The sequence below is a fragment of the Kordiimonas lacus genome, assembly GCF_001550055.1.
Lineage (GTDB): Bacteria > Pseudomonadota > Alphaproteobacteria > Sphingomonadales > Kordiimonadaceae > Kordiimonas > Kordiimonas lacus.
This window is the reverse complement of record NZ_LRUA01000010.1, coordinates 352794-576474: the sequence shown is the minus strand read 5'-3', so window position 1 is coordinate 576474 and position 223681 is coordinate 352794. Positions and strand designations below refer to the sequence as shown.

At 57.1% G+C, this 223681-nt stretch carries 225 protein-coding genes, 2 tRNA genes, 3 pseudogenes and 1 other annotated feature (1 of these 231 running past the window's edge); of the genes and pseudogenes, 89 read left to right on the top strand and 141 right to left on the bottom strand.

Features of this window, described 5'->3' with window-relative positions; translation table 11 throughout:
* A protein-coding gene (locus KORLAC_RS17640) for a DUF938 domain-containing protein (protein ID WP_068308976.1) crosses the window boundary here: on the top strand, nucleotides 1-353 show its 3' portion. Its footprint begins 298 nt before the window's first position; only the last 353 of its 651 coding nucleotides appear in the window; its start codon lies off the left edge, out of view; its stop codon occupies nucleotides 351-353.
* A 47-nt stretch (nucleotides 354-400) separates the two neighbouring features.
* On the opposite strand, the gene olsB is transcribed toward KORLAC_RS17640, so the two are convergent.
* The 3 genes from olsB to KORLAC_RS17625 form a co-directional block, all read right to left on the bottom strand.
* Nucleotides 401-1303 carry a l-ornithine N(alpha)-acyltransferase gene (olsB, locus tag KORLAC_RS17635; protein WP_068308974.1) on the bottom strand — a complete coding sequence of 301 codons (903 nt, stop codon included), beginning with the start codon at nucleotides 1301-1303 and terminating at the stop codon, nucleotides 401-403.
* Between the two features lie 64 nt (nucleotides 1304-1367).
* The gene (locus KORLAC_RS17630) at nucleotides 1368-2726 is read right to left on the bottom strand and encodes an AmpG family muropeptide MFS transporter (RefSeq protein ID WP_068308972.1); all 1359 of its coding nucleotides are present in this window, start codon (nucleotides 2724-2726) and stop codon (nucleotides 1368-1370) included.
* Nucleotides 2723-3442 carry a hypothetical protein gene (locus KORLAC_RS17625; RefSeq protein WP_068308970.1) on the bottom strand — a complete coding sequence of 240 codons (720 nt, stop codon included), beginning with the start codon at nucleotides 3440-3442 and terminating at the stop codon, nucleotides 2723-2725. Before KORLAC_RS17625 ends, KORLAC_RS17630 begins: the two co-directional genes overlap by 4 nt.
* Nucleotides 3443-3573: 131 nt before the next feature.
* Between KORLAC_RS17625 and KORLAC_RS17620 the strand changes: the two genes are divergently transcribed.
* The 4 genes from KORLAC_RS17620 to purH all read left to right on the top strand — a co-directional run bounded on the left by KORLAC_RS17620 (nucleotide 3574) and on the right by purH (nucleotide 9014).
* Nucleotides 3574-4887: an RsmB/NOP family class I SAM-dependent RNA methyltransferase gene (locus KORLAC_RS17620; protein ID WP_206595002.1), complete on the top strand. Its 1314-nt coding sequence runs from the start codon at nucleotides 3574-3576 to the stop codon at nucleotides 4885-4887.
* A gap of 70 nt (nucleotides 4888-4957) precedes the next feature.
* The gene (gene rpe / locus KORLAC_RS17615; RefSeq protein WP_068308965.1) at nucleotides 4958-5620 is read left to right on the top strand and encodes a ribulose-phosphate 3-epimerase; all 663 of its coding nucleotides are present in this window, start codon (nucleotides 4958-4960) and stop codon (nucleotides 5618-5620) included.
* 19 nt (nucleotides 5621-5639) lie between these two features.
* On the top strand, nucleotides 5640-7379 hold the full coding sequence (locus tag KORLAC_RS17610; protein WP_068308963.1) for a heparinase II/III family protein: 1740 nt from the start codon (nucleotides 5640-5642) through the stop codon (nucleotides 7377-7379).
* 54 nt (nucleotides 7380-7433) lie between these two features.
* On the top strand, nucleotides 7434-9014 hold the full coding sequence (gene purH / locus KORLAC_RS17605; RefSeq protein ID WP_068308961.1) for a bifunctional phosphoribosylaminoimidazolecarboxamide formyltransferase/IMP cyclohydrolase: 1581 nt from the start codon (nucleotides 7434-7436) through the stop codon (nucleotides 9012-9014).
* 65 nt (nucleotides 9015-9079) lie between these two features.
* Here the strand turns inward: purH and KORLAC_RS17600 are convergent, their stop codons facing one another.
* Both KORLAC_RS17600 and KORLAC_RS17595 read right to left on the bottom strand, forming a co-directional pair.
* Nucleotides 9080-9445 carry a hypothetical protein gene (locus tag KORLAC_RS17600; RefSeq protein ID WP_068308959.1) on the bottom strand — a complete coding sequence of 122 codons (366 nt, stop codon included), beginning with the start codon at nucleotides 9443-9445 and terminating at the stop codon, nucleotides 9080-9082.
* A gap of 156 nt (nucleotides 9446-9601) precedes the next feature.
* On the bottom strand, nucleotides 9602-10144 hold the full coding sequence (locus tag KORLAC_RS17595; protein WP_068308957.1) for a hypothetical protein: 543 nt from the start codon (nucleotides 10142-10144) through the stop codon (nucleotides 9602-9604).
* Between the two features lie 146 nt (nucleotides 10145-10290).
* Here KORLAC_RS17595 and KORLAC_RS17590 point away from each other — a divergent pair, with 146 nt between their 5' ends.
* Entirely contained in the window at nucleotides 10291-11091 is an 801-nt protein-coding gene (locus tag KORLAC_RS17590; RefSeq protein WP_074519240.1) for a class I SAM-dependent methyltransferase, read from the top strand.
* Here KORLAC_RS17590 and KORLAC_RS17585 read toward each other — a convergent pair.
* On the bottom strand, nucleotides 11084-11491 hold the full coding sequence (locus tag KORLAC_RS17585) for an HIT domain-containing protein (RefSeq protein WP_068308953.1): 408 nt from the start codon (nucleotides 11489-11491) through the stop codon (nucleotides 11084-11086). The genes KORLAC_RS17590 and KORLAC_RS17585 overlap by 8 nt on opposite strands.
* Before the next feature lie 37 nt (nucleotides 11492-11528).
* Here KORLAC_RS17585 and KORLAC_RS17580 point away from each other — a divergent pair, with 37 nt between their 5' ends.
* Nucleotides 11529-11987, top strand: a complete 459-nt coding sequence (locus KORLAC_RS17580) for a GNAT family N-acetyltransferase (RefSeq protein ID WP_068308951.1) — start codon at nucleotides 11529-11531, stop codon at nucleotides 11985-11987.
* Between the two features lie 388 nt (nucleotides 11988-12375).
* Here the strand turns inward: KORLAC_RS17580 and KORLAC_RS17575 are convergent, their stop codons facing one another.
* The 4 genes from KORLAC_RS17575 to KORLAC_RS17560 all read right to left on the bottom strand — a co-directional run bounded on the left by KORLAC_RS17575 (nucleotide 12376) and on the right by KORLAC_RS17560 (nucleotide 15781).
* Nucleotides 12376-13845: a M20/M25/M40 family metallo-hydrolase gene (locus KORLAC_RS17575; protein ID WP_068308949.1), complete on the bottom strand. Its 1470-nt coding sequence runs from the start codon at nucleotides 13843-13845 to the stop codon at nucleotides 12376-12378.
* Between the two features lie 78 nt (nucleotides 13846-13923).
* Complete coding sequence (locus tag KORLAC_RS17570) at nucleotides 13924-14382, bottom strand: hypothetical protein (RefSeq protein ID WP_068308947.1); 459 nt, start codon at nucleotides 14380-14382, stop codon at nucleotides 13924-13926.
* Nucleotides 14379-15011 (bottom strand): endonuclease III, encoded by a 633-nt coding sequence (gene nth / locus KORLAC_RS17565; protein ID WP_068309411.1) that lies wholly within the window; start codon nucleotides 15009-15011, stop codon nucleotides 14379-14381. Before nth ends, KORLAC_RS17570 begins: the two co-directional genes overlap by 4 nt.
* Nucleotides 15012-15031: 20 nt before the next feature.
* Entirely contained in the window at nucleotides 15032-15781 is a 750-nt protein-coding gene (locus tag KORLAC_RS17560; protein ID WP_068308945.1) for an alpha/beta fold hydrolase, read from the bottom strand.
* Between the two features lie 157 nt (nucleotides 15782-15938).
* Here KORLAC_RS17560 and thrS point away from each other — a divergent pair, with 157 nt between their 5' ends.
* Nucleotides 15939-17930, top strand: a complete 1992-nt coding sequence (gene thrS, locus KORLAC_RS17555; protein ID WP_068308943.1) for a threonine--tRNA ligase — start codon at nucleotides 15939-15941, stop codon at nucleotides 17928-17930.
* 128 nt (nucleotides 17931-18058) lie between these two features.
* Nucleotides 18059-18595: a translation initiation factor IF-3 gene (gene infC, locus KORLAC_RS17550; RefSeq protein ID WP_068308941.1), complete on the top strand. Its 537-nt coding sequence runs from the start codon at nucleotides 18059-18061 to the stop codon at nucleotides 18593-18595.
* A 186-nt stretch (nucleotides 18596-18781) separates the two neighbouring features.
* Here the strand turns inward: infC and istB are convergent, their stop codons facing one another.
* The 5 genes from istB to KORLAC_RS17530 form a co-directional block, all read right to left on the bottom strand.
* Nucleotides 18782-19540, bottom strand: coding sequence for an IS21-like element helper ATPase IstB (gene istB / locus KORLAC_RS17545; RefSeq protein WP_068308939.1), 759 nt, complete (start codon nucleotides 19538-19540; stop codon nucleotides 18782-18784).
* On the bottom strand, nucleotides 19537-21033 hold the full coding sequence (gene istA / locus KORLAC_RS17540; RefSeq protein WP_139167411.1) for an IS21 family transposase: 1497 nt from the start codon (nucleotides 21031-21033) through the stop codon (nucleotides 19537-19539). Before istA ends, istB begins: the two co-directional genes overlap by 4 nt.
* Nucleotides 21034-21078: 45 nt before the next feature.
* Nucleotides 21079-21282: a hypothetical protein gene (locus tag KORLAC_RS18825; protein ID WP_139167379.1), complete on the bottom strand. Its 204-nt coding sequence runs from the start codon at nucleotides 21280-21282 to the stop codon at nucleotides 21079-21081.
* A gap of 205 nt (nucleotides 21283-21487) precedes the next feature.
* Entirely contained in the window at nucleotides 21488-22738 is a 1251-nt protein-coding gene (locus KORLAC_RS17535) for a type II toxin-antitoxin system HipA family toxin (protein WP_068308935.1), read from the bottom strand.
* Between the two features lie 2 nt (nucleotides 22739-22740).
* Nucleotides 22741-23106, bottom strand: a complete 366-nt coding sequence (locus tag KORLAC_RS17530; RefSeq protein WP_068308933.1) for a helix-turn-helix transcriptional regulator — start codon at nucleotides 23104-23106, stop codon at nucleotides 22741-22743.
* Nucleotides 23107-23256: 150 nt separating this feature from the next.
* Between KORLAC_RS17530 and KORLAC_RS17525 the strand changes: the two genes are divergently transcribed.
* Nucleotides 23257-23775, top strand: coding sequence for a hypothetical protein (locus KORLAC_RS17525; protein WP_068308931.1), 519 nt, complete (start codon nucleotides 23257-23259; stop codon nucleotides 23773-23775).
* 82 nt (nucleotides 23776-23857) lie between these two features.
* Nucleotides 23858-24763, top strand: a complete 906-nt coding sequence (locus tag KORLAC_RS17520; RefSeq protein ID WP_068308929.1) for a LysR family transcriptional regulator — start codon at nucleotides 23858-23860, stop codon at nucleotides 24761-24763.
* On the opposite strand, the gene KORLAC_RS17515 is transcribed toward KORLAC_RS17520, so the two are convergent.
* On the bottom strand, nucleotides 24748-25407 hold the full coding sequence (locus KORLAC_RS17515) for a substrate-binding periplasmic protein (RefSeq protein ID WP_160328660.1): 660 nt from the start codon (nucleotides 25405-25407) through the stop codon (nucleotides 24748-24750). The two genes, KORLAC_RS17520 and KORLAC_RS17515, sit on opposite strands and share 16 nt — an antisense overlap.
* 252 nt (nucleotides 25408-25659) lie before the next feature.
* Here KORLAC_RS17515 and KORLAC_RS17510 point away from each other — a divergent pair, with 252 nt between their 5' ends.
* Together KORLAC_RS17510 and KORLAC_RS17505 are read left to right on the top strand one after the other, a co-directional pair.
* Entirely contained in the window at nucleotides 25660-26637 is a 978-nt protein-coding gene (locus KORLAC_RS17510; RefSeq protein WP_068308926.1) for a glutathione S-transferase family protein, read from the top strand.
* Nucleotides 26638-26675: 38 nt separating this feature from the next.
* Complete coding sequence (locus KORLAC_RS17505; protein WP_068308924.1) at nucleotides 26676-27503, top strand: pirin family protein; 828 nt, start codon at nucleotides 26676-26678, stop codon at nucleotides 27501-27503.
* Between the two features lie 120 nt (nucleotides 27504-27623).
* Here KORLAC_RS17505 and KORLAC_RS17500 read toward each other — a convergent pair whose 3' ends face one another.
* Nucleotides 27624-32435: an NAD-glutamate dehydrogenase gene (locus tag KORLAC_RS17500; protein WP_139167380.1), complete on the bottom strand. Its 4812-nt coding sequence runs from the start codon at nucleotides 32433-32435 to the stop codon at nucleotides 27624-27626.
* A gap of 44 nt (nucleotides 32436-32479) precedes the next feature.
* Nucleotides 32480-33601: a PAS domain-containing protein gene (locus tag KORLAC_RS17495; protein ID WP_068308920.1), complete on the bottom strand. Its 1122-nt coding sequence runs from the start codon at nucleotides 33599-33601 to the stop codon at nucleotides 32480-32482.
* A 264-nt stretch (nucleotides 33602-33865) separates the two neighbouring features.
* Here KORLAC_RS17495 and KORLAC_RS17490 point away from each other — a divergent pair, with 264 nt between their 5' ends.
* Both KORLAC_RS17490 and KORLAC_RS17485 read left to right on the top strand, forming a co-directional pair.
* A complete protein-coding gene (locus KORLAC_RS17490; protein ID WP_068308918.1) occupies nucleotides 33866-35668 on the top strand; it encodes an AMP-dependent synthetase/ligase in 1803 nt (600 codons plus the stop codon).
* Nucleotides 35669-35763: 95 nt separating this feature from the next.
* The gene (locus tag KORLAC_RS17485; RefSeq protein WP_068308916.1) at nucleotides 35764-36450 is read left to right on the top strand and encodes a hypothetical protein; all 687 of its coding nucleotides are present in this window, start codon (nucleotides 35764-35766) and stop codon (nucleotides 36448-36450) included.
* Nucleotides 36451-36571: 121 nt separating this feature from the next.
* Here the strand turns inward: KORLAC_RS17485 and KORLAC_RS17480 are convergent, their stop codons facing one another.
* Together KORLAC_RS17480 and KORLAC_RS17475 are read right to left on the bottom strand one after the other, a co-directional pair.
* A complete protein-coding gene (locus tag KORLAC_RS17480; RefSeq protein ID WP_068308914.1) occupies nucleotides 36572-37204 on the bottom strand; it encodes an acetyltransferase in 633 nt (210 codons plus the stop codon).
* The gene (locus tag KORLAC_RS17475; RefSeq protein WP_068308913.1) at nucleotides 37201-37794 is read right to left on the bottom strand and encodes a sugar transferase; all 594 of its coding nucleotides are present in this window, start codon (nucleotides 37792-37794) and stop codon (nucleotides 37201-37203) included. Before KORLAC_RS17475 ends, KORLAC_RS17480 begins: the two co-directional genes overlap by 4 nt.
* 239 nt (nucleotides 37795-38033) lie before the next feature.
* Between KORLAC_RS17475 and KORLAC_RS18740 the strand changes: the two genes are divergently transcribed.
* A protein-coding gene (locus KORLAC_RS18740) for an IS3 family transposase (RefSeq protein WP_241493450.1) occupies nucleotides 38034-39178 on the top strand; the annotation gives its coding sequence in 2 pieces (ribosomal slippage) (nucleotides 38034-38292 and nucleotides 38292-39178; 1146 coding nt in all).
* A gap of 121 nt (nucleotides 39179-39299) precedes the next feature.
* Nucleotides 39300-40399, top strand: a protein-coding gene (locus KORLAC_RS17455) for an IS3 family transposase (RefSeq protein ID WP_241493449.1) whose coding sequence is annotated in 2 segments (ribosomal slippage) — nucleotides 39300-39552 and nucleotides 39552-40399 — 1101 coding nt in all. Because the reading frame shifts where the segments join, the coding sequence is not laid out codon by codon here.
* A 34-nt stretch (nucleotides 40400-40433) separates the two neighbouring features.
* On the opposite strand, the pseudogene KORLAC_RS18735 reads toward KORLAC_RS17455, so the two are convergent.
* The 25 genes and pseudogenes from KORLAC_RS18735 to KORLAC_RS17325 all read right to left on the bottom strand — a co-directional run.
* A pseudogene (locus KORLAC_RS18735) lies at nucleotides 40434-40714 on the bottom strand (IS3 family transposase); the annotation flags it as partial.
* Nucleotides 40572-40688, bottom strand: a sequence feature (AL1L pseudoknot). It overlaps the preceding pseudogene by 117 nt.
* A 51-nt stretch (nucleotides 40715-40765) precedes the next feature.
* Nucleotides 40766-41941, bottom strand: a complete 1176-nt coding sequence (locus KORLAC_RS17445) for an IS256 family transposase (protein ID WP_139167412.1) — start codon at nucleotides 41939-41941, stop codon at nucleotides 40766-40768.
* A 128-nt stretch (nucleotides 41942-42069) separates the two neighbouring features.
* A pseudogene (locus tag KORLAC_RS17440) lies at nucleotides 42070-42330 on the bottom strand (transposase); the annotation flags it as partial.
* 58 nt (nucleotides 42331-42388) lie between these two features.
* Nucleotides 42389-43666 carry an O-antigen ligase family protein gene (locus KORLAC_RS17435; protein WP_068308899.1) on the bottom strand — a complete coding sequence of 426 codons (1278 nt, stop codon included), beginning with the start codon at nucleotides 43664-43666 and terminating at the stop codon, nucleotides 42389-42391.
* A gap of 103 nt (nucleotides 43667-43769) precedes the next feature.
* Nucleotides 43770-44999: a glycosyltransferase family 4 protein gene (locus KORLAC_RS17430; RefSeq protein WP_068308897.1), complete on the bottom strand. Its 1230-nt coding sequence runs from the start codon at nucleotides 44997-44999 to the stop codon at nucleotides 43770-43772.
* 70 nt (nucleotides 45000-45069) lie between these two features.
* The gene (locus KORLAC_RS17425; protein ID WP_068308895.1) at nucleotides 45070-46065 is read right to left on the bottom strand and encodes a methionyl-tRNA formyltransferase; all 996 of its coding nucleotides are present in this window, start codon (nucleotides 46063-46065) and stop codon (nucleotides 45070-45072) included.
* Entirely contained in the window at nucleotides 46066-46782 is a 717-nt protein-coding gene (locus KORLAC_RS17420) for a polysaccharide deacetylase family protein (RefSeq protein ID WP_068308893.1), read from the bottom strand.
* Between the two features lie 97 nt (nucleotides 46783-46879).
* Nucleotides 46880-47968 (bottom strand): glycosyltransferase family protein, encoded by a 1089-nt coding sequence (locus KORLAC_RS17415; protein ID WP_338151970.1) that lies wholly within the window; start codon nucleotides 47966-47968, stop codon nucleotides 46880-46882.
* Nucleotides 47969-48017: 49 nt separating this feature from the next.
* Nucleotides 48018-49043 carry a hypothetical protein gene (locus KORLAC_RS17410; RefSeq protein WP_139167382.1) on the bottom strand — a complete coding sequence of 342 codons (1026 nt, stop codon included), beginning with the start codon at nucleotides 49041-49043 and terminating at the stop codon, nucleotides 48018-48020.
* A 212-nt stretch (nucleotides 49044-49255) separates the two neighbouring features.
* Nucleotides 49256-50638: a phenylacetate--CoA ligase family protein gene (locus KORLAC_RS17400; RefSeq protein ID WP_068308885.1), complete on the bottom strand. Its 1383-nt coding sequence runs from the start codon at nucleotides 50636-50638 to the stop codon at nucleotides 49256-49258.
* A gap of 9 nt (nucleotides 50639-50647) precedes the next feature.
* Complete coding sequence (locus KORLAC_RS17395; RefSeq protein ID WP_068308884.1) at nucleotides 50648-51712, bottom strand: CapA family protein; 1065 nt, start codon at nucleotides 51710-51712, stop codon at nucleotides 50648-50650.
* Nucleotides 51709-52602, bottom strand: a complete 894-nt coding sequence (locus tag KORLAC_RS17390; RefSeq protein WP_068308883.1) for a carbohydrate deacetylase — start codon at nucleotides 52600-52602, stop codon at nucleotides 51709-51711. The genes KORLAC_RS17395 and KORLAC_RS17390 overlap by 4 nt, the downstream gene beginning before the upstream one ends.
* 26 nt (nucleotides 52603-52628) lie before the next feature.
* Nucleotides 52629-54542 carry an N-acetyl sugar amidotransferase gene (locus tag KORLAC_RS17385; protein WP_068308882.1) on the bottom strand — a complete coding sequence of 638 codons (1914 nt, stop codon included), beginning with the start codon at nucleotides 54540-54542 and terminating at the stop codon, nucleotides 52629-52631.
* Nucleotides 54532-55173 (bottom strand): imidazole glycerol phosphate synthase subunit HisH, encoded by a 642-nt coding sequence (hisH, locus tag KORLAC_RS17380; protein WP_068308881.1) that lies wholly within the window; start codon nucleotides 55171-55173, stop codon nucleotides 54532-54534. Before hisH (KORLAC_RS17380) ends, KORLAC_RS17385 begins: the two co-directional genes overlap by 11 nt.
* Nucleotides 55170-56444, bottom strand: coding sequence for a lipopolysaccharide biosynthesis protein (locus tag KORLAC_RS17375; RefSeq protein WP_068308880.1), 1275 nt, complete (start codon nucleotides 56442-56444; stop codon nucleotides 55170-55172). Before KORLAC_RS17375 ends, hisH (KORLAC_RS17380) begins: the two co-directional genes overlap by 4 nt.
* On the bottom strand, nucleotides 56441-57526 hold the full coding sequence (locus tag KORLAC_RS17370; RefSeq protein ID WP_068308877.1) for a DegT/DnrJ/EryC1/StrS family aminotransferase: 1086 nt from the start codon (nucleotides 57524-57526) through the stop codon (nucleotides 56441-56443). Before KORLAC_RS17370 ends, KORLAC_RS17375 begins: the two co-directional genes overlap by 4 nt.
* On the bottom strand, nucleotides 57523-58113 hold the full coding sequence (locus KORLAC_RS17365) for an acyltransferase (protein ID WP_068308875.1): 591 nt from the start codon (nucleotides 58111-58113) through the stop codon (nucleotides 57523-57525). Before KORLAC_RS17365 ends, KORLAC_RS17370 begins: the two co-directional genes overlap by 4 nt.
* Nucleotides 58110-59054, bottom strand: a complete 945-nt coding sequence (locus KORLAC_RS17360; RefSeq protein ID WP_068308872.1) for a Gfo/Idh/MocA family protein — start codon at nucleotides 59052-59054, stop codon at nucleotides 58110-58112. Before KORLAC_RS17360 ends, KORLAC_RS17365 begins: the two co-directional genes overlap by 4 nt.
* Before the next feature lie 4 nt (nucleotides 59055-59058).
* Nucleotides 59059-60369, bottom strand: a complete 1311-nt coding sequence (locus KORLAC_RS17355) for a nucleotide sugar dehydrogenase (RefSeq protein WP_068308870.1) — start codon at nucleotides 60367-60369, stop codon at nucleotides 59059-59061.
* A gap of 19 nt (nucleotides 60370-60388) precedes the next feature.
* Entirely contained in the window at nucleotides 60389-61663 is a 1275-nt protein-coding gene (gene wecC / locus KORLAC_RS17350; protein WP_068308865.1) for a UDP-N-acetyl-D-mannosamine dehydrogenase, read from the bottom strand.
* A complete protein-coding gene (wecB, locus tag KORLAC_RS17345; RefSeq protein ID WP_068308863.1) occupies nucleotides 61663-62802 on the bottom strand; it encodes a non-hydrolyzing UDP-N-acetylglucosamine 2-epimerase in 1140 nt (379 codons plus the stop codon). Before wecB ends, wecC begins: the two co-directional genes overlap by 1 nt.
* A gap of 164 nt (nucleotides 62803-62966) precedes the next feature.
* Nucleotides 62967-63299 carry a MarR family EPS-associated transcriptional regulator gene (locus tag KORLAC_RS17340; RefSeq protein ID WP_068308861.1) on the bottom strand — a complete coding sequence of 111 codons (333 nt, stop codon included), beginning with the start codon at nucleotides 63297-63299 and terminating at the stop codon, nucleotides 62967-62969.
* 234 nt (nucleotides 63300-63533) lie between these two features.
* The gene (locus KORLAC_RS17335; protein WP_074519241.1) at nucleotides 63534-65378 is read right to left on the bottom strand and encodes a polysaccharide biosynthesis protein; all 1845 of its coding nucleotides are present in this window, start codon (nucleotides 65376-65378) and stop codon (nucleotides 63534-63536) included.
* Nucleotides 65379-65380: 2 nt separating this feature from the next.
* Nucleotides 65381-66553, bottom strand: a complete 1173-nt coding sequence (locus KORLAC_RS17330) for a DegT/DnrJ/EryC1/StrS family aminotransferase (RefSeq protein WP_068308860.1) — start codon at nucleotides 66551-66553, stop codon at nucleotides 65381-65383.
* Nucleotides 66554-66875: 322 nt separating this feature from the next.
* Nucleotides 66876-66950 (bottom strand) — tRNA-Gly (locus KORLAC_RS17325).
* Nucleotides 66951-67145: 195 nt separating this feature from the next.
* On the opposite strand from KORLAC_RS17325, the gene KORLAC_RS17320 reads away from it, so the two are divergent.
* The 4 genes from KORLAC_RS17320 to KORLAC_RS17305 all read left to right on the top strand — a co-directional run bounded on the left by KORLAC_RS17320 (nucleotide 67146) and on the right by KORLAC_RS17305 (nucleotide 69622).
* Nucleotides 67146-67688 carry a prolyl-tRNA synthetase associated domain-containing protein gene (locus tag KORLAC_RS17320; RefSeq protein WP_068308857.1) on the top strand — a complete coding sequence of 181 codons (543 nt, stop codon included), beginning with the start codon at nucleotides 67146-67148 and terminating at the stop codon, nucleotides 67686-67688.
* Between the two features lie 84 nt (nucleotides 67689-67772).
* Nucleotides 67773-68723: a thioredoxin gene (gene trxA / locus KORLAC_RS17315; RefSeq protein ID WP_420913276.1), complete on the top strand. Its 951-nt coding sequence runs from the start codon at nucleotides 67773-67775 to the stop codon at nucleotides 68721-68723.
* Nucleotides 68724-68733: 10 nt separating this feature from the next.
* The gene (locus KORLAC_RS17310; RefSeq protein WP_068308852.1) at nucleotides 68734-69411 is read left to right on the top strand and encodes an LON peptidase substrate-binding domain-containing protein; all 678 of its coding nucleotides are present in this window, start codon (nucleotides 68734-68736) and stop codon (nucleotides 69409-69411) included.
* A 19-nt stretch (nucleotides 69412-69430) separates the two neighbouring features.
* Nucleotides 69431-69622, top strand: coding sequence for a Trm112 family protein (locus tag KORLAC_RS17305; RefSeq protein WP_068308848.1), 192 nt, complete (start codon nucleotides 69431-69433; stop codon nucleotides 69620-69622).
* Between the two features lie 2 nt (nucleotides 69623-69624).
* Here KORLAC_RS17305 and KORLAC_RS17300 read toward each other — a convergent pair whose 3' ends face one another.
* From KORLAC_RS17300 to hslV, 6 genes are all read right to left on the bottom strand, one after another.
* Nucleotides 69625-70395, bottom strand: a complete 771-nt coding sequence (locus tag KORLAC_RS17300) for a slipin family protein (RefSeq protein ID WP_068308846.1) — start codon at nucleotides 70393-70395, stop codon at nucleotides 69625-69627.
* Nucleotides 70388-71782, bottom strand: coding sequence for an NfeD family protein (locus KORLAC_RS17295; RefSeq protein WP_206594998.1), 1395 nt, complete (start codon nucleotides 71780-71782; stop codon nucleotides 70388-70390). Before KORLAC_RS17295 ends, KORLAC_RS17300 begins: the two co-directional genes overlap by 8 nt.
* 76 nt (nucleotides 71783-71858) lie before the next feature.
* Nucleotides 71859-73343 (bottom strand): acyl-CoA synthetase, encoded by a 1485-nt coding sequence (locus KORLAC_RS17290; RefSeq protein ID WP_068308843.1) that lies wholly within the window; start codon nucleotides 73341-73343, stop codon nucleotides 71859-71861.
* A gap of 3 nt (nucleotides 73344-73346) precedes the next feature.
* Nucleotides 73347-73715 (bottom strand): histidine triad nucleotide-binding protein, encoded by a 369-nt coding sequence (locus KORLAC_RS17285; RefSeq protein WP_068308842.1) that lies wholly within the window; start codon nucleotides 73713-73715, stop codon nucleotides 73347-73349.
* A gap of 125 nt (nucleotides 73716-73840) precedes the next feature.
* Nucleotides 73841-75151 (bottom strand): ATP-dependent protease ATPase subunit HslU, encoded by a 1311-nt coding sequence (hslU, locus tag KORLAC_RS17280; protein WP_068308840.1) that lies wholly within the window; start codon nucleotides 75149-75151, stop codon nucleotides 73841-73843.
* A gap of 15 nt (nucleotides 75152-75166) precedes the next feature.
* The gene (gene hslV / locus KORLAC_RS17275) at nucleotides 75167-75745 is read right to left on the bottom strand and encodes an ATP-dependent protease subunit HslV (RefSeq protein WP_068148634.1); all 579 of its coding nucleotides are present in this window, start codon (nucleotides 75743-75745) and stop codon (nucleotides 75167-75169) included.
* A gap of 238 nt (nucleotides 75746-75983) precedes the next feature.
* On the opposite strand from hslV, the gene hisB reads away from it, so the two are divergent.
* The 9 genes from hisB to KORLAC_RS17230 all read left to right on the top strand — a co-directional run bounded on the left by hisB (nucleotide 75984) and on the right by KORLAC_RS17230 (nucleotide 83685).
* Complete coding sequence (hisB, locus tag KORLAC_RS17270) at nucleotides 75984-76583, top strand: imidazoleglycerol-phosphate dehydratase HisB (RefSeq protein WP_068148371.1); 600 nt, start codon at nucleotides 75984-75986, stop codon at nucleotides 76581-76583.
* A gap of 19 nt (nucleotides 76584-76602) precedes the next feature.
* Nucleotides 76603-77259: an imidazole glycerol phosphate synthase subunit HisH gene (gene hisH / locus KORLAC_RS17265; RefSeq protein ID WP_068308837.1), complete on the top strand. Its 657-nt coding sequence runs from the start codon at nucleotides 76603-76605 to the stop codon at nucleotides 77257-77259.
* Nucleotides 77259-77984, top strand: coding sequence for a 1-(5-phosphoribosyl)-5-[(5-phosphoribosylamino)methylideneamino]imidazole-4-carboxamide isomerase (hisA, locus tag KORLAC_RS17260; protein ID WP_068309401.1), 726 nt, complete (start codon nucleotides 77259-77261; stop codon nucleotides 77982-77984). The genes hisH (KORLAC_RS17265) and hisA overlap by 1 nt, the downstream gene beginning before the upstream one ends.
* Nucleotides 77984-78748 carry an imidazole glycerol phosphate synthase subunit HisF gene (gene hisF, locus KORLAC_RS17255; protein WP_068308835.1) on the top strand — a complete coding sequence of 255 codons (765 nt, stop codon included), beginning with the start codon at nucleotides 77984-77986 and terminating at the stop codon, nucleotides 78746-78748. Before hisA ends, hisF begins: the two co-directional genes overlap by 1 nt.
* Nucleotides 78748-79074: a phosphoribosyl-ATP diphosphatase gene (locus KORLAC_RS17250; protein WP_068308834.1), complete on the top strand. Its 327-nt coding sequence runs from the start codon at nucleotides 78748-78750 to the stop codon at nucleotides 79072-79074. Before hisF ends, KORLAC_RS17250 begins: the two co-directional genes overlap by 1 nt.
* 360 nt (nucleotides 79075-79434) lie before the next feature.
* Nucleotides 79435-80976: a site-specific integrase gene (locus tag KORLAC_RS17245; RefSeq protein ID WP_139167384.1), complete on the top strand. Its 1542-nt coding sequence runs from the start codon at nucleotides 79435-79437 to the stop codon at nucleotides 80974-80976.
* Between the two features lie 355 nt (nucleotides 80977-81331).
* Nucleotides 81332-81655, top strand: coding sequence for a transposase (locus KORLAC_RS18730; RefSeq protein ID WP_074519242.1), 324 nt, complete (start codon nucleotides 81332-81334; stop codon nucleotides 81653-81655).
* Between the two features lie 84 nt (nucleotides 81656-81739).
* A complete protein-coding gene (gene tnpC / locus KORLAC_RS17235; protein WP_068308830.1) occupies nucleotides 81740-83326 on the top strand; it encodes an IS66 family transposase in 1587 nt (528 codons plus the stop codon).
* Complete coding sequence (locus tag KORLAC_RS17230) at nucleotides 83323-83685, top strand: DUF3024 domain-containing protein (protein ID WP_068308828.1); 363 nt, start codon at nucleotides 83323-83325, stop codon at nucleotides 83683-83685. Before tnpC ends, KORLAC_RS17230 begins: the two co-directional genes overlap by 4 nt.
* Before the next feature lie 403 nt (nucleotides 83686-84088).
* On the opposite strand, the gene KORLAC_RS17225 is transcribed toward KORLAC_RS17230, so the two are convergent.
* Together KORLAC_RS17225 and KORLAC_RS17215 are read right to left on the bottom strand one after the other, a co-directional pair.
* The gene (locus tag KORLAC_RS17225; RefSeq protein WP_068308826.1) at nucleotides 84089-85438 is read right to left on the bottom strand and encodes an AAA family ATPase; all 1350 of its coding nucleotides are present in this window, start codon (nucleotides 85436-85438) and stop codon (nucleotides 84089-84091) included.
* Between the two features lie 428 nt (nucleotides 85439-85866).
* Nucleotides 85867-86919, bottom strand: a complete 1053-nt coding sequence (locus KORLAC_RS17215) for a hypothetical protein (protein ID WP_068308822.1) — start codon at nucleotides 86917-86919, stop codon at nucleotides 85867-85869.
* Nucleotides 86920-87026: 107 nt separating this feature from the next.
* Here KORLAC_RS17215 and KORLAC_RS17210 point away from each other — a divergent pair, with 107 nt between their 5' ends.
* A complete protein-coding gene (locus tag KORLAC_RS17210; RefSeq protein ID WP_068308820.1) occupies nucleotides 87027-87263 on the top strand; it encodes a helix-turn-helix domain-containing protein in 237 nt (78 codons plus the stop codon).
* A 145-nt stretch (nucleotides 87264-87408) separates the two neighbouring features.
* Here KORLAC_RS17210 and KORLAC_RS17205 read toward each other — a convergent pair whose 3' ends face one another.
* Complete coding sequence (locus KORLAC_RS17205; protein WP_068308818.1) at nucleotides 87409-88170, bottom strand: sulfite exporter TauE/SafE family protein; 762 nt, start codon at nucleotides 88168-88170, stop codon at nucleotides 87409-87411.
* Nucleotides 88171-88306: 136 nt separating this feature from the next.
* Here KORLAC_RS17205 and KORLAC_RS17200 point away from each other — a divergent pair, with 136 nt between their 5' ends.
* Nucleotides 88307-89410, top strand: a complete 1104-nt coding sequence (locus KORLAC_RS17200; RefSeq protein WP_068308816.1) for a M23 family metallopeptidase — start codon at nucleotides 88307-88309, stop codon at nucleotides 89408-89410.
* Here KORLAC_RS17200 and KORLAC_RS17195 read toward each other — a convergent pair.
* From KORLAC_RS17195 to KORLAC_RS17180, 4 genes are all read right to left on the bottom strand, one after another.
* Entirely contained in the window at nucleotides 89407-89766 is a 360-nt protein-coding gene (locus KORLAC_RS17195) for a hypothetical protein (protein ID WP_068308814.1), read from the bottom strand. The genes KORLAC_RS17200 and KORLAC_RS17195 overlap by 4 nt on opposite strands.
* Nucleotides 89766-90095 carry a VOC family protein gene (locus tag KORLAC_RS17190; RefSeq protein WP_068308813.1) on the bottom strand — a complete coding sequence of 110 codons (330 nt, stop codon included), beginning with the start codon at nucleotides 90093-90095 and terminating at the stop codon, nucleotides 89766-89768. The genes KORLAC_RS17195 and KORLAC_RS17190 overlap by 1 nt, the downstream gene beginning before the upstream one ends.
* 385 nt (nucleotides 90096-90480) lie before the next feature.
* On the bottom strand, nucleotides 90481-90981 hold the full coding sequence (locus KORLAC_RS17185) for a hypothetical protein (protein ID WP_068308811.1): 501 nt from the start codon (nucleotides 90979-90981) through the stop codon (nucleotides 90481-90483).
* Between the two features lie 69 nt (nucleotides 90982-91050).
* Entirely contained in the window at nucleotides 91051-91254 is a 204-nt protein-coding gene (locus KORLAC_RS17180) for a hypothetical protein (RefSeq protein ID WP_068308810.1), read from the bottom strand.
* A 158-nt stretch (nucleotides 91255-91412) separates the two neighbouring features.
* Here KORLAC_RS17180 and KORLAC_RS17175 point away from each other — a divergent pair, with 158 nt between their 5' ends.
* The 3 genes from KORLAC_RS17175 to KORLAC_RS17165 all read left to right on the top strand — a co-directional run bounded on the left by KORLAC_RS17175 (nucleotide 91413) and on the right by KORLAC_RS17165 (nucleotide 92648).
* Nucleotides 91413-91778: a hypothetical protein gene (locus tag KORLAC_RS17175; RefSeq protein WP_139167385.1), complete on the top strand. Its 366-nt coding sequence runs from the start codon at nucleotides 91413-91415 to the stop codon at nucleotides 91776-91778.
* A 70-nt stretch (nucleotides 91779-91848) separates the two neighbouring features.
* Nucleotides 91849-92199, top strand: coding sequence for a hypothetical protein (locus KORLAC_RS17170; protein WP_068308805.1), 351 nt, complete (start codon nucleotides 91849-91851; stop codon nucleotides 92197-92199).
* 59 nt (nucleotides 92200-92258) lie between these two features.
* A complete protein-coding gene (locus tag KORLAC_RS17165) occupies nucleotides 92259-92648 on the top strand; it encodes a hypothetical protein (protein WP_068308803.1) in 390 nt (129 codons plus the stop codon).
* 200 nt (nucleotides 92649-92848) lie between these two features.
* Here KORLAC_RS17165 and KORLAC_RS17160 read toward each other — a convergent pair whose 3' ends face one another.
* The 4 genes from KORLAC_RS17160 to KORLAC_RS17145 are packed head-to-tail and all read right to left on the bottom strand — an operon-like array spanning nucleotide 92849 to nucleotide 95680.
* A complete protein-coding gene (locus KORLAC_RS17160) occupies nucleotides 92849-93214 on the bottom strand; it encodes a helix-turn-helix domain-containing protein (protein WP_068148313.1) in 366 nt (121 codons plus the stop codon).
* The gene (locus KORLAC_RS17155; RefSeq protein ID WP_068148310.1) at nucleotides 93211-93804 is read right to left on the bottom strand and encodes a Smr/MutS family protein; all 594 of its coding nucleotides are present in this window, start codon (nucleotides 93802-93804) and stop codon (nucleotides 93211-93213) included. The genes KORLAC_RS17160 and KORLAC_RS17155 overlap by 4 nt, the downstream gene beginning before the upstream one ends.
* A 4-nt stretch (nucleotides 93805-93808) precedes the next feature.
* Nucleotides 93809-95011, bottom strand: coding sequence for a murein transglycosylase A (mltA, locus tag KORLAC_RS17150; protein ID WP_068308801.1), 1203 nt, complete (start codon nucleotides 95009-95011; stop codon nucleotides 93809-93811).
* 3 nt (nucleotides 95012-95014) lie between these two features.
* A complete protein-coding gene (locus KORLAC_RS17145) occupies nucleotides 95015-95680 on the bottom strand; it encodes a Tim44/TimA family putative adaptor protein (protein WP_068308800.1) in 666 nt (221 codons plus the stop codon).
* Between the two features lie 108 nt (nucleotides 95681-95788).
* Here KORLAC_RS17145 and KORLAC_RS17140 point away from each other — a divergent pair, with 108 nt between their 5' ends.
* Both KORLAC_RS17140 and secB read left to right on the top strand, forming a co-directional pair.
* Nucleotides 95789-96265, top strand: coding sequence for an FxsA family protein (locus KORLAC_RS17140; protein ID WP_074519243.1), 477 nt, complete (start codon nucleotides 95789-95791; stop codon nucleotides 96263-96265).
* A gap of 128 nt (nucleotides 96266-96393) precedes the next feature.
* Entirely contained in the window at nucleotides 96394-96960 is a 567-nt protein-coding gene (secB, locus tag KORLAC_RS17135; RefSeq protein WP_068148298.1) for a protein-export chaperone SecB, read from the top strand.
* 83 nt (nucleotides 96961-97043) lie between these two features.
* Here secB and KORLAC_RS17130 read toward each other — a convergent pair whose 3' ends face one another.
* On the bottom strand, nucleotides 97044-97721 hold the full coding sequence (locus KORLAC_RS17130; RefSeq protein ID WP_068308796.1) for a DJ-1/PfpI family protein: 678 nt from the start codon (nucleotides 97719-97721) through the stop codon (nucleotides 97044-97046).
* Nucleotides 97722-97827: 106 nt separating this feature from the next.
* Between KORLAC_RS17130 and KORLAC_RS17125 the strand changes: the two genes are divergently transcribed.
* The gene (locus KORLAC_RS17125) at nucleotides 97828-98802 is read left to right on the top strand and encodes a GlxA family transcriptional regulator (protein WP_068308794.1); all 975 of its coding nucleotides are present in this window, start codon (nucleotides 97828-97830) and stop codon (nucleotides 98800-98802) included.
* Between the two features lie 3 nt (nucleotides 98803-98805).
* On the opposite strand, the gene KORLAC_RS17120 is transcribed toward KORLAC_RS17125, so the two are convergent.
* The 6 genes from KORLAC_RS17120 to KORLAC_RS18820 all read right to left on the bottom strand — a co-directional run bounded on the left by KORLAC_RS17120 (nucleotide 98806) and on the right by KORLAC_RS18820 (nucleotide 104270).
* Nucleotides 98806-99375 (bottom strand): GDSL-type esterase/lipase family protein, encoded by a 570-nt coding sequence (locus KORLAC_RS17120; RefSeq protein WP_068308792.1) that lies wholly within the window; start codon nucleotides 99373-99375, stop codon nucleotides 98806-98808.
* A gap of 2 nt (nucleotides 99376-99377) precedes the next feature.
* Nucleotides 99378-100397, bottom strand: a complete 1020-nt coding sequence (gene holA / locus KORLAC_RS17115; RefSeq protein ID WP_068308790.1) for a DNA polymerase III subunit delta — start codon at nucleotides 100395-100397, stop codon at nucleotides 99378-99380.
* A complete protein-coding gene (gene lptE, locus KORLAC_RS17110; RefSeq protein WP_068308788.1) occupies nucleotides 100394-100891 on the bottom strand; it encodes an LPS assembly lipoprotein LptE in 498 nt (165 codons plus the stop codon). Before lptE ends, holA begins: the two co-directional genes overlap by 4 nt.
* Nucleotides 100891-103455 carry a leucine--tRNA ligase gene (leuS, locus tag KORLAC_RS17105; RefSeq protein WP_175445636.1) on the bottom strand — a complete coding sequence of 855 codons (2565 nt, stop codon included), beginning with the start codon at nucleotides 103453-103455 and terminating at the stop codon, nucleotides 100891-100893. Before leuS ends, lptE begins: the two co-directional genes overlap by 1 nt.
* A gap of 124 nt (nucleotides 103456-103579) precedes the next feature.
* Complete coding sequence (locus tag KORLAC_RS17100) at nucleotides 103580-104011, bottom strand: DUF3576 domain-containing protein (RefSeq protein ID WP_068308784.1); 432 nt, start codon at nucleotides 104009-104011, stop codon at nucleotides 103580-103582.
* A 46-nt stretch (nucleotides 104012-104057) separates the two neighbouring features.
* Nucleotides 104058-104270, bottom strand: coding sequence for a hypothetical protein (locus KORLAC_RS18820; RefSeq protein ID WP_139167386.1), 213 nt, complete (start codon nucleotides 104268-104270; stop codon nucleotides 104058-104060).
* Between KORLAC_RS18820 and KORLAC_RS17095 the strand changes: the two genes are divergently transcribed.
* Nucleotides 104254-105135, top strand: coding sequence for a hypothetical protein (locus tag KORLAC_RS17095; RefSeq protein WP_139167387.1), 882 nt, complete (start codon nucleotides 104254-104256; stop codon nucleotides 105133-105135). The two genes, KORLAC_RS18820 and KORLAC_RS17095, sit on opposite strands and share 17 nt — an antisense overlap.
* A gap of 6 nt (nucleotides 105136-105141) precedes the next feature.
* Here the strand turns inward: KORLAC_RS17095 and KORLAC_RS17090 are convergent, their stop codons facing one another.
* The gene (locus KORLAC_RS17090) at nucleotides 105142-105741 is read right to left on the bottom strand and encodes a thiamine phosphate synthase (protein WP_068308776.1); all 600 of its coding nucleotides are present in this window, start codon (nucleotides 105739-105741) and stop codon (nucleotides 105142-105144) included.
* A gap of 56 nt (nucleotides 105742-105797) precedes the next feature.
* On the opposite strand from KORLAC_RS17090, the gene KORLAC_RS17085 reads away from it, so the two are divergent.
* Both KORLAC_RS17085 and KORLAC_RS17080 read left to right on the top strand, forming a co-directional pair.
* Entirely contained in the window at nucleotides 105798-106469 is a 672-nt protein-coding gene (locus tag KORLAC_RS17085; RefSeq protein WP_082714759.1) for a YggS family pyridoxal phosphate-dependent enzyme, read from the top strand.
* A complete protein-coding gene (locus KORLAC_RS17080) occupies nucleotides 106466-106744 on the top strand; it encodes a hypothetical protein (protein ID WP_068308774.1) in 279 nt (92 codons plus the stop codon). Before KORLAC_RS17085 ends, KORLAC_RS17080 begins: the two co-directional genes overlap by 4 nt.
* On the opposite strand, the gene KORLAC_RS17075 is transcribed toward KORLAC_RS17080, so the two are convergent.
* Together KORLAC_RS17075 and ribA are read right to left on the bottom strand one after the other, a co-directional pair.
* On the bottom strand, nucleotides 106741-107268 hold the full coding sequence (locus KORLAC_RS17075; RefSeq protein WP_241493448.1) for a L,D-transpeptidase family protein: 528 nt from the start codon (nucleotides 107266-107268) through the stop codon (nucleotides 106741-106743). The genes KORLAC_RS17080 and KORLAC_RS17075 overlap by 4 nt on opposite strands.
* Nucleotides 107268-108362 (bottom strand): GTP cyclohydrolase II, encoded by a 1095-nt coding sequence (gene ribA, locus KORLAC_RS17070; protein WP_074519244.1) that lies wholly within the window; start codon nucleotides 108360-108362, stop codon nucleotides 107268-107270. Before ribA ends, KORLAC_RS17075 begins: the two co-directional genes overlap by 1 nt.
* A 165-nt stretch (nucleotides 108363-108527) precedes the next feature.
* Here ribA and KORLAC_RS17065 point away from each other — a divergent pair, with 165 nt between their 5' ends.
* Nucleotides 108528-109223, top strand: a complete 696-nt coding sequence (locus KORLAC_RS17065; protein ID WP_068308772.1) for a response regulator transcription factor — start codon at nucleotides 108528-108530, stop codon at nucleotides 109221-109223.
* Here the strand turns inward: KORLAC_RS17065 and KORLAC_RS17060 are convergent.
* From KORLAC_RS17060 to KORLAC_RS17040, 5 genes are all read right to left on the bottom strand, one after another.
* The gene (locus KORLAC_RS17060) at nucleotides 109220-110062 is read right to left on the bottom strand and encodes a GNAT family N-acetyltransferase (protein ID WP_068308770.1); all 843 of its coding nucleotides are present in this window, start codon (nucleotides 110060-110062) and stop codon (nucleotides 109220-109222) included. The two genes, KORLAC_RS17065 and KORLAC_RS17060, sit on opposite strands and share 4 nt — an antisense overlap.
* A gap of 14 nt (nucleotides 110063-110076) precedes the next feature.
* Nucleotides 110077-110859 carry an exodeoxyribonuclease III gene (gene xth / locus KORLAC_RS17055; protein ID WP_068308767.1) on the bottom strand — a complete coding sequence of 261 codons (783 nt, stop codon included), beginning with the start codon at nucleotides 110857-110859 and terminating at the stop codon, nucleotides 110077-110079.
* Between the two features lie 29 nt (nucleotides 110860-110888).
* Nucleotides 110889-111476 carry a hypothetical protein gene (locus KORLAC_RS17050; protein ID WP_068308765.1) on the bottom strand — a complete coding sequence of 196 codons (588 nt, stop codon included), beginning with the start codon at nucleotides 111474-111476 and terminating at the stop codon, nucleotides 110889-110891.
* Between the two features lie 140 nt (nucleotides 111477-111616).
* Complete coding sequence (locus tag KORLAC_RS17045) at nucleotides 111617-112297, bottom strand: LolA family protein (RefSeq protein ID WP_082714758.1); 681 nt, start codon at nucleotides 112295-112297, stop codon at nucleotides 111617-111619.
* 8 nt (nucleotides 112298-112305) lie between these two features.
* Complete coding sequence (locus KORLAC_RS17040) at nucleotides 112306-114735, bottom strand: FtsK/SpoIIIE family DNA translocase (protein ID WP_241493447.1); 2430 nt, start codon at nucleotides 114733-114735, stop codon at nucleotides 112306-112308.
* 239 nt (nucleotides 114736-114974) lie between these two features.
* Here KORLAC_RS17040 and KORLAC_RS17035 point away from each other — a divergent pair, with 239 nt between their 5' ends.
* The 3 genes from KORLAC_RS17035 to KORLAC_RS19300 are packed head-to-tail and all read left to right on the top strand — an operon-like array spanning nucleotide 114975 to nucleotide 117337.
* Complete coding sequence (locus KORLAC_RS17035) at nucleotides 114975-116195, top strand: UbiH/UbiF/VisC/COQ6 family ubiquinone biosynthesis hydroxylase (protein WP_068308761.1); 1221 nt, start codon at nucleotides 114975-114977, stop codon at nucleotides 116193-116195.
* A gap of 39 nt (nucleotides 116196-116234) precedes the next feature.
* Nucleotides 116235-116744, top strand: a complete 510-nt coding sequence (locus KORLAC_RS17030) for a DUF2244 domain-containing protein (RefSeq protein WP_068308760.1) — start codon at nucleotides 116235-116237, stop codon at nucleotides 116742-116744.
* Nucleotides 116745-116788: 44 nt separating this feature from the next.
* Nucleotides 116789-117337, top strand: coding sequence for an HNH endonuclease (locus KORLAC_RS19300; protein ID WP_074519245.1), 549 nt, complete (start codon nucleotides 116789-116791; stop codon nucleotides 117335-117337).
* 1 nt (nucleotide 117338) lies between these two features.
* Here KORLAC_RS19300 and KORLAC_RS17025 read toward each other — a convergent pair whose 3' ends face one another.
* The 6 genes from KORLAC_RS17025 to KORLAC_RS17000 all read right to left on the bottom strand — a co-directional run bounded on the left by KORLAC_RS17025 (nucleotide 117339) and on the right by KORLAC_RS17000 (nucleotide 124846).
* Nucleotides 117339-118166: a S1 family peptidase gene (locus KORLAC_RS17025; RefSeq protein WP_068308759.1), complete on the bottom strand. Its 828-nt coding sequence runs from the start codon at nucleotides 118164-118166 to the stop codon at nucleotides 117339-117341.
* Nucleotides 118167-118178: 12 nt separating this feature from the next.
* The gene (locus tag KORLAC_RS17020) at nucleotides 118179-118592 is read right to left on the bottom strand and encodes a DUF350 domain-containing protein (protein WP_068308757.1); all 414 of its coding nucleotides are present in this window, start codon (nucleotides 118590-118592) and stop codon (nucleotides 118179-118181) included.
* Between the two features lie 22 nt (nucleotides 118593-118614).
* Nucleotides 118615-119409, bottom strand: coding sequence for a 4-hydroxy-tetrahydrodipicolinate reductase (dapB, locus tag KORLAC_RS17015; protein WP_068308755.1), 795 nt, complete (start codon nucleotides 119407-119409; stop codon nucleotides 118615-118617).
* A 132-nt stretch (nucleotides 119410-119541) separates the two neighbouring features.
* Nucleotides 119542-122304, bottom strand: a complete 2763-nt coding sequence (locus KORLAC_RS17010) for a TonB-dependent receptor (RefSeq protein WP_068308753.1) — start codon at nucleotides 122302-122304, stop codon at nucleotides 119542-119544.
* A gap of 192 nt (nucleotides 122305-122496) precedes the next feature.
* Nucleotides 122497-123582: an SO2930 family diheme c-type cytochrome gene (locus KORLAC_RS17005; protein ID WP_068308751.1), complete on the bottom strand. Its 1086-nt coding sequence runs from the start codon at nucleotides 123580-123582 to the stop codon at nucleotides 122497-122499.
* A gap of 4 nt (nucleotides 123583-123586) precedes the next feature.
* Nucleotides 123587-124846 carry a parallel beta-helix domain-containing protein gene (locus KORLAC_RS17000; protein WP_068309391.1) on the bottom strand — a complete coding sequence of 420 codons (1260 nt, stop codon included), beginning with the start codon at nucleotides 124844-124846 and terminating at the stop codon, nucleotides 123587-123589.
* 171 nt (nucleotides 124847-125017) lie between these two features.
* Here KORLAC_RS17000 and KORLAC_RS16995 point away from each other — a divergent pair, with 171 nt between their 5' ends.
* Complete coding sequence (locus KORLAC_RS16995) at nucleotides 125018-125620, top strand: TetR/AcrR family transcriptional regulator (RefSeq protein ID WP_139167388.1); 603 nt, start codon at nucleotides 125018-125020, stop codon at nucleotides 125618-125620.
* Between the two features lie 55 nt (nucleotides 125621-125675).
* On the opposite strand, the gene dnaJ is transcribed toward KORLAC_RS16995, so the two are convergent.
* The gene (gene dnaJ, locus KORLAC_RS16990) at nucleotides 125676-126815 is read right to left on the bottom strand and encodes a molecular chaperone DnaJ (RefSeq protein ID WP_068308748.1); all 1140 of its coding nucleotides are present in this window, start codon (nucleotides 126813-126815) and stop codon (nucleotides 125676-125678) included.
* 99 nt (nucleotides 126816-126914) lie between these two features.
* Nucleotides 126915-128843, bottom strand: a complete 1929-nt coding sequence (gene dnaK / locus KORLAC_RS16985) for a molecular chaperone DnaK (protein WP_068308746.1) — start codon at nucleotides 128841-128843, stop codon at nucleotides 126915-126917.
* A 385-nt stretch (nucleotides 128844-129228) separates the two neighbouring features.
* On the opposite strand from dnaK, the gene lepB (KORLAC_RS16980) reads away from it, so the two are divergent.
* The gene (lepB, locus tag KORLAC_RS16980; RefSeq protein WP_068308744.1) at nucleotides 129229-129999 is read left to right on the top strand and encodes a signal peptidase I; all 771 of its coding nucleotides are present in this window, start codon (nucleotides 129229-129231) and stop codon (nucleotides 129997-129999) included.
* Between the two features lie 25 nt (nucleotides 130000-130024).
* Entirely contained in the window at nucleotides 130025-130690 is a 666-nt protein-coding gene (gene lepB, locus KORLAC_RS16975; RefSeq protein ID WP_068308742.1) for a signal peptidase I, read from the top strand.
* Between the two features lie 44 nt (nucleotides 130691-130734).
* Here lepB (KORLAC_RS16975) and KORLAC_RS16970 read toward each other — a convergent pair whose 3' ends face one another.
* The 7 genes from KORLAC_RS16970 to KORLAC_RS16940 all read right to left on the bottom strand — a co-directional run bounded on the left by KORLAC_RS16970 (nucleotide 130735) and on the right by KORLAC_RS16940 (nucleotide 135565).
* On the bottom strand, nucleotides 130735-131115 hold the full coding sequence (locus KORLAC_RS16970; protein WP_068308740.1) for a VOC family protein: 381 nt from the start codon (nucleotides 131113-131115) through the stop codon (nucleotides 130735-130737).
* A gap of 92 nt (nucleotides 131116-131207) precedes the next feature.
* Nucleotides 131208-131948: an SDR family NAD(P)-dependent oxidoreductase gene (locus KORLAC_RS16965; RefSeq protein WP_068308739.1), complete on the bottom strand. Its 741-nt coding sequence runs from the start codon at nucleotides 131946-131948 to the stop codon at nucleotides 131208-131210.
* A complete protein-coding gene (gene dnaQ, locus KORLAC_RS16960; protein WP_068308738.1) occupies nucleotides 131945-132616 on the bottom strand; it encodes a DNA polymerase III subunit epsilon in 672 nt (223 codons plus the stop codon). Before dnaQ ends, KORLAC_RS16965 begins: the two co-directional genes overlap by 4 nt.
* Nucleotides 132613-133218: a dephospho-CoA kinase gene (coaE, locus tag KORLAC_RS16955; RefSeq protein ID WP_241493445.1), complete on the bottom strand. Its 606-nt coding sequence runs from the start codon at nucleotides 133216-133218 to the stop codon at nucleotides 132613-132615. Before coaE ends, dnaQ begins: the two co-directional genes overlap by 4 nt.
* Nucleotides 133215-134066, bottom strand: a complete 852-nt coding sequence (locus KORLAC_RS16950; RefSeq protein WP_068308736.1) for a shikimate dehydrogenase — start codon at nucleotides 134064-134066, stop codon at nucleotides 133215-133217. Before KORLAC_RS16950 ends, coaE begins: the two co-directional genes overlap by 4 nt.
* Nucleotides 134063-134656, bottom strand: a complete 594-nt coding sequence (locus tag KORLAC_RS16945) for a Maf family protein (protein ID WP_074519246.1) — start codon at nucleotides 134654-134656, stop codon at nucleotides 134063-134065. The genes KORLAC_RS16950 and KORLAC_RS16945 overlap by 4 nt, the downstream gene beginning before the upstream one ends.
* A 12-nt stretch (nucleotides 134657-134668) precedes the next feature.
* Complete coding sequence (locus tag KORLAC_RS16940) at nucleotides 134669-135565, bottom strand: pyruvate, water dikinase regulatory protein (RefSeq protein ID WP_082714756.1); 897 nt, start codon at nucleotides 135563-135565, stop codon at nucleotides 134669-134671.
* A 419-nt stretch (nucleotides 135566-135984) separates the two neighbouring features.
* Here KORLAC_RS16940 and hemE point away from each other — a divergent pair, with 419 nt between their 5' ends.
* The 5 genes from hemE to KORLAC_RS16915 all read left to right on the top strand — a co-directional run bounded on the left by hemE (nucleotide 135985) and on the right by KORLAC_RS16915 (nucleotide 140084).
* Nucleotides 135985-137016: a uroporphyrinogen decarboxylase gene (hemE, locus tag KORLAC_RS16935; protein WP_068308734.1), complete on the top strand. Its 1032-nt coding sequence runs from the start codon at nucleotides 135985-135987 to the stop codon at nucleotides 137014-137016.
* A gap of 32 nt (nucleotides 137017-137048) precedes the next feature.
* Nucleotides 137049-137492 (top strand): CopD family protein, encoded by a 444-nt coding sequence (locus tag KORLAC_RS16930; RefSeq protein ID WP_175445638.1) that lies wholly within the window; start codon nucleotides 137049-137051, stop codon nucleotides 137490-137492.
* Nucleotides 137493-137708: 216 nt separating this feature from the next.
* Nucleotides 137709-138965 (top strand): transcription termination factor Rho, encoded by a 1257-nt coding sequence (rho, locus tag KORLAC_RS16925; RefSeq protein ID WP_068308733.1) that lies wholly within the window; start codon nucleotides 137709-137711, stop codon nucleotides 138963-138965.
* Between the two features lie 88 nt (nucleotides 138966-139053).
* Complete coding sequence (locus tag KORLAC_RS16920; RefSeq protein WP_068309379.1) at nucleotides 139054-139605, top strand: cysteine hydrolase family protein; 552 nt, start codon at nucleotides 139054-139056, stop codon at nucleotides 139603-139605.
* Nucleotides 139602-140084, top strand: a complete 483-nt coding sequence (locus KORLAC_RS16915) for a GNAT family N-acetyltransferase (protein WP_068308732.1) — start codon at nucleotides 139602-139604, stop codon at nucleotides 140082-140084. The genes KORLAC_RS16920 and KORLAC_RS16915 overlap by 4 nt, the downstream gene beginning before the upstream one ends.
* Here the strand turns inward: KORLAC_RS16915 and KORLAC_RS16910 are convergent.
* The 4 genes from KORLAC_RS16910 to KORLAC_RS16895 are packed head-to-tail and all read right to left on the bottom strand — an operon-like array spanning nucleotide 140066 to nucleotide 143000.
* On the bottom strand, nucleotides 140066-140758 hold the full coding sequence (locus KORLAC_RS16910) for an alpha/beta fold hydrolase (protein ID WP_068308731.1): 693 nt from the start codon (nucleotides 140756-140758) through the stop codon (nucleotides 140066-140068). The genes KORLAC_RS16915 and KORLAC_RS16910 overlap by 19 nt on opposite strands.
* Before the next feature lie 8 nt (nucleotides 140759-140766).
* Nucleotides 140767-141741 (bottom strand): quinone oxidoreductase family protein, encoded by a 975-nt coding sequence (locus KORLAC_RS16905; protein ID WP_175445637.1) that lies wholly within the window; start codon nucleotides 141739-141741, stop codon nucleotides 140767-140769.
* 4 nt (nucleotides 141742-141745) lie between these two features.
* Nucleotides 141746-142453, bottom strand: coding sequence for a dienelactone hydrolase family protein (locus KORLAC_RS16900; RefSeq protein ID WP_068308728.1), 708 nt, complete (start codon nucleotides 142451-142453; stop codon nucleotides 141746-141748).
* 55 nt (nucleotides 142454-142508) lie between these two features.
* Nucleotides 142509-143000, bottom strand: a complete 492-nt coding sequence (locus KORLAC_RS16895) for a methylated-DNA--[protein]-cysteine S-methyltransferase (RefSeq protein WP_068308726.1) — start codon at nucleotides 142998-143000, stop codon at nucleotides 142509-142511.
* Nucleotides 143001-143093: 93 nt separating this feature from the next.
* Between KORLAC_RS16895 and mnmE the strand changes: the two genes are divergently transcribed.
* The 5 genes from mnmE (at nucleotide 143094) to KORLAC_RS16870 (ending at nucleotide 148979) form a co-directional block, all read left to right on the top strand.
* Nucleotides 143094-144479, top strand: a complete 1386-nt coding sequence (gene mnmE, locus KORLAC_RS16890) for a tRNA uridine-5-carboxymethylaminomethyl(34) synthesis GTPase MnmE (protein ID WP_068308724.1) — start codon at nucleotides 143094-143096, stop codon at nucleotides 144477-144479.
* 185 nt (nucleotides 144480-144664) lie between these two features.
* Entirely contained in the window at nucleotides 144665-146536 is a 1872-nt protein-coding gene (gene mnmG / locus KORLAC_RS16885; protein ID WP_068308722.1) for a tRNA uridine-5-carboxymethylaminomethyl(34) synthesis enzyme MnmG, read from the top strand.
* A 16-nt stretch (nucleotides 146537-146552) separates the two neighbouring features.
* Nucleotides 146553-147173, top strand: a complete 621-nt coding sequence (rsmG, locus tag KORLAC_RS16880; RefSeq protein ID WP_068308720.1) for a 16S rRNA (guanine(527)-N(7))-methyltransferase RsmG — start codon at nucleotides 146553-146555, stop codon at nucleotides 147171-147173.
* A gap of 45 nt (nucleotides 147174-147218) precedes the next feature.
* Nucleotides 147219-148028, top strand: a complete 810-nt coding sequence (locus tag KORLAC_RS16875; RefSeq protein WP_068308719.1) for a ParA family protein — start codon at nucleotides 147219-147221, stop codon at nucleotides 148026-148028.
* Nucleotides 148029-148061: 33 nt separating this feature from the next.
* Nucleotides 148062-148979 carry a ParB/RepB/Spo0J family partition protein gene (locus KORLAC_RS16870; protein WP_068308717.1) on the top strand — a complete coding sequence of 306 codons (918 nt, stop codon included), beginning with the start codon at nucleotides 148062-148064 and terminating at the stop codon, nucleotides 148977-148979.
* Nucleotides 148980-149084: 105 nt separating this feature from the next.
* On the opposite strand, the gene gshB is transcribed toward KORLAC_RS16870, so the two are convergent.
* From gshB to rsmI, 3 genes are all read right to left on the bottom strand, one after another.
* Nucleotides 149085-150038, bottom strand: coding sequence for a glutathione synthase (gene gshB / locus KORLAC_RS16865; RefSeq protein WP_068308715.1), 954 nt, complete (start codon nucleotides 150036-150038; stop codon nucleotides 149085-149087).
* A gap of 65 nt (nucleotides 150039-150103) precedes the next feature.
* Nucleotides 150104-150466: a YraN family protein gene (locus KORLAC_RS16860; RefSeq protein ID WP_068308712.1), complete on the bottom strand. Its 363-nt coding sequence runs from the start codon at nucleotides 150464-150466 to the stop codon at nucleotides 150104-150106.
* Between the two features lie 2 nt (nucleotides 150467-150468).
* Nucleotides 150469-151338: a 16S rRNA (cytidine(1402)-2'-O)-methyltransferase gene (gene rsmI, locus KORLAC_RS16855; protein ID WP_068308710.1), complete on the bottom strand. Its 870-nt coding sequence runs from the start codon at nucleotides 151336-151338 to the stop codon at nucleotides 150469-150471.
* 170 nt (nucleotides 151339-151508) lie between these two features.
* On the opposite strand from rsmI, the gene KORLAC_RS16850 reads away from it, so the two are divergent.
* Nucleotides 151509-152876: a penicillin-binding protein activator gene (locus KORLAC_RS16850; protein WP_068308708.1), complete on the top strand. Its 1368-nt coding sequence runs from the start codon at nucleotides 151509-151511 to the stop codon at nucleotides 152874-152876.
* On the opposite strand, the gene hemW is transcribed toward KORLAC_RS16850, so the two are convergent.
* The 3 genes and pseudogenes from hemW to rph all read right to left on the bottom strand — a co-directional run bounded on the left by hemW (nucleotide 152851) and on the right by rph (nucleotide 155349).
* Complete coding sequence (hemW, locus tag KORLAC_RS16845) at nucleotides 152851-154053, bottom strand: radical SAM family heme chaperone HemW (RefSeq protein ID WP_068308706.1); 1203 nt, start codon at nucleotides 154051-154053, stop codon at nucleotides 152851-152853. The two genes, KORLAC_RS16850 and hemW, sit on opposite strands and share 26 nt — an antisense overlap.
* Nucleotides 154031-154558, bottom strand: a pseudogene (rdgB, locus tag KORLAC_RS16840) (RdgB/HAM1 family non-canonical purine NTP pyrophosphatase); the annotation flags it as partial. The pseudogene rdgB and the gene hemW, both read right to left, overlap by 23 nt.
* Nucleotides 154559-154635: 77 nt before the next feature.
* Entirely contained in the window at nucleotides 154636-155349 is a 714-nt protein-coding gene (gene rph / locus KORLAC_RS16835) for a ribonuclease PH (RefSeq protein WP_068308702.1), read from the bottom strand.
* 173 nt (nucleotides 155350-155522) lie between these two features.
* On the opposite strand from rph, the gene hrcA reads away from it, so the two are divergent.
* Together hrcA and grpE are read left to right on the top strand one after the other, a co-directional pair.
* Nucleotides 155523-156557, top strand: a complete 1035-nt coding sequence (gene hrcA, locus KORLAC_RS16830) for a heat-inducible transcriptional repressor HrcA (RefSeq protein WP_068308701.1) — start codon at nucleotides 155523-155525, stop codon at nucleotides 156555-156557.
* Nucleotides 156558-156603: 46 nt separating this feature from the next.
* Complete coding sequence (grpE, locus tag KORLAC_RS16825; RefSeq protein ID WP_068308699.1) at nucleotides 156604-157209, top strand: nucleotide exchange factor GrpE; 606 nt, start codon at nucleotides 156604-156606, stop codon at nucleotides 157207-157209.
* Between the two features lie 151 nt (nucleotides 157210-157360).
* Here the strand turns inward: grpE and KORLAC_RS16820 are convergent, their stop codons facing one another.
* Nucleotides 157361-158944, bottom strand: a complete 1584-nt coding sequence (locus KORLAC_RS16820; RefSeq protein ID WP_068308697.1) for a lysine--tRNA ligase — start codon at nucleotides 158942-158944, stop codon at nucleotides 157361-157363.
* A 125-nt stretch (nucleotides 158945-159069) separates the two neighbouring features.
* Here KORLAC_RS16820 and KORLAC_RS16815 point away from each other — a divergent pair, with 125 nt between their 5' ends.
* The 4 genes from KORLAC_RS16815 (at nucleotide 159070) to KORLAC_RS16800 (ending at nucleotide 164427) form a co-directional block, all read left to right on the top strand.
* Complete coding sequence (locus KORLAC_RS16815; RefSeq protein WP_241493443.1) at nucleotides 159070-161847, top strand: ATP-dependent DNA helicase; 2778 nt, start codon at nucleotides 159070-159072, stop codon at nucleotides 161845-161847.
* Between the two features lie 62 nt (nucleotides 161848-161909).
* Nucleotides 161910-162872 (top strand): DUF6492 family protein, encoded by a 963-nt coding sequence (locus KORLAC_RS16810; RefSeq protein ID WP_139167389.1) that lies wholly within the window; start codon nucleotides 161910-161912, stop codon nucleotides 162870-162872.
* Between the two features lie 119 nt (nucleotides 162873-162991).
* Complete coding sequence (locus KORLAC_RS16805) at nucleotides 162992-163945, top strand: DUF6492 family protein (RefSeq protein WP_068308694.1); 954 nt, start codon at nucleotides 162992-162994, stop codon at nucleotides 163943-163945.
* Between the two features lie 68 nt (nucleotides 163946-164013).
* Complete coding sequence (locus KORLAC_RS16800; RefSeq protein WP_068308693.1) at nucleotides 164014-164427, top strand: tellurite resistance TerB family protein; 414 nt, start codon at nucleotides 164014-164016, stop codon at nucleotides 164425-164427.
* A gap of 58 nt (nucleotides 164428-164485) precedes the next feature.
* Here the strand turns inward: KORLAC_RS16800 and KORLAC_RS16795 are convergent, their stop codons facing one another.
* The 7 genes from KORLAC_RS16795 to metZ form a co-directional block, all read right to left on the bottom strand.
* Nucleotides 164486-165109, bottom strand: a complete 624-nt coding sequence (locus KORLAC_RS16795) for a YceI family protein (RefSeq protein ID WP_068308692.1) — start codon at nucleotides 165107-165109, stop codon at nucleotides 164486-164488.
* Nucleotides 165106-165690 carry a YceI family protein gene (locus KORLAC_RS16790; protein WP_068308689.1) on the bottom strand — a complete coding sequence of 195 codons (585 nt, stop codon included), beginning with the start codon at nucleotides 165688-165690 and terminating at the stop codon, nucleotides 165106-165108. Before KORLAC_RS16790 ends, KORLAC_RS16795 begins: the two co-directional genes overlap by 4 nt.
* Before the next feature lie 24 nt (nucleotides 165691-165714).
* A complete protein-coding gene (locus KORLAC_RS16785) occupies nucleotides 165715-166290 on the bottom strand; it encodes a cytochrome b (protein WP_068308687.1) in 576 nt (191 codons plus the stop codon).
* Nucleotides 166291-166410: 120 nt separating this feature from the next.
* Nucleotides 166411-167211 carry a hypothetical protein gene (locus tag KORLAC_RS16780; RefSeq protein WP_139167390.1) on the bottom strand — a complete coding sequence of 267 codons (801 nt, stop codon included), beginning with the start codon at nucleotides 167209-167211 and terminating at the stop codon, nucleotides 166411-166413.
* 60 nt (nucleotides 167212-167271) lie between these two features.
* Nucleotides 167272-168717: a TrkH family potassium uptake protein gene (locus KORLAC_RS16775; RefSeq protein WP_068308683.1), complete on the bottom strand. Its 1446-nt coding sequence runs from the start codon at nucleotides 168715-168717 to the stop codon at nucleotides 167272-167274.
* A gap of 55 nt (nucleotides 168718-168772) precedes the next feature.
* The gene (gene apaG, locus KORLAC_RS16770) at nucleotides 168773-169201 is read right to left on the bottom strand and encodes a Co2+/Mg2+ efflux protein ApaG (protein ID WP_068308681.1); all 429 of its coding nucleotides are present in this window, start codon (nucleotides 169199-169201) and stop codon (nucleotides 168773-168775) included.
* A gap of 20 nt (nucleotides 169202-169221) precedes the next feature.
* Nucleotides 169222-170430: an O-succinylhomoserine sulfhydrylase gene (metZ, locus tag KORLAC_RS16765; protein ID WP_068308679.1), complete on the bottom strand. Its 1209-nt coding sequence runs from the start codon at nucleotides 170428-170430 to the stop codon at nucleotides 169222-169224.
* A 174-nt stretch (nucleotides 170431-170604) separates the two neighbouring features.
* On the opposite strand from metZ, the gene KORLAC_RS16760 reads away from it, so the two are divergent.
* A tRNA-Gly gene (locus KORLAC_RS16760) sits at nucleotides 170605-170678 on the top strand.
* Between the two features lie 11 nt (nucleotides 170679-170689).
* Here the strand turns inward: KORLAC_RS16760 and KORLAC_RS16755 are convergent.
* Both KORLAC_RS16755 and KORLAC_RS16750 read right to left on the bottom strand, forming a co-directional pair.
* Nucleotides 170690-171496 carry a cyclase family protein gene (locus KORLAC_RS16755; protein ID WP_068308677.1) on the bottom strand — a complete coding sequence of 269 codons (807 nt, stop codon included), beginning with the start codon at nucleotides 171494-171496 and terminating at the stop codon, nucleotides 170690-170692.
* Between the two features lie 211 nt (nucleotides 171497-171707).
* Nucleotides 171708-172406 carry an FkbM family methyltransferase gene (locus KORLAC_RS16750; protein ID WP_068308676.1) on the bottom strand — a complete coding sequence of 233 codons (699 nt, stop codon included), beginning with the start codon at nucleotides 172404-172406 and terminating at the stop codon, nucleotides 171708-171710.
* A 164-nt stretch (nucleotides 172407-172570) separates the two neighbouring features.
* Here KORLAC_RS16750 and KORLAC_RS16745 point away from each other — a divergent pair, with 164 nt between their 5' ends.
* Both KORLAC_RS16745 and KORLAC_RS16740 read left to right on the top strand, forming a co-directional pair.
* Nucleotides 172571-173029, top strand: a complete 459-nt coding sequence (locus KORLAC_RS16745) for a nuclear transport factor 2 family protein (RefSeq protein ID WP_068308674.1) — start codon at nucleotides 172571-172573, stop codon at nucleotides 173027-173029.
* Between the two features lie 45 nt (nucleotides 173030-173074).
* On the top strand, nucleotides 173075-173590 hold the full coding sequence (locus KORLAC_RS16740; protein WP_068308672.1) for a P-loop NTPase family protein: 516 nt from the start codon (nucleotides 173075-173077) through the stop codon (nucleotides 173588-173590).
* A 367-nt stretch (nucleotides 173591-173957) separates the two neighbouring features.
* On the opposite strand, the gene KORLAC_RS16730 is transcribed toward KORLAC_RS16740, so the two are convergent.
* Nucleotides 173958-174419, bottom strand: a complete 462-nt coding sequence (locus tag KORLAC_RS16730) for an SMI1/KNR4 family protein (protein WP_160328658.1) — start codon at nucleotides 174417-174419, stop codon at nucleotides 173958-173960.
* Between the two features lie 114 nt (nucleotides 174420-174533).
* On the opposite strand from KORLAC_RS16730, the gene arsC reads away from it, so the two are divergent.
* Complete coding sequence (gene arsC, locus KORLAC_RS16725) at nucleotides 174534-174878, top strand: arsenate reductase (glutaredoxin) (RefSeq protein ID WP_068308668.1); 345 nt, start codon at nucleotides 174534-174536, stop codon at nucleotides 174876-174878.
* 118 nt (nucleotides 174879-174996) lie between these two features.
* On the opposite strand, the gene KORLAC_RS16720 is transcribed toward arsC, so the two are convergent.
* The 3 genes from KORLAC_RS16720 to KORLAC_RS16710 form a co-directional block, all read right to left on the bottom strand.
* Nucleotides 174997-175614, bottom strand: coding sequence for a LysE family translocator (locus KORLAC_RS16720; protein WP_068308665.1), 618 nt, complete (start codon nucleotides 175612-175614; stop codon nucleotides 174997-174999).
* The gene (locus KORLAC_RS16715; protein ID WP_068308663.1) at nucleotides 175611-176960 is read right to left on the bottom strand and encodes an MATE family efflux transporter; all 1350 of its coding nucleotides are present in this window, start codon (nucleotides 176958-176960) and stop codon (nucleotides 175611-175613) included. Before KORLAC_RS16715 ends, KORLAC_RS16720 begins: the two co-directional genes overlap by 4 nt.
* Before the next feature lie 109 nt (nucleotides 176961-177069).
* The gene (locus tag KORLAC_RS16710) at nucleotides 177070-178380 is read right to left on the bottom strand and encodes a UDP-glucose dehydrogenase family protein (protein ID WP_068308660.1); all 1311 of its coding nucleotides are present in this window, start codon (nucleotides 178378-178380) and stop codon (nucleotides 177070-177072) included.
* A gap of 196 nt (nucleotides 178381-178576) precedes the next feature.
* On the opposite strand from KORLAC_RS16710, the gene KORLAC_RS16705 reads away from it, so the two are divergent.
* The 4 genes from KORLAC_RS16705 to KORLAC_RS16690 all read left to right on the top strand — a co-directional run bounded on the left by KORLAC_RS16705 (nucleotide 178577) and on the right by KORLAC_RS16690 (nucleotide 181189).
* Entirely contained in the window at nucleotides 178577-179152 is a 576-nt protein-coding gene (locus KORLAC_RS16705; protein ID WP_068308658.1) for a sigma-70 family RNA polymerase sigma factor, read from the top strand.
* 10 nt (nucleotides 179153-179162) lie between these two features.
* Nucleotides 179163-179639 (top strand): hypothetical protein, encoded by a 477-nt coding sequence (locus KORLAC_RS16700; RefSeq protein WP_068308656.1) that lies wholly within the window; start codon nucleotides 179163-179165, stop codon nucleotides 179637-179639.
* Nucleotides 179640-179642: 3 nt separating this feature from the next.
* Entirely contained in the window at nucleotides 179643-180224 is a 582-nt protein-coding gene (locus KORLAC_RS16695; RefSeq protein ID WP_068308652.1) for a periplasmic heavy metal sensor, read from the top strand.
* Nucleotides 180225-180292: 68 nt separating this feature from the next.
* Nucleotides 180293-181189, top strand: a complete 897-nt coding sequence (locus tag KORLAC_RS16690; protein WP_206594995.1) for a putative metalloprotease CJM1_0395 family protein — start codon at nucleotides 180293-180295, stop codon at nucleotides 181187-181189.
* Nucleotides 181190-181193: 4 nt separating this feature from the next.
* Here the strand turns inward: KORLAC_RS16690 and KORLAC_RS16685 are convergent, their stop codons facing one another.
* From KORLAC_RS16685 to KORLAC_RS16675, 3 genes are all read right to left on the bottom strand, one after another.
* On the bottom strand, nucleotides 181194-182264 hold the full coding sequence (locus tag KORLAC_RS16685) for a quinone-dependent dihydroorotate dehydrogenase (RefSeq protein ID WP_068308648.1): 1071 nt from the start codon (nucleotides 182262-182264) through the stop codon (nucleotides 181194-181196).
* Complete coding sequence (locus tag KORLAC_RS16680) at nucleotides 182257-182610, bottom strand: DUF952 domain-containing protein (RefSeq protein ID WP_206594994.1); 354 nt, start codon at nucleotides 182608-182610, stop codon at nucleotides 182257-182259. Before KORLAC_RS16680 ends, KORLAC_RS16685 begins: the two co-directional genes overlap by 8 nt.
* Before the next feature lie 68 nt (nucleotides 182611-182678).
* Nucleotides 182679-183044, bottom strand: a complete 366-nt coding sequence (locus tag KORLAC_RS16675) for a DUF6491 family protein (RefSeq protein ID WP_068308644.1) — start codon at nucleotides 183042-183044, stop codon at nucleotides 182679-182681.
* A 155-nt stretch (nucleotides 183045-183199) separates the two neighbouring features.
* On the opposite strand from KORLAC_RS16675, the gene KORLAC_RS16670 reads away from it, so the two are divergent.
* Both KORLAC_RS16670 and KORLAC_RS16665 read left to right on the top strand, forming a co-directional pair.
* Nucleotides 183200-184222 carry a DUF2333 family protein gene (locus tag KORLAC_RS16670; RefSeq protein WP_068308642.1) on the top strand — a complete coding sequence of 341 codons (1023 nt, stop codon included), beginning with the start codon at nucleotides 183200-183202 and terminating at the stop codon, nucleotides 184220-184222.
* 59 nt (nucleotides 184223-184281) lie between these two features.
* On the top strand, nucleotides 184282-184785 hold the full coding sequence (locus tag KORLAC_RS16665; protein WP_068308640.1) for a universal stress protein: 504 nt from the start codon (nucleotides 184282-184284) through the stop codon (nucleotides 184783-184785).
* A gap of 16 nt (nucleotides 184786-184801) precedes the next feature.
* On the opposite strand, the gene KORLAC_RS16660 is transcribed toward KORLAC_RS16665, so the two are convergent.
* Nucleotides 184802-185668 carry an SDR family oxidoreductase gene (locus KORLAC_RS16660; protein WP_068308638.1) on the bottom strand — a complete coding sequence of 289 codons (867 nt, stop codon included), beginning with the start codon at nucleotides 185666-185668 and terminating at the stop codon, nucleotides 184802-184804.
* 53 nt (nucleotides 185669-185721) lie between these two features.
* Between KORLAC_RS16660 and KORLAC_RS16655 the strand changes: the two genes are divergently transcribed.
* Nucleotides 185722-186564 (top strand): hypothetical protein, encoded by an 843-nt coding sequence (locus KORLAC_RS16655; RefSeq protein ID WP_139167391.1) that lies wholly within the window; start codon nucleotides 185722-185724, stop codon nucleotides 186562-186564.
* Here the strand turns inward: KORLAC_RS16655 and KORLAC_RS16650 are convergent.
* The 3 genes from KORLAC_RS16650 to KORLAC_RS16640 are packed head-to-tail and all read right to left on the bottom strand — an operon-like array spanning nucleotide 186561 to nucleotide 190295.
* Nucleotides 186561-188291 (bottom strand): Mur ligase family protein, encoded by a 1731-nt coding sequence (locus KORLAC_RS16650; protein WP_068308634.1) that lies wholly within the window; start codon nucleotides 188289-188291, stop codon nucleotides 186561-186563. The two genes, KORLAC_RS16655 and KORLAC_RS16650, sit on opposite strands and share 4 nt — an antisense overlap.
* A complete protein-coding gene (locus KORLAC_RS16645; RefSeq protein ID WP_068308632.1) occupies nucleotides 188284-189051 on the bottom strand; it encodes an alpha/beta fold hydrolase in 768 nt (255 codons plus the stop codon). The genes KORLAC_RS16650 and KORLAC_RS16645 overlap by 8 nt, the downstream gene beginning before the upstream one ends.
* 14 nt (nucleotides 189052-189065) lie before the next feature.
* The gene (locus tag KORLAC_RS16640; protein WP_068308630.1) at nucleotides 189066-190295 is read right to left on the bottom strand and encodes a D-alanine--D-alanine ligase; all 1230 of its coding nucleotides are present in this window, start codon (nucleotides 190293-190295) and stop codon (nucleotides 189066-189068) included.
* Nucleotides 190296-190565: 270 nt separating this feature from the next.
* Here KORLAC_RS16640 and KORLAC_RS16635 point away from each other — a divergent pair, with 270 nt between their 5' ends.
* The gene (locus KORLAC_RS16635; protein ID WP_139167392.1) at nucleotides 190566-191459 is read left to right on the top strand and encodes an MBL fold metallo-hydrolase; all 894 of its coding nucleotides are present in this window, start codon (nucleotides 190566-190568) and stop codon (nucleotides 191457-191459) included.
* A gap of 92 nt (nucleotides 191460-191551) precedes the next feature.
* Here the strand turns inward: KORLAC_RS16635 and KORLAC_RS16630 are convergent, their stop codons facing one another.
* Together KORLAC_RS16630 and KORLAC_RS16625 are read right to left on the bottom strand one after the other, a co-directional pair.
* On the bottom strand, nucleotides 191552-191854 hold the full coding sequence (locus KORLAC_RS16630) for a winged helix-turn-helix domain-containing protein (RefSeq protein WP_068308628.1): 303 nt from the start codon (nucleotides 191852-191854) through the stop codon (nucleotides 191552-191554).
* Between the two features lie 5 nt (nucleotides 191855-191859).
* The gene (locus tag KORLAC_RS16625; protein WP_068308626.1) at nucleotides 191860-192465 is read right to left on the bottom strand and encodes a hypothetical protein; all 606 of its coding nucleotides are present in this window, start codon (nucleotides 192463-192465) and stop codon (nucleotides 191860-191862) included.
* A 361-nt stretch (nucleotides 192466-192826) separates the two neighbouring features.
* On the opposite strand from KORLAC_RS16625, the gene KORLAC_RS16620 reads away from it, so the two are divergent.
* Nucleotides 192827-193774 (top strand): transporter, encoded by a 948-nt coding sequence (locus tag KORLAC_RS16620; RefSeq protein ID WP_068308624.1) that lies wholly within the window; start codon nucleotides 192827-192829, stop codon nucleotides 193772-193774.
* Nucleotides 193775-193851: 77 nt separating this feature from the next.
* On the opposite strand, the gene KORLAC_RS16615 is transcribed toward KORLAC_RS16620, so the two are convergent.
* The 6 genes from KORLAC_RS16615 to mutS all read right to left on the bottom strand — a co-directional run bounded on the left by KORLAC_RS16615 (nucleotide 193852) and on the right by mutS (nucleotide 203360).
* On the bottom strand, nucleotides 193852-194295 hold the full coding sequence (locus KORLAC_RS16615; protein WP_068308620.1) for a MauE/DoxX family redox-associated membrane protein: 444 nt from the start codon (nucleotides 194293-194295) through the stop codon (nucleotides 193852-193854).
* A gap of 224 nt (nucleotides 194296-194519) precedes the next feature.
* Nucleotides 194520-195146 (bottom strand): DUF4136 domain-containing protein, encoded by a 627-nt coding sequence (locus tag KORLAC_RS16610; RefSeq protein WP_068308618.1) that lies wholly within the window; start codon nucleotides 195144-195146, stop codon nucleotides 194520-194522.
* A 146-nt stretch (nucleotides 195147-195292) separates the two neighbouring features.
* Entirely contained in the window at nucleotides 195293-196291 is a 999-nt protein-coding gene (gene trpS / locus KORLAC_RS16605) for a tryptophan--tRNA ligase (RefSeq protein WP_074519250.1), read from the bottom strand.
* Nucleotides 196292-196387: 96 nt separating this feature from the next.
* Nucleotides 196388-197944 (bottom strand): murein biosynthesis integral membrane protein MurJ, encoded by a 1557-nt coding sequence (gene murJ, locus KORLAC_RS16600; protein WP_068308616.1) that lies wholly within the window; start codon nucleotides 197942-197944, stop codon nucleotides 196388-196390.
* Complete coding sequence (locus KORLAC_RS16595) at nucleotides 197941-200703, bottom strand: [protein-PII] uridylyltransferase (RefSeq protein ID WP_068308614.1); 2763 nt, start codon at nucleotides 200701-200703, stop codon at nucleotides 197941-197943. The genes murJ and KORLAC_RS16595 overlap by 4 nt, the downstream gene beginning before the upstream one ends.
* A 23-nt stretch (nucleotides 200704-200726) precedes the next feature.
* Nucleotides 200727-203360 carry a DNA mismatch repair protein MutS gene (gene mutS, locus KORLAC_RS16590; RefSeq protein WP_068309372.1) on the bottom strand — a complete coding sequence of 878 codons (2634 nt, stop codon included), beginning with the start codon at nucleotides 203358-203360 and terminating at the stop codon, nucleotides 200727-200729.
* Nucleotides 203361-203638: 278 nt separating this feature from the next.
* Here mutS and KORLAC_RS19210 point away from each other — a divergent pair, with 278 nt between their 5' ends.
* On the top strand, nucleotides 203639-205951 hold the full coding sequence (locus KORLAC_RS19210; protein ID WP_068308612.1) for an NADP-dependent malic enzyme: 2313 nt from the start codon (nucleotides 203639-203641) through the stop codon (nucleotides 205949-205951).
* A gap of 5 nt (nucleotides 205952-205956) precedes the next feature.
* Here KORLAC_RS19210 and KORLAC_RS16580 read toward each other — a convergent pair whose 3' ends face one another.
* Complete coding sequence (locus KORLAC_RS16580) at nucleotides 205957-207372, bottom strand: sigma-54-dependent transcriptional regulator (RefSeq protein ID WP_068308610.1); 1416 nt, start codon at nucleotides 207370-207372, stop codon at nucleotides 205957-205959.
* 224 nt (nucleotides 207373-207596) lie between these two features.
* On the opposite strand from KORLAC_RS16580, the gene KORLAC_RS16575 reads away from it, so the two are divergent.
* The 5 genes from KORLAC_RS16575 (at nucleotide 207597) to truA (ending at nucleotide 210649) form a co-directional block, all read left to right on the top strand.
* Nucleotides 207597-207956: a PilZ domain-containing protein gene (locus KORLAC_RS16575; protein WP_160328657.1), complete on the top strand. Its 360-nt coding sequence runs from the start codon at nucleotides 207597-207599 to the stop codon at nucleotides 207954-207956.
* Nucleotides 207957-208013: 57 nt separating this feature from the next.
* On the top strand, nucleotides 208014-208355 hold the full coding sequence (locus KORLAC_RS16570) for a DUF1491 family protein (RefSeq protein WP_074519280.1): 342 nt from the start codon (nucleotides 208014-208016) through the stop codon (nucleotides 208353-208355).
* 88 nt (nucleotides 208356-208443) lie between these two features.
* The gene (def, locus tag KORLAC_RS16565; protein ID WP_068308604.1) at nucleotides 208444-208962 is read left to right on the top strand and encodes a peptide deformylase; all 519 of its coding nucleotides are present in this window, start codon (nucleotides 208444-208446) and stop codon (nucleotides 208960-208962) included.
* Nucleotides 208963-208975: 13 nt separating this feature from the next.
* A complete protein-coding gene (gene fmt, locus KORLAC_RS16560) occupies nucleotides 208976-209890 on the top strand; it encodes a methionyl-tRNA formyltransferase (protein WP_068308601.1) in 915 nt (304 codons plus the stop codon).
* Nucleotides 209891-209899: 9 nt separating this feature from the next.
* Nucleotides 209900-210649: a tRNA pseudouridine(38-40) synthase TruA gene (truA, locus tag KORLAC_RS16555; protein WP_068308599.1), complete on the top strand. Its 750-nt coding sequence runs from the start codon at nucleotides 209900-209902 to the stop codon at nucleotides 210647-210649.
* Here truA and KORLAC_RS16550 read toward each other — a convergent pair.
* The 8 genes from KORLAC_RS16550 to KORLAC_RS16515 form a co-directional block, all read right to left on the bottom strand.
* On the bottom strand, nucleotides 210646-211431 hold the full coding sequence (locus tag KORLAC_RS16550; RefSeq protein WP_068308597.1) for a CPBP family intramembrane glutamic endopeptidase: 786 nt from the start codon (nucleotides 211429-211431) through the stop codon (nucleotides 210646-210648). The genes truA and KORLAC_RS16550 overlap by 4 nt on opposite strands.
* A gap of 131 nt (nucleotides 211432-211562) precedes the next feature.
* Nucleotides 211563-212024, bottom strand: a complete 462-nt coding sequence (ptsN, locus tag KORLAC_RS16545) for a PTS IIA-like nitrogen regulatory protein PtsN (protein ID WP_068308595.1) — start codon at nucleotides 212022-212024, stop codon at nucleotides 211563-211565.
* Nucleotides 212025-212097: 73 nt separating this feature from the next.
* Nucleotides 212098-212682 (bottom strand): ribosome hibernation-promoting factor, HPF/YfiA family, encoded by a 585-nt coding sequence (gene hpf / locus KORLAC_RS16540; protein ID WP_068308593.1) that lies wholly within the window; start codon nucleotides 212680-212682, stop codon nucleotides 212098-212100.
* Nucleotides 212683-212963: 281 nt separating this feature from the next.
* Nucleotides 212964-214550 carry an RNA polymerase factor sigma-54 gene (gene rpoN / locus KORLAC_RS16535; RefSeq protein ID WP_068308591.1) on the bottom strand — a complete coding sequence of 529 codons (1587 nt, stop codon included), beginning with the start codon at nucleotides 214548-214550 and terminating at the stop codon, nucleotides 212964-212966.
* Nucleotides 214551-214561: 11 nt separating this feature from the next.
* Nucleotides 214562-215347: an LPS export ABC transporter ATP-binding protein gene (lptB, locus tag KORLAC_RS16530; RefSeq protein ID WP_068308590.1), complete on the bottom strand. Its 786-nt coding sequence runs from the start codon at nucleotides 215345-215347 to the stop codon at nucleotides 214562-214564.
* Between the two features lie 194 nt (nucleotides 215348-215541).
* Nucleotides 215542-216069, bottom strand: a complete 528-nt coding sequence (locus KORLAC_RS16525; protein WP_068308589.1) for an LptA/OstA family protein — start codon at nucleotides 216067-216069, stop codon at nucleotides 215542-215544.
* A complete protein-coding gene (locus KORLAC_RS16520) occupies nucleotides 216066-216794 on the bottom strand; it encodes a hypothetical protein (RefSeq protein WP_068308587.1) in 729 nt (242 codons plus the stop codon). Before KORLAC_RS16520 ends, KORLAC_RS16525 begins: the two co-directional genes overlap by 4 nt.
* Nucleotides 216795-216812: 18 nt before the next feature.
* Entirely contained in the window at nucleotides 216813-217424 is a 612-nt protein-coding gene (locus KORLAC_RS16515; RefSeq protein ID WP_068308586.1) for a ribonuclease D, read from the bottom strand.
* 253 nt (nucleotides 217425-217677) lie between these two features.
* On the opposite strand from KORLAC_RS16515, the gene KORLAC_RS16510 reads away from it, so the two are divergent.
* Both KORLAC_RS16510 and KORLAC_RS16505 read left to right on the top strand, forming a co-directional pair.
* On the top strand, nucleotides 217678-218469 hold the full coding sequence (locus KORLAC_RS16510) for a thioesterase family protein (protein ID WP_068308585.1): 792 nt from the start codon (nucleotides 217678-217680) through the stop codon (nucleotides 218467-218469).
* 89 nt (nucleotides 218470-218558) lie between these two features.
* Nucleotides 218559-219527: an oxidoreductase gene (locus KORLAC_RS16505; RefSeq protein WP_068308583.1), complete on the top strand. Its 969-nt coding sequence runs from the start codon at nucleotides 218559-218561 to the stop codon at nucleotides 219525-219527.
* Here KORLAC_RS16505 and KORLAC_RS16500 read toward each other — a convergent pair.
* The gene (locus KORLAC_RS16500; RefSeq protein WP_068308581.1) at nucleotides 219524-220648 is read right to left on the bottom strand and encodes a THUMP domain-containing class I SAM-dependent RNA methyltransferase; all 1125 of its coding nucleotides are present in this window, start codon (nucleotides 220646-220648) and stop codon (nucleotides 219524-219526) included. The two genes, KORLAC_RS16505 and KORLAC_RS16500, sit on opposite strands and share 4 nt — an antisense overlap.
* A 174-nt stretch (nucleotides 220649-220822) precedes the next feature.
* On the opposite strand from KORLAC_RS16500, the gene KORLAC_RS16495 reads away from it, so the two are divergent.
* The 3 genes from KORLAC_RS16495 (at nucleotide 220823) to KORLAC_RS16485 (ending at nucleotide 223243) form a co-directional block, all read left to right on the top strand.
* The gene (locus KORLAC_RS16495; protein WP_068308579.1) at nucleotides 220823-221293 is read left to right on the top strand and encodes a hypothetical protein; all 471 of its coding nucleotides are present in this window, start codon (nucleotides 220823-220825) and stop codon (nucleotides 221291-221293) included.
* A gap of 257 nt (nucleotides 221294-221550) precedes the next feature.
* Nucleotides 221551-222042: a hypothetical protein gene (locus KORLAC_RS16490; protein WP_139167393.1), complete on the top strand. Its 492-nt coding sequence runs from the start codon at nucleotides 221551-221553 to the stop codon at nucleotides 222040-222042.
* Nucleotides 222043-222385: 343 nt separating this feature from the next.
* Entirely contained in the window at nucleotides 222386-223243 is an 858-nt protein-coding gene (locus KORLAC_RS16485; protein WP_068308574.1) for an FkbM family methyltransferase, read from the top strand.
* Nucleotides 223244-223681 lie beyond the last annotated feature (438 nt).

Below are 223681 nucleotides of genomic sequence, written 5' to 3'. Positions count from 1 at the left end.
ATGTCCTCGAAGACCGATGGCCGATTGACCATCTGCCCGCCCCCCTGGTTGCTGTGATGGCGGTAAACCTGATCCACATCAGCCCCTGGGAAGTCACAGAGACACTCGTGGCCGGTGCGGGCGAAACCCTCGGCTCCGGCGGCGTCTTCTATCTCTATGGCCCCTACAAACGTTTTGGCGCCCATACCTCAGAATCCAACGAAGCCTTTGACGCCTCACTCAAGAGCCGCGATCCATCCTGGGGTGTTCGGGATATGGAATCCGTTGTGGAATTGGCTGCTGAAGCCGGCTTCGGGAAGCCTGAAGTCATCCCCATGCCCGCCAACAATTTCTCGCTGGTATTCAAAAAATAAGCGCCCTGCCTATGACAGAGCGCCCAGGTCTTCAGTACTAACCAACGTTAGCTGGATACGGCTTCTACCGCTTCCGCTTCAGTGCTGTCGTTCGCCATCTCGCCCACATCGTAATGTTTGGAATAGCGCTTGGCGATCCGTTCCACCGGCAGCAGGATAAAGACGTCCGTGGTGCCGAACTGTTCGTCAACCACAGCGCCGTCACCAATGAAACAACCGATGCGCAGGTAGCCTTTGACAAGCGGTGGCAGTGCGCGGCGCGCCATACGCACATCCAGCTCGCTCTCGCCGATGTTATTCATCTCGATATACTGGCCATCCAGCGCCTTTACGTGAAAGTCGTCTGGCACAAGATGATTGTGATAAAGGTAGGAGAAGGCTTCTTTGAACTCTTCCGGGTTCGTGCCTTCAAAGCTGGCGCAACCGAACATATAAGCAATCTTGTGCTCTTTCAGATATTCGGCAATGCCTTTCCACAGCATGTTGATGGTGCTGTTGGCGCGGTAATCCTTATGGACGCAGGACCGGCCCAGTTCCAGAAGCTGTCGGCCTTCGCCCATCTGCTGTTTGAACTTGTCGCTCATCAGCGGTTTGATGTCGAATTCACCTGCGGAATAGAAACCATTATTCCGCTCCGCCACTTCCTGCCTGAGAAGTCGGTAGGTGCCCACAATCCGCTTCGATTTCGGCCGGTCATGGTCGATCACCAGCAAGTGGTCGCACACCGTATCATAGGGGTCGATGTCGCGTTTGGTCATGCGCATGCGCCAATCGGGCTTGGCATGCATTTCCTCGTAGAAAATCTTGTAGCGCAGCTTCTGCGCTGCCTTGATTTCCTTGAAGGACCGCGCCAGACGCACCTCAAGGCTGCCTTGTCGGACATAAGAAGGAGCACCGGCCATGGCTTGGGCCGCGGCGACACGAGGGCGAATGCGAGCATATCTTTTCATAAGACCATCCTAATAGATGCAATAAGTTGCAGCTCTATTACAGCAATCTGACCACATCATGACATCAAATGTCGCCTTTCTGGGTAACATTTTCAAGATTGCGCGCCCTTATATCCTTTTTCCAAAGAATGAGAAGCGCAATCAGTCCCGGCCCAGCCATGACAGTGGATACCAGAAAAAACTGTGTCCAGCTCAAGGCATCCGCCGCAATACCCGTGAAGCCACCGAAGAACCCGCGTGCAAGACCAGACAGCATGGACAGCAAGGCATATTGGGTTGCGGTGAAGGACAGATTACAGAGACTGCCAAAATAGGCGATCATCACCGTGCCGCCTGCACCTGTCGCAAAATTCTCCAGGCCAACCGTGATGGCAAGCGCCGTGGTATCTGCCCCGATCACGCTGAGCGCAACAAAACCCAGGTTCGTGACCATCATGAAAATAACGCTGATCAGCAGCGCCTTGAAGGTATCGAACCACCACCAGACAAAAATCCCCGCGCCGCCACCTGCCGCGGCTGCTATTGCGCCCACCGTTTTGTTGGCAATCGCCATCTCTGTGAGTGTGAAACCAAGATCAACCAGGAAGGGGCCCGTCATCACCGATGCCATCACGTCACCAAACTTGACCAGCACAATAAACAGCAAAATCCACTGCCAGTGTGGTCGCAGAATGAACTCCTTGAAGGGCAGAATCACGGCTTCATAGACCTGCAGCTGATACGGCGACAGGTGGCTGTGGCGCGCGCGCTCTTCCCTCAGAAAATCATCCTCAAACACCTTGGGTTCGCCAAGCCACAGGATCGCCAGAAGGCCAGGCAAGACCAAGATAGGCAACAGTGACAAAGCGAAGGACCAACCTAACTGATCAGCCACCAAAAACACACCCGCACCCGCGATCAGGTTGGCAAAACGATACCCCCACTGATACATGCCTGCGCTGTGGGCAAGGTCTTTCTCTTCCGTCACTTCAATACGGTATGCATCAACCAGGATATCAAGGCTTGCCGAAAGAAAACCGATGGTCACTGACAGGGTTCCGATGGCCACCAAATGGCTTTCGGGCGTCAGTTGTGACATAGACCAGATCGCCAACGCCATGGCCGCGCAAACGATCAAAATCCAGCTCCGTCTCCTACCGAACCGGCTGGACAATGTTCCCAGCTTCAACCGGTCCAGAAGCGGCGCCCATAGCACCTTCAGCGCATAAGGCAGGGTAGCCCACGTGAAGATACCGATTGTTGATTTGTCGATTTCATACTCGCGCAGCCAAGTGGTCATGATCCCGAGGATGATGGTCAACGGAAAGCCGGACGTCATGCCCAGAAGGAAAGCCCCCAACAGCGGCTTTTTGAAGAATGTCAGGAACAATCGACCAATTCGCTGGCCAATTGGCAGAGCCTGCTCTTCGGCGGTCTCCGTCATGCCTTGATCTTTTCGGGGTCAACGACAATCCACAGGCCTTCGGCCTTGGCGACGAGCGTGCCGTCAGCCGCGTAAATCGCGGTGCCGCAGCGGCGCTTGCGGCCTGCACCACCGAGGTCCCAGCCGATCACGGTGGCCTCACCCTCAGCCTTGAGGGGTGCCAGGATTTCAGCGGTCAGACGGCCCAGGAGCGCGGCCTCGCCCGGTGCACAGGCGAAATAGCCAGGGCAATCCAGCGCCGACCAGATAAATTCAGGGGCCACATTGCCAGCCTCGTCTGCATAGCCCACGTCAAGCGCCCATTGGCTGGCAACCATGCCGTCATGGCCATCCACGAGTTTCGAATGAATGCACAGGCCGTCCGGGTGCGTGCGGTCGTGCCCGCACACAAAGCAAGTGCCGAAAGGCCTGAATTTCGCTGGCCTGCCGGGTGCGTCCACCGGGTCTCCCCCCAGCACCAGCGGTGAGGGGAGCGCAGGCACTTCAAGATCCAGCGTTGCAGGCTTGGCAATGCCCACCAGCGTATCACCATGCTGCATGGTCACGCCGCCATCGGTCTGCATAATTTCAAGCGGGGTATCAAGGGGTGGCGGCAGCTTCAGGCTGGCCTCAACGGCGCCCTTGAGGTGGCGCGCCATCACGCCGCATGAGTAGCCGCCATTGCCGCTGTTTGGTGGGCCCTTAAAGCGGGCATCGATCGCAAGTCTTTCGATCATGTATGCTATCCTCCCCATGGTTCATTCTTTAGTAGGCGGCAATGGACGCGCGCGCAAGCGCATCATTGGTTGGCACCCGTTGCTTTTCCCTTCCCTTTGGGGCCGGAACAAGGCTATGAAGCGGCATGAACATGCAGAGCGAAAATACAGGCCTCAAGGCCCGCAAAGCCGCCATCCGGATTCTGATGGCCGTAACGCTGAAGAACCGCCCGTTTGACGCGGCGCTGGATGAGATCACCAAGGGTGCGGACCTGGACGTGCGCGACCGCGCCTTCGTCATGAACCTGGTGATGTTGACGCTCCGCCGTTTCGGCAGCCTCAAGGCGCTGATGGGCCACCTCTTGGAGCGCGGCCTGCCACGAAATGCCACCTGGACCGAAGCCGCTATCCTGACCGGCCTCGCCCAAATCCTTTTGATGCGCACCGCCGACCATGCCGCGGTCAATGAGACCGTGACACTGATCAAAGAGCTGCCAGGCAAGGAAAAGGGCTTCGCCGGGCTGGTGAATGCGGTGCTGAGGCGCGCGGCGCGGGAACAGGGCGCACTGCTGGAGCGCCTGAACAGCCGCCCGCAGGACGATCTGCCCACCTGGCTGGCCGACAGCTGGAGCGCCACATACGGCGAGGAAGAAATGCAGCATATCGCCCGCGCACTGCAAACCAGCCCCTCCTTGGATATCAGCCTCAAGCCGAGTGAAGACGCAGGCCTTTGGGCCGACCGGCTGGACGCCAGGATCATGCCAAACGGCACGCTCAGGCGCGGGCTCACGGACGTGACCAAGCTTGCGGGCTATGAGGACGGCACCTGGTGGGTGCAGGACATCGCTGCCAGTCTGCCGGTCGCACTTCTGGGCGACATCAAGGGCAAGCATGTGCTGGACCTGTGCGCCGCACCAGGCGGCAAGACCATGCAGCTGGCAGCCGCCGGCGCAACCGTGACCGCCGTTGACCGCAACAAGAACCGCCTGAAGCGCCTGAGTGCCAACCTTGAGCGTACTGGCCTTGAAGCCACGGTCGTTACGGCAGACGCCGCCACTTTCACACCAGACACGCCCGTTGACGCCATCCTTCTGGACGCTCCCTGTTCCGCCACAGGCACGCTCCGCCGCAACCCGGACGTTACCTGGACCAAAGCACCTGAAGATGTGGCGAAGCTCGCTAACCTGCAGGCGCGCATCCTTGATCATGCTTTCGCGCTACTGCCCGCTGGCGGCACGATGGTTTACTGTGTATGCTCCCTTGAAGCCGCCGAAGGGGTCGGTCAGGTCGAGGCCTTTCTCGCGCGCGAATCCGGTGCCGAACGGGTGCCCGTGGAAGCGGATGAGATTGGTGGCATGAGCGAACTTGTAACCGACAAAGGCGACCTTCTGTGCCTGCCCTCAAAACGGGCAAATGAAGGCGGGATGGATGGATTTTTCGCCGCCCGATTGAAAAAGACGCAATAAGCCCTGCCCACCCCGCAAACCACGCTATCTGGCGCTTGCGGGACAAGGGGCAACCTGATATGGAGGCCCCATGCAAAAGCCAGTCAGAATAGCCCCCTCGATCCTGTCTGCAGATTTCAGCAAACTGGGTGAGGAAGTCAGAGCCGTCGACGCCGCAGGCGCCGACATGATCCATATTGATGTGATGGATGGTCATTTCGTGCCCAATATCACGATCGGCCCCGATGTGGTGAAGGCGCTGCGCCCCCACACCGAAAAGCCGTTCGACGTGCACCTGATGATCGACCCTGTCGACCCCTATCTCGAGGCCTTCGCGGCAGCGGGCGCCGATATCATCACCGCCCACGCCGAAGCGGGCAAGCATATCCACCGGACGCTGCAGGCAATCCGCGGCCTTGGCGTGAAGGCAGGCATCTCGCTTAACCCGGCAACGCCCGAGACGGTCATTGACTATCTCTATGAAGACTTGGACCTGATCCTGGTGATGTCCGTGAACCCGGGCTTTGGCGGCCAGAGCTTTATCGAAAGCCAGCTGAAAAAGATCGAGAATATCCGCAAGCGCATCGATGCGCTGGGCCTTGATATCGACCTGGAAGTGGACGGCGGCGTGAACACGGCAACAGTTCGTCGGGTCGTGGAGGCAGGCGCAGACCTGCTGGTGGCCGGCAGCGCCACCTTCAAGGGCGGGCCTGACATGTACGCCCCAAATATTGCAGCACTGAAGAACCTTTAGAACAAGGGAGCAGGCGGCGATGAACGCGGCCTTTGATCAAATTGCCGAATATGCAGCGACAGCGCCCACCTCGCGTTCTACGCTCAGGCGCGATCAAAGCAGCCATCTTGCCGCCCGCACACTCAGGAAACTGGGCCGCACCATCCGCGAATGGGGCTATGCCTCCCCACTTTATGCGCACCGGCTGAAGGGCCGTCACCCGATGCAGCTGCTGGGCAGCCCCGATGACCCGGCGCCCGGCAACGCAACGCTTGGGTCCGCCATATTCGGCGGCGACATGCTGTTTGAAGGCGAGCAGCACGCGCTGGGCGAAGACTTCTGGATCAGGCTGGAAAACGCGTCTCCTGAATTTCAGACCTACGCCCACAGCTTCCACTGGCTGCAGGATCTGGCGCAGGTCAATGACCAGACCAAGGCACGCGACGCCGCAGAGACCATCCTCAGCTGGTGGCTGCCTTTCGGTGAAGACTGGTTCAAGGATGTGTGGGCCGCCGAAACCGTGGCACGCCGCATCATCAACTGGTTCACCCACGCGCCGCTGATCCTGTCGTCATCCGACATGGTTTACCGGTCCAAGGTGCTGACATCTGTCGCTAAACAGAGCCGCCACCTCAGCCGGGTGTTGGGTGACACGGACGAAGGCCTGCCGCGCGTCTATACCGCTGCGGCGTTGACGCTTGCGGGCCTGCTGCTGCCGTCATCCGACACGCTGCTGGCCAAAGGCGCGCGCGCGCTCGAACGCACGCTTTCCACTTTCATTCTGGCCGATGGCGGCCCGGTCAGCCGCAACACATCCGACGCCATCCGTACCATGCAGCTGCTGGTGCTTGTGCGTGACGCCTACACCACCCGCGGCGAAGACCTGCCCGGTTGGGTGCAGATCACGCTCGACAAAATCGGGCCGTTCGTGCGCGCCATGCGTCACGGCGACGGCAACTTTGCCCAGTTCGGCGGAACGTCCGCTGAAGGCGGGCATGGCTCCAACGCGGTTCTTGCCGCCAGTGAGGCCAAAGGCAAGCCAATCGAGAATGCCGCCCACAGCGGGTTTCAGCGCGTGGAAGCGGGCCGGTCCGTCCTGATCATGGACGCAGGTGCCCCGCCACCGACGGCCTATAGCCGCAAAGCGCACGCCGGCACGGCAGCGTTTGAATTCTCGACGGGCCTCGAGCGCCTGATCGTGAATGTGGGGCACGCCTCGAAGCGTGGGCCCATCCCGGCGCTTGCAGAACTGGCGCGCACCACCGCCGCCCATTCAACGCTGATTATTGCGGACCGCAATTCAAGCCGTCTCCTGGAAGGGGGCCGCATGGGCCCGGGCGTTTCGGAGACGCTGACCATCCGGGAAAAGACGGACGAAAGCACCCGCATCCGCCACACACACAACGGATACCTGAAGCGTTTCGGCGTGAAGCACGAGCGCACGCTGGACCTGTCAGCCGACGGCACGCGCCTGAAGGGCAGCGACAAATTGTTTGGCCCCAAGATCAAGAAGCTTGAGGGCAAGGAGATGCTGCTCCGGTTCCACCTGCACCCGAATGTAAGCGCACTGAAGGCCTCAGACGGCCGCATCACGCTTGAGACGCGGGCAGGCAAGACCTGGATTTTCGACGTTGATGGCGGGGAAGCCGAGATTGAGGAAAGCCTTTATCTCAGCCGCCCTGATCATCCGGTGCCATCGCGCCAGATTGTGGTGCGCCTGGCGCGGGAGGGGAATGAGCAACCCGCATTAAGCTGGGTTTTGAGTGAAATGAGCTTCTGACCAGTCTGCTGTTGGGTTGCGGGCGCGGAAGCTTGAATATGAGGCTACTATACTATGACCAAAGTCACTATCAAACGCGCCCTTCTGTCGGTTTCCGACAAGGCCGGGCTGGTTGATCTCGCACAGGCGCTTGCGGATCAGGGCGTTGAAATCCTGTCCACTGGCGGTTCCGCCAAAGTCATCCGCGATGCCGGCATTCCGGTGAAGGAAGTGGCAGACCACACAGGCTTCCCCGAGATGATGGACGGGCGCGTGAAAACGCTGCACCCCAAAATCCATGGTGGCTTCCTGGCGCTGCGCGACAATGCGGAGCACGTGAAGGCAATGGGAGAGCACGGCATCGGCGGCATCGACCTGGTGGCGGTAAACCTTTACCCGTTCGAAGCAACAGTAGCATCTGGCGCTGACTTCGATACTTGCATCGAGAATATCGATATCGGCGGCCCCGCCATGGTGCGGTCGGCAGCCAAGAACCACGCCTTCGTCACCATCGTGACAGACCCGGCCGATTATCCGGAGATCATCGAGCAGATCAAATCTGAGGGCGGCACCACGCACGAAATGCGCAAGAAACTGGCAGCCAAGGCCTATGCCCGCACCGCCGCCTACGACACCGCGATCAGCCAGTGGTACGCCGAACAGAACGGCGTGACCTTCGCTGACCGCAGCACCTTTGCAGGCACCAAGGTTCAGGAATGCCGCTACGGCGAAAACCCGCACCAGGTAGCGGCCTTCTACAAGAATGGCGAAGACCGTCCGGGCATCGCCACCGCAGTGCAGCACCAGGGCAAGGAACTTTCCTACAACAACCTCAACGACACCGATGCGGCGTTTGAGCTGGTGAGCGAGTTCGACCCATCCGTGCCAACGGTTGCTATCATCAAGCACGCCAACCCGTGCGGTGTGGCCAAGGGCGCAACGCTCAAGGAAGCGTACGAGAAGGCCCTGAAGTGTGACCCGGTTTCCGCCTTCGGCGGCATCGTGGCCCTGAACGGCACCGTGGACGCAGAGACGGCAGAAGGGATTATCAAGGTCTTCACCGAAGTGATCATCGCGCCCAATGTCACAGATGAGGCCAAAGCCATCATCGGCGCCAAGAAAAACCTGCGCCTGTTGACCACCGGCGGCCTTGCGGACCCAACCCAGGCAGCCAAGATGGTAAAAACCGTGGCTGGCGGCTTCCTCGTGCAGAATCGCGATACAGGCCGCGTCACGCTTGACGACCTGAAGGTTGTCACCAAACGCGCGCCATCAGAAGACGAACTCAAGGACATGCTGTTCGCCTTCCAGGTTGGCAAGCATGTGAAATCGAACGCCATCGTTTACGTGCGCGACGGCATGACCGTGGGCATTGGCGCCGGCCAGATGAACCGCCGCGACAGCAGCCGGATCGCCGCGATCCGCGCGGGCGAGGCCGCCGAGATGGCGGGTGACGCAGAAAGCCTCGCGAAAGGCAGCGTTGTGGCCTCTGACGCCTTCTTCCCGTTCGCTGACGGCCTTTTGGCCGCGGCAGAAGCAGGCGCGACGGCTGTGATCCAGCCGGGCGGCAGCATGCGCGACGATGAAGTGATCAAAGCAGCCGATGAAGCCGGCCTTGCCATGGTCTTCACAGGCATGCGCCACTTCCGCCACTAGAAGCGGTCGTTAAGCAATGACACCAAAGGCCGGGGCGTATGCTCCGGCCTTTTTCATGAAAGCGATCAACCGCAACCGCTGGTGACCACACGGGCGGCAGGCGTGTTGCCGTTGCCTGGTCCAACAGGGCAGGTCATCCTGCCACCGTTCGGTGCAGGGCCCTGATTGGTGCAGCTGGCGGCATTGCCACCTGCGGGCACCGTCGCGGTACATTGGGTCACGACCTGATTGCCGCATTTCATGATGATACGGAAGCTGTCGTTCGGGTTGCCTGCAATAGTCAGGCTGACAGTGCCTGTGGTAAATTCATTGCATTCTTTCGAAGGCAATGTTGGGTCTTCCGTTTGTTCCTTGGTCTGGCTGTCATTACCACATCCTGATGTGGCAAAAATCAGCGCTGCTGCCGCGAGTGTCGAAACAGTCTGGCGCATGGTCCCCTCCTAGCATCTAGCATTGAAGATGGGGCAATGTACACCCTATGGGAGCACATAACCTCCTATAGTTTTTTAGGCTGCCCAGACACACAAAAGGCTGGTGCATATGCACCAGCCTTTCCATGGTCACCTCTCGGAAGAACTATCTGATGGCTAGGCCAGGATGACCATCACCGTCAGGTAGGCCATTTCAAGGATCAGCAGGCCTGCGATCCCGGCCAGAACCATCGTGACAACATTGGTGCTGCCACTGTGCTCGGCCTTGTCAGCGAGGACCTTCAACGAGCCAAGCCCTGGATACATTTTGCCAAGCACAAACAGCGCAACCACAAGGGTTATGCCCAGCCCCAAATAGCTGACCTGTTCGGCAAAGAGACCGGAAATGAAGTTGCTGGCCAGCGCCGCGGCTACCAGCGCGAACAGCATGGTACCCGCAAGTTTCACTTGCTTGATGGTGAAGACGGCCAAGCCAGCCATCACCAGTGCATGCACCAGCTGCATCAGCCCGAGCACTTGCCCCTCGTCGACAGTGAAATAGAAAAGCCACGCCCAGAACAGGGACAGGCACGCGATGATAAAGCCGCAAATGGCCATGGTCATCACATCTTTTTTCTCGAAGTCATCGGCGTTGCTGCGCAGCACGCGGCTGACGGCGTCATCCGCTTGGGCGGCTTGCGCCCCTGTATCCTGTGGCATGGTTCCCTCCCCTTGATAGCCAATCATGTGGCATGAACACTAAATTAGCTTGCGCAAGTCGGCAACGAGTTTTGCACGGGCGATACACGGGCGATATCCCACAGGCGCTAAATATGCTATCCCTGTCTTTTAGGATGGGAGGTTTCATGTCTACCAGCGCCAATTTTGTGGGCAGTGTCCCCACCTTCTATGACGAGGGGCTTGGGCCCGTCCTGTTTCACCATTATGCCAACGACATCAGCGCCCGCGCGGCGGCCCATGGGCCGGGGAGCGTGCTGGAACTGGCGGCTGGCACCGGCATTGTGACACAGGCGTTGCGCCGTGCCCTCCCGGCTGGCGCAACGATAACCGCGACGGACCTCAATCCGCCCATGCTCGGCGTGGCGCAGAACAAGCTCAAGGGCGAGGCTGGCGTCAACTTCCAGCCGGCGAACGCGCAGGACCTGCCATTTGATGACGGTATGTTCGACATGCTTGTCTGCCAGTTCGGCATCATGTTCTTCCCAGACAAACTGCAGTCGCTCATGGAAGCGCGCCGGGTGTTGAAGCCCGGCGGACGCTATATCTTCAATGTCTGGGACAGCTGGGCCAACAATCCGTTTGCGGAGCTGACCCACAACACCGTCGCCCAGTTCTTCGAGACCGACCCGCCCACATTCTATCAGGTACCCTTCGGCTATCATGACGTGGCGGCGATTGAGGCAACCGTGCGCGACGCCGGATTCAGCGATGTCACACACACCCGCCTGTGCCACCAGTCGCCGATCAAGGATATTGGCCAGTTCGCCAAAGCGCTGGTGTTCGGTAACCCGATCCGGGAGGAAATTCTGGACCGCGGCGGTGACCCGGACGCTGTTGTCAATGCGATTGAACGCGCGCTTCAAACCGCCTTCGGGCAAAGTGGCAGCACACCGCTCGAAGCCATCGTCTTTACCGCTGTCAGGTAAGGCAGGAGCGCAGTTTTTCTACCTGGGCTTCCAGCGCTTCCTCTGTATAAGCCCTGGCGGGCACCGCGCCCCATACGGGGCCGGGCCAGGCGGGGTCGCTCTCGAACCGCGCAATCACATGGATATGCAGCTGCGGCACCATGTTGCCAAGCGCCGCCACATTCATCTTGTCCGCCCCCACAAGCGCCTCAAGCTTTGCTGCGACAAAGGTGATTTCCTGCATCAGGACCTGCTGGTCCTCGCCCTCGAGCTGATGCAATTCGCGAATATCGCCAAGCTCAGGCACCAGCACAAGCCAGGGGTAGGTGGCGTCTGTCATCAGCAGCACCCGGCAGAGTGTCAGCTTGGTCACAAACACTGTGTCCTTTGCCAGTTGCGGGTGCAGGGTGAAGTCTGTCATACTTGATCCTCAAACTCGGGTTATGGGGGACATGGCCATGTACCGTTTTCATCATATTCGCAAAGCCACGGAAGATGATATTTTTTTCATCCGTTCGCTGGAGATGGACCCGGCCAACACCTTCGTCCATTCCTGGGACGAGGCCACGCATCATGCGAACCTCAAAGACCCTGCCTATCATTATTTCATCGCTGTGGATATCGAAGGCCACCAACTGGGCTATGCGATCCTGATGGATAACGCGCCTGGGCGCGTGGAATGGCGCCGCATCATTGTCGCCCGCCGCGGTGACGGTATCGGCAAGGCCTTCATGCAGGCAGTGCTTGATTATTTCTTCGCCAATCACAAGGCCGAAGTTGTGTGGCTGGATGTCTACGAGAGGAACGACCGCGCCCGGCATGTGTACGGCAAGCTGGGCTTTACGGAAGTGGGCGAGGACCTCAAGACCGTTCCCGGCGAACGGCTGGTGATCATGGAGTGCCCAAGGCCGCACTAAGAAGCGAACCCGATTCGCCGGAACATAAAGCGAACATTAACCATATTTTAACGATTGAAAACAAGGCCTTAAGCACTGCATATTGGTGCATGGACCAAGAACAGCTACCATATAGAGTAGGTGGTTGCCCTAAAATGCTTTTTTTGTGGAATGAAAGGAGGAGTTGCCAACCCACAAATTGCTACAGCAAAAGAAAGGGGTGATTTACATGGCCTGTAAGAAAGTTACTCGGACAGTGCGTTCCGGCAAGAAGCCTGGTCCTAAAACAATTACAGTTAAGCCTCATAAGCGTTCGAAACCTTCGAAATGCTAATTAAGCTACTAAATCAACGGGGCAACTACCTCCCTCGGAAATATAAACACCATTAGCTAGTTTGCAGCAACTGTTCTATTCCGCCGTTCCTCTAATCAACGTCTCGAAGAAACTCACCTGCCGGGCGAGGGCTTCGATGGAGATATGCTCTGCCGTGCCGTGGATTTGCTTGAGCGTATCCTTGCCCACCACCAGCGGCATGAAACGGTACACACCGTCCGCCACACCACCATAGTGCCGCGCGTCGGTGCCCTGTACCGTCAACGTGGGGGCGATGGGGATATCGCCGAACTCTGCCTTCACCGCATCGGCAATCGCCTTATAGCCCGCACCTTCAGGATCAGACATGCTGGTGGCTTCGCGCCCTTCACTCATCTTTGTAACCGTCACCCGGTCATCGCCGATAAGCTCGGTCGCGCGGGCCACGACGCCCTCAACCGTATCGCGCGGGTGAATGCGGTAATTCACCACGGCTTCCGCATATTGGGGCAGAATGTTCGTCTTGGTGCCCGACTGCATCATGGTGAAAGCCGTGGTAGTGTGCATGAAGGCCGCCACCGTCGGGCTTTTGGCCAGCTCCCCCGCCATGACACCGCGGGTGGCCCAGAGGTTGGCGATCATGAAGCGATTGAGGAAGGGCTGCTCGGGCGCCACGGCCTTGAGGAAAGATTCCAGATGCTCGTCCAGCACCAGCGGATACTGGTTTTCCGTCACCGCAACACCGGCTGCCGCCGCGAGCGAGGCCGCCGTATAATCCTTGGGCGCGCTTGAATGACCGCCATCGTCAGTGGCGGAGAATTTGAGCGTCACGGACCCCTTCTCGCCAAGGCTGATCAGCGCCACAGGGCTTTTCACCCCGGGGATGATGCCGTCCGGGATGGCAGAGCCTTCATCCATCAGCCACGCGAGCTGCACACCGCGATCCTTGAGCATCCCGGCCATCACGGCGGCGCCTTTGTCGCCGCCCAGCTCCTCGTCATGGCCGAACAGGAAATAGATATCGCGGTCAGGCGTGAAGCCCGCGCGCGCCAGCTTTTCCAAAGCTTCCATGACGGCAATCAGCATGCCCTTGTCATCCAGCGTGCCGCGGCCCCACAGGATGCCGTCGTCGTCGATCACGCCTGCAAACGGCGGCTGCGGCCAATCGGCAAGCCCGACCTCCGGCACCGGCACCACATCCATGTGGGCCGCGAGCGCAATGGGCTTTTTGGCCGTGCCAGAGGCCGCTGGCCAGCGGTACATCAGGGAATAGTCTGAGACGACTTCGCGCTCGAGCACTGCATGCGCGTTCGGGTAGGTTGTCACCAGATAATCATGAAAGCCCTTGAAGGCTTTATGGTCCGGCGCGCGGTCAAGGCTGTGGGAAATAGTCTGATAGCGCACGGCACCAGCCAGGTTTTCCGCCATGCGCCGGGCGTCTGCGGCGTCATAGCTTGCAGGCTTCAGGCTCTTGGCCTCGCCCGCTGGCAGCATCGCCACCGTGTTGGCCACCATGAAAACAATAAGCCCCACAAGGCCCACAACCAGATATCCCAAAACGCGCATAGTTTTCCCCCGCAATTTCGCCCACACTCACCAACTCGGAACTGGCTGTTGATATGTCACAAGCGCTCAGGTTCGCTATCATCCCGACCTCAGACCCTTGCTTTCCAAAAACTCTATAAAGAGACCTAGAATTTCCCGTCCTGCTTTATCAGAGCTGCTCTCGCATTCACCGTAGTATAAACGAACAACTTTGCCGCCAACCTTTACCACCAAGTTCACCTCTGTGTAATGAGACAGGCAAAAGTCGGTTTCTCTTTCCTCGTCCACACCCTCATATTTTTCGAACAACGCAACAACCTGTGCCCACAATTTCTTGCTTCGTGCGATCCTTTTTCCTCCGCTGAGTACCGTTCCATCAGATTTCAGAACAAAACCACCGCTCGCAGATCCGAAGTGTTCAAATTGGGAAAATGAAAAATGCAAACCATCAGGCGAAGTCTGTGAATTCAAGACGATGGGGCCGGTTGTCTCCCCGGTTTCAGGTTGGCCTGCACACCCAGCAAGCAATAGCAGATATACAAGAACCAGCCACTTCACAGCGTCTTCTCCTTATACAGGCAGATGTCCGTCAGTTTGCACTTGGCGCACTCGGGCTTGCGCGCCTTGCAGATATAGCGGCCCAAGAGGATCAGCCAGTGGTGGGCATGCAGCTTGAAGGGATCGGGGATCACCTTCATCAGCGCGTCTTCGACCTTGTCCACATTCTTGCCGGGCGCGAGGCCGGTGCGGTTCGACACCCGGAAAATATGCGTGTCCACGGCGCAGGTGGGCTGGCCGAAGGCGATGTTCAGCACCACGTTGGCGGTCTTGCGCCCGACACCCGCGAGCGCCACCAGCTCTTCCCGGGTCTGGGGTACCTTGCCGCCGTGCTTATCAATGAGGTCGCGGCACAGCTTGATGACATTCTCAGCCTTCGAATTATAAAGCCCGATGGTCTTGATATGCTCCTTCAGGCCGTCAACGCCGAGCGCGAGCATTTTCTCCGGCGTGTCCGCCACCGGCCACAGGCTGCGCGTGGCCTTGTTGACGCCCACGTCGGTCGCCTGGGCGGACAAGACCACCGCCACCAGAAGCGTGAAGTCGTTCACATACTCAAGCTCACCCTCAGGGTTCGGGTTGTCTTCGGCGAGGCGCGCGAAAAAGTCGAAAATCTGCTGGCGGTTCAGCTTGCTGTATTTCCCGGCCATCAGATGTCCTTCGCTAAGGCGTCAACAACGCGCACAAGGCGCTTCAGGTCGACGTCGCGCGACAGGCGGTGGTCGCCGCCCGGCACCAGGATCACTTCCGTGTCTTCGCCGGTAATATTGTCCGCGATCTTTAAGGCCGTCTGCCACGGCACATCCGGGTCAGCCGTGCCCTGAATGAGCCGCACAGGGATATCCAGATGGATCGGGCCGTTGTTGATGCGGTTCTGCCAGCCGTCGTCGAACAGCTCCTTGGTAAACACATACGGGTCAGGCCCATAGTCGGAATAAACCTCAAGCCTGCCTTCCTCTATGATGGTCTGCTGGTCCTCGGCGCTCATGGCGTCCCAGTGCCAGACGGTAAAATCGGGCGCGGCGGCGATGCCCACAAGACCCTTCACCCGCCCCGGCCGCGCCTTGGCCGCCAGCAGGGAAACCCAGCCGCCCATGGAGCTGCCGACCAGAATCTGCGGCCCTTCGGTGAGCCAGTCGATAACCGCCAGCGCATCCTTGAGCCACAGGCCAATGGTACCGTCAGCGAACGCACCCGACGACTGGCCGTGGCCGAAATAGTCGAAGCGCACGAAGGCGCGTCCCACCCGGCGGCAGTAGGCCTCAAGCTCCAGCGCCTTGCCGCCTTCCATGTCGCTCATGAAGCCGCCCAGGAACACCACGCCGGGGCCATAACCGGCGCTTTTATGGTAGGCGATTTTGGTGCCATGATCTGTTTTCAGGAAAGCCGGCTGCGTCATTGGATTTTCCCCCACTGGATACGCTGTGACGTTTGGGTGACCCTAGCAGGCCTCTTTTTCGCGCTCAAGCACACAAAAGCCTAGCCTTTGCTTGACTTCCACGCGGACCGTAGTTAACTCGCACTTCTCTGATTTTTACTTTTAAGGAATCCAACCGATGAACGAGAATGTGAGTGTCCAAAACCCGGTCAACCTGCGCCTGCCAGACGGCAGCGTGCGCACGTTTGATGGCCCGGTGACCGGCACCACACTCGCGGCTGACATCGGCCCGGGTCTCCTGAAGGCTGCGCTTGCCATCAAAGTGAATGGCGAGATGTGGGACCTGACCCGCGAAATCGAGGAAGACGCTGACGTTTCCATCGTGACCAAGCGCGACACGGAAGACGCGCTTGACCTCCTGCGCCACGACTGCGCCCACGTGATGGCCGAAGCCGTGCAGGAACTGTTCCCGGGTACGCAGGTTACTATCGGCCCGAACATCCAGGACGGCTTCTTCTATGATTTCGCGCGCGACAAGCCCTTCACCGAGGACGACCTCGCGGTGATCGAGAAGCGCATGCATGAAATCGTGGCGCGCAATGAAGACATCACCCGTGAAGTGTGGGACCGGGATGACGCCATCGCTTACTTCAAGAAGATCGGCGAGCATTATAAGGCCGAGATCATTTCCGACCTGCCGGAAGGTGAGCCGATCACCGTTTACCGCCAGGGCGAGTGGCTTGACCTTTGTCGTGGCCCGCACCTGCCGTCCACCGGCAAGCTGGGCGACGCCTTCAAGCTGATGAAGGTGGCGGGCGCCTACTGGCGCGGCGACAGCAAGAACGCCATGCTGACGCGCATCTACGGTACCTGCTGGACTGACAAGAAAGAGCTGAAAGCCTACCTGCACCGGCTTGAAGAAGCCGAGAAACGCGACCACCGCAAGCTGGGGCGCGAGATGGACCTGTTCCACCTGCAGGAAGAAGCGCAAGGCAGCGTTTTCTGGCACCCGCAGGGCTATACCATCTGGCTGCAGATGGAGAAATATATCCGCAGCCGCCTGCAGGGTGCTGGCTACCAGGAAATCAAGACGCCGCAGCTGCTGGACAGCAAGTTCTGGGAACAGTCGGGCCACTGGTCCAAGTTCCGCGAGAATATGTTCGTTGTGCCGGACGAGATCCCATCGACAGAAGAAGACGCACCAATCGTGTCTTCCGACGCCAAGCTGATGGCGCTGAAGCCGATGAACTGCCCGGCCCACGTACAGGTGTTCAAGCAGGGCATCAAAAGCTACCGCGACCTGCCGGTTCGCTTTGCCGAATTTGGCTGCTGCCACCGGAACGAAGCGCACGGTGCGCTGCACGGCCTGATGCGCGTGCGCCAGATGACACAGGACGACGCGCACATTTTCTGCCGTGAAGACCAGATCACATCCGAAAGCGTGGCTTTCTGTGACCTGCTGGCATCCGTGTACCGCGATCTTGGCTTCCCTGAATTCAAGGTTCTGTTGGCCACGCGCCCCGAAACACGCGCCGGCGAGGACGAAACCTGGGACAAGGCTGAAGCCGCGCTGGAAAATGCGCTCAAGGAAACCGGGCTTGAGTATGATTTCGCACCGGGTGAAGGTGCCTTCTACGGCCCCAAACTTGAGTTCCACCTCAGTGACGCCATTGGCCGGACCTGGCAGTGCGGCACGCTGCAGCTTGATTTCGTGCTGCCGGAGCGCCTGGACGCAAGCTTCGTTGGCGAGGACGGCAACAAGCACCGCCCTGTGATGCTGCATCGCGCGATCCTGGGCACGCTGGAACGCTTCATCGGCATCATGATCGAGCATTATGCTGGCCGCATGCCGCTGTGGCTGGCGCCAACGCAGGCCGTTGTGACGCCGATTACGTCTGACGCCGACGACTATGCGAAGGAAGTGTTTGCCTCACTTGAGGCCGCCGGTTTGCGCGCCAAGCTGGACCTCAGGAACGAGAAAATCAACTATAAGGTCCGCGAGCACAGCCACGCCAAAGTGCCTGCTATCCTTGTGGTTGGCGGGCGCGAAGCGGAACAAAAAACAGTCAGCGTGCGGCGCCTTGGCTCCAATGACCAGACGGTTTCACCACTGGTTGATGTGGTCGCAGCGCTCAAGGCTGAGGCAGAAATGCCGTCTGGCAAGGCCTGATTAGCAAACGCTAAGCGTTTCAAGGCTTTGCAGGACATAAAAGAACGGCTATAGTACATCGATAGGCGGGCCGCAGTTGTGGCTCGCTACACATTTAGAACGGTCAACAAAATATAGGAGAACTGACCATACGTAGAGGGCAATTTGCGACTCCACCCAAACAGGTTGGGCCGCGCGTGAACGATCAAATCCGGGTACCAGAGGTACGCCTGATCGGAGCAGAGGGTGAAAACCACGGTGTAGTAACGGCAGCGAGAGCGATGGAAATCGCGCGCGATAGCGGGCTGGACCTGGTTGAAATCTCGCCAAATGCGGAACCCCCTGTATGTAAGGTTCTCGACTACGGCAAGTTCAAGTACGAGCAGCAGAAGAAAGCCAACGCTGCACGGAAGAACCAGAAGACCCAGGAAGTCAAAGAAATCAAGATGCGTCCTGGCATCGACGTTCATGACTATGAAACCAAGATGAAGAAGATTCACCAGTTCATCGGCAAGGGTGACAAGGTGAAAGTAACCATCCGGTTCCGTGGCCGTGAGATGGCGCACCAGGAGTTGGGGATGCAAGTCCTCAACAAGGTAGCCGGTGAGATGGAAGAAGAAGCCAAGATCGAGGCGCGGCCGAAAATGGAAGGCCGTCAGATGATCATGGTGATCGCGCCAAAATAAGCGCTTTTCCACAAAAAGAATTCAGAAAACCGCCCTCATCCGGGGCGGTTTTTTGTTGGCTGCCGGAGGGCTGTTTGTGTCAAGGGCGGAGTAAAATTAGGCCAGAGGGCGGCGTAAAAGTGAGCCACTTTGGATATGGTTGATATGATAGCCGGGGGCATGCCCCCGGCTATTCTATCTGGGCGCTTATTTGGGGTGTGTTTTTGACCGGCTTTGAGTGAGACGGTAGCTTTCGCCGTTCATCTCCAGGATGTGAACATGGTGGGTCAGCCGGTCGAGGAGTGCCCCGGTGAGACGTTCCGAGCCGAAGGTCTCCGTCCATTCATCGAACGGCAGGTTGCTGGTGACGATGGTCGAGCCGCATTCGTAGCGCTCGGAGAAGACCTCGAACAGCAGTTCGGCACCGGTCTTTGAGAGCGGCACAAAGCCCAGTTCGTCAACGATCAGCAATCTGTATTTGGCCAGCTTTTTCTTGTAGCGCAGCAGGGACTTCTCATCCCTCGCCTCCATCAGTTCATGCACCAGGGCGCTGGCCGTGGTGAAGCCAACGCTGATGCCCTTCTGGCAGGCGGCCAGCCCGAGACCGAGGGCGACATGGGTCTTGCCGGTGCCACTGGGGCCAAGGGCGATGATATTCTCATGACGGTCCACATACTCTGAGCGCGCCAAGTCCAGCACCAGCATCTTGTTCAGCTCGGGAATGGCCTTGAAGTCGAAGCTGTCGAGGCTCTTGACCGCCGGGAACTTGGCGAGGGAGATCCGCCGCTCGATCATCCGCCTTTCCCGGTCGATCAGTTCCAATTCGGTCAACCGGGCCAGATAACCGGTATGGTCAACACCTTCAGACGCACACTGGCGGGCCACCTTGTCATAGTCCCTGAGGAAGGTGGGCAGGCGCAGCTTCTTCAGGTGGTGGGCCAGCAATACCTGTGGTGCTTCACTCATGACGCAGCTCCCATCAGACACATATAGCTGGACGGCGACGTGGTGCCTACAGTGGCCTTCGGCAGGTAGGGGTAAAGCGTCAGGTCAAGCCGCGCCGGTCGGCGTTCGATCCGGCACAGCACCAGATGCCTGATGGCGTCATAGCCGATGGCCCCCAGGTTCAGGGCATCCTTCACCGCCGCCGAGAGCGTTGCCATATCCACTGTATCCAATAGCCGCAGCACCTGGACATATTCCCGCTTGCCGGCCTTGCCCATGCGGGCTTCCAGAAGCCGCCGTAACTTGTGTATCTCTTCCGGCAACGCCCAGCCATCAAGCGGGGCTGCCTGGTCAAGGCTCATGATCTTGCGCTCAATCAGCGGCAGGTAATGCAATGGATTGAAGACCATATCTGCCTCGTCATAGGAACGCTCATGACGGGCGATGATCTCCCCGGCGCAGCCAATGACCACCTCGCTGACATAGCCCCGGATCCAGACTTCCCGGTGGGCAAAGGCAACAGGTACCGAGTAATCATTGCCCTTGTAGCGCACCAGAGACAGGGAGGTCACCCTGCCAGCCTGTTTGTGGCAGGCATCGAACGGCGCCTTCGGCAAGGGACGCATCGCTGCCAGATCAGCCTGCAGCCGGTCCCCGATGCTCACCTTGTGCCCTGACAGGACATCTGACTGCCGCCTGATACAAGCGTCCTCCAGATACCTATTGAAAGCGTCAAAGCTGGCGAAGGACGGAATGGGGACCATGAAGTTACGCCGAGTATAGCCAACCATACCTTCAACCTTGCCCTTATCGTTGCCCTTGCCGGGACGGCCATAGCGGTCTTTGACCAGATAGTGGGACAAAAGGGCTGAGAAGCTGTCGGTCCGCTTGCGCGTGCCATCCGGTAGGATACGGGACACCAGACAGCGGTCGTTGTCGTAGACAATCGACTGCGGCACAGCGCCAAAGAAGGCAAAGGCCTGGTTATGACCATCCAGCCACGCCTCCGTCGTGGCCCGGGGATAGGCCCTGACATAACAGGCATCGCTGTGCGGCAGGTCGAGCACGAAGAAGTGGGCCTTCTGCTGGACACCGCCAATGACCACCTGGGCTTCGCCGAAGTCCGCCTGGCCGTGGCCCGGGGTATGGCTGAGCGGAACATACACCTCCCGACCGACACGCTTCTGCTCCCGCACATAATCCTTGATGATCGTATAGCCGCCCTCAAAGCCATACTCGGAGCGTAGGCGCTCGAAGATGCGCTTCGCTGTATGGCGCTGCTTGCGGTGCACCTGACGGTCACCCTCAAGAATAGTATTGATGATCTCGGTAAAGCCGTCGAGCTTCGGCCGCTTGACCGGTTCTGTGCGCTGGTAACCCGGAGGCTCCGAGTATTGCAGCATCTTCGATATGCTGGCGCGGGAGACGCCAAAACGGCGCGAAGCTTCTCGCTGGCTCAACCCCTCAACATGGCAGGCAAGCCGCACGCGTCTGTATAAGTCCACGGTGAATATCCTCTGGCCCTCCCAAAAATGGAAAAGCCTCAAACTGGCAAACTTTTAGTCCGCCCGCAGCAACACTTTGCCGCCGCTTCCGTGGCTCACTTTTGCACCGCCATATACACGATGACCATGAAAAGCGATGAAAGATAGATCAAGCGCAAGCTTCGGGTACTTGAGAGAGCCGAAGCCAGCAGGAACGACGCAAAGGCATACAGATATTTCGGCATTCCAAAATCGACATTTGCCGATGGCGGGATCCATACCGCAATCATGATGAGTGACCTGAGCAAAACGGAGATCACAATTTAACTGGTAGCTGGCCGAAATGTCTCAACACAGGTCCGGAAGGATAGTAATAGAAACATCTCCAAGCTACTGAGCACCCGTGTCAGAAAGGATCTTGTGCGTAGGCTGGGGCGCGTACAAGGAGCCCGTAGGGCATTCAGATGGGAATGGCTAGATATAATTAGAATCTCGGAGCTGACTGGGGTGAATTCAAGCGAAGTGCGCGCTCAAATTCTGCATGTTCAATAGCTCTCAAATAGAACCGCTTCTCGGCGCCTGAAAGGTTCACCTTTTCAAGCATTGCCCCCCAATATTCCTTCATCTTTTCAGCCATATCACCAATCCATTCCACAGCTTCATTTTCATCGACATCAAAGAGAGAAGAAGCTTCGATTAGAGCCTCAATTGACGCCTCATCTGCTGACAGGGGAGAAATTCCGGTTTCAAGAGTTCTTCCCCGTTCAGGTTGAGGGTTTACATCAAACATAGGAGAAAGCTCCCAACCATTGCTCCCTGATTTTCTAAGGAAACCGTGGTTTTTCATGTGATCATCAGTATTGGAAATCAGAATTGTATAGGCTACCCGCCTGAACAACTCCGAAGCATCGCGTGAGAAGTCCTTTGATTGCGACCTCATTTGATCCACGAGGTCAGTATAATAGTGACCGATAGCGGTCTCCGACTTCAGCATGGTTTGTCCGGAAATGTAGAGGTGCCGTTTGCCACTATCATCTCGGTCAAATCTCTTGAGGACCGCAATTGCAAATCTATCCCCAATCAAGAAGGAATCAGGAACATCAAGGCCTATCTTCCTTGCAAGCCAAAGCGTAGCCACCTCAGCTTTTTCGACTGGTTTCGTATCGTTAAGCGAAGGAAACTTGGCGACATACAGGGCATCATCCTCAATAGCGTCTGATTTCGGCCTTGCTCCGCCCAACCCACTTCCAAACAATGCTTTAGCGCCACCTTCTGCGTATGCAGGGTCCAACTCGATCTTGTGGACTTCTTGCCTGAGTGCCTCCAGTGTCGAGATGCTCGGGATCTCAGGGCTCTGGCATGATACAAACCGGTCGTCACCGGGCTCTTTGAATCGCAATGCTCCTTGTCTTGTGAAATCATTTACTTCCGCGAGATAGTCGTAATCTGTTGCACCAGGAATCTTTCGCCTGATAAGTCCCCTTCCCCAACTATCGGGGCAACAGTCGGCAATCGCGGACAGGAAACTCGAAGTCTGCTTTTCCCGATCATTCGATCTGAATTCCGGGCCTGCTTGTATAGGAACCTCCGGAGAGATAGGGAAAGCAGCAGGATTATCAAGCCACTCTGAGGTATACTCAAATCGGGAGTATTGACGCGAGCCTTCTTTCGCGTAAATAACATCAGCGACCGGAACCGGATAATCTCCAATATATACCTTAAGCCTCTTTTCCATTACTAAAACTTCACGCTTTCAACAGCCTTACCGCTCTCAATATCCTTCACTCTTGATCTTCGCCGCACACGTTTCGGAAGAGATCGCCTTTTCATAATATCGGCGATTGGGTCTTTGGAGGAGTCGTCCATAATTCCTTCCAACTGATCAAGCTCTTGCATGACGACCAATATCTTCGCGAGATTCCCAACGGAAATACCAGGTTTTCCCTTCTCGATATTTTTCACGGTTTGTGCGGACACCCCGGCTCGGGAGGCAAGCTCCTCAACAGACATCTCCCGAACAAGACGCGCAACTTCTAGATTCCGACCAAGATTCTGGAGTGCCGATAAAATACGTGTGCTGTATGTCTGCTTCTTATTAGCCATTATTATATTACCTTTAAAGAATTTTATTTCATATTATATTATAAATTAAATGTCAATCTCCTTAAATGGTACCTACTTTCTTCTGCCAGCATTCGATCCATGTCCGACTGGCCGTAGACCGAAAAAATTGCAGCCAGTTTCACCATTGCCATGAAGGTCGAGGACCTGTGCGGGTCTGTGTTCTCCGCGGAATTGGACAAGCTGAGGGAGATCAAGGAAGTTCGTGCCACCATGCTCAAGCGCCAGAAGGGCGAAGCCCGGCTGATGCGCGGCTGGCTGCTGGCTGGCCTGGCGATGATCATGGTGGGCGCTGCCATGCTGGGGCTCGCTTTCTCAGTACCTAAAACCGTGGAAACCAGCTTCCTGTACCGCTCGGAAGGGGTGATCAAACCAGACGAATCGCCGATGATCTTCGAGTTTCTCGGTGTTGGCGGCCCAGATAGCAATAACGGCACACTCACAGACCGGATAGACTATGATTTCCGTGAGATGGACACAAATCGAGGCAACAACTTTGTCGAAAAAGTCGAAGGCGGTTACCGCAAATACACCCTCTATGATATGCGCCAACACAGCCATCCGTCCGCCATCGACTGGCACTTTGGTCTTGGCACCATGTTTCTGATCGGCGGGCTTGCCTGCTTCTATATCGCCCGTCGATGGCGCTAGGCTTGCTGCAACCACCGTTGCAAAAAAGCGAACAGCAGCGTAAGTTTCCCGGCATGGCGTAACCCATGCCGGGAGCATACTCATGGACCTGCAAGCCATCCGCACCTTCTGCCGCGCCGTTGAGGCCGGCAACCTGACGGCTGCCGCCAAAGCGCTGCATATCACCAAGTCGGTCGCCAGTCGGCGCTGCCAGTCCCTTGAGGACGGGCTTGGCGTCAAGCTGCTCGCGCGCAACACCAAGGGCGTGACACCGACGGATGAGGGCGCACTCTTTTATGAGCGCGGTATCCGTATCCTCGATGATGTGGAAGATGCCGCCCAGGCGGTGAAGCACACCAGCGATAATCTGGTCGGCACCCTTCGCTTCACAGCTCCCAGAAGTTTCGCCGACCTAAAGCTGGGCCCACCGCTGATGGCTTTTGCCCAGCAGCATCCGGGCCTGAAGCTGGAGATGAACCTGACCGACGAACGGGTGGATATCATTGGCGGCGGTTTTGATCTTGGCCTCAGGATCGCGCCGGAACTTTCGGACACCAGCCTGATCGCGCGCAAGATCTGCGACATTCGCCATCATGTGGTGGCAAGCCCAGCGTATCTTGAGGCACACGGCACGCCCAAAACACCCGAAGACCTGAAGGATCATAACTGTGTTTTCTATTCTAACGTGGAAGCAGCCAAACAGTGGCGGTTCGGCACAGGCAATAATGCCCGCGCCGTACGCGTTACCGGGCAGGTGACATCGAATTCCGGCCTTATGCAACTCGCGGCGGCGGTTGAAGGTGTGGCGATCGCCACCCTGCCAGATTTCTTCCTTGAAGACGCCGTCCGGGACGGCAAGGTGATCAAGCTCTTTGAAGATGTCCCAAGGGCCCCATCATACCTTTATGCACTCTACCCGGAACGCCGCCTGCTTCCGCTCAAGGTGCGGCTGTTCATCGACTTCATGGCCGATTGGTTCGCCGTCCCTGAAAATCACTGCGAGGTTTGATCCCGCACGCCTAGCTGTGAGGTCCCCCGCGCCCACCTGAGCGCCGCATCAAGCTGGGGCACCAGTGCCTCATGGTCGCGGCGCAGCACCGTATAGTAGGGCAGGCGCTCCAGGCGCTTGAGGGCAATGCCCTGCTTATTGGAAATGAGCGCCACGAGGCTTTCTTCCATCAAGCCAACATCCACGCGGCCAATGTGCAAAAGCTCCAGATACCGGCTGGCGGAACTGGTTTTCACCGGCTCAATGCCCAGCGCCCCCAGCTTTGCTTCCGCCCATCGATGACCACCCGCAATCACCACCTTGTAGGGTCGCAGGTCATTCATCTCCTGAATTTTAAGCTGCCGCGCCTCAAGGCTTATTGCCATCATATGGTCTTCGAAAAACGGTGTCGGGACGGCAATAACATCTTCCTTGTGCTGCTCTACCCACAGCGCGGTGCGAAGTATTTCGCCGTCCAGTCCTCCACGCAGGACCATCTGTTCGGCACGCCGCACCGGCATTTCAACCAGCTCCAGGCACAGGCCTGCCCTGTCGAAAATTCGCTGGGCCGCCTGTTTGACCTCTAGGACCGTTTCCGCCCTGAAGATCACGCCCATGCGCAGACAAGAAGTGTCTGCCCGCGCCGCGCCCGAAGCCAAAGGCATACAAAAGGCCCAGGCCAACAGCACCAGAATCAGATTTCGGCACAATGCGGCCACAGGCATCCTTCCCTATCATGTGATCACAGCAGCATAACCTAACAGGCAATCCTTTGAACATGGTTAAACCCCATGACTAAACCTCATGATTAAACGTCAGGGGCGTTCGCAATTTTGCAACACTGCCTTGGGCGATAGCCTCCTACAAGGCATGCACCGAAAACCCTATCTTTGCCCTAACAACAATGGAGGCACAAAATGGGACTTCTGATCGACGGCGAATGGCACGACAAGTGGTATGATACCAAATCAACGGGCGGCAAATTCAAGCGTAGCGAGAGCCAGTTCAGAAACTGGGTCACCAGCAATGGTGCCGCTGGTCCCACCGGCGATAGCGGCTTCAAGGCAGAGGCCGGACGCTATCATCTTTACGTATCCTATGCATGCCCGTGGGCGCACCGCACGCTGATTGTTCGCGCGCTCAAGGGCCTTGAAGACATGATCGACGTGTCCGTTGTGGGCATGACCATGCTGGAGAACGGCTGGACGTTTGATGAAAGTGACGGCAGCACGGGCGACGCGCTTTATGGCGCAGACTTCCTGCACCAGATCTATACCCGCGCCGACACTGCCTACAGCGGCCGGGTGACGGTACCTGTGCTTTGGGACAAGAAGCTGGGGACCATCGTATCGAACGAAAGCGCTGATATCATCCGCATGTTTTCAACCGCGTTCGACGGCCTTGGTGCGGCGGAAGGCGACTATTATCCCGAAACGCTGCGAACTGAGATCGACAGCCTCAACGACCGCATCTATGACACAGTCAACAACGGCGTCTACAAGGCCGGGTTCGCCACCACACAGGAAGCCTATGAAGAGGCTGTTGTGCCTCTGTTTGAGACATTGGACTGGCTCGAGGGCCGTCTGGCGGAGCACCGCTATCTGGCAGGGGACAGCTTTACCGAGGCTGACATTCGCCTCTTTACCACGCTGGTGCGGTTCGACCCCGTCTATGTGGGGCATTTCAAATGCAACATCCGTACGCTGAAGGAATACCCCGAGCTGTCCGCCTATGTGCGGGAGGTCTACCAAATGCCTGGCGTGCGCGAGACCGTGCATATGGATCATATCAAGACCCACTATTACGCCAGCCATAAAACCATCAACCCCACTGGCATCGTGCCCGTGGGCCCTGAAATTGACCTGTCGGCCCCTCATGGCCGTGACTGGCTATAACGAAGGCCTGGTTATAACGAAGGGTTGGGAGACAAGCGATGAATCGCAAGATCAAAACACTATTTGAGGCCGTGGCCATGGCTGAAGGCCAGGGCGTGACAGTTCACCGGAGCATCGGCCGCAAGGGCCTGATGAACCTGGACCCTTTCCTGCTGCTGGACGAAATGGAATTGCCAAAAGACTCACGGGGTGCGGGCTTCCCCGAACACCCCCACAGAGGTTTCGAGACAGTCACCTACATGCTGTCGGGCAAAATGAGGCACGGCGACACAAGCGGTAACAGCGGCGTCATCGGCCCGGGCGACGCCCAGTGGATGACGGCAGGCCGCGGCATTGTCCATTCGGAGATGCCTGTGGCAAGCGGCGAGGACGTGCGCGGCTTCCAGCTGTGGGTCAACCTGCCGGGGGCGAAAAAGATGATCCCGCCCAGGTATCAGGATGTGTCGAAGAACGAGATCCCGACTGTATCTGGCGACGGCTATGAAGCCCACCTGATTGCCGGCGAACTGAACAGCCATGAGGGCCCCGTGCGCGATATTGCGGTTAAGCCTTTTTACGGGGACATCACACTGACCGGCGAAGAGGCAACCCTGCCCGTGCCGAAGGGCCACACGGCCTTTCTTTACGGCATCCAGGGTGGTTTGTCGGTCGAAGGGCAGTCGTTTCCCACGCGCACGCTTGCGATCCTGTCGGACGGCGACAGCGTCACAGTAAAAGGCCGGCCCGGCGCCCGTTTCCTGATGATTGCAGGCGCCCCGATTGGCGAGCCCATAGCACGCTACGGCCCGTTCGTGATGACCACGCGTGAAGAAATCCTGAATACTTTGGAGGATTGGGGAAAAGGACGGTTCCTGAACCCCAATTGATACTACTTCCCTCAGCAGGTCAGCACCGCTCCCTTCAAAGGCTGCTGATATCCCCGCTGAAAACTAAGGGGCCGCCGGATCAATCGGCAGCCCCTTTTTCTTGCTTCTCTATGTGCCCTGTTACCTGAGGATCGAGCGCAGGTGACGCGTTGCAAAGCTCAGCTTAGCAACGGTCAAACCACCAGATGAGCTCAGGTCCTCCACCAGGCGCTTGGCGCGGATGATCCGGGTCTGCTGATCCTTGGCCCAGGCTTTGGTCGCCTGCTTGGCTGTCATATCGCCCGCACCCATACAAACGGCATTCACCAAGTCACGCTGCTGGTCAGACAGGTCTTCAAGCTCGGACCGGATGGACAAGAGGTCCCAGTGATCTTCCGGCGTGATACGGTCAGCCCGCTGGCGAAGCCAATCGAAGCCAAGCTCATCACCGAGCGCGAAGTGAACCGCAGCCACATAATCAACCGGCTTCTTGGCCTTCTTGGCCACCTGGATGATATCCGGGCCAGACACCAGCACCTCAAAACCGGACACGAAGGTCGCCAGATCGTGACCCACCTTCATGGCCTTCAAGGCATCGCGGCGGTAGACAAATGCTTCCTGTGCAGGTTCAGAAAGGATCGACTGGTTGATCGCAAACAGGTCCTTGACCGGCTCCCTGAAGGCTTCAACCATTTCGCTGATGTTGATCGGCCGCGGCATGTTCCGGAGCACCCACATTACCTGTGTCTTCAGGCTGTCGGATACCGACTGGTGCATGTCATACTGCGTGCCAGCTGTGACCTTATAGTCCAGGTCGTTGATGGCTTCCCACTGGTCCCTGAGGCCGAAAATTTCGCGCACCACCACAAAGGCGGCAACGATATCTTCCACACCCAGGCCGGTTTCTTCCTTCACTTCGTAAACGAAGGTCAGGCCCGCCCAGTTGACCACTTCGTTTGCCAGCACGGTTGCGATAATCTCGCGGCGCAGGCGGTGTTCACTGAGCTCGGTGGCGAACCTGTCGCGCAGCACAGTCGGGAAACCCCATTCGAGCTCTGGCTGCATCACCGGGTCGTCAATCAGCTTGGATTTCACCAGGATGTCGAAGAGTGACATCTTGGCGTAGGCCATCAGGGTCGAAATCTCGGGCCGGGTCAGGCCGCGGTCATTGGCGGCGAGTTCCGAAAAGCCCTCGTCGGACGGCAGCACCTCGATCTCGCGGTCCAGCCCACCATCGCGCTCAAGCGCCCGAATGAGGCCCAGATGATATTCGCGGGCATTGCGGGCATTCACTTCCGCAAGCGAAATAGCCTGGGTCTGCAGATAGTTGTCCGAGAGGACAATGTCTGACACTTCGTCGGTCATGGACACCAAGAGGTCGTCACGATCTTCGCGGGTCAGGTTGCCGCGGGCGATCGCATCGGCCAGAAGGATCTTGATGTTCACCTCTTTGTCCGAACAGTCCACACCGGCAGAGTTGTCGATAAAGTCGGTGTTCAGGCGGCCACCCTTGTGACCAAATTCGATCCGGGCTTTCTGGGTCATGCCCAGGTTGCCGCCTTCGCCGATCACCCGCACCTTAAGCTCATCCGCTGAAACGCGGAGCCCGTCGTTCGCGCGGTCGCCCACCTGGGCATTGTTCTCGGTCGTGGCACGCACATAAGTGCCGATCCCGCCAAACCACAGAAGGTCGGCTTCCGCCTTCAGGATGCGGTTGATCAGGTCAGTCGGCGTCATGGCGTCCGCTTCAACGCCCAGCCACTCTTTCACCTCTGGTGACAGGGAGATGGACTTGGCCGATCGTTCGAAAATGCCGCCGCCCTTGGAAATAAGCTTGGTGTCATAATCCGTCCAGCTTGAGCGCGGCAGATCAAACAGACGCTTGCGCTCTTTCCAGTTGGCCTTGGCGTCACCCGGGTTGGGGTCCAGGAAGATATGCATATGGTTGAAGGCCGCCTGCAGGCGAATGGTTTTCGACAGCAGCATGCCGTTGCCGAATACGTCACCCGCCATATCGCCCACACCAATAACCGTGAACTCATCCTTCTGGGTGTTGACACCCAGTTCGCGGAAATGGCGTTTTACGCTTTCCCAGGCACCCTTGGCGGTGATGCCCATCTTCTTGTGGTCATAGCCGTTCGAACCACCGGACGCGAAAGCATCCCCAAGCCAGAAGCCCTGGCCTTCGGAGATGCCGTTCGAGATATCAGAGAATGTCGCGGTACCCTTATCGGCCGCCACCACCAGGTATGGGTCGTCACCGTCGCGGCGCACCACGCTTTTCGGCGGCTTCACCTTGGCGCCCTTCAGGTTGTCGGTGACCGAAAGAAGACTTGAAATGAAGGACCGGTATGAGGCCACACCTTCCGCCATGAAGGCTTCCCGGTCGCTCATCGGCGGCAACTGTTTCGGGAAGAAGCCACCCTTCGCGCCCTGTGGCACGATCACGGCATTCTTCACCTGCTGCGCTTTCACAAGGCCCAGCACCTCGGTACGGAAATCCTCGCGCCGGTCAGACCAGCGAAGGCCGCCGCGGGCCACTGGGCCACCACGCAAGTGCACCCCTTCCACCTGGGGCGAATAAACCCAGATTTCGGCAAAAGGCTTCGGCTTCGGCATCTCATTGACCTCGCGCGAGCGGATCTTGAAAGCAAGCGCGCGCTCGTCCTGACGGTCCACAACGCCTTCCTGATAGAAGTTGGTGCGCTGCGTGGCCCGGATCACATTGCCGTAAGCCCTGAGGATGCGGTCAGCGTCCAGGCTCGTGACGGCCTCAAGCAAAGACCGGAGGTCAGTCACGATATTCTGGGCCATGGTTTCGCGGTCCGCGCCTTCGTAAGCCGGGTCGAACTGCACCTTGAAAAGCGCCACAAGCTGGGCCGAAATTTCGGCATTGGCCACCATCGTGTCGGCGATATATTCCGGGGTATAGCCCATGCCGAGCTGGCGCAGATATTTGCCGTAAGCCCGCAGGATCACGATCTCGTCCCAGCGCATGCCGGCGGTCAACACCAGTTCGTTAAAGCCGTCGTCCTCAATGGTACCGTGCCAAACCTTGATAAACAGGTCTTCCACGAGCGGCTTCAGGCGCTCAAGCCCGAACGGGCTGCCTTCCGGACGATCGAGCGCGAAATCATGGATATAGCTCGTGACCTTGCCAGACACTTCATAGGAGTGCTCGGATAGCACCTTGAAGCCCATGTTTTCCAACACTGGCATACAGCTTGAGAGCGCGATCAGCTGGCTGCCGTGATAGATTTTCAGCCGGTAGTGATTGGCGCCGTCATCAAGGTGGCGATAGAAATCAACCCGCACATCATCCTTGCCGCGAACGTCTTCAAGCTTCTGAACGTCATAAGCCGCCTGTGCCGGCGTGAAGGCCTCGATGTAGGCAACGGTGAAGCGGTTCTTATATTCGTGATGCAGCTTGTTCCCTTGCTCTTCACCGATCCGGTTCGCAAGCTCGGAATGAAGGCGGTCCATCCAGCCTTGTGCTGCCTCTGCGATCGCAGCGTTGATGTCTTCCTCCGAAGGCTTCAGCACCTCGCCCGGACGGGTCCGGATAATGAAGTGCCAGCGCGCCAGTGCTTCCTCTGAGAGGTTGGCATAATAAACCGAGACTTCACCGTTATAGGCCTTGCACAGGATTTCCTCGATCGCGATCCTCAGCCCGGAATTATAGTTTTCACGCGGCACATAGACGAGCGCCGAGACAAAGCGTTCGAACCTGTCCGGGCGCACAAAGGTGCGCGGGCGGGGGCGTTCTGTCAGCTGCAGGATGCCCATGGATGTTTCAAACAGCCAGTCTTCAGACACCTGGAACAGTTCGTCCCGCGGGAATGTCTCAAGGATATGGGCAAGCGCCTTGCCGGCATAGGACCGCTGGGCAAACTTGGACCGCTCCAGCACATTCGCAACCTTCTTGCGCACGATCGGCACATCGGTGGTGAACTGGTTATAGGAGAGCGAAGTGAAGAGACCGACAAAGCGGCGTTCGCCAATGGCCCTGCCTTCGCTGTCAAAGATTTTCACACCGATATAGTCCATATGGGACTGGCGGTGCACCGTGGATTTTACGTTCGCCTTGGTGATAATCAGCGGCTCAGGATGCGTCAGGAAGTGCCGGATTTCCGGTGACATAGGCGTCAAGCCGTCCTTGTCGCGCAGGACATTCCGCGCCGGGTCACGCAGGATACCAAGGCCTGACCCATCCACCCGGTTGAAGTCGAAGGTGGCAGGGTCACCGTCAAACCGGTATTCGCGGAAACCGAGGAAGGTGAAATGGTCTGACCCAAGCCAGCGCAGCAAGCGGATAGTTTCCTCGACCTCTTCATTGTCAATCGGTGGCGGGTTCACCGTCAGGCTGGCGACCGTCTCGTCGATTTTCGCCAGCATCGCACGCCAGTCGCTCACTGCCGCCCGCACGTCCGCGAGTGTGGCTCTGAGCGTATCTTCAATTTCCTGCAGCGCAGTCTTGTCTGATTGGGCGTCGATCTCAATGAACATGTAGGATTCATTGGCAGCGTCTTCGCCAGACGCTAGGCGCACACCCTTATCGTCGCGGGCAACCTGTAGGATCGGGTGATGCATCATATGGATGCGGTAATGAAGCGTAACCGCCAGGCAACCCGTGATCGAATCCACAAGGAAAGGCATATCGTCATTGACGATCTGCAGCACCGTGTTGCGGCTGGCCCATGAGCCCTTCTTGCCGCGCGGGTTCAGAACCTTGATCAGCGGCGTGCCCGAGGGGCGCTTCGCTGCCATGTCCCACATGCTGTGGGCGATGGCAAAAAGCGTCTCCGGATCCGCGCTCATCAGGTCGTCGGGACCCTGGGCATAAAAGCCCGTCAGAAATTTCTCAAACTCTTCAAAGGATTCGCCGGGCATGGTTTCCATGGCCAATCGGCCAATCTCCGCCATGACTTGTGCGCGTTGCTCATCCGTAGTCACTATATTGGTCCCTTCACAACCCTACCGGGCCTGGTTTCATGGTCTTATTTTATTTTGTCGGCAAAACGCCTGATAATGGCGTCCACCGTATTTTGCCCGACATCCGCCAGGCCCACCGCCTCTAGACCGCCGCCTTCTTTTGGGCGTGCTATCACAAGGCTGAATTCTTTATCTGAAGAGAGGTCATCAAGCGATACCCCCCGGACGTTACTCACCAGGGCTGCGGCCTCTGCCTGCCTGCGCTCTGCGGCACTGCCAACCTGGCCGCGCCGGGCAGAACGTTCCCGCCGCACACATCCCTTGATGCCGCCGGGCTCATTCTCAAGGAAGGCTGCGACGGTTTCTGACGTTTCACCCTGGCGCACGGCATAAGCCAGCGCAGAGGCATATTCCGTCAGCCGGGTTTTGTCATAGTCCTTGCCGAAGGTGATCTTGAGCGCCGGCGTATAGGGCGCCCGTTTCTGCGCCTTCAGGCCCGCCTCACGCAGAAGGGCGGCATAAGCATTCGGATGCGTCTGACCTTCTTCGTAGAGCTTGAGCGCGGCCGCAAGCGCTTCATAAAGGCTGGAACGGCTGCCACCATCCAGGTGCGCGACACTGCTGGCTGCGCGCTCGCACGCACCCACTGCTTCGCTCATGTCATAGGTTTCACCGTGCTCCACGCCTTCGCGGCGACGGAAGTTCACCACCACCATGGCGAAATGCGCAACATCGCCCGAATGGCTGAAAGGCAGCATGATGCCGCGGCAGTCCAGAAGGTCTTCGATAAATTCGAATTCGGCAGCGCGGGTGCGGCCTTCTTCCGTTTCGAACTGGCCCAGCAGCGCGCTTGCAAAAGCGGAATCCGGGAAGGCATTCAGGTTAGTGCCCTTCAGGATTGGCTCTTCCAGCAGCAGGCCCACGTTGTTGCCGATATAGCGCACGGTGGCGCCGCCATCGGTAAACTCCAGAAGCAGGCTGTTGTTGCGGTATGGGGCAAGGCCTTCCGGCGTCAGCTGCGAGAACAGGGGGAACTCTCGATCGCCTTTCAGCGAATGCCAATAGTCAAACGCCCGGAGGTGCAGACGGCGCTCGTCGCTATCGGCTCCCTTTTCACCATGAAAGTCGTCTTGGACGCCAGCATCGCTGGGCTCGTTATCGGATATGTCGTTTCGTGTGCCGTTCATGGCCAACAATTCGCTAAACCGTAAGGTAAACCGCCTGCAATATGCAGCGGCCCATTCCCTCCCTAATGGCACCCAAAATCTGTGCTGGCAAGGAAGATCGGACTCAGTAGACGACTTTTTCGTAGATTATTCGTTAACAGCCCGCTTGCCAACGCTGTCACTTCGGTTCTGACGCCGATGTGAGGCCGTTCAGACTTGCGGGAATAGAATTTTTGCGCAACAAAGAGCTACCTGTGGGGGGACAATAAAAAGGGGACTCGCGCCATGTCAGCACCAGAATGCCCAATCAAAAAGTGGCAAAGCCTGACGGCAATGTTTTTCGACCAAGCCAGTGTGCTTGAGAAGAAGCCACTTCTGCACGCCAAGAAAGACGGCAAGTGGCAAACCCAGACCTGGGGCGAAGTGGCCCAGAAAATCTGTCAGCTGGCCAGCGCCCTTGAAGAGCTGGGCGTGCGTGCAGGTGACCGGGTAGTGATTGTATCGGAAAACCGGCCCGAATGGCTGATGGCTGACTTTGCCGTGATGGCGCTTGGCGCTGTCAGCGTGCCGGCCTACACCACCTATACGGCGCGAGACTATCTGCACATTCTTGAAAACTCAGGCGCCAAGGCGGCGATTGTGTCCACAAAGGCGCTCGCGCGGACCTTCCTCAAGGCCGCCCACCAGTCGGATGAGCTTGAGCATTGCATCACCATTGATGAAGTGAAGCTTGAGCAGGCAGTGAATGTGAATGTGCATCACTGGGCCCAGGTGGTAGATACCCAAACGCCGGATATCGCCAAATACCGCAGCCTGGCGCAAAGCGTGTCGCGCCATGATATCGCCTGCCTCATATACACAAGCGGCACCGGCGGGGCGCCCAAGGGGGTGATGATCCACCACGGCGCCATCCTGCACAATAGCGAGGCAGCCGCGATCATCTTCGATGAGCTTGGGCTCAAGAACAACGCGTTCCTGTCCTTCCTGCCGCTCAGCCATGCCTATGAACATACGGCGGGCCAGTGCTGGCCGCTCACGATCGGCGCGGAAATCTGGTACGCCGAAAACCTTGATAAGCTGGCGGCCAATATGGCGGAAGCCAGCCCCACGGTCATGGTGGTGGTGCCGCGCCTTTTCGAGATGCTGCGCACACGTATCAGCCGCGGCATCCTGAAGGGCGGCGGCCGGAAAGCAGCGCTTTTCAATCGGGCGATTGAGCTTGGCACCAAGGCCTTCAAGGGCGAAGAGCCGCTGACGTTCAAGGAAAGGCTTGAGAATAAGTTCCTCGATCTGACGGTGCGGCGCAAAGTGAAGAAACAGTTTGGTGGGCGCCTGAAAGCGCTCGTCTCGGGCGGTGCGCCGCTCGCGCCTGACGTGGGGGCCTTTTTCATGAGCCTGGGGCTGCCGCTCCTGCAGGGCTACGGCCAAACTGAAAGCGGTCCGATCATTTCGGTGAATCCACCGGCCGCGCCAAAAATTCACACCGTGGGTACACTCCTCTCCAACACGGAAGTCAAGATTGCGGAAGACGGCGAGATCCTGGTGCGCGGTGAGCTGGTGATGAAGGGCTATTGGCATGACGAGAAAGCCACGGCCAAAACCATTGTTGATGGCTGGTTGCATACCGGCGATGTGGGCCGGTTCGACGAGGACGGCCACCTGGAGATCACCGACCGCAAGAAGGATATCATCGTCAATGCAGGTGGCGATAATGTCTCACCGCAGCGCATTGAGGGCATGCTGGCGCTTGAGGATGAAATCGCGCAGGCGATGGTTTACGGCGACCGTAAACCGCACCTTGTGGGCCTGATTGTGCCGGACGTCGAATGGCTCAGGGACTGGGCCAAGGAGAATGGCAAGGAAGGCGGCCTTGATATGCTGCGACACGACAAGGACCTGAAGAAAGCGATGGACGCAGCGGTCACGCGCGTGAACAAGCGCCTATCGAACCTGGAGAAAGTGCGCAAATTTGCCATTGCAGGCGAAGCCTTCACCATTGAAAATGAACAGATGACGCCGACGCTGAAGCTCAGGCGCCATATCGTGAGCGAGGTATACAGGGATACACTAGAGGGGATGTATCATTGAGTCCGAAACGACAAATTCGCGCACAAGGCGGACACTGAAATTGCCTGTGACGCAAGGGCCGCTGACATCTGCCAATTTGGAGAAGCTTGATCACCATGCGGTTTGAACAGTTACGAGGAAGCATTGCAAAATGGTTCCTTCCCGCTTTTATGCTGGCGTCCAGCATCATTTTGCTCGTGGTAGGTGTACCTCGATTCCTGCATGAGCACATGCTCGTCCCTGGAACTCCGATCCTATATCGTGTCAATGCCGGCGAAAAAGTGTCAGACGAAGACTTAGAAACCCTCGAACAATCTCGACTGGATGCCCTGGCTTTCACCGAACTGCCGGATGCTTATTATGACCTCGGTTCGTCCTATCTAAGACGGGCACAAACTGCTACAAACCCTGAGACCGTCCAGAAGTATTCTGAGATGGCGATTGAAGCCTCCATGGCTGGGCTCAAGATGGCGCCGCTCAATACATTTGCCTGGTTTCGTGTAGCGACTGCAAATGTGATGCTCGGGCCTGAAAAGTATCAGGAGAGTCTGAAAGCATGGCGAACGTCAATTGCAACGGCCAGGTTCGAACCATTCATACTCATGCAGCGCGTTCATCTTGGGATAATCCTCTACCAGGATATGGCCGACGAGGATGTTTTGATACTCAAGGACCAGTTAACATTAGCCTATCAATGGAACAAGGTAGAACTACGCCAATATGTACATCGAAATCACTTGATTATTTGGATAGATATTTTGTTTAAATCAGACAGCGAGATGAAGGATTACCTGATTAGGTAGAGTACTTTAAAGCCAATTCTAGTCTTTTCCAGCGTGATCAGGATTCCAAGTTTCTAACAAATTACGCAGAGAAACTTGGTAATGTCCCCACTTTGGCCTCCTCCCCATGATAAAAAAGTTACTACTTTTTTATCAATTCCCTAGCTGGATTTCCGACAACTGTAGTACCTGGCGCGACATCACGGATCACAACCGCGCCCATCCCTATTGTAGCTCCGGCACCAATTTTTAGGCCCTGGCGAACTACCGCACCTGTCCCAATATAGACCTGATCACCTATGGTTACATTGCCATTAACTTTTACACTTGGTGCAAGTGTAACAAAATCGCCGATCACACAATCATGAGCGACATATGAGTAAATATTTGCATGAAAATGGCGACCGATCTTAGTGTTCGAAGTAATGGTTGTGAAGCCGCACAATACAAGTCCCTCGGAGATTTGTACCATATCCATCACGACACTGTTGAACGCTCGGACTTCGGCAAATGCAACTCCTGCAGCCGTGCACTTCTCAGACAGCTTGCGTCGTACTGCTCCATCAGCGATTGCCAACGTTGTTGCTCGACTTCCGGCCGGGTGCTCCAAGAACTGAGTAAATGACATGCGCCGATGGCCGTTCTCAGAATCTCTGCCAATCGCATCATCAACGAAAACGCAAGTTGTGTTGGGGCTATCTGCGACTTGTTGCCGCAGAAGAGGCATGACCTCTCGACCAAAACCATTCGCGCCATAAACGCCATATAATTTCATCTTCTATCCCCCCTAAATTTGGGCATTGTCGCCTCACCTGCTGCAGAAATTCCTTCGCGCTTTAGCACTTTTCGCATAGTCAACCAGATAATTGTTAGGTCAAGCCAAACGGTATGATTGTCAACATACCATACATCGAGTGCGAATTTCTCTTCCCAAGAAATCGCATTTCGCCCATTGACCTGTGCCCAACCAGAAATCCCAGGGCGAACATTATGGCGACGCGCCTGTTCAGCCGAATAAAGTGGCAAGTAATCTATCAGGAGCGGCCGCGGACCAACAAGGCTCATCTCACCCTTTAGGACATTCCAAAGTTCAGGCAACTCATCCAAGGAGCTGGAGCGAAGAAAGCGACCAAGAGATGTTATTCGCTCAGAATCTGGCAACAGTTCACCATTCATGTCAACAGCGCTACGCATCGTTCGAAACTTAAGCATATTGAAAGGCTTGCCAAGATAACCGGGGCGCACTTGGCGGAAAATTACGGGTACCCCCATCTGTCGCCAGATCATTAGCGACACTATAATCAATACCGGCGATAGTATCAAAAGACCCATAGTCGCACCAAAGATGTCAATAACTCGTTTCATGCTAAACTATCGCCCTCGGCTCTGGTTTACGAAAAGAAGCATTGGCTTAGTATATTTTGCACATATGCCCCTGATATAATCAATGTACAGAATGAATCTCAGCTGAAAAAGTGAGTAGTTCATAGTTTCAGAAATGCTCATGCTGACCTAATGGGGGGGTAATACTGACCTCCTCCCCGTAAACAGGGCCGTTTCTAAAGTTAGGATTTTCTGTAAAACGATGATCAGGAGATCCAATTATGAAGCGCAAAAGATTTTCAGAAGAACAGATTATTATGATCCTGCAGGAGCATGCTGCAGGGATGAAGGTTAAGGACCTCGTCCGCAAGCATGGCATCGCCGAGCAGACCTTTTACCGTTGGAAGTCAAAGTATGGCGGCATGGATGTGTCTGATGCCAGGAAGCTCAAGTCGTTGGAGGCGGAGAACACCCGACTGAAGAAGCTTCTGGCCGATCAGATGCTTGATAATGCTGCACTGAAGGAACTTCTTTCAAAGGAGTGGTAAAGCCCGCAGTCAGGCGCAAGCAGGTTCAGCATCTTGTCTCAGGCAAGTTGCTGTCTGAGCGCCGTGCCTGTGGGCTTGTCGGCATATCAAGGTCGGTGGTTCAGTATAACAGCCGTCGTCGCTGTGATGCGACCCTACGTCTGCGCCTCAAGGAACTGGCGGAACGTTATCCCCGCTATGGCTATCTGATGCTGCATGCTTTCCTCAAACAGGAAGGCTTGGTGCAGAATGCCAAACGGACCTACCGCCTCTATACGGAAGAAGGCCTTCAGGTGCGTACGAAGAAGCGGCGCAAGCTGCCGAATGTACCGCGCCAGCCGATGGTTCTGCCGTCACGACAGACTGAACGCTGGTCCTTGGATTTTGTGTCGGATCAGTTGGCGACAGGTCGGCGCTTCCGCACCCTCAATATTGTGGATGATTACACCCGCGAGTGTGTCGGCCAACTGGTTGACACCTCCATCTCAGGCCAGCGGTTGGCGGCATTCCTGGATGCCCTTGGCAATCAACATGGCCTACCTCGGGAGATTGTTCTCGACAACGGCCCGGAGCTTACCAGCAAGGCCATGTTCCTGTGGTCGCAAAGGACAGGTGTGAAGCTCAATTTCATCCAGCCCGGCAAACCGGTGCAGAACGCATTCTGCGAGAGCTTTAATGGTACCTTCAGAGACAATTGCCTCAACCAGCACTGGTTCATGAGCCTCAAGGAGGCCAGATCGGTCATCAATGAATGGAGAAAGCACTATAATGAAGAGCGTCCCCACAGCTCACTTGGATACCAGCCGCCGGCGACGTTTGCAAAGCTACAGGCAAGACGCTTCCAGTCGCCTGCGGCTCCTTCCGCTAACTTGCCTGTAGCTGAGAAGGCCGTGGCATGATAACCACCAAGTTCCTAACCTAGGAAATGGCCTCAAGCCGGGGGAAAGGTCAATACCCCCAATATTTAGCGGTACTCAAAAGTAGAATTTTCTCGTAATGAACACGGAGGAGATTTTACGAATGAAGAAGTCACGTTATTCCGACAGTCAGATCATCAGCATCCTGAAGCAGGCGGAGGCGGGTACGCCTGTGCCTGAGCTTTGCCGGGAACATGGCATGAGCAACGCCAGCTTTTACAAGTGGCGTGCAAAATACGGTGGCATGGATGCCTCGATGATGGCCAGGCTGAAGGAATTGGAAGCCGAGAACGCTCGTCTGAAGAAGATGTATGCTGACGTCCAGCTCCAGAATGATGTCATCAAGGAAGCTATGGCAAAAAAGTGGTAAAGCCGTCCCGCCGACGTGAGATGGCAAAAATTGCTGTCTGCAAGGGGCGGCTGAGTATTCGGGCAGCCTGCCGTGCTTTTAAGATCAGCGAGACCTGTTACCGCTACGAACCGAAGCTTTGTGACGAGAATGCCGAGATAGCGGACTGGCTGATTGGTATCACGGGCCGCCAGCGAAACTGGGGCTTCCAGATGTGTTTCCTGTATCTGCGTAACGTCAAGGGCTTCAAATGGAACCACAAGCGCGTTTATCGCATTTACAGGGAACTGGAGCTCAATCTGCGGATCAAGCCGAAGAAGCGCCTGTACCGGGAGAAGCCTGAGCCTCTGGCGGAACCTGAGCAGATCAATGACATCTGGTCCATGGACTTTATGCATGATCAGCTCAGTGATGGCCGTAGCTTCCGGGCCTTCAATGTGATTGATGACTTCAACCGTGAAGCCCTGGGCATCGAGATCGACTTCTCCCTGCCAGCAGGCCGTGTCATCAGGGCTCTTGATCAAATCATTGAATGGCGCGGCAAGCCGCTTGCCATTCGCTGTGATAATGGCCCCGAATATGTAGGTCATCAACTGGCAGCATGGGCTGAAAAGCATGGCATTGGCCTGCAGTTTATCCAGCCAGGTAAACCACAGCAGAATGCCTATGTGGAACGGTTTAATAGGACGGTCAGGTACGATTGGTTGAACCAGTATATCTTTGAAACCATCGAGGAGGTGCAGGAAGCTGCCACAAGATGGATGTGGACTTATAACAACGAGCGGCCGAATATGGCGCTCGGCGGCATCACGCCGAAACAGAAACTGGCCATGGGCATGCCCATGGCTGCATAAAGCTTCTACTTTTGAAGCCCCCTAAATATGGGGGTATTACCCGGGCACCGTAAACCAGAAAGTTCTCATCAAAGACACGGGCGACCTCAGGCTTCAACGCTAAATCGCGCTGCGCCCGTGCTGACAGAAGTGACGGGTCACGACGACAGGCCAGGTGATGATGGTAGGTGGATGGGGCGATCTGCAGCAAACGGCAGATCGGCTCGACCCCATAGGCCTCCCGATGCTCATCAATAAAGCTGATCAGCGTCTCAGTGGGCGGTCGAGCTCCGCCTGGGCAAAATATGCGGATGCCTTGCGCAGGATCTCGTTGGCTGGTAGTGTCCAGAATCTTTCGCACTTTTGTTTTGGCTGGTAGCTCGGGTGTCAGGCGATCTCCTGTTGTTGCTGCTTGAGCAGGTTCATATCCAGATAGCGCTTCATGCTCCACTTGGTACCAGCGATGTGCCTTAACCTGGCTGCAGCCAGGTTAAGGGCGCTTTCGCCATCGGGGAAGGCCCCGACAACCTTTGTCCGGCGTCTGATCTCGCGCATGATGCGCTCAAGCGGGTTGTTGGTCCGTATCCGCTGCCAGTGCCGGTCCGGGTATTTGTAGTAGGCCAGCGTTTCCTGCGCGGTCTCTTCCGCCCAGTCTGCCACCTTGCCAAGCCTCATGGCGCGGAGTTGTTTGATCACCATTGCCGCCTTCTCACTGGCAGCCCGATGGCTTTCCTGGGCGTGGATCGCCTTCAGCATCAAGGAGACCTCACGCACCTTCCCGCTTGGCACATGGCTGAAGATATTGCGGTACCAGTGGACAATACAGCGTTGCCAGTCGGCATCGGGATAAAAGTCACCAATGCTTTCCCTGAGCCCCAGACAGGCATCCGAGATCACCAGCTGCACACCGGTAAGACCGCGTTCCTTCAGGTGGCGCAGAAAGCCGGACCAGCCTGCACGATCTTCCTTGTGGCCCTCCATGATGCCGACAATCTCGCGGTAGCCGTCAGCGTTGACGCTCACCGCCACCAGCAGCGAGACATTGCGAACCTCGCCAGCCCAGCTGCGCTTGAGCACAATGCCGTCCAGATACAGATAGGGGTGCTCGCCCTCAATCGGCCGGTTGCGCCATTCTTCAATCTGCTTGTAGATCTTCTTGTTCAGGTTACTGATCGTCGACGGTGACACCCGTGTGCCCCACAGCGCCTCGGTCACGTCCTCGACACGGCGGACACTGACACCCGCCAAATACATCTCGATCATCGCTTCCTCGACCGAGCTTTCCCGGCGCCGGTAACGCTCGATAATCGCCGTCTCGAAGGTCTGCTGCCTGAGCTTGGGCACCTTCAGATTAACCTCGCCCGCCTTCGTGTGCAGCTTGCGGCCATATGACCCGGCTCGCGTGTCACGACGGCCATCACTGCGCTCATAGCGGCCTGCTCCGCACAGGCGGTCGGCTTCGGCGTCAAGAAGCGCATTCAGTGTCTCCTCGACCGTGCCCCGCACGATCTTGCCCAGATGATCCTGTATCCGGGCATCGTCAATTTTGATGACATTGGTCAACGTCTTTGCTGTATCGTCACTCACGGTGGTTCCTTTCCTGTTTGCCTTTTGTTTGGTCACAAAAAGCCTGACAGATCGGAGCCACCAGCCTCAATTCTTAAATGTGCGAAAAAAATTGTACGTTATCCGTTGGCTTGCCGAAGCTCCCTGTTCTCCCGCTCAAGCGCCTTCAGCTTGTCAGCGACTTCTGTCGGCACTCCGGCCCTCTGACCGCTGTCAACCTCGGCCTTCTTCACCCATTCATTCAGCGTCTGGGGTACGCAGCCAATCTTGCCGGAAATGGAAACAATCGCCGCCCAACGGGACGGGTAATCGCCTTCATGTGACAAAACCATGCGGACCGCACGATCGCGGACTTCTGGAGAAAATTTGTTTGTGGTCTTGCTCATAATGGCTCCTTTTACTCAGAAGTTGGAGCCTCCGGCAATCCCGGGGCGGTTCAACCAATCACCTTTGATCACACCATAGTACAGCAGTCGCACCTAAAATTCCGCATACAGTTATTGCTATTGCGGGGATTTGTAGTGGAAAGTCTACACTAGAGTGTAGCGCCATTTGCAGCATTATACTTAATGAACATACGGAGAAAACCTCTACCGTGAAAGACGTATGTCTATGGGAGGCAAACTTTACAACAAAATATGTAAGAAGAAAAATGAGCAGCCCCCCAACGATTGGGCCGGCAGTTAGAAGAATTTCCAGATAGTCATTATGGGCCCTCAAAACAATTTGTTGTAGATCCGGCGCCCTATGCATAGAAAACACCTCGGGAAAGGTTCCAAGACCCGTTCCAAAGAGAGGCCCCTCTTGAATAAGTTTTATCAAAACAGGATAAAGTTTGAACCGATAATTGCTTTCCAAGTCTACATTCATCCGGTATTCAAACATATCTCCACTGAACGCAAAAACAGCAAAGAAACTTATAAGAAAAACTATTAAAGCCCAGCTGCCGGATTTTGCTTTGCGGGTGTGTTCTCCTGTACCCAGATCGCCAAAAGTCAATCGCAACGTTAGGTATACAATTGTCAATGTTACACTTATTATGCCCGCACGGGATCCTGTCAAAAAAAGCGCCGTCAACACTAATAGAATGCTTAAACAGAGAATTTGACACTGGTGCGGGTGTCGACGGAAAAAATAAAAAACTTTAGACTTTAATCCGGCAAACTTAGGGGTCGATACATTAAACAACCAGTAAGAATAGGCAATTAGACAGTTCAAACCTATACCTACATATGCCGCATAACTGTTCCTGTTGACAAAAGTAGAAGTCAGTCCTTCACCCACAGTCCATCTATCGTACCATAAGATTTTCTCGTTGCCGGTGAAATATACAACTAGCCCATATATGCAGTAAACAGTCACCGTAAGACCGATCAGCCGGAAGAACTTAGGAACCATCATAGTGCCCGTGGTTTTTGAGAAAATCAGCAAGAAAAAAGCCAGATAGCTAAGTAAATATATAGACATGCGGATGGTGCTCTCTAGGACAACAGACAATCCGAATAGTACCTGTAAGCCACCCCACAAGACCAAGAGAAGAAGCGCTGTCACTGGATAGCAGAACACCTTAGGCAGTCTGCTAACCTGCGTTGACCTGAAGTTTACGCTAAAGATCAGGCTGGCGAGCCCTATAAGGACCACAAAGCTTAATTGCCAAATTGGCCGGGCGCTTGCAAAGGGCAGTGGAGCGAGCATTAACAACGTACTAAGAAAGCGCATCATACGCACTAGCCTGACTAGGTAAGAGTTAAAGTATAGCTGCTAAAAGTCTATTGCGGGCCACAAATTCCCGCAATCAGTATTCCTAATTCTGTTGAAGGTCGTTTCAACTTTTGTAAGACAAGCCCAGCATGGCGTTTTCCAAGGTCTTGGCCAGCTTGGCATAGTCATGATGCTCGAGGACTGCTTCCCGCCCTCGAGCGCCCATTTCCGCTCGACGGGCATCGTCCATACTTTTAATCTCCCGAACGGCCCGAGCCAGTTTTTCTGGATCTTCTGCAGGCACAGTCAGTCCAGCATTGTATTTGGTCACGGGGTCGTACTTGCCGCTGAATGAGTGCAATACCGGGCGTCCAGCATAGAAATAATCAAATAGCTTGTTAGCCGCCACACCGTGATCATACAATGGGCTATCTTTCCAGCCGATCCAGCATGCGTCGAATCGGGCTATCGCATTTTGAACTTGCGCTTTCGGTATGCCATCAATGAAGCGAACATTAATTAGTCCGTCACGTTCAGCCAGGGCTTTAAGGCGAGCGCCCTCCATACCATGTCCGATGATGACATAGACAATACTTGGATCATCAAGTGTCCGTTTCGCAGCGCCTAGTAAGGTGTGTAATGACATCGCAACTGCCAAAGTCCCAGTAAAACCGACCACAAACTTGCCTCGTGGGATTTGCTCTGCGACCGTGGGCGAGATCGCCTGAAAGGCTTGCAACTCAGGGACACACACACCATTCGGAACCGATAAGAAGTCCTTAGCGCATATGTCAAAAGTCTTTATGTGATCGAAAGCACCAGGAAGATTGGACAATACCAAATCGGCATTTTTGTATGCCCTCTTCTCGATCCATTGTAATAGCCGAATCATGGGATTGCGCTCGGACAGGCCACCAAGTTGTACGAGTGTCTTCGGCCAGATGTCCCGAACTTCGAACATCAGCCGGGCCCTAAATCTACGCGCTAACCACTCTGCCGCCAGGAAACCAATTGGAGCCGGAGACGAATAAAGAATCACATCCGGAGCTTCTCTCAGAAGGCGTTTTATCCCCAAAAGCTGAAGACTAAAGTAAAACCAGTTGGCAACGCGAAGCTTGTCGTGGGCATGCCTATAACGCAACACATTCAGATTGACGAACCGGAAGCCCTCAAAATTTTGAATGCGGGGTGCGGCGTAGGCAACGTCTGAATTCCTGGTCAAATGCGACCAGCGCCCCGCAATCACAGAAACATCGTGCCCGCGCTCAGCAAGCTCGCGCGCAAGATGGCGATGTCGTATACCGACACCTGTGCTGGGAAGGGTTGCATATTGGTTAATTATCCAAATCTTCATTTTCTTAGCTGGCCGTGCTTACCAGTGCTTAATTGGTGCAGGTAATGTTTATAGGTAGCCTAATATGAGATCAATCGTTCGGCAAGTCATGCCCGCCATGACTGTTGCAAGGGAATGCCTTCAACGTCATCGGACCATTGGTCAAGACCATACCAGGCTGTGGTGTGAAGCCGTCAGCGTAATAGTCATGCACAATCAATAAACCGCCCGGTACTTTGATCAAGAATTTTTTGTTCCCAAAAACTTCAACAATCTGCCCACATTTCGCGCTTTCAAAGCCGAAGCCTCCATTGTCCAGCTCGAAAATGGCTGCACGAAGAACAGAAATACGGATATTATCGTGAAAGGTGAATGCTCCATTGAACGGCGGTGCCACCGCACGAATGAAGCGCTCCGTAGTATCTATGGGCCCGGTCCAGTCGATCAAGCTGTCGTCAGGTGTGCGCTTTGGATAGTATGTCGCGTCCAAGTTGCCATCTTGGGGCTGATATGGCACTTCGCTTGCAGCAAAATGCACCAAGTTACGTTTGATAATCGCCGCCATGGCCAGCGTATTCTTGTAATGGAGCGTTTCAGCGGTGTCGGCATCGTTTATGCCAAAGGCAATGCAGTCGACCACATCTCCGTCATCCACACCCGCTTTGTACTTAAACAAGTTAGTGTAAAAGACCTTGCGCCCTTCGATCAACGACCAATTCATCGGTGAGCGCCCACGTCCTATTGGCAGGTTGGCCGCGCTGCCATGCATTCCAAAAACACCGATACGAAAAGTTGCTAGGACGTCTTCTGGTACCAGCCGTTGCCAGCCGTTAACAAAGCCGATATCAAACTTTTCCTGCTGAAAGAACGTAAGATCCTCTTCGGATTTCTGATCATATCGCTTGGAATATCTCAGCCGCACACCGTTGCTAGAACACCACGGAGCAAGGTCGCTGAAATCCGCAACCTGAGCCCTTTTGGCTTTATCCGCCGAAATCGTTACCACCGTGTTCAACGGGAGGGTCTCGAGAATGTGGCGAGCGAGCAATTCGGTCGTGGATTTACATCCAAACAAACAGACCTTCATTTATTCCTCCATAAAACGCCGTAAAGCGTTGCGCGAATATGACAAACAGTTCGCTTCGATATGGTTTTGAAACAAGTCGACCCGGCGTTCAATGAAAGCATCCAGGGTCTCCTGAGGGGTCTGCTCTGCAATCATCCACCAGATGGGATGAATAAGAAGATGAATAGATTCGCAGGCCGAGAAGGATTCGGACTTTTCAGGCGCGCCGAAACGAAACGACCCGCGCGAATCTGAGAAATAATTGATTTCTTTTAAATATTTGCTCTGGTAAGTATGAGCAACTTCGCCGATCTTTTGGTCGTGTGATAGGAAAAATGGATTAGGCCGGTGTAAACTGATCAGATCGACATCCAAATCGAACCAATACTTGAATAGCCTTGTTTCTTTGGTAAGCCCTTCAAGACAATCAGAGTAACAAAGGGGATCGAAGTGTAAAGACACTTTGTGCCCCAAATCTATGATTTCCTCAACACAAGCGGCGTTTGCAGTTGACAGAAGATTGTAACTGTCGCTGGCTATCATGAAGAAGTAAGTTGCCTTAACCCCCATGCTGGCCTCAATCTTAGCCATCTGCAGTGCCAGTTTACAGTCAAAATCAATATCATGGCGCAAATAAAGTTTGCTTTCGGGCAACAAGTTTTCGGCAACGAGGGGCTCGATAGCGTAGCCTTTTTCAAGGAATATACGGAGAAATGACCGATAATCGGGAAACATCATGATATGGAACCGCGTTTATTGTGTGTATTAAGGCGCCACAGCTCGCATTTGACGCAATCTATCGAGAAGCTCGCGTGCCGCGAGACCTGGTAGAGCTTCATTTGGTGTAATCCAGCAACTCACGGTACATAGAGATGAGTTTCGGTTCCTCGCTGGCCTCCCAGTTCAAACGCTCACGTACCGCAGCTTGCCCGGCAAGGGCGATTCTTTGCATGCGGACTGGGTCGTTTAGCAGGTTCGAGATTGCATCGGCATAGTCCTGTTGATCGTCGCTGTCGATCAAAACCATCTCCTCAGTGCTTAACTGGCCGGCTAGTTCGGGAAAACGCGAACAAACAACTGGTAAACCACATACCATATATTCATAAACCTTCATGGGCAATGCCACCTGAAACCTTTTTTCCATCGGGTGATAATTGAACCCAATTTTCGCACTGCGCAATATACCCGCGACCTCAGTATGGGGTACCTTGGGGATAAATGTCATCGCCTGCAACACTTCATTAGATGGCACGTTCTTGCGCATCCAGTCTTGCGTCGCTTCCGGCACTCCAAGTAGCGCTGCCTTAAACAGTGGCCGCTGCTGGCTGAGGAGCGCAATCATTTTCATGAAAGGTCCCGCCCGGAACGGCGACATCGACCCCATGAAGATAAGGTCATACTCCTTATTCGGCTGCTGACCTGCATCCGGAAAAACCTGGAGCGGCAACAGGTTGACACAGGCCAGGGAATCAGAATTGTTGCGTACCGTAATCCGAAGCGCTTTGGTAGGGAACACAGATCGGTCGAACAGTGCACAAGGTAGCTTCTCTAAGAAAAGGTTTAACAGAAAGCGCTTGATCGCCCTCAAAGGACCACACCGCATATGAGCTGTCTGGACTTCAGAGTAGAACTCATGAACATCCCAAACCATTTTATAACCCAGAATCTTCATCACGAGGGCCACCGGAATAATTTCAGGATCATGGAAGTGTACGATCCTGGGTTTGAGGGCTCGAACCTTGACGAAGGCGGCTAATGGCGACAACAGTCTGCGTTTTAAGCGTCCGCTGGGGCGCCGCAAAGGCACAATCTTGATGCCGTTTACACTTTCCATGTTCGGGGTCTTAGATGGACCTACGACAACCGTTCGAATGCCTGCTTGATGGGCACTTAGTGCTTCGCGATAGAAAATCCGAGTGTCCAATACGTCGTGGACCGTTGTTAAATGAACCAAGTCAATGGTTTCTTCCAAATCAGACAATTTTTTGAACTTTCGCGATCTTGTCTACACTGTTTTTCCTTTCCACTATTCGCAAAGCGCCGTGGCAGGCAAGGAATATCAGGCACCCAAAAAGAAGAAATGAAGTAGCGATTGTTCCGCTTTTAAGTGAGAGAGAAAAAACAAAAATAGCCATAAAGAAAAAATGTGGCGAACTGCCGTGCAGCCTTTGTACGCGCTTGATACCCTTAGCAGCAAGGAAAGCCAAAGCGCCTGTCGTGCAAAGACCAAACGAGATGATAGTCTCGATCAGCACATTATGCGGATATAAATCTTCTGCGTAGTTGAAATAGTTCTGGAAAAACCCAAACCCACACCCAAAAATCAGGCAATAGGGCTCGTCCTTAAGTAACCTAAAACTATCAAGCAGCAACGTATCTCTCATGCCAAGGGAGTAAGAAAGAGCAAGATAGCGATCGAACAGAACAAAGTTACTGGAAATAAAATCGCCAACCATATTACTATAGAAACTGCCGATTGCAAAAACAACCCCTAGGAACATAGCGGCATATATGAAGCGAAGCGCAAGCAGAGAAACGACGAAGGCAAAACCGAAGTCACCACGCCCACCTCCAATGAACGAGAGAAAAAGGAACAGCATAAGGAGCGCAATGCATGTAAAACGTATTGTCGACCTCTGAGTTGATCTAGATAGAAGCGTTGCAGAAAAGACGGCAGCCAAACCATAAAACTTGCTAATTCCTTGAGAATAATTAATTGCGACACCTTCGGACGTGGTTAGATCAAAAACGAAGCGTGGAACTCCTGCAATCACCAGGCCGCCCTGTGAAATTGTGAAGATAAGGATCAGCAAAGCAAAGTAGATATACATCCAAGCCGCCCGACCAGACAGTATTGGGTCTCCACTTTCCGTTAAATAGAAAGATGCGCCAATACTCACTGACAGACCCACCCAGATCATACTTGGAAGCACGAATTCGCTCGGAGAAGGATAAAAAAAACCTGAGACGACTATCGAAACGATGGCCACAATGGTCATTATAATACTACTTAAAGCAATCACCCCCAACTTGAATGGGCATTTTGCTACCCTAAATAGCAATGCCAGAGCGACTATGGCTATTAAGGCTGAGCGCACAAAAGCGAGAGGTGCTATGGTAGAAGCGGCTGTGCTCGCCCATGCTACAGTGACTATACCGACACAGGCAAAGGCTGCGGCGTCTGAAACGATTGAAGGCGATAATTTCAATGCTACTGGACCTTTTCTTTGATTACTATCCTATGCTTCGCTCGCGCGGTGAACAACTTTTCTCTCGGGACAAATCGAACACCAATCTCTACAGATTCGCCCAAAGTTGTCCGTAAATATTTTAGAATGCGGTCAATGCTATTTTGCGGTACAGCTGAGCGGTCATCGTATACCAGTAACGTAAAATGCCCCGGAGCTTGGTGTTGGATTATAGAGTAAGCTGAAGATATCAGTCCAAGTGCCGCGATCCCAGTTCTAAGAACCACCGGCGCGATCAAGTCACCGTTGGCACTGGTGATTTGATCGTCCAACCGACCTTGGATACCCTGCAAACGAGGCCAACACAGGCCGCAGGCACAGGTCTCAGCAGTGATGTTTTCCGCGAGGTCCCCGGTCCGATAACGAAGCATCGGCATAACGTCATTGAGAAGTGAAGTGCCGAGAATCTCTTTTTTTCCGTCTATTTCTTCAAGTTCACAGATGCCGATTGCTGGGTGTATATGATAGCCGTCAAGTTCAGGGCATTCGCTGGCTGCCATGACATTTTCGCCAGAGCCGTAAGTGCCGAAAATCATAGCCTTTCCAAGCCACTTGCTAAGTTGCTGACGCTCATTCTCAGACATGTTTTCGCCAGTATAACTAATCAAAGGTATCTTCGGTGCTGATTGACCGATCCTTTCTGCAAACTGCTTGAGCATCAAAAGCGCCGAAGGGTGCGCCTGGAACATCTTAGGGGCGAATTTGTTTAACGCAGTAATATACCGAGCAACAGTGCTTTCCGAGAGCGCATGCACACCTAAAAGCAATTGGTTTTCGAAGACGTTACGGATTACTGTGCCTTTTGGTCGTTGACCCATGTAGCGGCCAGCTAGGGTGGCACGGCGGTCAAGCGCAGAAAACCCGAACCACAAATAAAACTGATAGAGCATCGCATATGCTTGTGCAAAAGCCATCCTCCGCGGCAATGTGAAACGCACTGGTTGGCCGGTGGTGCCACTACTTTTCCGTTCCACTTGCGCAGCTTTATAGTTGGGCACCAACATCTCGGAACCAAACTGCCTCAGGTCGTCTTTGCTCAGGTATGGAAGGCGATTAAGGTCGTCTAAGTCGTTAATTTTATATGGGTCAAAGCCCACCTCTCGAAACACCCGGCTGTAGTAGGGCGTAGTATTTGCAACTTTCGCAATATGACGAAGTCGTTCCAACTGGTAAACTTTGATTTCTTCCGAATTCAACTGCTCCAGCGTACGCCACTCTGACAATGTACCGCGCATATCGAGTGAATAGCGGTTGAGGCGGTAATAAGAACCTAAGCCATTGGCCAAAAAGGTCAAAGCCCATTCGGGAATAGCGTCGATCACCTTTGTAGTTAGAGGGGAGGCCATTGCTTATTCTTACCTGCGCAGAAGTAGGTCGTAAAGTTTTCTGGTGCTTACGCGCCCTAGCTTTGCCCAAAGAGCAGGAAAACCGCCGGCTCGAAAATCTCGACGACTGGATTGAAACAGACGTCGCCATTTGCTTCCCCGCCAAACAAGATAACGGGCATCGGATTGGCCGTTGGTGATCATGTCTGACAAGTCCCTCAGCTTTCTAAAGACAGTGTCCTTTGACTCACCCGCTAAAAGTGAGAGACTCAGATCCGCGCCTCGCTGCACAACTTCTATTTCAAAGGTGTCGGCTCGCGCATCGTTCGCTAAGGCAAAGATGGCAACCAGGGCCTGATCCCGACCATCGTTTAGCTTGTCGAATACAAAATCACCCATGCTGAAGAATACGACCCCATCATCTGTACGATCAATCCCCTGAACTACATGCGGGTGATGTCCCAGAACAATCGAAAACCCAGCTTTGCGAGCCTGCGTCATTAGGCTGCGGATCGCTGGCGCAGGAAAGGATACATCACCTCCGCCCGCATGCAGATGCAAGATGCAACGATATCCTGCGTCCAACAACCTCGCGGCGCGCTGGTACAAGAAGCGGCCAGGCACCGCCAAAGTGTACCGGCTATTCAACTGAAGGTTTCCCACCGTTGTGGCACCGAATATCGCGATCTTCATACCTTGAATATCAAACAGTGCGGGTTCAACGGCTTCTTCTAGCGTTGAACCAACACCAACGTGTTGCACGCCGATTTGATCAAGCCAAGCCAAGGTTTCCGCAACAGCTTGATCACCGAAGTCACCCACATGGTTGTTGGCAAGCGATACCACATCGAACATTTCAAGAAGAGAGCCAGCAAAATCTGGGTCGCCCTGGAAATGACTATGGCTTGAAGGGTTCGGCGATCCCGCGCCACCTATCAGACACTCAAGATTACCAGTAACAATATCACCCTTTAATTGGTTCAGAATCTCAGGCGCCAGTAACTGTTTGGCGTCCGAAAATCCACTTTTGCGGACCCCCCGGCCTAACATTATGTCACCAACAGCAACCAACCGCACCCGCGAATGATTAGTCATCGTCCGCGTGCCTTGTATAGATCCCAGAAGCTGACCAGGTTAATTTTGAGATTTTTATAATGGTCCATTAGTCTTGGGTCGATAAGAACCCGCACCTCATCTTCACGCTGATCAACATACTGCGAGTTGGACCGCAGCAGATCATCAGGGAAACCGGGATGACAATAGACTTCAGAGATACCTGGTGGCAGGGTATCGGCCAGTGTGTACCAGAACGAGCCAAGAGATTTGTGGCTGTCGTCCGCATACCCAGGCGTAATCAGCCTGTCAGCTGCGACAAATCCTTTTCTCTCAGCCTGGGCAGTCCGGAAGCGCCCGCCGAGGTGCGTTATGATCCTTTTTGGATTCCTGAGATAATAGCTTAGCAAGACCGGTTTTTGAACCGGGCCGCTGTTCGAAAATAGCTGCCTCCGATGCGACCGCACACCAGGAATGCCAAACTTCTTGGCCACCCGGCTAGCTGCTTCAAAGTAAACTGGCCACAAATGTTTGTTTTGATGCCCGTCCCAATGACTTATCTTGACGCCTTGGTCTGCCAACACTGCAGCCTGAGCGGCCAATTCAATTTCTATTTCTTCGACCTTGACTTCGCCTTTAATCAGCTTGCTTCCCAAAGCAGGCCCGAAGAACCGGCCTTCCGCACCAACCAGCGAAGATACCTTCTCCAACGGGGCACAAGGCTTGCCAACATTCAAATTAAAGTGGATTCCGAAAGACACTTCGGGAAACTGTCTTTGAACTTCGCCCGCCTTGTTGAGGTGTCCAAAATTCGGCGTGCAGCTGGTGCTCGTGACAATCCCAGCCTCAAAAGTCCTCAGGATTCCTTCATTGACACCAGGGGTGAAGCCATATCCGTCAGCGTTGATGACTAGGTTTCTACCGTTTGCCATAAATATCTCCAAAGATAGGATATCGCCTAAAACGGCATCGAACGACGCAAGGCTCTAAACTGCTTTAACCGAGTGTAGTACCCGGGAAAGTCATCATGTGACGCCGGGTGGGCCGACATGATATCGTTCCACTCCTGAGCTGAAAAGCCCAGTTTGCGGCACACATACTCAATGTCCTGTTCCTGCCGTAATAAGTTTGTATACAGGGGCGTTTCTAGTTCACGAAGGGCCTCGTCACGATTCATTTGTCCCGCAACAATTAGGCTTGAAAAATGCCCCTTACGTTTGTCGAAACCAAACTTTTGGGGCAGATAGTACTCTTGGAAAAACTGGGTAAATCGCGACTCGCCATGTTTACGCGGATAAGGTTCATAGCCCAGCTTTTCTTTAAGTTCACAAATAGCTCTTTTCTTGTCAAACTCAATGTAGGATAGAAGAGACTCGTAGCGGATGCCCATTACGCGTTGATAATAGGTGAGTTCCCATGGCTCTATCATCGGAAAATTGGTCAACTTGTGTTCGCCAAACTTCCTATGCACTGCGCGAATATGCGCTGCGTCACGCTTCGAATAGGACCAGGCCTCTGGCATGATTGATTCGGTTGTGACGTTGACGCCAGTGATAACCGTCTTAATTCCGTGCACGGCCGCCACCTGGAATGTTGCTGCGACAATAGCATGATCCGTGAGCAACTCAACGTCAGGTAAGGACGCTCTAAAGAAGGCTCGTTGTAGATCCCGCATATCCGCCCAGTTGATGACATAGGTATGCAAATCTATATCGAGAATATCGACAATCCGTTTAATGTTCAAAACGGCGGTGTTAGAATTCCATCCATTATCCAAATGTAAGGCCAGTGGGCGGAGGCCCAATTCCTTGACCATCATAGCAACATAAGTGCTATCTACACCACCACTTAGACCAATAACACAGTCGTAGTCCTTGCTTTTCCCTTCGGCCTTTGCACGTTTGGCAATTTGTGCAATCTTTTGGCGGCCAAAATCACCAGTTAGCCGGTTGTTTTTTAACATAGCCTGGCCTTTGCGAGCGAGGAGGGCAACCCCTTCATGATCCGTTTCAAAATTCGGATCGGAATCGTCCAAAACCGTTAAGGCGCAGATGCGTTTATTTGGACGCGGCGTGTAATGTACGGATGTCGTGTCATTTGCATCGCTTTGGTCGGTTCTCCAATTGTCCTCATTAGAATGGAATTCGGGCATGGAAATCAGGACCGCGCGTTTGCGCCCGGCAAAAACAAAAAGGCTGCCCGCGGCAGCCGCGCTAGCACCGCCCTCGTCAATCACACGAGTAAGGTCTTCGGCGTCAGCAGCCCCACCGAGAGCGATCAGAGGAACATCCAGGATGCTCGAAATACTCTTGAAGAGCTCAATGTCATAGCCCTGTCGGGTTCCGTCGCGTGTGACGTCTTGTACAAGAACCTCCCCTGCGCCAGCCTCTTGCGCCCATAGAGCGTGCGCAGTTGGCGATATTCTCAAAATAGCTCCATCATGAGGACGTCTTAGCTTTCGTGATTCACCGTCTTTCACGACATCGATTGCGACAACGACTGACTGTTTTCCATAGACCGCAGAGACCTCCTGAACCAAGTCGCCGTGTTCAAGGGCTGAACTGTTTAAGACAATCTTCTCGACGCCCAGACGAAAAAGTCGGGCCGCTTCATCAAGAGTGGAAATACCGCCTCCGTAGGCCAAGGGCATGAAGCATTGTGATGCCAGCCGTTCAATCATCTCAAAATTTGGGCTACGGCCGTCTGCCGTTGCGTCGATGTCGAGTATGATCAACTCATCGACCATCTTCTGATTGAAAATCGACACGGTGTTAATAGCGTCGCCAAGATAAATAGGAGCCGCAAATTCGCGCGTTTTTACGAGGCCATGCCCTCGAAGCAGAAGTACTGGGATTATTCGCTTATTGATCATTAATACACTTGATCCAGTTGGAAAGAAGGGCCATGCCAAAAACATGGCTTTTTTCAGGGTGAAACTGGAAGCCCGTAATGTTCTGGTGCGCTACGGCACAGGTAAACTGATACCCATAGGTCGCTTCCATGATTGCATCGCTTTGATTTGCGCACTCTGCGTGATAGCTGTGCACGAAATAGAATCTCGGGTGCTTCGGCATATTCTGCAAAAGTCTATGGCCGATCGCATTGACAGGGCCTACAGAACCCCAGCCGACATGTGGTAAAGGCAGACGACGCGAGAACCTGTCTCGATCGAAGTGGCGGACTTTCCCCTTTATAAGGCCTAGGCCCGGGGCATCGCCTTCACTGCTGTGTTCGAAAAGCATTTGCATGCCTACACAGATCCCAAGCAGAGGTTTCCCGGCATCGACATGCTTCAATATAGCTTCTGTCGCGCCGTTCTTTTCCAGCTTTTCAACAGCGCGGCCAAAATGTCCAACACCCGGCAGAACCAGAGCCGCATCGGATGAGATTTTTTCGGCCTTGGAAACAACTTGAACCTTTGTGCCAATATGATTGAACATATTCACAAGAGAACCGATATTTCCGCTTCCGTAATCAAGAATACTGATAATTGGATTTTTCATTGTAGTTTTCTCGCAATGATCAGAATTGCCAAAAGCATGATTAGGTAAAAGGCTGCGCCAGACAAGGCATAAACCTGCATTGCCCAGGTCGGCGCCAAGGAGATGCTCAGAAGTACGGCGCCAACCCGAAGGCCTAGGCCAAAAAATTGTATCAGCATCGCATATAGCTGATTACCCGTGACATAGAAGATTGTCGAAAGTGGTGACGACAGAAACTGTAGAACTATCCAAGGCGTCATCCAGACGATCAATTCACCTGTGTATATCCATTCTCTCCCAAGTATGGGCCCTGCCAGAAAGGGTGCCAGAAGAGCGAGAAGCAACAACAACGGCACTCCAGTTATGGCTAGACCCCGGAGAACGCTTAATGTGAACTGCCACAATCTTTTTTCTTGCGAATACCTTGGTGCCTCGGCCACGAATACTTGGCCAACAGAGCTGCCAATCAACATCATCGGAAGCATCATAATATTTTGCGCCAAGTAAAGCTGCCCCACCTGTCCGGCTGCTGGAGTTGCCGCTATTGCCAGAATCGGTATTTGAATGGCCGCGACATTCGCCAAGTTCTCAGGAGTTGTATAGAACGCATACTTCTTGTTGTTATACAGGCTATCTCTCAGCTCAGTGCGAGTCAGTGTTTTCAGATTGACCCCTTCGTCCCGCAGCAAACGGCGCAACATCCCAAAAGCTCCCATACCATTATACACTATGTGCCCAAGAACTAGACCAATTGGCCCGTTGCTTGCTGTGCCAAAGACAAGCTGGGTGCCAGTACCCCCGGCAGACCGAGTGATCCGGGTTTTTGCGATCAGGCCAAACTGCTTTTGCCGACTGAACCACATCTGCAGTAACGCATATGTCCCCCCTAGAAGAAACCCTGGAACCAACAGCATTAGGTATGGTGAGAAGTCCGGGAGGTTCAGCGCGCTTACGATCCAGTTGTCTGCAAAGAGTAGAACAAGCCATAGGTTTAGGGTAAGAGTCATGAGAACCAGCCCGGACCCGACAGCTAACGCCAGTGCGTGACGATGCGTGTCTGCGATGGGAATGCCAAGGTGCAAATTTAGTGTTGCCAAGGTCAAAAGAATTGAAAGGATAGCAGAGTAAACGGCCAAAACGCTAAAAGCTTCCGGGCCAAATAATCGCGCCGTAATGGGAATTCCCGCAACGGTGATCAAATGTGCTCCGAGGGTTCCAGCCAGAAGGATAGAAACGTTCCGAACGAACCCGCGGCCTCCGAGCAGAGCGCTAAGATTTTTGAATATGCTCATCCGATGCAACTTAGCGCCATAGCAACTCGCTCGGGCACAGAAGGATCCGTGTATCCGCATATTGGCAAACTCACAACCTCGTCAGCGGTCATGTTACCGACAGGTAGAACAGCACTTGGGTCAGCAACGGCTGGCTGCCGATTAAGCGGCAGCGGGTAATGGACAGCTGTGGGTATGCCCGCCGCCTTCAGAGTCTCTTGAACAAAGGGACGGTTCGGCACCCGCACGGTGTATTGCGCCCAAGCGCTGGTGTTGTGCTCGGCGATGCGCGGCGTAACGAAGCCCGAACTGCTCAGCACGGCCGTATAGGCTTTGGCCACCTTCTGCCGGGCCTCGATCTCATCGTCGAGGATCGGCAGCTTAGACAACAGGATCGCCGCTTGCAGCGTGTCGAGCCGCGAGTTCACTCCGATACTGACGTGGTAATAGCGCTTTTCTTGGCCGTGACGTGCGATCTGACGCATCACCTTGCCCAGCTCTGGGTCCGAGGTGAAGATTGCCCCTCCATCTCCATAACAACCTAATGGTTTCGATGGAAAGAAGCTAGTGCAGGCAACGGTGCTGAGGTTGCAGGACTTGCGCCCTTTATAGCTGGCACCAAAGCTCTGCGCTGCATCTTCAATTACTGGCAAACCGTGCTTTACTGCTATTGCGTTGATTCTGTCGAAATCAGCGGGCTGGCCATAAAGTGAAACCGGAATGATCGCCTTGGTACGCGGTGTAATCGCGGCTTCCAGCAGTGCCGGGTCCATATTGAAGCTTACCGGATCAATATCAACGTAAACGATACTGGCCCCAAGAAGCACAGCCGCCTCAGCAACTGCGATGTAGCTGAAGCCGGGGGTGATAACCTCGTCTCCCGGGCCGACTCCCAAGGCCATCAGGGCGATTTGCAGCGCATCTGTGCCATTGGCCACCGAGATGCAATATTTGGCGCCGGTATAAGCGGCCAGCTTGGCTTCCAGTTCTGCAACTTCGGGACCAAGGATATACTGGCCATGCTCCAGGACACGGGCGATGCCAGCTTCGATATTCGCGCGCAGTCTATCCTGTTGTGCGGCAAGGTCAATGAAAGGGATCATGATGCGGAAGCCTCTTTACGGGTCACAACGGACCCTGAGATGGTGTAGACATCGCCCGTATGAGGACAAGAGATGCTAGTTTCGCCGGTAAGCGGCAGATCAAGTTGTTCGCCATAAGCGCTCATCCAGCCACGCTGACGACCAGGAACACCAATGATCAGTGCGTAATCCGGGACATCCCTATTGACCAAGGCACCTGCGCCAATAAAGGCATAGGCCCCTATGGTCACTCCGCAGACAATAGTACAGTTCGCACCTAAAGTTGCGCCTCGCCTGACCAACGTATCAAGATATTGGTCCTTGCGCTCGATCAAGCTGCGCGGGTTATAGACGTTGGTGAAGACCATTGAAGGGCCACAGAATACACCCTCCTCTAGGGTCACATTGTCGTAAACTGAAACGTTGTTCTGCACCTTGCAACTGTCGCCGATCACGGCCTTATTGCCTACGAATACGTTCTGACCCAACGAAACATCTGCACCGATACGAGCTCCGCTACAGATGTGGGCAAAATGCCAGACGCGGCTGCCTTTGCCAATCTGCGCACCTTCATCAACAATGGCGCTGGGGTGCTGGTAATGGCTCATCCCTGTGTCCTCACGAGGGGGTGGGACAGGTCGCCAATCGTAGAGATGGACGCATTGCGAATAGTCGAAACAGTCTCAATGGCTACTCGATTGACCTCGACGCCAAAACCGCCGCCAGAGAGAATGTCCTCGTAGATTTTGGTGTGCAATTCGGTGAAGCCATCGGAAAACTCGATATTTTCACCATTTGCAACAACCGCTCGAAAAGTTCTTTTGTCCTTAGCTCGCTCCTCTGCTGGTACATCGTTCACCTCCAGTGACAGGAACCAGCGTACCCGGGCACGTTCATATTCCAAATAGCCTGCTGCTCTGGTCGGCGTGTTCAGGTGAACAATATTTTCCTGCAGCCCTCCATAAACAAAATGCAGCATGTCATAGAAATGCACACCGATGTTGGTAGCGATACCGCCAGATTTTTCCGCCAGTCCCTTCCAACTCTTTAGATACCAGTTCCCGCGCGAGGTAATGTAGGTCAGATCAACATCAACTTTTTCACTTTCGGGCATCTTAGCGACGCGGTCCCTTAGAGCCAGGATCGCCGGGTGAAGTCGCAGTTGCAGAATAGTATGTATCTTTCTGCCTGTGTCAGCCTCAATGCCTTTCAGTTCATCGATTTGTTCTGGTTGCAGTACCAGTGGCTTTTCGCAGATCGCATCCGCACCTGCCCGCAATGTCCATTGCATATGAGCGAAATGTAGGAAGTTTGGTGTAGTGATAGAAACATAGTCCAGTCCTCGCCCAGCCCGACGTTCAGCATTGACATAAGCATCAAAGAGTTCGAATTCCGTAAAGAATTGTGCGTCTGGGAAGTGGCTGTCAATGATCCCAACAGAGTCATTCACATCCATCGCAACAGCCAGTTCGTTTCCTGTGTCTCGGATCGCTTTCATATGCCGAGGAGCAATGTAGCCAGCAGCACCGATGAGAGCAAATTTCTTCATAACCTTAAGCCTTCACAACATTTTCCGCCGGGGTGCGATATGTTCCCCGGCTGTCAATGATAACCTGCGCATTTTCGCGGATCATGTCATAATCGAACTTCGCATGGTCCGTTGCTAGCACAACCGCATCAAAACCAGCAATGCTTTCAGGCGTCAGAACCACCGACGCAAGCTCGAACTTGTGTTCCCGCATTTTTGGGAACACCGGCACGTGCGGATCGGAATAAGCGACCTCAGCTCCTCCATCGCGCAACAATTCCATCACCTCAACAGAAGGGCTTTCACGCATGTCGTCAACATTCTTCTTATAGGCGATACCGAGCACGAGTACTTTGGCGTCCATCAGCGCCTTTCGGCGTTCGTTTAGTGCTTTAACAAGTTTGCCAACTACGTATTCAGGCATCGCACGGTTGATTTCGCCTGACAACTCGATAAAGCGCGTATGCAGACCAAATTCGCGCGCTTTCCAAGTGAGGTAAAATGGATCGATCGGAATGCAGTGCCCGCCCAGACCCGGGCCAGGATAATAGGGAGTAAAGCCGAAAGGCTTAGTAGCAGCGGCGTCGATTACTTCAAAAATGTCAATACCCATACGATCAGCTACGATTTTCATTTCGTTGACCAAGCCGATGTTTACAGCACGATGAATATTTTCCAGAAGCTTAGTCATCTCAGCCGCCTTGGTCGAGGTTACCGGTACAATCCGGTCAATAGCCTGACCATACAACGCCTTGCCAACCTCAAGACACGCAGAAGTATGGCCCCCGACAACCTTTGGAATAGTGTTGGTGGTGAAGCTCGCGTTGCCCGGATCTTCACGCTCAGGCGAATAGACCAGGAATATGTCTTCACCCACAGTCAGGCCGCTCAAACTGACACGCGGCAGCAGTTCTTCTTCAGTGGTGCCGGGGTAAGTGGTACTTTCCAGCGACACTACTTGACCAGCCCGCAAGTAGGGCACGAACGAGTCCGTGGTATTAATAACATAGCTGAGATCGGGCTCTCGATACTTGTTCAGCGGCGTCGGCACACATAGAATAAGCGCATCGGCTTCTGGGGTGCGCTTAATGTCTACAGTGCATTCCATGCCCGCTGCGTTGGCTTCAGCAATTTCCTCGTCTGAAATATGCTCAATATCAGATTTACCGCTATTCAGTAGGCCGACTTTCTCCTCGTCAATGTCGAAGCCAATTACTTTGTATCCCAACCTGGCAAACCGCAATGCAAGAGGCTGGCCTACATACCCCATTCCGATTACCCCAATGGTGGCTTCTAAGTTCCGGAGTTTTTCAATAAGTTCCGAAGAAGAGTGCACAATTTTGGTCCTTTTTCGCTTAAAAAATACATTCCCAAATACCGCGAGTGTCTATGACTATCCCTTTTGGGACAATCATTTCTCGGAAGCACTTGTGATCCACCAGCAGCAAATGGATGTCTCCTGGCTCAAGGGAAGAACTAAGGCATATGTTTTTGCAACGCAGTGAATCCGGTAACTCACCAATGTTTGGTTCAACAATTATAATCGGACCACCATGTTGACACGCTATCGCTTCAGCAATTTTTAGAGCTGGGCTCTCTCGGAGGTCGTCAATATCAGGCTTGAACGCTAATCCATATATACACAATCTGACCTCGGAAGCACTTTTGCCTGGATTCACCATCAGATAAGAACCGATTGCGGCGCGAACCTTATCCAAGACCCAGTCAGGCTTGGCGTCGTTAACCTCCCGGGCTTTACGTATTAACCGTGCCTGCTCGGGCGCGGACGACACGATGAACCATGGATCGACCGCAATACAATGTCCGCCCACGCCTGGCCCTGGCTGCAGAACGTTCACGCGAGGATGCCGGTTCGCTAGTCGTATCAATTCCCACACATTCAGCTTGAGTTCATCGCAGATTATGGAAAGCTCATTGGCAAAAGCGATATTGACATCCCGAAAGGTATTTTCGGTCAATTTTGACATCTCTGCAATCCTTGGACACGAAGCGATAACGCAGCAGCCAGTTACAAAGGTCTTGTAAAGCTCTACAGCTCGCGCCGAACATGCCGGCGTGACACCGCCAATTACTCTATCGTTAGAAATCAACTCCCGCATTACCTTCCCCGGCAGAACACGCTCAGGGCAATGTGCAATACGAATATCGGAATTCTCTCCTGCATTCTGCGGAAAGCTCAAGTCTGGGCGCGCTTCCGACAGCCAATCCGCCATCGCCTTTGTAGCCCCCACAGGCGAAGTGCTTTCCAAGATTACCAAATTACCTGATCGCAGTACGGGCGCAATTGCCTGTGACGCAGACTTGATATAGGATAGATCAGGTTCATGATTTTCCCCCTTGAACGGGGTCGGCACAGCGATAAGAAAAGCCTCAGCCTCTTCAGTTGTCGTACTGGCTCTCAGATAACCTTCCATTACGACCGCCCGCACAACCATATCAAGATCTGGTTCGACAATATGGACTTTGCCGCGATTAATGGTGTCGACTGTTTGCTGATTTACATCGACCCCTACAACCTCGATTTTTCGAGAGGCGAACATCGCTGCAGTCGGCAGGCCGATATAACCTAGCCCAATCACAGAAATTCGTTTGAAGGGCTTTTTGAGCATTAGTTTGTGACCTTTCCCATGTAAAAGAATGCCAGAATGGCATCACGAATGCGCACCGACGCATGCCCATCACCGTATGGGTTGTGCGCGCGAGCCATCGCCTCAAACGCGCTGTCATCATCCAAAAGTTTACTCGCCTCACGTACAATTAAATCGGCATCCGTGCCAACCAGTTTGACTGTCCCGGCATCTAAGGCTTCAGGCCGTTCAGTAGTATCACGCATAACCAAGACCGGCTTCCCCAACGAGGGTGCCTCTTCCTGTACACCACCAGAATCGGTGAGAATAATATCTGCACGGCTCATAAGGTGGACAAAAGGTAAGTAATCCTGAGGCGATATAAGTTGAACTCGCTCATGAGTCCCTAAGCTGCTCTCTACGGGGCCCTTAACATTTGGATTCAGATGAACTGGATAGATAATCTGGACATCGGCACGCTTAGCCAGCGTTGCAAGGGCATCGCAAATTCTTTGAAACCCTCCACCGAAACTCTCACGTCGATGCCCCGTTACTAGAATCAAGCGCTTTGAGGGATCAATACCGAAATTTGCATCAAAGATCGCTTTTTGCTCTGGATCGGCTTCAAGCTTAGTCACCACTTCAAGCAAGGCATCAATGACCGTATTGCCGGTGATAGAGATCGATGCGGGCAATATAGATTCACTTTTTAGGTTCTCAGCGGCTTTTATTGTTGGCGCGAAATGTAGCTGCGCAATCATACCGGCCACCTTACGATTAATCTCCTCAGGCCAAGGGGAATAAATATTTCCTGTACGCAACCCAGCTTCGACATGCCCGACGGGAATCTGCTGATAATAGGCTGCTAGAGATGCAGAAAGAGTGGTGGTTGTATCACCATGGACGAGCAGTAGGTCCGGCACGAAATCTTCAATAACCAACTTTAACCCGGTCAGGACCGCAGCTGTGATTTCCGTTAGGCCTTGACCGGGCTTCATGACATTGAGGTCATAATCTGGCTTGATGTTAAATAGCTGCAATACTTGGTCAAGCATCTCCCGGTGTTGTGCTGTTACAGCAACACGCACATCAAGGCTTGGCGTTCCCTTGAGCACCTCATATACTGGCGCCATTTTAATCGCCTCGGGCCTTGTGCCAAATACCATTAAGATCTTTTTCATAGAATTGCCCTTGGAAAACTATGGGCCCTGAGAAGCCAAATCACATGCTCAATTTTCATTTTATCTTTATTTAACATCGTTTGATGCGGTGCTTCTAAATTTTGCGAGAATTTTTAATGCCGCTTGCAGCCAATAGCTCACAAGGGCATCTATGCTGATGAACCTTACAAATCAGATTGAAGCGCTTCAATCTCTTCTTTAAGCGCTTCATACTCTTCCATTTTCCGAGCTAAGAACGCACGCGTCAATGCAGCCTTCCTTGCAATGCCCTTTGGCGTCAAAACATAGGCATATCTACGCTTGTCCTCTGCGGCTGTAAAATTCCCCAACTTCACGAGCCCTTTTTCGATCAGGGCATTCAACACGTAATGCATACCCCCGACACTAACCCCAACCACCTCCGCTAGCTCGCGCTGTGACATTTCCGGGTTCTCCAGAAGGAGCCGAAGGACACGAAAATGCTTATCTTCTTGAAGCTTGGTGCGCTTACTGGTCATTTTGGGGTTTTCTCAGGCTACCGCACAAGGCCTGCCTGCAGGCGGCACCTTGCTTTGTGCAGTGATGATATCGAGAATAATTTCCTCATCGTTCAATTTTGAGCGGCATCATAGAGCATGCGCGCAAACAAGCGAAAACTTGGCAACTATCAAAGAGCATTCTTTACCAGCCCGGTAGTTTCCCCAGCTCCTGTGAGACCAAATCCCTTCGTCTCAACCCTGTGTCAGAGTCCTTTAAACAGGACACACCCAACGGCTGATAATTTTTCGGGCTGCCCGAGCGTCGAGTGCTTCGACGGCAGATTGGACATCATCAAGAATTTGAGCCATTTCGGCACTAGTGAGCTTACCCTCACTCACCCGCATAATCTTCGGATGCATTGTTGGTAAGGACGTCGCATCTATCAGCAATTCTTCATATAGTTTCTCGCCTGGTCTAAGACCAGTAAATTGGATTTCAATATCTCCATCTTGGTTGTCTTCTGATTTAAGAGCACGCCCCGAAAGAGTGATCATGCGGCAAGCAAGATCATAAATCTTTACAGGCTCGCCCATATCAAGCACAAAAACCTCCCCCCCTTCCGCAAATGATCCAGCCAAAAGCACCAAGCGAGATGCTTCCGGAATGGTCATAAAATAGCGGGTGATATCCGGGTGCGTGACAGTAAGCGGTCCACCATTGCCGATCTGAGACTTGAACAATGGCACGACGGAGCCTGAAGAACCCAGCACATTACCAAACCGAACCATGGTAAAAACCGTTTTCTCCGCATGGGAATCCATGTCCTGGATCGTTAATTCAGCCATCCTCTTGGTAGCGCCCATAAAGCTCGTCGGACGCACAGCTTTATCCGTCGAGATTAAAATGAAGCGCTCAACACCAAACTCAACAGACGCCTTCGCAGTAAAATAAGTACCCAAAACATTATTGCGCAGCCCTTCCACTTCGTTAGATTCAACCAAAGGCACATGTTTGTAGGCCGCTGCGTGAAGGACTGTTTCTATCTGTTCTCGTTCTATTATTTGCCGCATTCGCAAATAATCAGCCACAGACCCAAGATATGCATTAAGCGTGACACCGAGGGCCTCCGCTTGCGGTTTTAGCTCTCGTTCTATGGAATACAGTGCAAATTCAGATTGATCGAAAAGAACAAGTGAGTTGACCCCGAATGCAAGAACCTGACGACATAGCTCAGAGCCGATTGATCCACCTGCACCAGTAATCAATACCCGCTTACCATGATAGGCAGATGAAGTACCTGCAATATCCAACTGAACCTTCTCACGCCCCAAGAGGTCGTCAGGGGTGATTTCCTCAAGGCTGTTTGCAAGAGAGCCGCTTTTTATAATTTCAACGTAGGAGGGCAAGCTCTGAACCTCACAGTTCAAATCAGAAAGTCGTAGAATAATCTCTCGCTTCTTCGGATCCGGCAATGATGGAATGGCCAGAAGAACTCGTTCAATGCAACCCGACGCCACATGTTTTTTAAGGTTCCCCGGTGGTTCCACACGGAGGCCTGCGATAATGACCCCTTGGAGCGAAGGATTGTCATCAACAAGCACCACACAGCGTACTTCACAGGAATTCCTGAGTGCAGAGATAAGTTGGATACCAGCTGCCCCCGCACCATAGATGGCCACAGGGGTTGAATCCTGCGTAAAGTTTTCAACTTTACTTAAAACGTAAGCCCCCAAGATTCGCGTGCCGACACTCATAAGGAACAATGACAGGCCAAAAATCAGGGGTACAGTCCGAGGAGTAGGGATGGCGAACACAAAGCTCGCGAGCATGCTGACCACCATAAGGGTCACCACCCAAAGGCACGTTCTGAGTACGGCGCTTTGCTCGTATGCCTTAAGCTGAATCGATGGAATGCGTAGGTAAACAGATAGAGGTGCCCCAACAACTATAAGAATACCGCTCAATTCGAGGATACTGTTTATATAGTTGTAGGGTACCAGCGCTGTAAGGCGTAGTTGAAAAGCAACCAACAAAGAGAAAGGTATCAGGAACAAATCTACAGCTAGGTGGATCGCTCGCTTCACCGGTCGCGGCAGGGCATGCAAATAATTCAACATGATTAAACCCTCCCGACTGGCAGCGGAGGTAGAGTTATTTCCATTGCTTCGACCCCAGGGTGCACGAGGAACATCATGCTTGTCTCCCCCAACTCCCGGGCAACCGCAAGCGGTGCTGATGGCCTGCAATCATATTTATCAAATGCCTTCTCTAAATAAATTTCAGAGCATGACCCCTGAAAACAGGGAATACCGCATTCGTTAACCCAATCTACCAAAGCATCCCTCGTCATGCCCTGAGATAACCGGCCTGGTCGCACAAAGGCATAGAGTTTATAATAGGCATGGACAGAACGTGGCTCAACAAGTTGTGGGATTCTTAAAACGCCTTCTGGCCCTGCCAGCGCTGCCAGTGCAGTGCGCATTCTTTCTGCATTTTGCTGGCGTAAGCGCTGCCACTCCGGCATTCGCCGCAGTTGAATACGACCAATCGCTGACTGAACTTCTGTCAAACGCCAGTTTGTTCCAACCGTTTCATGCAACCAACGAAAACCGGGAGGATGGTTTCTGTTATAGACCGCGTCCCAACTTTTGCCGTGGTCCTTAAATGCCCACATGCGTTTCCAGAGATCGCTATCGTTACAAGTAACCATGCCCCCTTCGCCTGCGGTTGTCATGATTTTGTCCTGACAGAAAGACCAAGCAGCAACATTACCCAGACTGCCTACCGGCCGCCCCTTATATTTAGCGCCATGAGCTTGAGCACAGTCCTCGATCAGAAAGATACCTCGGTCAGCCACAAGATCTCGGATAGCGTCCATATCGCAGGGCCACCCCGCCAAATGGACACAAATTATAGCGCGAGTGCGTGCGCTCAAATGCGGGGCGATGGTCTCGGCAGAAATATTTTGGCTATCTGGATCAACATCGGCAAAGACCGGACGTGCCCCTGCATTAATGATACAAGAGGCAGAAGCCATAAAGCTCCGCGATGTAACAATCACCTCGTCACCAGGACCAATTCCTAAACCATGCAAAGCTAGATCAAGTGCAACCGTGCCATTTGCAACAGCGATAGCATGCTGAGTCCCTGCAAAATCGGCGAACTCATCTTCAAACTGTCGGCCCTCTTCACCAGTCCAATAGTTCACTTTATTGGAGGCTAAAACGCGAGCCGCTGCGGAAATTTCTTCCTCAGTGAAGTTAGGCCAGGGCGGAAATGGTCCATTGAGCATACGCAGCCCCCCGAACTGGAAGTTTCTCTATAAAAACTGATGGTAAGGAGGTACCAGAATGTAAGGTAGCCATACAAGTCCTACTTCAACCCGCCGGAGCAGAAAGTAGCATGGCAACATAATACGCTGGCTTAAACGGCAAGAGAGCTTAGAAATTGACCTGATGTGCGAGTGCTAGAATCCAGAAATGCAGCAGCACACAACTTCAATATTTATCCACAAGGCAACCTCGGAGTCGTTACGTAAGTAAGGCCACCCGGAAAACAGACACGACTCCACAGCATATGAAAGCTGCAAAGCCATTGATAATACTGTAAGAAGATGGAGCGGGCGATGAGATTCGAACTCACGACCCCAACCTTGGCAAGGTTGTGCTCTACCCCTGAGCTACGCCCGCTCAATCGCGTATCCAACCGGTCAGGTCGGCGGGGTAACAGGCGGCAATGCCGTCTGCGTGGCGGGATAATAGCCATGAGCATGTCCTTTGCAACACCTTTTTTAAATTTTTTGAAAAATCCTATTAAGCCCATGATTAATATGGAAAATTATGCGATATATCAGGCGAAATTCAACGCTGGTACAGGAACAAACCATGGAATCGCCCCTTCAGGAAGAAGATCTCTTCGCCTTTTTGGACGCGCTCGGCATCAAAACCGAGACTTACCGCCACGCCCTGGTCTTCACGGTCGAGGAGGCGCAAAGGGAGCGCACCCACATGCCGAAGGGCGGCGGGCACTGCAAAAGCCTGTTCGTGCGCGACAAGAAAAAGCGCCGGGCGCTGGTGATGGTCGACGAGAACCGGCAGGTGGACCTGAAGGCGCTGTCCGACACACTGGGCATGGGCCGGCTGTCGTTCGGCAGCCCGGACAGCCTGATGGCCATGCTGGGCGTCATCCCGGGCTCGGTAACGCCTTTTTCGTTGATCAATGCCCAAGTCAAGGCAGGCGAGGAGCCGCCCCTACTGGTCGCGCTCGATGCCGCCATGATGGCCAAAACGCCGCTTTACTATCACCCGCTTCATAACGCTGCGACCACCGCCATTGCGCCGGATGACCTGCTGCGCTTCATCCGTGCGTGTGGCTATGAGCCCGTGACGGTGGACCTGGATCAGGCGGCGCCCGCGCAAGCGTCATAGAAATTCCCCATTTCCGGTCTGGCAAAGGCGCAACGAACCGCTTATGGTCGGAACGGAACAGTTAGAAATCACCCAATCCCAAGAGTGTTGATTATGGATCAGTTTATGGCAGGCGGCGATGCCGCACAGGCCGGCAATCAGGTGTCTATCAAGGACAGCACCATCGAGACCTTCCGCGACGACGTCATCATGGCCTCGCAGGAGAAGCCGGTGATCGTCGATTTCTGGGCGGACTGGTGCGGCCCCTGCAAGCAGCTTATGCCTGCGCTCGAAGCCGCCGTGAAAGCCGCTGGCGGCGCTGTGTCACTAGTGAAGGTCAATGCCGACCAGAACCAGACCCTGTGCGCCCAGCTGCAGGTCCAAAGCCTGCCGACAGTGCTTGCCTTCTGGCAGGGCCAGCCTGTGGACGGCTTCCAGGGTGCGGTACCACCATCGCAGCTCAAGACCTTCATCGACCGACTGCTGGATATGGCAGGTGGCGGCAATGGCGGCGGTGACCCGCTCGCGGAAGCGCTCAACCATGCCGATGGGGCGCTGGACGAAGGCGAGGCCATGCAGGCGGCGCAGATCTACCAGCAGGTGCTGCAGCATGACCAGACCAATGCCCGGGCGCTCGTGGGTATGGCAGACGCTTCCCATAGGCTGGGGCAAGGGGACCAGGCCCAGTCGCTCTTGGACGCGCTGGACACCGAAGCCCTGAAAGACCCGAAGGTGGCCGAACGGGCCGCGCGGGTAAAAACCGCGCTTGAGCTCGCGGCCCAAGCGGAAAATGCGGGCGACGTGGCTGAGCTTGAAGCCAAGGTGGAGGCCAACCCGCAAGACTATCAGGCGCGCTATGACCTGGCGCTGGCGCATCAGGCCCGTGGCCAGATGGACGCGGCAGCCGAAGCCCTTCTGGGCATCATCATGCGGGACCGCGAATGGAACGAGGACGCTGCTCGGCTCCAGCTACTGAAGCTGTTTGACGCAGCCGGCCCCACTGATCCTTTCACCCTGAAGTATCGCCGTCGCTTGTCTTCGGTCTTGTTCAGCTAGGGAGCTCATTGTGACGCGTGAGAGCAAAACATTTGAAGCCTTGCCGTCCGTGATCCCCGTGTTCCCCTTGCCCGGCGCGATCCTGCTGCCGGGCAGCAGCCTGCCACTGAATATTTTCGAGCCGCGCTACCTGCGCATGGTGCGCGCCGCAATCGAGGGTCATAACCTCATCGGCATGATCCAGCCCAAATGCAACGCCCAGGTAACCGTACCCGAACTCTACGGCGTCGGCTGTGTCGGCAGTATTGCTGATGTGCAGGAAACCGACGACGGCCGCGTCCTGATCCGCCTCAAGGGCCTGTCCCGTTTCGAGGTGGCAGAGGAACTGGGCGTCACTACACCCTACCGCCAGGTGCGCGCCAATTGGGAGCCCTATAAGGCAGACCCCTGGGGCGGCACGGGGGGTGAAGGCAGCGTGAAACGGGACCCGCTTCTGGGCGCGCTGAAGGGCTATCTTGATACCAAGGGCCTGGGTGCCGATTTTGACGCCATCGCCTCAGCACCCGATGATATCCTTGTGAATACCCTGTCGATGATCGTGCCGTTGGCGGTGCAGGAAAAGCAGGCGCTTCTGGAAGCCGCCTCTGTGCCGGACCGGTCACAGCTGTTGCAGAACCTGCTTGAACTGGCGTCAGCCGACAGCCATGGTGGCGCAAATCCAAATTCTCCCGACCACCGTTCCCACTGAAGTGTTTTGAGGCATCAGTATGACCAAACCGTCCCGCAGCACCACAGACCCCAAACTTCTTGAACTGCTTGTCTGCCCCGTCACACACGCGACGCTGGAGTATGACGAGGCCGCGCAGGAACTGATCAGCCGCAAGGCCGGGCGGGCATTCCCGATCCGCGACGGCATCCCCATCCTCTTGTCGGACGAAGCACGGCAGCTTGAGGACTGAGCCTAGCTTTCGTCCTTGCCTGTCAGCTTGTCCCCAATGGATTTCATCAGGTCGATCGGCATGGGGAAAACCACGGTGGTCGTCTTGTCTGACGCGATATCGTGCAGGGCCGAAAGGTATCTGATCTGCATCGCTTCTGGCGCTTGATGGAGCACTTTGGCCGCCTCCAGGATTTTACCAGCCGCTTGTGCTTCACCTTGGGCTGAAATCACCTTGGCACGCCTGATCCGTTCGGCCTCCGCTTCCTTGGCAATAGCACGGATCATCGATGGGTCCAGATCGACATGCTTCAGCTCCACATTGGCCACCTTGATACCCCAGGCATCGGTCTGTTGGTCCAATATGGTGCGGATATCGTCATTGAGCCGGTCGCGTTCGGCCAGCATCTCATCCAACTCATGCTGCCCGAGGACGGACCGTAACGTCGTCTGCGCCAACTGACTGGTGGCAAATTCGAAATCCTCGACCTCGATAATGGCCCGCCTGGCATCCACAACCCTGTAATAAACCACCGCATTCACCCGGACCGAGACATTGTCTTTCGAGATCACGTCCTGTTCGGGCACGTCCATCACAATGGTGCGCAGGTCCACCCGCACCATTTTCTGGATCACGGGAATGACCAGGATAAGGCCCGGCCCCTTGACCTTCCAGAAGCGCCCCAGCAGGAAAATCACCCCACGCTCATATTCGCGCAGGATGCGGAAAGCGGACATCAGGATAAACAGGCCGAAGATGGCCACGATATAGCCGGAATAAAGTATGTCAGTCATCGGAATCTGCCTCCTTGGCCTGTGATGGATTTGGACTACTGAGGTCGAGTGTCAGCCCCTTGATGGCGTGCACGGTCAGTTTGTCGCCGGGTGCGGCATTTTCAGGGCCGCGGGCGCTCCAGACCTCGCCGTGGGCGCGGACAGTGCCTGTGCCGCCGCGCCAGGACAGCACTTCCGCCATTTCGCCCACCAGCGCGTCATTGCCGCTCACCGCCGGTCGGCGCCAGGCCCGGACGGCAAAGGTCAATACAAACAGGAACAGGCCGGCTGTCAAAAGCGACACTGTGCCGATCAACACAGGTGACAGGCGAAATTCGGGCAGGTCACTGTCGATCAGCATGATCGACCCGATCACAAAACTGGCGACACCACCGATCCCGAGCGCCCCGAAGGTGGGGACGAAGGCTTCCGCCACCATCAACGCCAGCCCAAGCGCCATCAGCGCCAGCCCGGCATAGTTCACCGGCAACAGCTGCAGGGCATAAAGCCCGATGATCAGGCACACACCGCCCGCAACGCCGGGGGCCGCCAGACCGGGGTTGGAAAACTCGATGATCAGGCCGTAGACGCCCACCATCAGAAGAAGGTAGGCGATGTTCGGGTTGGTGATGAAAGCCAGAAACTCCTCGCGCCAGGTGCGCTCCAGCGTCTCGACGGTCAAATGATCGGTCGCCAGAACCAGGGGCGCCTCTGCCACCTTGATTTCACGGCCGTCGATCTTCCTCATCATGTCGCGCATGTCGGTAGCAACCAGATCGATCACACCGCGCTCAAGGGCTTCGCTGGCGGTCAGGTTGTCCGCCTGGCTGACAAACTTCTCCGCTGGCCCTGCCGGGCGGCCGCGCATTTCGGCGAGTGAGCGCATATAGGCGCGCGCGTCATTCAACACCTTATCCATCATGTCCGGATGATCTTTGGCCCCCTCAGCCCCATCGCCCGCAGGCGGACTGCCGGGCGCGCCGCCCATCATAACCGGTGTCGCGGATCCAACGTTTGTGCCCGGCGCCATCACCGCCACATGACACGCCAGCAGGATGTAAGCGCCGGCGCTGGCGGCACGCGCGCCAGACGGCGCCACATATCCAACAACTGGCCTGTCTGATGCCAGGATGGTTTTGATGATCTCGCGGGTGGAGGACACCAACCCGCCGGGCGTATCAATCCGGATAATGATTACATCCGAATCGCGCTTGGCGGCCTCTTCAATGCCGCGCTGGACATGGTCTGCCATGGCCGGGCCAATGGGGCCATCGATTTCAATAACCAGGGCGTCACCGGCGCGAAGCGGTAGGGACAGGAAGAAAAGGCCAAGCAAAAGGCAGGCAATCCGACGCCAGGGCGTCAGCTTCAGGGATACGCTGGTACACATGTGACCAACAGCATGCATGGGATACCTCTATCCCGAGTAAAACACATTCCCGAGGTTTTGCCCAGTGCAGGCCAGTGCAGGCCAGCGATGCTGCTTACGGAAAGAGCGCTTTCACCGCCGGCTTGGTGACTTTGCCCATGGCGTTCCTCGGCAGCGCGTCCACAACCAACAGGGCGCGCGGCAATTTGTAAGCCGACAGCCGGTCCTTGGCCCAGTCTTGGAGAGCTTCAAGGGTGAGCGCACCCTCATTTAGGCCGACGGCGACAGCGACCTTTTCGCCCCATTCGGTATCCTCAAGCCCCACGACGGCGCATTCCGTAATGGCCGGGTGTTCCAAAAGGGCGGCTTCGATTTCAAGCGCCGACAGCTTATAGCCACCCGACTTGATGATATCGACCGACGAGCGCCCCATGATGCGGTAGTAACCATTCTCGATGGTGGCGATATCGCCGGTCTTGAACCAGTCGCCGTCGAAGCTTTCAGCCGTCGCCTTTGGGTTGTCCCAATATTCATTGAACACCGTCGGGCCCTTGACCCAGATCTCGCCCACAGCGCCTTCGCCCGAGACGACTTTTCCCGCGTCGTCCACCAGCTGCACGTCCGTGCGCGGCATCGCGAGCCCCACCATGCCAGGGCGGCGTTCGCCACTGTAGGGGTTCGAAAGCGCCATGCCGATCTCTGTCATGCCGTAGCGTTCCAGCAGTACCTGGCCCGTCAGGTCGGACCATGCCGAATGGATGGAGGCCGGCAGAGCGGCAGAGCCCGAGACCATCAGACGCATGGCGTTAAAGCCTTTGAGCACACCGTCATGCTTACTGGTGTTTTCTGGCGCATCGAACCACTTCAGTAGTTTCACATAGATGGTCGGCACCGCCATGAAGAGGCTATAGGCACCTTCCGCCACCCGGTCGCAAATGGCGTCGGCGTCGAACTTGTCGAACGGCTCAATCGCCGCGCCGGACCACAGAGCGCAGCAGAGGATATTCAAAATGCCGTGCAGGTGATGCATGGGCAAAAACAGCGGGATGCGGTCATCCGCTTGCCACTGCCAGGCGTCCACCAGCGCCGTCACCTGCGCTTCAATGGATGCGTGGGTCGACACCACGCCCTTGGGCTTGTTGGTGGTGCCACTGGTGAACAGGATCATGGCGCGGCGGCTGGGTTTAAGCTCGGGCAGGGGCCCATCGCCTTCGAGAGCGTCAAAATCAAGCACTTCAAGCGCCAAGCGCTCCGGTAGATCACCAAGAACTGCCAGCCTGTCTGCAGCCACGACCACCCGGGCCACACCGGCGCAGGTCAGCACATGCTCGATCTCCGGCACCGTTGCACCGCCATTGATCGGCACGGCGATACCGCCCGCGCGCCAGATGCCCCACTGGGTAGCCGCATAATCAGCCCCGGTTGGCAACAGGAAAGCGATGCGCTCTTCTTCAAGATCACTCTTTCCCGCCAAGAGGCCCGAGGCGACAGCGGCAGAGCGCATGAGCAGGTCAGCGTAGGTTACGTCGCCCCCTGGCCCGAAAAAAGCGGTGCGGGACGCGAAGCCTCTGGCGCGGTCGATGATCGGCAGGTCAGTCACGGCCTAGCCGAAGCTGCGGTCAAGCATGGGGCCCAGAGGCTTGCCGCCAAACAGATGGATATGCAGGTGCGGCACTTCCTGGTGCGCGTTCTCGCCTGCGTTCGCCAGCATGCGGTAGCCGGGCTCAACAAGGCCAAGCTCGTCGGCCACTTTGCCCACCGCGCGGAAAAAGCCGACCATCAGATCAGCGGGGGCCGAGGCCGAGAAGTCCGCCATGGAGACATAGTCCCCCTTCGGGATTACCAGCACATGCACCGGCGCCTGCGGGTTGATGTCATGGAACGCCAGCGCGAATTCGTCTTCATAGACCTTGTTGCAGGGGATTTCGCCGCGCAGGATTTTCGCGAAGATATTATTGGTGTCATAGGCCATGGGACGCTCCTTCGATCATGTCTTCGCCGTCACTATAGCCCGCCCGTCAGGCCCATCAAGGCCAAAGAAAAACCCGGCCAACAGTTGCCTGCGACCGGGTCTGACATTCTTTGTTCCAGCAAGCGCTACAGGATGAACTTCGACAGCTCGTTGTCTGTCTCAAGCAGTTCGCCCATATGGGTGCGCACAAAGGCTGCATCCACTGTGATGCTGGTGCCGGACTTGTCCGATGCATCGAAGCTGATCTCCTCCAGCACTTTTTCAAGCACGGTATGCAGGCGGCGGGCGCCAATGTTTTCAACCGTCTCGTTAAAGTGCGCGGAGATACGCGCGATCTCATTGATGCCGTCTGCCGTGAATTCAAGCGTCACCTCTTCAGTGCCCATCAGCGCGGTATATTGGCGGATCAGGCTATAGTCAGGCTCGGTGAGAATCCGTTTGAAGTCCTCTTCCGTGAGAGCGCTCAGTTCCACCCTGATCGGCAGGCGGCCCTGAAGCTCAGGCAACAGGTCACTTGGCTTTGCCAGATGGAACGCACCTGAGGCGATAAACAATATGTGGTCCGTCTTTATCGCGCCATGTTTGGTGGAAACAGTCGTGCCTTCAATCAGCGGCAGCAGGTCGCGCTGCACGCCTTCGCGGCTGACATCGCCGCCGCGCGCATCCTGGCGGGCACAGATCTTGTCCACCTCATCAAGGAACACGATGCCATGGTTTTCAACCAAATGGATGGCCTCGCGGGTGATGCTTTCATCGTCCACCAGCTTGTCGGCCTCTTCGGTCATCAGCACTTCATAGGCTTCAGAAACCTTCAACCGTTTCTTCACCTTGCGGCCACCCATGGCCTTGCCGAACATGTCGCCAAGGTTCAGCATGCCAACGCTGGCACCGGGCATGCCGGGAATATCCATCTGCGGGAAGGGGTTCGAGGTGTCCTCAACCTCAAGCTCGACTTCCTTGTCCGCCAGCTCACCCTCGCGCAGCATCTTCCTGAACTTCTGACGCGTGGCCTCCGACGCGCCTGGGCCCACAAGGCCGTCCAGCACGCGCTCTTCCGCCTGCACTTCAGCCTTCGCTGTCACTTCCTTGCGCTTCTTCTCGCGCATCATCAGGATCGCATTCTCGATCAGATCGCGGATGATCTGCTCCACGTCGCGGCCCACATAGCCCACTTCGGTAAACTTGGTGGCCTCAACCTTGATAAAGGGCGCTTCCGCAAGCTTTGCCAGACGGCGGGAGATTTCGGTCTTGCCTACACCGGTTGGACCAACCATCAGGATGTTCTTGGGCAGAACCTCGTCACGCATCTGGCCTTCAAGCTGCTGGCGGCGCCAGCGGTTCCGAAGCGCCACAGCAACAGCGCGCTTCGCGTCCTTCTGGCCGATGATGAAGCGGTCGAGCTCAGACACGATCTCGCGCGGGGAAAAACTGGTCATAAGGGGTACTCCTGACTATTCTTTATCGGCACTTGGCGCGGCGTCCATCGTCTCGACCACGACATTTTCGTTGGTGTAGACGCAGATATCGGCGGCGATCTTCATAGCCTTGCGCGCAACCTCTTCGGCCGAAAGCGGCTGGTCATAAAGCGCGCGGGCAGCAGCTAAAGCATAGTTGCCGCCTGAGCCAATGGCGACCACGCCGTGCTCGGGTTCAAGTACGTCACCGTTACCTGTCACTACCAGCGATGTTGCCTCATCCACCACAATCATCATGGCCTGCAGCTGCCTGAGGTATTTATCCGTACGCCAGTCCTTGGCGAGCTCGACGCACGCGCGGGCCAGTTGACCGGGGTGGCGCTCAAGCTTGGCCTCAAGGCGTTCGAACAGGGTGAAGGCGTCTGCGGTCGCGCCCGCGAACCCGGCAATCACCTTGCCGCCCGCCAGGTGCCGCACCTTGCGCGCATTGGCTTTCATCACCGTGTCGCCAACCGATACCTGGCCGTCGCCCGCGATTACCACCTTGCCGTCCTTGCGGACTGAGCAGATGGTCGTGGCATGCCATGTGGGGAGTTCACTATTGAACTGTGTCATATGGGACAGTGTCCTTTTTTCTTTTTGTGGTTCAGCCTCATATAGGAAGCAATCCAGCACGCCTCAAGCCCCGTAAGGGAAATCACAAACAATCGCGCTATAGTTAAAGGTGACGGAATATTGTCTTTTGTTTCAAAAGAAATTGTTCGTCATAATGCCAGAATATGCTTAATAGCAGGGCTATCAATGATTTTGGGGTCTTTTTTGACGCCCTACAGCGCTTAATCAGGAGTGACGCATGCGCACCGCAACATATGAACGGAAAACCAAAGAGACGGAAATCTCCGTCGAGCTGAACTTGGACGGCACAGGTGTGTACGACGTCCATACCGGCATTGGTTTCCTCGATCATATGCTGGAGCAGCTGAGCCGACATTCCCTGATGGACCTGACGCTCAGGGCCAAGGGCGACCTGCATATCGACGGTCACCACACCACGGAAGACTGCGGCATCGTCATCGGCACCGCGATCAAGCGGGCGCTTGGCGATATGACCGGCATCACCCGTTACGCCAACGCCTATATCCCAATGGATGAGACGCTGTCGCGCGCCGCGATCGATATTTCCGGCCGCCCGTTCCTGGTGTGGAAGGTGGATTTTCCCCGCCACAAGATCGGCGAGATGGACACAGAACTCTTTGAGGAATTCTTCCGCGCTTTTGCGTTCGCGGCAGGCATGACGCTGCATGTGGAAAATCTCTACGGCACCAACAGCCACCATATTATTGAGAGCTGTTTCAAAGCCGTTGCCCGTGCCCTCAGGGCCGCGACAGAGACCGACCCGCGCAAAGCCGACGCTGTGCCTTCCACCAAAGGTACGCTGGGCGGCAGCCTTTAAACCAGCCGGAGCAGATCTGATGCCAGACACCGTTGCCATCATCGATTATGGCTCGGGCAATCTCCGTTCCGCGGAGAAAGCCTTTGCGCGCGCAGCCAAGGATAGCGGCCTTGAGCGCACCATCACCGTCACCAGCGACCCGGATGTGGTGGCAAAAGCCGACCACATCGTCCTGCCCGGCGTGGGCGCGTTCGGCGATTGCCGCAAGGGCCTGTTGGCCATAGACGGCATGCGCGAGGCAATCAACACCCGCGTTCACCATGAGGGTCGCCCCTTCATGGGTATCTGCGTGGGCATGCACCTGCTTGCGAAAGAAGGCCATGAGCACGGCACCCACAAGGGCATGGGATGGATCGACGGCAATGTCGAGAAAATGACGCCGGACGACCCAAGCCTCAAAATCCCGCACATGGGCTGGAATGTGGTGGAACTGACAGACGCTGGCCTCAAGCACCCGGTCGCAGGCGCGCTGGAGGCGGGCGATCACGCCTATTTCGTCCACAGCTATCATATGGTGCTCGAGAGCGACGACTCGCTCCTCGGGTTCACGCGTCATGGTGGCCGCGTGACGGCCATAGTGGGCTTTGAGAATATCATCGGCACCCAGTTTCACCCTGAAAAAAGCCAGCGTGTGGGGCTGAAACTGATCAGCAGCTTTTTGGAGTGGCGACCATGATTACCGTTTATCCTGCTATCGACCTCAAGGACGGCAACTGCGTGCGCCTCTATAAAGGCGACATGGAGGCCGCAACTGTCTTTTCCGACAATCCGGCAGCGCAAGCGCGCGAATTTGTAGACACGGGCTGTCCCTGGCTGCATCTGGTGGACCTCAATGGCGCTTTTGCGGGAGAGCCCGTGAATGCCGCTGCCGTAGACGCCATTCTGGCGGCTGTTGACGTGCCCGTGCAACTGGGTGGCGGCATCCGCGATATCGCAACCATGGAGCGCTGGCTGGACGCCGGCATCTCGCGCCTGATCCTGGGCACGCTTTCGGTCAAGAATCCTTCGCTCGTCAAGGAAGCTTGCAAGCTGTTCCCCGGCAAGGTCGCCGTGGGCATCGACGCCAAGGGCGGTATGGTCGCTGTTGAAGGCTGGGCCGAAGCCAGTGAGCTCGAAGTCACCGAACTCGCCCTCAAGTTCGAGGACGCGGGCGTGGCCGCCATCATCCATACCGATATCGACCGCGACGGCACGCTGACCGGCGTAAACGCCGAAGCGTCATCTGACCTCGCCAAAGCCGTGTCAATCCCGGTGATCGCCTCAGGCGGCGTCAAGGACATCGAAGACATCCACCGTGTGGCCGCAGCGGGCAATCTTGAAGGGGTTGTCACCGGCCGTGCCATCTATGACGGTCGGCTTGACCTCAAGGAAGCGCTCAAAGTCGCGAAAGGCGGTGCTTGATGCTGAAAGCACGGATCATTCCCTGCCTGGATGTGAAAGACGGCCGCGTGGTCAAGGGCGTCAATTTCGTCGATCTTGTTGACGCCGGCGACCCGGTGGAGCAGGCGCGGGTCTATGACACCGCGGGCGCCGACGAGCTGACCTTCCTGGATATCACGGCAAGCCACGAAGACCGCGGCATCCTCCTTGATGTGGTGCGGCGCACGGCTGAAGCCTGCTTCATGCCGCTCACGGTTGGTGGCGGCGTACGCACGGAAGATGACGTTCGGCAGCTGCTGCTGGCGGGCGCGGACAAGGTCTCGCTGATGACGGCAGCGGTAAAGAACCCAGAAATCGTCAGGGAACTTGCCGAAAAATTCGGGTCGCAATGCATTGTCGTGGCTGTGGATGCCAAGGAAGTTGGCCCACACAAGTGGGAGGTGTTCACCCACGGCGGGCGCACTGCCACCGGCATTGACGCTATCGCGTATGCCAAACAGGTGGCAAGCCTGGGGGCGGGGGAAATCCTGCTCACAAGTATGGACCGGGACGGCACGCGCGAGGGCTTCAACATCGAGCTGACACGCGCGGTCTCTGATGCGGTACCAGTTCCAGTCATCGCGTCTGGCGGTGTGGGCAACTTGGACCATATGGTTGAAGGCATCCGCGACGGGCACGCGTCCGCCGTGCTTGCAGCCTCGATTTTCCACTTCGGGGACTATACGATTGCCGAGGCCAAGGCCCATATGGCAGCGGCGGGCATTCCGGTAAGGGAGACAGTCTGATGACCAGTGCACTTGACATGCTTCTTCGGCTTGAAGAAACGCTTGAGGAGCGCAAATCGGCCGATCCGGATACAAGCTATGTGGCCAAGCTTTACAAGAAAGGCCCCTGCAAGATTGCCCAGAAAGTGGGCGAGGAAGCTGTTGAAACTGCCATGGCTGTGGCGATGGACGATGATATTGGCATCATCAACGAGAGCGCGGACCTTGTGTTTCACCTGATGGTGCTTCTGAAGTCCCGTGGCTACAAGCTTGAGGACGTAGCACTTGAACTCGCACGCCGTGAAGGCCTGTCGGGGCTCGAAGAAAAAGCCAGCAGGGAAGATTGAATCGGAAGGTACAGTGGGCCTAAGCCATAATAGGTAGGCGTCCAATAGGCCTGGGTGATATTTAATCTACGGCCAAATCACTCATCAATCTATTCTATTTAGAAATGACCGCCTGCTGGATTCAATCAGAGTCGAGAGTGAGCATATGGACCCTATACTGAAGCCGATGCACCAAAGTACCACATCTTGAGATACATACCGTTACCCTTTATCGGCAAAGTATCATTAAGTAACCAGCATCCAGCAATTTTTCATACCGCACTGATCTTGGGAACGGTATTTTGGTTGCCATTAATTTTATCCAACCCCGGGATAAAAGCTTTTCTCGTCGGCACGATTGATTAGCCTGCAAATCAGCTAATGAAAATCCCCCCCAAAAAAAATAACGGTGCTCATTTTTTTTTCCCGGTTCTTACATTTCTGACAGTTATCGTGGACCCAACGAGCCGATGGTTTGGCTCATTGATCAACACAAGCTTAGGAATGGAATACATCATGTTCACCGTCATTGAAAATATCTCCGCGCGTCTTAAAACTATCGAAAATCAACTCAATCAGAATCATCATGCGCAAACTCTGTGCTGGAACCAGCTAGAAAAATTTGAGTGCCCATCCGCCCAACAAGAATTGTCAGATCTAATGGATGTTGAACTCGTTCTCAAAGCCGAGCTAGAGGCAACTAAAAACTCATACAAACAAGTTCAGAACTATGCTCGCTACTATTCAAACTTAAAGCCTGAATTTGACGCCATTGTCCGTGATGCTGGGTTCCAGTTGGGGCATTTTCCATACACAGTTGTTCGAGAAGGTGCCACTGAAGAGGAAATCAGTGAGGCAGTAGCCAACCTAGAGAACTTGGCATGGGCCCGTGCTAGAAGCGAGGATGTGTTGATTACGCAGTGCAGCGATGAGACAATCCGCCGATATCTCCGCCGTGTCGTGAACGCTGCAGGAAAAAGCAACCTGAGGGATTTTATAAATCAGGTTATTACCAGAACCGACCAAACCCGTGCGACGTTTCGCTGGACTCGGGCAGCTTTAAACTTCTTCCTAGAAATGTTGATGGTATGCGACAGGGCGTCCAAGGAGATTTATGACCTTCACAACAAGCTCAATAGCGTCAACGTAAGAGATCTCCCAACAAAGCACCAAATACAAACCTATATTAGACGTAAGTCTGTGCCCGATAGAACACACCCACTATTTCTAGACACGCTGGTGTCCTTGGGGAGTGACGGCCTCACAGCCGCTATGATTTTCCAGTCAACAATTTTCCTAGGCCTTCGTCCTATCGAATGGCAAACCGCATTTTTTGATGAGAACGAACCAAACACTCTTGTCATCAAGAATGCTAAAAACAGTAACGGCAGAGCGTGCGGCAAGTATCGCTGGTTACACCTAGATAATTTTGACGATGAAGAATACCAACTGATTAGGGATACCATTGATGCCATCAGATCCGAGTTAGAAGGCACAACGTTTGTCGCCTTTATGGGACGAATTCGGTGCGCCTTCCGACAGGCACATCAAAAAATGTCTCCAAAAGCAAAAAAGCGGCGCATCACCCTTTATACAGCGCGCCATCAATTTGCAGCTAACATGAAACGCTACTGGGGGCGCAATGGGAGAGACGTGCTCGGAGCATTGATGGGCCACAGCAATGACAACACCGCAGGCTGCCACTATGCCCATACCAACCAGGCTATGAAAGGAGGGCGCTACGGACCACAAGCTGATGGCACCAACGTCCCTGTCCCGGATCAATCGAATGTTGCACAAGTTCGAGTCACTAACAGACATTTGGCTGCTATTGAGCTGGGCGCAAACACCCAATCCAGTCAATCTTCAGCCAGTTCGACATCAGAGAGCACAGCATGCTACTCCAGCTCAATGTCAATGTAAGTTGAACGAAAATGCAACCTAGCAGCTTCCATGCTCATCGACTGAAGAAATGGGCTCTGACCTTATACTATCCTCCAGAACCTGCTCTGGTTTCTGGAGGAGCAACCCAAGCCAGCGCCGTATAGTGTCATCAACCCAAAAGCTGAAGCAATTCCCTTCCAAATTCTTCAGCTTTAGCTTTCCTGCATCACCAGTCTATTTAGCAAATGCCCGGATTTTCATATGTGGCCAATGAAGCAGTCATAAAGTCGCTTAATGGTAAGCGGTGATTTTTCCCCACCTTCCTTGTGAGCTTTTGATCTGCGACATGGTGTTTCCGTGATTGCAGGGCTTGAGTTTGTCCATGGGAGGCCATATGGAGCTACAGCGTGAGAGTGATGTCGTTTCGCAGATTGTCATGACGCCGAAGGGTCAGCGGCGATGGCCTGATGAGGTGAAGGCGCGGATTGTAGCGGAGACGTTGAGGGCGGGCGCGACGGTAGATGGTGTTGCTCGGCGGTATGACCTTCGTCCCAACCATCTGTCGACCTGGCGACGCCTGGCGCGACAGGGCAAGCTGGTGCTGCCCGAGGTGCACGAGGGCATGATGACGCTGAGCCATGCCCAGTTTGAGGCTTTGTTCGCCGGTCTCGACTGGCGGCGGGTGACGCCGCTCCGGGCGAGGACACCGAAGGTCTGACAAAGTCTCTGGATAGCTGCGGCAGAGTGACTCAGGGAAACAATAATCCTGCCGCTCGGGCCGCTGTTTTGCTATGGTCTGATCATGTTCAAAGAGACCGACCTTCCCGATGATACCGAAGCCCTGAAGGCGATGATTATCGCCCAGGCAGCAGAGCTTGCCGCGAAGGAAGCTGTGATCATCCAGAAGGAAGGCGCGATCTCCGCCAAGGAGGATTGCATCACCCGGCTTGAGGCGCTGGTGAAGGCGTTCCGGGCAGCCATGTTCGGGCGGCGTTCCGAGAAGCTCAATCCGGATCAATATGACCTGGCGCTTGAGGATATCGAGGTTGGGATTGTCGCCACCGGAGCCGAAGACAAGACCGCCGCCCAGGCTGTGGAGAAGGTTCGCCAGCCGAAGAGTGAGCGCGCCAGTCTGCCGCAGCACCTTCCACGTATTGATGAGGTCATCGAACCCGAGAGCACTCTCTGTGCCTGTGGCTGCCACATGCATGCGATTGGCGAGGATGTGTCGGAACGGCTGGATATCATCCCGGCCCAGTTCCGGGTGATCGTCACCCGCCGCCCCCGCTATGCTTGCCGGACGTGTGAGGATGGTATCGTCCAGGCGCCTGCGCCAGGCCGCCTGATCCCAGGGGGCTTACCGACGGAAGCCACAGTGGCCCAGGTTCTGATCTCCAAATACGCCGATCATCTCCCGCTCTATCGCCAGAGCCAGATTTATGCCCGGCAGGGCATCAAGCTCGACCGGTCGACACTCGCTGGCTGGGTCGGGCGGGCAGCGTTTGAGCTCAGGCCCGTGTATGACTGCCTGCTCAATCAGCTCAAGCGATCATCGAAACTCTTCATGGACGAGACGCCGGTGCCCGTCCTGGACCCCGGGCGGCGCAAGACCAAAACCGGCTATCTATGGGCGCTGGCACGCGACGACCGGCCATGGAATGGCGAGGGTCCACCCGGGGTGGCCTTTGCTTATGCACCGGGCAGAAGTGGCCAGCATGGTGAGGATATGCTCTCAGGCTTCAGGGGGACACTGCAAGTGGACGGGTATGCTGGCTATAACCGCCTTGCTAGACGGGCGGAGGCGCCGCTCAACCTCGCCTATTGCTGGGCTCATGCCCGCCGCAAGCTGATGGATGTGGCAAAGAACAATGTTGCCCCGATCGCTGAAGAGGGCCTGAAGCGCATCGCCGCCCTCTACCGAATTGAGGCCGACATCCGGGGCCAGAGTGCTGACGTGCGCCTCGCGGTCAGACAAGAGCGTGCCGCGCCGCTGATGGACGCCTTCAAGATATGGCTTGACCAAAGTCAGGCGCGGGTGCTGGGCAAATCCCCGCTCGGACAGGCACTGGGCTATATCACCAAGCACTGGGACGGGCTGAGCCTGTATCTGACAGACGGGCGCGTTGAGATCGATAACAACACCGTCGAACGCACGATCCGGCCAATTGCCCTGAACCGGAAGAATGCCCTCTTCGCCGGTCATGATGTCGGCGCCCAGAACTGGGCTGTCATCGCGTCACTGATTGAGACCTGCAAACTTAATGCCGTCGATCCCCAGGCTTGGCTCACTCAGACATTCTCGGCTATCGTCACCGGCCACAGGCAGGCCAACATCGAAGGTCTGCTGCCCTGGAACAGGAAAGTTGCGACAACAGAGGGTGCCCCATGACATTGTCAGCCAATGAAAAGGCCACTATTACCGCGACATGCCAGACCTTTATCGACACCGTCCTAAAGCCGCGCTTCCTGCCGGTCGTCAATCAGACACCCTTCAATTACCCCGTCGATATCCAGGGGAAATGGCACGGCAACAAATATCGCTTCCTGCAACGCTACCGGTCGGGCTTTCCTGAGAACCTCGGTGAGGAGTTCGATGCACCCTTCGTTCGCATCGACTGGATCGGCCAAAACAGGTTCGATGTCCAATGGCATCGCCATACCGGCCAATGGTTCCCTGTCCACCAGGGCTTATCGCTCAAAGCCGCCCTCAAGGCCATTGAAACCAACGAGTTCCTCCACCCGGTGTGAACGCCGACCCGATCAAAGGCGGACTCACCGGGCGGCACCGGCTCCCCTATAGTCGTGGGGGAAAAGCACCGCTTACGCTTAATGATCAGTCTGTCTCCTTACGACAGACTCTGCTTTTACATGGAGGGATTTAAAGGGCGCAGGTCAGATTAAACCCTTTTTTCTCCACGGCATCCAAGTGACCCACTCATACCTTATCCTCATCTCCAACAATCTTCTTGCAAGACAGGGCGTCATCATTTCGTACGCAAAGGAATAACTCGTAGCCGCCAATTGCTGGCTACACCCTTTTAGAGCGTTACCAATTCTACTCGGTCAAGAAGTCAACTATCGCAGAGTCAGATTTTCATCTGAGCTGGAAGCCACTAGACCCATAACCCATCCGTCCTACGCCAAGAACCAGTCAATGGATCTGCCTTCCCGGATGAGTTAGGTCCCTCAGCATCAACTTTCCGACCGCATGCCTCAATGTCCTGATGTTGCCGCTTTTCTTATAAAAAGCCCTTAACATGGCAATCGTATTTGGGGGGAACGGTTCAATAAAAGCCACAGGCAACCCTGCCTCGGCAGCAAACTTTTGTTGAAGAACCCACACAAGATTCTCAACATGTTCTGGCCCTGGTGGCAGCCAATTAAGGATCTGACAGCGCGACCGAACTTGAGGCGTCAGCTTGTCAGAAGAGTTTGATGTCAAGATCCAGGTCACAAAAGACAAGTTGACCGTACACCCCAGTCCCTCATCAAAATAGGCTTCAGAAGTTTCTTTTTCCAGGAACCCAAGAAGCGTCTCCTGAACGTCCCCATTCATACTGCCCCGACTAGCTTTCTCTACTTCATCGATAATGATGACAGGGTTCGGACACTTCTGTTGTGCAATAACACGCACCGGCAGACACGGCTCAGCTGTCGACCAACCCATTGAGGTTCCTTTTAAACTTCTATTGTCTGAGTTACCCCCAACAGAATGTACGTGGAACGGCAACTGTAGAAGCGTCGCCAGCCTTTTGGCAAAATATGTTTTGCCGACCCCTGCGCGACCTGTCACCAGAATTGGATCCATTGTCAGGCATGACTGTCCTGAAACAGCCATCAAACTCAGGCTAGACATCAGATATTGAAGTTGGTCAGCCATTTGAGGAAATTCCGCCAGCAATTGTTCCCCAACATCCAAAGGTCTTTTTGCTCCACCAAATGGAAGCGGATGCTTCAGCGCCTGATAGGTTGATGACAACCTCACCTTGACGTCACTGGCTTGTGTTACCAGAATTTGAGCCATGCCGCTAACTGACGAGGCGGAGATAGGTGCACCATTCTCCAACTCAGTCAATAGTTCTGCTTCATTGCCCGAGCCCAGCGTTTTTTGCTGCCGCGCCTGATCACAAGAGCTTCCCATGGCCCGGCCACGTAAGTGACAGTCCCAGCTGCCCATCAAATCCTCGATGTCGCAGCTTTCGGGCCGAAAGGATTTCCCACGAAGTTCATCAAGCACCTGGATCGGAAAGTATGCGACAGCCTCAACACCACCCGCCGCGGCAAGCATCATCATCAGGATGAAATCATCGTCCCGCTCGTCGATTTGGCCTGTGAGCGCAAGGCGTCTTGCTTCCTGCTCGATCTCGGAGAAGCTGCTATCGGTAGTGAGTTTGATCTTGGAAGAATGCTGTGAAGCAGTAGTGAGATGCTGAAGAATCTTATCTTTGGATTCGATATAATCCGCAGGCTCTAAAACCCGCCAGTCCAGTACGTATGCCATGGTATATGCCCTTGAAGCTGATCGTCAGTGGTGAAGCTGAGAAAGCAGCCATGCCTATTCGCTTGTTCGAATGTGCAAAGGACAAGGTCATCAAGAGTTCCTAGAAGCTCAGGTCAGTTGGTTGGAAAGAGGAAAAAAGAAAGGTGGATCCAGAAATCAGCCAGGTAATAACAGACCGGGCCATTTGGAGGCTTGAGGCCTCAGGCCGGGCACGATTGCTGCGGTGAAGACCAGCTTTAACCGATAGCTTCTTAAGCTGGCGGGCCATCAGCGATGCCTTCTGGCCTCTGTTGGGTCGATAGAGCATGGATGTAACTCCCTTATGTGTTTCCCAATGTAGGAGTTACACCATACCCTATTTTGGGGTTCATTGAAAGGGTTATTGAGAACAAAATAGGTACAAGCCCAAAACACCCCCCCTTAGGCAGCTATGACGCTACCTCTAGCCTGGCAAGTTCCTGACGATGCTTCTCCACAAGCGCATGCCTGTCCTCACCAAGGGTTCTCATTTCAAAGTCCAGCTTCTCAAGGTCTGGCTCCACATCAGTGTTAAACACTTCACCTTGATCAGTCGTCGCCGCAACAATCGCCAAGTCATAGCTGTCAAACGGCGCGCCAGGCAGGTTCCCCGATGCCTGAATATCCAAAGCCCATTTCATAAAGTCATGAGTACGAAAGACTTTCATGGCACCAGCCGGGACATCAATACGATAGGTATGCAGTTGCTGCATTGGCGTCCTGGTATTGGCGCCCACAGCAATCACCTGCAGCGTAATAGTCGCCAGGTTCTTCTGGGAGCGATTGACAACTCGCACCGGAACAGGGTCATTGCGGCGGCTGACACCCTCTGGAGGGAACCCAACCTCAACCTGTTTGAGAAAAACCTCGCTGGCTTTTGCGTCGTCTTTTAGGGCTTTGATCTTACCGTCGAGCTTCTGAACCCGCTCATCAAAGGCTGCCAACTCCGCTGCTTGCTCCTCCCGAAGCATCCTGGCACCAAGAGGCAAGATGTCTTCCGCCGTCAGTCCACTCAGCCACTTTCTGTAGAGCGTATCCGCATAGAGGGCGCGCTTCTTCGCCTCTTCATACCTTTTCCGGCGTTCCGTCCGGTAGTTAAGCTCTTCCCCCTTGGATAGAAAATTTCCCCGCATCTGTTGTTGGAGCCTGTACTCGTGAAGCTCAAGCATATAGTCCGGACCCAACACTTGCTTGGCATACCCGTCTAGTCGTTCGTTCCCTGCAGGAAACAAAGCTGCATCAAAAGCGTCAATGACGCTATCGGACGCTGCAATAGCATCAGTACCAGCCCGGCGTTCAATCACCTTCATGGCAAGAGGCAGTCTCTTGCCATCAGGCTCTGAGGCTACAACAGCCGCAAGGCTGGCTTCAAAGTCTTCACCGTCACTGACGGTCGGTGTATCAGAACCACAGGCTGTCAGCATTAGCGAAAGCCCGAGTACAATAGGTAGATGGAATTTCATGGAATTCTCCCCAACGAATTAAAACCCTAATATAGGGTACATGAATTTGGGGTACAAGTTTTTAGGGTATAGCAGCTTGAGGGTCACCAACCAATTGGACCCCGACAATGATCGCAGACAAGAACGACCCGAGGTATAAGAAGCTTCGCGACTACCTGAAGGAGGAGCGCATCAAGCGCGGCTTGCTGCAGAGCGATCTGGCCGAGAAGCTTGGGGTTCACCAGCAGATGATCAGCAAGATCGAGAGCGGCGAGCGGCGCATCGATGTGGTTGAGTTCATATGCCTTGCGGAGGCGATTGGAATCGGCACACAAGACGCCATGCGTATCCTTGAAAAAAGCTAAAACGGGATATCCGCTAGCTTCTTACACGGCTTCGACTTTCCAAATTTGTGGCTTCATCAAGGGCCGAAAAAAATACTTAACAAAATGAGCCCGAACTGCACGCGCAAGGGCTTAGCAACCTTGCTGAAAAGACTAACCGGGAAGATTAGGCAAAGAAGCCTTGAGCGCCCTGCCACAAGAGGCGGGCCGCCAGAAGCGTCAGGATGATATTGAGCCAGCGGCCGAAACGCTCATCCGTTGATTTCATCAGGAAATGACGCCCCACCCAGGTGCCTAGAAAGCCGGTAGCCACCATGGCAACCATCAGCGGCAGATAGGCACCAAAGGCAAAGCCAAGCAGGCCAAACACCACAATCTTGACTGTATGCTGGCCCACCATACAGGCGGAAAAAGTACCTACATGGGCCAGACGCGACAGCGAAAACATCTTCACCACCACCGCAACAAACGGCCCGGTCGCCCCGACAAACATGGTGAGTAGCGTCGAAAGCGCGCCGCTAGATCCGACAAAAGCCATACTTTTATGGTCGGCGGACGGCTTTGGCATCGGCCCCCACAAGGAATAGAGAACGAAAAGCCCCAGCACCAGCTGAAGCGTTGCTGCGGGCAGGGCCACAACAATCTGACCGCCAATCAGACCGCCAATCAGACTGCCCATCAGGAAATACAACACAATCCGCCAGACGATAGCCTCGCGCATCAAATAGGCCCGCCCGGCGTTTGAGCCAAGCTGCACCACACCGTGCACAGGCACGATGGCAAGCGGCGGCATCACCTGCGCCATCACCGCCAAAAGCGCTACACCGCCGCCAATCCCCATCGAGGCCGACAGGAAGGAGGTGAAGAAGCTGACCCCCACCAGAAGGGCCGCATCAAGAAAGCTAAGGGTGTCTGGTATGATCGTCATGGCGCGCACTCTGCCGAATAAAAGAGCGCTCGGAAAGCGAAAATGAAGGCTGCGACAGGATTTCCCCTTGTGATTGCAGTCGCAGTGATGTTTTGTATGGCCGAACTCAATTGCTGCTGAAGGAGCGTCGCGCATCATGCGGGATTTGTATAACAAACCGGGCCTGGTCGCCGCTGTCATTTTCGCCCTGATCATCGCCACGCTGGTGTTCAAGAAAGTGACGCGCGAAGAAACGCTGATCGTGCCCGTTGAAGACGGTAAAGCACAGACCGGAAACCAGGAAGAAAGCCAGACGCTTTCGGAAGCACAGGCTATGAAGGACGCCGAAAGCGGCTTTTCTCTTTCATTCCCGATGGCATGCAAACTTGGGAAAGATTGTTGGATTGCCCGCTATGTGGACCGGGAGGCTGGCGACGTGGCAGCGGATCACACTTGCGGCTCCAGCACCCAGAACGGCCACAAAGGTACGGATATTGCCATCAGCGACCTGGCGCGCATGAAAGCGGGCGTCTCCGTTCTCGCAGCAGCGCCGGGAACCGTCCTTCGCCTAAGGGATGGTGTTGAGGATGCCTCTGTGCGCGAGGCGGGAACAGACGGCACCAAAGGCCAGGAATGCGGCAACGGTATCGTGATCGACCACGGTCAGGGCTGGCAGACCCAATATTGCCATATGAAGCAGGGCAGCCTACGCGTAACGCCCGGCGACACAGTAGCTGCTGGTGATGTGCTTGGCCAGGTCGGTATGTCCGGCCTGACCGAATACCCGCACCTGCATTTCACGACGCGCCTTAGCGGCAGCCTGGTAGACCCATTCGACGGCGGCAAGTTTGAAACCAGCTGCGAGGCCGACGGGCAAAGCCTTTGGGCCGACAAAGTGCCGTACCAGTCGTTCGTGCCGCTGCCTGCTCAATTCAGCACTGAACCCAAGGATCTCGAAAACATGTGGCAGCCAGGCCCCAAGACCATACCGTCGGATAGCGAAGCCATGCTACTGGTTGGCCGCGGCTTCCACCCCCAACGCAGCGATATCTGGCATTTCACCATCACAGATCCGGACGGTAAAGTCGTGCTGGACAATAAAATCAACATGGAAAAGAGCCACCAAGTCTATGTAGGTTTCATGGGGCTCGAGAAACCCGAAGGCGGGTTCAAGCCCGGCATCTGGAAGGGCAGCATCCATGTGGATCACGGCCCTTGGGATGACTATGACCAGACGATCGAAATCGAGGTCACTCCCTAAGGCATGCGCCCACGCCCAAGCGTAAGGTAATGGAAACTGGCCACCATAAGCGCTGCATGAAACAGGGCGGACGGCATGACCATAGCCGTCTCAAAAGACCAGCCGGGGGGCGTCGGCATTAGAAAACGCCCCACGACACTCCCAATAAACGCGCCGGCCAGTCCGGACAGCAGAACCTGCTTTGTCAGGAGTACACCAAAGTGACTACGCCGCCACCGCATCATCAGGAACACCCCAAGCAGGCAACCACGGGCGCCATAGGCATCTGGGAAAAACCCTTTCGGGCCTAAAATGGCGACACCAAGAAGCACCAGCATAAGCACTGCGCCCAGGCCATACTCAACCTTACGCGGCATCAGAGCTGGTCCAGCATGATCTTGTTGCCGTCCGGGTCTGTGAGCATTAGGGTGCAGGGCCCTTCGCCTTCCTTTGCCTCCATATCAAGCGCGATACCTGCCGCCTGAAGCGTCGCCTGTACGGCTCGCGCGTCAGCCGGGTTGAAGGTCAGGATATTGGTATCGAACATGCCCTCAAACAGGCCAATGCGGCTATTGCCATTTGCCATGAACAGCCACTTGTCCTCTTCCGCACCGCATTCGACCACAAAGCCAAGGGCTTCATAAAAGGCACGCGATGCCTTCAGGTCCCTGACCGCAAGGCTTGTTGAGCAAAGCCCCAGATCCATGTCGTCCCCTCCACCTTTCATGGCCCCCCATATGCATGGCGGTTAGTTCCATATGAAATTGGCGCCTATTATGGCCATCCAAAAATGAGAAAATCCATATTTATTGCTGGTATCTAAATACTTGATCTCGCGCGCGGCGTAGGTCCTCCTGAGCTGCAGTGATTTATCATGCGATATCGGGCGTATGTATATGTGTAAGCGGTATATCTGCCTAGCAGACACTCACCCGCTTGATCATCGTGATATGATCCAGAACCAACCCTTCTGATCAGTGGATCAGACATACCTCAAATGTCCTTGAAAAAGGTAAAACAGACCTCTGCCGGCCAACGAGAAGATGAAAGTTCAAGTCGCAGGCCGCCAGCTGAAGCGCTGATATATTTCCTTAGGCCCAACCAACCGGCTCCGGGTTCGGGCCATAGCGGCGATAGTCGTCCAGATATTTCTGCGCTGTCGCCGCGCCCTGTTCGGTGTTCCAATATTTCTTAGCGTAGGCCGCCAGGCCTTCGTCGTCTAACACATGCGGCAGGGCTTCCGGCACCCGCCAATAAATCATCCGCGCCACGGCGCAGGCATATTTGTCGTCTGTCTCCAGCGCTTCCAGCCGGTCCAGCTCCTCTGGCAGATACGCATCCACCAGCGCCTGCATGTCGGGCCGAAAAGCCAGATAGTTTTCATACAGATCGTTCAGCGTATTGGGCTCAACCTGGAAGTAGGAAAGCGCCGGGCCGCCCTGCTGCACCCGGTAGCGAAAGCCCATGCTTTCTTGGCACGCCGTCATCATCAGAAGCTTTTCCGCAGCCGCGCCGTCCATCGCCATGTCCTTCAGGACTGGCTCAATCACATCCTTCAGGAAATCATCTGCATTGGTTTCTGGGTCTGCCATGGCTGCTCTCCCTTAGTGCATGAGGGTGTAAATTATACCAAAGATTGCAGAAGCGCCACTCCGCGTCATTCAGCGGCTACCAGCGTGGTTGCACCCGCGCCCACAATGCACGGCACGTACACCCTCCGCGTCCCGGAACAGGGTCTCCAACAAACCGCGGTTACCACCCAGCCGCCGGTGCGACACATGAATGTGACTTTGAAGGACGCCGCCCGCCCCCTGCCTGTGAACCAGGCGAAACTGGTCGAACGGCAGGTCCGTTTGCGCGGCCATGCACGCTCTCCCTTTCAAGTTGTTAAAGGTTTTCTGGGATACTGGGTGAATGCTTCGCCCGGTCCTGTGCCATTGGCGCAGCCGGGGCCAAGCAAAAGTGCTCCGCCGGGAAGCGACTTTTGTGCTATAGTTGTTGGTCTGAACTCAGGAGAATGCCAATGACCGGGAAAGCCCGCTGGTTATCTCTTTGTTGCGTAACGTTGGTGGCAATCGCAGTTGCCGCGCCCTTGCCTGCAGCCGCTTCCACGCAACTCACTGAAGGCCAACACACAGGCAGCCAGACACAGTCCATGATTGGTGTGGCGTCCCGCTGCATCAGCACCATGAAAGCCTACAGGCAGGCCATCGCCTTCATCGACAAACGCCTTCAACGCAGCCCCGCACAGGTAACCTATGAGCTTTCAGATGGTGAAAGTATCACGCTTCTGAACCGAACCCATACATTGATGCGGTTTGAAAAGCGGGTTCTTGAAGAAGGTATGCAGGCCCGCGAACGCGCCTGCACAACTGCCCTTTTGGGTTGATAATACACAATCAATCATTGCCAGCCGCAGCACGCCGCTATAGTCTCCCCCTATCAAGGGAGGGGACATTATGACCGATACATTTTCAAAAGCCTGCCTGGGGGTTATCACGCTTTCGCTTGCGATACTGGCCTATGTGCAGCTCTCCAACCATCTGGCGACATCAAGCCAAAGCCGAACAAGCCCGGAAAAGCATGCTGCGATGAGCCCGTCGGGATGCATTGCACAGCTCGCAGAGCTAAGAGACACCTATGCGGCACTTGAAGCGCAAACCAGGAACATCCCAGCCATGGTCCAGGAAAAGGACGCCAGTGGCACTGTGATTGCAGAAAAACCCAACCGGCTATATGTGCAGCTGATGAACCAGCTTATTGAAATCAGACAGCAGCAAACTTCCCTAAGCGGAAAATGTGAAGCTTGAGCCAATTGGCCCATGTTGATATGGTCCCGCCCAAGGGGTCCTGACCGAAGGAATAGTTCATGTTGCGTTTTGTTTTTGCGCTTTCGCTTAGCGCTGCTTTCTTAACCCAGCCGGCCCTGGCCGCCACCGATGAAGCAGACAGGGCCCGCATCCAGCTTCTGGAAGATCAGGTTGTTGTGCTGAAGGAAGAGGTTCGCCGCCTGCGCCTGATGACAAGCGAGATGCAGACCCGCCTCAATCAGGTGAATATCATTCTGCATGACCTGCAGAAACCGCAGGTTGTTGAGGTGAAAGAGGAGCCGGACGAATGCACCACACGCATCGCGGACCTGACCCAGAAGAAAGACATGCTGATGTCCATGGGCCTGAAGGAAAGCCACCCGGATATCGTGAATATCTCGAACGTACTGGAGAAATTATCGTCAGAATGCACGACTAAAAGTCGCTAGGTTTTCTTTTAGCCTTTATCGTAGAAAGCACTTGTCGAACTGGTACATTAGAATGAAGCGCTTCTCCATTGGATTCCAAACTCTTGATAACCCGAATTACAATGAACGCGAACAGCCAAGCGTCACCAGAACTGAATTTGAGCCCGATCACCTCGCTGGCTATATGGTGCCAAAAGATCCATTGCGAAATATGAGTCTAACTAACCGCCCCTGGGCTGATCGCTCAGGAAAGCCAGCAACTGGTCAAGCTCGCGGTCATTAAGGCGGCCGATGCGGCGTGCGAGCAGGTTGGCCGCAAGCGTCGCGCGTTCATCCATGCCTGCCGTATCAATGGTGACCTTGGGTTTCGACAGCTGCGCCAGCTCCTGCAACTGCTCTGCCTCATCCCAGATCAGGCCGAAATACTGGATCACCTTCTGGATGAAGGCCCAGCTGGGGGCACCACGCTTGCCGTGCTCAAGCGCCGACAGATAGGCAGGCGAGACATCAAGCGCCGCCGCCAGTTCGGCCTGGTTGATGCCTTGTCTCTTCCGAAGCTCGCGCAGGCGTTCGCCAAAAGGGGTCATGATACCCCTCCCTTTCGGCTGCCTGGCAAGCGGCGCCTCAGGATCACATACATGGCTCCTTCGCCGCCATGCTCCTGTGCCGCCGGGCCGTAGGACTGGATGAAGGGCTTCAGTTCAGGCCCATTAAGCCACAGGGGCACCATGCGCCGAAGCACACCGCCAAACTGTTCGAACTCATCGCGGGTCCTATAAGCCGCGGGTGTTGCGTCCAGCTGGGAAAAGCGCTTGCCGCCCTTGCCAGTGACCACCAGAAGCGTCTTGTCACCGCGCCTGACCGCGCCTTCAACGGTGGACTTCAGCACCCGAAAGGCCTGTTCCTGTGTCATGCCGTGCAGGTCGATCGAGCGGTCCACCTCCTGCCGCCCTGTGGTGATTTGCCGGCGCGTCTTCCTATCAATCCGGGCGTCGGGTGTGGGGCTGGGGCGGGAATGCCACTCGCTTGGCAGGCCTTGGCCTTCCCGAAGGTCGCGCACCATGCGCCGCGGAGGAATGGGAGGGGCATCGGGCCGATCGCCCAGAGGCGTCACGCTTTCCGCCACCTTCTGCCAGATGGCCTCGTCTCGCTCGCTCAGCTTTGGTTTTTTGGCCACGGCATCATTCCCCGACAGCCTGATCCGCGAGCGCCTTCGGCAGCAACAGCCAATAGCGGCCCGCATTGTTCATTGGCCCTGCGATCAGTTCGGCCTCTTCGCCAAAGCCCCAGAAAACGTCCCCCCGGATTTCGCCATTGATAGCACCGCCTGTGTCCTGCGCTACCATCAGATGATTGAAGGTCATGGGTTCCGCCATAGGCCCGCGGGGGTTGGGGTGCGATGTGGAAAGCCAAACAGGCGCATGCAGCGGCAGATGCCGCCGGTCAACAGCCAGCGAGCGCCGCGCCGTCAGCGGCACACCGGCAGACCCGAAAGGCCCATCACTTTCACCCAGGTCGCGGAAGAAAATATATGAGGCATTCTTGTTCATCAGGGCGTCCATGCGGTCCGGGTTGTCCGCAAGCCAGGCGCGGATCGCCTGCATGGACATATTTTCACGCGCCACTTCGCCGTCTTCGATCAGTGTCCGACCGATGGCATAGTAAGGATGCCCGTTCTGGTCGGCGTAACCGATCATGCGCAAACTTCCGTCCGGCATTTGCACCCGGCCAGAACCCTGAATATGCAGGAAGAAGGCATCTACCGGGTCATCGACCCACAGAAGCTCAAGGTCGCGGCCTTCAAGCGCGCCATCAGCAATTGCCGCGCGGTCGGCATAAGGCACAAGCTTGTTGCCCTTCACTTCGCCTGCAATGCGGCGCCCCTTCAGATCAGCGCGGAAGGTTCCCAGGTCAACGCTCACCAGCTCCGGCGGGCGGGTGTGTAGCGGCACGCTATAGCGCGCGGTCTTGACCTCGCTTCCGTGCAGCAGCGTTTCATAATATCCGGTAAAAACGCCGTCCGGGTTGCCACCTACAGACACCTCAAGCGGCTGGAAATGCGCCTCAAGCACCTGCCTAAGCGACGCATCATCGGTTGCCAGCAACACATCCTGGCACGCGGCTTCCCAGTCACGGGCATGGCCACCAATGCGGGCACCGGGAATGCGGCGGTTTTCCGGAAAGCCAAGAATACGGTCACAGCTTTTGTATAGCGCCGGCAGCGTGCGCGACAGGTCATCTTCCGCCCAGCCTGGCAGTTCAGTGAATGGCACTGGCCGGAACAAAAGACCCTTCGGCTTGTGGGAGAGAAGGAAAAACGCTGCCGCAAGCGGCAGCGCGATCAGGAGCAAAAGCCCGACTGTATAGCTGAGCGCGCGGCCCACGGCTTAGCCCGCCCGCGTTGCCACGAGGGTCCACATCGGCGTACGCGACTTGGTATCGCGCGCGAAGGTCCATTTGTCGTTCACCTCAACGGCGTCGGACACATTGCCTTCAACCACATTGCCGTCTTTGTCTTTGGTGACAGCGATCAGCTCGGCGCGGAAATGAACCGTCAGTTCAGCGGTGCGGTCAATCAACTGGGCGCCGATGATATCCATCTCGGTCACATCAAGGATCTTGTTATGAACCACCAGGCCGTCTGCCTCGCGCTTGTCAACGGCGCCAGCGAACTGCTCGTAAACGGAATCGTCAAGAAACTCCCTGAGCGTCTCCTTGTCGCCTTTCCAGAAGGCCTCCAAGATCATTTCATAGGCCGCCTTGGCACCGGTCATGAAGGTGTTCAGGTCGAAAGACCTGTCCGCATGACGGATATCCTGATAGGCCTTCCTCAGCGCCGGGTTCTGCTCAAGGTCAATAACCGTCTGGTCGCCCATGATGACATCAGGGCGATCGCCTGCACTGTCATCGCCCATGCCGTCCGAGTGATCGTGGCGTCCGTGCATATTGCCCGCTGCCGGTGGCAGTGGCTCATTGCCTGTTTTATTTCCAAGCTCGGAGCGCAACCGAAGAAGAATAAAGGCCGCGACCGCCGCAAGAATAACTAATTCCATGTTTTACTGTCTCATTAGCGTTTTTATGCACTGAATTTCTGCCCGACTATTGACCCGGGCACCATCCCTTCCTTTATAGATAAGGGTAATCGTTAGAAAGAACAAGAAATGCCCTTAATCATATTTTTGTTAATTTTGGCCCTGCCGGTGGCAGAGCTGGCCATTCTGATCGACATCGGCGAAGAGATTGGCGCGCTTTCCACAGTCGCGCTCTGCATTCTCACCGCAGCTGTCGGCCTGTCCATCGTCAAGCGGCAGGGGATCAGGGTGTTCCAGGACATGCAGGCGGCATCCAGGGACGGCGGGGCCTTGGGCGCCAGTCTGGTCCATGGCTTCTTTCTGGCAATTGCAGGGGTTTTCCTGTTCATCCCCGGCTTCATGACCGACTTTGTCGGGGCGCTTCTGTTGATCCCGCCTGTTCGGCTTGGCCTTGGAAAGCTGGGAATGGCGCAGTTTGTGGTCCATCGCGGTGCGTCGCGCCCCCATGAGACCATCATCATCGAAGGGGAATATTGGGAAGAGCGGTCCGAAGAGGATGCGGCAAAAGCACGCCTCAGGGAAAAGGACCACCCCGACAACCAATAAATTAGGAAATCCGCCATTTTTGGCGCATTTGCATATTGTTCAATCGATCAATCCATGCTAGCCGTTTGCCCCAGATTTGCCGACCCTGTTGGTTTTGGGGGGCTGGCACCAATGAAAAGAGTGAAAAAATGGCAGAAAATGAATTCGGCAATGACCAGGCGCCAGTAGGCGGCCCAGCACCTGAAGGTGCAGAAGGCCCACAGGCCGGCGTTATTGCGCAGTATGTAAAAGACCTTTCTTTTGAAAACCCGAATGCCCCTGCAAGCCTGCAGGCGCTGGCCGGCCAGAAGCCAGCCATCGACGTGAATGTAAACGTCGGCGTTCGCAAGATGAATGACGAAGTCTATGAGGTAGAGCTGAAGATCTCTGCAAAGGCAACGGCCCCTGCTGAAGGCGGTGGCGAACAGGTTGCTTTCGTGGTTGAGCTTGCTTACGGCTCCCTCTACGGCATCCGTAACGTGCCTGAAGAAGCGCTGAAGCCGTTCCTTCTGATCCAGGCACCTTCCATGATGTTCCCGTTTGCGCGCGCCATTATCGCTGACGCAAGCCGGGATGGCGGGTTCCCGCCGCTCCTTCTGGAGCCAATCAACTTCGAAGCGCTTTTCCGTGCCCAAGCGGCACAGGAAGCGCAACAAGCCCAGGCTGCTTCGGCGGCTGACGGCGGCGAAGAACCGACGCCGGTTAATCTTAATTAATCGGCTAGGAAAATTTCCGAAATGCGGCCGGCTGTCTGGGTTTCCCTTTGGGTTTCCTGGACAGCCGGTTTCCTTTTGGGGACCTAGCCCGCTACGGCATGCCTCTGTGCTGCCTGTCGCCGGCGATCAAGCCGGTCCGCCATCATGGCCGTCACGGCTTCCACCAATTCCGGTTCCGCCACACTAGGGTGCCCGCCCTTAAAGAGTGGTTCCGGGTTATATTCAAGTCCCAGCTGGATCGCCTTCGCGACCTCAGGCCCCGCCAGTTCCGCCACTACTGAAAAAGCGAAATCAACGCCTGCGGTCACGCCGCCACCGGTGATGCGGTTGCGGTCCCTGACCACCCGGCCTTCCGTGGGGATTGCGCCGAAGGGCGCGAGGTTGTCCATCGCCGCCCAGTGCGTGGTGGCTTTATAGCCGTCCAGCAGCCCCGCCGCCCCCAGGATCAATGACCCGGTACATACGGATGTGACATACTTCGCGGTCGCCCCCTGCGCTCGCAAGAAACCGATGATCTCGGCGTCCTCATACCAGTCGTCCACGCTTGGGCCGCCCGGCACCACCAGCACATCAAGTTGCGGGCAATCCGCAAGCGTAACGGTAGGCAGGATCTGGAGCCCGCTGTCGGACGTCACGGGGTCAAGCGTTTTTGCGGCCACATGCATGCTCGCACCCGGCACGCGGGCCAACACCTCATAGGGGCCGGTGAAATCAAGCTGAGTCAGGTTGGGGTAAATCAGGAAACCAATGGTTAGGGACATTTTTATTCTCCGCTGTCGTTCTCGGGTACAGGCATCTTGCCCTTGAAACCCAGTGGCTGATATGACAAATTATTATTGATTTCTGCCAACCATGAGAATGCGAGCCATGACCTCGGCCAGGAAAAAGATCGTCTTTATCGCCTATGATGGCGCGCAGGTGCTGGATATCACCGGGCCGTTCCAGGTGTTCGCAAGCGCCAATGAGGAACTGCCAACCCCGGCCTATGAACCGGTGCTCGCCAGCCTTGATGGCGCTGCTGTGCAGTCAAGCTGCGGCCTCAGGATGGACGCAACGCCGCTTGTCAGCGTCAGCCCAAGAGGCATCGATACGCTGCTGGTTGTCGGCGGCGAGGGCGCGCAGGTCCGCCGTGTGGCTACAAAGGAAAATGCCCTGAACTGGATCAGGGAAGCCGCAACCACGACCCGACGCATCGGGTCTGTATGCACGGGCACCTTCCTGCTGGCGGCAGCAGGCCTTGCGGACGGTAAAAGGGTTGCCACCCACTGGAAAGCCACCGGTGCACTCAAGCGGCTTTACCCCGACACTCGCGTCGACGCCGACGCCATCTATGTGGAAGACGGCCCTTTGTGGACCTCCGCGGGCGTTACCGCAGGCATCGACATGGCGCTCGCGCTAGTGGAGCGGGACCTGGGGCGCGATATTGCCATGCGGATCGCGCGGCGGCTGGTGGTCTATGCCCACCGCCCCGGCAGCCAGACCCAGTTCAGCAGTTTGCTCGAAGGGCAGAGCAAGGCCACAGGCAGTTTTGGTCGCACGCTTGAATGGATGCAGGCGCACCTGAAGGACACCATTACCGTGACGGACGCAGCCGAACAGGCGGGCATGAGCGAACGCAGCTTCCACCGCAAGTTCGTCTCGGAAATGGCCGATACGCCCGCGCGGTACTTGGAAAAACTGCGGCTTGAAGCCGCCCGCACGCTGCTTGAAAGCCCCGGCCTGCCGCTCAAGACTGTCGCGGGCGAAAGCGGGTTCGGCACACCCGTGCGGCTCATTCAATCTTTCGAGCGCACCTTCGGGCTTTCCCCCACCGCCTACCGGAAACTCCATGGGGTGAAATAGGGCCTAGTTCTTCACGAAGTCCTGCCACACGGGGTGGCCTGCGATCAGGTCAGCAACCAGCTGATAGCCACCCTCAAGCGGATGGGTGCCGTCATTTGCCATGGATTCATCACGCCACACATCTGACGCAGCCACATCGGTGCAGATATCCACATAAGAGACGCGGTTAATTCGGGCGATCATGCCCATCTGGCGCGCCATGTCGCCGATACGGCCGCTCGCGGGCGCGTCAGAGACCACCGGCAGCGCGCTGACAAACAGCGTGGGTGCCATCGCGCGTGCCGCAACCATGATGGCCTTGGCGTTCTTCAACCGGTTGACTTCATTGATGGTGACCCGGCGGTGCTCGTTCAGGAGCGCGTCATTGGAGCCCACCATGAAGACCAGCCGGTCAAAGCCATACCCTTCGGCCTCGCCTTGCCAACGGTTCATGACGCCTTCCGATGTATCGCCTTCCTGGCCAAAGACCTCATAATCTAAACCCGCAGCCTCACACAAGCGACCGACCCAGCCCTTGCCGCTTAGGTCGCCCACACCCGCCACGAAGCTATCGCCGAAAAATCCGATTTTCATGGTTATTTCGCCGCCTTGGTGAGCCTGAGGAGCGCACGGGCGCAGATCACATCGGCGGGGTTGCCGGTGGTCTTGCAGTCGATCTCTGCCTCAAGAAGGATATCGAGCGCCATCTCAATCTTGCGCGAGGACCAGCGCTGGAGCTCGCCCATGAAGCGGTCGCGCTCGCCAAAAAACACAGGCGGCCTAAGCTTGTTCACAGCTTCCGAGGCATTCATGCCCTGGTCCATCATGCCGCGCGCCTGGTGGAAGCGCATCAGCCGCATCTGCAGATGCCGGAGGATCGGGATCGCGCTGTGGCCTTCCGTCCAGGCGCGTTCGATCAGGCGGTCAAGGCCCGTCAGGTTGCCCGCCGTCACGGCTTCCGCAATCTGGCCAAGGCCCATGGCCGACGTGTCGCCCACGCAGGCCTTTGCATCCGCAAGCGTTACCTGCCCACCTTCAGCGCCTTTGTAGAGCACCAGCTTTTCAAGTTCGCCGCGAGAGACCATCCGGTCACCGCCAAGGTTTTCCACCAGATAGGCCACCGCGTCCTGCGTGGCACTGAGCCCTGCGTCCGCAAGTACTGTCTGCACCAGCCCCATGAGGTCCTGCAAGCTGTCTTCATAACAGGCGATGGCAAGGCCGTTCTTGGCGCCCTCCATCAGCTTTCTGAGCGACGACGTCGGTTTGAGATCCCCTGCGGTGATCGTGAGCAGGCCGTCACCCTGATCGGACCCCAGCACCAGCTTCACGGCTTCGGTGCTTTCATTGCCCGCACCTTCCAGGCGTACAAGCCGCCTGCCGCCCATCATCGAGATGGCAGAGACCTCATCCAAGAGAAGCGAAGGATGTTCCTTGATATCCGCAAGGCTGGGGCGCGCCACCTGAAAAGGGTCTGAAAGGTCTTCGGCAATCTGCTTGCCAATTTTTTCGGCGCGTTCCCGCACCAGCCCGTCATCCCGGCCGAACACAAGCACCGCCCGGATTTTCGGGTCGAGCGACTTGAGGATCGCGGCTATGTCGCGGGGTTTTACCTTCACTGGCCCTCAGTCTCCCTGGCGGTGAAATAGAGCGCCAGTCGCCGGTGGATGCGTTCCGCCAGCTCAAGCGCCAGACGGCGTGCGCTGTCTTCGCGCTGCGTCACTGTCGCGAAGTCAGACAGCACAAGGTCATAGGACGTGCGGGCGCGCATATCTTCCACAAACACAAGCTCTTCACCATCAAGCTTGGTGAAGCTCACGTGGGCAACAAGCGTCAGCTGCTCCTGCGTGGCGGCGGCGTCCGGCCGGATGCCGTACCCTTGCGTGCTCTGCTCCAGTGTCACAGTCAGGCGGTAATCGGGCGTGCCGCCGGCGTTCAGGCGGTCCATCAGGCGGTTGCGCATCACCTGCCCAAGGCGGTCTGCAATGGGCGCAACCTCAACCCCTGCGAGATGCGCCTGCATCGCACGCGAGGAGCCACCGGCCTCGTAAAGCGGGCGGAAACCGCAGCCTGTCAGCAGAAGCGCTGCCGCTATGACGAGGAGCCCACGCATCAGTTGGCCACGATGTTGACGATACGGCCAGGCACCACAATCACTTTGCGGATGGTATTGCCGTCGGTGTATTTCTTGACATTCTCAAGGCCGAGCGCCAGCGCTTCCACGTCTTCCTTGGCCATATCCTTGGCCACTTCAATCGTGTCGCGCACCTTGCCGTTTACCTGCACCGCCATCTTGACCGTGTCATCGACCGTTAGCGCCTTGATGGCCTTTGGCCAAGGCGTTTCAGACACCAGCGTCTTGTGGCCAAGGGCTTGCCAGAGCTCTTCCGCCAGGTGCGGCATCATTGGGCCCACCAGCAGCACAAGCGTCTCCAGCGCTTCGCGGAGCGCTTCCGGCGCGCCGTCGCCCACACATTTGCCGCCAACCGCGTTGGCGAATTCATAAAGCCGCGCAACGGCCTTGTTGAAGTGAAGGTTTTCAATGTCTGCCGTCACGCCTTCGATGGTTTTGTGCGTGGCTTTCCGAAGCGCCAGTGCTGTATCGGACAGGCTTTCAGGAATAGCGGCGCCCACAGCGGCAAAGTCCGACGGCGGGGTCATCACCAGGCGGTAAACACGCTGGGCAAAACGCCAGGCGCCTTCAATACCGGCTTCGGTCCACAGAAGGTCGCGCTCTGGCGGGCTATCACTAAGCACGAACCAACGCGCCGTGTCTGCGCCGTACTGGTCGATAATGTCGTCTGGGTCGACCACATTCTTCTTCGACTTGGACATTTTCTCAACCCGGCCTTCGGTCACCTCCAGGCCGTTGTCGGTGCGGAACAGGGACCCGTCCTCGCGGGCGCGGACAAGCTCAGGGAACACCCATTCGTCATCGCTGTCCTTGTAGGTCACATGGTTCACCATGCCTTGTGTGAACAGGCCCTCAAACGGTTCTTCAATGTTGGTGCGGCCAACATGCTTGAGCGCACGGGTGAAGAAGCGGGCATAAAGAAGGTGCAGGATCGCATGCTCCACACCGCCGATATATTGGTTCACCGGCAGCCACTCGTTGACCACATCGCTGTCGAACGGCGCGTCGGAGTCCGGTGTGCAGAAGCGCAGGAAATACCAGGACGAATCCACGAACGTGTCCATGGTATCCGTCTCGCGCCGAGCTGGTCTGCCGCAGCTTGGGCAATCGGTGTGTTTCCACGTCGGGTGATGCTCCAGCGGGTTGCCCGGCTTATCGAAGGAAACATCCTCCGGCAGCTCAACAGGTAGCTGGTCGCTTGGTACGGGCACCACACCGCAATCATCACAGTGCACGAACGGGATCGGCGTGCCCCAATAGCGCTGGCGCGACACGCCCCAGTCACGCAGGCGGAAGTTGACGGTGCGTTCACCCCAGCCTTCCTTTTCCGCAAGGTCGATCATGTGGGCCTTGGCTTCATCGGCGGCCATGCCGTCCAGGAAGCGGCTGTTGATCATCTTGCCCGCGCCGGTATAGGCCTCGGTGCCGATCTCGAACGACGTCGCGTCTTCGCCTTCCGGCAGCACCACAGGCACTACAGGCAGGTCGTACTTGCGGGCGAAGTCCAGGTCACGCTGGTCGCCTGACGGGCAGGCGAAGATGGCGCCGGTGCCGTAATCCATCAGCACGAAATTGGCCACATAGATCGGCAGTTCCCATGTCGGGTCACACGGGTGTTTGACCGTCAGGCCCGTGTCATAGCCTTTCTTGTCGGCTTTCTCAATGGCTTCTTCGGTGGTGCCGGTTTTGCGGCATTCTTCACAGAAGGCTTTCAGTTCGGCATTGTCTTCCGCCAGCTTGGCCGCCAGCGGATGGTCGGCCGCAATCGCGCAGAAGCTGGCACCAAACAGTGTGTCTGGTCGCGTGGTGTAGACCGGCAGCTTCTCATTCGTCTGGGCAATCTCGAAATCGAATTTCAGGCCCTCAGACCGTCCGATCCAGTTTTCCTGCATCAGGCGCACCTTGTCCGGCCAGCGCTCGAGACCCTTCAGGCCTTCAAGAAGGTCGTCGGCAAAATCGGTGATCTTGAGGAACCACTGGGAAAGCTTGCGGCGCTCAACCGGTGCGCCGGAGCGCCAGCCCTTGCCGTCAATCACCTGCTCGTTCGCGAGCACTGTGTTATCGACCGGGTCCCAGTTCACCCAGCTTTCCTTTCGGTACACCAGACCAGCGTTATAGAAATCGATAAAGATCTGCTGTTCTTTGCCGTAATAGGCCGCGTCGCAGGTGGCGATCTCGCGGTCCCAATCAATGGCAAGGCCGATATGCTTCAACTGTTCGCGCATGTTGGCGATATTGTCGTAAGTCCAGTCAGCAGGATGGACCTTGCGCTCCATCGCCGCGTTTTCCGCCGGCATGCCGAAAGCGTCCCACCCCATCGGGTGCAGCACTTCATAACCCTGGGCGCGGCGGTAACGCGCCACCACATCGCCCATGGTATAGTTACGCACGTGGCCCACATGCACCCGGCCAGACGGATAAGGGAACATCTCAAGCACATAATATTTCGGCTTGTCAGACGCGGTATCCGTCTTGAAGGTCTGGGACTCGGTCCACACTTTTTGCCACTTGGTTTCAGTGGCTTTTGCGTTGTAGCGCGACATGATCTCTATCTCTGTACTGCCGGCCAGGCTCTCGCCCTGCCTCTATTATACTGAAACAGCCGGGCTTGCGCCCGGCTAGAACTGGTTGCTTTGGTGCCCAAGGGCACCGCTTGGAATGCGCGGCTTAGTTTGCCGCTGCAACGCGCATCTGGCGGGCACGCTCAAGGATCGCCTCTTCGAGCTGAAGCGCCGTCGATGCCTGCACCGGTACCGTCAGCCAGGTACCGTCCTTGCGTTCCTGACGCACCACAAACACCTTCACGCCGTCAGAGCGCAGCTGCTGCGACATGAAGCGCACCGTCAGCTTGACCCGCTCATCGGGGGCATCCGCTGTGGAATGCCAATGGGTTGTGATGACACCGCCCGACGGCTCAACCTGATCGAACGGCATGAAGGACAGCGTATCAAGCGCCGCCTGCCACAGATACCCGTTGACGCCGATAGCCGTGGTCCGTGGGCCCGTGTCCTCACCTTTGTCGCCGCCGCCGAACATCGAACAAGCGCCCAGTGAGAGACTGACCGTCAGTACCATCATGGTACGGGCAAAATTTTGCATACTACACCCCGTGGATTCGTTTTTTCCTGGCCTGTTCGCCTTGACACTATCCAGCTGCTGGCAAACTTTTTTCAGCCTCCAGCGGGTTATAGCGGTCAGAAGAGGCGCTGACCAGTCCGAAAAGCGTCAAAATAGTGGCAAGCAGGACACAGGCTTCCCTATTTTTGCCTCTGACCCTTGCTAAGTTAACGAAGGATTCAATACCATTGGTGCGTAGTACCGTGTACGAGTTGGCGATGACCATGAAAAACGCGATCAAATATGGCCTCACGGCGCTGATGATTTCAGCCTCATCCACAGCAACGCTGGCGGATGAAAAAACGCGTTTTGAATCGACCGGTTTCCTTCAGAGCCTTGATCTCTTCATTGCCGAACAGATGGCCAAGCTGCGCGATGTGCAGAAGACCGACAAGGGCGATACGATCAAGGACCTCGAGCTGAGCCTGAGGGAGACGACCGAATCCAAGGATAACGGCTTCTTCTACCTTCGCGAAGCTGGCCCGTCTGCGAGTGGCTCGGCGATCGGCAGCATGGCTGACCGGCCCGATTTTTCATCGCTGCTGGCGCCAGATGGCTCCGTGCGCGGCTCCTACGGCCAGGATCTGTTCGGTACAGGTGGCCGCTTGGGTGTAACCTTCGGCGCTGACAAGAACGACCCCACAGACCGCGGTTTCGAGATTGCGCTCAAGAGCGCCTACCGCCTGTCCATGCAGGGCTTGCCAGCCGCAAACGCCTTCAACAGCAGCGACCTGGCAGAACGCCAATATAACGTTGGCCTGTCGCTCGGCTATTCCGGCTTTGGCCTGGATGCAACGCTGATGCGCCAGACCAGCCTGTTCGACGCCGACATGTCCGGCTTTGATGTCGGCTTCTCTTATCAGGCGCCCAGTTGGTCGGCTCGCCTGTCGATGAGCGAATACCGCGAAGGCGCAGACCTTTACGGCATCGAGAACGAAGCCCGTAACATCATTTCCGTGGAACTGGGTGCCAGCTACCGACTGACAGACTCGCTGGGGCTTACCGGCGGGGTGCGCTACTATGATTATGGCAGCCGCCTGATGGTGGACCCGGAAGCAGGTGAAAAATCCCAGATGATCTTCTTGGGTGGACGCTTGCGCTTCTAGCCAGCGCTATCCAATAAACCCATCGATTGCTGCAAAGGCCGCTATCCCAAGCGGCCTTAGTTTTTTGGCCGTCTCGCTATTCACACCCCCAAGTGCCGCGACCGGCAAGGGCGCGCCTGCGATCAGCCGGGCAAACCGGTGCAGGCCAAGGGCGGGGACACCTACATGGCTCTGCGTTTCAAACACCGGCGACACCAGCACGATATCGACCCCGATGGCTACCGCCCGCGTCATGGCCGCGCGGCTGTGGCATGCGGCGGTCACCAGCGAAAAACCGTTCAGCACCGGTGGGCGCACCAGCTGGTGTTCGGGTAAATGGACACCGTCTGCCCCCACCGCCCGCGCAAGCGCAGCGTCGCCCGCGACCAGCAGCAACTGGCCGCGCGCCTTTGTTGCCTTCCTCAGCGTGCGCGCAAGGCCCCGACGGTCGGCATGGTCATAGTCGCGCACGATCACCACGGCGCCTTGGGGCAGGCCGCGCGCCACAGCAACCGGGTCGGGTGCCCGGCCAGCGTGGGTGATGAAAATCGGCAGGGCGCCGCCCGTGGCCGTCATCATCTTGGCAGCGGCGCCTTCAGCCCTTAATGTTATCTCGCTCTTGACCATAGGGGTAAGCTATCCCATAGGAACGGGGCACCAACAAGCCTAAAGGACGCCTGAGAATGATGCCGGATATCAAAGCCAATATCGACACGGTCAAGAAAGAGATCACCCGCATGTGCAAGCACGTGGGTGTCGCGGAAAACCAGCCAAAGCTGGTGGCGGTCTCGAAGGTGCAGCCGATAGAGCGCGTGCGCGCGGCACTTGAAGCCGGCCACAGGGTGTTTGGTGAGAACCGGGTGCAGGAAGCCGAAGAACGCTGGGGCGAGCTGAAGCCCGAGTATCCGGATGTGGAGCTGCACCTGATCGGCGGCCTGCAGACCAACAAGGCGTCGAACGCCGTGGCGCTGTTTGACGTGATCCAGTCAGTCGACCGCCCCAAACTCGCGAAAGCCCTGGCGACTGAGATGGACAAGCAGGGCCGCAAGCTGCCCATCTATCTGCAGGTCAACACCGGGCGCGAGGAGCAGAAAGGCGGCGTGCTGGCCGAAGACCTTGAAGGCCTTCTCGCAGACTGTCGCACTTTAGGGCACAATGTCGTGGGCCTCATGTGTATTCCGCCCGCGAATGATGACCCGACGTTGCACTTCGCCCTTCTCAAGAAATTCGCAAAAAAACATGGGCTTGCGCGGCTATCGATGGGCATGAGCGGCGACTATGCGCTCGCGGCCGCCATGGGTGCGACAGATATTCGTGTAGGAACAGCTATCTTCGGCGCGCGGGATTATTCATGACGCAAAACACAATCCCGATCCTTGATAGCTTTCTGCTTGTCAGTGACGGAACCGTCGTCTTTATCGACCCAACAGATGTCCTGTCCGACCCGTTGCCAAAGAATTTTCCAGTAACTGTGTTGATGCCAACAGGCGACGAGTTCAAGGCTACCGCGCGTCCGCTACTGGCGCGCAAACCGGGAACACCCGAAGTAGGCATCGCACTGGAACTGGACGGGGTGGACGAGCCTATTAAACTTCCAATGGGTTCCAAATTGATCCTGCCAAACTTCTAACCCAGCTCGATCTTGATCTTATCGTCCGGCTTTACCTGCCGCAGGAACCGCCTGAGGGCATCCTTTTCCATAGCCACGCAACCGAGCGTAGGCTTGAAGCCATCACGCACCACATGCAGGAAGATGGCGCTGCCAAGGCCCGGTACAACCGGGTCGTCATTGTGGCCCAGCACCACGACAAGGTCATAAAGCGAGTCGTCGCGCCACATTTTCTCGTGTGACGGCCCGAACGGCAGGCGCACCAACTGGTTATAGTGCGGGCTCGTCCCGTCATCGCACCAGCCATGGGTGGGTGTCAGCGCTTCCATGGGCAAATCCGTGACCGGCGGTTCCTCGCGGTCAGGTCGGTAGAAGACTTTCCTGAGCGGGTAAGTGCCGGCGGGTGTTTTGCCGTCGCCTTCCCGGCCGCGGTCCATGGCAATCACACCATGCTTGCCGAGTGCGCATTTCGCATCGAACATGGGGCCCGTCAGCCTGCCGCGGCGGCTGTCGTCCGCGTCCGGTGTCACGGTCCAGACCGTCATTAGAGGATATGCCCGGTCTTGGCCTTCTTGGTGGCCAGATACTGTTCATTGTGCGGGTTGGTCGGGAATTTGTGCGCCACGCGCTCAGCTACCGTGACGCCGAAGCGCTCCAGCCCCGCCACTTTGTCCGGGTTGTTGGTCATCAGGCGCACCGCCCCAAATCCAAGCTGCTTCAGCATCTCTGCTGCTGGTGCGAACACACGTTCGTCGACGTCGAAGCCGAGGCGGGTGTTGGCGTCGACCGTGTCATAGCCCTGGTCCTGCAGTGCATAGGCCTTCAGTTTCGAGATCAGCCCGATGCCGCGGCCTTCCTGCGCCAGATACAGAAGCACACCGCCGCCCGCTTCCTCAATCGCCTTGATGGCGCCCCTGAGCTGCTCGCCACAGTCGCATTTGAGGGAGCCCAGAAGGTCGCCGGTGAAGCATTCGCTGTGGATGCGCATCAAGACCGGGTCATGCCGGTTGGGCTCCCCGATCACGATGGCAATATGCTCGATACCGCCAGCCGTGGGCCGGAAGGAAACAAGGCGTGTGTTCTCAGCCCCCGCGAGCGGCACGCGCGCCGACGCCACCTGCCTGAGCGCCAACGCCTGGGCGAAGTCCGCATTCAGAACCGCGTCCGCGTCCACTGCCATCTGGTCTGGGAAAGCCTTCGCGGCCTCTACTTCCGCCGCCAATACAGCCGGCAACAGCCGCGCCCACTTGACCATCTTGATCGCCGCTTCATCGAGCGCGGTAGACGGGTGATTGATCCGGCTGTAGGGACCTTTGAGCGGCGACGCCAGGTCAAGCGTCGGGTCCGCGAGCGCAACCATGTCCTCAGCCGTCATCCAGCTTGGCCGCTCAAGCCGCACGGCGGCCCAGTCTTCGCCCGCCACCTTCAGGCTCAGCGCCCGGTTGTTGGTCAGCATCACAAAGCTGTCCGTCACCATGGTATCAAAACGCTCCAGCGCAGGCGTGGTGGCAAGCTCCAGCGGCATCACAAAAAGCGCACGGTCGCCCGCCGTCACGACAACGGGCTGGCCACGCCGAAGCTCGTCTGCCGCGCGTTCCAGGCGCAGAAGGGATTGGTCAGAAATGTTCATGCCCTTCATATAGCGGGTATTCTCCAAAAGTCAGCAGCCGCTTTTTGTCACAGCCTCGCGCAACGATCAAACAAATGTGACCGGGCGTGATGGTACAATCTGTTTCCACTTCTTATATAGGGCTGGTTATTGCATACTATGGCAAATAATTTTACGCGCCGGAGGATAATTGGAATGCCCACTCGCAAACTGCTGCTTGTAGACGATGATGTAGACCTGCGGGAAGGTCTCGCGGACCAGCTGGCCCTGTGTGACGAGTTCACAACGGTTGAGAAAGGCGCCGCCTGCGAGACGCTGGATTTCCTCAAGGAAAACCAGGTGGACATGATTATCCTCGATGTCGGGCTGCCCGATATGGACGGCCGCGAACTCTGTAAGCGCATCCGCAAATCCGGCGTTTCCGTGCCGATCATCATGCTCACCGGCAATGTGTCTGATGCGGATACAGTGCTGGGTCTTGACGCCGGCGCGAACGATTATGTCACCAAACCTTTCAGCTTTACGGTGCTCCTGGCGCGCATTCGCGCCCATTTCCGCCAGTATGAGCAAAGCGAAGACGCCACCTTCGATATCGGCCCCTATCACTTCCGGCCTTCGGGCAAGATTCTGGAAGAGAAAGACAGCGGCAAGAAGGTGCGCCTGACGGAAAAGGAAACCTCCATCCTCAAGTATCTCTACCGCGCCGGCGGCAACGCCGTGGGCCGCGAGGAGCTGCTGGCAGAGGTTTGGGGCTATAATTCAGGTGTCACCACCCACACGCTTGAGACCCACGTCTACCGCCTGCGGCAGAAGATCGAGAACGAGCCCGGCATGGCGCGCCTTCTCGTCACCGAGCCCGGCGGCTACAGCCTGCAGGGCTTTACGGCCTAACCAAGCTCGAATGTGGTGATGCCGAATATCTGGCCTGTTCGAATGTCGGGCAGGCCTTTTTGGTACATGCGCGCGGTGGCGAACACCTTTTTCATGCCGTGCAATGTGGCCAGCCGGATTGCCTCCGGGTTATTTTCAGGCGTATCGAGGATGATCTTTTCGCCTTCAATATCCGCCTGCAGGGCACCAAACAATGTTTCCGCCACATGGGCGTCGTCCGCAAACAGTGGCCCCACCTTATGGCCTTCAAGACACTTGCGCCGAACGGCATAGCCCGTCACCACGCCATCCTCCTTGAAACAGACAGCCCGTGCATCGCCCTGCCCCAACCAGGCCTTCAGGAACGCATCCCGGTGCGCCGGGAAACACAGCCGGTCATAGGCGCGGATGGCGTCAAAGTCAGCGGCTGTGATTGCGTGCACCGCGCCCGCGTCATGGGCTTCGGCTTTCGCTTCGCCCTCAAACCGGCAGTTTTCATAGCAGGGCTTATAGCCGATGCGTTCATAGATGCGGACATTCTCCAAAACCCCGTCGATACCCACGTTCCTGTCGCCGCAGTAAGCGAGCCGCGTTTTGGTGAGCGCGAGGCCATAGCCCTTGCCGCGATGCTCTGGCGCGACGATATAAAGCCCGCAGAAAGCGTAACTGTCGTCATAGATCACGGCGCTGCCGGTGGCGATAATCTCACCCGCGAGCGTGCCTTTGAAAAAGCCGCTATTGTCGGCCACAAAGAAGGTTTCAGCGTCATGGAGACCCGGGTTCCAGCCCTCACGCCCCGCCCAGTTCACCGCCGTGCGCACGTCTGATGCCGTCATGGTCTCGATTTTATAGTCCGCCATGACAGGCTCCAGTGTTAGAAGTTGAAATCAACCAGCACCGGCGCGTGGTCGGATGGCTTTACCCAACCGCGCGCGTCCCGGATCACCTCCATATGCACCGCCTTGCCTTTCAGGCTTGGGCTGGTCCAGACGTGGTCTAGCCGTCGGCCCTTGTCCGCCGCCGACCAGTCGCGCGCCCGATAGGACCACCAGCTATAGAGCTTCTGATCCTTCGGCACGAAATCGCGCATGATGTCCTGCCAGCCATGCGCTTCGATCAGCTTCAGCATGGCCTCAACCTCCACCGGCGTGTGCGAGACGACCTTCAGAAGCTTTTTGTGGTCCCAGACATCGTCCTCATAGGGCGCGATATTGAGGTCCCCCACCAGGATATGGTCGCCGTCAAGATCAGCCGACCAGCTGGTCATCTCATCCAGGAACTTGAGCTTGTGGGCGAACTTGTCGTTGATCACCGGGTCTGGCTCATCCCCGCCTGCGGGCACATAGAAATTATGGATCATCGGCATGCCGTCCACTTTGACCGCAATATGGCGGGCGTCGCCCTTTTCACACCAGTCGATCTTGAAATGGTCATCGATCGGTGTCTTTGAAGCCGTCGCGACACCGTGGTGGCTTTTCTGGCCGTGGATTGCCAGGTGCGGCAGGCCGAGTTCCTCGAAGAAGCCGGTCGGGAACATATGGTCCTGCACCTTGGTTTCCTGCAGGCACAGCACATCGGGCTGATAGTCCCGCACCAGCTGTGCAACAATATCAAGGCGCGCCCGCACCGAGTTGATGTTCCATGTAATCAGCCGCATGTGCTGCTCCCTCACCTGTCTTTTTTGTTCTAGAAAATCAGAAAACTGTTGCCGATGATGCCGATGGGCCAGCGGCCTTTTTCGAACAGCAGGAACCTCAGCGCGAAGGGATGGTCCTCGTCCGCGCCGGTCATGGCGGCCAAGGCCGCCTGATAGGCTGCCTGCACTGCCGCACCTGACGTGGCACGCACAAATTCCTCATCGAAAATCCGCAGGTCCCGCGCGGCTTCCGTAGCGCTTTCCTCAATGGCTTCGGAAACAGCGCCAGTGACATGCGTCATGACCATCTCAAGCGTCTGCTCGTCAAGGAACGCCAGCACGTCGTCGGTTAGCGCGGCGCGCAGTTGCTCCTCCGCTTCCCAAGCTGGGCTGTTGACTTCGGTGTTTTCGGCCGCGTCGGCGGCTTCTTCCCAGTCCGCCAGGAAGCCGGGTTCGGCATCCGGGAAACCGAGCGCTTCGGCGTAGGCGCGGGCGATCTCAACCGTCTCCCGGTCCGGGTCTTCCCCGAGTGTGCGGAACCAGCGCACGTTTGCCGCCAACGCCACAAAGGGCGCCACAGACTTCAGGCTTGGCAGATCGTCAAAAACCTCATCAATATCGTCTTCTTGGGTATCCATCACATCACCTTAAAGCAGATCAGATCAAGCCCTAGCCGCTGCGCGGGGTCAGCGCAAGCGCTAAGCCAGGGCTTCCCTGATTTAGGCAAGTTTTGTGATTTCGCAAGCCACAAACGGACCCATTTATGGAGAGTGCAAATCTAGCGGCGGGTGCGGCGACGTTTGGTCAGGCCACGTGGGTCTTCAAACGTCCAGAGCGCATCATCGAGTGCTGTATTCACCTTCTGGTCTGTCAGTGTCAGCTGGGTGATTTCACCCTTGGCATCCAGCACCTGCCAGCCCAGAAGCCGAAGGCCCGTGGGCATGCTGTCGTCCGGCATGAAGTTCAGGGTGATTTCGCCCTGTTCCGGGTTTTCCGGGTCCCGCGCTGACAAAAGGATCAGGTCTTCAAAGCCAGGACGGCCCATCTCGATGTGCGCCTGCAGGCTGGCAAGATCAACAGAGCCGCCCAGAAGCGCTCGCAGGGGCGTCTTCTTGAGCGGCCATTTGGTCACCTGCCCGATTTCATAATCCACGAAATTCAGGGTTTTGCCGTCGGCCACAATCAGGAAGGGCGTTTCGTCCGTATAGTCGAAGCGCACATAGCCCGGGCGCTCGAGATACAGGCGGCCGGTGGCGATATTGCCGTTCGGCGCATGCTGGCGAAACTCGGCCTCCAGCGTCTCGACACCGTCCATATAGTCCTGCACCTGCCGGAGCGCCTTCAGGCTCTGGTCCTCGATAACCGTCTGCTCTTCAAGAGGCGGCAAGGCCGTGTCCTGGGCCACAGCAGCCGGGGCCAACAAGGCCAGATAAACTCCAAACAAGGGTAGGGACCGCATATCGCTTCCTAAAATTCTTCTTCCCGGTCAGGCACCAGCACTTCGCGCTGGCCCTTATGGTTCGGCGCACTGATCACGCCCTGTTCTTCCATTTCCTCGATCAGCGACGCGGCCTTGTTGTAGCCGATCTTGAGGCGTCGCTGCACATAGCTTGTAGACGCCCGCTTGTCACGGATCACAACCGCCACCGCCTGATCATAGAGGCTGTTGTTGGCATCATCGCTCGAACCAGATGGACCGGGGATGAACGGGCTGTCGAAACCTTCTTCAGGTTCTTCCGTCACCTCAGACAGATAATCCGGCGCGCCCTGTTTCCTGAGGTGGGTTGTCACATCTTCCACTTCATTATCGGACACAAACGCCCCATGCACGCGGGTGATACGGCCACCCCCGGCCATGAAGAGCATATCGCCCATGCCCAGAAGCTGTTCGGCGCCCTGCTCACCCAGGATGGTGCGGCTGTCGATCTTACTAGTGACCTGGAAGCTGATCCGCGTCGGGAAGTTCGCCTTGATGGTACCAGTGATCACGTCCACCGACGGACGCTGGGTGGCCATCACCACGTGGATGCCGGCAGCCCGCGCCATCTGTGCCAGGCGCTGGACGGTGGCTTCCACATCCTTGCCCGCTACCAGCATCAGGTCCGCCATCTCGTCGATCACGATCACCAGGAACGGCAGGGGCTGGAAGTCGAACTCCTGCTCTTCCATGATTGGCTGGCCGGTTTCCTTGTCGAACCCGGTCTGCACCTCGCGCGTCAACCGCTCGCCGTTCTTTTTGGCCTCTTCAACCCGCTTGTTGAAAGCCGCCAGGTTCCGCACACCCAATTTGGACATATTGCGGTAGCGTTCTTCCATCTCGCGTACTGCCCACTTCAGCGCCACAACGGCCTTCTTGGGTTCCGTCACAACCGGCGTCAGCAGATGCGGGATGCCGTCATAAATCGAAAGCTCGAGCATCTTGGGGTCAACCATGATGAATCGCAGCGTCTCGGGGCTGTGGCGATAGAGAAGCGACAGGATCATGGTGTTGATGCCGACGGACTTACCAGAACCGGTGGTCCCTGCGACCAGGAGGTGCGGCATCGACGCCAGGTCTGCCACAACGGGCGCACCGCCAATGTCCTTACCCAGCGCCACCGGCAGGCGGGCCTTGGTGGCTTCATAGTCGCGGCTGGCCAGAAGCTCGCGCAGGAAGACGGTCTGGCGGTCGCTGTTCGGCAGCTCGATACCAATGGCATTGCGGCCAGGCACCACCGCCACACGGGCGGAGATGGCGCTCATGGACCGCGCGATGTCGTCAGCAAGGCCGATCACCCGGGCGGATTTCACGCCGCGCGCGGGCTCAAGCTCATAAAGGGTGACCACAGGGCCGGGGCGAACGTCCTTGATTTCGCCCTGCACGCCAAAGTCGTCCAGCACACTTTCCAGCATGCGGGCGTTCTGCTCCAGCGCTTCAGCGCTGATGCGGCCAACCTTCTCAGGGGGCGGGGGCGGTGCCAGCAATTGGAGCGGCGGCAACAGGAAACCGTTGGCGTCGCCGAAATCCAGGGTTTTCTGGGCTTCCTTGACTTCCCGCGTGCCGCGCTTCGGCTTGGCCGGTGCCTTGACGCGCTTGGGTGCGGCCGGCGTTACCGGCGCCTTGGGCTCTGGCTTTTCCACCGTCTTGCGCTCGGGCCGCGTCATCTCAGGCTCCACCCGGTCGCCGCCCTCGCCCTTGTCGCGGCGGAACAGCGCATGGAAGGTCACCATGATGCCGTGGCCGACCATTCTCAGGCCCCAGACAATCCACGACAGGACGGTCATCAGCACATACCGGATGGTCTGCAGGATCGTGCGCCATTCGTCCTTATTCAGAGCGAAACTATAGAAAAAGGCCGGGATGCCCAGCACCGCGAAAGCCGTGCCGTATGCCCAGGCGGGGATCACAAAGCTGGCGAACAGCTCAATCACCATCAGGTACAGCCGCTGGCCCAGCGCCCCGCCATAGCCCGGCTGGATAACATAATCGGGTGCGGGCGAGACCACACTGACGGCAATCGCCAGGAGGATCAGGCTCACCGGCACCATGATCAGGTTGATCCAGAAATGCGGTAGCCACTTGAGCCGTGCAATCTTCAGCCCCCACAGGAACAGGGGGACCGGCAACAGGAAAGCCACCATCGCCAGCGTCTGCATCAACACATCCGCCACGTTGGCACCAATGGGCCCCAAAAGGTTGCTTGTGGCGCCGCTCGCGACATTATTGATGGTCGGGTCCGCCGGATTATAGGAAAAGAGCGCCACATAGGTGCCGATAGCCATGAGCATCAGGATCACGCCAAGCGTGCGCCAGCCGGTGCTTTTCATGAAAGTCACAAAGGCAGGCGGCAACAGCGGCGCGCTGCCGTTTTTCTGTTTCACTGGTTTGGTTGCTGCGGTTTTCTTGCGTGCCGACACGTAACAATTGCTCCCCGGACCGCCCGTCGCGCCTGTCTCCCTTGGGCGCGCTGCGGCTATGTTCTCGTCCTGTTCGCGGTCACTTTACTCTTTATCAATGCTCGAGGACAAGTGCGGCATTTTATGGGCAGCCACTTTCTGCTGCCCGGCACCCCAACTGCGGCACCATGCCACTGGACACAGGGGGCCAATGGGGCCTACATGAAAGGGAGAGATTTTGCCGTGAGTGGACAGGCGCAATGAGCGATAAAAAGTTGGAAACGGATATCACCATCATCGGCGGTGGCCTTGCGGGCATGACCGCGGCCATCGGCCTTGCCGAGCATGGTTTCGAGGTCGCGGTGGTGGATATGGCGCCGCAGGGTGACCTGACGGCGGCCGGGTATGACGGCCGGGCGAGCGCGCTGGCCTTCGCCTCCTGCCAGCTTTTCGAAGCCCTTGGCATCTGGAAGCATATGGAACCCTATGCCCAGCCGATCCTGGAGATCCGCGTGTCCGACGGGCCAAGCCTGTTGTCGCTCCATTTCGACCATGAAACGCTGGGCGACGGGCCCCTCGGGCATATGGTGGAAAACCGCCATACCCGCATCGCGCTTTTTGAGCGCCTCAAGGAAATCAAGGGTGTGACACTGCTGGCGCCCGAGCGCGTTGCCGAAATCGACCGCACCAAGGAGGGTGTCACCACCACGCTGACTTCAGGCACCGTGATCAAGTCCGACCTGATCATCGGCGCGGACGGGCGCGGCAGCCTGGTGCGCCAGCACGCGGGCATCCCGGTTTCGGTGATTGACTATAAGCAGCACGGCATTGTGTGTTCGGTTGAGCACGAGTTCAGCCACTGCGGTATCGCGCATGAACGCTTCCTGCCCTCAGGGCCGTTCGCGATCCTGCCGCTGTGCGGCAATCGCTCGTCGCTTGTGTGGACCGAAAAAAGCCACCTGACCGACACCATCATGGGCCTTTCTGACCGCGCGTTTGAAAGCGAAGTCCGGCGCCGGATTGGCGATTTCCTCGGCGAGGTTAAGGTGATTGGCGGGCGTTGGGCCTATCCGCTGACGCTTCAGTATGGGCAGGACTATGTGGCCGACCGGCTGGCGCTGATCGGCGACGCCGCGCACGGTATTCACCCCATTTCCGGCCAGGGGCTGAACCTGGGGCTGAAGGATGTGGCGGCGCTAATTGAAACACTGGTGGACGCCCGGCGCGTGGGCCTGGATATCGGCGCCATGAGCGTGCTTGAAAACTATGGCCGCTGGCGCACCACAGATAACGCCAGCGTTTACGCCATCACAGACGGCTTCAATCGCCTGTTTTCAAACGATATTGCGCCCATCAAGCTCCTTCGCGATGTGGGCATGGCTGCGGTGGACCAGGTGGTGCCGCTGAAGAATTTCTTCATGCAGCATGCCCGGGGCACCGTAGGCGACCTCCCGAAACTGTTACGCGGCGAGCAGCTCTAGGCCTGCTATAATGGCCCCATGAAAACGGGAAGCAATGACATGATCGCGCGCGGAGGTGCGGGCGAGACAGCTGCGCGCATGGGCGACGGCAGAAAGCTGCTGTTCGACGCCACGCTCTACCCGCACCGGTCGCTGAAGCCCCACCAGTTCCGCCGCCTGTTCTGGTTCCTGATCGCTGTGTGCCTGCTCGCGGGCCTTCGGTTCATCATGGTGGGCGCCTGGCCCGTTGTGATTTTCCTGGGGGTCGACCTTCTGGCCATCTGGTTGGCGTTTCATTTCAGTTATCGTTCGGCACGACTTTATGAAACGCTGCAGCTGAGCGAGAAAGACCTGATCCTGACCCGCGTGCACCCGGGCGGACGGGTGGAAAGCTGGCGCTTTGACCCTTACTGGGTGAAGCTGGACCTCAAGACCATCGACGAGGACCGCAACCAGCTATCACTCGCGTCCCACGGTGAAACCCTGGTGTTCGGCGCCTTCCTGACCCCCACCGACCGCCGCAAACTGAGGGCCGCCCTGATGCCAGAGCTGTTGAGGTTGAAGGGGTAACTAGCAATGGCTAAAGTTAGAATTAGGTTAGGGGATTAGATCAAATGAGTATGACTACAGCCATATATGATGGGCGAGAGGTTTCTGTTTTGGAGGCTCTCGAAATAAAAGGGAACTCTAAGAAGGTCGAGGGGAGGTTTGTTTGTCCTGAATGCGCGGAGTCCGTCAACCCCCACAATTCAAAAACAAACTCTCATCACTTTGAACACTTCAAGAGAAATCCGCAATGTAGTCTCAGCCATAAACTTAAATCAAAAAACAACAGTCGGTACAAATATCTGGCTGTAGACGACCCGAAAGCTATTGAAGGGTATGAAGCAGACCAGAAAATACTTTCGAGGTCGCGAAATCCCCGGCTTGTACAGGAATGTAAAAAACGCGACCTGTTCATGTGCCAGGCATGTGGCAAAAGGCCTCAAATACAAGGTAACCCTGTTGTCGAGTGCCACCACAAAGACCCACTTTCAAATGGCACTAGAGAAACAAAGCTAAGCGATTTGGTTACTCTATGCCCAACATGTCATCGAGCCGTTCACACAAGGGAACCAGCTTACAGTTTGAAAGACTTAAAAAAGCTACTGAAACTCGCTTAGTTCACTCCACCTTGCAGTAGACCTGCGCGATGGAGCGGGAGGCCCTTAGGGCGTTGCCTGACTTGTCGAAATCCTGGGCGCGAAGGCCCTGGATGGTCTTGCCCTCATCACTGATCAGCCCGGCGTTCCTAAACACCTGTGGGTGGGTGGTATAGACCCGGCCCCGGCGCGGGGCACCCGCGACAACGGTGCCAACCACATAACCCTGTTCATCAAAAACAGGCCCGCCGGAGATGCCGCCAAGCGACCCGTCAAACAGCGGCCTGCGTTCGCGCTCCACCCAGGCGATCACGGCTTCGCGGGCATTGTAGCGCCCTTCCGAGCGCATGAAGGTGCGGCCAAAGACCGTGGCGCGCACGTCCGCCGGTTTGCCCTGCGGGAACCCCATCATAAAACCGTTGGTGCCGCGACCCGGGCTTGTGTCCGTCAGCGCGAAAGGCTGGGCCCTGAGCGCACGGGCGCGCAACACGGCGAAATCACGGTGCGTGTCACTAACGGCGGACAGGACCGGCTCCAGCTGGCGCGGGCCAACCACCAGATACACCTGCTTGCAGCCATCCACCACATGGCGGGCGGTCACGAACGTACCCCGGCTGTCGACCGCAAAGGCCGTGCCCACACTGTTTTTTGCCTGTGGGTCCAGCGCAACGACCACATCGCCAAGCTCGGCACGCGGCAAGGGCGCGTCATCAGGTGTCAGGACCGCAGGCGGCTGATCGCCCGGCGCCGGGCGGCGCGGGTTCTTGTCCTCCAGATCCACGTCCGCGTAGCGCACGATGAAATAGAGGATCGCGATGATATAGAAAAGAAATTCGACCGTGCGGCGCATGCCGGCGCCCCCCTAGCCCGAAATGGCTGCCGAATTGATCGCGGCTGTCGCCAGCTTGAACGAGACCAGAAGAATCGCGGGGCCCATTTCACCATTCTCAATCCGGTGCGACAGGCCCTTGAGGAACAGGTCCACCAGGCGGAAGGCCGCCAGCTGGAACAGAAGTGCAATCACGCCCCACACCACAATGTCCCAGACATTCATTGATGACGCCATCGAGAAGGCCACCGGCAGCGACAGGCCGACAATGGCACCGCCGAGCGTGGTGGCCGCCGCGACATTGCCTTCGCGGATCAGCTTCAGCTCATCATGGGGCGTGATACGGGTATAGATGAAGATGCCGATAAGCAGCATCACAAGGCTGGTGGCCGAATGAATGACGAAGAACGGCAGGCCGTTCCACAGTGAAACCAGCGCTTCTTCCATGATATCTCCCCCTAATTGACCGCTACTTGAGGTCAAGCACGTCCGTCATTGAATAGCGGCCCGCGCCCTTGCCTGCAAGCCAAAGCGCCGCTTTCACGGCGCCCGCAGCAAAGAGACCGCGATTTTCGGCCCGGTGACTGATGGTCAGGCGCTCGCTATCGCTTGCAAAGACAACATCATGTTCGCCAATCACGGCGCCGCCGCGCACTGCGGAGAAGCCAATGGTGCCTTCCTTCCGCTCGCCGGTGATGCCTTCGCGCGCCTTGGTGCGCAAATCGTCAAGCGGGTGGCCGCGGCCTTCCGCCGCCGCTTCACCGAGCATCAGGGCGGTGCCACTTGGCGCGTCCACCTTATGCCTGTGATGCATTTCAACCACTTCGATGTCCCAGTCGGTGCCCAGGCGCTTTGCGGCGTCACGCACCAGCGCCATCATCAGGTTGACCCCCAGCGAATAATTGCCCGCCTGCATGATCGGCACAGCCTCTGCCGCGCGGTCGAGCGCCGCGTGGTCGGCTGCCGTCATGCCGGTGGTGCCCACAACCAGCGCGGTTTCCGTCGAGCGCGCGAGCGCGGCGTGGGTGGCTGTCTGGCCAGGCGGGGTGAAATCGATCACCACATCGGCTTCATGGAAAACATGTTCGGCCGTGTCCGCAAGATGGACATTTGTGCCGGGAATGAGCTTACCAATATCCGGATGGGACGCAATTTCGGACCCCGCGGCAATGGTAATGCCTGCGGTTTTCAGGAATTCTTCCGTCAGCGCCTGCCCCATGCGGCCCATACAGCCCAAAATCCCGATCTGAATATTTTCCGCCATCTGCGTCTTCCCCAAAATTGGAAACCTGATCAATTGCTACCAGTCAGCAGGCAAAAAGAAAAGGCCGGGCAGAACCCGGCCATCTCTATTTTTTCTTGCGCAAGCGCTTAGAAAGCACTGCCCGCCAACGACTTAGAAGCGTTTTGTCAGGTCAATGCCCCACAGGCTTGGCGTCTCGCGTTCGGAAATCGGCGTGCCGAATGTCTCCGCCGTCACGCCCGTTGCACCGCCAAGATAGCGGTTGGCGAACAGGTTGGTGACAAAGAGCGAGATGCTCAGATCCTCATCCGCATTGGTCCAGCCCATACGCACATTGGTAAGATTCCGGGCCTTGCCGGTCTCCCAGCTGCCGTTGCCCCACACGATGGTGCCGCATGTGCCTTCAGACAGGCACTGGCCGTTCAGCCGTTCCTTGCTGGTGTAGCTGTGGTCCAGGTGCAGGTTGATGGAGCCGTTATCGCCGCCGAGGCCAAAGCTATAGTCACCGCCGAAGGAAACACGCGCTTTTGGTGCGCCGGTGGGCTCGCCCACCTCTGATATGCCGCAGTTTTCGGTGCAGGTGACATCCTGATAGCCGCCGTTGGCGAACAAGCGGAGGCCTGGCGCAGGCGCCCACAAGAGTTCAATATCCACACCCTTGCCTTCGGTGTCGGACGTTTCCGTGACATAGCGTGGCACAGACCCGCTTTCGAACGACGCCAGGCGAATCGCCTGCTTGTCGTTATATTTATATTTCCACACAGAGGCGTTGAACCGCACCCGGTCATCGAACCACTGGGACTTCAGGCCCACTTCAACGTTCCAGACGCTTTCGTTATCGAACTCGCTGTTGACTTCCTGGCTGTTGAAGCCGCCCGCCTTGTAGCCCCGCGCGTAGGAGGCATAGAACATGGCATCATCCGAGACGCGGTAATCCACCGCCACCCGGGGGCTGACATTGTTCCAGCTTTGGCTGCGTTCAAAATCACGACCCTCACACACCTGGGTGCTGGCGTCCGCGCAGATCGGCAGGTTGTAGACAATGTCGCCAGACCCGCCGACAACCGCCTGCAGGATCGCTTGGTGAATGTCCGCCAGGTTGCCGACACCCGGGATTTCAAGAAGGTCAGATCCCTCAATCTCCCGCGGGTCTGTGCGCCACAGCCAGCTTTTCTTGTCGTGGGTGTAACGGATACCCGCCGTCAGGTTCAGCCGGTCGGTCACGGCATAGGTGGCATCAGCAAAAGCGGCGAACGCCTTGAAGGTGCCTTCACCGTACATATGCTCGGTCCATAGGCGACCATCGAAGCTCTGGAGCGCCATATTGGATACATCCTCAAGCGACAGGCCCTCAAGCGGCGTGCCCACGGCCGACGGGTCCATACAGCCCAGCGGCACGGTTGTCAGGCCAACAAACGAGTTCATGGTATCGAGGAACAGGCTTTCACAGCCATTGATGCCGTCCAGCGGGTTGAAGCCGTTCGCCACCAGGATGCCCGGCGTGGCGCCGAGGTTATAAAGCGCGGTGTCGATCGAATTCATGGTGGCATTTACCACCGTGTTCTGCTTGGCGTTTTCCCAATAATAGCTGCCGCCGATAGTCCAGGTCAGATCACCGCTTTGGCCGTTCAGCCGCAGTTCCTGATAGATATGCTCATTCTCTTCGATGTTGTTACTGTCGAAATAGAAATCCGGGTCCGCCGTGCCGTCTTCTTCCTCCAGGTTGTTGGAGGTGAAGCGCTTGAAGGCGGAAATGGACGTCAGCGTCGCCCAGTCGAAATCATGGGTGATGGTCAGCGTCACACCGTCCAGGTCACGGTTCTCTTCCCCGTTCCTCACATCAGAAGAAAACGGTCCATAAGGGTCTGCGCCACCAATGGAGTTACCGTCGCGGAACACGGACCAGTCGCCGCCGGACGTCGGCACATAGCCCGCCGGCGTGAAGTTGGCATAGAAGGCCTGAAGCGGCACACCGCCTGTCAGCGCGGCAATCGGCAAGGCACCGAACTGCTCACGCGTCAGGCCGCCAAATGATGGTCCCAGCACCGCATGCAGGAAATCCACATGGCCCGGCATGTCATTGAGGGTTTCTGCCCCCGGTGCGAAATCCAGGCTGCCGTCAGAGACGCCCACCACAGGCTGGTCTTCATCCTGCTTGGTGTGGTCAAACTCGAACGCCAGATTAAGCGCCGTGCGGTCGCTTGGTTCCCACCGCACCTGCACCCGGCCGGTGACATTGTGTTCGCGACCATAATCGTCCCCCGTCAGCGCATCAGTGGCGTAGCCGCCTTGGTCGTTGACCAGGAAATTGGCGCGCATGGCCACCGTGTCCGTGAGCGGCGCGTTGATCATGGCGTCGATCCGTTGCTTGTCGAAGCGGCCATACCGCAGGTTCACGCGCGCAGAAAACTCATCCATATCCGGCTTGTTGGTGATGATGGAAATTGCGCCGGCCGCCGTGTTACGGCCAAAAAGCGTGCCTTGCGGGCCCTTCAGCACCTCAACCCGCTCAAGGTCAGAGAAAAACACAATGCCGGCGCCCGAACGGGATGCATAGACCCCATCCACAAACACGCCCACTGCCGGGTCGGTGCCCACGCCAAAGTCACTGGTTTCAATACCGCGGATCTTGAAGCGCGGTTGCGTCACGCCGGAGACTTCAAGGCCTGGCGTGTAGGCTGTGATATCGCGGAGGTCTTCCGCCGCGACCGTCTCCAGGAAATTGCCGGAAAAGGCATTCAGCGCGATCGGCACATCCTGGGCCGACTGCTCACGCTTTTGCGCGGTTACGGTAATTTCCTCGAGTGTCAGCGTATTATCAGAAGTTTCCTGGGCACCGACCGCCGGTGCAAGACATAAACATGCGGCAAGACTAACGCCCGACATCAGGGCGCTTGACAGTTTGGTCGTAGACATGGGCTTCCCCCCCTTATTTCCTCTAACTGACCTGATCCGGCACCGCTAACCTCCTATCAAGGTTACTGGCATGGGTGCCTGACCGCTTTCATGAAACCGCCTCCCATCTCCCTGAGGACGGTCCCACAACACAAACAGCCTGCCATGCAATCCAGCATAGCAAGCTTCTCTACTCCGATACACATGTCGTTGTTACTCAATAGTTTTTATCCACTCCCTCAGAAGCTCCACCCCTTCAGTGTGAACGGTTGTCCGCCCGACCTCAGGCATCATCACGCCCGGATCGGTTGATTTAAGGCGGTGGATCAGGATCGATTGGTCCGGCTTGCCGGGATCGATATCAAACATGAAGCCGCCCGACCCGCGGCCTGCCGCCACCGGGCGCTTCAGATAGCCCCATGCTGTCTTGTTCTGCTCCCACCAGGTCAGGAACAGGCCTGATGTGGACCCCGGACCTTCGGCGCGGTGGCAGTGGGCGCAGTTGATATCCAGATAAGCCCGTGCGCGGGCCTCAAGGGGCGCTGCGGGATCATCATAGCGGGGCACGCTGGGGGCGCCTGCGGGCGCAGGCGCTCCGTCCAGCAAGCCATGGTTGGCCCAAAAGGCCAGCTGGTTTTCTGCACCACCTTCATAGTCATAAGTGAAATTCAGGTTCCGGGCTTTTGGCCCGATGGGCGAAAATTCATCCCCCATCACATGGCAGCCTTTGCACTGGTTGCGGTTCGGCACCACATATTGAATGTCACGCTGGTCGCCCGCTTCATCAACCCACGACACAGGCAGCACCTTGCCCGCCACCTTGAGGTCGGCGTCGGTCATATCGGCGTTCCAGACATAGGCCCAGGCAGCCCAGCCCTTGTCACCGCGGATCAGAAGCCGCGTCTCAATCAGGCGGATATTCTCTTCCGGCTCGCGGAAATCAGCAGGATAGGCGAAGGTTTTGACCAAGACGCTGCCGACGGGAAAGACAAATGATTCGCGGTCATCATAGGCCGCGGCCTTGCCTTCCGGCACATAAACAAAGCGGTATTTGTGGGCGTAATCTGTGAACAGGGGCGTCGCCAGGTCATAAGGGTAAACCCCGTCGTTCGGCACCTGGGCAGCGCCATCCTTGAACAGATTATAGGCTGAAAGCTTGCGCGCAGGGCGCGGGGTCAGGAGCGCGGCATCATTGACTGCAGCGGTGGACGGAGGGGCCGCCACCGCCGGGGCACTGGTTACCCCCATCAGAAAAACCAGTGTCAGCAATACCAATAACAGAACACGCACCTGACCCATCCCCCTAGTTGTTTTCAGCCACGGCCACAGGTTTGTCCTGTGGCAGTTCTACCGGCCCACGGAATTCATAGGACCCTGCATAATCCTCAATGTCCCGGTCCGGGTCAGCGCCCCAGGGCAGGATATGGTCCTTGACGAACTGCAGGTTGGCAAAGGTGGTGCCTTCCGGCTCATTGATCATGACACTTTCCTCATCGTCAGGACCAAACAGGCCCGCCCAGAAGCCGTCCACAACACCGTCCCACACGATCTGCGGCACAGGCATGCCGGTGCGCGGTGCGATCAGGTCTTTCACGGCGCCGTCCGGGTCCCAGCCAGCGCGACCATGCTTGTTATCATGCACATAGATGCGGCGTGGCAGCGGGTTATAGGTTGGATCGTTATATTCACGCGGGTAGGCAACCAGCAGGATGTTGGCAGATGCATTTTCGCCGATCTCATTCTCAAACACCTCTACCTCGCGGTTGGCCATGATCATGATGCCGGAACCGCGCGGCACAGTGGCCACGATATTGCCCGGAGGGGCAAAGTTGGCGGTGTCGTTGCCCACGACCTTGTTCTGGTAGACCCGGACGCTGTGACCGCCCATCTGCGGCAGGTTCGGCAAGTCAAACACCAGGATGCCGCCCGTGTTGCGGGTGGCTGTGTTGCCGTAGACGTCAGCGCGGTAGCTGTTCTCGATCTCGATCCCGGCCACATTCAGTTCGGCGCGGTTATTCCTGACAATGATGTCCTGGCTTTGGCCCACATAGATGCCGGCATCCGATGCGCCTTTGACCACAGACCCCTCGATCAGCACATTCTTCGATTCAACGGGATAGAGGCCATATGCGCCATTTTCAGCGTTCGGCCCGCGGGTCCATTCAACCCGCACGTTGCGGAAGGAAACCGTATCCACGCCCTTGGCTTTGATGCCGTCACCGGGTGTGTCTTCCACCGCGAGGTTTTCGATCGATACCCGGTCAGACGTGATCAACAGACCTTCCGACCCGGCGATCTGGTTCTTGAAAGTGAGGATCGTCTTGTCCATCCCGGCGCCGCGCACCGTAATGTCCGGCACGTCCAGTGAAAGCGCGGCGGAAAAGGAAAACGTGCCTTCCGGTAGTTCGATAGTGGTGCCCGGTTCAGCCAGGATCAGCGCTTCCTGCAGCGCCTCCTGAATATCAGTGCTGGCATCAATCCGGACAATCGCGTCTTCCGCAAGGGCAGCCGGTGTCACCACAAGAATAAGAAGCCCCATAAGAGCATGTTTGAAACTGGTCATCGCTTCCCCCTTTTCCATCGGCTTCCCCTCCAATGGAATCCATTAATTCCTGCGTGCCACAGTGCAGAAGCTTTGGTCTTTCGTCAAGAAAAAGTGAAAGTGTTTCATTTTTTTTGGAACTGGACTAGTATCCCTCGCGGGGGTTAAAAGCGCCTGAAAAGGGAGCACCGCGTGCCGTCAACGACCGTTCAGAAACCCATGCAGGCGAGGGCCAAAGCCCGCCGGGACATGATTATTGCCCGCACGGAAGATATCCTGGCTAGGGACGGCATCGAGGCTATCACCACGACCGCTGTCGCGCGCGAGGCAGGTATCCCGGTTGGGTCTATCTACCGCTATTTCAAAGACAGGAATGATATCATCGGGCTTCTCCATCAGGTGGCCTATGATGACGTGGTCGGCACGGTAGCGAACGCCCTTGAACAGATGGAGCCAGGCCAGGGCTTCCGCAAAACCCACGAACAGCTGATCCGTGTTTTCTGGCGTGCGGCCCGTAGCCACCCCACGTTCCGCGACCTGACCCGATGGGCCAACGCGCACAACAGCTTGTGGGATGTGACACCTGGGCCGGAAAGTCATCTGGATGAGCTTGTCCGGCAGACATTGGCGGTTGCCGGCGTTCAACTGCCAGAAGGCCGCGAGCAGGTCATGCTGCGTACAGCAGTCACCACGCTTTCCGTCCTGATCGACCAGGCCCTGGAGGAAGATGACGACGCCGAGGCCGACGCCCTGATCGACGAGATCACCACCCTGCTGGACCGCTATTTCGAATAAAAAAGCCATCCCCGATCTGGAGACGGCTTTCCTGAATTTTGTTTGAGCTCTGACCCTATTCGGTCAGGTCGTCCCATAGGTCCTTGACCTTGGAGAAGAACCCTTCGGACCGCGGCGAGATTTTATCGCCGCCCTCTTTGGCAAATTCTTCCAGAAGCTCGCGCTGCTTCTTGTTGAGGTTGGTGGGTGTTTCCACATTCATCTCAACAATCATGTCGCCCACAAAGCCGCCGTTCAGCTCTGGCATGCCCTTGCCCTTGAGGCGGAACTGCCGGCCTGACTGCGTCCCCTCAGGGATTTTGATCCGCGCACGCTTGCCTTCAATGGTCGGCACCTCGATGTCGCCGCCAAGGGTGGCTTTGGTCATCGGGATCGGCACCTGGCAATAGAGCATGTCGCCGTCACGTTTGAACAGCGCATGAGGCTTGATGGTCAGGAAAATATAGAGATCACCCGCCGGGCCACCACGGCTGCCGGCTTCGCCTTCGCCCGCCAGGCGGATACGCGTGCCTTCCTCCACCCCTTTCGGGATCTTGACCTGCAGGGTCTTTTCTTTCCTCACACGGCCCGCGCCAGAGCAGCTCTTGCACGGGTTGGTGATAATCGACCCATTGCCCTGACACCTCGGGCAGGTGCGTTCCACCATGAAGAATCCCTGGCTGGCGCGCACCTTACCGGCACCGCCACAGGTGTCACACACTTCGGGCTTCGAGCCGGGCTCAGCGCCAGAACCGCTGCAGGGCTCACACGCCACAGACGTGGGCACACGAATCTTGTCTTCCTTGCCGCGGAAGGCATCCTCGAGCGAGATTTCCATATTGAACCGGAGATCACTGCCGCGCCCGGGGCCACCGCCACCGCGCCGCCGGCGGCCCTGGCCGCCCATGAAATCACCGAAGAATTCTTCGAACACGTCAGAGAAATCGAAGCCGCCCGCATGATGGCCGCCGCCGGGGCCGCCCATGCCGCCCTCGAATGCCGCATGACCATAGCGGTCATAGGCCGCGCGCTTTTCAGGGTCCTTCAGGACCTCATACGCTTCACCGATTTCCTTGAATTTCTTTTCTGCTTCTGCGTCGCCCGGATTGCGGTCCGGGTGATACTGCATGGCAGCCTTGCGGAAAGCGCTTTTCAGCGCTTTTTCGTCGACGTCCTTTGAGACGCCGAGTAGCTCGTAATAATCTGCTTTAGACATAGGCGGTTCTCCGCTTTTGTCGCCGCGCCCCTAAACTCAGACGCCGCCTCCAGACATCCAGAGGCGGCGCGAGCATTGGTATGGCGTCAGGCGGCCACCTTATTTCTTGTCGTTTTCGTCGACTTCTTCGAAGTCCACATCCACCACATCGTCGTCGGCTTCCTTGGCCGCCTTGTCAGCAGCTTCAACCTCGGACTCGTCGCCGGCCGCGGCCGCTTCTTCCTGGCTTGCTTTGTAGATCTGCTCGCCAAGTTTCATGGTGGCCTGTGCCAGTGCTTCGGTTTTCGCCTTGATGTCGTCAACGTCTTCGCCTTCAAGCGCGGTCTTCAGGTTCGCAACCGCATCTTCAATGGCTTTCTTATCGTCGTCGGACACCTTGTCCTTGTGCTCGTCGAGGTTTTTCTCAGCCGAGTGAACAAGCGCTTCGCCCTGGTTCTTGGCTTCAACAAGCTCTTTCCGCTTCTTGTCCGCGTCGGCGTTGGCTTCTGCGTCCTTGACCATCTGCTCAATGTCCTCGTCAGAGAGACCACCGGAAGCCTGGATGCGGATTTGCTGTTCCTTGCCTGTGCCCTTGTCTTTGGCGGACACATTCACGATGCCGTTGGCGTCGATATCGAAGGCAACCTCAATCTGCGGCACACCGCGTGGGGCTGGCGGGATACCCACCAGGTCGAACTGGCCCAGCAGTTTGTTGTCTGCAGCCATTTCGCGCTCGCCCTGGAACACACGGATGGTTACGGCGCCCTGGTTGTCTTCCGCGGTCGAGAAGACCTGCGCCTTCTTCGTCGGGATCGTGGTGTTGCGCTCGATCAGGCGGGTGAACACACCGCCCAACGTCTCAATGCCCAGCGACAGCGGGGTTACGTCCAGAAGCAGAACGTCTTTCACGTCACCCTGCAGAACGCCAGCCTGGATCGCGGCACCCATGGCCACAACCTCATCCGGGTTCACACCTTTGTGCGGCTCGCGGCCAAAGAACTCTTTGACCACTTCCTGGATTTTCGGCATCCGGGTTTGACCGCCGACCAGAACCACGTCGTCAATCTCGCCTGCATTGAGGCCCGCATCCTTCAGGGCTTTCTTGCAAGGCTCGAGCGTGCGCTTGATCAGGTCCTCAACGAGGGTCTCAAGCTTGGCGCGCGTCAGTTTGATCTGAAGGTGTTTCGGGCCAGATGCGTCAGCCGTGATGAACGGCAGGTTCACTTCGGTCTGGGTTGAGGAGGAAAGCTCGATCTTGGCTTTCTCTGCCGCTTCCTTCAGACGCTGCAGTGCCATCTTGTCCTGACGAAGGTCGATGGTGTTTTCTTTCTTGAACTCGTCCGCGAGGTAATCAACCAGACGCATGTCGAAGTCTTCACCGCCCAGGAACGTATCACCGTTCGTGGACTTCACTTCAAATACGCCGTCGCCGATCTCGAGGACCGATACGTCGAAGGTACCGCCACCAAGGTCGAACACAGCAATCGTGTGGCCGTCTTCTTTTTCAAGACCGTACGCAAGGGCCGCAGCCGTTGGCTCGTTGATGATGCGCAGCACTTCAAGGCCCGCGATCTTGCCGGCGTCTTTCGTTGCCTGGCGCTGGGCGTCGTTGAAGTATGCAGGTACTGTGATGACCGCTTGGTCAACATTTTCACCAAGATAGCTCTCGGCGGTTTCCTTCATTTTCTGAAGGATCATCGCAGACACCTGGCTTGGGGAGTATTTCTCGCCCTTGGCTTCTACCCACGCATCGCCACTGTCGGCTTTGATGATATTGTAGGGAACCATGTCGATGTCTTTTTTGGTGGTTGGATCATCGAACGTGCGGCCGATCAGACGCTTGATGGCGAACAGCGTGTCTGTCGGGTTCGTCACGGCCTGGCGTTTTGCCGCCTGGCCAACAAGGCGTTCGCCATCGTCGGTGAAACCAACGATAGACGGCGTCGTGCGCGCGCCTTCAGAGTTTTCGATTACTTTAGGTTTGGACCCGTCCATGATGGATACGCAGGAGTTTGTCGTACCCAGGTCAATACCGATTACTTTACCCATTTTTTTACCTCTTCCCGTTGCAAGCCGACTGCTTGGGCCCATCCGGCACCCTATCACAGCCTCTTAGGGTTCGTGTTATTTGATCAAATTGCTGGCCAGCCAAAACATCCGGCAGGCAGCAGGTTTCAGTGGCTATATAAGGTGCGCAGCCACCCCCCGCAAGGGCAGTGGCCAAGAAATTTTGTAAGTTTTTTCCTGACCAAAAGCCTTTAAAGACGATGGACTTGCCTGTATGTGAGCAGGCAGTCTTCCTTGTCGCCCGCAATCAAACATTGAAAATGGGGGGCAGGCGGCTAAACTCGCGCCTGAATTAAGTCGTGTTGGCGTGAGCGGAAACACTTGGACCATAACAACAGAATCCACGACGGATCGGGGCGGGGCCTGCATGAACGATAAAGCCAATATGGCACAGCAACAGCCGGAAAAGCATGAGGCCATGGTGCTTCTGAAGGATCTGGTTGTCATTGTTGTCTTCTTCTTGATTTTCACCACCTTCGGATGGTCCAGCTTCCATATCCCATCGGGCAGCATGGAACCGACGCTTGAGGTCGGTGACCGCATCTTCGTCTCGAAGCTGAGCTACGGATATAACCGCTATTCAGTGCCGTTCGACCCAGGCATTGTCCCGGAAGGCCGCCTGTTCGATGACGCGCCGGAACGCGGAGATGTGGTGGTTTTCACGCTGCCCTACAAAGGCAGCAACGATTTCATCAAACGCGTGATCGGCCTGCCGGGCGACACTGTCCAGATTACCCGCGGGCGCCTGTTCATCAATGGCGAGATGGCGCCGCGCACTTTTATCCGCGATGTGAATTATACCGATTATCAAGGCATTGACCGGCGCGCCCGCGAATATGTCGAAGAACTGCCGAACGGCGTAAAACACCGGATTTACGAACGCCATGACGACGGCGCACCCCGCGTTGACAATACCAAGCTGTTTGTGGTGCCCGAAGGCCATTATTTCATGATGGGTGACAATAGGGACGGCAGCGCCGACAGCCGGTATCTGGATGACATGGGTTTTGTGGCGCACAAATATCTGGTGGGCCGCGCGCAGATCACCACCTTCAGCCTGTATGACTGTGACCAGGGCAAGGACGTCTTCTGCCCCATCGGCATCCCGCTCGGCCGCTTCTTCAATGTGATTGATTAGCAATTCATTTCTTGTTGGGGGCGAGATGAAGAAAAACTGGTTGGCAATTGCTGGCGGCATCTTGTTCGTAGGGGTCGTCGCGTACTTATACAGCTTCAGTCATTTCCATGTCCCAGCTGGATCGATGGTGCCCACTTTGCAAGTTGGCGACCGGTTTCTTTCCAAGAAACACATCGATCCCGGCGATATTGACCATGGCGATATCGTTGTCTTCATCGCGCCACACAAAGGTTCGTTCACTTTCGTCAAGCGGGTGATAGGCTTACCGGGCGATACCGTACAGATCAAAAGGGGACGGTTGTTCATCAACGGTACGATCGCCCCGCGCGCCTTCGTTCAAGATCTGGCCTATACAGATTACCAAGGGACGGCACGCCGCGTGAAAGAGTATGAAGAAACCCTGCCCAACGGCCGCGTCCACCGCATATACGAACGTCATGACAATGGCCCAGCAATGCAGGACAACACCAAACTGTTTGTCGTACCGGAAGGCCAATATTTCATGTTGGGGGACAACCGCGACGCCAGCGCCGACAGTCGCTATATGTATGACCTGGGGTTCATCAAGGGCGAATGGATTGTTGGCAAAGCCTTCATGACAACTTTCAGCCTGTATGCCTGCCACGAGGATAATGGCCCCGAATGCCCGGGCGGGTCAGCCGACAGCCGCTCTCTCATAGGCTTGAATTAGCTGATTGGGGCCAGCCCATAGGCACGCCCCAATCATGAAAGCCTTTACGCAACCCTGTGCAGCGCGCAGATTTTGTTGCCCGATGGGTCGCGGAGGTAGGCCAGATACAGCTTGATGCCGCCGCCTTCGCGAATGCCTGGCGGGTCTTCAATCGCTTTGCCGCCGGCCTTGAGACCTGCTTCATGCCAAGCATCCACCATTTCAGGGCTGGAGGCCGCGAAGCCGAGCGTGGTGCCATTGCCATGCGTGGCCGGTTCGCCGTCGATCGGCTTTGTCAGCATGAAAAGGCCTGATTTTTCGGCATACATGCAGCGACCCTTTGGGTCCATCCGCCCGGGGCGGTGCCCCAGAACTTCCAAGGTCGCATCGTAGAATTTCTTGCTTTCGGCCACATCATTGGCCCCAACCATCACATGGCTGAACATAGGCTCATCCCTTTCCCTGAATGAAAATTCGTTGGTTCAGGAGTGAGGTAAGCCCAAATGGCCCGCGGTCAACCCATTGGTGGCCATCGGTGTCAGGCGCTGCCGCCACCATCGATCAGCATGGCGGTGCCCGTGACCTGGGCGGCCACGTCTGATGCCAGATAAAGGATCATTGCCGCCACTTCGCCCGCTTCTGTCAGGCGGCCGGTCGGTACGTCCGCTTTCCACGCTTGAAGCGCTTCCTGGTGCGTCATGCCCTGGTCGGCGGCTTCCTTCTCCAGCATCGGGGTGACCACATCGCCCGGGCATACGGCATTCACCGTGATGCCGTCAGCGGCATGGTCGCGTGCCATGGCTTTTGTCAAAAGCACAAGCCCACCTTTGCTGGCACAGTAGGCGGCGGCCTTTTCACCGCCGCTAAGTCCCCAGTCAGACGCCACATTGATGATGCGGCCTTTGGTGTTCCTCAGATGCGGCACCGCCGCGCGGCTCAGGTAGAAGGGCACATCCAGATTGACCGTCATGGTCTGGCGCCAGATGGTATCGGTGGTGTCTTCAGCCGTGGTGCGGGAGATGATGCCCGCATTGTTCACCAGAACATCAAGCCGCCCGAATTTCTGCACTGCATGATCGATCAGCTCAGCGCACACCTCGGGGCCTGTGAGGTCCTGCACGATGGGGGTGATGCGGTCGGGGGCATGGGCCACCACAGCTTGCAGTCTTTCTGCATTCCGCCCAACAGCCAACACATTATAGCCCGCGTCCGCAAAGGCTTTCGCTGTCGCGTCGCCAATGCCGCTGCTGGCGCCGGTTATCAGAGCGACCCTGGTCATGCGTTCCAGATGGGATCGTTCAGTTTGGTGACAAACTCGGCGTGGCGCGCGCGCTCTTCATCCGATACCGGGAAGCTGCGCCGCTCGCGGGCTTTCTTTTCCCGCACAACTGCGCCGCCGGCGTCGACGGCCAGGTCAAGGCCCGCCTGCCTGCCGCCCAGCAGTTCGATATAAACATCCGCGAGGATTTCGGCGTCCAAGAGGGCGCCGTGGAGGGTTCGGTGGGTGTTCGACACGCCAAAACGCTTGCAGAGCGCATCCAAGCTGTTGGCCGCACCCGGAAATTTGGTACGTGCGATCGCCAGCGTATCGATAAAGCGCTTGGGGTGGATGATCGGACGGCCTGCGTTCTCAAGTTCCCAGTTGATGAAGCGCATATCGAACTCGGCATTGTGTGCCACCAGCACACTGTCAGTACCGACATACTCAAGGAAATCATCCATGATGTCGGAAAACACGGGCTTGTCGCGCAGGAAGTCGGTGGTGATGCCGTGGATTTTCACGGCGCCCTCGGGCACATCGCGCTCAGGGTTCACATATTGGTGGTAATGTTCGCCGGTGAGGGACTTGTCCACCATTTCCACGAGGCCGATCTCGATCAACCGGTCACCTGTCATCGGGTCAAACCCTGTGGTCTCCGTATCGAAAATCAGTTCGCGTTTGCTCATGTTGCTTCACCCAATTCTTTGACGATGGCCTCAACCTGCCTGAAGGCATGGTCGAGCCCGAAATTACTTTCTACCACATAATCTGCCCGCGCCCGTTTGTCATCATCTGGCACCTGGGCTTTCAGGATCTGGTTGAATTTCTCTTCCGTCATACCGTCGCGCGCCAGCACCCGTTCGCGCTGGATTTCAGGCGGGGCGGAAACCACCACAACCTTGTCGCAGGCCTTTTCGCCGCCCGTTTCAAAAAGCAGGGGAATATCGAATACCACCATCTTGGCGCCTTCATCCTCGGCCTTGTTGAAAAAGTCGATGCGTTCCTCGGCCACCATCGGATGCATGATGGCCTCCAGCTTTTTCTTGGCGTCGGGATCAGCGAACACAATTTTGCCAAGGGCATCCCGGTCCAGCGCGCCATCCTTCACCACACCAGGGAAAGCCTCCTCGATGGGTCCAAGCGCCCGGCCACCCGGCGCCTGCAGCTGGCGGACGGTCGCATCGGCATCAAACACTGGCACGCCCAGACGCGCGAACATTTTCGCGGTTTCCGACTTGCCCATGCCGATCGACCCCGTGAGCCCGATGATCATTGGATTGTTGCTCATTTGAACTGGCCCTCCAGCTCGGCCCGCAAGGTGTCGTCATAATCAACGTCAACACCAAACCAGATCTTGAAGGCTGCGGCCGCCTGATAAACCAGCATGCCAAGGCCCGTCACTACCCGAAGGCTGCGGGCTTCCGCGTCCTGAAGAAGCGGCGTCATCAACGGCTGGTAGACGATGTCATAAACAACCGTGTCTTTCATGGCTTTTGAGAGGTCCATCTCCAGCGCCGGCTGGCCTTTCATGCCCAGAACGGTGGTGTTGACGATCAGCCCGGCGGCGGCCACAGCGTCCGCGCGGTCGTCCCAGTCCACCACGGTCATGCGGCCGCGACCGATTTCATTCGCGATGGCTTCCGCCTTCGCCCGCGTCCGGTTGGTGATCATCACCAGGGGTACTTCTTCCATGAGAAGGCCGAGCGCGGCAGCGCGCGCAGCTCCCCCTGCGCCCAAAATCAGAACAGGCTTGTCCTTAGGCCACCCCGGCACGGTTTTCTTCAGGTTGGTCACCAGCCCAATGCCGTCCGTGTTGAAGCCGGTCATGGTGCCGTCATCTGCAATCTTGACCGTATTCACCGCCCCCATCTGGCGCGCGAGTGGCGCGACCTTGTCAAGGAACGGCATGATGGCTTCCTTGTGCGGCACGGTAACGTTAAAGCCGGCATAGCCTTCGGCCTTGAACTGGGCCAGTGCGGTCTCTATCGCTTCGGGGCCAACGGCGATCTTGTCGTAGCTGCCGTCAATGCCCGCCGCCTGCATCCAGTGGTTATGGATAGTGGGCGACAGGGAATGGGAAATCGGCCAGCCGATCACGGCTGCTTTTTTTTGCCTGGTTTTCTGATCTTCTGTCATAGCGGCATCATGCCTCTGCGGCGCAGGAAATCAAGAAGTGCAAAAAGCGGCAGGCCAAGGACAGTGAAATGGTCACCTTCCACTTTGGTAAAAAGCTGGGCGCCCCGACCTTCTATCTGATAGGCGCCGACGCTCCAGAAAGCGGCATCGCCAATGGCGTCCAGATAGCCTTCGATAAAGGCGTCACTCAGGGGCCTGACCGATAATTTGACAGTATCAACCGCCCGCCAGGTCGGCTGACCGCCTTCGTAAATAACGGCGGCCGACAAAAGCTGATGGCTTTTCCCTGACAGCGCCTTCAGGGTTTCCGCGGCCTCCTCACGCGTATCTGCCTTTGAAAAGATTTTGCCGTCACACACCAATATCTGGTCTGCACCCATCACCATATCTTCGGGCCGCCGCATGGCAACGGCGCGGGCCTTCAGGTCAGCCAGCGCATCAGCGATATCGCGGGGCGGCGCGCCGTCTGCCACCAGGGCGGTTTTAACGGCGTCCTCGTCAACCCGCGCCGGGTCAACCTCAAACGCGATGCCTGCATTTGTCAGCATGTCCGCCCGGGTCTGGCTGCCGGACGCCAATATGAAAGCCATGGTGCGGGGGTCCTATTCCGGTGTTTTGCCGTTTTGGGCATCCAGCCACTGGTGGTAGCGGTTCAGGATCGCCGCGGCCGTTTCCTCGATCGACCGGCGGGTGACATCAATGGTCGCCCAGCCGCGCTGGGCACAGTATTTTCGGCATTCCTTGATCTCATCCTGGATGTGCGACATGTCGGTATAGTCGCCTTCCGTTTCTTCATTGATAGACCTCAACCGGTTGGTGCGGATGGCCACCAGGCGCTCGGCGCTTGTGGTCAGCCCGATAACGAACTTGTTCCTGATCTCATCCAGTTCCGGCGGCATGGGGCATCCGGGCACGAACGGCACATTGATGGTCTTGTAGCCCTTGTTCGCCAGATAGATGCTTGTCGGCGTTTTCGACGACCGCGAAACGCCCACCAGCACGATGTCTGCCTGCGGCATGTCCTGCACCAGAACCCCATCATCATGGGCCATGGTGAACTGAAGCGCGTCGATGCGCTCAAAATAGTGAGCATCCAGCTTGTGTTGCTTGCCGGGCTTGTGCGACGCCTGCACCCCGAAGTAGGACCCGAGGAGGTTGATCACCGGATCGAGGATCGAGAGCACAGGCAGGTTTGCCTTCATGCATTCTGTCTCGAGCGCCTCGCGGATTTGTGGGTTCACCAGGGTATACATAATAAGCCCCGGCTGCTCGCGGATATCTTCCATCAACCGGTTCATCTGCATGGCGGACCTGACAAGCGGCCAGTAGTGCTTTTTCACCTCAACGCCTTCAAACTGCACCAGCGCGGCCTGCACGATGGCCTCGAGCGTTTCACCCGTCGAGTCCGATACAAGATGCAGGTGAAAATCCTTCGCTGACCCTTTTCGCTTGACGCCAACTGGAGAGACTGGGCTTTTCGGTGGCTCTGGAAGACTCATGGGAATATCCTGTGGATAACTTGTTGGCGGATCGGTTGATAACAAGGCTAGGCCACTTGCCCCCAATTTGGAAAGCACTTGTTAGAACTTCTATTAAATCTATCCACGGTCAATTGTAAGAGAGGAAAACTGATGATCGGGGGCACCATATTTTGCGGTTATCCCCGTTATCCACAAATCATATAGCGCCCGGAATGGCTGTCATTTTTCTATAAAATGCCGGTAATCCATAAGTTTATGCACATTTTGCGGGGCGAATTGCCGCGCCCACCTTGTATGTGCACAAGATTGTGGATAAATGCTTTTCCACATGATTCACAGGCATAAACTACAACTACAAGATTCTATATATAATTATTATTAAGTAGTAAGAGGGCGTCAGGCCGAATGAACGGCGCCCGAACTTTAAGGACCAGCGCATGACCAAACTTCTTCTAGAGACTCTCAAGGGAAACCCAGGTGACCGGGTGCCTTTTTGGTTCATGCGTCAGGCAGGACGATATCTGCCCGAATATCTTGAGGTTCGAGCAACGACAAACAGTTTCATGGAGTTCTGCTACAGTCCAGACAAGGCAGCCGAAGTGACCCTACAACCCATCAGGCGTTACGGCATGGACGGCGCGATCCTGTTTGCTGACATCCTGGTGGCGCCAGACGGGTTGGGGCAAAAAGTCTGGTTTGAGAAAGGCCATGGTCCCAAGCTGGAACCTGTCAATGATGAGGCCAGCTATGCCAAACTTTCCATGGGTGCCTTCCATGACAGGGTGGGCAATGTCTATGAGACCGTGCGCCGGCTGAAGGCTGAATTGCCTGCAGAAGTGACCTTGCTTGGGTTCGCGGGCGCGCCCTGGACGGTGGCCACCTACATGATCGCAGGCCAGGGCAGCAAGGATCATGCAGCTGCGCGCCAACTGGGCTACGGCAATCCGGAGCTGTTCGGCAAGATCATGGATATGCTGGTGGACGCCACCAGCGAATATCTGATCGCCCAGATCGATGCGGGCGCCGATGCCGTACAGATTTTCGACAGCTGGTCGGCCGCTATCCCGGAAACCATGTTCGAGCGTTGGGTGATTGAACCCACCAAGGAAATCGTTTCCCGCATTCGTGCCAAACATGCTGAAACACCCATCATTGGATTCCCGCGGCTCGCGGGTGCAGCCCTTCCAACCTTTGTGGATGCTGTGGGCATAGACTGCGTGGGCCTTGATACCGGCGTGCCGCTGGATTGGGCGGCGCGGGAAATCCAACCGAAAGTGTGCGTGCAGGGCAATATGGACCCTCATCTCGTAGTATCCGGCGGTGATTTGATGGTGTCCGAGGCCAACCGCATTCTGGAGCAACTGAGGGGCGGCGCCCATATCTTCAATCTGGGCCACGGTTTCGTACCTGAAACACCGCCGGAGAATGTGGCGCTGCTCTCAGACACCATTAAAGCTTTCCGGCGCTAATTCGGAAAACAAGGGGGAATGATATGGCAGACATGATCGGTTTTTTGGGCGGTTCTTACCTGTGGGTGAAGGCCGCGCACATTATTTTCGTCATTTTCTGGATGGCCGGTATGTTCATGCTGCCGCGCTATTTCGCCTACCACAGTGAATGCGAGGCGGGGTCGGATGAGGACGCCAAATGGATCGACCGGGAGAAGCGCCTGATGCGCATCATCATCAACCCGGCCATGACCATCGCCTGGATTCTGGGGCTCATGCTGGTGGTCAATATTGGCTTTGATGCCGGCCTGTGGCTGCATATCAAGCTTCTGCTTGTTTTCATCCTGTCCGGCTTTCATGGGGCCTTGTCGAAATACCGTAAGGAATTCGCCCGGGGTGAGCGCAAGCGTGACGGAAAATTCTACCGCAAGATCAACGAGATACCGGCAGTTTTCATCATTGCCATTGTGCTACTGGCGGTGCCCAAGGCCTTCTAGCAGTTAGTTGCGGCTGCAACAGACTTGACAGAGGGAATGAAAATGATAGCTTGGGCGCTGATCCGGCACGCCTGTATCTCGCGCGCCGTCCAACGTATTTCCCAATCATTGCCAGAATTATCATGTATTCAAAGGCAATCGATCTATCCTTTTCGGGCCTTCTGGCCCCAATAATTCTGGACAAAAACCATTCCTAATAACAATTCGGACGATCCCATGCATCTTCAGGATCTCAAAAGCAAAACCCCAGCAGATCTCCTTTCGCTTGCAGAAGAGGTTGGTGTTGAAAACGCCAGCAGCATGCGCAAACAGGACATGATGTTCGCTATCCTCAAGCATCTTGCAGACGACGATATCGAAATCATGGGCGGCGGTGTCATCGAAATTCTCTCTGACGGTTTCGGTTTCCTGCGCTCCCCTGAGGCAAACTATCTGCCAGGCCCCGACGATATTTACGTGAGCCCAAGCCAGATCCGGCGCTTTGCGCTTCGGACCGGCGATACGGTTGAAGGCCAGATCCGCGCGCCCAAGGACGGCGAGCGTTATTTCGCCCTTCTCAAGGTTTCAAAGATCAATTTTGATGAGCCTGAGAAAACCAAGCACAAGGTTCACTTCGACAACCTGACGCCGCTTTACCCGGATTCCAAGCTGAAGCTGGACCCGGACAATCCAACCGTGAAGGACAAGTCCCCGCGGGTGATTGACCTGGTGTCCCCAATCGGTAAAGGCCAGCGGGCGCTGATCGTGGCGCCGCCACGGACCGGTAAAACCGTTCTGTTGCAGAATATCGCCAAATCCATCACCGCCAACCATCCCGAGTGTTTCGTGATCGTGCTTCTGATTGACGAACGCCCTGAGGAGGTGACAGACATGCAGCGCAGTGTGAATGGCGAGGTTGTTTCCTCGACCTTTGACGAACCTGCAAGCCGTCACGTCCAGGTGGCCGAAATGGTGATCGAGAAAGCCAAGCGCCTTGTGGAGCACGGCAAGGATGTTGTGATCCTGCTTGACAGTATCACCCGTCTGGCCCGCGCCTACAACACGGTGGTGCCGTCTTCCGGTAAGGTTCTCACAGGTGGTGTGGATGCCAACGCGCTGCAGCGTCCGAAGCGTTTCTTCGGTGCCGCGCGGAACATTGAGGAAGGCGGGTCGCTTTCCATCATCGCAACCGCGCTGATCGAGACCGGCAGCCGCATGGACGAAGTGATCTTTGAGGAATTCAAAGGCACGGGCAACAGCGAGATTGTCCTCGACCGCAAGGTTGCAGACAAGCGTGTGTTCCCGGCGATCGATATCCTCAAATCCGGTACCCGGAAAGAAGAGCTTCTTGTCGATCCGGCAACGCTGTCGAAAATGTGGGTCCTCAGGCGTATCCTTACGCCAATGGGCACCGTGGACGCGATGGAGTTCCTGCTTGGTAAACTCAAGGACAGTAAGAACAACGAGGAATTCTTCACCAGCATGAACAACTAGGCGGTAGAAATTCTTTGAGAGACAGATACGCTAAGGGCTTGCAAACGCAGGCCCTTTTTGCTTTCGGGGAGTGAGGATGGGGGCAATCATGACCAACACAGCGCTGATCATCATCGATACGCAGATCGCGATAGACGACCCCAAGTGGGGTGTGCGCAATAATGTGGATGCCGAAGCCAATATGGCGCGGCTGCTGGATGCCTGGCGCACCCGTGGTGGTGATATCATCCATATAAGGCACGACAGCGTCTGTGAAGGCTCGCCATACACGCCAGGTACCCCCGGGCATGCCTTCAAGCCTCAGGTGGCCCCTCAGGGCGCTGAGACCGTCATTGGCAAGACAACCAACAATGCCTTTGTCGGGGCCGGGCTTGAAAAGCACCTGCGCGCGCGGGATATCCAAAGTCTGGTCATTGCAGGTGTTTTGACCCAGCATTCGGTGGATACCACAGCCAGGATGGCGGCAAGCCTTGGGTTTGAGGTTACGGTGGTGTCAGACGCCACAGCGGCGACAGAGGTGATGGACGGGCGCGGCATGACATGGCTGGCGGCGGATGTGCATGCGCTGACGCTCGCACACCTGGCGGCCGATTATGCGACAGTGAAAACGACAGACGAGATATTGGGCGAGATTTTATGATCAGCATCAAAGCCTATGAGGCCTACCACAAGGACGGCGTGCGCGACCTGATCCTGCCAATCCAGCGCGAGGAATTCGGTATCGACATCAGCTATGATGACCAGCCGGACCTGCATGATATTGAGGGCTTTTACCAGAAAGGCAAGGGCGGCTTCTGGGTGGCGCTTGATGGCCATGCGGTGATTGGTTCGATCGCGCTGGTTGATATTGGCGCGGGCCAGGTGGCGCTCAGGAAAATGTTTGTGTCCCAGGCCTATCGCGGCCGGATCTACGGTGTGGCGCAGAAGCTTCTGGATTTTGTGATTTCAGAAGCGCGCGGTACGGGCGTCACAGATATCTATCTAGGAACAACAGCCGCCTTCCTCGCGGCTCACCGATTTTATGAGAAGAACGGGTTTGACCTGGTGGATGAAACTAGCCTGCCGGAAAGCTTCCCCCGCATGGCGGTCGACACCCGCTTCTACCGGATGGCGCTTTGAAGCGAATCCGCCAATTGCTTTGGCGCTTCAAGGGGGATCATGTGGCCGGTGCCGGATACGCGGTGCAGGGTGATGCGGTCTGATTTTGCCGCCAGCTTATCGATCGCCCCGATGGGCACCAGTTGGTCGTCTTCGGCCATGATGAAGGTGATGGGCATCTCAAGCGCCAGAAGGTCATCCGCGATATTCTTCCTGTCGATGGGCGCAATCAGTTGGCGGATCAGAACATCCTGGCCCAGGTCTTTTTCCATCTGCAGGATCGTGCTGGTGATGGCCGTATCTTCCAGATGGTCCGCATTCACAAATTGGGCGAGGCGGTTTTTTGACATGCCCTTGTAGGTGAGGCGCGTAAGCATCTCCGCGTTGCGGCTCCTCAAGTTTTTTTCTGCGTCCGTCAGTCCGTAAGGCGAGGCCGCGATGACGGTCAGGCTTTCAACCTTCTCTGGCGCTTTCAGGGCCGCCATGATCGCCAGATAGCCCCCAAGCGAGAAACCCACCAGATGGCAGGGCGTGCCCGGCATCTGTTCAAGCACTGCCTTGCACATGTCGTCCATGGTCTTTGCCGCCGCATAGTCACAGTGGCAGGCCTCCACATCAGGCAAGTGAGCAAGCATCCGTGCCCACAGCCGGGCGTCGCACATGGTGCCGGGGATCAGGTAAAAGGGCGCTGTCATACCGTGGCTCAGGGGATGAGGATTGTCTGGCCGCTGGTCTCGCGGGCCTCGAGCGCCTCATGGGCCTTGGCGGCATCCTTCAGGGCAAAGCGCTGGTTGATCTGTGATTTCAGCTTGCCGCTTGCGATCATCTCAAACACACGGCTGGTGGAATGCACCATGTCAGCGCGCGTGGCGGCATAATCCATCAGCGTCGGGCGCGTCAGGAACAGCGAGCCTTTTTGCGCCAGAAGCGCGGGTGGGACCGGGTCCACCGGACCGGTGGCATTACCGAAGGTGACCATCACGCCGCGGCGCTTCAGGCAATCAAGCGAGCCCATGAAGGTGGCCTTGCCGACGCTGTCGTAAACCACAGGCACGCCTTCACCGTTCGTGATCTCTCGCACGCGGGCGACGAAGTCTTCTTCACGGTAGAGGACCGTGTGGGTGCAGCCGTTGGCGCGCGCAAGTTCAGCTTTCTCTTCGCTGCCCACGGTGCCGATCACGGTTGCGCCCAGGGCCTTCAGCCACTGGCAGGCAATCAGGCCAAGGCCACCGGCGGCGGCATGCAGCAGAACCGTTTCACCGGCCTTTACCGGATACAGCCGTTCGGTCAGAAACTCGACCGTGCAGCCCTTCAGCATCAGGGCGGCAGCGTCCTCGTCTGATACGCTGTCCGGGATTTTGACGATCTTGTCGGCAGGGATATTGCGCGCTTCCGCGTAGGCACCGATGGGGCCTATGGGGTAGCCAACCCGGTCCCCCACAGCCAGGCCACCAACGCCGTCCCCCACAGCTTCAACAACGCCCACGGCTTCCAGCCCCGGCGTGGCCGGCAGCGGCAGCGGGTAAAGTCCGGTGCGGTGATAGGTGTCGATGAAATTCAGCCCGATCGCCGTGTGGCGGATCCTAACTTCGCCCACACCTGGGGCGCCCAGCTCAACATCCTGCCACTTCAGCACATCCGTGCCGCCAAAGGCCTCCATCCGGATCGCTTTAACCACAGGCCTAATCCTTCAGGTTGGTTTTGAAAAAGTCCCGCGTACGGCCGTTCGCCAGGTTGGCGGCGGCGGTGTTCCAGTTCACGCCGTCGGGGCGGGCGAAGGCATGGTCCACGCCGGGATAGCTGTGGATGGTGATATTCGCGTTATCTTTCAGACCCGCCTTGATGCGCTTTTGGGCGTCCTTGTCGACAAAGCCGTCCTCTTCGGCGATATGCATCAGAAGCGGCGTGGTGATCTGGTCTTGTTGGTCCAGCTTTGTATCGATACCGACACCATAATAGGACACGCTGGCATCCACGTCAGTCTCCACCGATGTCTTGAAGGCCAGCAGGCCGCCAAGGCAATAGCCCACAGCGCCCACCTTGCCGGTGCCGCCTTCAATCGAGCGCGCCACAGCCACAGTGGCTTTGATATCTTCCATGCCTTTCGGGTGATCGAAATTCTGGAAATAGCCGAAGGCTTCTTTCCATTCTTCTTCGGTCTTGTCGGTGATATCCACGCCGGGCTTCATACGCCAGAACAGGTCGGGGCAGATGGCGATATAGCCTTCACGCGCCAGGTCGTCGCAAATCTGGCGCATGCCTTCATTGACGCCGAAGATTTCCTGCAGCGCCACAATCACGGGACCAGACGCAGATTTTGCCGGGCGGGCGACATAGGCCTTGAAGCTGCCGCTACCGTCAGTCGCCTGGATGTCGATATAGTCTGCCATCGTCTGTCCCCTCATGGTTCGTTCCTATCTGTCTGATCCAATTGGTCCTAGAGACCTAATCAAGCGCTCCAGCTTCTTCAAGGGCTTTGCCTTCTTCAACCGTTAATGCGCCCTCGAGAACCAGCAGGGCACGTTTGGTATAAAGCCCACCGTCACCCGAATAGCCCCCAAGCTTGCCGGCCGATGCAACGATCCGGTGGCACGGGATCAGGATCGGGATCGGGTTCCGGCCGCACGCCGTGCCAACAGCCTGCGCGGCTGAACCGATCTCGCTGGCCAGGTCGCCATAGGTACGGGTTTCACCATACGGGATTTCCCGCATGGCTTTCCACACCTGTTCCTGATGTTTCGTTCCCATGGGGCACAAAGGCAGGTCAAAGCGTGTCAACTCGCCGTCAAAATAAGCGTCCAGCTGCCGCTTCGCTTCAACAAGCAGAGGCGTCGATTCCTGGAACGGACTCCAGCCCCAATCGAGCGAGACGATGGCCCCGTCGAATTCTGTGATGGTGATATCGATCACCGGTGTGTGCATTGAGAGTTGCGACATGGATTGCCTCTCTATATTGATTAGCTCATTGCTATTGTGTGCAAGGCTGTCGCGCAAGCGATAAAGACTGACCTGATACGAAAGACTGATCCTGTGGGCCAAAATTCCCAGAAGAAGCCAGAGACAATCTTCGCGCTCTCTTCCGGCGCCGGCACGGCCGGTGTTGCTGTTGTGCGGCTGTCGGGCGCGCATGCTTTTGCAGCACTCGAAGCCTTGTCCGGAAAGCCGGTCCCGGAAGCCCGCTATGCGGCGCTCCGGCTGCTGACAGACGGCAGCGGCGCGCGGCTCGATCAGGCATTGGTGATTGCGTTCAAAGGCCCTGCCAGTTTCACGGGCGAGGATGTGGTGGAGCTGCATCTGCACGGTGGTCGCGCGGTGGTCGCAGGTGTTCTGGAAGCGCTCGACAAAATTCAGGGCCTTCGTCCTGCTGAGCCGGGTGAGTTTTCCCGACGGGCGTTTGATAACCAGAAGCTGGACCTCACCGAAGCTGAGGGCCTCAACGATCTGATTCATGCCCAGACCGCCGCCCAGCGGGAGCAGGCACTTCGGCAAATGGACGGCGCACTGCGGGATTTATACGAGGACTGGCGCGGTCGCCTGGTGGCGCACCTCGCTCACCTTGAGGCCGATATAGATTTCCCGGACGAAGACCTGCCGGAGGGCGTCGCAGGTGCTGTTAGACCAAACATATTGTCGCTTAAGCAGGAAATAACACAACATCTTGTGGATGGGCGGCGCGGTGAGGCCTTGCGTGAGGGATTTCGTATTGTCATCATGGGCGAACCCAATGCGGGCAAGTCTACCCTGTTGAATTCACTGGCAAAATCTGATGTGGCCATTGTCTCCGACGAAGAAGGCACAACGCGGGACGCGATTGAGATTCAGCTTGATCTGGGCGGCTATCCCGTCCGGTTGATCGACACCGCTGGTGTGCGAGAGGGCCAGGGCGCTATTGAGCAGGAAGGCATCCGCCGGGCGCTTGCCCGCGCCGAAGAAGCGGATCTTCGCCTCGTCCTGGTGCGGGCAGATGACTGGCCCAAGGTGCCCGAGAGCATGCAGAAATGGCTGGACGAAAAGGCGCTTCTGGTGATCACCCAGACTGACCGGCGCGAAGCTGCTTCAGGCGAAACCATGTTTCACGTGAAACATGACGAGCTGCCCGTGGGGATCATCGGTGCAGCCAGCGTATCAGCAAAAGCGGATCATGGTTTGGATGAACTGTTCGACACTCTTACGGACCATGTGCGCGACGCGATGGCGCCCCGGGAAGTGCCGTCTCTTACGCGCGTGCGTCACCGCCGGGCGCTCGAGGATGCTGTCGAGCATCTGGACCGGTTTGACCAGAACGCCGGAATGGATGCCGTCCTCGCCGCCGAGGATGTGCGGATGGCCGCGCGGTCCCTCGGTAAAATTACAGGCCGAGTCGGCGTTGAGGATATCCTTGATGTGATCTTCTCGGATTTCTGCATCGGAAAGTAGGGTGGGTTGGTATCCATGTTTCACGTGAAACATGGGAACAGTGGATCCGCAATCCGCCACTTAACTTTGACTTAAAAATCATTCGCTAGTATAGAACGCACCAAGTGGGGCCCGCATAGATTTGCAGGGGCCTCTTTTTGTTGGTGTCTTTATATATAGGGCACCCGGCAATATGGATTGATTGAATGGCTGATTTTGATGTCATTGTTATTGGGGGCGGGCACGCCGGCTGTGAAGCCGCGGCGGCTTCCGCACGCATGGGCGCGAGCACGCTGCTGATTACCCACAAGGTTGAAACCATCGGCGAGATGTCCTGTAACCCCGCGATTGGTGGTTTGGGCAAGGGCCACCTGGTGCGCGAGATTGATGCGCTCGACGGCATCATGGGGCTGGTGGCCGATCGTTCTGGTATCCAGTTCCGCTTGCTCAATCGTCGCAAGGGGCCGGCCGTTCAGGGGCCACGTTGCCAAAGCGACCGCAAGCTTTACCGTAACGCGATGCAGGAAATCCTGTCCAGCTATCCGAACCTGACCATTGAGGCGGGCGCGGTTGAGGATATGATGATTGACCGTACGGGCGACAAGCCAAAGGTTACGGGCATTGTCACAGGTGATGGCAAGACGATCACGGCGAATGCAGTGATCCTGACAACAGGCACTTTCCTGCGCGGGCTTATTCATATTGGCGAGAAGAAAATCCCAGCCGGGCGGGTGGATGAAGCACCAGCCCTTGGCTTGTCGGACACGCTGATGTCATTGGGGTTTGAACTCGGCCGGCTGAAGACCGGCACACCCGCACGCCTTGACGGCAAGACCATCGACTGGTCTGTGTGTGAAGAGCAGCCGGGCGACAATCCGCCGGTGGCCTTCTCGTTCCTGACGGACGAAATCAAGGTGCCGCAGATCAGCTGCTATATGACGCGAACCACTGAGCGCACGCACGAGATCATCCGCGAAAACCTCCATCGGGCGCCGATGTATTCCGGTCAGATCGACAGCAAAGGCCCACGTTATTGCCCGTCGATTGAGGACAAAGTTGTGCGCTTCGCCGACAAATCCAGCCACCAGATCTTTCTGGAGCCGGAAGGCCTGGACGACGAGACAGTCTATCCGAACGGCATTTCCACAAGCCTGCCGGAAGACGTGCAGGACGCGATGATCCGTTCGATCCCGGGGCTTGAAAATGTCCGCATCATCAAACCGGGGTATGCGATCGAGTATGACTTTGTCGACCCGCGCGAGCTTAAGGTCACGCTTGAGACCCGCCGCGCAGACGGCCTGTATCTGGCTGGTCAGATCAACGGTACGACGGGCTATGAGGAAGCAGCAGCACAGGGCCTGATGGCCGGGGCGAACGCGGCGATCAAATCCCGGGGGTCCGATGAGCGCTTCGTGCTCGACCGGGCCGACGGCTATATCGGCGTGATGCTGGATGACTTGGTCACCCAGGGCACGCGCGAGCCTTACCGCATGTTCACGAGCCGGGCGGAATACCGCCTGCTGTTGCGTGCGGATAATGCCGATCAGCGCTTGACCGAAAAAGGCACAGCCATTGGTCTGGTTGGCGAAGTGCGCGCGCAGGCGTTTGCGGACAAGAAAGCCGCGTTGACGGTCGGGCGCGAAATTCTCAAGTCTGTATCGCTGACGCCGAATGAGGCCGAAAAGCATGGCCTCAATATCAACAAGGATGGTGTGCGCCGGGACGGGGAAACCCTGCTTGCGTTCAGCACCATCGACTTTGATATGCTCAAGGCTATCTGGCCGGACGTGTTGGGGCAGATCGACCCTGCCATTGCTGAACAACTGTCGATTGATGCCATGTACCGCGGTTATCTTGAGCGCCAACAACAGGATGTCGAAGCCTTCCGCAAGGACGAAGCGCTCGATATTCCGGAAGACCTGGATTTCGCCATGATCAATGGGTTGTCAAACGAGATGCGTGAAAAGTTCAGGGAAGCACGGCCAGCCACACTTGGCGCAGCCGCACGGATTGCGGGTGTGACACCGGCGGCGCTGACGCTCCTTCTCGGCCACATCAAGAAACGCCGCGCGGCATAAATCACTGGAATCGCTTATGTATGGTGCTGATGATCTGGCGCGTGATCTGGATGTTTCACGTGAAACACTGGACAAGCTGAAGGTCTATGCTGGTCTGCTGGCCAAATGGCAAAAGGCCAAGAACCTGGTTGCCAACTCCACGCTCGACGATATGTGGCGGCGTCATTTCCTCGATAGCGCGCAGCTCGCACCGCTTCTGAAGGAACGTTTCGGCGACCGCGAGGTCACGCTGCTGGATATCGGGTCCGGCGCGGGCTTCCCTGGGCTGGTGCTTTCAGCGATGGGGGTGGCAACCGCCCATATGGTCGAATCGAATGGCCGGAAATGCACTTTCATGAATCAGGTTTCACGTGAAACAGGGGCAAATGCCACGATTCATGCGCAGCGGATCGAGGAGATGGATATTTTTCCGGTCGATATTGTCACCAGCCGGGCCTGCGCGCGCATCAGTCAACTGCTTGATTGGGCAGCGCCTTTCCTGAATGAGGACACAGAGATGTGGCTTTTGAAGGGTGAGATCGCGGATGAGGAATTGACCGAAGCGAAAGCTTGTTGGAAGATGAACGTTGATCGTTTCAAAAGCCTGTCTGACCCAACCGGTGTCATCTTGAGGCTATCATCGATAAAACGGTTGTAAATGTTTGAATCTTAAGGCTTTTGCCTGATCCGGGGAGGGGTTTGCATGAGTTCTGCTTCGCAGACGGGAAAGAAGGCGAAAATTATCGCTGTCGCCAACCAGAAAGGCGGCGTCGGCAAGACCACCACAGCCATCAATCTGGCCACGGCCATGGCAGCGGTGAAGAAAAAGGTCCTGATCCTGGACCTGGACCCGCAAGGCAATGCTTCCACCGGTTTCGGTATTGACCGCCACGCGCGCGAGATCACATCCTATGATGTGGTGCTGGGCGCTGCGCCCTTTGGCGACGCAATTATCGACAGCGGTGTGCCTGGCCTGTCTATCATCCCAAGCACCATTGACCTGTCTGGCGCGGACCTTGAGCTGGCAGAACTGCCACACCGCAATTTCCGCCTGCGGTACGCCATGGAAAAAGCGCAGGCGCGGGCAGAATATGACTATATCCTGATTGATTGCCCACCGTCCTTGTCGCTCCTGACGATCAATGCGCTGGTGGCAGCCGACAGTGTCCTTGTCCCGCTGCAGTGCGAGTTTTTTGCGCTTGAAGGTCTCAGCCTTCTTCTCAAAACCATCGAGCAGGTGCGCGGCAGCCTGAACCCCAAGCTCACCATCAACGGGGTGGTGCTGACCATGTTCGACAAGCGGAACAACTTGTCGGAACAGGTAGCGGGTGATGTGCGCGATTTCCTGGGCGACAAGGTGTACCAGACTGTGATTCCGCGCAATGTACGGGTATCGGAAGCGCCCAGCCACGGCAAGCCGGCGCTTCTTTATGATCACCGCTGTGTGGGCAGCCAGGCCTATATCAAGCTGGCGCGCGAGCTGTTGGGCCGAGACCGGAAAATGGCGGCATAAACTAATAAAAACAATAGGTTAGAAGTTTTTCTTATGACAAAGACTGCACGTAAAGGATTGGGGAAGGGTCTCTCGGCACTGCTTGGTGACGACCGCCCGATATTTGATGAGCAAGGCGATGTGGTTGCAGCAACCACCACAGGTCGGCCCCAGGCAGGGCGCCGCTGGTTGCCGATCGAGTTCCTGGAGCGGAACGTAAATCAGCCCCGGGTTCACTTCAATGAAGACGCGCTGGCTGAACTGACGGCCTCTATCAAGGCAAAGGGCCTGCTGCAGCCGATCCTGGTGCGCGAGCTTGAGCCTGAGAAATACCAGATCGTGGCGGGGGAGCGCCGCTGGCGGGCGGCCCAGAAGGCAGGCGTCCATGAAGTGCCGGTGGTGGTGAAGGAACTCAACGACACGGAAGTGCTTGAGATCGCAATCATCGAGAACATCCAGCGCCAGGACCTGTCAGCGATTGAAGAGGCCATGGCCTACAAGCGGCTGATGGAAGAATTCAAGCATACCCAGGAAGCCGTCGCCGAAGTGGTGGGCAAAAGTCGCAGCCATGTGACCAACCTGCTGCGCCTTCTTAGCCTGCCTGAAAAAGTGCAGACGATGGTGGGTGAAGGCAAAATTTCCATGGGCCATGCTCGTGCGCTTATTGGCGCGGATGACCCGCTCATGCTGGCGAAACGCATTGTGGCTGAGGGCCTGAGCGTGCGCCAGACCGAGGCGCTTGCGAATGAAGCCAAAGGCAAGCAGAAGCGCAGTCCGCGTCCAGGCGGCACAGGTTCGTCGGGTGCCAAGAAAGACGCTGACACCATCGCACTTGAGAAGGACCTCACGGCGGCTGTGGGCATGAAAGTGGCCATCGACCATGAAGGCGAGGGCGGCAAGGTCACCATTTCATATGAAACATTGGAAGACCTTGATGAGCTTTGCAGCAAACTGGGTGTTTGCGGGTTTTAAAGCCTTAGCGTGCCATTCGCCGGCTTGACCGGCGAATCCATTCCAGGAAATGTCTGAAGTGTAGACTCGCCGATCTTGTCGGCGAGTGACGATACTTTTTTGATATCAGTGGCTTAGGCGCTTCTCAATAGCGTCCCAGATGTCTGCCTCAAGCTTCACACCATCAAACCGGTTCACAGCCTGCAGGCCCGTGGGCGAGGTGACATTGATTTCCGTCAGCCAGTCGCCGATCACATCGATGCCCACGAAAATCAGGCCTTTTTCCCGCAGTGCCGGGCCGATGCGGTCGCAGATTTCCTGCTCGCGCGGCGTCAGGTCGGATTTCTCGGCGCGGCCACCCACCACCATGTTGGAGCGGATCTCACCTTCCGCCGGCACGCGGTTGATTGCGCCCACGGGCTCGCCGTCTACCAGGATGATGCGTTTGTCGCCCCGAACGACTTCTGGGAGAAACTTCTGAACCATCACGGGTTCGCGGCTGCCGATCAGGAACAGCTCCATCAGGCTCGATAGGTTCGGGTCATCAGGTTTCACGTGGAACACGCCCGCGCCGCCGTTGCCGTACAAGGGTTTGACGATGATATCGCCGTGGCGCTTGCGGAAGGCTTTCACGTCCGCCTCTGACCGAGTGATCATGGTGGGCGGCATCAGGTCGGGGAATTCGGTGACAAACAGCTTCTCGGGCGCGTTCCTGACTTCCGCTGGGTTGTTGACCACCAGCGTGTCGGGGTGCACCAGGTCCAGAAGGTGGGTGGCGGTGATATAAGCCATGTCAAACGGCGGATCCTGGCGCATCAGCACCACATCCATGTCCTTGAGGTCAATCAGCTCAACGTCGCCCAGGCTATAGTGATTGCCACGCTCGCGCCGCAGCAGCATAGGCCGGGCATGGGCCAGAACCCTGCCTTCATCGAAAAACAGGTCTTCCGGCTGATAGTGCCACAGGCTGTAGCCCCGGTCCTGGGCTTCAAGCGCCATGACAAAGCTGCTGTCGCCGTCAAAATTGATATCTTCGATGGGGTCCATTTGAACCGCTACTTTAAGAGCGCGCGCTGCCATTAACGTTTCCTCTAGAAAATTCTCATTACTTAAAGCGTTACTTGAAGCCAAAAAGCGTCTCGGGACTAGCCCTCCGGTCGCCAGGCATCCTTGATATGGGACGGTAAGCCGCCGGGTACAATGGCTATCACATCGAAGCGAACGGACGCGTTCATTTCTTTGTGACGCGCCAGCCAATCCAGCGCTGCCTTTTCAATCCTGCTGCGCTGGCGAAAGGTTACGGATTCCCTTGCGTCCCGGTCTGTTTTGCGGCTTTTCACCTCTACAAAGGCGATAAGCTTTCCTTTTCTGGCCACCAAATCAATTTCACCATACGGCGAGCGGTAGCGTTCTTCCAGAATGCTATAGCCCTTCAGGCGCAGGAACCAGGCGGCGAACGCCTCGGCCTTGCGGCCCCGTGCCTCTGCCTGTTGCCGCGCCCCGGTCATCGCTACTTCCCTGAAAGCTCGAGGGCCCGGGCGTAGATGGCTTTCTTCTTCTCGCCCGTAATCTCAGAGACAAAAGCCGCGGCGGACTTGACACTCATATGCTTCAGCGCGGCCGCGAGGAGATGTTCGGTGTCCATATCGGACCCGCTACCGGCTTCTTCCACATGGGCAGGCGGGCCGATCACCACCACGCATTCGCCCTTGGGCGCGCCGTCTTCTGCGTATGCGGCCGCCAGTTCCGCGAGCGTGCCGCGCTTCACTTCCTCGAATTTCTTCGTCAGCTCCCGGCAAACGGCCACGAACCGGTCTCCGCCAAGGCTTTCCGCAGCATCTGCCAGGCAGTCTGGCAGCCGACGGGTACTTTCGTAAAACACCAGGCTGGCGTGGGTTTTGGCCTCTTGGGTAAACCAGCTCTGGCGCGCGCCGGATTTGTTGGGCGGGAAGCCCATGAACAGGAAGCGGTCTGTTGGCAGGCCCGCGAGGCTGAGCGCCGCGATGGCGGCGCACGGGCCAGGGATGGCTGTGACATAAAGCCCGGCATCCTGCGCTTCGGCGACCAGCTTGAAGCCGGGGTCCGAAATCAAGGGCGTGCCAGCGTCGGAGACCAGCGCGATACGCTCGCCCGCGTCAATCCGCTCCAACAGCTTTGGTCGTTCGCGGGCACCGTTATGCTCGTGATAGGAGCTCAGGGGCTTTTTGATCAGTTTGGCAGTCAGGAGCTTTCCGGTCACCCGCGTGTCTTCGCAGGCAATATGATCAACGCCCGCCAGCACCTCGAGCGCGCGCTGGCTGATGTCCGACAGGTTGCCGATCGGTGTCGCAACAATATAAAGCCCTGCCGGCAGCTTTTTCTGTGACCCGATTTCAGCCATTTTTATGATCCATTATGTGTTGTGAGGGCATCACCGCCCGCACCTTTGCTGGCGCGGCGCGGATATCCCCCTAAGCCACTGATTTACAGGCGCCCTGTTTATCAGTAGGGTCAGCGCAAACATGGGTCTGTGCTGGCACGGTTGAGCCCCAGATAACACCAAGGTTGGTCATGGTTGCAAGTAAGTTTCTGAAAGACTTGAAAGCTGTTGCTGCACTCTCGCTGTGCGGCCTGCTTGCAGCTTGTGGCGGCGCGGGCCAGGCACCTGTTACACGCGCGCCAGCCCCACAGGATACTGCGCAACAGTCAGACCAGGCAGAGGCGGGCGACCAACAACCGGTGTCGGGCATCACTGAAGCCGATGAAAGCCCTGTGCGCATCGCCATCCTGTTGCCGCTTACCGGCACCGAAGCCGAAACCGGCCAGTCCTTGCTGAATGCGGCGACCATGGCGCTTTTCGATGCTTATGACCCTCGCCTCACGCTGCTGCCTTTTGATACCAAAGCTGACGGCATGACCACCGACTCTGCGGCCCGCCAGGCGCTTGAGGCGGGTGTGGATATCGTGCTGGGCCCACTTCTGGCAGGTAACGTGCAGATTGCAGGGCAGGTTTTCGGCCCCGCCGACATTCCGGTGATCGGTTTTTCCAACGACAGTCGCGTTGCGGAACCCGGCCGCTATATCATGGGCTTCCTGCCAGAAGAAGAAGTGCAGCGGGTGGTGGATTATGCGGTCAGTCAGGGCCACAGCCGCTTCAGTGCGCTGATCCCCGAAGGCCGCTATGGCGCACGGGTCCGCGCCGCCTTTGGGGATGCGGTCAGCTATGACGGCGCCGCCGTTGTTGCGCTCGAGAGCTACCCGCCTGACCCGGACAATGTGTTTGAACCCGTCAAGGCGTTGGCGAATTATGACCTGCGACAGAAAAACCTGCGCGATGAAATCAGCGCCCTCAGGGCGCTTCGGGATGATGTGACGGACGAGATCGCGGACCGCCTGGCCAGAGCCGAAGAGCTTGAGCCCGTCGGATTTGACGCGGTGCTTGTGCCAGAAGGCGGGGCACTGTTGCGCACGCTTGGGCCGCTACTGCCTTTTTATGAGGTTGATCTGGGAGAGGTACAGCTGTTGGGTACCGGGCTATGGAACGATCCCAGCCTGATGGATGAACCGCCGCTGCATGGCGGCTGGTTCGCGGCCCCCGAACCAGCGCGCCCGGAAGCTTTCATGACCCGCTATGAAGAGCTGTTCGGCAGCCGCCCGCCGCGTATTGCCTCCATTGCCTATGATGCCATGAGCCTGGTGGCAGCGCTTTCGCGCGACACGCTCGAGGAAGGCGAGGAACGTTTCTCGGCCGCGCGCCTCACAAGCCCCACAGGCTTTGTGGGTATTGATGGCCTGTTCCGGCTGAACAGGGACGGCCTGAACGAACGGGCGCTGGCGATCCTTGAAGTATCCCGGCGTGAATTCAAGGTGCTGGATCCGGCCCCGACCGCTTTCCCAAGCTTCGGCTATCAGCTCAGGCAATCAGTTTCCCGAGAATAAAGTTCAGGAGCGGCCGCCCATTGGGGCTGAGCCGAAGGGTTTCGCCGTCATAGAGCAAGTGGCCTGAGGCTACCAGGTCTGCTGCCGCGCCGAAATCTACAATGCCTTTCGCGCCAACACCAAGCCGGTCCTCCAAGCCCTTGAGGTTGATACCGTCCTTGAGCCTGAGCCCCATCATTATGGTTTCAATAAACCTGTCTTCTGCGCTGACCGGCTCTGTGGTGTCCGTGCCGAACCCGAAGGCCTCAACGCTTTCAAGCCAGTTTTCCGGCCGTTTGATCTGGGCGTGGGCCGTGGCGGTGCCGGGGAAGGTGGCGGGGACGCGCCCGTGCGCTCCAGGCCCGATGCCGACATAATAATCCCCGCGCCAATAGCTGAGGTTATGCTGGCTTTCCTGGCCCAGTGCTGCGTGGTTTGACGTTTCATAGGCCGGAAGCCCTGCCGCTTCAGTGATGTCCTGTGTCAGGTCATAAAGCGCCGCGGCTTCATCCTCATCCGGCAGGGTGAATTTACCGCGCTTGAACTGGTGATAAAAGGCGGTGCCTTCCTCGATTGTCAGCTGGTACAGCGACAGGTGCGTGGGCGAAAAGGCCAGCGCTTCGGTTAACTCTGTGCGCCAGTCTTCAAGTGATTGTTGAGGCCGGGCGTAGATGAGGTCAAAGCTGACGCGGTCAAAGTTGGCTCGCGCAACTTCAAGGGCCTTGAGGGCTTCGCTGGCGTTATGGAGCCGGCCCAGGAACTTGAGTGCATCATCGCGCAAAGACTGGATGCCCACGGAAAGCCTGTTCACACCGGCTTCCCGGTAGGCCCGGAACCGACCGGCTTCGACGCTTGACGGGTTAGCCTCCAGCGTGATTTCAATCTCGCTGTCGCCCCAATGATGGCGCACCCGTTCAATGACGGCGGCGACGGTGTCCGGTTCCATCAGGCTGGGGGTGCCGCCACCGAAAAAGATCGAACTGGCGGAAAGGCCGGGGAAACGCTCAGCAAAACTGTCAATTTCGCGCACCAGCGCTTCGCGCCAACGGTCGTGGCTGACTTCGTCGCGCACATGGCTGTTGAAATCACAGTAAGGGCATTTCTTCAGGCAAAAGGGCCAGTGCACATAAATGGCGGCTGGCCCCTTATAGGCTGAAGCCTCAATCACAGGCGGTTTATGCGGGCTTAAAACAGGCATCAATCAACTGCTTGAACGCCTCGGCCCGGTGGCTCATGGCGTGTTTTTCTGCCGGTTCCATCTCAGCAAACGTCACATCAAAGCCGGTGGGTACGAACACGGGGTCATAGCCGAAGCCTTTTTCCCCGCGCATCGGCCATGTGAGGCTGCCGAACACCTTGCCTTCAAAGCTTTCCATATGGCCGTCGGGCCACGCCAGGGTCAGGGCGCAGGTAAAGTTGGCGCCGCGGTCCTCCACGTTCCCCAGCTTTTCATTCACGGCGGCCATGGCGACGCTGAAGTCTTTTGTTGGCCCGGCCCAGCGGGCGCTATAGATGCCCGGTTCGCCGCCCAGTGCGTGCACTTCAAGGCCGCTGTCGTCCGCCAGCGCCGGCAGGCCAGCGGCTTTCGCCGCCGCCAGGGCCTTGATTTCCGCATTGGCAATGAAGGTCAGCCCGTCTTCAACCGGTTCCGGTAAGCCCAGGTCACCGGCGGAGATGGTTTCCACGCCGAAAGGCTCCAAAAGCTCACCAATCTCGCGCACTTTGCCTTTGTTGTGGCTGGCGATCACCAGCTTGTTGCCGTCAAAATGCCGCGCCATGGTTAGCCCAGCACCTTCTTCTGCGCCGCCGTGATCTGGTCACAGCCGATGCGGGCCAGGCGGAGCATGCGCAGGAACTCTTCCTCGCTGAATGGCTCTTCTTCTGCGGTGCTCTGGATTTCCACAATGCCGCCCTTGCCGGTCAGCACGAAGTTGGCGTCTGTTTCTGCAGCGCTGTCCTCGTCATAATCCAGATCCAGCACAGGCGTCCCTTTATAGATGCCGCAGCTGATGGCAGACACGCTGTCGGTGAACGGCATTTCCGTGATCATCTCTTGCTTCAGCATCCATTCAAACGCTTGATAGAGTGCCACATAAGCGCCAGAGATGGAGGCGGTGCGGGTGCCGCCGTCGGCCTGGATCACGTCACAGTCCACGCGTACCTGGCGCTCACCGACCTTGCGCAGGTCCACAACGGCGCGCAATGCCCGGCCAATCAGGCGCTGGATTTCCTGCGTGCGGCCACTTTGCTTGCCCTTGGCGGCTTCGCGCGGCATGCGGCCGTGGGTGGAGCGTGGCAGCATGCCATATTCCGCCGTTACCCATCCCTTGCCGGTGTTCCTCAGCCACGGTGGGCAGCTGTCCTCAACCGTGGCCGTTACCAGCACATGGGTGTCGCCGAATTTCACCAGACAGCTGCCTTCAGCATGCTTGGCAAAGCCGGGGGTCATTTCGAGGGTGCGAAGCTCGTCGCCTGCGCGTCCACTGGGTCGCATGGAAATTCCTTTGTTTTTGGCAGTTCTTCTGTTGCTTCTTCTACCTACTCACCCCATTTAGGTCAAAGGTGAAAGCGCTTCTCCGCCGCCATTTCGCCGATTATTCGATTGATGCGTGTCTTTGGCTTTTTTATTGTGCCAAGGATGGAAGGCAGGGACAGAGGGCAAAAAGCATGTCGCTTGCAGTGTTTAACGAACGATCGAAATCGATCTTCCGCCAGATTGTGGAAACATATCTGGACTCGGGAGACCCCGTTGGCTCGCGCACCATCAGTCGCGCCGACGGCATCGACGTGTCGCCAGCCACCGTCCGGAACGTGATGGCGGACCTTGAAGACGCAGGCCTCCTCATTTCTCCGCACACGTCGGCAGGCCGTATCCCCACGGACCTTGGCTTGCGGTTTTTTGTCGACGGCCTGATGGAAGTGGGCAACCTGACGCGCGAAGAGCGCGCCTCGATCAAGGGGCAATGCTCGGCCACTGGCCGCGCGCTCGAAGATGTATTGTCTGACGCCACCAAGGCGCTTTCGGGTCTGTCGCGCTGCGCGTCTGTGGTGATGGTTCCCAAGCAGGACCTGACGGTCAAACATATTGAATTTGTGCCCATAGCAATTGACCGCGCCCTTGTGGTGATGGTGGCCGAAGACGGCAGTGTCGAGAACCGCATCATCACCATCCCGCCCGGCTTGCCGCCGTCAGCCCTCATTCAGGCCGGGAATTACCTGAGTACGCGCCTTGTGGGCCGTACGTTCGAGCAGGTGCGCGGCGGCGTAGAATCCGAGCTCCAATCCCGTCAGGCAGAACTGGATGAGCTGACAACCAAGGTGGTCGAAGAAGGCCTCGCGGTGTGGGGCGGGGGCGACGACAAGGCCTCGCTCTTGATCTCCGGGCAGGCTAATCTTCTTGAGAATGTGCAGGCGGCTGAGGATCTGGAGCGGATCAGGCAGCTGTTTAACGAGCTTGAACGCAAAAAAGACTTGATCAAGCTGATGGAACTCGCCAAAGACGGGCGAGGCGTGCGCCTGTTCATTGGAGCCGAGAATAATTTATTTTCCCTTTCGGGTTCATCTCTCGTCGTCTCTCCCTATATGAACGGGGCGAACAATATTGTAGGTGTGATCGGGGTGATCGGCCCAACGCGGCTGAATTACTCCCGGATCGTACCGATGGTGGATTACACCGCGCGGGTGATTGGCCGGATGCTGTAGGCATCTGCCCCCGCCTGAATCGAATGAAGAGTAAAGAGAGCAGTCCATGAGCGAACAAGAGACCAACAAGCCGGAAGAGCAGATGGAAGAGGCCGCCGCCGCTGCAGAAGCTGCAGCTGCCGAAGCCGCTGAGGCCCAGGCCGCAGAGGGTGCGGACGCGGAAGAAGACCCGCTGGCCCAGCTGAAGTCTGAAAACGCGGAACTGAAAGACCGACTTGTGCGCGCGCTTGCGGAAACGGAAAACGTCCGTCGCCGCGCCGAGAAGGACAAGGCCGACGCGAGCGCCTACGGTGTGACAGCCTTCGCCCGCGATATCCTCAATGTGTCCGATAACCTGAAGCGGGCGCTTGAAAGCGCGCCCGCCGAAATCCCTGAGGCTCTGAAGGCTTTCGTGGACGGCGTGGACATGACAGAACGCGAGCTTTTGAACATCCTGGAGCGTCACGGCATCCGCAAAGTAGAGCCGGAAGTGGGCGAAAAGTTCGACCATCAGTTCCACCAGGCCATGTTCGAAGTGCCGACCAACGAGCACGCGCCCGGCAGTGTGATGCAGGTCGTGGCCGCGGGCTATGTGATCAAGGACCGCCTGCTGAGGCCAGCCATGGTTGGCGTGGCCAAAGGCGAAGTCCAGAAGGTGGACCAGGAAGTCTAAGACTTTCCGAACCTAAACGAAAAAAGCCCCGCCGGTTGAGCGGGGCTTTCTTTTTTGTTTCGAGCCGTCATACCGGCGAAAGCCGGTATCTCCGTCAACTGAAGCCCAATTGTGCGAAGAGGCCCCGGCCTGCGCCGGGGCGACAGTATTTTCAGCCGACAAGCTGGCCTTTGATGGCCTTGTCCACCAGCGCGAGGGTTTCCTTGATGCCGTAGAGCGCGATGAAGCCGCCCATGCGCGGGCCCTGGCTTTGGCCCAAGAGCACTTCGTAGCAAGCCTTGAACCAGTCACGCAGGTTCTCGAACTGGGCGTCTTTGCCGGCGCTATAGACCTCGGTCATGATCACCTCGGCGTCATGCTCATTTTCGTCCAGCGCTTCAAGGCGCAGCTTCAGGCTCTCGAACGCGGCCTTTTCCTGTGGCTCCGCCAGGCGGTAGGTCTTGGTTGGCTTGACGAAGTCGTCATAGTAGCGGATCGCATAGCCCATCAGGCGGTCAAGTTCCGGATGATTTTCCGCCGTCGCGCCTTCCGCATAGCGGCTGACAAAGCCCCACAGGGTTTCCTTGTCATGCGCGTTCGCCGCAGAAACGAGGTTCAGCAGAAGCGCGAAGCTGACCGGCAGGTCATAGCTCGGCACATCGCCGCCATGAATATGCCATGTCGGGTTCTTGTAGCGCGCGGCTTCATCTTCGCCCTCGAACTTGGTTGCGAACGTATAATATTCGTCAACGGCCTTCGGGATTACGTCGAAATACAGCCGCTTGGCTTTCTTTGGCGCCTGGAACATGTAAAGGGACAGGCTTTCCGGGCTTGCATACGCCAGCCATTCCTCAATCGTCAGGCCGTTGCCTTTGGATTTGGAGATTTTCTTGCCGTCCTGATCGAGGAACAGTTCATAGTTGAAGCCCTCAGGCGGCTGGCCTCCGAGGATGCGGCGAATGATCGACGACAGCTTCACGCTCTCGATCAGGTCGGAGCCCGCCATTTCATAGTCCACATCCAGCGCGTCCCAGCGCATGGCCCAGTCCACTTTCCACTGGCACTTGACCTTGCCGCCGGTCACGACCGTCTCGAACCGCTTGCCGGCTTCATTTTCGAAAGAAATGATACCCGCCTCGGGGTCCTCGACACGTACAGGCACCTGCAGCACCACGCCGGTGTCCGGGCAGATCGGCAGGAACGGGCTGTAGGTCTGGCGGCGTTCTTCACCGAGCGTTGGCAGTACTACATTGATGACCTTGTCATACAGGCGGCAGATTTTCATGAGTGTCTCGTCGAACATGCCGGACTTGTAGCAGTCGGTCGCCGAATAAAACTCATAGGTGAAGCCGAACTGGTCGAGGAACGCCTGTAGGCGCGCGTTATTGTGGGCGCCGAAGCTTGGGTGGGTGCCGAACGGGTCCGGCACCTGCGTCAGTGGTTTGCCAAGCGCTGTGGTCAGCAGGTCCTGGTTCGGCACATTCGACGGCACTTTCCTGAGGCCATCCATATCGTCCGAGAAACAGATCAGCTTTGTCGGGATATCGGAGATTTCCTGGAAGGCGCGCATCACCATGGTTGTGCGCGACACTTCACCGAAGGTACCGATGTGCGGCAGGCCCGACGGCCCGTATCCCGTTTCAAAGAGCACATAGCCCTTCTCGGGTTTGCCCGATTTGTACCGTTTGACCAGCTTCTCCGCTTCCTGGAAGGGCCAGGCTTTGGACGCAAGGGCGAGGTCAATGTTACCGGTCATAATCGTTACCTTCTCTGGTCGTTGAAATCAGCGGCGGAAGCTAGGCTCTCCGCGGCGTTCCGTCAAGATATAGCTTATTTACGCACACGCAACTTATTCACTGTTTTTTGGACATTTCCCTCGCTATGCTCCGGCCCATGGAAGACCTTGTTGTTAGTGCGGAGATGAAAGGCGCAGACCTTTCCACCCTGCCTGTGGCAGTGGTGGGGGCCCGAAGTGCGCAGTTTCTCTCGGCTGACGGCGAGTTTGAGCGCCTTTCCCTCGATGATGCGGCCGAGCGCATTTCCCGCACCCCGCACCTGATGGTCAACCGGGTGATGGCGGCCCGCCGCCTTGGCCTGCCACCGATCCGCGCGTTTGATGCCCTCGAATTATACGCCTTTGTGCGCCCCGCCCGCTACTGCCTGCCCACCATCCAGGGGCTGATGGAAGCCCTGCACCTTAGCCTGGATATCGACTCGGATGAGGACAAATGCCTGGCGGTGAAGGCGATTGCCGAGCGCCTCCTGCTGGATATGGAGGCCCAGACATACGCCTACCGGGCCGGGGGCGCGAAGGTCGCCATGATGATGGCGCGCGCCGGCTGGACCTGGGGCCCCTATGCGCTCAAAGCCATCGAGGCCTACCCGGACCATAGCCGTGACGATGGCCTTTTGGTGTGGACTGCACTGACGGAATGGGAAGACGGCGCCCCGCCGCCGCCGCCGGGTGACGAACCGGTGGAGCCGGACGAGAGCCAGGCGCGGCTTGCGGAATTGCTCGGTGACGGCTCTGAAACGCGGGAAGGCCAGCAGCGCTACGCGGCCGCCGCGACCCATGCTTTCCGCCCGCGCGAGTTCAAGGACGGCCCGAACCTGCAGCTTCTGGAGGCCGGGACCGGCACGGGCAAGACGCTGGGCTATATCGCGCCCGCCAGCATGTGGGCGCAAAAGAATGATGGAGCCGTGTGGCTTTCCACCTACACCAAGAACCTGCAGCGCCAGCTGGATCAGGAACTGTCGAAACTGTATCCGGACCCCAAGATCAAGGCCAAGCGCGCCGTTATCCGCAAGGGCCGCGAAAACTATGCCTGCCTCCTCAACATCGAGGAAACGCTCAGGGCCGTGATGATGCGCACGGGCGTCGATCAGGCCAAGGGCATGGACAGGGACAAGATCCTGATGGGGCTGGTGGTGCGCTGGGCGCGCTATAGCCGCGACGGCGACATGATCGGCGGCGATTTCCCCAGCTGGCTGGGCGCCCACTTCGGCGCGGGCCGCATCGCGGGGCTGACGGACCGGCGCGGCGAATGCCTCTATTCCGCCTGCGCCCATTTCCGCAAATGTTTCGTTGAGAAGACCGCCCGCAAGGCTAAGCATGCTGACCTTGTGGTTGCCAACCACGCGCTGGTGGTCACCCAGGCCGCCACGCGCGGCGACGACCCGGATCTGCCGCGCCGCCTGGTATTTGACGAAGGCCACCATGTATTCGAAGCCGCCGACAGCGCCTTCAGTGCTCACCTGACAGGCATGGAGGGGGCGGAGCTTCGGCGCTGGCTGCGCGGTAAGGAGTCGGGCGGCACGACTAGGGCGCGGGGGCTCAAGTCCCGCCTTGAAGAGCTGATCAGCGACGATATGGAAGCCAGGAAGCTGATGGAAGAGGTGCTGGACGCCGCCAGCCTGCTGCCGTCAGACAATTGGTTGGGACGCGTGACCGGCGCGGCTGCGATGACCCGGTTCGAGACTTTCCTGATGCTGGCGCGAGGGCAAGTGTTGGCGCGGTCTGACGCGAACGAGGGGCCGTATGGGCTAGAGGCCACGACATCAGACCCAATTGAAGGCCTTGTGGATGCGGCCCACGCGCTGGGGGAATCCCTGATGCAGCTCGCAAAACCCATGGCGGCGCTGGCAGTCTTGCTGGTTCGCAGGCTGGATGAGGACGCCGAGGTGCTCGACAGCACGTCGCGCGGCAGGCTGGAGGCCAGCGCCCGGTCTTTGAAGCTTCGGGCTGACACGGTGACCATGTGGGCCCAGATGGCTACCGGCTTTGGTGCGCCGGTGCCGGAACAATTCGTTGAATGGCTGATGCTGGACCGCGCGTTCGGGCGCGAGCGCGACATGGGCCTGTGCCGCCACTTCATCGACCCCACCAAACCTTTCGCCGATGTGGTGCTTGAAAATGCCCACGGCGTGGTGATCACTTCCGCGACACTCCGCGACAAGGCGCTCAGTGACGATGCCTGGCGTACGGCGGATATGCGTACGGGCGCCCAGCACCTGACCATCGCGCCCAAGCGGCTTGGTGTGCCGTCGCCCTTTGACTACCCGGCCCAGACCAAGGTGCTGATTGTCGGCGATGTGAACAAGCATGACCCTGGGCAGGTGGCCTCGGCCTATCGCTCGCTGTTCATGGCGTCAGGCGGTGGGGCGTTGGGGCTGTTTACCGCCATCAGCCGCCTGCGGTCCACATATGAGCAGATCGTTGGCCCGCTTGAGAGCATGGACATCCCGCTTTATGCCCAGCATGTGGACCCGGTGGATACTGCAACGCTCGTCGATATCTTCCGCGACGAGATGGACAGCTGCCTCCTCGGTACCGATGCGGTCCGGGACGGGGTGGATGTGCCGGGTGAAAGCCTCAGGCTGATCGTGTTCGACCGGGTGCCGTGGCCCCGGCCCACGCTTCTTCACCGCGCCCGCCGTGCGGCCTTTGGCGGCCGCGGTTATGACGAAATGCTGACGAGCCTGAAGCTGGCGCAGGCTTACGGCCGGCTGGTCCGCCGCGCGGGTGACCGCGGCGTGTTCGTGATGCTGGACGGCCAGACGCCGACCCGCCTTCTGGAGGCCCTGCCCGAAGGCGTGGAAATCGAACGCCTCGGTCTTGCCGACGCCGTGAAATCAATCTGTGAATTTTTCCCAAAATAACGGAGAATAGACTAACCTTTCAGTTGTGTTCTCTTCACACATACACTAAACCCTGAGACAACATGTTTGGGGGCATGGCTATGAAGACGACACGACTTGATATCGTGACGGTGGTACACTCCGCCGATCTCAGATTACTGGCACTGCAGGCGCGATCTCTCGCGCGATATGCCGACCCGGCGATGGTTGGCACTATTCATATCATAGTGAATGATCAATGTTTCCGCGCGGTTCGGCGTCGTTTTTTGCGCGAGGTCTTGCCCGAGTATGGCGGGCTGTCGGCAAAGGTCAGGCTGTGGCATTCGGGTGATCTTTGGCCAGAAGTTTCACGCAAGTCCGGGTGGGGGTCGCAGCAGGCGCTCAAACTGATGGCGGCCAATGTTGTTGAAACGGAAGATTTCCTGATACTGGATGCTAAAAACCACTTCATTCGCCCTACCACCGTTGCCGATTTTATTGCCGAAGATGGTAGGCTTAGAACCCAGATGTACCGCATTCATTCAAAATTCACGGGACATTTCAAGCGTGCCTGTGCCTATTTTGGCTATGGGAGCGAGCCTGACCTGACGACGGGGTTGCCCACCTCAACGCCATTCCTGATGAAGCGCTCAATTGTACGGGCAATGATGGCGGAAATCGAGGCACGAGAGGCTGTTTCATTCCAGAGTTTTTTCATGAAAGACAGGCTGTTCACGGAATTCTACCTCTATTACGGTTATATTTTGGCCCGCTATCGTGGCCACCAACAATTCTATGAAAAGCGATATACGCCAACCGCAACCCTTTTTGGAGGGCACGCAAAAGACGCTCGGCAAGGCGCTGAAATCCTGGCCCAACTCGACCGACCGGACGTCTATTGCATGGGCGTTCACCGGGCGGTCCTCAAACAGGCTGATCCGCAAGTGATCAACCTTGTCACGGATACCTGGGCTCGTTTTGGCCTTGTGACGGATACGAAAGAGCAGACTTATTTCACAACCGTCCAGAACGGGCTGCCAAAGTGGCGGCGGTATCTGCCCTTTTGACCAGCCGTTGATCTGCCTGTTGCAATGGTTCCTGGTATGCAACACCTAAACTTTTGCCTGATTGCATGCTTGCAACCAATGCTTTAGCACTAAAAATCGATATTGATGGGGGTCAATGTATGGAACGCAAGCCACTGGATGTGGTGACAGTCGTCTTTGGCGACGAACTCAGGCTGCTGAAGTTGCAGGCTCGTTCCATGGCGCGGTATCTCGATCCCGCTCTCGTTGGTACCATTTTTGTCATCGTGAACGACCCCCATTTGACTTGGGTTACCCGCTTTATCCACCATCATATCCTGCCCGAATACGGCCCCCTGGGCCCTCAGGTCAGGATTGTGAAGCGGGACGAGCTTTGGCGTGGAGGCCGTCACGGCGTAGGATGGCAATCGCAGCAGGTGTGTAAACTGCTGGTGGCCCGCTTGTCTCAAGCAGATGCCTATATGATCCTGGATGCCAAAAACCATTTCATCCGCAAGGTGTCAGGGCAGGCTATTCGGTCTGCCGATTTACGCTGGCGCTCTCATCTCAACCTGATGGCGCCAAAATTCCGACGGCAGTTCTCCACGGCCTGCCAGCTTTTCGGTGTAGAAGCGGACCATGATAATCCCTGCATGCCGACAACGACCCCCTTCATTGCGGACCGACAGCTGGTCGTGGACATGCTTGCCGCTGTGGAAGCCCGATCAGGCAAGCCGTTCGAACGTTTCTTCATGGAGGCCAAAGGCCGCTTCACGGAATTCAGCCTCTATAGTGCCTATCATTTGAGTGTTCGGGGCGACTTTGACATCACCTATGAGCGCAGAAATTGCCCGACGGCGACCTTGTTCCGCGGCGCCCGCGCCAGACCGGACAGGGCCGGGGAAGTGCTGGGTAGATTGCAGGCGGACACAGATGTCTATTGCATGGGCGTTCACCGTGCGGTGCTGCAGGAAAAAGACGTAGACATCATCCCCGAAGTCCTGAAGGTGTGGCAGCAATTTGGATTGGTCGAAGGCATTGATGAAGCAGCTTATTTCATGGACAGGGAAACCATCCCGGTAACCGAACGAATGCGCCGGTTTTTACCGATCTGATCGGCATTTCACTTGTATCTCCCTATCGGGCTCGGGTAGGCTCGACCCGCGATAAGAGGAGTTTAAGTATGTCGACAATCAGTCCAGAAACCGCGCTGGTCTATATCATGGTGACCGTGTCCGCGTCGGACGAGGAAATGACCGATAGCGAACTGAACCGGATGACCGGGATCATTGGCTATCTTCCGGCCTTCCGGAATTATAATATCGAGCGCCTGCGCACGGATACCAACAGCTGTATCGAGCTGCTGCAAAGCGAGGAAGGGTTGGACGCCGTTCTGGGCCTGATCGATGAAGCAGTGCCGGATAGCCATATGGACCTGGTATATGGCCTGGCCTGCGAAGTGGCGGCGTCGGACGGTTCCCTGAGCCAGGAAGAGCTGCGCCTGCTTGAAATGATCCGCCACTATTTCAACATCGAACGGCTGACGGCTGCAGCGATTGAACGTGGTGTGGCTGCGCGACAGAAAACCTTCTCCTAAGGCGCGGTCGACAGTCCACAGAAGAAGGGTGCCCAATCAGGTGCCCTTTTTTTATTGCCTATTTGCGGGTAAATTCGGCCTCGATGATCAGCGACACCTCGTCGCCCACAAACGGAAGCCAGCGGCTGAGGCCGAAGTCTGATCGCCTGATCATGCCGGTGGCGTTGAAGCCGACAGTCTTCATCCCCGTAAGCGGATGGGTGCCACTGCCGCCGAAGGTAACCGCCAGAGTCACCGGTTTGGTGACATCCTTGATGGTCAGAAGGCCATCAACGGTGCCTGTCTTCTCGCCTGTCTGGGTGACTTTGGTGCTGGTGAAGCTGGCGGCCGGGTAAGCCGCGCTGTCGAACATGGCCTTGCCGCGCAGGTCTTCATCCAGTGCGCTGGAGCCTGTATTCACCGACGCTGTCAGGATGCGGATGGCCACCTCGCTGTCGGTCGGCGTGTCACCGCCATAGGAAAGCCTGCCTTCAAGTGTATCGAACCGGCCATAAAAGGTGGAAAAGCCCATGTGATCCAGGCCAAAAATTACTGTGGCATGCTCACCGTCCAGCAGATAATCGCCGGGCTTGGCGTTGAAGGCATCTTCATTGACAGGGTAAAGCACTTTTGCCGCCGCCGCGCAGGCCGCCAGCAACAGGAAGGGCATCAGCTTCAGGGTGGGTCGCAGGGCTTTTGTCATGGCGCGTCTCCCGCAGGCACCTTCTCGGCGGTCAGCATCAGCTGTACCTCGACGGCTTTCGATATCCACTTGCCGCTTTCAAAATCGCCACTGCCCACATTAAAGTTGGTCCGAACGATTTTCGCCACACCTGTTACGTGGGCCATGTCGTCTGTTATCTCCAGGGTAAACTGAAGCGTCAGTGGCTGGCTGATACCCTTGAGGGTCAGTGTGCCCTGTGTCTCAAATCGGCCATCTCCTACCGGTGTGAAGCTAGATGCCTCATAGACGGCTTTAGGGAAAGCTTCTGAGTTGAACCAGGTGGGGGTCATGAGCGCCGCGTCGCGGTCATCCGCGCCTGTCCGGGCGCTGGTTAGGTCGATTTCTGCGTGAATGTGGGCCGCTTCTGGGCTTGCGGGATCGAAGGTGACGGCGGCATCAAACCGGCTGAAACGCCCGGTGAAAGGGCTGCCAGCCTGCGTGGCGGTGAAGCTGAGGCTACTTTCGGGGGCGATGATCTGCCAATTGTCGGCCTTGGCTGATGGTGTCAGCGTGATCAGGCTTATAGTCAGGCCCATTATCAGTGCGATCAGTCGTATCATTGGTATCAAGCCCCCGGATCGTGCTCAGTTTTTGTGGATCGCCCCTGGTGTCATACGCATCAGCGTTGCGTCCTTGCGGACCAGGTGATGATAAAGCGCGGCGCCAACATGTAGAACCAGAATGCCGATCAGGACGAATGCCATGCTTTCATGGATTTCCTCAAACAAATGCTCCAGCGCCTTGCGGTCGACGCCGCTGTCGAAAAGAGGCAGGTGCGGCAGCTCCACCAGGCCGAAAATCTCGGTCGGGATCTGTAGCGGCGAAGCGGAAACCATCATCCATCCGACAATCGGCATCATGATCATGATGGCATAGAGTGCCCAATGCGTGAGGCTTGCGGCGCGCAACATCCATCCTGAGATGATTGGCGCAGGCGGCGGTGCCTTGATGCGCCAGCCCAGGCGGACAAGCGTTATCAGAAGAAGCAGGATTCCGAAGGATTTATGCAGCTGGTACAGGGTGAATTTCAGCTCGATATTGCCGTCCGGCATGCCAGTCATGATGAAGCCAAGGCCCAGCAGGACCAGAATGATGGCCGCGGTCAGCCAGTGCAGCAGCATGGCGGTGCCTGTGTAGCGTTCAATCACGTCATGTGACATCGGGTTTATCCCTCCCACTGGCCCGAAAGGACAGCGCCGAAAGAATATTCTACGTCATCTGGGCCGTTCCAGACCAGCAGCTTGCGCAAATGTGATCAATATGGTGGCCGCACGCCATGCCTATTCGGCCTCCAGCGGGTAGGCTGGCTGGTCTTTCTGCTCCCGGATATTGGTAAATGCGGTGGCCGCTTCCAGCGCCGCCTCAAGGCCATCCTTGTCTTCGGCTTCGATCATTGCGCCAATGTCCTGGGCGCGCTGCAGCAGAAACCGGTCGAAGATATCCCGCACAGGCAAGGTGGCCAGCGTGGCGATCTCGGTCAGGGCTTCCTGGCGCTCGTCGCTCTTGCCGTAGGCCAGATATTTGATGAATTCATATCGTACGCCGATATCCTCGGGTGCCAGCGCTACAGCCCTTTCAAAATGGGCCCGGGCCTTGCTGCGTTTTCCGCCAAGTGCCAGCCGGGCGAAAAAACCGGCTTCATAGACGGAGGTATGCCATCCGCCCAATGCGGCATGTAAAATACCGTAGTCGTCTGAAACAACTAATAGGTCTTCAAGCAGGAGCAGCGATGCCTTGGCGTATTTGGCCTTCTTCAGGCGTTTGCCCTCAAACCCGAGGCCAATGGCATAGCTGATATGGGCATCCACATGGGTGGGCTCAATGGCCACTGCGGCCTTGCAGTCATCCAGCGCGCGGTGGAGCGAGCGCACGCTGGCCTCGCCGGTTTGATAAAAACCGCCCAGCACCAGGCCAGTGCGGCAGGCGGCGGCAAATCCGTCAGGAGTGCCGGCTTGTGCGAAAAGCTCGCGGGCCCGCACAAAGTCCCCGGCCTTGTAGGCTTGCCATCCCAAAGCTTCATCGGCGCGGGCGGTCAGGGGAAAGCAAAGCGTGAGGCACAGGCTTAAAAGAAGGGCTTTCATGAAATCCAGCATAGGGGGGCTGAGATGAACCTGAGCATAACAGCAATGTTTTCCCAAGGCTCAGGCCCTCCAGAAGGCGGGTGAAAAGAGAACCAGTACGGAGAAAAGCTCCAGCCGGCCGATCAGCATGCCGAACGACAGGAGCCACTTGGCGGTGTCTGTCAGGCTGGAGAAATTACCGGCGGGGCCGACCACATCGCCAACGCCCGGGCCCACATTGGCCATGGCGCTGCCGACAGCCGACATGGCGGTGATCAGGTCTGCACCTGTGCTGGCGACAAGGATCGATAGCACCAGGAAAATGGCCATGAAAAACATCAGGAAGCTCATCACCGAGCCGCGCACATCGCTCGGGATCGGGCGGCCGTTATAGCGCGCCACAAACACACCGTTCGGCTGCACCGTGTGCCGGATCCAGCTGCGCATGGACTTGAGGAGCACCTGGAAGCGGAAGATCTTGATGCCGCAGCTTGTTGACCCGGCACAGCCACCAATGAACATGACGAAAAAGAACAGCGTCGAGGAGAAAGCCCCCCACTGGCCATAGTCGGTGGAGGCATAGCCGGTGCCGGTGAGCACCGAAATGATATTGAGGCTGCCAAACCGGAAGGCGTCCGCGATCGTGAAATCTTTCCAGATCACCAGCCATATGGTCACAAAAGCGCACAGGAACATCACGAGAGAGAGGAAACCGCGCGTCTGTTCATCCCGCCAGATCGCGATCGGCCGGCCGCGCAGAACCTGCAGGAACAACAGGAACGGGATTGACCCGATGATCATGAACGTTAGCGCCACCATGTCGACGCTGAAGCTGTTGAATTTGCCCAGGGACGCGTCGCTGGTGGAAAAGCCGCCGGTGGCGATGGTGGTCATGGCGTGCGCCAGCGCGTCAAACGATCCCATGCCCGCGAGCATGTAAAGCATCATGCAGAGTGCTGTGAAGGCCACATAGAGGCCACTGATGGCGATCGAAATCTGGGCGGCGCGTGGCAGGATTTTCTCAACCGTTTCAAAGCTTTCTGTCTTGAAGACCTGCATACCGCCCACCTGCAGCATCGGCAGCACGGCAACCGCCATCACAATGATCCCGATGCCGCCAAACCACTGCAGCAGCGACCGCCACAGCAGAATGCCGGGTGGCGCGCTGTCGAGCCCGGTGATCACGGTGGATCCGGTGGTCGACAGCCCGCTCATGGCCTCGAAATAAGCGTCGGTGAAGCTGAGGTCCAGTTCTGAGAAGGCCAGTGGCAGGGCGGCAAAGCCCGGCAGCACCGCCCAGGCAAGCGTGGTCACCAGGAAGGCCTGCCTGAGGTTCAGCGCATCACCGCTATCGCGGGTCGACAGCATCATCATGCCGCCAACCATGGCGGTCAGAAACAGCGCGATCAGGAAAGTCTGCCAGTCAGGGTTGCCCATCGCCAGGTCGGTCAGCGTTGGTAGGATCATGCCCGCAGCCAGCAGCACGACAAGCGCGCCAAGCGTGTAAAGAACAGGTCTGAAGTCCATGTATGCCGGGTTTCCCGCTTATGGCTGTTTGGCTCGACCAAACGATGGCCGGGCGCTAATTAATGTCCAGCGACGTATGGGGACTATCCAGCGAAAAGGCGGGAATTTCAACATCAAAGGTTTGGCCGTCGGCGCGGCGCATCTCGTAGGACCCGCGCATGAAGCCTGTAGGGGTCGAAAGCGGCGTACCGCTTGTATAAAGGAAACTGTCGCCAGGGCTGATGAGCGGCTGTTCACCCACAACGCCTTCGCCCTGCACTTCATGGATACCGCCGATACCGTCGGTAATGATCCAGTGCCGGTTGAGGAGCTTAACCGGCACATCACCTTTGTTGGTGATCTTGATCCGGTAAGCCCAGACATACTGGCCTTCTTCGGGCGCGGACTGTTCGCTCAGGAAATAGCTCTGGACAGCGATATGGACGCCTGCCGTTTCCGCTTCGAACGTCAGAACGCCATCAATCAGATCATCATCGCTGTCCATATTTACTCCTGCTGAACGACTTAGACGCCCGCTTTGTCGAGCGCCTGCATCACATCCTGAACCAGATCGTCCGCGTTCTCAAGGCCCACGGAAAAACGGATCAGGCCGGGCGTGATGCCAAGCTCCAGCCGATCCTCTTCCGCCAGCGCCTTGTGGGTGGTTGACCACGGGTGTGTGGCGATCGAGCGGCTGTCACCCAGATTGTTGGAGATATCCACAATTTCAAGGCTGTTCATGAAAGTGAAAGCCTGGTCGCGCCCGCCTGGCAGCTCGAACACCACCATGGTGCCGCCACGGTCCATCTGGGCGCGGGCCAGGTTCTGCTGCTTGAAATTGGGCAGGTCCGGGTGGCGGGTGTCCACTACACGGTCGGCCACTGCTTTCGCCACTTTTTCGGCGTTATCGCACATGCCGTGGACACGCAGGCTCAGGGTCTCAAGGCTCTTGAGGTTGACCCAGGCATTGAAGGGCGACATGGCGCAGCCTGTGTGCCGGTAATAGGCGTAGAGATGCTCTTCATCAAACTCTTTGCTGCACAGCACGATGCCGCCAAGGCAGCGGCCCTGACCGTCGATATGCTTGGTGGTGGAATAGGCCACAATATCGGCGCCAAGCTCCATGGGGCGCTGCAGCACGGGGGTGGCGAACACATTGTCGACCACAAGAAGCGCGCCGTTTTCGTGCGCCAGGTCTGCCAGCGCGCGGATATCAACGATCTCCAGCGTCGGGTTGGCGGGCGTCTCAGTAAATAGGATCTTGGTGTTGGGCTTGATGCCCGCTTTCCAGGCCTCAAGGTCCGTGCCGTCCACCACGGTTGTCTCAATGCCGAGGCGCGGCAGGTAGGTGTCGAGCAGCCAGCGGCAGGAGCCAAAGAGCGCCCGCGCGGCCAAAACATGGTCGCCCGCCCTCAGGCTGGCCATCAAGGATGCTGTCATGGCCGCCATGCCGGTGCCGGTGGCCCGGCCCACGTCTGCACCCTCCAGAAGCGCCATACGTTCTTCGAACATGGCCACGGTCGGGTTCGTCTGGCGGCTGTAGGTGAAACCTTCCGCGCGGCCGTCGAAGCGCGCTTCCGCCACCTCGGCTGTTTCATAGGTGAAGGCGGAGGTCATGAACATGGCCTCAGACATTTCCCCGAAGTCGGACCGCATCGAGCCCGCGCGTACCATCTGGGTCTGGCGATCCCATTTTTTGGTCTTGCTGCGGTCTGTACCGGTGCGGTTTTTCATCTGTAGTCTCCAGATCTTGCTAACTTCAGGGGTTCATTGCATATGCATAAAAGTACGCGAACCTTTGATGCGCCGCCATTTCTGACGCGTCAAGACAAAGCATGTGATGGCAGTCTATCATTTCTTGCTTTTCAGAGAAGCTGTCGTTAATGGTGATCTCATCAGCCATAGTGCGCGGGTGTAGCTCAATGGTAGAGCAGAAGCTTCCCAAGCTTAAGACGAGGGTTCGATTCCCTTCACCCGCTCCAATCTTTGCTTTTCAGTATATGAACGCCACAGGCCGGACAGGCACGCCATTGCCATCCTTGATGTTTAGCGGCAATCCAATGAACAACACCTGCTTTTTGCCGATCAATTGGTCGATGTTTACCAGTTGTTCATATGTGGCGATGCCAGCGGTCAGCAAGCTGTAGTGAACCGGGAGCAGGGCCTTATAACCTGTCTCGCCGCTAGTCACACGTCGTTCCAGTTCATCCAAGTGTTCAACGGACAAGGCGTCGGTTCCGAAGGCCGCAATATTTTTGCTCGCCAGGAATTCGGCTGCCGCTTCGGACAAACTGGTGACGGTCAACTTGTCATTACCCTGAGGTGGCTGATAGGCGGTGTATATCAACACCACATCACCAGACTGGATGTTCTGGCTTTTGAAATCTCCGACCGTCAGTTTCGACCCTTGTGGCTTGGTTGAAAAATTGAAAACCTTGGCCGGGCCATAGAAGCGGCTTAGGGGGTATGTATCAACCCCGCCCGCGTCACGCTCAGTATGGTTCGGTGCGTCAATATGTGGGCCGCCGTGATTGAAAAGCGTGTAATAGGAATTGGCGACATAGGTGGGGGCGTTCCGATGGATCGTTTCAATCCGATTGCTTTTCTCGAAGCCATATCGCTTCAGTGTCTCTGCACCCCAAAAGGTCTCGGGCGTTTTTTCTGTAATCAGAGCGCCAAGGTCGACTACCTGGCGTGGCATGGGCAACCTGTCTGAATGTTCATCTTTCAGGGTATCGGCAAATACAGGCGACAGGGCCACACTGGTTACTACAAGAAATAGACCAAACTTGCGGAGCATGATGCCTCCTGCGCTGGATGTCTGACGGGCTGAGCTTACACTTTTCCCTCTCCAAGGGCCAATATGGAATACCATTCATTGGCGGTTGGGCTGACGCTCAATGGGTGAGCAGAAGCGCCGCAAGCTAAGGTAAGGGTTCGATTCCCTTCACCTGCTCCAATCTCCGACAGTCTGAATATGTGGCGATCCTGGGCCTGTGCCCTTGGGTCGTTTACGTCTGTGCGTCCGCAGTCCTGGTGAAGCACAGCACCCCGCTGTCGATCATCTCATAGTCCAGAAAGAAGCCCCGGTCTTCGATGCTGCGGATCATGGCGTTGGTCTCAGTCCTGCCCGCGGCCCGGTAGTGGATTTCCATCACGATCTTCTCGATCCCCGTCAGGTCCAGGCCGTTGAACAGATGGACCTCGGCGCCTTCGATATCCACGATCAGAACGTTCGCGCGGTGCTCCGTGATCTTGTCTTCAAGGCAGGCTGCGGGCACCTTGATGGTTTCCACGGTGCCTTCCCTTGGCGCAAGCGAGGATGCCCAGAAATTCTGGTGCACATGAAAGTCCACCAGCCCGTTGGGCAGGGACGCGCGCGGGAACAGCGCCTGCTGGAACACTTGAATTTCAAAGCCGTTGCGCTTGAAATTATCGGCCGACCACTCAATCAGGTAGGGGTTCAGCTCAAACGAGAAGATATTCTCGGCGCCAATGATGTCTGCGGCTTTCATGGCGGTGATGCCTATACCGCCGCCAACTTCCACAATCCGGTCCCCCGGTGTCAGCACTTTCTTCATCAGCGTCAACTCAACGGCTTCATACCAGCCTTGCAGCATGGACCGAAGGATCGGCATGGACACGGCGTCCTTGTCGATACCGATTTTTAATCCGTGAAGCCGGATAAGGTCTTTGGCGATGAACGACATGGATGCCCTATTCTATGCTTGATGGTCTGCGCTGTTTTGATGCGCTGCCCAAGGGGACACGTCAAGATAAAGCTGTCGACCATCTGTCATTTCCAGCCGGGCTTTGCCTTTCTCCCAAATTGCCATAGAGTTCCGGCGCAACATCAAGCCTTTTGGGGAAGCTTATGAAAAACCTGTTGATCACCACGCTTGCTATACTGGCAATTGCCATCGGCACAGAGCTGCGCGCGGCTTCGGACACGCTGGCGCCGGTAACGGTGGAAGAAGCCGCCGCGGCTGAGGTGGTCCAGCGCCAGCTGGATGCCTACAACAGCGGCGATATCGATGCCTTTGTGGCCACCTATCATCCAGATGTCGTGTTGCAGTGGAAAGGGCGTGACCCGTTCGCCACCAATCTGGATGATGTCCGCCGTATCTATGGCGCGCTGTTTGAGAAAAAGCCGGACCTGTACGCGGTTATTTTGTCCCGCTCGGTCGACGGCAATACCGTGATTGACCGTGAACGCCTTGTCGGCAGCACCCGGGAAGCCATCGCCCGCTATGAAGTCAGGGACGGCAAGATTGCCCGTGTGTTTTTCGAGCGCATTGAAGCCCCCACAGGGGAACAGACACCCAAGAACTGACAGAAGCAGCCCACAAGGGCGGCACAGATGCGAGGATAGGATCATATGAAACGGGTCATGGTTTTCGGCAAACCCGGCGGCGGGAAGTCGTCGCTTGCCAAATATCTTGCTGCGCAGGCCGGGTTACCCCTCCATCCGCTTGACCTGATCCAGTACCGGCAAAATGGCGAGATGATGCCTAGGGACGCATTCCTTGAGGCCCACCAAGATGTCATTGACGGCGAACAGTGGGTCGTCGACGGCCTGGGAACATTAGAGACCTTCTGGCGCCGGGTGGACGCTGCCGACACGCTTGTCTATGTGGATTTGCCATACCCTCGGCACTATTGGTGGGTGACGAAACGCTGGCTTGTCAGCCTATGGCGCAAGCCTGAAGGCTGGCCCGAAGGCGCCAGTGTCTGGAAAGGCACGCTCGCCAGTTGGCGGGCGCTCAAGATGTCGCCGCGTTTCTGGAATGAGGCTTTATTAGAGAAACTTGAGGAAAAGGCCGCAGGTAAACGCCTGATCCATGTACGGTCGGTACGGGAGCTGAAACGTTTGGGGGTTAGTTTTAAAGGCTGATCTGTTCCAAACCTACAGCGGGGACCTGCCAGTTGGAAATTATCATGTGGTCCAAAAAGGCGGACGGTAAAGCCACTCGATACACGTTGACATAATGTACAAGGTCGGCAGGCCAGGCCCATTCTCCGTCGGTTAAAATGTTTGGCGCGCCAATGAAGGGACCAGTATCATTCAGGACGCCTTTGACTAGGGCTGGGCACCCGATAAAAAGATGTCCAGATTCCAGATATCGACAGACCCTTTCGAGAATGTCTTCCGGAAGGTTGTCCTGGCCGGTCGTCAAACTTGGCCCATCCGGGTCGCCGTGACGGAGTTCCTTGAAAAACCGACCCTATTCAACTTTTTCATGCCGTCGTTCCAAGCTTTCTCACTTCAGGGTTTTCGCAAATTCAGGATCAATCCAGACACGGATAACCTTGTGTGGGGGAAGTTCTTCTAAGCTGAATTCCCTGAGAGCGCCAATAAAGCCAGAAAATGTTTCTGCAAGCACCACATCGCGGGTGGGTTCCTCATGATCCCAGTACCGGATGGCGCCTGACCCGCTCATTTCCATAAGTACATAGTTGCCACACTCGGCCCAGGCGATCGGGATTGCATTTTCGGAAAGGTTTTCGATGAAACGCGCTTCTTCCTTGATTCCATCAGCCGGGATAAAGCCGGTAACGCGGCAGTCCTGGTTGTCGCCAACAGCGCACATATTGACATCGGGCACGCCGCCGTTATGGCGACCAAGAAAATCCCTGTATGCTTGTGGGAAGGTCCATCCATTTTCAGATTCAATGAGAGCGACCTGCTCATCTGTCAGTGGAAATGTGTCTCGGAATTTCATGGCTCGTTTTTTCATGAGATTGAGTTTTCAGGATATGGTCGATCACGCTTGCTCCGCTGTCATATCACCGCTAAACCGTCTGGTAAGCAATATATGAAAATTAGGGGAGCAACCATGGAACTCACCATCTGGCACAATCCGCGCTGCAGCAAATCCCGCCAGACGCTGGCAATTCTCGAAGAAAAGGGCCTGTCGCCTGTTGTGCGCTTGTATCTTGAGGACGCGCCGACGGAAGCAGAGATCAAAGATGCGCTTTCGAAGCTTGGCATGGACGACCCGCGCTCGCTGATGCGCAAGGGCGAGGCCGAGTATAAAGAGGGTGGCTGTGCCGACATGGAAGGCGAGGCGCTGGTGGCAGCCATGCATGCGACGCCAAAGCTGATCGAACGCCCGATTGTCTTCAACGCGGGCAAAGCCAGGATCGGCCGCCCACCGGAAGGTGTTGTGGAAATCCTCTGACTTGAACAAAAGTCCTTCACTGCGTTCAGTGTACTTTTGTTCAGGAAAACAAGGCGTTTAACAGGCTTGGGGCTGCCCGGCGCCTGTTAAACCAGTTCTTTTTTCAGGCCAATTTGGCTTAGATGGCCGCGCCCCCCCGCACCACCAGCAATAGCCCCACGGCCAGCAGGCCAACACCACTAACGGCATCCATATTCAGGTGGTGGCCCAGGCGCGACGTCGCAGCGCCATGCGCGATCAGCGCATAGCCAAAGATAAAGGCCCCGTCGATCAGGACGAAGGCTGTGCCATAAACGGCCGACTGCAGCGCGAGGCTCAGCGCGGGGTCGATAAAGCCGGGGAACAGCGCCATGAAAAACACGATGGCCTTGGGGTTGCTCACGCACGCCAGAAAGCCGCTGGTGAAGGCGGACCGGTAAGCTGGCGGCTTGGCGGTCTTCTCGCTCGCTGCTTTCGCGGCCTTCAAGCTTCTCCCGCCCAGATACAAAATATACAGCCCGCCGACAATCTGCAGCCACGGCAGGACGCTGGCAGCCGAGCGGACCAGCACTTCCAGGCTCATCACCGCCACCAGGATATGCACCACTGTGCCCAGAGCGTCGCCGAGCGTGGCAACAAAGGCGGCCTTCGGGCCATGCCTGACTGCCTGGCTGGAGGCCAGCGCCACCGATGGCCCGGGGGAGACTGCGATCACCAGCGTTGCCGCCAGGAACCCTAGGAACAGCGCCGTGTTCATGATGCGCCCTCAGTCTTATCTGTGGCCAGCCGCCGCTCAAGGCGCGGGTACCAGATGGCCTGCGTCAGCCCGCGCATGGCCAGGAACACCATCATGGCCATCCACAGCCCCACCAGGCCATAGGCGTCCGCCAGCGGTCCGATTGAGGGAACAAAGACCGCGACCGAGACCGCAATCGTGCCAAACATGGCGCGCCCGGCGGTGGCACCAATATAGATGCCGTCATATTGGTAACACCAGGCGCCTACGAGCGGCAGTAGCACGATTACTGGAATCACTTCCGTTGCCGCCGCGCGCACGCTTTCCAAATCTGTCAGGGCAAAGATCAACGATGCGCCGCCCAGGTAGAAGCCAAGGGCATACAGGATGGCCATGGCCCCCGACCAGATCATGCCGTACTTGACCCAGCCACGAAACTCGTGCCGCACACCTTTGCCGTATGCCGCGCCCGCCAGCGCTTCGGAGGCATAGGCGAAGCCGTCCAGCCCCAGGGCGATTAGCATCATGAAGGTATTCAGCACATGGTGCGCCGCCAGCGCCACACCGCCGAGCGCCGCCGCCTCGCGGGTCAGCAGCGCGAAGGCGAAGATCAGCAACAGGGTGCGGACAAAGATAAAGCCGTTCACGCTCATCAGCTTTTTCATCTTGGCCGGGTTATAGGTCTCACTCTCGCGTACGGCGGCGGCCAGCGCCTTCAAGCCCAGGGTACGGCTGATAAAGGCAAACCCCAGTGCCACCGCCAGCCATTCGGCGATCAGTGACCCCAGTGCCACACCGGCAACCCCCATGTCGAACCCCAGCACGAACAGCAGGCTGAGCACGGCGTTGGCAATATTGAGCGTCAGCTGCACATAAAGCGACAGCTTGGCCCGCGCTGTGCCGATCAGGAAACCGTTGATCCCCAGCCCCAGCAACGCCGCTGGGATGGCCCACGCCCGGATGTCAAAATAAGTGTCAAAGAGCGGGATGACATCAGCAGGCGGGTCAAGGAACCCCAGGGCTGCGACACGAAACGGCGTGGACAGCGCCAGGAAAAGAAGCCCAAGCAGCGCCGCCAGCATTGTGGCGCGCAAGAGCACCCGCGCCACCTGGTCCTGATCGTCGCGCCCATGCGCCTGCGCCACCAGGCCGGTGGTGCTCATGCGCAGGAAGCCGCACGCCCAGTAAACATAGCTGAACAGAAGGCTGCCGACGCTGACGGCTGCCAGATATTTGGCCGCCGGCAGGTGGCCGATGATCCAGGTGTCCACAAGTCCCACAAGCGGGGCGGAGGAATTGGCGATGATGGCCGGGCCGGCGATGGCCCAGATGCGCCTGTGGGGGTGGGCGAGGACGGGCTTGGTCACGGCTTGGTCTTTCGCGCGGCCTTTTTGGGCACACGGTGGGCCCTATGGGTGTGCCCAAAATGGGAAAAAGGGCACATTGGGGGCCGATGTGTGCCCTTTTGGTGTGTCCCTATTCCGGGCACCGCCCCACGCCCACATATTTGAAGCCCTCGCCAGCCAGGTCGGCGCGGCCATAGATATTCCTCAGGTCAACCATCACCGGCGCCTTCAGAAGGTCTTTCATACGCCCGACGTCAAGCGCCCGATACTGGTTCCATTCGGTCAGGATCACCAGCGCATCGGCGCCTTTCATGGCCTCATAGGGGTCGTCACAAAACTCCATGTTTTCAAGGAGTTCACGCGCCTCATCCATGCCCTTTGGGTCATGGGCGGCGATGCTGGCGCCCGCTGCCTGTAGCGCCGGGATGATATCCAGCGACGGGCTCTCGCGCATGTCGTCGGTGTTGGGTTTGAACGTCAGCCCAAGGATCGCGATCCGCTTGCCGTCGACCGACCCACCGCAGGCGCGGATGATCTTGTCGGCCATGGCGCGTTTGCGCTCCTCGTTCACCTCAACAACGGACCGCACGATCCGCATCGGCACCTTGTGTTCGTCCGCGGTGCTCACTAAAGCCCTGGTATCCTTGGGGAAACAGCTGCCGCCATAACCTGGGCCCGCATGCAGGAATTTGCCGCCGATGCGGCTGTCGAGGCCGATGCCCTTGGCCACTTCCTGCACGTCCGCGCCCACTTTTTCGCACAGATCGGCCATCTCATTAATGAAGCTGATCTTGGTGGCCAGGAAGGCGTTGGCGGCATATTTGATCACTTCCGCCGTCTCGCGGCTGGTGAACAACACTGGCGTTTCATTCAGGAACAGCGGCCGATAGAGCTCCTTCAGGACCGCCTGGGCACGATCAGTGTCCGCGCCGCACACCACCCGGTTGGGCCTCATGAAGTCCTCGATTGCCGCCCCTTCGCGCAGGAATTCTGGGTTTGACGCCACATCAAACAGGCTTTTGTCCAGCCTTGCTGCCAGGATGTCATTGATCTTTGCGCCCGTACCAACAGGGACGGTCGATTTGGTCACCACGACCGTATAGTCCTGGATATAGGCGGCGGCTTCTTCCACGGCGGCGAACACATACTGCAGATCCGCCTGGCCATCGCCCCGTCGACTTGGGGTCCCAACCGCGATAAACACGGCTTCTGCCTCCGCCATCGCGGCTTTGAGGTCTGTCGTGAAATGGAGCCGCCTTGCCGAGCGGTTTTTGGCCACCATGACATCCAGCCCAGGCTCATAGATGGGCATGACATTCTGGTTCAGCGCATCAATTTTTCGAGGGTCCTTGTCCACGCAGGTAACTGAGTGACCGAACTCGGAAAAACAGGTGCCGGAAACAAGCCCTACATAACCAGTGCCGATGACTGCGATCTTCATGATCTTTTCCCTGAAACAATGCCTTAGCTGACGTTCATTGCAGCTAGCGGCGCCTTCGTCAATGGCGCATGCCATAGCGTGGTGATATTACGCTATTGTGATAGGGTAATTCCATCGCCCCCATTTTTTGCGAAGGGTGGTGCGTTTCCTGTCCGTAACAGGATCAGAGAATGTGTACTGCCTGAAGAGTAAGAGCTTGCGGCAAAAGAGTGAAGAACTGGATGACGAAACGCTGGTAACACATGTTGCTGCGGCTGACAGGGGGGCTTACGCCGTGCTGGTGCATCGGCACGGCCTCCGCTACCGGGCGCTTGCGTACCGTATGACGGGCGATTTGGCGCTTGCGGAGGATCTTGTGCAGGAAGCCTTTGTCAAGCTGTGGACCCACGCGGACCGGTTTGATGCGGCCAAGGCCAAGTTCACCACTTGGTTTCACCGTATTGTGGTGAACCGGTGTCTGGACGAAAAGCGCAAACGCACCCATGATCCGCTACCAGAGGGGTTTGACCAGGAAGACGAGGCAGATAACGCCGAAGAGACCATGGTCACCGACAACGCCAACCGTGCCCTGAGGGCGGCAGTTTCAAGGCTACCGGAACGCCAGCGGGTAGCGGTGACACTGAGTTATTTTGACGGCCTGTCGAACATAGAAGCGGCGGACGTTATGGAACTGAAATTGAAAGCCTATGAAAGCCTTTTGGTACGGGCGCGGGCGAAGCTCAGGGACGAGCTTGAAAACAGCAAGTCTGGTTTGCTTGCGGTTTTAGGATAGGAGGGCAAAGATGAAGCCCATGACGATTGAAGAATTTGAACTGGCGCGGGTGGCGCACGGGACGGATATGGCCAACTGGCCTACTGATGTCGCTGACCGAGCGCGCCTGTTCCTGAAAACCGATGAAGGGGCTGCTTTTGCAGCCTCTGAGTTGGCGCTTGATGCCCGGTTGGCGGCCTTCGCCGACCCGCCTGGTACGCAGGCCAGGGCTGATGTGTTTCTCGGCCGGCTTCTGGATGTGCCCGTACAGCATATGCCGGTGCAGCAAGCAAATAGCGGGTTTCTTTCCGCCCTCGCAGGCCTGTATCAGGACTTCCGAACCCTGTTCTCCCCGCTGGGACTGGCGTCCCAAGGCGTTGCGTATGCCCTTGTTCTGGTCGTAGGGGTTTTTGTTGGGCTACAACAGCCCTATGATGAAGAAAGCTCAGTTGATTTGAGCAGTACGCTTTTTTCCAGTAGTGCCGATTTCTACCTTGAGGATCAATAAGATATGACCGGCAAAATGAAATGGATATTGGTTCTCCTTGCCGCTTCGCTGGCCGTCAACCTGTTCATTGGCGGCGTGATGCTCGGGCGGCAAATCCGCGGTGAAGAGGGCCCCATGGGCAGCCCCCGCGAGCGGGTGGAGTTTAACCTGCGACGCCTTGCATCCTATTTGCCGGAATCCGAGCAGGACCAACTGCGGATGATCATGCGCGACCACCGCCAGAAGCTGAGGGGTCATTTCCGGGAGATGCGTGTGAGCGAACAACGCATCAAGGATCTGTTACTGGCCGAAACTGTCGACCTTTCTGCCCTTGAAGCTGCGCTTGACAGCCACCAGACCAAGGCGGAAGAGCTCAAGGCTCCGCTTCGCGACATTATCCTGAATGTGGTCGCCAAACTGGATCAGGAGACACGCAAGGCACTGGCTGACGATTTGTTCGAGCGCCGCAGGCCAGGGCCCGACGGCCGCCCGCCCCGCCGATCGGGCGTAGAAGGCTTCCCATACGACCGGCGTCCACCACCGCCACTACGGGATGATGAAGGGCTTGACCCTGATGATAGGCCGCCACCACCGCCTGGGGCATAGCACCTCACATTTTCGTAAAGAATTCATGAAAATTAGCGTGGCTGGGGCTTTCGTGCTAAAATGCCCGTATGACAAGCACTAGCACGTTGCCTTCGGTCGGACCACCGCCGCCGAATATGCGGCGACCCAATGTGCCGGAGAACTTGAAACCACAGATTGCCACCCGGGCGGAAGAGCTTTCGCGCCGGGGCAATGCACGTGAGCGCCCAGAACCCGAGCCCACACCGAAGCCCAAGCCACCGGCGCCTGAACTTGAAGGGCGTCAAGGCGCAAACGGGAAACAGCCCCAGCGCAGCAATTCTGCAGTCGCCCTTCAGGTGTTAGAGGGCAGGCAAGTAACGGCAACTTCAAACGCCGTGCCCGCCAACGCCTCAATCGAACCACCGAAGGTCGAAGACCTGCAGCCAAAGCCCCAGGACATCAAGCTGTCTGGGGAACTGTCGGACGAAGACAAGGCCTATGTGCGGCAGCTCAAGTCCCGGGACCGTGAAGTGCGTGCTCATGAGGCTGCCCACGCCACAGCGGGCAGCGGTTATACCAGCCAACCCAATTTCGAATATGTTCGAGGGCCTGACGGCGTGCAGTATGCGGTTGGTGGTCATGTCAGCATTGACACAAGCGCTGTACCGGATGATCCGGAAGCCACCATTGCCAAGATGGAAGTGGTGCGTCAAGCGGCACTGGCGCCCGCCCGACCATCAGGCCAGGACCGGGCTGTGGCTGCAGCCGCCGAACAGTCCCTGAGAGCGGCGCAAGCTGAGCTTCAGGAACAGCGTACAGCAGAACAACAGGAACAGGGTGAAAGTGCCGGCGGCGCTGATGCCGCTGTGGCATCACCATTTGAATTGGCAGACCAAAGTGAAGCTGAGGCGGCGCTTGCGCCTGACGCGCCGGTGTTTGGTGTGGGTGCGCCGCGCCCTGCAGTTCAACAGCCAGTGTCTATCAGCATTGACCTGATTGCCTGACGCTTCAGCGGTGGTTGACCCCGACCGCTTCCCCAACAGAGTTGAAGCCATCGGCCTTCAGGAGCGCTGCAAGTTCGCGCTTTACCCTGTGCACTAGTGCTGGGCCTTCATAAACCAACATGGAATAAAGCTGTACCAGCGCCGCGCCCGCTTTGATCTTGGCGTAAGCGTCCTGGCCGCTCGCAATGCCGCCAACCCCCACCAAGGGCACTTTGCCGCCGGTGGCTTGGTACATGGCGCCCAGTGTTTCCGTGGACAGACTCATCAAGGGAGCTCCTGATAGGCCACCTGTTTCGCCCTTGTGTGCGGATTTCAGCGTGTCGGGTCGTGTGATGGTGGTGTTGGAGACGATCAGCCCGTCGATGTCTGTCTTTTGTGCCAGGTCGGCGATGTCTGTAATATCGGCTTCCAGCAGGTCTGGTGCGATCTTGACCAGCATTGGAATATAACGGTGGCCTTCAGCCATCTTTTCCGTGCGGGCTTCCAATACCCGCCCTATCAGGTCTTCAAGTGCAGCTTTCGACTGCAGTGCTCGCAGGCCCGGTGTGTTGGGGCTGGAGATATTGACTGTGAAATAGTCACTTAGGCCATAAAGCCGCCTGATGCCGGTAACATAATCTGCCGTCCGGTCTTCAGTGTCCTTGTTGGCACCTACGTTGGCTCCTACGGGCTGGCGCTGTTCCGGCAATGCCCTCATCTGGTTCTCAAAATAGTCGAGGCCTTCATTGTTGAAACCGAAGCGATTGATCACTGCACGGTCTTCAGACAGGCGGAATAGGCGCGGTTTGTCGTTGCCTGACTGGGGTCTGGGGGTAACCGTGCCTGCTTCGGTGAAACCAAATCCCATTTTCTGCGCGCCCATCACGGCGTCGGCGTTCTTGTCAAAACCTGCTGCCAGGCCAACAGGGTTTAAGAACCGGAGGCCGAAAGCTTCTGAAGCCAGTACAGGATCGTCAATACCGGTGCCAAAACATCCGGTGACACCGTGCTTGAGGGCCGCGATTGTCAAGTTATGGGCATTCTCAGGATCGAGTGCATGAACGAAAGGGCGGGCCAATGGGAACAGGTTAATCATTGTGTAAGTCCTCAAGAATGGGACCGAAATTAAAGCCACTCTCAGCTTTCTCCAGATGCCACACCTTACTGACAGCCGCCATGGGCAGGCGGCCATACAGATGCGGGAACAAATCACCGCCGCGGGACGGTTCCCATTTGAGCTCTGCCTTAGGTAGGCGGGCCAGATCTATGGCCAGCACGTGAATGACAGGTTCATTCGCGAAATAGCGAGCGGCGGTTTCTACTACCTGTGCGTCTGTTGAGAAGTGGATATAGCCATCTTCATGGTCGATGGGCGCGCCCGCAAAATAGTCGGCATGCTGAGCTTCAAGCCACTCGCTGGGGCGCAGAATTTTTAAAATCATGGCAGACATGCCGTTTGAATAAGCGCTTCCACAGCGCCTTTCAAGCGAATAGTGGCAGCCTGCTGGCGCTATGGGCTGGTATCCGCGGATTCGTCGGAAACTTCTGAAATAGACTCGATACGGCATGGGGTGCCACTGCGCGTGATAATGTCGTCAAACCGGGCGCACAATTGGCCGTTGACCGGGGTGAAAGACATGTATTTGTGATAATGAAGCTGCGGACAGTGTCTTTTCAGGCGCAAGAGCACATCCTTCTGGCCCTGCATTTCAAGGCGGATGACTTCATCAGTGACGATCCTGTAGCCACTTATTTTGCCGGCATCGATACATTTTTTTGCTTCAGCGGTTTCCTGGGCTTTCAGCGCCGTTGTAGGTGCAAGGCAAAGCAAGCTGGCCAAGGTCATTGTCAGAAAGTGTCGGCTTTGGTTCGGCATTGTCTTCCTCAAATTCAATCATGGCACATGGTTGAGAGAACAACCTGAACCAATCATGAATTTACAATGGCTTTCGCGAGTTACCACTTGTTTTGACCCCAATTAGTGACGACATTAGGAATTCAGGCAATGAATTTCGTCAGGGAGACGACCGGATGGCAAAAGAGATATGGCTCTGGCTGAAGGAGATGGCTGGCAAGGCGCTCGGTGGCCTTGGCGGATGGCTCAGAAAGCTATGGCGCTACCTGATGGGGTGGTTGTCGACTGTATCCGGCAGCACCTGGCGCAAGGTGGCGATTGCCGTGCCGGTGTTGGTCTTCCTTTATATCGTTTTGGGAATGATGGTCGTGCACCGTGTGGATGACAGCATGGACGATGTGCCGGCTGCCCCAAAAGGGGGATCTCAGGCGGTCACAACAGTTGCCTACTTGGTGCGCCGCGAGGCAATGGACCATAACTGGACACCAAATGATCCGATTTTCCTGCCCGGTTGGTGGGTCGACAATACACCCAATTACCAGATGGGACTCAAGAGCGCGCTTGAGCGCTTTTCGTTTGAGCTGCGCGACCAGCTTGGTCGCATGCGAGGCTCAAGCACGGTGGATGAGAACCTTCAGAGGGCGGCCAGCGGCCTGGGCATCGAGCCTGATCGCTGGGTGATTGATTTCTCTACGTCGATGTTGCCGACCAGACCGTCTGACAGTTTCTACAAGGAGGCAGTCAAGGAATTGGAGGCCTATAACGTGCGGCTTGTTCAGGGGGATGCCATCTTTGAGCGCCGCGCGGATAATTTCCTGGCGACCATTGACCGGATCGCGCTTGATCTTGGGGCGTCTTCGGCTGCTTTGGAGCAGTATGTTGGCGAAAATGCCGGGGGTGTTTTGCCTGATCTGGGCGCAGATGATCTGTTTTATCAGGTCAAGGGTCAGGTTTATGGTTATCTCATGATACTGAAGGCGCTACGGCAGGATTTCCCGAATGTGATCGAGGACAGGGAGCTCGGTGCACTCTATGATGAGCTGATTAGCTCCATGACCAGGGCCGCAATGCTTGACCCCATTCTTGTGTCGAATGGTGCAGCAGACGGCTTGGCCGCTAACCACTTGTCAGTGCAGGGTTTTTATCTGCTTCGCGCCCGAACCCAACTGAGAGAAGTGAGTAATATTTTGCTCAAATAACTTGCGGGTAAGTAAGTCATAAGACACTCTGGTGCAAGGAAACGAGGGGAACTGGCAGGGTGACAGAAGAAATTCACGGGCCGATACGGCCGGTCACAAAACGTGTTCGAAAATTGATGGTGGTCGTGGATGGGTCGCCTGAATCCAAGGTCGCTATCCGGTTTGCTGCTGCACGTGCTGCCCATATTACGGGCGGTGAGTTGATCCTGTTTCACTGCATCCGTCCCGGCGAATTCCAGCACTGGATGGCTGTGGCGGACCGCATGCGCGAGGAAGCCTATGAGGAAGCCGAAGCCCTTTTGGCTGAAGTGTCAGAGCGCCTGCATGCCTACTGTGGCGTAATCCCGGAAGTCATTATCGCCGAAGGCGAACCTCAGGAAGAAATTAAGAAAAGCATTGAAGGCCAGCAGGATATCTTCGGCCTGGTGTTGGGCGTGGGGTCTGAAGGTGGTCCTGGGCCTTTGGTGGACTATTTCACCAATGAACTGGCGAGCCAGCTACCGTGTCCGCTGTTTCTCATTCCCGGCAACATGACATACGAGCAGGTTGATGCCATGGCCTGATGGCTGGTGTATGCGCCTATTTTTCTGATTTCACCAGATCCGGCAGGGCATCTGAAAAGCTTGGATAGATCAGCTTGATGCCCAGATCGCGCTTGATTCGTTCGTTTCTCACCAGCTTGCTTTCCGCATAGAAACTCCGCGCCATCAGGCTCATCTCGGCTTGTCCCAGCGGAATCTCGGGCGGCGGCGTGATGCCCATGGCAGTGGCCGCCTCCATGATGATGTCCTGCGGTGGGCGGGGCGCGTCGTCCGCCAGGTTGAAAACGCCGCTCGGGCAGGTGCTGTTCATAGCCGTCCAGACGGTCTGGGCAATATCGGCTACATGAATCCGGCTGAATTTCTGCCCTGGTTTAACAATGCGCCGGGCCTTGCCGTCCAGAAGCGACCGCACGGCGTTGCGGCCTGGACCATAGATACCTGCAAGGCGAAAGATATGAAGTGTGGCTTCAAGTGTGCCAGTCCTTTTTCGCCAGCTGTTTTCCGCTTCCACCCGCCGCTTGCCGCGGTCCAGGCTGGGGGTGGGTGGCGTGTCTTCATCCACCCAGGCGCCGCCATGATCACCGTAGACGTTGGTGCTTGAAAGGTAGCCGATCCACTTGGGCGGCATTTGGTTATCGGCTCGACTTTTCAGCAAATTCAATACGGGATCGCCATCCACGTCCGGAGCTGTAGACACCAGCCAATGCGTAGCCGCCTGAAGGACATCCGCGAGTGCGTTTGCGTCGAAGGCGACGGGGGTAATATCCAAAGCTTCAATTTCGGCCGCCTTATCCGGATTCCGATAGGTACCGCTCACATCCCAGCCGGCTTCCTGGGCCCTTTTTGCAATGGCGCGGGCGCTGAAGCCGGGCCCGAAGATCAGGAGATGCGGATTATTCGACATAGAGGTCACTTACTGCCTTGAAATTGACACGCGCTTTGCGCATTTTCGCTGCTATGAAAACAAATGTCAGCATACCGATTTTCCTTTGCGTCGCCAGTGCCATCGCAATCACGTCTGTGACAGGTGCCGCTTTGGGCCAGCCCGTTACCAAAGATGAAGACCGCTATGCCGCGTGCATGGACATGGCTGATCGGTCGCCCGACAAGGGCATCAATCTTGCGCTTGCCTGGATTGCGGATGGCGGCGGTGTACCTGCGCGTCACTGCGAGGCCTATGGTCTTGCCCGAATGGGCGAGCATGCCGAAGCGGCAGCGCGATTCCTCAAGATCGCGGAAGACATGCGTATTGGCCGTGATATGCCCATCCGCATGGGTCAAAGGGTGGTCGCGAGCGCGCCGATGCTGGCGGACATGTATGGTCAGGCTGCCAATGCGTGGCTGCTGGCAGGTGAAATTGTACGCGCTGAAGACGCTATCGATCTGGCGCTGACTCTGGCGCCCAAGAACTCCTCCCAGGAATATGAACTGGTGCTGGACCGCGCCCGTATTGCGGCCGCGGACGAAGACTTCCAGTTGGCACTGACGGATCTCGACTATGTCCTGAAGGGCGATCCGGGCCGGAAAGACATTCTGGTGTTGGTGGCCGCCGCCGCCCGTGGCGTGGCTGACTTCATGCGCGCCAATCAGGCGCTTGCTGACTTTCAGGCTGTTTTCCCAAATCAGGCTTCCGGTTATCTGGAACTTGGGAACCTCAGGCACGCTGAAGGCGACAAGGAAGCCGCCCGTCAGGCGTGGCTCAAGGTATTGTTGCTCGAGGACGAGGGCCCGAACGCGGATGCCGCCCGCGCGAATATCGAGCGCATGGACCTGACAGTCGAGGAAAAGAAAGCCAGCTAGAAACTGACTTTCGCCTCATAGAGGTCTGGCAGGTTATTCTCAAAAAGAACCGCGTCACCTGCTTTCCAGTGGCTGCGTACCCATGTTTCCGCATCTTCTTGCTTTGCAAACGTCATGACGGTAACACTGCCCTCATTGGCTTTTTCAAGCGCTTTGACAAAGGTGGGGATCCTGTCTGGCGTTACCACGGCGACAATATCGCAATGTTTGGCTGCAAGGCCCCCCAGCTGTGCATGTTCTTCCTCATGCTTGTCACCCAGTTCCACCATGCCGGGAGTCACCAGGATGCGTCTGCCGTTCTCTTCCACCAGCACATCAAGTGTTTCAAGCGCGGCGGCGAAGCCTACAGGGTTCGAATTATAAGCGTCGTTGATCAGCGTTGGCTGGCCCGCGCTATGGCTGACCTCTAGCCGATGGCGGATTTGCGGCATGCTGGCGAGAGCCCCTTTGATGGCAGCCCACGGCAGTCCTAGGGCTCGCGCGGTTGCGGCGGCAAGCGCGATATTGCCGGCCTGATGGCGGCCATAGAGTGGCGCCTTGAGGGCGTGCTTCTTGCCGCCTTCCGTCACATGCACCACAAGGCCTTCCTTGGTGGCGTCGAAGCCGTCAAAAGAAACATCCCTGCCTTTGCCCACCAGCGTGTAGGGGCCCTTGACCGCCGCCATGCGTTCATCCAGAAGGCGGTCTTCGATGCCGGCGCAGTTGACCACCACCTTGCCGCCTCGGGCAAAGGCGGCTTCGGCGATTTCGAATTTGGCGCGCGCCACCGTCTCAAGCGACTTGAATCGTTCATAGTGGGCGGCGCCCACAGCCGTGATCAGCGATACGTCAGGTGGTGTCAGCGTACACAGTCGCGCGATGGAACCCGGGCCATAGGCGCCCATCTCCACGATGAAAAACTGGTGATCGGGCTTTAGCTGTTCGCGGATCACCCGGGTAATGCCCATGTCGGTGTTCACGCTGCCGGGTGTCGCCAGCGTTGGCGCGGCGGCGGCCAGGATATGGTTCAGGATATGCTTGGTGGATGTCTTGCCGAAAGAGCCGGTGATGGCAATCACCTTGGGTTGCAGCTCCGCGAACTTGTCGACTGCTTCTTGGCGGAATTTTGCCTTCACGCGCTCTTCGGCAGGTTCCAGCAGTTTGTTGGCGAAAACCAACAGGACCGGTATGGTCTGCACAAATACGACAAGCAGTGCCGCCAGCAGAACAGCTTCCCAGTTGAACGTCATGGCCACGAAGCCAAACCCGCTGCGATCCAGCTGCAGCGCATAATTTGTACCCTGCGGCGCCAGCTGCGCCGCCAGCACGACAAGCACGAGAAGTGCAGCAGCGAGCCCCAGATAAACAGTGAGAATACGTTTGACGCGGGCGGTGACCACCAGTGGTTTTTTGGATTGCTTCCTGATAGCGCGAGACCGCAGAACCCCATGGCCAAAGCCAAGAAATATCGGTACCCAGCCGAACGCCAGCAATATGGTTGCCACCGCTTCCATCTCAGACAGAATAGGCAGGTGCGGCACTATGCCTGCCAGGATCGCAACCATCAGCCACACGCTAGTGCGCCGGTCATAGGCCTTGTTTTCCTGAAGCCACGTGAAGAAGCGAGGCCCATCATACTCTTCCTGCTGGAAGAACATCATGAGTGCCTGGCCGCGTTCATGGGCAAAATAAAGCGCAGTAATGGCTGCCAGAGCTGGCCAGAGGAAGGGCAAAATCGCGTCAGTCATCGCGCAGGTCTTTCAGGAAAGATTTGATCAGTGCCTGACACTGGTAAGCGCCGCGGGTCAGGATGTCCCAATGATTGAAGCCTTTGACTTCAGTAAAGCGGGCGATGGGCATCAACTGTTCATACTTTTTGCCAATTTCAGGCGGTGCTTCCGTATCGTCCGCGCCGTAAATCAACAGTACAGGGCACCGTACAGCTTTCGCCTCCTGTACCAGGTTTTCATTCACCACTTTGACAAAGGTCAGACGCAAGGGCCCAGCATTCTTATAATCAGCACTGCCGAAACGCTCCACGTAGGCATCGCGGAAAGAAGTGCTGAACAGCTTGTCGGAAAGTCGTGCCAAACGACCAAGCGTTTTCAGCACGAAGGCCCGCAAGCGGAAGGCCAAGGACCGCCTGCGTTGCAGCCCCGCGCCGCCAATCAGGATGATGGCTTTCACCAAGGTCGGGTGGCGCGCGGCCATCTGCACAGAAACCCTTCCACCAAAACTGTGGCCGATTAGGATGTGGGGCCCGGGGCCGACCTGCGCCAGTTCAAGCGCGAGCGCATCCGCATAATCTTCGGTGCCTGCCCCGTCCTGGAGCCGTCCGGTCCTGCCAAACCCCGGCTGGTCATAAATGCGGTGTTGGCCTTCGGCCTTGAACAGCTCTGCCAACCGCAGCATGGACGCGCTGTCCTGGCCCCAGCCATGCAGCCACACGAAGGACTGGCCCTCATCGCCGATCTGCTCAAAATGCCACTTTGGGGAATGCGCCGTCATGCGGGATACCTGCGTCAGTCCTTGCCTTTGAAAATGGTGGCGCCGCCAAGGCCGCTGTCGGTGCTGCCCAGACGATCAGCGGACAGGCGGAAGCCTTCCTCAATGATGGCCGACGTCAGCTCGAGGAAGCTGGTGGGCGTTGCCGCCGCTTCCCACAGGAAATAGGCGAAAGACCCCGGGATGGTGTTCACTTCATTGAGCCACAGCTCACCGGTTTCGCTGTTCGAGAGGAAGTCAACGCGCACGCTGCCACCCAGCGACAGCAGGTCGAACATGCGGCTGGCGCTGTCGCGGATGAAACTTTCCTGGGCATCGGTCAGCTCAGTCGGGTTCAGCTCCCGGTTCAGGGAGGCCATGCCTTCGCTTGGGCCGGTGTCCAGCTTCGGGCCGCCGGGTTCACCGCCTGCGAGATACTTGTTCTTGAAATCCAGAAGCTCGGCTTCCCTGAGCGGGCGCTCGATGGCCGAGGTAAGGATGGTGCCGTCACCCCCGCGGCGCACAGCGATATTATATTCCGTCAGATTGGCGACGAATGGCTCGATGAGCACCCGGCTGTCCAGGCGGAAGGCGGACATCAGCGCGGCGATCAGGCCGTCCATATCATCGGCCTTGCCCACACCCACACTGGAGCCCAAGTTGCAGGGCTTGACGATGTAGGGATATGTGACTGCGCCAAACGCGCTTTTCAGTTGGCCTTCAAGGGTTTCGGGGTCCAGGAAGGTGCCTCTCAGAGGGCGGTTCAGCGCCAGCTCCGGCAATACCTGAATGCCCCCCGTGCGGGCGACCGATTTGGCGAAAACCTTGTCCATGGTGGCGGCGGCCCCCAAGGACCGGCACCCGGCGAACGGGATATCGGCAAACTCAAGCAAGCCCTGCAATGATCCGTCTTCGCCGTTCGAGCCGTGGATCGCAGGCACCATCAGGTCAAACGGGATCACCGTGCGCTTTTCGCCCATCATGCCTTTGGTGAAGGACACCAGCTGCGGCCGGCCGGTCGCAGGGGTTGCCAGATCCAGCATGACCTGCCGCAGGTCTTTGTGCTTGTCGCTTTTGAGCGGATAATGCGCGCGCTTGGTCAGGGCATCGCCGGTCCACCACTGGCCCAATGGGTCTACATAAATGGGCAGGCCGTCATACTGGCCGGGATCGAGCGCCTCAAGAAACTGCAAGCCGGTCAGCACGCTTACGTCATGCTCCACGCTTCTTCCGCCAAAAATGACTGCAATGACCTTCTTTTGGGCCACGGGCGCTCCCCCTTTTTAAACCAATACTGCGCCCAGCGGGTTTGTTGCCACCGGGCTCCCTATTCATGTAGCCAATATGAGGCATTTGGGCAAAGGCTAATCCAAGCCCAAGGCGACTAAAAGCGGAAAGCTTGGCGCTTTGAGGGCAATGATAGGGCTGTGCGTTGACATTTCGTGCCCGCCTTCACCAAGCTGTCAATTGACGAAGGTGTTAAAAACCATACACTTGCGGCAAACGTACAACCATCCGGACAGTACAGGGAGCATAAGATGAAGAAATCGATTTGGGCCAAAAGCCTTCTGGGCGGCGCGCTGATTGCGGGCCTGACAATGGGCGCACAGGCGCAGGACTGGGACAAGGTTGAAATCAAGGCCCAACAGCTTCGGGACGGCATGTATGCGCTCTATGGGGCCGGCGGTAACATTGGCGTTTCCGTGGGCGAAGACGGCGTCATCCTGATCGACGACCAATATGCCCCGCTGACAGACAAGATCCGCGCAGCTCTTGCTGAAATCTCTGACGCACCGGTGCGGTATGTGGTGAACACCCACTTCCACGGCGACCACAGCGGCGGTAATGAAAACCTCGGGGATGCGGCTGTGATTGTGGCGCATGACAATGTCCGCCAGCGACTGAGCGAAGGCGCCTTCGTTGCGGCCTTCGACATGAAGATGGACCCACAGCCCAAAGTGGCCCTGCCATCCATTACCTTCAACGCCGAGATGTCGCTCCATATGAACGGGGATGACGTGCGCATCATTCATGTGAAAAACGCCCACACCGACGGCGACAGCATGATCCATTTCAGGAAGGCCAATGTGCTGCACATGGGCGACCTGATGTTCAATGGCATGTTCCCCTTCATTGATGTGCCGAACGGCGGCAGTGTGGACGGTATTCTGGCCGCGCTCGACAAGGCCATTGAAGTGGCGGACGACGATACCATCGTTATCCCGGGCCACGGCCAGGTGACAGACAAGGCGGGCCTGGTTTCCTACCGCAAGACCATTGGGGAGCTGAGGGATATTGTGGCCGACCTGAAGGCGCTTGGAAAATCGCTTGAGGAAGTGAAGGCGATCAACCCGTTCAAGGACTATGACCTGATCCAGTTCCATGATAGCTGGGCAAGCGAGGTTGCGGGCTTCATGTATGAAAGCCTCTAGGCAACCCTAACCGCCGAATAGGTAAAGGCCGCCCCGAAAGGCGGCCTTTTTTGCTGTCGTGACCCGTGCCAGATTTTTATTGCCGGGCTTGGTTATTGTTGGGGGCCGATCATGGCGGCGAGCCCCTCCAGATAAGCTTTGAAGGCGGCTTCACCCTCAGGAGTCATCTGCACGGATGTCTGGGGTTTCTTGCCCACAAACTTCTTCTCCTGCGTCACATAGCCCGTGCCTTCAAGCTTGGTCAGGTGCGTCGAGAGGTTCCCGTCCGAAACCTTCAGGGCCGTTTTCAGCTCGGTGAAATCGGCTTCCTTGGCGGTCATCAGGTAGGACATGATCGCCAGCCGGACACGGGAATGGATCACATCGTCGATATTCCGGTAGTCGTAATCCGTCATGGCCCCTACTCCCCGGCGGGAGCAAGGCGCCGCATCAGGAAGCCGGGTAGAGAGAGTAACAGCCCGGTGGCCACGGCCATCACCAGGAGCATCTCAGCGTCAAAGGTTGCCTGATGCGCCACATAGGCCATCAGCCCCCACCAGCCGGCGGTTACCACATTCAGCCACTTTACCCCTGTCATGGCGGCGGTGACAAAGAAGGCCGAGCCGATCAGGGCGGTGGAGATAAGCGTGATCGCTTTGGGTTCAAACGTGCCAAAGGCCAGGGAAATGCCGAAATAGATCATCGTGCCAAGGCCCACAGCCAGCCAGCTGGTGGCATGCGCCAAAATCGGCAGGTTCTTCTCGCTCGGGCCGGCCTTGCCGCGAAACAGGAAAAATTCAAGCCCCCAGCCAACGGCCAGCACAGGGCCCCAAATACCCAGAACCGTATCCGGCAACCTGCCCACAACGGCCAGGAACTGGGCGAAAAAACCCACCATCAACACGCCGCCCCAGATAATCAGGTGCGTGCCGTTGAAGGCCACGCGGCGCTTGCCGGCCTCCATCATCTCGCGGATCAGCGCCAGGTCGCTTGCTGCGCTTTCTTGTGTCAGGTTTTCTTGTGCCATCGTGTCATCCTTTTGTTTATTCAAAGAACTTTGAATTACAAAGTAAGTGTTTTTTTTCGGATGTCAAGAGGGGGATGTGCGGTGTTGACACCAGACCGCAGAATCTGCGGTGCATTTGACCGAAAAGGCTAAATTGGGGCGGGTTTTGGGGGGCACTCAGGGGCACACGTCGGGAAAATGGGCACACGAAGGGCACACCCATAGGGCCCATACTGTGCCCTTTTTGGGTAAAGCCATGTCCGGTCATGGCCAGACCGAAGCGGCCCTTTCTGTGACAAAGATCACAGCAGGTGGCCGGTCTATGCTTTAATAGCCTTTCACCGGCGACATGAATTCAGGTTCCGAGTGAAAGGCCCAACAGATGCGATTTGCCAGAAAAACAGTCCGAACGCTTGTCATTGCCACTGTGGGCCTGTTTGCTGCAACAGTCGCCGCTGCGGGCGAAGACATCGCCCCCGGCCGCCAGCGCCTTGAAGACGCCTGGTGGACAGGCCCGATCATCAGCATGTCGGCGGCGGCCATGCCCAAAGGCCACGCTTATTTTGAGCCTTACCTCTATAACGTCCACTCCGGTGGCAACGACTATGTCCGCTCACGCACCTATATGCTTTATGGCGCCACGGAGAGGCTGACGCTGGGGCTCATTCCAGTATTTGGCTATAACCGGCTTGGGAGCGGCGAGACATCTTCCGGTCCGCGTATGGGGGACCTGTCTTTCATTGCCCGCTATCAGCTGACCAGATATGACGCTGAAACCTACAGGCCCGACACGTCGCTGGCGCTTGAATGGTCGCTGCCGACTGGCAGGCATGACCAACTGAAGCGGCTGGGGGACGGCATGGGCGCTGGCACATCGCAGCTGACGCTCCGGTTCCTGGCGCAGGAGGTTTTCTGGGCGCCGAACGGCAGGCTGCTTCGCGCCCGCCTTGGTTTGTCGCGGACATTCGCAGGCACCGCCAGGGTTGAAGACAGAAGCGTTTACGGCACGCCGACGGGCTTCCTCGGCGAAGCCAAGCCCGGGTCCTCCTTCACCATCGACCACAGCTGGGAATACAGCCTGAGCAGAAGCTGGGTTCTGGCCGTGGACCTGAGCTACAGCCACACGGAGCGCACAAGCGTGCAGGGGCTTCTAGATGGCGGCGCGTACGCCTACCGGTCTGGCACCGCCGACAGTTTCGCCATCGCACCAGCGGTGGAATACAGCTGGTCAGAAAACAAGGGCATACTGGCGGGTGTGCGTATCGTGCCGAAAAGCCACGGAACGCCGTCATCCATCACACCAGTGATCGCGCTCAGCCTGTTTTTCTAGGGTGGGCGAGGCAACAAAAAAGCCCCGGCGGTGGCGCGGGGCCTTGATGCCTCATGTGGCGGTGCTTGCCGCCAACCTCATTCGTTCTTTTCAGTCTGTGACCACGCTGACTTCAAGTCAGACAACAGAGAAACAGGGGATCCCGTCGGTAAAGCGTGGCAAATCATGCCGAGAAACATATAGTCCAGCATCTGGTTTACAGACGACCATTCCTGTAAAATATAGTGACCGACCAACAGGCTGAGCATGAAACCATACCAGGCATATATTGACACCGGCTTGAACCGTGCCACCAGCAGGCAAGCCCCCAGCATTACTTCGATGAAGGGAATTACGGTTAGATATCCGTCAATCATCGGTGCTGGTATCTGTATTCGCAAATCGCCCTGAAACAAGCCGGAATAATAGGCCTTGAAGCCGCCAGCGCTGAAAAATTTGCTGGTACCCGCCGTAAGCAGAATCACCGCCATTGTAAGTCGCGATACCTGCTCTATCGCCTGCAATGTTGTTCTATTAATCATCCACTGTTTCCTCCTCCCTGCCATAGATACCGGCATCCGCGTTCGCGAAGATTGATACGCCGACTATGGATAGCTCTGGTGCGCTTCGCCAAGCGCATGCCTGAGGCCACCTTCTGGAGACGGCACATGAACACTGCGGAAATAATACTTATTTTCCAATCTCTCACATCACAAAAAAGCCCCGGCGGGTGGCTCGGGGCTTTGGTGTTTGATGCTTTGGCCGCCTACCGGCCTGCTTCGTCCAGGTCGATCTTGATGTGACGGGTTACGCCGGATGGGCCGGGGAAATCCACAAACAGCGCTTCGGCCAGAAGTGGCACCACTTCAGGCACGGCCTTGGTGCGGGTTTCGGTTTCGGCGCGGCCCTCAAACAGCAGCGTGCCGTCCGGCTTGCGCACTTCCATCACCAGCGTCGCGGTATAAACCGTGCGCGCCACCACTTCGGTATTGTGGCGGTAGAAGGGGTCATACGGGTCCCAGAAATAGCCATAGTGCCAATAGCTGCGCCAATAGAAGCGGCGCGGGCTTGCAAGGCTCGGGCGGGTATCCAGTTTTTCCCGGCCGTCATTGATCATGACATCAAAGCCAACGATCAGGTCGGGCTTGGCGTCACCGGCCTGGTCATAGCCGTTCAGGCGCAGGTGATTGCCCAGAATGGCCGCATACTGGCGAAACTCCAGGCTGTCCTGGCGGTCCTCGCTCATCGGCATGATGGAAACCTTCTCGCCTTTCGGCATCGGCAGTTCGTGGAAGGTTGCGACATCACTTCGGAAAGTGTTGGTGCAGGCCGCGAGCGTCAGCGCAAGCGCGCCAATCACAACAGGTTTCAAGCGGGACATGAATGCAGTCATAAGCCTCTTTCTCCAATTCCCGTTACTCTATCAGGCCTTAAGCTGTTAGCAAGGCCGCATACCGGGTATTGGCTATGTTTTACCAGAGGCTGGCTGAACGCAAACTGAACGCCGCAAGATATCTCACGGCGTTCAGTGGTTTTTCATCAGGCCAGGAAGCCGACAGCCTTCTTGATGTCCGCCAGGATGGGCTCGGAAATGGCCTGGGCCTTCTCGCCGCCTTGCTGGAGGATGCTGTCGATGTAGGCCGGGTCCGCCATCAGGCGGGTCATCTCGTTGGTGATGGGGGCAACCTTGTCCACCACCACGTCCGTCAGCGCCTTCTTGAAGTCGCCGAAACCCTTGCCCTCGAATTGGCCGCACACCGCGTCGCGGCTCATGTCCATCAGCGCCGCATAGATGCCCACAAGGTTCTGGGCTTCCGGGCGGCCCTCCAGGTCTTTCGCCAGCGCAGGCAGCAGTTCCGCGTCGGTTTTGGCCTTGCGGATCTTGAGCGCCAGCGTGTCGGCATCATCGTTGAGGTTGATGCGGCTATATTCCGACGGGTCGGACTTGGACATCTTCTTGGTGCCGTCCCGCAGGCTCATCACCCGCGCGCCTTCACCCAGAATGAGCGGCTCCGTCAGTGGGAACATCTCCCGCCCGAAATCGTTGTTGAACTTCTGCGCGATGTCGCGCGTCAGCTCCAGATGCTGTTTCTGGTCTTCGCCCACTGGCACGTGCGTGGCTTTATACAGCAGAATGTCCGCCGCCATCAGGTTCGGATAGACATACAGGCCCACACTTGCGTTCTCGCGGTTCTTGCCTGCCTTGTCCTTGAACTGGGTCATGCGGTTCAGCCAGCCGATCCGCGCCACACAGTTGAAGATCCACGCCAGTTCAGCATGGCCGGGCACGCGGCTCTGGTTGAAAAGGATCGATTTCGATGGATCAACGCCGGAGGCGATATAGGCAGCAGCCGCTTCGCGCACTTGATTTTTCAGGTCTTCCGGGTCTTGCCAGACAGTGATCGCGTGCATGTCAACGACACAGTAAATGCATTCAAAGTCGTCCTGCAGCTTTGCCCAGTTGCGGAAGGCACCAAGATAGTTGCCGAGATGCATATTGCCGCTGGGCTGGGCGCCCGAAAAAACACGATTGGTCACTTGTCTGTCTCCATAATTATGGCGGCACCTTTGGACGGGCCGCCGAGCGCAAACCTTATGGCAAGCGATCGCGGGGGGGTCAAGCGCGCAAGCGGCCTAGCGCTTCACGAATTTGCGGATTTCATCCTTCGGCAGGGTGCGGAGGGCGAAAATGGCGACGAAATAGAGCGCGGCGCCCGCGACAACCATGATGGCCAGCGCGCCAATCCGCTCTGCCCCGTCAGCCGTGAAACTGCCGGAAAAACGGTCCAGTATCAGATAGATGCCAGCTGCCATCACAAGGCTGGCAATGACCATCTTGGCCAGGCGGATGAGCGTTTCCTTGAAAAAATGGAAGCCATGGCTGCGCTTGAGGCCCAGATACAGGAGGAGCACATTGAACCAGGCGGCAATGGCGGTGGCGAGCGCCAGGCCCACATGCGCCAGAGACTGAATCAGGATCAGGTTCAGCACCAGATTGACCACCAATGACGCGGTCGCGAACTTGACCGGCGTTTTGGTATCCTTGCGGGCGAAATAGCCCGGCGTCAGCGCCTTGGCGATCACGTAGGCCGGCAGGCCAAGGGCATAGGCCATCAGGGCTGCGGCCGTCTGGCCGGTCTCACTGCTCGTGAAGGCGCCGCGTTCAAACAGCGTGGCGATGATCGGCCCGGGGATGACCGCCAGCGCAACAGCAGCCGGCAAGGTCAGGAACAGGGAAAACTCGATGGCCCGGTTTTGTTGCCTGAGCGCGCCGGCCTCGTCACCGCCCGCGAGCAGGCGCGAAATGCTGGGCAGCAGCACGGTGCCGACCGCCACGCCGATGACGCCAAGCGGCAGTTGGTTCAGCCGGTCTGCGTAGAACAGCCAGGACACTGAGCCCTCTGGCAAAAAGCGCGCGGCCAGCAGCACGTCGATCAGGAGGTTGATCTGGATGATCCCAGCGCCGATGGCGGCGGGCGCGATCACGCGCATCAGGTCGCGCACATCTTCGCTTGGCTTCGGCAGCGCCAGCCTGACCTTGAGCCCAGCGCGCATGGCGGCGCGCACCAGCCACAGGAACTGCGCGATACCGGAAAGGGACACAGCAGCCGCAAGCGCGCGGGCCGCGCCAATCTCGCTTTCCCCGAAGGTGATCAGCGCACCGATCATGAAGATATTCAGGATCACTGGCGCGAAAGCCGCCGCCGAATAGCGCTCCATGGCGTTCAGCATGCCGGCATAGAAAGTCACCAGCGAGATCAGTGCCAGATAGGGGAAGGTGTAGCGCCCCAGTTCCACCGTCAGGTCGAACTTGGTCTGGTCGCCGTCAAAGCCGCCCGTGAGCCCCAGCATCACCGGCACCATGGCGGCTTCCATCATCAGGAGGAACACAAGCAGGATGGGCAAGAGCCAGGCGAATACGCGGCTGGCGAAATCAAGCGCCGCCTGCTGGCTCTCGGGTGTGATGTCCTTGCCCAGCGCGCGGGCGAACAGCGGCACAAAGCCAACGGAAAAGGCCCCTTCGGCAAAAAGCCGGCGGAAGAAATTCGGCAGCTTGAAAGCAATGAAGAAGGCGTCCGACGCCATGCCGGCGCCCAGGTAGCGCGCCATCAGGACGTCGCGGATGAAGCCGAAAACCCGGCTCAGGAGCGTGAAGCCCCCGACCGTGGAAATCCGCTTCGCCAGGCTCACGCGGCTGTCTCCGTATGCATATTCTTGCGGGTGAATATCTGTTCGCCCTTGGCGGCCTTCAGAAGCTTGTCTTCAATGTTTCTGAGCCGGATCTTGTTGTTGACCTTCTGACCCACCAGGTCGCGCACGTAGAAGACGTCGATCGCGCGCTCGCCATAGGTGGCGACATGGGCAGACACCAGCGACAGCTTCAGCCTATAGAGCGCATAGGCCAGGTCATACAGGAGGCCCGGGCGGTCCTTGGCGTTCACCTCGATCACCGTGGACCAGTTGGAGGCCTTGTTGTCGATCAGCACCACGGGCTCTACCTCGAACGCGCCGTCCTTGGCGCCGAACACCCGCTTTTCCTTCAGCTGTTCCTTCAGTTTCACATTGCCCTTGAGCGTCTCGAGGATGGTTTCCTCAAGCTTGTCCAGTTGGCGGCGGCTGTCGAAGGCGTTGCCGTCCAGGTCCTGCACCGCGAAATTGTCCATCGCCAAACCGTCGCGCGAGGTATGGATCTTCGCCCCCTGAATGGCGGCGCCCGCGAGCCCCAGCGCGCCCACAATACGGGCAAACAGGCCCGGGTGGTCCTGCGTGTAGACAGACACTTTGGTCATGTCCTGGAACTGTTCGACACGGGCGGTGACCCCGAGCGCCGCATCGGTTTCATCGGTGCGTTTCATCAGGCGGGCATTTTGCGCCAGCGTACGCGGTCCTTCGGCGATCCAGTAGGCGTCATTCATGCGCGCCACATGGGCGTCAAACTCTTTCTTGGACCAGTTCTTGAGCGTGTCGCGCAGCTCTTCCTGCTTGGCCCTTACGCGCTCGTTCCGGCCCTTGGTTGCGTGGCCTGCCAGCAGAACTTCCTCTGACGCGGAATAAAGCTCGCGCAGAAGCTGGCCCTTCCAGCCGTTCCACACACCTGGGCCCACGGCGCGGATGTCGACAACGGTCAGCACCAGGAGAAGGCGCAGGCGCTCCGGGCTTTTCACCACTTCGCAGAAATCAAGGATGGTCTTGTGGTCACTGAGATCCCGCTTGAAAGCGGTGTTGCTCATCAAGAGGTGCCAGCGCACCAGCCAGGCCACGGTTTCTGTTTCCGCTGGCGTCAGGCCCAAGCGCGGGCACAGCTTTTCGGCCACTTCCGCGCCCAGCACCGAATGATCGCCGCCGCGGCCTTTGGCGATGTCATGCAGCAGCACCGCCACATACAAGACCCGGCGCGAGATCACCTTCTGGATCACGTCGGTCGACAGCGGGTGGTCATCCTTCAGCTCCCCGCTTTCGATGCGCGGCAAGAGCCCGATGGCGCGGATGGTATGCTCATCCACCGTATAGTGGTGATACATGTCATATTGCATCTGGGCGACAACGCGGCCGAAGTCGGGGATGAAGCGGCCAAACACACCCGCTTCATTCATGCGCCTCAGGTTAATCTCGCCTTCCTTGGTGCTGGTCAGTACCGACAGGAAATATTCATTGGCCTCCGGGTCGCGGCGTACTTTGTCTGTGATGCGGCTGAGGTTCAGCTTGATCAGCCTGAGGGCGTCAGGGTGGATATCGAAGCCCTTGTCGTCGGCGACAGCGAAAATCTTCACCATCAGGACAGGGTTTTCCCTAATGTCGTCTGGCGCAACAAATGTCAGGCGGCCGGCTTCAACGGCAAATTCCTGCACCTTCTTGGTGCGGCGGAACCGGGCCAGGAAGGTGCTCTTGTGCTGGCGCTCCTCAAGCACGGCACAGAAAATCCGCGTCAGGTCCCCCACTTGTTTGGCCACCAGGAAATAGTGCTTCATGAAGCGTTCGACGCCGGATGCGCCCGGGTGGTCCTTATAGTGCAGCTTTTCTGACAGCAGGCGCTGCATATCGAAGGTCAGGCGTTCTTCGGCGCGCCCCGCGATGAAATGCATGGCCACCCGCACGGTCCACAGAAAGCTCTCGGCTTTCTTGAACTGTCGGTTTTCGTGGATGGTCAGCATATCGTCGCCGATCATCTTGTCGCGCGAGATGCCGCCATAGAGATAGCGCGCGATCCACCACATGGTCTGGAGGTCCCGAAGGCCGCCTTTACCGTCCTTGATGTTGGGTTCCACCACATAGCGGCTGTCGCCCATTTTCTGGTGGCGCTTGTCCCGTTCCTCAAGCTTCAGCTCGATGAATTCGGAACCGCTCGTCGCGACCACGCGGCGGATGAAGCGTTTGGCGGCTTTCTGGAACAGCACTTCTTCGCCCCACAGGTAGCGGCTTTCAAGAAGCGCGGTGCGGATGGTCAGGTCTTCCTTGGCGAGGCGCGAGCATTCTTCGGGCGTGCGGGTTGCGTGGCCCACCTTGATGCCCAGATCCCACAGCACATAGAGCATATATTCCACAACGCTTTCGGCCCAGGGCGTTGATTTGTAGGGGATCAGGAACAACAGGTCGACGTCAGAAAAGGGTGCCAGCTCGCCCCGGCCATAGCCGCCAGTGGCCACAAGGCACAGCTGCTCTGACGCTGTCGGGTTGGCAAGCGGATAGACATGCTCAGTCGCGAAGTCATAAAGCGTGCGCAACAGCTGGTCCATCAGGTAACAGAGCGACTTGGCCGCCGTGCGGCCGTTTTCCGCTTCCTCATCGAACCGGCGCTTCACCTCGTTCCAGCCTGCCGTGTGGGCATCCTTCAGCAGTTTCACCACATCCTGCTGGCAATCGGCGGGGCGTTTGGTTTCGGCGAGCTCGTTCAGGGCAACCACAAGCTTCTTGCGGTTGATGATGGCGCGGCGATTGCGGATGGGGGTCATGTCTTGTCCTTAAGCGATAGTCGTCAGTCTTGAGGCAACATGTCCTTCAGGGCGTATATCAGGTCGAGCGCTTCTTTGGGCGTCAGCTGGTCCGGATTGATGTCCGTCAGCTTTTCCTCGAGCTCCGACGGCCCACTTGGTGCCGGTGCATGGTAAGATGGTGTAGATTGGAAAAGCGGCAAATCATTGACAAGCCCTGTAGACTTGTCGCCCTTGTCGCTGTTTTCCAGATGATCAAGAACCTGGCGCGCGCGTTCAATCACACGGGGCGGCAGGCCCGCAAGCTTGGCAACCTGGATGCCGTAGGAGCGGTCCGCGGCGCCTGAGCCAACTTCGTGCAAAAAGACAACTTCGCCTTTCCATTCCCGCACCTTCATGGACCGAAGCGACACAGCCTCAAGGGTTTCCTTGAGGGCCGTCAGCTCATGATAGTGGGTGGCGAAAAGGGCACGCGACTGGTTGATGTTATGCAAATTCTCAACGGCGGCCCAGGCGATCGACAGCCCGTCATAGGTGGCGGTGCCGCGGCCGATCTCGTCCAGGATCACCAGGCTGCGTGGCCCGGCCTGGTTGAGGATGGCGGCGGTTTCGACCATCTCGACCATGAAGGTGGAGCGGCCGTGCGCGAGGTCGTCTGATGCGCCTACGCGGCTGAACAGGCGGTCCACCACGCCGACATGGGCGCGTTCGGCGGGCACGAATGCCCCCATCTGCGCCAGTACGGCGATCAGGGCATTCTGCCTGAGGAAGGTACTTTTACCCGCCATGTTGGGGCCGGTGATCAGCCACAGGCGGTCGTCGGGGCCCAAATCACAGTCGTTTGCCACGAACGGCGTGTCGTTCTCTGCCCGAAGCGCCTTTTCAACCACCGGGTGGCGTCCGCCGGTCACTTCAAAGGCCAGGCTGTCGTCCACATCGGGGCGCGTCCAGCGCTCATTCTCGGCGAGTGTCGCGAGTGCCGTGGAGACATCGAGGGTCGCCAGGGCTTCGGCGGCGATAGAGATATCGCCGGCTTTCTCGAGCACCGCAGCCACGAGCGAGCCGAACAGCTCCTGCTCAAGCGACAGGGCGCGGTCACCCGCTTCTGAAATCTTACCCGCAAGCTTTGACAGCTCGCTGGTGGAGAAGCGCACCGAATTGGCCAGCGTCTGGCGGTGGATGAAGCTTTCATTCAGCGGCGCAGACATCAGCTTCTCAGCATGCTTTGCCGTCACGTCCACATGATAGCCGATCACATTATTATGCTTGATCTTGAGCGAGTTCACTTCCGTGAGCTTCTGATAGTCCGCCTCAAGCGCCGCGATCAGGCGGCGGCTTTCGTCCTTCAGCATGCGGTATTCGTCAAGCGCCTCACTATAGCCGGCGCGGATAAAGCCGCCATCGCGCGTGATCAGCGGCGGTTCGTCCACCAGCGCGCGCTCAAGCTCATGAATCAGGGCTTCATGCTCGCCCAGGTCGCTGACGGCGTCGGCGACCAGTTCGGCCATGTCTTCAAGGGCGCCTTTGGGGGCGGTCAGATAATGCTCGATGGTGCGCGCGGCCTCCAGCCCCACGCGGATTGCCATCAGGTCCCGCGGACCGCCACGACCAAGCGACAGGCGAGCGAGTGCGCGTTCCATGTCTGGTGCGGCCTTGAGCGCCACGCGCAGGTCGGTCCTGAGCCCCGCACGCTCCAGCATATATTCCACGGCGTCGAGGCGTTCGTTGATGCGCACAGGGTCCGTTAGCGGCGCAGACAGGCGCTTGGCCAGCAGCCGGGCGCCAGCCCCCGTGAGCGTGGTGTCAATGACAGACAAGAGGCTGCCAGAGGTTTCGCCGTTTTGCGTGCGCGTCAGCTCCAGGCTTTTGCGCGTGGCGGCGTCGATCATCATGGTGCCGTCGGCGGACAGGCGCTTGGGCGGGTACAGCCGAGGCATCTTGCCCTTCTGCGTGTCGTCCAGATAGTCCACTAGCGCACCGGCAGCCGCCAGGTCCGCGCGGGTCAGGGACGCGAAACCATCCAGCGTCGCAACATCAAAGATGTCTTCAAGGCGCCGGGCACCGAAGCTGCTGTCGAACCTGCCCGCATTCAGGGGGCTGATGATGCTGCGCCAGTCAAACAGCGCGCGGCTGATCTTGTCGTCGTCCATCAGGCCTTCGGGGATGATCAGCTCGCCGGGAGTAAGGCGCGCAAGGTCAGCATCCAGGCGGCCAACCTTGGTGGGCAGGATGAAGAAGTCACCCGTGGACATTTCGACAACCGCCAGCGAAAAATCGCTCTGGGCCCGGCCAAGGGACACCAGATAATTGCTCGAGCGGGCGTCCAAGAGGTTTTCTTCGGTGATGGTGCCGGGGGTAACCAGCCGCACCACTTCGCGCCGCACCACGGATTTGGAGCCGCGCTTTTTGGCTTCCGCCGGGTCTTCCGTCTGCTCGCACACCGCCACTTTGAAAGACTTGCGAATAAGGCGCGACAGATACATTTCAGACGAATGCACAGGCACCCCGCACATGGGGATATCGTCACCGTCGTGCTTGCCACGTTTCGTGAGGGTAATATCAAGGGCGGCAGCGGCTTTTTCCGCGTCTTCGAAGAAGAGCTCGTAAAAGTCGCCCATGCGGTAAAACAGCAGGCAATCCGGGTAATGGGACTTGATTTCGAGGAATTGGGCCATCATCGGGGTCACGCCAGGGACCTTTGCCGCCCGTGCCCACTTGTTGTCCACGCCATTTTGATATTTTGTTTCATTTTGGGCGTCGGATGACAAATTTTCTTCCGTTTCGGAGCCCAAAACAGCGCGTCCTTCCATTTTTTTAACTAACTCCCGGTTAACTTCCCGATTTCAATTGTCAGCCGCTTTATGCCATAGTATGCCGCATAGCATAAAACGCTTTTAGAGCATTCTGCCCCGGACTGCTACCATAAGACACCAATCATAAGAACAAAGGATTCCCCATGCCGAGCAATTCATCCAAATTTACGGATGCGGAGGCCCTCAGGTTCCATTCCGCCGGTCGTCCCGGCAAGCTTGAGATTACGCCGTCGAAGCCAATGGCCACCCAGCGCGACCTGTCGCTGGCCTATAGCCCCGGTGTGGCAGTCCCGGTAAAGGCGATCGCGGAAGATATCGATACAGCTTATGATTATACCACAAAGGGCAACCTGGTGGCGGTGATCTCGAACGGTACCGCCATTCTGGGGCTCGGCAACCTGGGTGCGGCGGCCTCCAAGCCGGTGATGGAGGGTAAATCGGTCCTGTTCAAGCGCTTTGCCGATGTGGACAGCATCGACCTTGAGGTGGACAGCGAAGACATTGACGAATTCGTCAACTGCGTGAAGCTTCTGGGCCCCTCCTTCGGCGGCATCAACCTTGAGGATATCGCGGCGCCTGAGTGTTTCATCATCGAACAGCGCCTTAGGGAACTGATGGACATCCCGGTGTTCCATGATGACCAGCACGGTACGGCGATCATCACGGCCGCTGGCTTCATCAACGCGCTTGACCTGACGGGTCGCGACCTGAAGACCACCAAAGTGGTGGCGCTGGGTGCGGGTGCAGCCTGTATCGCCTGTATTGAGCTCATCAAGGCCATGGGCCTGCCGCATGAGAATGTCACCATGGTGGACCGCACAGGCGTGATTTACGCCGGTCGCACGGAAGGCATGAACCAGTGGAAATCGGCCCACGCCATCAAGACCGATGCGCGCACGCTTGAAGAAGCGCTGGTGGGCGCAGACGCTGTGATCGGGCTGGCGGCCGCCGGTGCCATCACCAAGGATATGGTCAAGAAAATGGCGGCCAAGCCGATCATTTTCGCCATGGCCAACCCGGACCCTGAAATCACGCCAGAGGACGCCCGCGAGGCGCGCCCTGACGCCATCATTGCCACCGGCCGGTCGGATTACCCGAACCAGGTGAACAATGTTCTCGGCTTCCCCTATATCTTCCGGGGGGCGCTGGATGTCCGTGCCCGCACCATCAATGAAGAAATGAAGATCGCTGCCGCAACCGCTTTGGCCGAACTGGCGCGTGAAGACGTGCCGGAAGAAGTGGCGGCGGCTTACGGTGGCAAGCAGCCGCACTATGGCCCTGAATATATCATCCCTGCGCCGTTTGATCCGCGGCTCATTCGCCGTATTCCAGTCAAGGTGGCAAAGGCCGCGATGGACACGGGTGTGGCCCGGAAGCCGATCGAGGACCTGGAAGCCTATGAGCAGGAGCTTTCGGCCCGGCTTGACCCGACGGCCGATACGCTGTCGACCATGTTCGAGGACCTCAAGCACCGCGAGCCCAAGCGCATTGTGTTTGCGGAAGCCGAGGAAGAAAAAGTCCTGCGTGCCGCCGTTGGCTTCAAGAACGCCGGCTACGGCGTGCCGATCCTGGTGGGTTATGAAGCGCCGATCCGTGAGAAACTGCGCGAAATGGGCGTGGACGACGACGGGTTTGAAATCTGGAACGCGGCCAACACCAAACGCACCAGCGACTATATCGATTATATCTACGAGCGCCTGAACCGCCGCGGCTTCCTGCTGCGCGACGTGCAGCGCCTGGTCAAACGTGACCGGAACGTCTTCTCCGCCTGCATGGTGGCAACGGGCGACGCCGACGGCATGATCACCGGCGTGACGCGGCATTATTGGCGCGCGCTCAAGAACATCCGCCGGGTGATCGACCCGATCCCGGGCCACCGTCCGTTTGGCATGTCGATTGTGGTCACCAAGGGCCGCACGGTCTTTATGGCCGACACCACGGTGAACGAACGCCCGAATGCGGAAGAACTGGCGGATATCGCGGAAAGCGCGGCCTATTTCGTGAAACGGCTTGGGCATGAGCCCCGCGTGGCGTTCCTGAGCTTCTCAAACTTCGGCAACCCACCGTCTGACAAGACCCAGCATATCCAGAAAGCGGTGAGCATTCTGGATGAGCGCGATGTGGACTTCGAGTATGACGGCGAGATGCAGGCGGATGTGGCGCTCAACCGCGACCTGATGGAACAGTATCCCTTCATGCGCCTGTCGGGCCCTGCCAACGTGCTGGTGATGCCGGCGCTCCACAGCGCCAACATCGGCTACAAGTTGCTGACGGAACTGGGCGGCGCCCGTGTGATCGGCCCGATGCTGCTGGGGATGGAGCATTCCATCCAGGTGGCGCGGATGACTGCGAGCGCGTCTGATCTGGTGAATATGGCGGGTCTTGCGGCCAGCACGGCCTTTGCGCTGGAGCAGGCACGCGAAGAGCTTAGCCATAACGGCGAAGACGAGGAATAGCGGCGCTATTCCTCTTCCCAGTCCTTGAGCTTGCGGTAAAGCGTTGAGGGGTTTACCTCCAGCCGCTTGGCCGCAAGCCGTACCTTCCCCCCACATATGTCGATGGCCCGTTCGATCACGCGGCGTTCAACAGCTGCCAGGGGCTCAATGGCGCCCGTTGCTGTCAGGCTTTCCGGTGCTGACGGACCCGCCATTTGCCTCAGGGCGTGCCTGCGGGTCGGGCCCATCAGCCGGTCCAGCATCGCGCCGGTCAGCTCCGGTCCGTCGTTCAGCACCACAGCGCTCTGGATCACATTCCCAAGCTCGCGCACGTTGCCCGGCCAGCTGTGTGCCAGCAGGCGGGATTCGGCGTCAGGACTGATGCTGGTGAAGCCCTTGCCTTCTTCCTTGGCGAAGCTCTCGAGCATGTGACGGGCGATGATCAGGGTATCCTGGTCCCGTTCGGCCAGTGGCGGCAAATGGATCGGCACCACATGAAGCCGGTAATAGAGGTCTTCCCGGAAACGCCCGGCCTCGACTTCCTCCCAGGGTGTGCGGTTGGTGGCGCAGACAAAGCGCACATTCACCTGGATGGGCGTGTTGCTGCCCACGGGCACCACTTCACCGGTCTGGATGAACCGGAGGAGCTTGGCCTGCAGATCAAGCGGCATTTCGCAAATTTCGTCCAGGAACAGGGTGCCGCCGTCGGCGGTCACGGCCGCGCCCTCGCGGTCAGATGTGGCACCTGTGAAAGCGCCTTTCTTGTGGCCGAAAATCTCGCTTTCAATCAGGTTTGACGGGATGGCGGCGCAGTTCAGGGCCACAAACCGCCTGTCCCTGCGCGGGCTTTGGTTGTGGATCGACTCGGCGCACAGTTCCTTGCCCGTACCCGATTGGCCCATGATGAAGACGGACGCTTTCGACGACGCGCAGTCTTCGATCATCCTGTACACGGCCTGCATCGCCGGACTGACACCAATGAAACGGCCGAATTTCTTCTTCTGGCCGCCGGCATATTGCTGCACCAGGCCTGCAAGGCGCTTGATTTCCAGGTTGTTGTTGACCGTGGTGACCAGCCGTTCGGCGGCAAACGGCTTGAGGAGGAAGTCGGACGCGCCCTCCTGCATGGCTTCAACCGCGACCTTGACGGACCCATGGGCAGTGATCACGACAACACGGGCGCTGTTTTTTTCCGTCTTCAACTGCTTCAGGATATCAAGGCCATCCATGTCCGGCAGCCGCAGGTCCAAAAGGATAATGGCGGGTTTCGACCGTTCGATTTCCTGGAGTGCGGCGGCACCGGTTTCCGCGATGGTCGCGTCCAGGCCGGCACGGCGCAGATATTCCCGGTATGTCAGCGCCAGGGTTGGGCTGTCCTCAACGATCAGGATCGGATGCTGGGCAGCATCACCCTTTTTTTCGGCCAATTCTTTCGACGCCATAGAGCGCTCCTTACCCCCGGTTCTCTATTGGTATCGAATGGCATGCCCCTGGGCAAGCATCTCCTTCGCATTGACCTTTGGCCCGTCAAACGCTGAATTTAGGAAAATTATATGGATTTGGTCATTTTTGGTTTACCGGTTAAGGCTATAGTCTGAATGCGGAATTATGGTAGCATGCTCGCAACCGCTTGCGGGTATCGTTCATTGGTGGCGTGGCACAAGACGTGGCGAAAGAAACAGTAAAAAAGAAGGCAGCGGCTGAAAAAGCCAAGGCTGAAGAGGCAGACAGCCGCCGTTTCAAGCGGCGGTCCGTGCTTTGGCCTGCCAAAATTCGGGTCGGCAAGCATGAGCTTTCCTGCCAGATCTGGAATCTGTCGCTGGGCGGTGCCCGTGTTCGCGTTGACCTGCCGCTTCAGGACGGCGTGAAGATCGAGCTGGTGCTGACAGGCCGCGGCGAGATACCGGCCACAGTCGCCTGGGCTAAAGGCGAGCTTCTCGGCGTCGCCTTTGACGTCGGCCCGGAGGTGGTCAAACGCATGTTTGAAGACCGCCTGCATGTCCTTGGCCTTAGCGAAGACGACTAAGCCTTCCCGCTTTCTTCGCTCTTGACCGCGGCGCATCCCTGGGCGCATATCCTTTCCATGACCGTTCGCCTTTCAACCAAGCTCTGGATTGATGCCCATCTGCGCACCTGTTTTGGTGCGGATATGCCGTCGTTCGTGGTTGCCAAGGGTGACGCGGAGCGCGGCGGCATCATCCTGAAGGTCAACCGGTTCGCCGCAGGGGTGCTGGTGTTCGAGCAGTCGCTTGATTTTGACGGCAACCGCATCTGGCGCCGCCTGGGGGCTGCAGAAGGGCAGGATGAGGCCGCGGCTGACGCGCTGATCGCCAAGAAGCGGGGCTTTGACCCGGACCTTTGGGTGATCGAGATTGAGGATAACACTGGCAAATATGAGCCGGATGCCCCAATTTCCGAGTATTAGGCCGCTTTGCGCTTGACGGAGAAGGGCGCCAACCATAGGTAAAGCCCATAGGAAACTACCGAGTTCTGAGCGTTTAAGGAAACCGAGCATGTCGAAACTTGAAATTGTCAATGTGCCAGACCCGCTTCTGAAAACCATGTCCGACCCGGTCGGACAGGTGGATGATGATCTGCGTCGCCTGATGGACGACATGCTGGAAACCATGTATGACGCGCCAGGCATTGGCTTGGCCGCGATCCAGGTGGCTGTGCCCAAACGCGTGATTGTGGTGGATACCGAAGGCGACGAGGAAGACCGTCAGCCGCTTTTCCTGGTGAACCCGGAAATCACTTGGGAGTCGCCTGAATTCAACGTCTATAATGAAGGCTGCCTGTCGGTGCCTGAGCATTATGCTGAAGTTGAGCGCCCGGCGTCGGTCAAGGTGAAATATCTGGATTATGACGGCAAGGAGCAGCACCAGCTGATGGAAGGCCTGATGGCCACCTGCGTGCAGCATGAAATAGACCACCTGAACGGTGTTGTGTTTATCGATTATCTGTCGAAGCTGAAACGCAACATGATCATCAAGAAGGTTCAGAAGGCAACCAAGGGCGTCACCGTCCTTTAAGGGAGAGAGCCCCATGCGCATTGCCTTCATGGGCACCCCCGATTTTGCCCTGCCAACGCTGAAGGCCCTCGCGGCATCCAGCCACGACGTCGTTGCGGTCTATAGCCAACCACCCGCGCCTGCGGGCCGCGGCAAGAAAGAGCGCCCCTCGCCGGTTCATGCCTGGGCTGAAAGCCAGAGCATCCCGGTTTATACCCCGAAATCCATGCGCGACGCGGCCGCTCAGGCCGAATTTGCTGCGCTCGACCTCGATGTTGCGGTGGTGGTGGCCTACGGCCAGATACTGCCGCAAGCGGTGCTGGACGCGCCAAAGCATGGCTGCGTGAATGTGCACGCCAGCCTCCTGCCGCGCTGGCGCGGTGCGGCGCCGATCCACCGGGCGGTGATGGCAGGCGACACACAAACCGGTGTCTGCATCATGCAGATGGAAGCCGGGCTCGATACCGGGCCGGTGCTGATGCGCGCGGAAACCGATATCGCGCCCACGGACACAACCCTCAGCTTGCATGACAGGCTGTCCGCCATGGGCGGTGCGCTGATCGTTGAGGCCGTTGAAGGTCTGGTGGCCAGCTCGCTTAAGGCTGAACCCCAGGCGGACGAAGGCGTCACTTACGCCCACAAGATCGACAAGGCCGAAGCCAAGGTGGACTGGTCAGCTGATGCGAGTGCCGTTGACCGGCTGGTGCGCGGCCTGTTTCCTTTCCCCGGTGCCTGGACCCTGGTGGACGGCGAGCGGCTCAAGCTGCTGGCGGGCAGTGTGGAAGCCGGGTCTGGTGACGCGGGTACGGCCCTTGATGACGCGCTTCTGGTGGCTTGCGGTAGTGGCGCTTACCGCATTGACCGCGCCCAGCGCGCCGGCAAGGGCGCGATGGACCGCGAGGAGCTTCTGCGGGGTTTCAGCGTGCCCAAGGGCACCCGGTTTGAATAGGGCAAGAGCATGCAGCGTTTCAAACTGATCGTTGAATATGATGGCCGCCCCTTTGTGGGCTGGCAGCGCCAGGAAAACGGCCCGTCGGTGCAGGCCACCATTGAGGATGCGATCAAGAAATTTGCGCCAGGTGAAGCGCCCCGGGTGATCGGTTCCGGCCGCACGGACGCCGGCGTGCATGCCCTTGGCCAGGTCGCCCATTTTGACCTGGAGCGCGACATGACGCCAGACCAGGTGCAGGGTGCCCTCAACTATCATATGCAGCCCCGGAATACGGTCGCGATCGTGAAGGCAGAGGCGGTGGACAGCGAGTTCAGCGCCCGCTTTGACGCCGTCAAGCGCCACTATGTTTACCGTATCGCCAACCGCCGCGCGCCGCTGACGTTCGACGCGGGCCTGAAGTGGCATGTCAAAACGCCGCTGGACCACGAGGCGATGCATGACGCCGCCCAGATATTGGTTGGCCAGCACGACTTCACCACCTTCCGGCATGTAGCCTGCCAGGCGAAAAGCCCGGTCAAGACCATGGATTACCTGACGGTTGAACGTGAAGGCGACGAAGTGCGCCTGCTGGCAGGCGCCCGGTCTTTCCTGCACCATCAGATCCGCTCGATCGTGGGCACGCTGAAGCTTGTGGGTGCCGGCAACTGGACCAAAGCGGATGTGCAGGCCGCGCTTGACGCCCGTGACCGCCAGGCATTGGGGCTGAACGCCCCGCCTGACGGCCTCTATTTCAAACATGTCGAGTTTGAAGGCTAGGCGCCTGCGAGCGCCCGTTGTTCGCGTCTGAGCTGCCATAGGCCCGGCAGGGCCGACACCAGCAAAATCACCACCGTTGCCACGATATATCCGCTAAGGGACCCCTCGGGCGGGGTGGCGCCCGGCACCAGATCAATATTCATGGACCCGGCCAGGTTTATAGCGGCGTGGACCATGACCGCAGGCCAGATGCTGTGGCAAAAGACCGTCATTCCGGCAAAACCGATGCCCAGCAGGGTGGCGTAGACCGTCTGGCTGAGGGTGTCGAGCATGGGCGCGTGCGTGAGGTTGATCAGGTGCAGAAGCCCGAAGATGGCGCCCTGGGTGACGGCCGCCAACAGCAGGCCGTTTTTCCGGTGCCGCCAGGCGGTGGCCAGCAGACAGAAACACACACCCCGCAAGAGCAGTTCCTCAAACAGCCCAACAGACAGGTTATAGCCGAGCCACCCCGCTACTGTGCTTGGCGTGAAGACAAGCGCCGACCAGTTAACACCGAGTATGTTGATGGCAACAATGGCCAACATGGGCAGGGGGGCAATCCACCAGCGTTTGCGCCAGGGGCGACCACCGAGCCCAGCAGCCTGCACGAGCTGCATCTTCACAAGGGCATAGACCGCCGCTGCGGCAATCAGCAGGCGGGTGACGATTTTCAGCGTCAAGGCGACCGAAGGTGTATCCGTGAACAGATAGGGAATGCCCAGCACCACCAGCAGGCTGATGGCAATCAGGCAGGTTGAGCCGCTAACCGGACGGTTCAGAAGGAAGGATTTCAGGGTGTTCATTGAGGTCTCGCTGTCTCTATTATTCAAAGCACTAAGGCTGATATAGAGGTCAGCGGAACAGGCCCCAAGGGCCTGATTGGCCTGGGGCGATGATTGCAGCAAGATCGTGATAAGCCGCGAAGGGCTGTGGATTAGGCCGCGTTGCTGGTTGGCTGCGCCAGCATGGCATAAAGCGCGCTGTCGTCTGACGTGGCACGGAGCTTTTTCAGTGTGCCTTCATCGCGCAGCAGGCGCGAGACGCGAGCCAGGGCCTTCAGGTGGTCAGCACCCGCGTCCGTCGGGGCCAGCAGCATAAAGACGATATCCACTGGCTGATCGTCAACCGAGTCAAAATCAATCGGGCTCGCGAGCCGTGCGAACAGACCCTTGATTTCATCAAGCCCTTCGACGCGCGCGTGCGGGATGGCAACACCCTTGCCTACGCCGGTGCTACCCAGTTTTTCGCGTTCGAGAAGCTTGTCGAATACAAGACGTGCGTCCAGTCCGGCAAAGTCTGCAAGCTTGCGGGACAGGGATTGCAAAGTCTGTTTCTTGCTTGATGCCTTAAAGTCACCAAGCACGTTCTCCGCTGTCAGCAGATCTTCGATCTCCATGATCTCTCTCTCATCCGGGCCCACCACTGATGGGCCCGGTAAACCCTCTTGTCTGTTTCCAACCTGCTACCTGTTAGGCGGCACTCGGGCTGATCCACCCGATGTTGCCATCTGGCCTACGGTAAACCACGTCCAGCGTATCGCCCTTGCGATTGCGGAACATGAAGACATTGGCATCGGCCAGGTCCATCAACATCACGGCGTCCCGCACACTGACGTGGGGGATCTCTTTCTTGTTCTCCGCGATGATCAACGGTTGGCCTTCGGCGCTCTCGCCGTTCAGCATGCCCTCGGCATCTTCTTCTTCCGGCGCGAGCACTAGGTCGCTTGCGACCTCAATTGCAATCTCGCGCTGCGGCGTGTGGTGGTGGTTCTTAAGGCGTCGTTTGTATCGACGCAACTGTTTTTCTATTTTATCGGCTGCGAGTTCGAATGCAGCATAGGGGTCGTCTGCTTCCGCGTGGGCCTGCATATTGATCCCTTGATTGGCGTGAAGCGATACATCAACTCGGTATAAGTGTCCTTCTTTGACAAAAGTGGCGTTTGCATCAATGGTGCGGTTAAAGAACTTTTCTGCGACAGTTTCGAGGCGTTCTTCGACATGCTGAGTGAGCGATTCACCAACATTCATTTTCCGTCCGGTAACATTGATATCCATAGGAGCCAATCATCCTTTCTCAGGTAGCCGGGGAGGCTACCGCTACTATACCACGGACCGTTGCGGTCCGGCTGCAGCGTTGAGTTCCAGCGTCTGTCCCCGTCTGACACTGGCGCCGCTTTCCAACCATTGCGGTTGGAAATTTCAGCCTACCACAAAAGATGGTTTAAGTGTGGTTAATCCACTTTGATTTGTGTCAAATTTTTGAATTTTAACAAGTTTTCATGTGAGGTCTGGCAGGCGGTTTTGCAAGGGCCGAAAACGACTCAGCCAGCCGTGTTCTAGCTGCCCATGTTTTTCAGGCGACGGCGCTGGACGGAAGACGGGATTTTCATCGCCTCCCGATATTTTGCAACCGTACGGCGTGCGATGTCGATGCCCTCTGCCTTCATCATGATAACCAGCTTGTCATCGGACAGGATTTTCTTCGGATCTTCATCGTCAATCAGTTCCTTGAGGCGGAATTTGACCGACTCGGACGAATGGGCATCGCCGCCATCGCCCGCAGAAATGGCGGAGGTGAAGAAATACTTCAACTCGAACATGCCGCGCGGGCAGGACATGAACTTGTTGTTGGTCACGCGCGAAACGGTAGATTCGTGCATTTCAATCTCGTCCGCGATGTCCTTGAGCGTCAGCGGTTTGAGGAACCGCACGCCATGCTCGAAAAACTGGCTCTGGGTTTTCACAAGTGCTGTTGCAACCTTGAGGATGGTGCGCGCGCGCTGGTCCAGGGCCTTGACCAGCCAGTTTGCGTTCGACAGGCAGTCGGACACGAAAGCTTTGGCTTCCTTGCCGCCACTCACGTCACCCAGTTCCGTCAGATATTGCTGGTTCACCAGCACCTTCGGCAGCGTGTCGGTATTCAGTTCCACCACCCAGGTGCCGGCCCGGCTTTTCTGAACGAAAATATCGGGCACCACGGGCTGCACCGCCTGACCGCCATAGGCAAGGCCCGGCTTCGGGTTCAGCAGGCGGATTTCCTTGATCATGTCCGCCAGGTCATTCTGGTCGATGCCGCACAGGCGCTTCAGGGTTGCCATGTCGCGTTTGGCCAGAAGCTCAAGATTCTCCACCAGCGCCTGCATCGCGGGGTCGTACCGGTCCAGCTCCTTCAGCTGGATCGCCAGACATTCGGATAGCGAGCGGGCAAAACAGCCGGACGGCTCGAGCGTCTGCAGCGCCATCAGCACCCGCTCCAGATCTTCCGGTGTGGCGCCCAGTTGTTCACCAACCTCCTGGACATCGTCCACATTCACATAGCCGGCCTCATCCACCAGATCGATCAGGTGGGTCGCGATCAGCCGGTCTGCAGGCTCCTGCAGCAGCACGGACATCTGGCGCATCAGGAAGTCATGCAGGTTTTCTTCGCCCTCAAGCGTCTGGTCCAGGCTGCGCTCGTCGGAAAAGCCGCCGCCGCCCTTGATGGCGCCGCCGCCTTCATAGGACAGCGATCCACTGCTGGCGCCGCCGCCTTCTTGCGGGACCCGGTCGGAAACGGCGTCGTTATTATAGATATTGGTCTCATAGTTGGCGTCGAGTGCGCCGTCCGAGCTGGACGACGTATCAAAATCGCTGTCCATGCTCTTGTCGGCGGCCACGATCCCGTCGCTGCCGTCGCGGGCTTCGCCGCCGTCGCGCAGGTTCGAGTCGCTAAAGTCGCTGTCGCCCTGGTTGCTGCCCTCGTCCGGGCCGCCACTGTCGCCGGGCTCACCAATTTCCAGAAGCGGGTTGCGCTCCACTTCGGTCGAGACATAGTCGGCCAGCTCTAAGTTGGAGAGCTGCAAAAGCTTGATCGCCTGCTGCAGCTGGGGAGTCATCACCAGCTGTTGGCTTTGCCTGAGATCAAGTCTTGGCGTTAGCGCCACGTCTCCACCTCCTACAGGCTGAAGCTTTCGCCAAGGTATACCCGGCGGACATCCGGGTCCTTGAGGACAGCTTCGGCGTTACCTTCAAACAGAACGTGCCCGTCATAGATGATGTAGGCACGGTCGATGATATCAAGAGTCTCGCGCACGTTATGGTCCGTGATCAGCACGCCGATGCCGCGGTCCTTCAGGTGGGCCGTCAGGTCGCGAATGTCGGCGATGGCGATCGGGTCAATGCCGGCGAACGGTTCATCGAGGAGCACAAAGCTTGGGCGGGCGGCAAGCGCCCGGGCGATTTCGCAGCGCCGGCGTTCACCGCCTGAAAGCGCGAGCGCGGGCGTGTTCCTCAGGTGCGTGATCGAGAATTCCTCAAGGAGCTTGTCGAGCATCGCGTCGCGAAGCTTGCGGTCAGTTTCGACCACCTCCAGCACGGCGCGGATATTGTCCTCGACCGTCATGCCGCGGAAAATGGATGTTTCCTGCGGCAGGTAGCCGATGCCCAAACGGGCGCGGCGGTACATGGGCAGGTGGGTGATGTCATTGCCGTCCAGCATGACGCGGCCATGGTCTGGCGCGATCAATCCGGTGATGGAATAGAAGCAGGTGGTTTTGCCCGCGCCGTTGGGGCCCAGAAGGCCGACAACTTCGCCGCGGTGCACAGACAATGACACATCGCGCAGGATCGGCCGGCCGCTATAGGACTTGCCGATACCGTCGATAATAAGACCCTCATCGGTCCCGCCGGTCAGGCCGTGGGCGGGGGCGCCGCCTGGCTTGATGTCTGTGTCTACACTCATATACTGCCTCTCGATGTGACCCGGGCCCCGGGCCATCCCCCACGCTTAGCAATAAGCCAAACTTGCTGTTGGCTCATTTTATGCATAAGCATTGTCAATAAATCATGAATAAGATGTTTACGCCAGCCCATTAGGCAGGAAATTTCCTAAAATGGCAGGCTGTTAAACTTGGTCCAAGGTCTGTGGCCGCGCCCCTAATTCTTGTCGCCATCTTTCTTGGTGGGAACATTGAAGGTGCCGCGTACCCGGCCCTCATTGCTGGCTTCACCATCCAGTTTCGCCAGCCCGGAAACCAGATCAAATTCAAGCCGTTCGCCGCGCAGGCTGTTTTCACCCTGGGTGAACACCACATTGCCGCCAATGGTCACCAGCCGCCGGTCCACATCATAGACGGCCCAGTCGCCTGCCAGGCTCTCGGACGAGGACGTGAGGGTCACATGGCCCTGGGCATCCAGCCGGTCGATGCTGGGGTTCTTGATGCCGCTTTCGGTCTCATAGAACACCGTCAGTGTGTCTGATGTCAGGGTCATGCCCCCTTGCTTGACATTGACGGACCCCTGAAAGATTGCCCGGCCTTCCCGCTGTTTCATCTCCAGCCGTTCGGCGGAGATATCCAGCGGCTGATAGGTATCATGATTTTTGAGCACGGACTGCGCCATCGCGCCCGGTGCGGCCAGCAGCATTGCCGATACGGCCACGGTCTTCAGGGTCTTGGAAATCATGATTTTGCCTCACGGTTAGCGGCTGGGTTGTCTTTTGTGTCATTGCCTTTTGGGCGGCGGGGCGTGATGGACAGCTTCACGCCGCCATCAAACAGGCCTTCGCGTTCATCCACCAGGATTTCCATGCGGCCTGCTTCAAGCGTGCCCAGGTCGGACACGCCGTTGATGGACCCCTGTCCTGTGGCTGTGTGGGCTTTCAGGTCCACTTCGGCGCCAGCCATATCCAGCCGGTAGCCGTTCGATGTGTTGACATGAACGCCGCCCACAAGCGACAGCGTCCCTTCTTTCATGCGGTAGATGCCGGTGCGGGCCTCAACGGTTGCCGGCATGCCGGGGTCGAGTTCCATTTCGGCGCGGATGTCTGTCAGGCGGATGCGCGGCGCGCTCGGGTTTTCCTGAAGGCCGGAGGCCGCCTGTACCCGGAACAGCCGGTCCAGCCCGTCCGTGCCGGCATAGCTCAGGTTGGTCATCCGAATCACGCCGTCCGATTTGGCCACTTCATCTTTCGACAGGGTGAAGCTGACTTCCGTTTCGTTCAGGATGGGCCACAGCAGGGTTATCCCGCCCAGGATGATGGCGACCAAAGGCAGCACCACGCGCATGGCATGGATAAAGCTGTCCCAAAAGGGGCTGGAAGGGGTCGCCATGACAGGCGACAAGGCGGCCATGGCTTCCTCGCGGGCCAACCCTGGGCTTGTATAATGGTCGCGATCAGCCTTGGTCACGAAACTTGTCCCTATCCATTAGTGGGAGAAAATATCCATCGGCTCGAACCCTGCCAGGTCCAGCTCGGCGCGGGTCGGCAGGAAGTCGAAAGCGGCTTGCGCCAGCGCCGTGCGCCCTTCGCGGGCCAGCATCATGTCCAGCTTGTCTTTCATCTTGTGCAGATACAGCACGTCGGATGCGGCATAATTTTTCTGCGCATCACTGATGTCATCGGCGCCCCAGTCGCTTGATTGCTGCTGCTTGTCCAGCTCAACGCCAACCAGTTCGCGGCACAGGTCCTTCAGGCCGTGGCGGTCGGTATAGGTGCGCACCAGCTTGGAGGCGATCTTGGTGCAGTAGATCGGCGCCGTGTCGACGCCCAGATACTGCTTCATCACCGCGACATCAAAGCGGGCGAAATGGAAAATCTTCAGAACTTTCGGGTCTGCGAGCAGTTTCTTCAGGTTCGGCGCGTCATAGGCGCCCTTTTTGAAGCGCACCAGATGGGCGTCGCCGTCGCCGCTTGAAAGCTGCACCACACACAGCCTGTCCCGGTGCGGCAGGAGCCCCATGGTTTCGCTGTCGATGGCTACGGATGGTCCAAAATCCAGCCCGTCCGGCAGGTCGCCCTCGTAAAAGTGAATGGCCATATGTGCTCCTGAAATAGATGTAAACAGTCTGTGGGCCCCTTAAGGCACCCTACTGCCACCTTTTGTCATGACGAATGGCTATTATAAAGAGCCTTGTGGCAGAAAAAAGAACTATATGCCGGAAAGGCTTGAATACAATTGGACATAGGCGCCATGCATCATTGAACGCTTGTTCTGGCGCCCAAGTGCCTTACCTTCCTGTTTGCGATGCGTGTATTGCGGAGCGTGCAATGTTTTTTTGAGGCTGAGACAGATGACAGACAGAACAATGGCAGAAATTCTGGCCGACATTGATGGGCCAGAAGCGATGACCCAGGTGACGCCTTTGTGGATGCAGGGACGCGCGGCCTTCGGTGGGCTTGGTGCCGCCATGGCGGCCACGGGCATGCGTCAGGTCCTGCCAGAGGAAAAGCCCATGCGGTCGCTGATGGTGTCCTTCGTTGGGCCGATCCCGGCAGAAGCGGTGACTGTCCGGTCAGAACTGTTGCGCGAAGGCAAGAATGTCAGCCAGGCGACGGCGCGGGTTCTGGCCGGTGACGCGGTGTGTCTTCAGGCATCGGCGGCGTTCGGCAGCGCGCGCGACACCAAAGCGGTCGCCCCGGCTGCAGCCTTCCGGCCGGAACCGCGCGACAGCGTCCCCCCGATGGACCCTTCACGCACGCCGCTGCCGTCTTTCCTTCAGAATTTCGACATTCACTGGACAGGCGACGGCATCCCCACATCGAATACCGGCGCCCGCCGGCTTGGCAAGTGGGTGCGCCACAAGTCGGACATGAGCGCCTTTCCGGTTGAGAAAATCATCGCGGTGGCGGATATCCCGCCGCCGCTCATGATGGCGCATTATGACCGGCGGATCATGGCCAGCTCGCTCAGCTGGTCGCTTGAGTTTGTCGTGCCCGCGCATGAAGTGAACAGCGACTGGTTCTATCTGGACTATAGCCTGGAGGCCGCGGCTGGCGGCTATTGCCAGCAATCCGGCCAGATATTCACCGAAAGCGGTGATCTGGTCGCGCTGTCACGCCAGTGCATGACCTATTTTGAATAAGGCCCGGATTTCACGAATAGAGTAGCGGCCTTGCCTTCGGGCCCCGTCCCCTTACCTCATGAAGGAACATATTCATGAGGGGACAGCATATGGCAGCCGCAGACCAGAAACCGATCGGATCGGGGTTTCACGCAAAATCAACGGCATCGGAGGTGCTTGAGGGCATCGATCTCAAGGGCAAGAACATCATTGTCACCGGTGGCTATAGTGGCATCGGGCTTGAGATGGTGCGGGCTCTGGTGGCAGCAGGCGCCAGCATCACCGTTCCGGCCCGGCGCGTGGAGGTGGCGGCTGAGGCGCTTGCGGGCATTCCTGACGTCACCGTGGCGGCGATGGACCTGGCGGATATCGCCTCGGTCCGCGCTTTCGCAGGTGACTATGAGGCGAGCGGCAAGCCGCTTGATATCCTGATCAACAATGCGGGCATCATGGCCTGCCCCGAAACCCGCGTGGGGCCGGGCTGGGAAGCCCAGTTCGGCGTCAACTACCTGGGGCATATGGCGCTCACAGTGGGGCTTTTGCCGGCGCTCCGGCGCGCGGGTGGCGCGCGGGTGATTGCCCTGTCGTCCACGGCCCACATCATCACAGATGTTCTCTGGGACGACATTCATTTTGAGCGCACGGACTATCAGAAATGGACAGCCTACGGCCAATCCAAAACAGCCGACGCCCTGTTCGCCAACGCGCTTGACCGGCGCGAGGCGGCAAACGGCATCCGGGCCTTTTCAGTGCATCCGGGCGGCATTTTCACGCCGCTTCAGCGTTACCTGCCGGAAGAAGAAATGGTCGCCCTGGGCTGGAAGAACGCAGACGGCACAGTGCCTGAGCGCGTGAAGGCCATGTTCAAGACGCCTGCTGAGGGGGCATCGACCGCCGTGTGGGCCGCGACCTCCCCAAAGCTTGAGGGCATGGGTGGCCTTTACTGTGAAGACTGCGATATTGCCAAGCTTGGTGACGAGACCAGCCAGCGCTGGGAACATGTCCGCGAATGGGCGTGCGATGAAGCAAACGCCGACAAACTGTGGGCGCTGAGTGAGGAGATGCTGGCGGCTGTTTAGCCGCCGCTCGCCAGCGGTGCGGTCTGGTACAGCGTCACCGGAATACCGCCATGGGAAAAGCGCGTTTTGGCTTTACGGAACTTGAGGCCCGTCGTCCGCGCCAGCTCGTCCGAGTTGGTCACCAGCCCGACGCGCCATCCGGCAAACTCGGCCTTCAAAGTGTTCCCGAGCGACTGATAGAGCGACCGCAGCTTGTTCAATTCACCAATGCGAACGCCGTAGGGCGGGTTGATGATCACCAGGCCCGCCGGTCCTTCGGGCGCCTTGAGGCGGCTGATGGTCAGCTGGTCAAAATGGGTGATATGCTTGACCCCCGCGCGCTCGGCGTTGGCGTCGCACATGGCCACGGCGCCTTTGTCGCGGTCAAAACCATGGAAGCGCACGTCTGTTTGCGGGTTGGGTTTCAGTTTGGTCATCTTGCGCCAGGCCGCCTTGTCGAACCCCACCAATTGCTCGAACGCAAACGTGCGTGACCGCCCGGGGTTCAGGCCCAGCGCCATCTCGGCCGCCTCAATCACAAAGGTGCCGGACCCGCACATGGGGTCCACAACCGGCTCCGTGCCCTTAAAGCCGCATTCGCGCAGCAGTAGCGCCGCCAGGTTTTCCCGCATGGGCGCCTTGTTCACCGCTTCCTTATGGCCGCGTTTGTGCAGGCTTTCGCCTGAGGTATCGACGCTGATGGTGCACATATCGTCAAAGATGCGCGCCTTGATGCAGACCTCAGCGTCCGGGGAAATCGTGCCGCCGAACTCTTCCGTGATGGCTTTCTCGATCCGCTCGGCCGCCGCTTTATGGTGATAGATGCGCGATTTCTTGCAGGTCACTTCCACGCGTACCGGCACATCCCGGCGCAGCGTTTCGCCCCAGGGGAATTTGCGCGCCAGCTTGTCCAGCTTGGCCAGGTGCATCACGCGAAACTCGACCAGCCGCACCAGTACCTTCGAGGCCCCGCGCAGTTCCAGGTTTGCGCGCCAAACCTCCGGCCAGCCACCGCGCACGGTCACGCCGCCTGTTGTGGCCTCGGCCCCATCAAAGCCGCGCTCTGTTGCTTCCGCCAGCAGGGCTGGTTCCAGCCCCGGCACGGTCACCAGGAAAATCTCTAAGTCATCATTTGTGTTCATGGCGCATCAGTAGCCTGTTTTGGCCGATCCGTCGACGGTTGTGGAGCGGTGGCTTCGAAAATACAACCAATAATAGTTAGATGAATACCGCCTCAGCTATATTTGGGCACTCACAATGGATAAGGTCAATTCTCGATACTACCAATGGTTATATTCTATTCTTAGGAGGTTCATGTGAACATCAAATATATCGGGGCGGCCGCTGCCGCATTGGGTGCGACGGCCAGTCTTGTTTCTGGGGCAGGGGCGGCTTCTCAGTCTGAGGAAAATTGGACCGCTTATGTGGCGCTTCGTTCGGAAATTGGTTCGATTCCCGGGCTTTCGGGAGATAACATCTGGCTGACATGCAGGGATGGTGACGACCCGGATTCCACCAAGATCGTGCAGGTTACCAATGAACTGCTTGATCAGGGTACCTACAACAAGTACCAGATACCGGCATCCTGCTATCCAAGATACAATCCCGATCCTTCGAACTCATTCGAATTCTTCATCGAACCACACCCGGGGCCGACCAACTTTGAAAAGATCTGCGGGGGAACGACGGTATCGCTGAACAACGGGGTAGTTGTCCGTTTCTTTCTTCAAAAAACCAGCAAGAAAATAACATGTGAAATCAAGCCCGGGCCGCTGCCAAAATCATAAACTGGGCCCCAAAGGCGACGTGGAAAGCTTTCCTGGTGCTTCCATGAAATGAACCAGCTATCTGATGCGGCGCTGGATCCTGAAGGCACTGAGGTCGAGAGCGGCCGTTGGCCCAAAAAGCAAAAACCCGCCTGACCGAAAACGGTTAAGGCGGGTTTTGATGGTGCCCAGAAGAAGCACTTGACCTCAATTCTCGATTTCTATCATTAAATATCAAACTTTTGATATTGCTTGATTAATTAGAATTTCTTCCGAGCTTGGATTATCAAATATTGCTCAATTATCGATATTTCTCTACCTTTGCCCCACCAAATTCCCACCAAAAAGGCAAAGCGACGGCATCATTTAGTAAGCGCGGAAAAACGTGGCGCGTGGAAGTAAGTTACAAGAGCCAGCGTTATACGGCAACCTTTCCCTCCAAAACGGAAGCAAAGGAATGGGCGAACCGAAAAGAGATCGCCTTGAAGTCTTATCGGCCCGGCCAGATGGGCACATGGAAAACGGTCGGCGACGCCTTTGATAAATACGCCAGAGAGATCACGCCAAGCAAGAAAGGCGAACGGTGGGAGCGAATCCGCCTTGCGAAACTGAAAACCTACGACATTGCAGATATCCGGCTGGATGATCTGATGCCGGCGGATATCGCCGCCTGGCGCGACCTTCGTTTGCAAGGGGTTTCCACTTCATCCGTGCGTCGTGATATGGGCCTGATGGGTGCCGTATTCTCTCACGTTGTGCTGACAATTTAAAGTCGGCTTGAGCAAGTTGATGGAAATGCTTTAACGCAAGGCCTTCATATAGACGGGCTTCAAGATATTACTGAACAGATTACCGAATTTCTTGAATGATCCCATATTATTATAGGAAAAATAAACAAATTAAAATCAAACAAGCCCCATATGCGGAAACAATAACTTTTCCTTCTAATCTCCACCAGCGCTTCAGTCTGTTTTGTTGAGAATAAGGGGAGGGGTTTTATAATAGACCAAAGCAACCTCTAATATTACCCGAATTGATAGATACAAGTATGCTTTAAAAAGTTGTATCTTTAAGCTTATCATACAAAAAATGGTTTCAATAGGGACGTCGGTCGTGAAATTCTTAGAACCCCTCATTAGATTACAATCATTATTCGCATCCCATCCCCTTACTAAAGACAAAGTTTTAAAAAGTTGGTCCCGCTTTATATCTTGGCAGGTGCGGTCACGATTTAAGTCGGAACTGCGAGAAACCTGGATTAATGATTTAACCGTTGTTGTGAAAAGGGGCATGACGGGTGCAACTGGAAACATTTATGTTGGGCTCCTAGAGTTTCCAGACATGTCATTTTTGCTTCATTTTCTACGGCCAGGCGATCTTTTTGTGGACATTGGATCAAATGTTGGGAGTTTTACAATTCTTGCGTCTGGTGTGTGTGGCGCCAAAACATATTCATTTGATCCTGGCACTGAAGCAGCAATTTATCTGCAAAAAAACGTGCGTGCTAATGGGTTAGGAAGCTTGGTGAGGTTTCATAACTTCGCGCTTGGCAGTAGTAATGATGAGGTTTCATTTACGAAAGGTTTGGGTGCGGTCAATCGGGTAAATGGAAAAGGCGCAAAGGTTAAAGTTAAGCAAAAAACCTTGGACGAGGTTTTAGCCCACGAAGTACCAATTTTTATTAAGCTTGATGTAGAGGGATATGAGCTGGCAGTATTAAGGGGCTCAAAAAAAACACTTCGCAACAATAAGCTTGTTGCAATTCAAGTTGAGACAATTTGCCCTGAAATTTTAGAGATGCTCAATCAACATGGATTTGATCAATATTATTATGATCCTATTTCCAGAAAAATATCTGAACACTCATTTAATCTTGAGCCAGCAAACACGCTTTTCATTAGAGACCTGAAAAAAGCTCAATGCAGAGTAAAGGCTGCTGAGAAAGTCTGTGTTTTAGGACGGGAAATTTAAAGACGCTAGTTTCAAAAGTGGTTAATTTAGGGGCAGCCGTAAGTTATTGATTTTCCTTTCTTGTTCGGTTCTAAAAGAATTCGCCCCCCCCCCTTTGTGCCGTGTTTATCCCTAGGCGCAATTTAGACCTGCATTGGCCGCTTCGGGCGCCAACATTGGTCAATCGATTTTTTGATCCTGAACCCGAATTTTAATGGAGGAGTGGATCAATGGAAAATCGAAAGCAAGGCACCCGCTATATACCGCCTATCTAGTGACCCGACCGACCCTGCTAGGCGTAGACTTATTTTGTGGTGCTGGTTGCTTCCCCAAAGCGCACGCGATGATCAATCATCGTTACTGGAAACCCTTGTCCGCGTTACCGTGCAACAGCGTGATCGTCTTTGTGGTTCCAGTGTGGCGTACCCGAGAGGATTCGAACCTCTGGCCTCTGGCTTC

What these genes read in the sequence shown, in the direction of transcription:
- olsB (WP_068308974.1), bottom strand. Translation starts at nt 1,303, where the DNA reads ATGAAAAGATATGCTCGCATTCGCCCTCGTGTCGCCGCGGCCCAAGCC.
- KORLAC_RS17630 (WP_068308972.1), bottom strand. Translation starts at nt 2,726, where the DNA reads ATGACGGAGACCGCCGAAGAGCAGGCTCTGCCAATTGGCCAGCGAATT.
- KORLAC_RS17625 (WP_068308970.1), bottom strand. Translation starts at nt 3,442, where the DNA reads ATGATCGAAAGACTTGCGATCGATGCCCGCTTTAAGGGCCCACCAAAC.
- KORLAC_RS17620 (WP_206595002.1), top strand. Translation starts at nt 3,574, where the DNA reads ATGCAGAGCGAAAATACAGGCCTCAAGGCCCGCAAAGCCGCCATCCGG.
- rpe (WP_068308965.1), top strand. Translation starts at nt 4,958, where the DNA reads ATGCAAAAGCCAGTCAGAATAGCCCCCTCGATCCTGTCTGCAGATTTC.
- KORLAC_RS17610 (WP_068308963.1), top strand. Translation starts at nt 5,640, where the DNA reads ATGAACGCGGCCTTTGATCAAATTGCCGAATATGCAGCGACAGCGCCC.
- purH (WP_068308961.1), top strand. Translation starts at nt 7,434, where the DNA reads ATGACCAAAGTCACTATCAAACGCGCCCTTCTGTCGGTTTCCGACAAG.
- KORLAC_RS17600 (WP_068308959.1), bottom strand. Translation starts at nt 9,445, where the DNA reads ATGCGCCAGACTGTTTCGACACTCGCGGCAGCAGCGCTGATTTTTGCC.
- KORLAC_RS17595 (WP_068308957.1), bottom strand. Translation starts at nt 10,144, where the DNA reads ATGCCACAGGATACAGGGGCGCAAGCCGCCCAAGCGGATGACGCCGTC.
- KORLAC_RS17590 (WP_074519240.1), top strand. Translation starts at nt 10,291, where the DNA reads ATGTCTACCAGCGCCAATTTTGTGGGCAGTGTCCCCACCTTCTATGAC.
- KORLAC_RS17585 (WP_068308953.1), bottom strand. Translation starts at nt 11,491, where the DNA reads ATGACAGACTTCACCCTGCACCCGCAACTGGCAAAGGACACAGTGTTT.
- KORLAC_RS17580 (WP_068308951.1), top strand. Translation starts at nt 11,529, where the DNA reads ATGTACCGTTTTCATCATATTCGCAAAGCCACGGAAGATGATATTTTT.
- KORLAC_RS17575 (WP_068308949.1), bottom strand. Translation starts at nt 13,845, where the DNA reads ATGCGCGTTTTGGGATATCTGGTTGTGGGCCTTGTGGGGCTTATTGTT.
- KORLAC_RS17560 (WP_068308945.1), bottom strand. Translation starts at nt 15,781, where the DNA reads ATGACGCAGCCGGCTTTCCTGAAAACAGATCATGGCACCAAAATCGCC.
- thrS (WP_068308943.1), top strand. Translation starts at nt 15,939, where the DNA reads ATGAACGAGAATGTGAGTGTCCAAAACCCGGTCAACCTGCGCCTGCCA.
- istB (WP_068308939.1), bottom strand. Translation starts at nt 19,540, where the DNA reads ATGAGTGAAGCACCACAGGTATTGCTGGCCCACCACCTGAAGAAGCTG.
- KORLAC_RS18825 (WP_139167379.1), bottom strand. Translation starts at nt 21,282, where the DNA reads ATGGATCCCGCCATCGGCAAATGTCGATTTTGGAATGCCGAAATATCT.
- KORLAC_RS17535 (WP_068308935.1), bottom strand. Translation starts at nt 22,738, where the DNA reads ATGGAAAAGAGGCTTAAGGTATATATTGGAGATTATCCGGTTCCGGTC.
- KORLAC_RS17530 (WP_068308933.1), bottom strand. Translation starts at nt 23,106, where the DNA reads ATGGCTAATAAGAAGCAGACATACAGCACACGTATTTTATCGGCACTC.
- KORLAC_RS17525 (WP_068308931.1), top strand. Translation starts at nt 23,257, where the DNA reads ATGAAGGTCGAGGACCTGTGCGGGTCTGTGTTCTCCGCGGAATTGGAC.
- KORLAC_RS17520 (WP_068308929.1), top strand. Translation starts at nt 23,858, where the DNA reads ATGGACCTGCAAGCCATCCGCACCTTCTGCCGCGCCGTTGAGGCCGGC.
- KORLAC_RS17515 (WP_160328660.1), bottom strand. Translation starts at nt 25,407, where the DNA reads ATGCCTTTGGCTTCGGGCGCGGCGCGGGCAGACACTTCTTGTCTGCGC.
- KORLAC_RS17510 (WP_068308926.1), top strand. Translation starts at nt 25,660, where the DNA reads ATGGGACTTCTGATCGACGGCGAATGGCACGACAAGTGGTATGATACC.
- KORLAC_RS17505 (WP_068308924.1), top strand. Translation starts at nt 26,676, where the DNA reads ATGAATCGCAAGATCAAAACACTATTTGAGGCCGTGGCCATGGCTGAA.
- KORLAC_RS17495 (WP_068308920.1), bottom strand. Translation starts at nt 33,601, where the DNA reads ATGAACGGCACACGAAACGACATATCCGATAACGAGCCCAGCGATGCT.
- KORLAC_RS17490 (WP_068308918.1), top strand. Translation starts at nt 33,866, where the DNA reads ATGTCAGCACCAGAATGCCCAATCAAAAAGTGGCAAAGCCTGACGGCA.
- KORLAC_RS17485 (WP_068308916.1), top strand. Translation starts at nt 35,764, where the DNA reads ATGCGGTTTGAACAGTTACGAGGAAGCATTGCAAAATGGTTCCTTCCC.
- KORLAC_RS17480 (WP_068308914.1), bottom strand. Translation starts at nt 37,204, where the DNA reads ATGAAATTATATGGCGTTTATGGCGCGAATGGTTTTGGTCGAGAGGTC.
- KORLAC_RS17475 (WP_068308913.1), bottom strand. Translation starts at nt 37,794, where the DNA reads ATGAAACGAGTTATTGACATCTTTGGTGCGACTATGGGTCTTTTGATA.
- KORLAC_RS17435 (WP_068308899.1), bottom strand. Translation starts at nt 43,666, where the DNA reads ATGATGCGCTTTCTTAGTACGTTGTTAATGCTCGCTCCACTGCCCTTT.
- KORLAC_RS17430 (WP_068308897.1), bottom strand. Translation starts at nt 44,999, where the DNA reads ATGAAGATTTGGATAATTAACCAATATGCAACCCTTCCCAGCACAGGT.
- KORLAC_RS17425 (WP_068308895.1), bottom strand. Translation starts at nt 46,065, where the DNA reads ATGAAGGTCTGTTTGTTTGGATGTAAATCCACGACCGAATTGCTCGCT.
- KORLAC_RS17420 (WP_068308893.1), bottom strand. Translation starts at nt 46,782, where the DNA reads ATGATGTTTCCCGATTATCGGTCATTTCTCCGTATATTCCTTGAAAAA.
- KORLAC_RS17410 (WP_139167382.1), bottom strand. Translation starts at nt 49,043, where the DNA reads ATGACCATTGTGGCCATCGTTTCGATAGTCGTCTCAGGTTTTTTTTAT.
- KORLAC_RS17400 (WP_068308885.1), bottom strand. Translation starts at nt 50,638, where the DNA reads ATGGCCTCCCCTCTAACTACAAAGGTGATCGACGCTATTCCCGAATGG.
- KORLAC_RS17395 (WP_068308884.1), bottom strand. Translation starts at nt 51,712, where the DNA reads ATGACTAATCATTCGCGGGTGCGGTTGGTTGCTGTTGGTGACATAATG.
- KORLAC_RS17390 (WP_068308883.1), bottom strand. Translation starts at nt 52,602, where the DNA reads ATGGCAAACGGTAGAAACCTAGTCATCAACGCTGACGGATATGGCTTC.
- KORLAC_RS17385 (WP_068308882.1), bottom strand. Translation starts at nt 54,542, where the DNA reads ATGATCAATAAGCGAATAATCCCAGTACTTCTGCTTCGAGGGCATGGC.
- hisH (WP_068308881.1), bottom strand. Translation starts at nt 55,173, where the DNA reads ATGAAAAATCCAATTATCAGTATTCTTGATTACGGAAGCGGAAATATC.
- KORLAC_RS17375 (WP_068308880.1), bottom strand. Translation starts at nt 56,444, where the DNA reads ATGAGCATATTCAAAAATCTTAGCGCTCTGCTCGGAGGCCGCGGGTTC.
- KORLAC_RS17370 (WP_068308877.1), bottom strand. Translation starts at nt 57,526, where the DNA reads ATGATCCCTTTCATTGACCTTGCCGCACAACAGGATAGACTGCGCGCG.
- KORLAC_RS17365 (WP_068308875.1), bottom strand. Translation starts at nt 58,113, where the DNA reads ATGAGCCATTACCAGCACCCCAGCGCCATTGTTGATGAAGGTGCGCAG.
- KORLAC_RS17360 (WP_068308872.1), bottom strand. Translation starts at nt 59,054, where the DNA reads ATGAAGAAATTTGCTCTCATCGGTGCTGCTGGCTACATTGCTCCTCGG.
- wecC (WP_068308865.1), bottom strand. Translation starts at nt 61,663, where the DNA reads ATGCTCAAAAAGCCCTTCAAACGAATTTCTGTGATTGGGCTAGGTTAT.
- wecB (WP_068308863.1), bottom strand. Translation starts at nt 62,802, where the DNA reads ATGAAAAAGATCTTAATGGTATTTGGCACAAGGCCCGAGGCGATTAAA.
- KORLAC_RS17340 (WP_068308861.1), bottom strand. Translation starts at nt 63,299, where the DNA reads ATGACCAGTAAGCGCACCAAGCTTCAAGAAGATAAGCATTTTCGTGTC.
- KORLAC_RS17335 (WP_074519241.1), bottom strand. Translation starts at nt 65,378, where the DNA reads ATGTTGAATTATTTGCATGCCCTGCCGCGACCGGTGAAGCGAGCGATC.
- KORLAC_RS17330 (WP_068308860.1), bottom strand. Translation starts at nt 66,553, where the DNA reads ATGCTCAATGGACCATTTCCGCCCTGGCCTAACTTCACTGAGGAAGAA.
- KORLAC_RS17320 (WP_068308857.1), top strand. Translation starts at nt 67,146, where the DNA reads ATGGAATCGCCCCTTCAGGAAGAAGATCTCTTCGCCTTTTTGGACGCG.
- KORLAC_RS17305 (WP_068308848.1), top strand. Translation starts at nt 69,431, where the DNA reads ATGACCAAACCGTCCCGCAGCACCACAGACCCCAAACTTCTTGAACTG.
- KORLAC_RS17300 (WP_068308846.1), bottom strand. Translation starts at nt 70,395, where the DNA reads ATGACTGACATACTTTATTCCGGCTATATCGTGGCCATCTTCGGCCTG.
- KORLAC_RS17295 (WP_206594998.1), bottom strand. Translation starts at nt 71,782, where the DNA reads ATGCATGCTGTTGGTCACATGTGTACCAGCGTATCCCTGAAGCTGACG.
- KORLAC_RS17285 (WP_068308842.1), bottom strand. Translation starts at nt 73,715, where the DNA reads ATGGCCTATGACACCAATAATATCTTCGCGAAAATCCTGCGCGGCGAA.
- hslU (WP_068308840.1), bottom strand. Translation starts at nt 75,151, where the DNA reads ATGACCAGTTTTTCCCCGCGCGAGATCGTGTCTGAGCTCGACCGCTTC.
- hslV (WP_068148634.1), bottom strand. Translation starts at nt 75,745, where the DNA reads ATGACACAGTTCAATAGTGAACTCCCCACATGGCATGCCACGACCATC.
- hisB (WP_068148371.1), top strand. Translation starts at nt 75,984, where the DNA reads ATGCGCACCGCAACATATGAACGGAAAACCAAAGAGACGGAAATCTCC.
- hisH (WP_068308837.1), top strand. Translation starts at nt 76,603, where the DNA reads ATGCCAGACACCGTTGCCATCATCGATTATGGCTCGGGCAATCTCCGT.
- hisF (WP_068308835.1), top strand. Translation starts at nt 77,984, where the DNA reads ATGCTGAAAGCACGGATCATTCCCTGCCTGGATGTGAAAGACGGCCGC.
- KORLAC_RS17250 (WP_068308834.1), top strand. Translation starts at nt 78,748, where the DNA reads ATGACCAGTGCACTTGACATGCTTCTTCGGCTTGAAGAAACGCTTGAG.
- KORLAC_RS17245 (WP_139167384.1), top strand. Translation starts at nt 79,435, where the DNA reads ATGAAAATCCCCCCCAAAAAAAATAACGGTGCTCATTTTTTTTTCCCG.
- KORLAC_RS18730 (WP_074519242.1), top strand. Translation starts at nt 81,332, where the DNA reads ATGGAGCTACAGCGTGAGAGTGATGTCGTTTCGCAGATTGTCATGACG.
- tnpC (WP_068308830.1), top strand. Translation starts at nt 81,740, where the DNA reads ATGTTCAAAGAGACCGACCTTCCCGATGATACCGAAGCCCTGAAGGCG.
- KORLAC_RS17230 (WP_068308828.1), top strand. Translation starts at nt 83,323, where the DNA reads ATGACATTGTCAGCCAATGAAAAGGCCACTATTACCGCGACATGCCAG.
- KORLAC_RS17225 (WP_068308826.1), bottom strand. Translation starts at nt 85,438, where the DNA reads ATGGCATACGTACTGGACTGGCGGGTTTTAGAGCCTGCGGATTATATC.
- KORLAC_RS17215 (WP_068308822.1), bottom strand. Translation starts at nt 86,919, where the DNA reads ATGAAATTCCATCTACCTATTGTACTCGGGCTTTCGCTAATGCTGACA.
- KORLAC_RS17210 (WP_068308820.1), top strand. Translation starts at nt 87,027, where the DNA reads ATGATCGCAGACAAGAACGACCCGAGGTATAAGAAGCTTCGCGACTAC.
- KORLAC_RS17205 (WP_068308818.1), bottom strand. Translation starts at nt 88,170, where the DNA reads ATGACGATCATACCAGACACCCTTAGCTTTCTTGATGCGGCCCTTCTG.
- KORLAC_RS17200 (WP_068308816.1), top strand. Translation starts at nt 88,307, where the DNA reads ATGCGGGATTTGTATAACAAACCGGGCCTGGTCGCCGCTGTCATTTTC.
- KORLAC_RS17195 (WP_068308814.1), bottom strand. Translation starts at nt 89,766, where the DNA reads ATGCCGCGTAAGGTTGAGTATGGCCTGGGCGCAGTGCTTATGCTGGTG.
- KORLAC_RS17190 (WP_068308813.1), bottom strand. Translation starts at nt 90,095, where the DNA reads ATGGATCTGGGGCTTTGCTCAACAAGCCTTGCGGTCAGGGACCTGAAG.
- KORLAC_RS17185 (WP_068308811.1), bottom strand. Translation starts at nt 90,981, where the DNA reads ATGGCAGACCCAGAAACCAATGCAGATGATTTCCTGAAGGATGTGATT.
- KORLAC_RS17180 (WP_068308810.1), bottom strand. Translation starts at nt 91,254, where the DNA reads ATGGCCGCGCAAACGGACCTGCCGTTCGACCAGTTTCGCCTGGTTCAC.
- KORLAC_RS17175 (WP_139167385.1), top strand. Translation starts at nt 91,413, where the DNA reads ATGACCGGGAAAGCCCGCTGGTTATCTCTTTGTTGCGTAACGTTGGTG.
- KORLAC_RS17170 (WP_068308805.1), top strand. Translation starts at nt 91,849, where the DNA reads ATGACCGATACATTTTCAAAAGCCTGCCTGGGGGTTATCACGCTTTCG.
- KORLAC_RS17165 (WP_068308803.1), top strand. Translation starts at nt 92,259, where the DNA reads ATGTTGCGTTTTGTTTTTGCGCTTTCGCTTAGCGCTGCTTTCTTAACC.
- KORLAC_RS17160 (WP_068148313.1), bottom strand. Translation starts at nt 93,214, where the DNA reads ATGACCCCTTTTGGCGAACGCCTGCGCGAGCTTCGGAAGAGACAAGGC.
- KORLAC_RS17145 (WP_068308800.1), bottom strand. Translation starts at nt 95,680, where the DNA reads ATGGAATTAGTTATTCTTGCGGCGGTCGCGGCCTTTATTCTTCTTCGG.
- KORLAC_RS17140 (WP_074519243.1), top strand. Translation starts at nt 95,789, where the DNA reads ATGCCCTTAATCATATTTTTGTTAATTTTGGCCCTGCCGGTGGCAGAG.
- secB (WP_068148298.1), top strand. Translation starts at nt 96,394, where the DNA reads ATGGCAGAAAATGAATTCGGCAATGACCAGGCGCCAGTAGGCGGCCCA.
- KORLAC_RS17130 (WP_068308796.1), bottom strand. Translation starts at nt 97,721, where the DNA reads ATGTCCCTAACCATTGGTTTCCTGATTTACCCCAACCTGACTCAGCTT.
- KORLAC_RS17125 (WP_068308794.1), top strand. Translation starts at nt 97,828, where the DNA reads ATGACCTCGGCCAGGAAAAAGATCGTCTTTATCGCCTATGATGGCGCG.
- KORLAC_RS17120 (WP_068308792.1), bottom strand. Translation starts at nt 99,375, where the DNA reads ATGAAAATCGGATTTTTCGGCGATAGCTTCGTGGCGGGTGTGGGCGAC.
- lptE (WP_068308788.1), bottom strand. Translation starts at nt 100,891, where the DNA reads ATGCGTGGGCTCCTCGTCATAGCGGCAGCGCTTCTGCTGACAGGCTGC.
- leuS (WP_175445636.1), bottom strand. Translation starts at nt 103,455, where the DNA reads ATGTCGCGCTACAACGCAAAAGCCACTGAAACCAAGTGGCAAAAAGTG.
- KORLAC_RS17100 (WP_068308784.1), bottom strand. Translation starts at nt 104,011, where the DNA reads ATGCAAAATTTTGCCCGTACCATGATGGTACTGACGGTCAGTCTCTCA.
- KORLAC_RS17095 (WP_139167387.1), top strand. Translation starts at nt 104,254, where the DNA reads ATGAAAAACGCGATCAAATATGGCCTCACGGCGCTGATGATTTCAGCC.
- KORLAC_RS17090 (WP_068308776.1), bottom strand. Translation starts at nt 105,741, where the DNA reads ATGGTCAAGAGCGAGATAACATTAAGGGCTGAAGGCGCCGCTGCCAAG.
- KORLAC_RS17085 (WP_082714759.1), top strand. Translation starts at nt 105,798, where the DNA reads ATGATGCCGGATATCAAAGCCAATATCGACACGGTCAAGAAAGAGATC.
- KORLAC_RS17080 (WP_068308774.1), top strand. Translation starts at nt 106,466, where the DNA reads ATGACGCAAAACACAATCCCGATCCTTGATAGCTTTCTGCTTGTCAGT.
- KORLAC_RS17075 (WP_241493448.1), bottom strand. Translation starts at nt 107,268, where the DNA reads ATGACGGTCTGGACCGTGACACCGGACGCGGACGACAGCCGCCGCGGC.
- ribA (WP_074519244.1), bottom strand. Translation starts at nt 108,362, where the DNA reads ATGAAGGGCATGAACATTTCTGACCAATCCCTTCTGCGCCTGGAACGC.
- KORLAC_RS17065 (WP_068308772.1), top strand. Translation starts at nt 108,528, where the DNA reads ATGCCCACTCGCAAACTGCTGCTTGTAGACGATGATGTAGACCTGCGG.
- KORLAC_RS17060 (WP_068308770.1), bottom strand. Translation starts at nt 110,062, where the DNA reads ATGGCGGACTATAAAATCGAGACCATGACGGCATCAGACGTGCGCACG.
- xth (WP_068308767.1), bottom strand. Translation starts at nt 110,859, where the DNA reads ATGCGGCTGATTACATGGAACATCAACTCGGTGCGGGCGCGCCTTGAT.
- KORLAC_RS17050 (WP_068308765.1), bottom strand. Translation starts at nt 111,476, where the DNA reads ATGGATACCCAAGAAGACGATATTGATGAGGTTTTTGACGATCTGCCA.
- KORLAC_RS17045 (WP_082714758.1), bottom strand. Translation starts at nt 112,297, where the DNA reads ATGCGGTCCCTACCCTTGTTTGGAGTTTATCTGGCCTTGTTGGCCCCG.
- KORLAC_RS17035 (WP_068308761.1), top strand. Translation starts at nt 114,975, where the DNA reads ATGAGCGATAAAAAGTTGGAAACGGATATCACCATCATCGGCGGTGGC.
- KORLAC_RS17030 (WP_068308760.1), top strand. Translation starts at nt 116,235, where the DNA reads ATGATCGCGCGCGGAGGTGCGGGCGAGACAGCTGCGCGCATGGGCGAC.
- KORLAC_RS19300 (WP_074519245.1), top strand. Translation starts at nt 116,789, where the DNA reads ATGAGTATGACTACAGCCATATATGATGGGCGAGAGGTTTCTGTTTTG.
- KORLAC_RS17025 (WP_068308759.1), bottom strand. Translation starts at nt 118,166, where the DNA reads ATGCGCCGCACGGTCGAATTTCTTTTCTATATCATCGCGATCCTCTAT.
- KORLAC_RS17020 (WP_068308757.1), bottom strand. Translation starts at nt 118,592, where the DNA reads ATGGAAGAAGCGCTGGTTTCACTGTGGAACGGCCTGCCGTTCTTCGTC.
- dapB (WP_068308755.1), bottom strand. Translation starts at nt 119,409, where the DNA reads ATGGCGGAAAATATTCAGATCGGGATTTTGGGCTGTATGGGCCGCATG.
- KORLAC_RS17010 (WP_068308753.1), bottom strand. Translation starts at nt 122,304, where the DNA reads ATGTCTACGACCAAACTGTCAAGCGCCCTGATGTCGGGCGTTAGTCTT.
- KORLAC_RS17005 (WP_068308751.1), bottom strand. Translation starts at nt 123,582, where the DNA reads ATGGGTCAGGTGCGTGTTCTGTTATTGGTATTGCTGACACTGGTTTTT.
- KORLAC_RS17000 (WP_068309391.1), bottom strand. Translation starts at nt 124,846, where the DNA reads ATGACCAGTTTCAAACATGCTCTTATGGGGCTTCTTATTCTTGTGGTG.
- dnaJ (WP_068308748.1), bottom strand. Translation starts at nt 126,815, where the DNA reads ATGTCTAAAGCAGATTATTACGAGCTACTCGGCGTCTCAAAGGACGTC.
- dnaK (WP_068308746.1), bottom strand. Translation starts at nt 128,843, where the DNA reads ATGGGTAAAGTAATCGGTATTGACCTGGGTACGACAAACTCCTGCGTA.
- lepB (WP_068308744.1), top strand. Translation starts at nt 129,229, where the DNA reads ATGAACGATAAAGCCAATATGGCACAGCAACAGCCGGAAAAGCATGAG.
- lepB (WP_068308742.1), top strand. Translation starts at nt 130,025, where the DNA reads ATGAAGAAAAACTGGTTGGCAATTGCTGGCGGCATCTTGTTCGTAGGG.
- KORLAC_RS16970 (WP_068308740.1), bottom strand. Translation starts at nt 131,115, where the DNA reads ATGTTCAGCCATGTGATGGTTGGGGCCAATGATGTGGCCGAAAGCAAG.
- KORLAC_RS16965 (WP_068308739.1), bottom strand. Translation starts at nt 131,948, where the DNA reads ATGACCAGGGTCGCTCTGATAACCGGCGCCAGCAGCGGCATTGGCGAC.
- dnaQ (WP_068308738.1), bottom strand. Translation starts at nt 132,616, where the DNA reads ATGAGCAAACGCGAACTGATTTTCGATACGGAGACCACAGGGTTTGAC.
- coaE (WP_241493445.1), bottom strand. Translation starts at nt 133,218, where the DNA reads ATGAGCAACAATCCAATGATCATCGGGCTCACGGGGTCGATCGGCATG.
- KORLAC_RS16950 (WP_068308736.1), bottom strand. Translation starts at nt 134,066, where the DNA reads ATGACAGAAGATCAGAAAACCAGGCAAAAAAAAGCAGCCGTGATCGGC.
- KORLAC_RS16945 (WP_074519246.1), bottom strand. Translation starts at nt 134,656, where the DNA reads ATGGCTTTCATATTGGCGTCCGGCAGCCAGACCCGGGCGGACATGCTG.
- KORLAC_RS16940 (WP_082714756.1), bottom strand. Translation starts at nt 135,565, where the DNA reads ATGAGTCTTCCAGAGCCACCGAAAAGCCCAGTCTCTCCAGTTGGCGTC.
- hemE (WP_068308734.1), top strand. Translation starts at nt 135,985, where the DNA reads ATGACCAAACTTCTTCTAGAGACTCTCAAGGGAAACCCAGGTGACCGG.
- KORLAC_RS16930 (WP_175445638.1), top strand. Translation starts at nt 137,049, where the DNA reads ATGATCGGTTTTTTGGGCGGTTCTTACCTGTGGGTGAAGGCCGCGCAC.
- rho (WP_068308733.1), top strand. Translation starts at nt 137,709, where the DNA reads ATGCATCTTCAGGATCTCAAAAGCAAAACCCCAGCAGATCTCCTTTCG.
- KORLAC_RS16920 (WP_068309379.1), top strand. Translation starts at nt 139,054, where the DNA reads ATGACCAACACAGCGCTGATCATCATCGATACGCAGATCGCGATAGAC.
- KORLAC_RS16915 (WP_068308732.1), top strand. Translation starts at nt 139,602, where the DNA reads ATGATCAGCATCAAAGCCTATGAGGCCTACCACAAGGACGGCGTGCGC.
- KORLAC_RS16910 (WP_068308731.1), bottom strand. Translation starts at nt 140,758, where the DNA reads ATGACAGCGCCCTTTTACCTGATCCCCGGCACCATGTGCGACGCCCGG.
- KORLAC_RS16900 (WP_068308728.1), bottom strand. Translation starts at nt 142,453, where the DNA reads ATGGCAGACTATATCGACATCCAGGCGACTGACGGTAGCGGCAGCTTC.
- KORLAC_RS16895 (WP_068308726.1), bottom strand. Translation starts at nt 143,000, where the DNA reads ATGTCGCAACTCTCAATGCACACACCGGTGATCGATATCACCATCACA.
- mnmG (WP_068308722.1), top strand. Translation starts at nt 144,665, where the DNA reads ATGGCTGATTTTGATGTCATTGTTATTGGGGGCGGGCACGCCGGCTGT.
- rsmG (WP_068308720.1), top strand. Translation starts at nt 146,553, where the DNA reads ATGTATGGTGCTGATGATCTGGCGCGTGATCTGGATGTTTCACGTGAA.
- KORLAC_RS16875 (WP_068308719.1), top strand. Translation starts at nt 147,219, where the DNA reads ATGAGTTCTGCTTCGCAGACGGGAAAGAAGGCGAAAATTATCGCTGTC.
- KORLAC_RS16870 (WP_068308717.1), top strand. Translation starts at nt 148,062, where the DNA reads ATGACAAAGACTGCACGTAAAGGATTGGGGAAGGGTCTCTCGGCACTG.
- gshB (WP_068308715.1), bottom strand. Translation starts at nt 150,038, where the DNA reads ATGGCAGCGCGCGCTCTTAAAGTAGCGGTTCAAATGGACCCCATCGAA.
- KORLAC_RS16860 (WP_068308712.1), bottom strand. Translation starts at nt 150,466, where the DNA reads ATGACCGGGGCGCGGCAACAGGCAGAGGCACGGGGCCGCAAGGCCGAG.
- rsmI (WP_068308710.1), bottom strand. Translation starts at nt 151,338, where the DNA reads ATGGCTGAAATCGGGTCACAGAAAAAGCTGCCGGCAGGGCTTTATATT.
- KORLAC_RS16850 (WP_068308708.1), top strand. Translation starts at nt 151,509, where the DNA reads ATGGTTGCAAGTAAGTTTCTGAAAGACTTGAAAGCTGTTGCTGCACTC.
- hemW (WP_068308706.1), bottom strand. Translation starts at nt 154,053, where the DNA reads ATGCCTGTTTTAAGCCCGCATAAACCGCCTGTGATTGAGGCTTCAGCC.
- rph (WP_068308702.1), bottom strand. Translation starts at nt 155,349, where the DNA reads ATGCGACCCAGTGGACGCGCAGGCGACGAGCTTCGCACCCTCGAAATG.
- hrcA (WP_068308701.1), top strand. Translation starts at nt 155,523, where the DNA reads ATGTCGCTTGCAGTGTTTAACGAACGATCGAAATCGATCTTCCGCCAG.
- grpE (WP_068308699.1), top strand. Translation starts at nt 156,604, where the DNA reads ATGAGCGAACAAGAGACCAACAAGCCGGAAGAGCAGATGGAAGAGGCC.
- KORLAC_RS16820 (WP_068308697.1), bottom strand. Translation starts at nt 158,944, where the DNA reads ATGACCGGTAACATTGACCTCGCCCTTGCGTCCAAAGCCTGGCCCTTC.
- KORLAC_RS16815 (WP_241493443.1), top strand. Translation starts at nt 159,070, where the DNA reads ATGCTCCGGCCCATGGAAGACCTTGTTGTTAGTGCGGAGATGAAAGGC.
- KORLAC_RS16810 (WP_139167389.1), top strand. Translation starts at nt 161,910, where the DNA reads ATGTTTGGGGGCATGGCTATGAAGACGACACGACTTGATATCGTGACG.
- KORLAC_RS16805 (WP_068308694.1), top strand. Translation starts at nt 162,992, where the DNA reads ATGGAACGCAAGCCACTGGATGTGGTGACAGTCGTCTTTGGCGACGAA.
- KORLAC_RS16800 (WP_068308693.1), top strand. Translation starts at nt 164,014, where the DNA reads ATGTCGACAATCAGTCCAGAAACCGCGCTGGTCTATATCATGGTGACC.
- KORLAC_RS16795 (WP_068308692.1), bottom strand. Translation starts at nt 165,109, where the DNA reads ATGACAAAAGCCCTGCGACCCACCCTGAAGCTGATGCCCTTCCTGTTG.
- KORLAC_RS16790 (WP_068308689.1), bottom strand. Translation starts at nt 165,690, where the DNA reads ATGATACGACTGATCGCACTGATAATGGGCCTGACTATAAGCCTGATC.
- KORLAC_RS16785 (WP_068308687.1), bottom strand. Translation starts at nt 166,290, where the DNA reads ATGTCACATGACGTGATTGAACGCTACACAGGCACCGCCATGCTGCTG.
- KORLAC_RS16780 (WP_139167390.1), bottom strand. Translation starts at nt 167,211, where the DNA reads ATGAAAGCCCTTCTTTTAAGCCTGTGCCTCACGCTTTGCTTTCCCCTG.
- KORLAC_RS16775 (WP_068308683.1), bottom strand. Translation starts at nt 168,717, where the DNA reads ATGGACTTCAGACCTGTTCTTTACACGCTTGGCGCGCTTGTCGTGCTG.
- apaG (WP_068308681.1), bottom strand. Translation starts at nt 169,201, where the DNA reads ATGGACAGCGATGATGATCTGATTGATGGCGTTCTGACGTTCGAAGCG.
- metZ (WP_068308679.1), bottom strand. Translation starts at nt 170,430, where the DNA reads ATGAAAAACCGCACCGGTACAGACCGCAGCAAGACCAAAAAATGGGAT.
- KORLAC_RS16755 (WP_068308677.1), bottom strand. Translation starts at nt 171,496, where the DNA reads ATGCTCCGCAAGTTTGGTCTATTTCTTGTAGTAACCAGTGTGGCCCTG.
- KORLAC_RS16750 (WP_068308676.1), bottom strand. Translation starts at nt 172,406, where the DNA reads ATGTCGTTCATCGCCAAAGACCTTATCCGGCTTCACGGATTAAAAATC.
- KORLAC_RS16745 (WP_068308674.1), top strand. Translation starts at nt 172,571, where the DNA reads ATGAAAAACCTGTTGATCACCACGCTTGCTATACTGGCAATTGCCATC.
- KORLAC_RS16740 (WP_068308672.1), top strand. Translation starts at nt 173,075, where the DNA reads ATGAAACGGGTCATGGTTTTCGGCAAACCCGGCGGCGGGAAGTCGTCG.
- KORLAC_RS16730 (WP_160328658.1), bottom strand. Translation starts at nt 174,419, where the DNA reads ATGAAATTCCGAGACACATTTCCACTGACAGATGAGCAGGTCGCTCTC.
- arsC (WP_068308668.1), top strand. Translation starts at nt 174,534, where the DNA reads ATGGAACTCACCATCTGGCACAATCCGCGCTGCAGCAAATCCCGCCAG.
- KORLAC_RS16720 (WP_068308665.1), bottom strand. Translation starts at nt 175,614, where the DNA reads ATGAACACGGCGCTGTTCCTAGGGTTCCTGGCGGCAACGCTGGTGATC.
- KORLAC_RS16710 (WP_068308660.1), bottom strand. Translation starts at nt 178,380, where the DNA reads ATGAAGATCGCAGTCATCGGCACTGGTTATGTAGGGCTTGTTTCCGGC.
- KORLAC_RS16700 (WP_068308656.1), top strand. Translation starts at nt 179,163, where the DNA reads ATGAAGCCCATGACGATTGAAGAATTTGAACTGGCGCGGGTGGCGCAC.
- KORLAC_RS16695 (WP_068308652.1), top strand. Translation starts at nt 179,643, where the DNA reads ATGACCGGCAAAATGAAATGGATATTGGTTCTCCTTGCCGCTTCGCTG.
- KORLAC_RS16690 (WP_206594995.1), top strand. Translation starts at nt 180,293, where the DNA reads ATGACAAGCACTAGCACGTTGCCTTCGGTCGGACCACCGCCGCCGAAT.
- KORLAC_RS16685 (WP_068308648.1), bottom strand. Translation starts at nt 182,264, where the DNA reads ATGATTAACCTGTTCCCATTGGCCCGCCCTTTCGTTCATGCACTCGAT.
- KORLAC_RS16680 (WP_206594994.1), bottom strand. Translation starts at nt 182,610, where the DNA reads ATGATTTTAAAAATTCTGCGCCCCAGCGAGTGGCTTGAAGCTCAGCAT.
- KORLAC_RS16675 (WP_068308644.1), bottom strand. Translation starts at nt 183,044, where the DNA reads ATGCCGAACCAAAGCCGACACTTTCTGACAATGACCTTGGCCAGCTTG.
- KORLAC_RS16670 (WP_068308642.1), top strand. Translation starts at nt 183,200, where the DNA reads ATGGCAAAAGAGATATGGCTCTGGCTGAAGGAGATGGCTGGCAAGGCG.
- KORLAC_RS16660 (WP_068308638.1), bottom strand. Translation starts at nt 185,668, where the DNA reads ATGTCGAATAATCCGCATCTCCTGATCTTCGGGCCCGGCTTCAGCGCC.
- KORLAC_RS16655 (WP_139167391.1), top strand. Translation starts at nt 185,722, where the DNA reads ATGAAAACAAATGTCAGCATACCGATTTTCCTTTGCGTCGCCAGTGCC.
- KORLAC_RS16650 (WP_068308634.1), bottom strand. Translation starts at nt 188,291, where the DNA reads ATGACTGACGCGATTTTGCCCTTCCTCTGGCCAGCTCTGGCAGCCATT.
- KORLAC_RS16645 (WP_068308632.1), bottom strand. Translation starts at nt 189,051, where the DNA reads ATGACGGCGCATTCCCCAAAGTGGCATTTTGAGCAGATCGGCGATGAG.
- KORLAC_RS16635 (WP_139167392.1), top strand. Translation starts at nt 190,566, where the DNA reads ATGAAGAAATCGATTTGGGCCAAAAGCCTTCTGGGCGGCGCGCTGATT.
- KORLAC_RS16630 (WP_068308628.1), bottom strand. Translation starts at nt 191,854, where the DNA reads ATGACGGATTACGACTACCGGAATATCGACGATGTGATCCATTCCCGT.
- KORLAC_RS16625 (WP_068308626.1), bottom strand. Translation starts at nt 192,465, where the DNA reads ATGGCACAAGAAAACCTGACACAAGAAAGCGCAGCAAGCGACCTGGCG.
- KORLAC_RS16620 (WP_068308624.1), top strand. Translation starts at nt 192,827, where the DNA reads ATGCGATTTGCCAGAAAAACAGTCCGAACGCTTGTCATTGCCACTGTG.
- KORLAC_RS16615 (WP_068308620.1), bottom strand. Translation starts at nt 194,295, where the DNA reads ATGATTAATAGAACAACATTGCAGGCGATAGAGCAGGTATCGCGACTT.
- KORLAC_RS16610 (WP_068308618.1), bottom strand. Translation starts at nt 195,146, where the DNA reads ATGACTGCATTCATGTCCCGCTTGAAACCTGTTGTGATTGGCGCGCTT.
- KORLAC_RS16595 (WP_068308614.1), bottom strand. Translation starts at nt 200,703, where the DNA reads ATGACCCCCATCCGCAATCGCCGCGCCATCATCAACCGCAAGAAGCTT.
- mutS (WP_068309372.1), bottom strand. Translation starts at nt 203,360, where the DNA reads ATGATGGCCCAATTCCTCGAAATCAAGTCCCATTACCCGGATTGCCTG.
- KORLAC_RS19210 (WP_068308612.1), top strand. Translation starts at nt 203,639, where the DNA reads ATGCCGAGCAATTCATCCAAATTTACGGATGCGGAGGCCCTCAGGTTC.
- KORLAC_RS16580 (WP_068308610.1), bottom strand. Translation starts at nt 207,372, where the DNA reads ATGGCGTCGAAAGAATTGGCCGAAAAAAAGGGTGATGCTGCCCAGCAT.
- KORLAC_RS16570 (WP_074519280.1), top strand. Translation starts at nt 208,014, where the DNA reads ATGACCGTTCGCCTTTCAACCAAGCTCTGGATTGATGCCCATCTGCGC.
- def (WP_068308604.1), top strand. Translation starts at nt 208,444, where the DNA reads ATGTCGAAACTTGAAATTGTCAATGTGCCAGACCCGCTTCTGAAAACC.
- fmt (WP_068308601.1), top strand. Translation starts at nt 208,976, where the DNA reads ATGCGCATTGCCTTCATGGGCACCCCCGATTTTGCCCTGCCAACGCTG.
- truA (WP_068308599.1), top strand. Translation starts at nt 209,900, where the DNA reads ATGCAGCGTTTCAAACTGATCGTTGAATATGATGGCCGCCCCTTTGTG.
- KORLAC_RS16550 (WP_068308597.1), bottom strand. Translation starts at nt 211,431, where the DNA reads ATGAACACCCTGAAATCCTTCCTTCTGAACCGTCCGGTTAGCGGCTCA.
- ptsN (WP_068308595.1), bottom strand. Translation starts at nt 212,024, where the DNA reads ATGGAGATCGAAGATCTGCTGACAGCGGAGAACGTGCTTGGTGACTTT.
- hpf (WP_068308593.1), bottom strand. Translation starts at nt 212,682, where the DNA reads ATGGATATCAATGTTACCGGACGGAAAATGAATGTTGGTGAATCGCTC.
- lptB (WP_068308590.1), bottom strand. Translation starts at nt 215,347, where the DNA reads ATGAGTGTAGACACAGACATCAAGCCAGGCGGCGCCCCCGCCCACGGC.
- KORLAC_RS16525 (WP_068308589.1), bottom strand. Translation starts at nt 216,069, where the DNA reads ATGATTTCCAAGACCCTGAAGACCGTGGCCGTATCGGCAATGCTGCTG.
- KORLAC_RS16515 (WP_068308586.1), bottom strand. Translation starts at nt 217,424, where the DNA reads ATGGCCATTCACTTTTACGAGGGCGACCTGCCGGACGGGCTGGATTTT.
- KORLAC_RS16510 (WP_068308585.1), top strand. Translation starts at nt 217,678, where the DNA reads ATGACAGACAGAACAATGGCAGAAATTCTGGCCGACATTGATGGGCCA.
- KORLAC_RS16505 (WP_068308583.1), top strand. Translation starts at nt 218,559, where the DNA reads ATGGCAGCCGCAGACCAGAAACCGATCGGATCGGGGTTTCACGCAAAA.
- KORLAC_RS16500 (WP_068308581.1), bottom strand. Translation starts at nt 220,648, where the DNA reads ATGAACACAAATGATGACTTAGAGATTTTCCTGGTGACCGTGCCGGGG.